General features: G+C 67.6%; 200 protein-coding genes, 4 tRNA genes, 2 pseudogenes and 1 riboswitch. Of the genes and pseudogenes, 154 read left to right on the forward strand and 52 right to left on the reverse strand.

Features of this window, described 5'->3' with window-relative positions; genetic code table 11:
- From Talka_RS04820 to Talka_RS04890, 15 genes are all read left to right on the forward strand, one after another.
- On the forward strand, positions 1-158 hold a 158-nt coding region (locus tag Talka_RS04820; protein ID WP_484421947.1), incomplete at its 5' end, for an EF-Tu C-terminal domain-related protein.
- A gap of 55 nt (positions 159-213) precedes the next feature.
- Positions 214-289 (forward strand) — tRNA-Trp (locus tag Talka_RS04825).
- A 112-nt stretch (positions 290-401) separates the two neighbouring features.
- Positions 402-782, forward strand: coding sequence for a preprotein translocase subunit SecE (secE, locus tag Talka_RS04830; protein ID WP_143889994.1), 381 nt, complete (start codon positions 402-404; stop codon positions 780-782).
- Positions 779-1,366: a transcription termination/antitermination protein NusG gene (nusG, locus tag Talka_RS04835; protein WP_143889995.1), complete on the forward strand. Its 588-nt coding sequence runs from the start codon at positions 779-781 to the stop codon at positions 1,364-1,366. Before secE ends, nusG begins: the two co-directional genes overlap by 4 nt.
- 213 nt (positions 1,367-1,579) lie before the next feature.
- The gene (rplK, locus tag Talka_RS04840; protein ID WP_143889996.1) at positions 1,580-2,011 is read left to right on the forward strand and encodes a 50S ribosomal protein L11; all 432 of its coding nucleotides are present in this window, start codon (positions 1,580-1,582) and stop codon (positions 2,009-2,011) included.
- 1 nt (position 2,012) lies between these two features.
- Positions 2,013-2,711, forward strand: coding sequence for a 50S ribosomal protein L1 (rplA, locus tag Talka_RS04845; protein WP_143889997.1), 699 nt, complete (start codon positions 2,013-2,015; stop codon positions 2,709-2,711).
- A gap of 293 nt (positions 2,712-3,004) precedes the next feature.
- Positions 3,005-3,520, forward strand: coding sequence for a 50S ribosomal protein L10 (rplJ, locus tag Talka_RS04850; protein WP_143889998.1), 516 nt, complete (start codon positions 3,005-3,007; stop codon positions 3,518-3,520).
- Positions 3,521-3,586: 66 nt separating this feature from the next.
- Positions 3,587-3,961, forward strand: a complete 375-nt coding sequence (gene rplL, locus Talka_RS04855) for a 50S ribosomal protein L7/L12 (protein WP_143889999.1) — start codon at positions 3,587-3,589, stop codon at positions 3,959-3,961.
- Positions 3,962-4,271: 310 nt separating this feature from the next.
- Entirely contained in the window at positions 4,272-8,387 is a 4,116-nt protein-coding gene (gene rpoB / locus Talka_RS04860) for a DNA-directed RNA polymerase subunit beta (RefSeq protein ID WP_143890000.1), read from the forward strand.
- Between the two features lie 24 nt (positions 8,388-8,411).
- Positions 8,412-12,611, forward strand: coding sequence for a DNA-directed RNA polymerase subunit beta' (gene rpoC, locus Talka_RS04865; RefSeq protein WP_143890001.1), 4,200 nt, complete (start codon positions 8,412-8,414; stop codon positions 12,609-12,611).
- Positions 12,612-12,691: 80 nt separating this feature from the next.
- On the forward strand, positions 12,692-14,044 hold the full coding sequence (rsmB, locus tag Talka_RS04870; RefSeq protein WP_143890002.1) for a 16S rRNA (cytosine(967)-C(5))-methyltransferase RsmB: 1,353 nt from the start codon (positions 12,692-12,694) through the stop codon (positions 14,042-14,044).
- 52 nt (positions 14,045-14,096) lie between these two features.
- On the forward strand, positions 14,097-14,675 hold the full coding sequence (locus tag Talka_RS04875) for a DUF4390 domain-containing protein (protein ID WP_185970060.1): 579 nt from the start codon (positions 14,097-14,099) through the stop codon (positions 14,673-14,675).
- Positions 14,672-16,963 (forward strand): ATP-binding protein, encoded by a 2,292-nt coding sequence (locus tag Talka_RS04880; protein WP_246100580.1) that lies wholly within the window; start codon positions 14,672-14,674, stop codon positions 16,961-16,963. The genes Talka_RS04875 and Talka_RS04880 overlap by 4 nt, the downstream gene beginning before the upstream one ends.
- A gap of 9 nt (positions 16,964-16,972) precedes the next feature.
- Positions 16,973-17,704, forward strand: a complete 732-nt coding sequence (locus Talka_RS04885) for a response regulator (RefSeq protein ID WP_143890005.1) — start codon at positions 16,973-16,975, stop codon at positions 17,702-17,704.
- 70 nt (positions 17,705-17,774) lie between these two features.
- Positions 17,775-17,850 (forward strand) — tRNA-Phe (locus Talka_RS04890).
- Between the two features lie 443 nt (positions 17,851-18,293).
- On the opposite strand, the gene Talka_RS04895 is transcribed toward Talka_RS04890, so the two are convergent.
- The 5 genes from Talka_RS04895 to Talka_RS04915 form a co-directional block, all read right to left on the reverse strand.
- Positions 18,294-18,617, reverse strand: a complete 324-nt coding sequence (locus tag Talka_RS04895) for a M48 metallopeptidase family protein (protein ID WP_143890006.1) — start codon at positions 18,615-18,617, stop codon at positions 18,294-18,296.
- A complete protein-coding gene (locus Talka_RS04900) occupies positions 18,614-21,556 on the reverse strand; it encodes a type I restriction endonuclease subunit R (protein WP_143890007.1) in 2,943 nt (980 codons plus the stop codon). The genes Talka_RS04895 and Talka_RS04900 overlap by 4 nt, the downstream gene beginning before the upstream one ends.
- Positions 21,557-21,950: 394 nt before the next feature.
- Positions 21,951-22,613: a DUF3800 domain-containing protein gene (locus Talka_RS04905; protein ID WP_143890008.1), complete on the reverse strand. Its 663-nt coding sequence runs from the start codon at positions 22,611-22,613 to the stop codon at positions 21,951-21,953.
- Between the two features lie 121 nt (positions 22,614-22,734).
- Positions 22,735-23,988 (reverse strand): restriction endonuclease subunit S, encoded by a 1,254-nt coding sequence (locus tag Talka_RS04910; RefSeq protein WP_143890009.1) that lies wholly within the window; start codon positions 23,986-23,988, stop codon positions 22,735-22,737.
- Positions 23,985-25,817: an N-6 DNA methylase gene (locus Talka_RS04915; protein ID WP_143890010.1), complete on the reverse strand. Its 1,833-nt coding sequence runs from the start codon at positions 25,815-25,817 to the stop codon at positions 23,985-23,987. Before Talka_RS04915 ends, Talka_RS04910 begins: the two co-directional genes overlap by 4 nt.
- 329 nt (positions 25,818-26,146) lie before the next feature.
- Between Talka_RS04915 and Talka_RS04920 the strand changes: the two genes are divergently transcribed.
- From Talka_RS04920 to Talka_RS05030, 23 genes are all read left to right on the forward strand, one after another.
- Positions 26,147-26,938, forward strand: a complete 792-nt coding sequence (locus Talka_RS04920; RefSeq protein ID WP_143890011.1) for an exodeoxyribonuclease III — start codon at positions 26,147-26,149, stop codon at positions 26,936-26,938.
- Between the two features lie 37 nt (positions 26,939-26,975).
- Entirely contained in the window at positions 26,976-28,040 is a 1,065-nt protein-coding gene (locus Talka_RS04925) for a CobW family GTP-binding protein (RefSeq protein WP_143890012.1), read from the forward strand.
- A gap of 283 nt (positions 28,041-28,323) precedes the next feature.
- A complete protein-coding gene (gene dksA, locus Talka_RS04930; protein WP_143890013.1) occupies positions 28,324-28,815 on the forward strand; it encodes an RNA polymerase-binding protein DksA in 492 nt (163 codons plus the stop codon).
- 66 nt (positions 28,816-28,881) lie between these two features.
- The gene (locus Talka_RS04935) at positions 28,882-29,892 is read left to right on the forward strand and encodes an STAS domain-containing protein (RefSeq protein ID WP_143890014.1); all 1,011 of its coding nucleotides are present in this window, start codon (positions 28,882-28,884) and stop codon (positions 29,890-29,892) included.
- A gap of 5 nt (positions 29,893-29,897) precedes the next feature.
- A complete protein-coding gene (gene hslV, locus Talka_RS04940; protein ID WP_143890015.1) occupies positions 29,898-30,476 on the forward strand; it encodes an ATP-dependent protease subunit HslV in 579 nt (192 codons plus the stop codon).
- Positions 30,473-31,792 carry an ATP-dependent protease ATPase subunit HslU gene (gene hslU / locus Talka_RS04945; RefSeq protein WP_185970061.1) on the forward strand — a complete coding sequence of 440 codons (1,320 nt, stop codon included), beginning with the start codon at positions 30,473-30,475 and terminating at the stop codon, positions 31,790-31,792. The genes hslV and hslU overlap by 4 nt, the downstream gene beginning before the upstream one ends.
- Positions 31,793-32,028: 236 nt before the next feature.
- Positions 32,029-32,457 (forward strand): division/cell wall cluster transcriptional repressor MraZ, encoded by a 429-nt coding sequence (gene mraZ / locus Talka_RS04950; protein ID WP_143890016.1) that lies wholly within the window; start codon positions 32,029-32,031, stop codon positions 32,455-32,457.
- Positions 32,458-32,474: 17 nt separating this feature from the next.
- Entirely contained in the window at positions 32,475-33,422 is a 948-nt protein-coding gene (gene rsmH, locus Talka_RS04955) for a 16S rRNA (cytosine(1402)-N(4))-methyltransferase RsmH (protein ID WP_425472639.1), read from the forward strand.
- Positions 33,413-33,697 carry a cell division protein FtsL gene (gene ftsL / locus Talka_RS04960; protein WP_143890018.1) on the forward strand — a complete coding sequence of 95 codons (285 nt, stop codon included), beginning with the start codon at positions 33,413-33,415 and terminating at the stop codon, positions 33,695-33,697. Before rsmH ends, ftsL begins: the two co-directional genes overlap by 10 nt.
- Positions 33,694-35,442 carry a peptidoglycan D,D-transpeptidase FtsI family protein gene (locus Talka_RS04965; RefSeq protein ID WP_143890019.1) on the forward strand — a complete coding sequence of 583 codons (1,749 nt, stop codon included), beginning with the start codon at positions 33,694-33,696 and terminating at the stop codon, positions 35,440-35,442. Before ftsL ends, Talka_RS04965 begins: the two co-directional genes overlap by 4 nt.
- The gene (locus Talka_RS04970) at positions 35,439-36,980 is read left to right on the forward strand and encodes a UDP-N-acetylmuramoyl-L-alanyl-D-glutamate--2,6-diaminopimelate ligase (RefSeq protein WP_143890020.1); all 1,542 of its coding nucleotides are present in this window, start codon (positions 35,439-35,441) and stop codon (positions 36,978-36,980) included. The genes Talka_RS04965 and Talka_RS04970 overlap by 4 nt, the downstream gene beginning before the upstream one ends.
- Entirely contained in the window at positions 36,977-38,407 is a 1,431-nt protein-coding gene (locus tag Talka_RS04975; RefSeq protein WP_143890021.1) for a UDP-N-acetylmuramoyl-tripeptide--D-alanyl-D-alanine ligase, read from the forward strand. The genes Talka_RS04970 and Talka_RS04975 overlap by 4 nt, the downstream gene beginning before the upstream one ends.
- Positions 38,397-39,575, forward strand: a complete 1,179-nt coding sequence (gene mraY, locus Talka_RS04980; RefSeq protein ID WP_143890022.1) for a phospho-N-acetylmuramoyl-pentapeptide-transferase — start codon at positions 38,397-38,399, stop codon at positions 39,573-39,575. Before Talka_RS04975 ends, mraY begins: the two co-directional genes overlap by 11 nt.
- 19 nt (positions 39,576-39,594) lie before the next feature.
- Positions 39,595-41,130, forward strand: a complete 1,536-nt coding sequence (gene murD / locus Talka_RS04985; protein WP_246100581.1) for a UDP-N-acetylmuramoyl-L-alanine--D-glutamate ligase — start codon at positions 39,595-39,597, stop codon at positions 41,128-41,130.
- Positions 41,127-42,398: a putative lipid II flippase FtsW gene (gene ftsW / locus Talka_RS04990; protein ID WP_143890024.1), complete on the forward strand. Its 1,272-nt coding sequence runs from the start codon at positions 41,127-41,129 to the stop codon at positions 42,396-42,398. The genes murD and ftsW overlap by 4 nt, the downstream gene beginning before the upstream one ends.
- Positions 42,395-43,474, forward strand: a complete 1,080-nt coding sequence (gene murG, locus Talka_RS04995; protein WP_143890025.1) for an undecaprenyldiphospho-muramoylpentapeptide beta-N-acetylglucosaminyltransferase — start codon at positions 42,395-42,397, stop codon at positions 43,472-43,474. The genes ftsW and murG overlap by 4 nt, the downstream gene beginning before the upstream one ends.
- On the forward strand, positions 43,471-44,892 hold the full coding sequence (murC, locus tag Talka_RS05000; protein ID WP_143890026.1) for a UDP-N-acetylmuramate--L-alanine ligase: 1,422 nt from the start codon (positions 43,471-43,473) through the stop codon (positions 44,890-44,892). Before murG ends, murC begins: the two co-directional genes overlap by 4 nt.
- A complete protein-coding gene (locus Talka_RS05005; protein WP_143890027.1) occupies positions 44,889-45,854 on the forward strand; it encodes a D-alanine--D-alanine ligase in 966 nt (321 codons plus the stop codon). Before murC ends, Talka_RS05005 begins: the two co-directional genes overlap by 4 nt.
- Positions 45,855-45,858: 4 nt before the next feature.
- Complete coding sequence (locus Talka_RS05010) at positions 45,859-46,698, forward strand: cell division protein FtsQ/DivIB (RefSeq protein WP_143890028.1); 840 nt, start codon at positions 45,859-45,861, stop codon at positions 46,696-46,698.
- 12 nt (positions 46,699-46,710) lie between these two features.
- Entirely contained in the window at positions 46,711-47,940 is a 1,230-nt protein-coding gene (ftsA, locus tag Talka_RS05015) for a cell division protein FtsA (protein ID WP_143890029.1), read from the forward strand.
- Between the two features lie 23 nt (positions 47,941-47,963).
- Positions 47,964-49,205 carry a cell division protein FtsZ gene (gene ftsZ, locus Talka_RS05020; protein WP_143890030.1) on the forward strand — a complete coding sequence of 414 codons (1,242 nt, stop codon included), beginning with the start codon at positions 47,964-47,966 and terminating at the stop codon, positions 49,203-49,205.
- 162 nt (positions 49,206-49,367) lie between these two features.
- Positions 49,368-50,291, forward strand: a complete 924-nt coding sequence (gene lpxC / locus Talka_RS05025; protein WP_143890031.1) for a UDP-3-O-acyl-N-acetylglucosamine deacetylase — start codon at positions 49,368-49,370, stop codon at positions 50,289-50,291.
- Positions 50,288-50,506 carry a hypothetical protein gene (locus Talka_RS05030; RefSeq protein ID WP_143890032.1) on the forward strand — a complete coding sequence of 73 codons (219 nt, stop codon included), beginning with the start codon at positions 50,288-50,290 and terminating at the stop codon, positions 50,504-50,506. The genes lpxC and Talka_RS05030 overlap by 4 nt, the downstream gene beginning before the upstream one ends.
- Before the next feature lie 34 nt (positions 50,507-50,540).
- Here the strand turns inward: Talka_RS05030 and ruvC are convergent, their stop codons facing one another.
- From ruvC to Talka_RS05085, 11 genes are all read right to left on the reverse strand, one after another.
- Entirely contained in the window at positions 50,541-51,089 is a 549-nt protein-coding gene (ruvC, locus tag Talka_RS05035) for a crossover junction endodeoxyribonuclease RuvC (protein ID WP_143890033.1), read from the reverse strand.
- Positions 51,090-51,114: 25 nt separating this feature from the next.
- A complete protein-coding gene (mtgA, locus tag Talka_RS05040) occupies positions 51,115-51,810 on the reverse strand; it encodes a monofunctional biosynthetic peptidoglycan transglycosylase (protein WP_143890173.1) in 696 nt (231 codons plus the stop codon).
- A 93-nt stretch (positions 51,811-51,903) separates the two neighbouring features.
- Positions 51,904-52,785, reverse strand: coding sequence for an energy transducer TonB (locus Talka_RS05045; RefSeq protein WP_143890034.1), 882 nt, complete (start codon positions 52,783-52,785; stop codon positions 51,904-51,906).
- Between the two features lie 21 nt (positions 52,786-52,806).
- Positions 52,807-54,891, reverse strand: a complete 2,085-nt coding sequence (locus Talka_RS05050) for a ribonuclease catalytic domain-containing protein (RefSeq protein WP_143890035.1) — start codon at positions 54,889-54,891, stop codon at positions 52,807-52,809.
- Positions 54,892-55,032: 141 nt separating this feature from the next.
- Positions 55,033-55,731, reverse strand: coding sequence for a 7-cyano-7-deazaguanine/7-aminomethyl-7-deazaguanine transporter (locus tag Talka_RS05055; RefSeq protein WP_143890036.1), 699 nt, complete (start codon positions 55,729-55,731; stop codon positions 55,033-55,035).
- Between the two features lie 122 nt (positions 55,732-55,853).
- Entirely contained in the window at positions 55,854-57,176 is a 1,323-nt protein-coding gene (locus tag Talka_RS05060; RefSeq protein WP_185970062.1) for an FAD-dependent oxidoreductase, read from the reverse strand.
- A 131-nt stretch (positions 57,177-57,307) separates the two neighbouring features.
- Positions 57,308-57,922: a histidine phosphatase family protein gene (locus tag Talka_RS05065; protein ID WP_185970063.1), complete on the reverse strand. Its 615-nt coding sequence runs from the start codon at positions 57,920-57,922 to the stop codon at positions 57,308-57,310.
- Positions 57,923-58,009: 87 nt separating this feature from the next.
- Positions 58,010-59,416, reverse strand: coding sequence for a DNA repair protein RadA (radA, locus tag Talka_RS05070; RefSeq protein WP_143890039.1), 1,407 nt, complete (start codon positions 59,414-59,416; stop codon positions 58,010-58,012).
- On the reverse strand, positions 59,417-59,761 hold the full coding sequence (locus tag Talka_RS05075; RefSeq protein WP_143890040.1) for a type II toxin-antitoxin system RelE/ParE family toxin: 345 nt from the start codon (positions 59,759-59,761) through the stop codon (positions 59,417-59,419).
- Positions 59,758-59,997 carry a type II toxin-antitoxin system ParD family antitoxin gene (locus Talka_RS05080; RefSeq protein WP_425472631.1) on the reverse strand — a complete coding sequence of 80 codons (240 nt, stop codon included), beginning with the start codon at positions 59,995-59,997 and terminating at the stop codon, positions 59,758-59,760. The genes Talka_RS05075 and Talka_RS05080 overlap by 4 nt, the downstream gene beginning before the upstream one ends.
- Positions 59,998-60,016: 19 nt before the next feature.
- On the reverse strand, positions 60,017-60,673 hold the full coding sequence (locus tag Talka_RS05085; RefSeq protein WP_143890042.1) for a YqiA/YcfP family alpha/beta fold hydrolase: 657 nt from the start codon (positions 60,671-60,673) through the stop codon (positions 60,017-60,019).
- Between the two features lie 24 nt (positions 60,674-60,697).
- On the opposite strand from Talka_RS05085, the gene rodA reads away from it, so the two are divergent.
- The gene (gene rodA / locus Talka_RS05090) at positions 60,698-61,855 is read left to right on the forward strand and encodes a rod shape-determining protein RodA (RefSeq protein ID WP_143890043.1); all 1,158 of its coding nucleotides are present in this window, start codon (positions 60,698-60,700) and stop codon (positions 61,853-61,855) included.
- Positions 61,856-61,916: 61 nt separating this feature from the next.
- Positions 61,917-63,380 carry a metalloprotease TldD gene (gene tldD, locus Talka_RS05095; RefSeq protein WP_143890044.1) on the forward strand — a complete coding sequence of 488 codons (1,464 nt, stop codon included), beginning with the start codon at positions 61,917-61,919 and terminating at the stop codon, positions 63,378-63,380.
- A 150-nt stretch (positions 63,381-63,530) separates the two neighbouring features.
- On the opposite strand, the gene Talka_RS05100 is transcribed toward tldD, so the two are convergent.
- On the reverse strand, positions 63,531-64,196 hold the full coding sequence (locus Talka_RS05100; protein WP_143890045.1) for a hypothetical protein: 666 nt from the start codon (positions 64,194-64,196) through the stop codon (positions 63,531-63,533).
- A 377-nt stretch (positions 64,197-64,573) separates the two neighbouring features.
- Between Talka_RS05100 and Talka_RS05105 the strand changes: the two genes are divergently transcribed.
- Positions 64,574-65,710 carry a 3-deoxy-7-phosphoheptulonate synthase gene (locus Talka_RS05105; RefSeq protein ID WP_143890046.1) on the forward strand — a complete coding sequence of 379 codons (1,137 nt, stop codon included), beginning with the start codon at positions 64,574-64,576 and terminating at the stop codon, positions 65,708-65,710.
- Between the two features lie 86 nt (positions 65,711-65,796).
- Positions 65,797-66,117, forward strand: coding sequence for a hypothetical protein (locus Talka_RS05110; protein WP_143890047.1), 321 nt, complete (start codon positions 65,797-65,799; stop codon positions 66,115-66,117).
- Here Talka_RS05110 and mpl read toward each other — a convergent pair.
- A complete protein-coding gene (gene mpl / locus Talka_RS05115) occupies positions 66,111-67,547 on the reverse strand; it encodes a UDP-N-acetylmuramate:L-alanyl-gamma-D-glutamyl-meso-diaminopimelate ligase (protein ID WP_143890048.1) in 1,437 nt (478 codons plus the stop codon). The genes Talka_RS05110 and mpl overlap by 7 nt on opposite strands.
- A gap of 57 nt (positions 67,548-67,604) precedes the next feature.
- Here mpl and Talka_RS05120 point away from each other — a divergent pair, with 57 nt between their 5' ends.
- A complete protein-coding gene (locus Talka_RS05120; protein WP_143890049.1) occupies positions 67,605-68,210 on the forward strand; it encodes a hypothetical protein in 606 nt (201 codons plus the stop codon).
- Complete coding sequence (locus Talka_RS05125; RefSeq protein WP_143890050.1) at positions 68,207-68,737, forward strand: TlpA disulfide reductase family protein; 531 nt, start codon at positions 68,207-68,209, stop codon at positions 68,735-68,737. The genes Talka_RS05120 and Talka_RS05125 overlap by 4 nt, the downstream gene beginning before the upstream one ends.
- Here Talka_RS05125 and Talka_RS05130 read toward each other — a convergent pair.
- Together Talka_RS05130 and Talka_RS05135 are read right to left on the reverse strand one after the other, a co-directional pair.
- Positions 68,729-71,164, reverse strand: coding sequence for a sensor domain-containing protein (locus Talka_RS05130; protein WP_246100582.1), 2,436 nt, complete (start codon positions 71,162-71,164; stop codon positions 68,729-68,731). The two genes, Talka_RS05125 and Talka_RS05130, sit on opposite strands and share 9 nt — an antisense overlap.
- A complete protein-coding gene (locus Talka_RS05135; protein WP_143890051.1) occupies positions 71,161-72,429 on the reverse strand; it encodes a cyclic di-GMP phosphodiesterase in 1,269 nt (422 codons plus the stop codon). Before Talka_RS05135 ends, Talka_RS05130 begins: the two co-directional genes overlap by 4 nt.
- 133 nt (positions 72,430-72,562) lie before the next feature.
- Here Talka_RS05135 and Talka_RS05140 point away from each other — a divergent pair, with 133 nt between their 5' ends.
- From Talka_RS05140 to cynS, 5 genes are all read left to right on the forward strand, one after another.
- A complete protein-coding gene (locus Talka_RS05140; RefSeq protein WP_143890052.1) occupies positions 72,563-73,774 on the forward strand; it encodes an HD-GYP domain-containing protein in 1,212 nt (403 codons plus the stop codon).
- Between the two features lie 223 nt (positions 73,775-73,997).
- Entirely contained in the window at positions 73,998-75,407 is a 1,410-nt protein-coding gene (locus tag Talka_RS05145; protein ID WP_143890053.1) for a CmpA/NrtA family ABC transporter substrate-binding protein, read from the forward strand.
- Between the two features lie 3 nt (positions 75,408-75,410).
- On the forward strand, positions 75,411-76,283 hold the full coding sequence (ntrB, locus tag Talka_RS05150; RefSeq protein WP_143890054.1) for a nitrate ABC transporter permease: 873 nt from the start codon (positions 75,411-75,413) through the stop codon (positions 76,281-76,283).
- A 22-nt stretch (positions 76,284-76,305) separates the two neighbouring features.
- A complete protein-coding gene (locus tag Talka_RS05155) occupies positions 76,306-77,145 on the forward strand; it encodes an ABC transporter ATP-binding protein (protein WP_246100583.1) in 840 nt (279 codons plus the stop codon).
- A gap of 27 nt (positions 77,146-77,172) precedes the next feature.
- The gene (cynS, locus tag Talka_RS05160) at positions 77,173-77,616 is read left to right on the forward strand and encodes a cyanase (protein ID WP_143890056.1); all 444 of its coding nucleotides are present in this window, start codon (positions 77,173-77,175) and stop codon (positions 77,614-77,616) included.
- A 208-nt stretch (positions 77,617-77,824) separates the two neighbouring features.
- Here cynS and Talka_RS05165 read toward each other — a convergent pair.
- Both Talka_RS05165 and Talka_RS05170 read right to left on the reverse strand, forming a co-directional pair.
- Positions 77,825-77,901, reverse strand: a tRNA-Pro gene (locus Talka_RS05165).
- A gap of 18 nt (positions 77,902-77,919) precedes the next feature.
- The gene (locus Talka_RS05170) at positions 77,920-78,867 is read right to left on the reverse strand and encodes a polyprenyl synthetase family protein (RefSeq protein WP_143890175.1); all 948 of its coding nucleotides are present in this window, start codon (positions 78,865-78,867) and stop codon (positions 77,920-77,922) included.
- Positions 78,868-79,060: 193 nt separating this feature from the next.
- Positions 79,061-79,177: riboswitch (S-adenosyl-L-homocysteine riboswitch) on the forward strand.
- Positions 79,178-79,239: 62 nt separating this feature from the next.
- Here Talka_RS05170 and ahcY point away from each other — a divergent pair.
- The 5 genes from ahcY to Talka_RS05195 are packed head-to-tail and all read left to right on the forward strand — an operon-like array spanning position 79,240 to position 82,903.
- The gene (ahcY, locus tag Talka_RS05175) at positions 79,240-80,676 is read left to right on the forward strand and encodes an adenosylhomocysteinase (protein ID WP_143890057.1); all 1,437 of its coding nucleotides are present in this window, start codon (positions 79,240-79,242) and stop codon (positions 80,674-80,676) included.
- A gap of 15 nt (positions 80,677-80,691) precedes the next feature.
- On the forward strand, positions 80,692-81,459 hold the full coding sequence (locus Talka_RS05180) for a TlyA family RNA methyltransferase (RefSeq protein WP_143890058.1): 768 nt from the start codon (positions 80,692-80,694) through the stop codon (positions 81,457-81,459).
- The gene (gene metF / locus Talka_RS05185; RefSeq protein ID WP_143890059.1) at positions 81,444-82,283 is read left to right on the forward strand and encodes a methylenetetrahydrofolate reductase [NAD(P)H]; all 840 of its coding nucleotides are present in this window, start codon (positions 81,444-81,446) and stop codon (positions 82,281-82,283) included. The genes Talka_RS05180 and metF overlap by 16 nt, the downstream gene beginning before the upstream one ends.
- 36 nt (positions 82,284-82,319) lie before the next feature.
- The gene (locus Talka_RS05190; protein ID WP_143890060.1) at positions 82,320-82,589 is read left to right on the forward strand and encodes a type II toxin-antitoxin system ParD family antitoxin; all 270 of its coding nucleotides are present in this window, start codon (positions 82,320-82,322) and stop codon (positions 82,587-82,589) included.
- A complete protein-coding gene (locus tag Talka_RS05195) occupies positions 82,589-82,903 on the forward strand; it encodes a type II toxin-antitoxin system RelE/ParE family toxin (protein WP_143890061.1) in 315 nt (104 codons plus the stop codon). Before Talka_RS05190 ends, Talka_RS05195 begins: the two co-directional genes overlap by 1 nt.
- A gap of 5 nt (positions 82,904-82,908) precedes the next feature.
- On the opposite strand, the gene Talka_RS05200 is transcribed toward Talka_RS05195, so the two are convergent.
- The gene (locus Talka_RS05200; protein WP_143890062.1) at positions 82,909-83,703 is read right to left on the reverse strand and encodes a DUF3047 domain-containing protein; all 795 of its coding nucleotides are present in this window, start codon (positions 83,701-83,703) and stop codon (positions 82,909-82,911) included.
- Positions 83,704-83,954: 251 nt separating this feature from the next.
- Here Talka_RS05200 and Talka_RS05205 point away from each other — a divergent pair, with 251 nt between their 5' ends.
- A complete protein-coding gene (locus tag Talka_RS05205; RefSeq protein ID WP_143890063.1) occupies positions 83,955-85,226 on the forward strand; it encodes an O-acetylhomoserine aminocarboxypropyltransferase/cysteine synthase family protein in 1,272 nt (423 codons plus the stop codon).
- Between the two features lie 72 nt (positions 85,227-85,298).
- On the opposite strand, the gene Talka_RS05210 is transcribed toward Talka_RS05205, so the two are convergent.
- Positions 85,299-86,219 (reverse strand): 23S rRNA (adenine(2030)-N(6))-methyltransferase RlmJ, encoded by a 921-nt coding sequence (locus tag Talka_RS05210; protein WP_143890064.1) that lies wholly within the window; start codon positions 86,217-86,219, stop codon positions 85,299-85,301.
- 203 nt (positions 86,220-86,422) lie between these two features.
- Here Talka_RS05210 and rplM point away from each other — a divergent pair, with 203 nt between their 5' ends.
- From rplM to erpA, 3 genes are all read left to right on the forward strand, one after another.
- Positions 86,423-86,854, forward strand: coding sequence for a 50S ribosomal protein L13 (gene rplM / locus Talka_RS05215; protein ID WP_143890065.1), 432 nt, complete (start codon positions 86,423-86,425; stop codon positions 86,852-86,854).
- 12 nt (positions 86,855-86,866) lie between these two features.
- Positions 86,867-87,259 (forward strand): 30S ribosomal protein S9, encoded by a 393-nt coding sequence (rpsI, locus tag Talka_RS05220; protein WP_132962778.1) that lies wholly within the window; start codon positions 86,867-86,869, stop codon positions 87,257-87,259.
- Positions 87,260-87,490: 231 nt separating this feature from the next.
- Positions 87,491-87,874, forward strand: a complete 384-nt coding sequence (gene erpA, locus Talka_RS05225; RefSeq protein WP_143890066.1) for an iron-sulfur cluster insertion protein ErpA — start codon at positions 87,491-87,493, stop codon at positions 87,872-87,874.
- Between the two features lie 48 nt (positions 87,875-87,922).
- On the opposite strand, the gene Talka_RS05230 is transcribed toward erpA, so the two are convergent.
- Positions 87,923-89,065, reverse strand: coding sequence for an anhydro-N-acetylmuramic acid kinase (locus Talka_RS05230; protein ID WP_143890067.1), 1,143 nt, complete (start codon positions 89,063-89,065; stop codon positions 87,923-87,925).
- Positions 89,066-89,088: 23 nt separating this feature from the next.
- Positions 89,089-90,417: a M23 family metallopeptidase gene (locus Talka_RS05235; protein ID WP_143890068.1), complete on the reverse strand. Its 1,329-nt coding sequence runs from the start codon at positions 90,415-90,417 to the stop codon at positions 89,089-89,091.
- Between the two features lie 209 nt (positions 90,418-90,626).
- On the opposite strand from Talka_RS05235, the gene tyrS reads away from it, so the two are divergent.
- Together tyrS and Talka_RS05245 are read left to right on the forward strand one after the other, a co-directional pair.
- On the forward strand, positions 90,627-91,886 hold the full coding sequence (tyrS, locus tag Talka_RS05240) for a tyrosine--tRNA ligase (protein WP_143890069.1): 1,260 nt from the start codon (positions 90,627-90,629) through the stop codon (positions 91,884-91,886).
- 16 nt (positions 91,887-91,902) lie between these two features.
- The gene (locus Talka_RS05245) at positions 91,903-92,847 is read left to right on the forward strand and encodes a cation diffusion facilitator family transporter (RefSeq protein WP_143890070.1); all 945 of its coding nucleotides are present in this window, start codon (positions 91,903-91,905) and stop codon (positions 92,845-92,847) included.
- A 41-nt stretch (positions 92,848-92,888) separates the two neighbouring features.
- Here the strand turns inward: Talka_RS05245 and ybeY are convergent, their stop codons facing one another.
- Both ybeY and Talka_RS05255 read right to left on the reverse strand, forming a co-directional pair.
- Positions 92,889-93,359, reverse strand: coding sequence for an rRNA maturation RNase YbeY (gene ybeY / locus Talka_RS05250; protein ID WP_143890071.1), 471 nt, complete (start codon positions 93,357-93,359; stop codon positions 92,889-92,891).
- Between the two features lie 11 nt (positions 93,360-93,370).
- On the reverse strand, positions 93,371-94,315 hold the full coding sequence (locus Talka_RS05255; protein WP_143890072.1) for a PhoH family protein: 945 nt from the start codon (positions 94,313-94,315) through the stop codon (positions 93,371-93,373).
- A gap of 99 nt (positions 94,316-94,414) precedes the next feature.
- Here Talka_RS05255 and ruvA point away from each other — a divergent pair, with 99 nt between their 5' ends.
- The 3 genes from ruvA (at position 94,415) to Talka_RS05270 (ending at position 96,784) form a co-directional block, all read left to right on the forward strand.
- Complete coding sequence (ruvA, locus tag Talka_RS05260; RefSeq protein ID WP_143890073.1) at positions 94,415-94,993, forward strand: Holliday junction branch migration protein RuvA; 579 nt, start codon at positions 94,415-94,417, stop codon at positions 94,991-94,993.
- A 28-nt stretch (positions 94,994-95,021) separates the two neighbouring features.
- Positions 95,022-96,095 (forward strand): Holliday junction branch migration DNA helicase RuvB, encoded by a 1,074-nt coding sequence (gene ruvB / locus Talka_RS05265; protein WP_143890074.1) that lies wholly within the window; start codon positions 95,022-95,024, stop codon positions 96,093-96,095.
- A 137-nt stretch (positions 96,096-96,232) separates the two neighbouring features.
- Positions 96,233-96,784: a pentapeptide repeat-containing protein gene (locus Talka_RS05270; protein ID WP_143890075.1), complete on the forward strand. Its 552-nt coding sequence runs from the start codon at positions 96,233-96,235 to the stop codon at positions 96,782-96,784.
- A gap of 15 nt (positions 96,785-96,799) precedes the next feature.
- Here the strand turns inward: Talka_RS05270 and Talka_RS05275 are convergent, their stop codons facing one another.
- Positions 96,800-97,456, reverse strand: a complete 657-nt coding sequence (locus Talka_RS05275; protein ID WP_143890076.1) for a histidine phosphatase family protein — start codon at positions 97,454-97,456, stop codon at positions 96,800-96,802.
- A 93-nt stretch (positions 97,457-97,549) separates the two neighbouring features.
- Here Talka_RS05275 and Talka_RS05280 point away from each other — a divergent pair, with 93 nt between their 5' ends.
- On the forward strand, positions 97,550-98,533 hold the full coding sequence (locus Talka_RS05280; RefSeq protein ID WP_143890077.1) for a chemotaxis protein: 984 nt from the start codon (positions 97,550-97,552) through the stop codon (positions 98,531-98,533).
- A gap of 27 nt (positions 98,534-98,560) precedes the next feature.
- Here Talka_RS05280 and Talka_RS05285 read toward each other — a convergent pair whose 3' ends face one another.
- From Talka_RS05285 to Talka_RS05305, 5 genes are all read right to left on the reverse strand, one after another.
- Positions 98,561-99,190, reverse strand: a complete 630-nt coding sequence (locus Talka_RS05285; protein WP_143890078.1) for a DUF4136 domain-containing protein — start codon at positions 99,188-99,190, stop codon at positions 98,561-98,563.
- A gap of 28 nt (positions 99,191-99,218) precedes the next feature.
- Positions 99,219-100,139 carry a tRNA 2-thiocytidine(32) synthetase TtcA gene (gene ttcA / locus Talka_RS05290; RefSeq protein WP_143890079.1) on the reverse strand — a complete coding sequence of 307 codons (921 nt, stop codon included), beginning with the start codon at positions 100,137-100,139 and terminating at the stop codon, positions 99,219-99,221.
- A gap of 99 nt (positions 100,140-100,238) precedes the next feature.
- Positions 100,239-100,625, reverse strand: coding sequence for a dihydroneopterin aldolase (locus Talka_RS05295; RefSeq protein WP_143890080.1), 387 nt, complete (start codon positions 100,623-100,625; stop codon positions 100,239-100,241).
- The gene (locus tag Talka_RS05300; protein ID WP_143890081.1) at positions 100,622-101,038 is read right to left on the reverse strand and encodes a dihydroneopterin aldolase; all 417 of its coding nucleotides are present in this window, start codon (positions 101,036-101,038) and stop codon (positions 100,622-100,624) included. Before Talka_RS05300 ends, Talka_RS05295 begins: the two co-directional genes overlap by 4 nt.
- On the reverse strand, positions 101,035-101,874 hold the full coding sequence (locus tag Talka_RS05305) for an SDR family oxidoreductase (RefSeq protein ID WP_143890082.1): 840 nt from the start codon (positions 101,872-101,874) through the stop codon (positions 101,035-101,037). The genes Talka_RS05300 and Talka_RS05305 overlap by 4 nt, the downstream gene beginning before the upstream one ends.
- Here Talka_RS05305 and Talka_RS05310 point away from each other — a divergent pair.
- The 3 genes from Talka_RS05310 (at position 101,873) to trxC (ending at position 103,852) form a co-directional block, all read left to right on the forward strand.
- Entirely contained in the window at positions 101,873-103,006 is a 1,134-nt protein-coding gene (locus Talka_RS05310) for a class I SAM-dependent methyltransferase (RefSeq protein WP_143890083.1), read from the forward strand. The two genes, Talka_RS05305 and Talka_RS05310, sit on opposite strands and share 2 nt — an antisense overlap.
- A gap of 17 nt (positions 103,007-103,023) precedes the next feature.
- Positions 103,024-103,218: a DUF2905 family protein gene (locus Talka_RS05315; protein WP_143890084.1), complete on the forward strand. Its 195-nt coding sequence runs from the start codon at positions 103,024-103,026 to the stop codon at positions 103,216-103,218.
- 184 nt (positions 103,219-103,402) lie between these two features.
- Entirely contained in the window at positions 103,403-103,852 is a 450-nt protein-coding gene (gene trxC / locus Talka_RS05320) for a thioredoxin TrxC (RefSeq protein WP_143890085.1), read from the forward strand.
- A gap of 14 nt (positions 103,853-103,866) precedes the next feature.
- Here the strand turns inward: trxC and Talka_RS05325 are convergent, their stop codons facing one another.
- Positions 103,867-105,225, reverse strand: coding sequence for a multifunctional CCA addition/repair protein (locus Talka_RS05325; protein WP_143890086.1), 1,359 nt, complete (start codon positions 105,223-105,225; stop codon positions 103,867-103,869).
- Positions 105,226-105,228: 3 nt separating this feature from the next.
- The gene (locus tag Talka_RS05330; protein WP_143890087.1) at positions 105,229-105,546 is read right to left on the reverse strand and encodes a metal-sensitive transcriptional regulator; all 318 of its coding nucleotides are present in this window, start codon (positions 105,544-105,546) and stop codon (positions 105,229-105,231) included.
- A 208-nt stretch (positions 105,547-105,754) separates the two neighbouring features.
- On the opposite strand from Talka_RS05330, the gene Talka_RS05335 reads away from it, so the two are divergent.
- On the forward strand, positions 105,755-106,348 hold the full coding sequence (locus Talka_RS05335; protein ID WP_246100584.1) for a DUF302 domain-containing protein: 594 nt from the start codon (positions 105,755-105,757) through the stop codon (positions 106,346-106,348).
- 56 nt (positions 106,349-106,404) lie between these two features.
- On the forward strand, positions 106,405-107,676 hold the full coding sequence (locus Talka_RS05340; RefSeq protein WP_143890088.1) for an OmpP1/FadL family transporter: 1,272 nt from the start codon (positions 106,405-106,407) through the stop codon (positions 107,674-107,676).
- Positions 107,677-107,818: 142 nt separating this feature from the next.
- Here Talka_RS05340 and Talka_RS05345 read toward each other — a convergent pair whose 3' ends face one another.
- Entirely contained in the window at positions 107,819-108,775 is a 957-nt protein-coding gene (locus Talka_RS05345) for a complex I NDUFA9 subunit family protein (protein WP_143890089.1), read from the reverse strand.
- Positions 108,776-108,814: 39 nt separating this feature from the next.
- Positions 108,815-110,833, reverse strand: coding sequence for a lytic transglycosylase domain-containing protein (locus tag Talka_RS05350; protein WP_143890090.1), 2,019 nt, complete (start codon positions 110,831-110,833; stop codon positions 108,815-108,817).
- 10 nt (positions 110,834-110,843) lie between these two features.
- On the opposite strand from Talka_RS05350, the gene Talka_RS05355 reads away from it, so the two are divergent.
- Positions 110,844-111,482, forward strand: a complete 639-nt coding sequence (locus Talka_RS05355) for a 5-formyltetrahydrofolate cyclo-ligase (protein ID WP_143890177.1) — start codon at positions 110,844-110,846, stop codon at positions 111,480-111,482.
- 2 nt (positions 111,483-111,484) lie between these two features.
- Here Talka_RS05355 and Talka_RS05360 read toward each other — a convergent pair whose 3' ends face one another.
- The 3 genes from Talka_RS05360 to icmF form a co-directional block, all read right to left on the reverse strand.
- Positions 111,485-111,898 carry a type II toxin-antitoxin system VapC family toxin gene (locus Talka_RS05360; protein WP_143890091.1) on the reverse strand — a complete coding sequence of 138 codons (414 nt, stop codon included), beginning with the start codon at positions 111,896-111,898 and terminating at the stop codon, positions 111,485-111,487.
- A complete protein-coding gene (locus Talka_RS05365) occupies positions 111,889-112,137 on the reverse strand; it encodes an AbrB/MazE/SpoVT family DNA-binding domain-containing protein (protein WP_143890092.1) in 249 nt (82 codons plus the stop codon). The genes Talka_RS05360 and Talka_RS05365 overlap by 10 nt, the downstream gene beginning before the upstream one ends.
- Before the next feature lie 88 nt (positions 112,138-112,225).
- A complete protein-coding gene (gene icmF, locus Talka_RS05370) occupies positions 112,226-115,531 on the reverse strand; it encodes a fused isobutyryl-CoA mutase/GTPase IcmF (protein ID WP_143890093.1) in 3,306 nt (1,101 codons plus the stop codon).
- A gap of 214 nt (positions 115,532-115,745) precedes the next feature.
- On the opposite strand from icmF, the gene Talka_RS05375 reads away from it, so the two are divergent.
- The 3 genes and pseudogenes from Talka_RS05375 to Talka_RS05385 form a co-directional block, all read left to right on the forward strand.
- Positions 115,746-115,991, forward strand: a complete 246-nt coding sequence (locus Talka_RS05375) for a metal-sensitive transcriptional regulator (protein WP_143890094.1) — start codon at positions 115,746-115,748, stop codon at positions 115,989-115,991.
- A gap of 28 nt (positions 115,992-116,019) precedes the next feature.
- On the forward strand, positions 116,020-117,144 hold the full coding sequence (locus tag Talka_RS05380; protein WP_143890095.1) for an MBL fold metallo-hydrolase: 1,125 nt from the start codon (positions 116,020-116,022) through the stop codon (positions 117,142-117,144).
- 65 nt (positions 117,145-117,209) lie between these two features.
- Positions 117,210-118,013: pseudogene (locus tag Talka_RS05385) on the forward strand (type III pantothenate kinase); the annotation flags it as partial.
- A gap of 4 nt (positions 118,014-118,017) precedes the next feature.
- Here the strand turns inward: Talka_RS05385 and Talka_RS05390 are convergent.
- Positions 118,018-119,229, reverse strand: coding sequence for a M20 aminoacylase family protein (locus tag Talka_RS05390; protein WP_143890097.1), 1,212 nt, complete (start codon positions 119,227-119,229; stop codon positions 118,018-118,020).
- Between the two features lie 107 nt (positions 119,230-119,336).
- Here Talka_RS05390 and Talka_RS05395 point away from each other — a divergent pair, with 107 nt between their 5' ends.
- Positions 119,337-121,433, forward strand: a complete 2,097-nt coding sequence (locus tag Talka_RS05395; protein WP_143890098.1) for a molybdopterin-containing oxidoreductase family protein — start codon at positions 119,337-119,339, stop codon at positions 121,431-121,433.
- A 58-nt stretch (positions 121,434-121,491) separates the two neighbouring features.
- On the opposite strand, the gene Talka_RS05400 is transcribed toward Talka_RS05395, so the two are convergent.
- On the reverse strand, positions 121,492-121,761 hold the full coding sequence (locus Talka_RS05400; protein WP_143890099.1) for an acyl-CoA-binding protein: 270 nt from the start codon (positions 121,759-121,761) through the stop codon (positions 121,492-121,494).
- A 132-nt stretch (positions 121,762-121,893) separates the two neighbouring features.
- The gene (locus Talka_RS05405; RefSeq protein ID WP_185970064.1) at positions 121,894-122,367 is read right to left on the reverse strand and encodes a ComEA family DNA-binding protein; all 474 of its coding nucleotides are present in this window, start codon (positions 122,365-122,367) and stop codon (positions 121,894-121,896) included.
- Positions 122,368-122,591: 224 nt separating this feature from the next.
- Between Talka_RS05405 and rfbB the strand changes: the two genes are divergently transcribed.
- The 24 genes from rfbB (at position 122,592) to Talka_RS05525 (ending at position 146,836) form a co-directional block, all read left to right on the forward strand.
- Positions 122,592-123,695: a dTDP-glucose 4,6-dehydratase gene (rfbB, locus tag Talka_RS05410; protein WP_143890101.1), complete on the forward strand. Its 1,104-nt coding sequence runs from the start codon at positions 122,592-122,594 to the stop codon at positions 123,693-123,695.
- The gene (gene rfbD, locus Talka_RS05415; RefSeq protein ID WP_143890102.1) at positions 123,692-124,660 is read left to right on the forward strand and encodes a dTDP-4-dehydrorhamnose reductase; all 969 of its coding nucleotides are present in this window, start codon (positions 123,692-123,694) and stop codon (positions 124,658-124,660) included. Before rfbB ends, rfbD begins: the two co-directional genes overlap by 4 nt.
- An 86-nt stretch (positions 124,661-124,746) precedes the next feature.
- Complete coding sequence (locus tag Talka_RS05420) at positions 124,747-125,433, forward strand: hypothetical protein (protein WP_143890103.1); 687 nt, start codon at positions 124,747-124,749, stop codon at positions 125,431-125,433.
- Entirely contained in the window at positions 125,430-125,996 is a 567-nt protein-coding gene (locus tag Talka_RS05425; RefSeq protein WP_143890104.1) for a FlgO family outer membrane protein, read from the forward strand. The genes Talka_RS05420 and Talka_RS05425 overlap by 4 nt, the downstream gene beginning before the upstream one ends.
- 102 nt (positions 125,997-126,098) lie before the next feature.
- Positions 126,099-126,968: a glucose-1-phosphate thymidylyltransferase RfbA gene (rfbA, locus tag Talka_RS05430; RefSeq protein WP_143890105.1), complete on the forward strand. Its 870-nt coding sequence runs from the start codon at positions 126,099-126,101 to the stop codon at positions 126,966-126,968.
- Positions 126,969-126,972: 4 nt separating this feature from the next.
- A complete protein-coding gene (rfbC, locus tag Talka_RS05435; protein ID WP_143890106.1) occupies positions 126,973-127,545 on the forward strand; it encodes a dTDP-4-dehydrorhamnose 3,5-epimerase in 573 nt (190 codons plus the stop codon).
- Positions 127,542-128,393, forward strand: coding sequence for a glycosyltransferase family 2 protein (locus Talka_RS05440; RefSeq protein ID WP_143890107.1), 852 nt, complete (start codon positions 127,542-127,544; stop codon positions 128,391-128,393). Before rfbC ends, Talka_RS05440 begins: the two co-directional genes overlap by 4 nt.
- 80 nt (positions 128,394-128,473) lie before the next feature.
- The gene (locus Talka_RS05445; protein WP_246100592.1) at positions 128,474-130,135 is read left to right on the forward strand and encodes a GspE/PulE family protein; all 1,662 of its coding nucleotides are present in this window, start codon (positions 128,474-128,476) and stop codon (positions 130,133-130,135) included.
- The gene (locus Talka_RS05450; protein ID WP_143890109.1) at positions 130,128-131,369 is read left to right on the forward strand and encodes a type II secretion system F family protein; all 1,242 of its coding nucleotides are present in this window, start codon (positions 130,128-130,130) and stop codon (positions 131,367-131,369) included. Before Talka_RS05445 ends, Talka_RS05450 begins: the two co-directional genes overlap by 8 nt.
- Before the next feature lie 68 nt (positions 131,370-131,437).
- Positions 131,438-131,878 (forward strand): type II secretion system major pseudopilin GspG, encoded by a 441-nt coding sequence (gspG, locus tag Talka_RS05455; protein ID WP_143890178.1) that lies wholly within the window; start codon positions 131,438-131,440, stop codon positions 131,876-131,878.
- A gap of 16 nt (positions 131,879-131,894) precedes the next feature.
- Complete coding sequence (locus tag Talka_RS12285; protein WP_425472640.1) at positions 131,895-132,398, forward strand: prepilin-type N-terminal cleavage/methylation domain-containing protein; 504 nt, start codon at positions 131,895-131,897, stop codon at positions 132,396-132,398.
- A 43-nt stretch (positions 132,399-132,441) separates the two neighbouring features.
- Complete coding sequence (locus Talka_RS05465) at positions 132,442-132,867, forward strand: type IV pilus modification PilV family protein (RefSeq protein ID WP_281289646.1); 426 nt, start codon at positions 132,442-132,444, stop codon at positions 132,865-132,867.
- A 14-nt stretch (positions 132,868-132,881) separates the two neighbouring features.
- Positions 132,882-133,619 carry a prepilin-type N-terminal cleavage/methylation domain-containing protein gene (locus Talka_RS05470; RefSeq protein WP_281289644.1) on the forward strand — a complete coding sequence of 246 codons (738 nt, stop codon included), beginning with the start codon at positions 132,882-132,884 and terminating at the stop codon, positions 133,617-133,619.
- A gap of 13 nt (positions 133,620-133,632) precedes the next feature.
- Complete coding sequence (locus tag Talka_RS05475) at positions 133,633-134,454, forward strand: hypothetical protein (RefSeq protein WP_143890113.1); 822 nt, start codon at positions 133,633-133,635, stop codon at positions 134,452-134,454.
- Positions 134,455-134,582: 128 nt separating this feature from the next.
- The gene (locus Talka_RS05480; protein ID WP_143890114.1) at positions 134,583-135,515 is read left to right on the forward strand and encodes a hypothetical protein; all 933 of its coding nucleotides are present in this window, start codon (positions 134,583-134,585) and stop codon (positions 135,513-135,515) included.
- Entirely contained in the window at positions 135,512-136,096 is a 585-nt protein-coding gene (gene gspM / locus Talka_RS05485) for a type II secretion system protein GspM (RefSeq protein WP_143890115.1), read from the forward strand. The genes Talka_RS05480 and gspM overlap by 4 nt, the downstream gene beginning before the upstream one ends.
- Before the next feature lie 383 nt (positions 136,097-136,479).
- A complete protein-coding gene (locus Talka_RS05490; RefSeq protein WP_143890116.1) occupies positions 136,480-136,818 on the forward strand; it encodes a hypothetical protein in 339 nt (112 codons plus the stop codon).
- Between the two features lie 18 nt (positions 136,819-136,836).
- Positions 136,837-139,188 carry a type II secretion system secretin GspD gene (gene gspD, locus Talka_RS05495; RefSeq protein WP_185970068.1) on the forward strand — a complete coding sequence of 784 codons (2,352 nt, stop codon included), beginning with the start codon at positions 136,837-136,839 and terminating at the stop codon, positions 139,186-139,188.
- Between the two features lie 60 nt (positions 139,189-139,248).
- Entirely contained in the window at positions 139,249-139,746 is a 498-nt protein-coding gene (locus Talka_RS05500) for a hypothetical protein (RefSeq protein ID WP_143890118.1), read from the forward strand.
- 140 nt (positions 139,747-139,886) lie between these two features.
- A complete protein-coding gene (locus Talka_RS05505; protein ID WP_143890119.1) occupies positions 139,887-141,431 on the forward strand; it encodes a hypothetical protein in 1,545 nt (514 codons plus the stop codon).
- A gap of 170 nt (positions 141,432-141,601) precedes the next feature.
- Complete coding sequence (locus Talka_RS05510; RefSeq protein ID WP_185970069.1) at positions 141,602-142,444, forward strand: peptidylprolyl isomerase; 843 nt, start codon at positions 141,602-141,604, stop codon at positions 142,442-142,444.
- A gap of 23 nt (positions 142,445-142,467) precedes the next feature.
- Positions 142,468-143,256, forward strand: coding sequence for an ABC transporter permease (locus Talka_RS05515; protein WP_185970070.1), 789 nt, complete (start codon positions 142,468-142,470; stop codon positions 143,254-143,256).
- Positions 143,253-144,581 carry an ABC transporter ATP-binding protein gene (locus tag Talka_RS05520; protein ID WP_143890122.1) on the forward strand — a complete coding sequence of 443 codons (1,329 nt, stop codon included), beginning with the start codon at positions 143,253-143,255 and terminating at the stop codon, positions 144,579-144,581. Before Talka_RS05515 ends, Talka_RS05520 begins: the two co-directional genes overlap by 4 nt.
- A complete protein-coding gene (locus Talka_RS05525) occupies positions 144,578-146,836 on the forward strand; it encodes an O-linked N-acetylglucosamine transferase, SPINDLY family protein (protein WP_281289645.1) in 2,259 nt (752 codons plus the stop codon). The genes Talka_RS05520 and Talka_RS05525 overlap by 4 nt, the downstream gene beginning before the upstream one ends.
- A 13-nt stretch (positions 146,837-146,849) precedes the next feature.
- Here the strand turns inward: Talka_RS05525 and Talka_RS05530 are convergent, their stop codons facing one another.
- Together Talka_RS05530 and Talka_RS05535 are read right to left on the reverse strand one after the other, a co-directional pair.
- Positions 146,850-147,308 carry a lysophospholipid acyltransferase family protein gene (locus tag Talka_RS05530; RefSeq protein WP_143890124.1) on the reverse strand — a complete coding sequence of 153 codons (459 nt, stop codon included), beginning with the start codon at positions 147,306-147,308 and terminating at the stop codon, positions 146,850-146,852.
- 410 nt (positions 147,309-147,718) lie between these two features.
- Positions 147,719-151,441, reverse strand: coding sequence for a glycosyltransferase (locus tag Talka_RS05535; protein WP_185970072.1), 3,723 nt, complete (start codon positions 151,439-151,441; stop codon positions 147,719-147,721).
- Positions 151,442-151,563: 122 nt separating this feature from the next.
- On the opposite strand from Talka_RS05535, the gene Talka_RS12290 reads away from it, so the two are divergent.
- The 4 genes and pseudogenes from Talka_RS12290 (at position 151,564) to Talka_RS05555 (ending at position 156,605) form a co-directional block, all read left to right on the forward strand.
- A complete protein-coding gene (locus tag Talka_RS12290; RefSeq protein ID WP_425472633.1) occupies positions 151,564-152,211 on the forward strand; it encodes a lytic transglycosylase domain-containing protein in 648 nt (215 codons plus the stop codon).
- 38 nt (positions 152,212-152,249) lie between these two features.
- Positions 152,250-153,353 carry a glycosyltransferase family 4 protein gene (locus tag Talka_RS05545; RefSeq protein WP_143890127.1) on the forward strand — a complete coding sequence of 368 codons (1,104 nt, stop codon included), beginning with the start codon at positions 152,250-152,252 and terminating at the stop codon, positions 153,351-153,353.
- 20 nt (positions 153,354-153,373) lie between these two features.
- The gene (locus Talka_RS05550; RefSeq protein ID WP_143890128.1) at positions 153,374-155,383 is read left to right on the forward strand and encodes a tetratricopeptide repeat protein; all 2,010 of its coding nucleotides are present in this window, start codon (positions 153,374-153,376) and stop codon (positions 155,381-155,383) included.
- Positions 155,384-155,603: 220 nt separating this feature from the next.
- Positions 155,604-156,605 (forward strand): annotated as a pseudogene (locus tag Talka_RS05555) (integrase core domain-containing protein).
- Between the two features lie 2 nt (positions 156,606-156,607).
- On the opposite strand, the gene metK reads toward Talka_RS05555, so the two are convergent.
- Complete coding sequence (gene metK / locus Talka_RS05560; protein ID WP_143890129.1) at positions 156,608-157,786, reverse strand: methionine adenosyltransferase; 1,179 nt, start codon at positions 157,784-157,786, stop codon at positions 156,608-156,610.
- 158 nt (positions 157,787-157,944) lie between these two features.
- Here metK and Talka_RS05565 point away from each other — a divergent pair, with 158 nt between their 5' ends.
- Complete coding sequence (locus Talka_RS05565) at positions 157,945-158,814, forward strand: lysophospholipid acyltransferase family protein (RefSeq protein WP_246100586.1); 870 nt, start codon at positions 157,945-157,947, stop codon at positions 158,812-158,814.
- Here the strand turns inward: Talka_RS05565 and yihA are convergent.
- Positions 158,714-159,457 (reverse strand): ribosome biogenesis GTP-binding protein YihA/YsxC, encoded by a 744-nt coding sequence (yihA, locus tag Talka_RS05570; protein ID WP_425472634.1) that lies wholly within the window; start codon positions 159,455-159,457, stop codon positions 158,714-158,716. The genes Talka_RS05565 and yihA overlap by 101 nt on opposite strands.
- A 105-nt stretch (positions 159,458-159,562) precedes the next feature.
- On the opposite strand from yihA, the gene Talka_RS05575 reads away from it, so the two are divergent.
- The 3 genes from Talka_RS05575 (at position 159,563) to ccsB (ending at position 163,825) form a co-directional block, all read left to right on the forward strand.
- Positions 159,563-160,177 carry a c-type cytochrome gene (locus tag Talka_RS05575; RefSeq protein WP_143890130.1) on the forward strand — a complete coding sequence of 205 codons (615 nt, stop codon included), beginning with the start codon at positions 159,563-159,565 and terminating at the stop codon, positions 160,175-160,177.
- A 142-nt stretch (positions 160,178-160,319) separates the two neighbouring features.
- On the forward strand, positions 160,320-162,467 hold the full coding sequence (locus tag Talka_RS05580; RefSeq protein WP_143890131.1) for a cytochrome c biogenesis protein ResB: 2,148 nt from the start codon (positions 160,320-160,322) through the stop codon (positions 162,465-162,467).
- Positions 162,464-163,825, forward strand: a complete 1,362-nt coding sequence (ccsB, locus tag Talka_RS05585) for a c-type cytochrome biogenesis protein CcsB (RefSeq protein ID WP_143890132.1) — start codon at positions 162,464-162,466, stop codon at positions 163,823-163,825. The genes Talka_RS05580 and ccsB overlap by 4 nt, the downstream gene beginning before the upstream one ends.
- Before the next feature lie 90 nt (positions 163,826-163,915).
- On the opposite strand, the gene lysA is transcribed toward ccsB, so the two are convergent.
- On the reverse strand, positions 163,916-165,211 hold the full coding sequence (gene lysA, locus Talka_RS05590; protein WP_143890133.1) for a diaminopimelate decarboxylase: 1,296 nt from the start codon (positions 165,209-165,211) through the stop codon (positions 163,916-163,918).
- The gene (gene lptM, locus Talka_RS12260) at positions 165,198-165,512 is read right to left on the reverse strand and encodes an LPS translocon maturation chaperone LptM (protein WP_342781045.1); all 315 of its coding nucleotides are present in this window, start codon (positions 165,510-165,512) and stop codon (positions 165,198-165,200) included. Before lptM ends, lysA begins: the two co-directional genes overlap by 14 nt.
- On the opposite strand from lptM, the gene cyaY reads away from it, so the two are divergent.
- Complete coding sequence (gene cyaY / locus Talka_RS05600; RefSeq protein ID WP_143890181.1) at positions 165,394-165,723, forward strand: iron donor protein CyaY; 330 nt, start codon at positions 165,394-165,396, stop codon at positions 165,721-165,723. The two genes, lptM and cyaY, sit on opposite strands and share 119 nt — an antisense overlap.
- Positions 165,724-165,785: 62 nt before the next feature.
- Here the strand turns inward: cyaY and Talka_RS05605 are convergent, their stop codons facing one another.
- Positions 165,786-168,155: a penicillin-binding protein 1A gene (locus Talka_RS05605; protein ID WP_143890135.1), complete on the reverse strand. Its 2,370-nt coding sequence runs from the start codon at positions 168,153-168,155 to the stop codon at positions 165,786-165,788.
- A gap of 191 nt (positions 168,156-168,346) precedes the next feature.
- Between Talka_RS05605 and Talka_RS05610 the strand changes: the two genes are divergently transcribed.
- The 38 genes from Talka_RS05610 to Talka_RS05795 all read left to right on the forward strand — a co-directional run bounded on the left by Talka_RS05610 (position 168,347) and on the right by Talka_RS05795 (position 204,543).
- Positions 168,347-169,426: a pilus assembly protein PilM gene (locus tag Talka_RS05610; protein ID WP_425472641.1), complete on the forward strand. Its 1,080-nt coding sequence runs from the start codon at positions 168,347-168,349 to the stop codon at positions 169,424-169,426.
- Complete coding sequence (locus Talka_RS05615; protein ID WP_143890137.1) at positions 169,426-170,034, forward strand: PilN domain-containing protein; 609 nt, start codon at positions 169,426-169,428, stop codon at positions 170,032-170,034. Before Talka_RS05610 ends, Talka_RS05615 begins: the two co-directional genes overlap by 1 nt.
- A 31-nt stretch (positions 170,035-170,065) precedes the next feature.
- Positions 170,066-170,761: a type IV pilus inner membrane component PilO gene (locus tag Talka_RS05620; protein ID WP_246100587.1), complete on the forward strand. Its 696-nt coding sequence runs from the start codon at positions 170,066-170,068 to the stop codon at positions 170,759-170,761.
- Positions 170,758-171,309, forward strand: a complete 552-nt coding sequence (locus Talka_RS05625; protein WP_246100588.1) for a pilus assembly protein PilP — start codon at positions 170,758-170,760, stop codon at positions 171,307-171,309. The genes Talka_RS05620 and Talka_RS05625 overlap by 4 nt, the downstream gene beginning before the upstream one ends.
- Positions 171,306-173,489 carry a type IV pilus secretin PilQ gene (locus tag Talka_RS05630; protein WP_246100589.1) on the forward strand — a complete coding sequence of 728 codons (2,184 nt, stop codon included), beginning with the start codon at positions 171,306-171,308 and terminating at the stop codon, positions 173,487-173,489. The genes Talka_RS05625 and Talka_RS05630 overlap by 4 nt, the downstream gene beginning before the upstream one ends.
- A 77-nt stretch (positions 173,490-173,566) precedes the next feature.
- A complete protein-coding gene (locus Talka_RS05635) occupies positions 173,567-174,706 on the forward strand; it encodes an IclR family transcriptional regulator (RefSeq protein ID WP_143890138.1) in 1,140 nt (379 codons plus the stop codon).
- Complete coding sequence (locus Talka_RS05640) at positions 174,706-175,248, forward strand: shikimate kinase (RefSeq protein ID WP_143890139.1); 543 nt, start codon at positions 174,706-174,708, stop codon at positions 175,246-175,248. The genes Talka_RS05635 and Talka_RS05640 overlap by 1 nt, the downstream gene beginning before the upstream one ends.
- A gap of 9 nt (positions 175,249-175,257) precedes the next feature.
- Entirely contained in the window at positions 175,258-176,409 is a 1,152-nt protein-coding gene (aroB, locus tag Talka_RS05645) for a 3-dehydroquinate synthase (protein ID WP_143890140.1), read from the forward strand.
- Positions 176,410-176,440: 31 nt separating this feature from the next.
- Positions 176,441-177,688: a deoxyguanosinetriphosphate triphosphohydrolase gene (locus Talka_RS05650; RefSeq protein WP_143890141.1), complete on the forward strand. Its 1,248-nt coding sequence runs from the start codon at positions 176,441-176,443 to the stop codon at positions 177,686-177,688.
- 3 nt (positions 177,689-177,691) lie between these two features.
- Positions 177,692-178,909, forward strand: a complete 1,218-nt coding sequence (locus Talka_RS05655; protein ID WP_143890142.1) for an MFS transporter — start codon at positions 177,692-177,694, stop codon at positions 178,907-178,909.
- Positions 178,910-178,924: 15 nt separating this feature from the next.
- On the forward strand, positions 178,925-179,656 hold the full coding sequence (locus Talka_RS05660; protein WP_143890143.1) for a transposase: 732 nt from the start codon (positions 178,925-178,927) through the stop codon (positions 179,654-179,656).
- A 90-nt stretch (positions 179,657-179,746) separates the two neighbouring features.
- Positions 179,747-184,501 (forward strand): glutamate synthase-related protein, encoded by a 4,755-nt coding sequence (locus Talka_RS05665; RefSeq protein ID WP_143890144.1) that lies wholly within the window; start codon positions 179,747-179,749, stop codon positions 184,499-184,501.
- Between the two features lie 37 nt (positions 184,502-184,538).
- Positions 184,539-186,005, forward strand: coding sequence for a glutamate synthase subunit beta (locus Talka_RS05670; RefSeq protein WP_143890145.1), 1,467 nt, complete (start codon positions 184,539-184,541; stop codon positions 186,003-186,005).
- A 189-nt stretch (positions 186,006-186,194) separates the two neighbouring features.
- Positions 186,195-187,022 carry an ABC transporter ATP-binding protein gene (locus Talka_RS05675; protein ID WP_143890146.1) on the forward strand — a complete coding sequence of 276 codons (828 nt, stop codon included), beginning with the start codon at positions 186,195-186,197 and terminating at the stop codon, positions 187,020-187,022.
- Positions 187,019-187,804, forward strand: a complete 786-nt coding sequence (gene mlaE / locus Talka_RS05680) for a lipid asymmetry maintenance ABC transporter permease subunit MlaE (RefSeq protein ID WP_143890147.1) — start codon at positions 187,019-187,021, stop codon at positions 187,802-187,804. Before Talka_RS05675 ends, mlaE begins: the two co-directional genes overlap by 4 nt.
- 22 nt (positions 187,805-187,826) lie before the next feature.
- Entirely contained in the window at positions 187,827-188,303 is a 477-nt protein-coding gene (gene mlaD / locus Talka_RS05685) for an outer membrane lipid asymmetry maintenance protein MlaD (protein WP_143890148.1), read from the forward strand.
- Positions 188,300-189,040, forward strand: a complete 741-nt coding sequence (locus tag Talka_RS05690) for an MlaA family lipoprotein (protein WP_143890149.1) — start codon at positions 188,300-188,302, stop codon at positions 189,038-189,040. The genes mlaD and Talka_RS05690 overlap by 4 nt, the downstream gene beginning before the upstream one ends.
- Before the next feature lie 161 nt (positions 189,041-189,201).
- Positions 189,202-189,813, forward strand: coding sequence for an MlaC/ttg2D family ABC transporter substrate-binding protein (locus Talka_RS05695; RefSeq protein WP_143890150.1), 612 nt, complete (start codon positions 189,202-189,204; stop codon positions 189,811-189,813).
- The gene (locus tag Talka_RS05700; protein ID WP_143890151.1) at positions 189,797-190,096 is read left to right on the forward strand and encodes an STAS domain-containing protein; all 300 of its coding nucleotides are present in this window, start codon (positions 189,797-189,799) and stop codon (positions 190,094-190,096) included. Before Talka_RS05695 ends, Talka_RS05700 begins: the two co-directional genes overlap by 17 nt.
- A 13-nt stretch (positions 190,097-190,109) precedes the next feature.
- Entirely contained in the window at positions 190,110-191,033 is a 924-nt protein-coding gene (locus Talka_RS05705; protein ID WP_143890152.1) for an ABC transporter ATP-binding protein, read from the forward strand.
- Entirely contained in the window at positions 191,030-191,785 is a 756-nt protein-coding gene (locus Talka_RS05710) for an ABC transporter permease (protein ID WP_143890153.1), read from the forward strand. The genes Talka_RS05705 and Talka_RS05710 overlap by 4 nt, the downstream gene beginning before the upstream one ends.
- Before the next feature lie 53 nt (positions 191,786-191,838).
- On the forward strand, positions 191,839-192,084 hold the full coding sequence (locus tag Talka_RS05715; protein ID WP_143890185.1) for a BolA family protein: 246 nt from the start codon (positions 191,839-191,841) through the stop codon (positions 192,082-192,084).
- A 6-nt stretch (positions 192,085-192,090) separates the two neighbouring features.
- Positions 192,091-193,365, forward strand: coding sequence for a UDP-N-acetylglucosamine 1-carboxyvinyltransferase (murA, locus tag Talka_RS05720; protein WP_143890154.1), 1,275 nt, complete (start codon positions 192,091-192,093; stop codon positions 193,363-193,365).
- A complete protein-coding gene (gene hisG, locus Talka_RS05725) occupies positions 193,362-194,048 on the forward strand; it encodes an ATP phosphoribosyltransferase (protein WP_143890155.1) in 687 nt (228 codons plus the stop codon). Before murA ends, hisG begins: the two co-directional genes overlap by 4 nt.
- Positions 194,049-194,109: 61 nt before the next feature.
- Positions 194,110-195,441 (forward strand): histidinol dehydrogenase, encoded by a 1,332-nt coding sequence (gene hisD, locus Talka_RS05730; protein ID WP_143890156.1) that lies wholly within the window; start codon positions 194,110-194,112, stop codon positions 195,439-195,441.
- Entirely contained in the window at positions 195,438-196,535 is a 1,098-nt protein-coding gene (hisC, locus tag Talka_RS05735) for a histidinol-phosphate transaminase (RefSeq protein ID WP_143890157.1), read from the forward strand. Before hisD ends, hisC begins: the two co-directional genes overlap by 4 nt.
- Entirely contained in the window at positions 196,532-197,149 is a 618-nt protein-coding gene (gene hisB / locus Talka_RS05740; RefSeq protein ID WP_143890158.1) for an imidazoleglycerol-phosphate dehydratase HisB, read from the forward strand. Before hisC ends, hisB begins: the two co-directional genes overlap by 4 nt.
- 22 nt (positions 197,150-197,171) lie before the next feature.
- A complete protein-coding gene (gene hisH, locus Talka_RS05745) occupies positions 197,172-197,864 on the forward strand; it encodes an imidazole glycerol phosphate synthase subunit HisH (protein WP_425472635.1) in 693 nt (230 codons plus the stop codon).
- Positions 197,865-197,898: 34 nt separating this feature from the next.
- The gene (hisA, locus tag Talka_RS05750; RefSeq protein ID WP_143890159.1) at positions 197,899-198,639 is read left to right on the forward strand and encodes a 1-(5-phosphoribosyl)-5-[(5-phosphoribosylamino)methylideneamino]imidazole-4-carboxamide isomerase; all 741 of its coding nucleotides are present in this window, start codon (positions 197,899-197,901) and stop codon (positions 198,637-198,639) included.
- Between the two features lie 19 nt (positions 198,640-198,658).
- Complete coding sequence (gene hisF, locus Talka_RS05755; protein WP_143890187.1) at positions 198,659-199,459, forward strand: imidazole glycerol phosphate synthase subunit HisF; 801 nt, start codon at positions 198,659-198,661, stop codon at positions 199,457-199,459.
- Between the two features lie 51 nt (positions 199,460-199,510).
- Positions 199,511-199,906: a phosphoribosyl-AMP cyclohydrolase gene (hisI, locus tag Talka_RS05760; protein ID WP_143890160.1), complete on the forward strand. Its 396-nt coding sequence runs from the start codon at positions 199,511-199,513 to the stop codon at positions 199,904-199,906.
- Positions 199,907-199,917: 11 nt separating this feature from the next.
- Positions 199,918-200,337, forward strand: a complete 420-nt coding sequence (locus Talka_RS05765; RefSeq protein ID WP_143890161.1) for a phosphoribosyl-ATP diphosphatase — start codon at positions 199,918-199,920, stop codon at positions 200,335-200,337.
- Positions 200,334-200,714, forward strand: a complete 381-nt coding sequence (locus tag Talka_RS05770; RefSeq protein WP_185970074.1) for a DUF4870 family protein — start codon at positions 200,334-200,336, stop codon at positions 200,712-200,714. The genes Talka_RS05765 and Talka_RS05770 overlap by 4 nt, the downstream gene beginning before the upstream one ends.
- A gap of 20 nt (positions 200,715-200,734) precedes the next feature.
- A complete protein-coding gene (locus Talka_RS05775; protein ID WP_143890162.1) occupies positions 200,735-201,094 on the forward strand; it encodes a histidine triad nucleotide-binding protein in 360 nt (119 codons plus the stop codon).
- A 176-nt stretch (positions 201,095-201,270) separates the two neighbouring features.
- Positions 201,271-201,519 (forward strand): Sec-independent protein translocase subunit TatA, encoded by a 249-nt coding sequence (gene tatA, locus Talka_RS05780; protein WP_143890163.1) that lies wholly within the window; start codon positions 201,271-201,273, stop codon positions 201,517-201,519.
- Positions 201,520-201,591: 72 nt separating this feature from the next.
- Positions 201,592-202,101 (forward strand): Sec-independent protein translocase protein TatB, encoded by a 510-nt coding sequence (tatB, locus tag Talka_RS05785; RefSeq protein WP_143890164.1) that lies wholly within the window; start codon positions 201,592-201,594, stop codon positions 202,099-202,101.
- Between the two features lie 3 nt (positions 202,102-202,104).
- Positions 202,105-202,905, forward strand: coding sequence for a twin-arginine translocase subunit TatC (tatC, locus tag Talka_RS05790; RefSeq protein WP_143890165.1), 801 nt, complete (start codon positions 202,105-202,107; stop codon positions 202,903-202,905).
- Between the two features lie 21 nt (positions 202,906-202,926).
- Complete coding sequence (locus Talka_RS05795; protein WP_143890166.1) at positions 202,927-204,543, forward strand: ATP-binding protein; 1,617 nt, start codon at positions 202,927-202,929, stop codon at positions 204,541-204,543.
- A gap of 62 nt (positions 204,544-204,605) precedes the next feature.
- Here the strand turns inward: Talka_RS05795 and Talka_RS05800 are convergent, their stop codons facing one another.
- On the reverse strand, positions 204,606-205,754 hold the full coding sequence (locus tag Talka_RS05800; protein WP_143890189.1) for a S1C family serine protease: 1,149 nt from the start codon (positions 205,752-205,754) through the stop codon (positions 204,606-204,608).
- A 129-nt stretch (positions 205,755-205,883) separates the two neighbouring features.
- Between Talka_RS05800 and Talka_RS05805 the strand changes: the two genes are divergently transcribed.
- From Talka_RS05805 to Talka_RS05845, 9 genes are all read left to right on the forward strand, one after another.
- Positions 205,884-206,027 (forward strand): DUF3149 domain-containing protein, encoded by a 144-nt coding sequence (locus Talka_RS05805; protein WP_185970079.1) that lies wholly within the window; start codon positions 205,884-205,886, stop codon positions 206,025-206,027.
- A 51-nt stretch (positions 206,028-206,078) separates the two neighbouring features.
- Positions 206,079-206,867, forward strand: coding sequence for a Nif3-like dinuclear metal center hexameric protein (locus tag Talka_RS05810; RefSeq protein WP_425472637.1), 789 nt, complete (start codon positions 206,079-206,081; stop codon positions 206,865-206,867).
- Complete coding sequence (pdxA, locus tag Talka_RS05815; protein ID WP_143890167.1) at positions 206,864-207,973, forward strand: 4-hydroxythreonine-4-phosphate dehydrogenase PdxA; 1,110 nt, start codon at positions 206,864-206,866, stop codon at positions 207,971-207,973. Before Talka_RS05810 ends, pdxA begins: the two co-directional genes overlap by 4 nt.
- Before the next feature lie 61 nt (positions 207,974-208,034).
- Positions 208,035-208,634 carry a ubiquinol-cytochrome c reductase iron-sulfur subunit gene (petA, locus tag Talka_RS05820; protein ID WP_143890168.1) on the forward strand — a complete coding sequence of 200 codons (600 nt, stop codon included), beginning with the start codon at positions 208,035-208,037 and terminating at the stop codon, positions 208,632-208,634.
- Positions 208,635-208,677: 43 nt separating this feature from the next.
- The gene (locus Talka_RS05825; RefSeq protein ID WP_143890169.1) at positions 208,678-210,099 is read left to right on the forward strand and encodes a cytochrome b; all 1,422 of its coding nucleotides are present in this window, start codon (positions 208,678-208,680) and stop codon (positions 210,097-210,099) included.
- Positions 210,100-210,116: 17 nt separating this feature from the next.
- Positions 210,117-210,902, forward strand: a complete 786-nt coding sequence (locus tag Talka_RS05830; protein WP_143890192.1) for a cytochrome c1 — start codon at positions 210,117-210,119, stop codon at positions 210,900-210,902.
- An 87-nt stretch (positions 210,903-210,989) separates the two neighbouring features.
- A complete protein-coding gene (locus Talka_RS05835; RefSeq protein WP_425472638.1) occupies positions 210,990-211,622 on the forward strand; it encodes a glutathione S-transferase N-terminal domain-containing protein in 633 nt (210 codons plus the stop codon).
- Positions 211,622-212,107 carry a ClpXP protease specificity-enhancing factor gene (locus Talka_RS05840; protein WP_185970075.1) on the forward strand — a complete coding sequence of 162 codons (486 nt, stop codon included), beginning with the start codon at positions 211,622-211,624 and terminating at the stop codon, positions 212,105-212,107. The genes Talka_RS05835 and Talka_RS05840 overlap by 1 nt, the downstream gene beginning before the upstream one ends.
- Before the next feature lie 32 nt (positions 212,108-212,139).
- Positions 212,140-212,215 (forward strand) — tRNA-Thr (locus tag Talka_RS05845).
- Positions 212,216-212,434 lie beyond the last annotated feature (219 nt).

Raw genomic sequence — 212,434 nt, forward strand, 5'->3', positions numbered from 1 at the left:
AGCTGCCCAAGGACAAAGAGATGGTGATGCCGGGCGACAACGTGACGCTGACGGTCAAGCTGATTGCGCCGATTGCGATGGAGGAAGGCTTGCGCTTTGCCATCCGCGAAGGCGGTCGCACCGTGGGCGCCGGCGTCGTCACCAAGATCATCGAGTGAGGCGCGCGCTTTGGCGGCTGCGCCGCTACAATCCGCTTCTGCAATCGTTCAGCGTAGGGGCATAGCTCAATTGGCAGAGCGTCGGTCTCCAAAACCGAAGGTTGGGGGTTCGATTCCCTCTGCCCCTGCCAGCCGGTAAGCGCGCCAGCCGGCCACGCTATCCAAGCCCGACCGGATCCTCAAAGCAGGATCGCTGCGGGCTTGATCTTTCTGGTGCGAAGACTTTAAGCAATCGAGAGGACGATGGCCTCGACGGAGATTGAAACCGTCCGCCCCGCGGCTGACAAAGCCAAATTGGCGGGCGCGGTGGTGCTGGTGGCGCTTGGGTTTGTGGCTTACTACTTGTTGCACGCCCAGGCGGGGTGGATGCGCTGGGCGGCGCTGCTGGCGGCGCTGGCGCTGGGGGTGGCGGTGGGGCTGACGGCTACGCCCGGGCAGCGCCTGGTGGCCTTTGCGCGCGATGCAGTCAAAGAGGTGCGCAAGGTGGTCTGGCCCACCCGCAAAGAGGCGGCCCAGGTGACCGGCTATGTGTTCGCGTTTGTCGTCGTCATGGCGATTTTTTTGTGGTTGACCGACAAGCTGCTCGAGTGGGTGCTTTACGGTCTGATTCTTGGGTGGAGATGACAATGGCGGAAACCACGCAGGCCCCGTCGGCCATGAGCGCCACGCCCGCCGAAGGCATGCGCTGGTATGTGGTGCATGCCTACTCCGGCATGGAAAAGGCGGCGGAGCGCAACATCCGCGAGCGCGTGCAGCGCGCCGGCATGCAGCACAAGTTTGGCCGCATTCTGGTGCCGACCGAAGAGGTCGTGGAAATCAAAAACGGCGTCAAGCGCACCACCGAGCGCAAGTTCTTCCCTGGCTACGTGCTGGTGGAAATGGTGATGGACGACGAAACCTGGCACTTGGTCAAAAACACCAGCAAGGTGACCGGTTTCGTGGGCGGCGCCCGTAACCGCCCGACCCCGATCTCCGAAGAGGAAGTGCAAAAAATCATCGGCCAGATGCAGCAGGGGGCCGATCGCCCGCGCCACAAGGTCGAGTTCGAAGTCGGCGAGTTGGTACGCGTCAAGGAAGGGCCGTTTGCCGACTTCAATGGCACGGTGGAAGAGGTCAACTACGACAAGAGCAAGCTGCGCGTGTCGGTGACGATTTTCGGGCGCGCCACCCCGGTGGAGCTCGAGTTCAACCAAGTCGAAAAAACCTGATCCCTTCCACAGCTTGCGGGTCGTTGCCGCTCCAGTTAGAATAGAAAGCTTTCCGCGTTATAGCGCGCGGCAACAAAGACTTGCGGCTGCAACGGCCGGGCAGCGGCAAGAGGTTTGCCTTAGGGCAGGCCATCGTTGATGAATACCGGCCACAGCGCGAGGAGGCGCGCCGTGTAAGCGGCTGCCGATGGAACTCGCAGGAGTTGTCTCACCATGGCCAAGAAAATCGTCGGCTTTATCAAGCTGCAGGTGCCAGCCGGTAAGGCCAACCCTTCTCCTCCGATTGGTCCGGCGCTGGGTCAGCGCGGGCTCAACATCATGGAGTTCTGCAAGGCGTTCAACGCCCAGACCCAGGGTATGGAGCCGGGCCTGCCGCTGCCGGTGGTCATCACCGCCTATGCGGATAAGAGCTTTACTTTCGTCATCAAGACGCCGCCGGCCACCACGCTGATCAAGAAGGCGCTCAAGCTGGATAAAGGTTCGTCCAAGCCGCACGCGCAAAAGGTCGGCAAGATCACGCGCGCCCAGCTCGAAGAAATCGCCAAAACCAAGATGAAGGACATGACCGCGGCTGACCTCGATGCGGCGGTGCGCACGATCGCCGGTTCGGCGCGTTCGATGGGCGTGATCGTGGAGGGGCTGTGAGATGGCCAAGCTGACCAAGAAGCAAAAAGCGCTGCAAGGCAAGGTCGATCCCGCCAAGCTGTATCCGCTGCCGGAGGCGCTGGCGATCGTCAAAGAATGCGCCACGGCCAAATTTGACGAATCCATTGACGTGGCGGTGCAGCTGGGCGTGGATCCGCGCAAATCGGACCAAGTGGTGCGCGGCGCCGTGGTGCTGCCGCACGGCACCGGCAAAACCAAGCGCGTGGCGGTGTTTGCGCAGGGCGCCAAGGCGGAAGAAGCCAAAGCCGCCGGCGCCGACATCGTGGGCTTTGAGGATCTGGCGGCGCAGGTCAAGGCCGGCAACATCGACTTCGACGTTGTGATTGCCGCGCCGGATGCGATGCGCGTGGTCGGCCAGCTGGGTCAAATTCTGGGTCCGCGCGGCTTGATGCCGAACCCCAAGGTCGGCACGGTGACGCCGGATGTGGCCGCCGCGGTGCGCAACGCCAAGGCTGGCCAGGTGCAGTTCCGTGTGGATAAGGCCGGCATCGTGCACACGACGATCGGTCGCCGTTCGTTCGAAGTGGACAAGCTGCAAGGCAATCTGGTGGCGCTGATTGAGGCGCTCAACAAAGCCAAGCCCCAATCGTCCAAGGGCCAATACTTGCGCAAGGTTGCAGTGTCTTCGACGATGGGCGTCGGGGTGCGCGTCGATCCGCAAACGATTGTGGCGGGTTGACGGCCATGGATTCGCCTGCGCTGCGCGTGGCTGATCTTGCAGTTGCGTGCAACGCAGGCGATGGTGGGTCTGCGCAGCTGCGTGGCGGCGCGCAGAGCCATCCAAGACCGCAGGTGCGGGCGGCAACCCAAGCTCGCTTAAATGCCGTCGCAAGACGGCGGCCCGCGTAGATGGCGATCCCGCCAGAAGGAGTCCAGCGCCGGCGCAAGCCGGTGCACGGTTTCCGGAAAGACGGTCGATCGCTGCCTTGAGGTGCATGCCTGCCGCAAGGGGGTGTGTGAAAGGAGCCAACCTTGAGTCTGAACCGCAGTGAGAAACAGGCCGTCATCGACGAGGTGGCGGCGCTCGCCGCCAAGGCGCAGACGCTGGTGCTGGCCGAGTACCGTGGCATCACGGTGGCCGACCTGACCAAGCTGCGCGTGGAGGCCCGCAAAGCCGGCGTGTCGGTCAGTGTGTTGAAAAACACGCTGGCGCGCCGAGCGGTGGCCGGCACGCCGTTTGAGGTCGCCGCCGAGCAGATGAGCGGGCCTCTGCTGTATGCCTTTTCGGAAGATGCCGTGGCCGCCGCCAAGGTGGTGGTCGAATTCGCCAAGACCAACGAAAAGATGGTCTTGCGCGGCGGCGTCTATGCCGGCAAGGCGCTGGACGTCAACGGCGTCAAGGCGCTGGCGAGCATTCCGTCGAAAGAGGTGCTGCTGTCGCAGTTGCTGGGCTTGCTGCAATCGCCGGTGGCGCGCCTGGCGCGCGTGCTGGCGGCGCTGGCCGAGCAAAAAGGCGGCCAGCCCGCCGCCGAGGCCCAGCCGGCCTGATCGGCGCAGCCCCCGTTCAACCGCGTTCAACCCTTTACGTTTTCCCGTTTTTCTGGAACTGACATCATGGCATTCAACAAAGACGACTTCCTGGCCGCTCTGGACACCATGACGGTGATGGAGCTCAACGATCTGGTCAAGGCGATCGAGGAGAAGTTCGGTGTCTCCGCCGCCGCCATGGCCGCTCCGGTTGCCGCCGCCGGCGCGGCGGCCCCGGCTGCCGAGGAGAAGACCGAGTTCGATGTGATCCTGAAGGACGCCGGCTCCAACAAGGTCGCCGTCATCAAGGCCGTGCGCGAAATCACCGGTCTGGGTCTGAAAGAGGCCAAGGATCTGGTCGATGGCGCGCCGAAGACCGTCAAGGAGGGCATGCCGAAAGCCGACGCCGAAGCGGCCAAGAAGAAACTGGAAGAAGCCGGCGCCAAGGCCGAGCTCAAGTAAGCCTGGGCGTCTGCTCGTCGCGCCGTTCCCAAGGCGGCGCGATGAAGCGCTCGCCAAGCAAGGCCGGTATCGTTGCCGGCCTGTTGCGCTTGGCGCGATTCCAGAGCGCAGCTGCAAGGGTCGGACGCCGACCCTTGCACGTGCCTTCTGGATCGACTGCAGAAGGCGCCTTGGTTCGGGTCCGTGTGCCAGGCGCGGGCCGTCAGCCGACAGACCGGTGGGGGCCGGTCGCCAAGCCATGCCGCGGCGGCGCGCGCAAGCGCAGCCGACCGCCAGTCGCCGCAGCTATCCCACGCGAGACGGAGTTCTCATGGCCCAGTATTCCTACACCGAGCGCAAGCGCATCCGCAAAAGCTTTGGCAGCCGCGACAGCGTGTTGCCGATCCCCTACCTGCTGCAGATGCAAAAAGACGCCTACACGGCGTTTTTGCAGGCGGATGTGCCGCCGCGGCAGCGCAAGCCGGTTGGGCTGCAGGCGGCGTTTGAATCGACCTTCCCGATCGTGTCGCACAACGGCTTTGTCGAGATGAAGTTTGTCGAATACACGCTCGGCAAGCCGGTGTTCGATGTGCGCGAGTGCCAGATTCGCGGCTTGACCTACGCCGCGCCGGTGCGCGCGCGCGTGCAGCTGATCATCTACGACCGCGAAGCCTCCACGCCGCAGTCCAAAGTGGTCAAGGAAGTCAAAGAGCAAGAGGTCTATATGGGCGAAGTGCCCCTGATGACCGATAAGGGCTCTTTCATCATCAACGGCACCGAGCGCGTCATCGTCAGTCAGCTGCACCGCTCGCCGGGTGTGTTCTTCGAGCACGACAAGGGCAAGACGCACTCCAGCGGCAAGCTGCTGTTTTCGGCGCGCATCATCCCGTACCGCGGCTCGTGGCTGGACTTCGAGTTCGACCCGAAGGATCTGCTCTACTTCCGCGTTGACCGGCGCCGTAAGATGCCGGTGACGATCCTGCTGAAGGCCATTGGCCTGACGCCCGAGGCGATCCTGGCCCACTTCTACGTCAACGACCACTTCCGTCTCTTGGACAGCGGCGCGCTGATGGCCTTCGTGCCGGAGCGCTTGAAGGGCGAGGTGGCGCGCTTTGACATCACCGACAAGAATGGCAAGGTGGTGGTGGCCAAGGACAAGCGCATCACCGCGCGCCACGTGCGCGAGCTGGAGCAGTCCGGCACCACCCACATCAGCGTGCCCGAGGACTACCTGATCGGCCGCGTGGTGGCCAAAAACATCGTCGATCCGGACAGCGGCGAAATCATCGCGCGCGCCAACGACGAGCTGACCGAGACGCTGCTGAAAAAGCTGCGCGCCGCTGGCATCCAGGAGCTGCCGTGCATCTACACCAACGAGCTTGACCAAGGTCCCTACATCAGCCAGACGCTGCGCATCGACGAGACGGCCGATGAGTTTGCCGCCCGCGTGGCGATCTACCGCATGATGCGCCCCGGCGAGCCGCCGACCGAGGACGCCGTGCAGGCGCTGTTCCACCGCCTGTTCTTCAACCCGGAGACCTACGACCTGTCGCGCGTGGGGCGCATGAAGTTCAACGCCCGCGTCGGCCGCGACACGCCCGAAGGCCCGATGGTGCTGACCCACGAGGACATCCTGGCGGTGGTCAAGATCCTGGTGGATCTGCGCAACGGCAAAGGCGAGGTGGACGACATCGACCATCTGGGCAACCGGCGCGTGCGCTGCGTCGGCGAGCTGGCCGAGAACCAGTTCCGCACCGGCCTGGCGCGCATCGAAAAGGCGGTCAAGGAGCGGCTCGGCCAGGCCGAGCAAGAGCCGCTGATGCCGCACGACCTGATCAACTCCAAGCCGATCTCCGCGGCGCTCAAGGAGTTCTTCGGCGCCAGCCAGCTCAGCCAGTTCATGGACCAGACCAACCCGCTGGCCGAGATCACGCACAAGCGCCGCGTCTCGGCGCTGGGGCCCGGCGGCTTGACGCGCGAGCGCGCCGGCTTCGAGGTGCGCGACGTGCACCCGACGCACTACGGGCGCGTCTGCCCGATCGAGACGCCGGAAGGCCCCAACATCGGCCTCATCAACTCGCTGGCGCTGTATGCGCGCCTCAATGAATACGGTTTTATCGAGACGCCGTATCGCAAGGTGGTCGATGGCCGGGTGACCGATGAGATCGTTTACCTGTCGGCCATTGAAGAGGGCAAATACATCATCGCGCAAGCCAACGCCGAGCTGGACGAGCAAGGCCGGCTGGTCGGCGAGCTGGTGTCGGCGCGCGAAAAGGGCGAGTCGGTGCTGACGACGCCGGACCGCGTGCAGCTGATGGACGTGTCGCCGGCGCAGATCGTGTCGGTGGCGGCGTCGCTGGTGCCGTTCCTGGAGCACAACGACGCCAACCGCGCGCTGATGGGCGCCAACATGTCGCGCCAGGCGGTGCCGGTGCTGCGGCCCGAAAAGCCGCTGGTCGGCACCGGCATCGAGCGCGTGGCGGCCATCGACTCCGGCACCGTGGTGGTGGCCAAGCGCGGCGGCGTGGTGGATTACGTCGATGCCAACCGCATCGTGATTCGCGTCAACGACGACGAGGCGGTGGCCGGCGAAGTGGGCGTGGACATCTACAACCTGATCAAATACCAGCGCTCCAACCAGAACACCAACATCCACCAGCGCCCGATCGTCAAGAAGGGCGAGCGTATCCACAAGGGCGCGGTGATCGCCGACGGCGCCTCCACCGACCTCGGCGAGATCGCGATCGGCCAGAACATGCTGATCGCCTTCATGCCGTGGAACGGCTACAACTTCGAGGACTCGATCCTGATCTCCGAAAAGGTGGTGGCCGAGGAGCGCTACACCAGCATCCACATCGAGGAGCTGGTGGTGATGGCGCGCGACACCAAGCTCGGGCCGGAGGAGATCACGCGCGACATCCCGAACCTGTCGGAGCAGCAGCTCAACCGGCTGGATGAGTCCGGCATCATCTACGTCGGCGCCGAGGTGCAGCCCGGCGACGTGCTGGTCGGCAAGGTCACGCCCAAGGGCGAGACGACGCTGACGCCGGAGGAAAAGCTGCTGCGCGCGATTTTCGGCGAGAAGGCTTCCGACGTGAAGGACACCTCGCTGCGCGTGGAGCAGGGCAGCCAGGGCACGGTGATCGACGTGCAGGTCTTCACCCGCGAGGGCATCCAGCGCGACAAGCGGGCGCAGCAGATCATCGACGACGAGCTCAAGCGCTTCCGCCTGGACTTGAACGACCAGCTGCGCATCGTCGAGGCCGACGCCTTTGACCGGCTGGAGAAGCTGCTGATCGGCAAGACCGCCAACGGCGGGCCGAAGAAGCTGGCCAAGGGCACGGTGCTGACCAAAGAATACCTGGCCGAAGTGGACAAGCACCACTGGTTCGACATCCGCGTGGCCGACGACGACGTGGCCGCGCAGATGGAGTCGATCAAGAACGCGCTGGAGGCCACGCGCCACAAGTTCGACCAGGCGTTCGAGGAAAAGCGCAAGAAGCTGACGCAGGGCGACGAGCTGCCGCCGGGCGTGCTGAAGATGGTCAAGGTGTACCTGGCCGTCAAGCGCCGCCTGCAGCCCGGCGACAAGATGGCCGGCCGCCACGGCAATAAGGGCGTGGTCTCCAAGATCGTGCCGGTGGAGGACATGCCCTACATGGCCGACGGCACGCCGATCGACATCGTGCTCAACCCGCTGGGGGTGCCCTCGCGCATGAACATCGGGCAGGTGCTGGAGGTGCACCTGGGCTGGGCCGCCAAAGGGCTGGGCGAGCGCATCGCCGAGATGCTGCAGCGCCAGGCCGACGTGGCCGAGGTGCGCAAGTTTCTCGACACGATCTACAACTCCACCGGTCGCAAGGAAAACCTCGACGACCTGTCGGACGACGAGATCATCGCGATGGCGCAGGAGCTCACCAAGGGCGTGCCGTTTGCCTCGCCGGTGTTCGATGGCGCCAGCGAAGAGCAGATCCGCGCGATGCTGCGGCTGGCCTACCCGGACGAGATCGCCAAGGCCAAGGGCCTGACCGAAAGCCGCATGCAGGCGCAGCTCTACGACGGTCGCACCGGCGATCCACTGGAGCGCAAGACCACCATCGGCTACATGCATTACTTGAAGCTGCACCACCTGGTGGACGACAAGATGCACGCGCGCTCCACCGGCCCCTACTCGCTGGTTACGCAGCAGCCGCTGGGCGGCAAGGCGCAGTTCGGCGGCCAGCGCTTCGGCGAGATGGAGGTCTGGGCGCTGGAAGCCTACGGCGCCTCCTACGTGCTGCAAGAGATGCTCACGGTCAAGTCCGACGACGTGCAAGGCCGCACCAAGGTGTATGAAAACATCGTCAAGGGCGAGCACTCGATCGATGCGGGCATGCCCGAATCGTTCAACGTGCTGGTCAAGGAAATCCGCTCGCTCGGCATCGACATCGAGCTGGAGCGCAACTGATCCCGTCCACGAGGAACGCAAGCCATGAGATCCCTGCTCGACCTGTTCAAGCAGTTCACGCCCGACGAGCACTTCGACGCCATCAAGATCGGTCTGGCTTCGCCGGAGAAGATCCGCTCGTGGTCGTTCGGCGAAGTCAAGAAGCCCGAGACGATCAACTACCGCACCTTCAAGCCGGAGCGCGACGGCCTGTTCTGCGCCAAGATCTTCGGCCCGATCAAGGACTACGAGTGCCTGTGCGGCAAATACAAGCGGCTCAAGCACCGCGGCGTGATCTGCGAAAAATGCGGCGTGGAGGTGACCCAAGCCAAGGTGCGCCGCGAGCGCATGGGCCATATCGAGCTGGCCGCGCCGTGCGCGCACATATGGTTCCTGAAGTCGCTGCCGAGCCGCCTGGGCCTGGTGCTGGACATGACGCTGCGCGACATCGAGCGCGTGCTCTACTTTGAGGCGTATGTGGTCATCGACCCGGGCATGACGCCGCTGAAGAAGGGCGCCATCATGTCCGAGGACGACTACGACGCCAAGCGGCGCGAATATGGCGATGAGTTCGTCGCCAAGATGGGCGCCGAAGGCATCAAGGAGCTGCTGCAAAACATCGATCTCGACTTGGAGATCGAAAAGCTGCGCAACGACCTGACCGGCTCGGAAATGAAGGTCAAGAAGAACGCCAAGCGGCTGAAGGTGCTGGAGGCGTTCAAGAAGTCCGGCATCAAGCCGGAGTGGATGATCCTGGAGGTGCTGCCGGTTCTGCCGCCGGACCTGCGCCCGCTGGTGCCGCTGGACGGCGGGCGCTTTGCCACCTCGGACCTCAACGACCTGTATCGCCGCGTCATCAACCGTAACAACCGCTTGAAGCGCCTGCTGGAGCTGAAAGCCCCCGAGATCATCACGCGCAACGAAAAGCGCATGCTGCAGGAGGCCGTGGACAGCCTGCTCGACAACGGCCGCCGCGGCAAGGCGATGACCGGCGCCAACAAGCGGGCGCTGAAGTCGCTGGCGGACATGATCAAGGGCAAGAGCGGCCGCTTCCGCCAGAACCTGCTGGGCAAGCGCGTGGACTACTCGGGCCGCTCGGTGATCGTGGTCGGCCCGACGCTGAAATTGCACCAGTGCGGCCTGCCCAAGCTGATGGCCCTTGAATTGTTCAAGCCGTTCATCTTCGCGCGGCTGGAGCAGATGGGGATTGCCACGACGATCAAGGCGGCCAAGAAGGAGGTCGAGGCCGGCACGCCGGTGGTGTGGGACATCCTGGAGGATGTCATCAAAGAGCACCCGGTGCTGCTCAACCGCGCGCCGACGCTGCACCGTCTGGGCATCCAGGCGTTCGAGCCGGTGCTGATCGAGGGCAAGGCGATCCAGCTGCACCCGCTGGTGTGCGCGGCGTTCAACGCCGACTTCGACGGCGACCAGATGGCCGTGCACGTGCCGCTGTCGATCGAGGCGCAGATGGAAGCGCGCGTGCTGATGCTGTCGTCGAACAACGTGCTCTTCCCTGCCAACGGCGAGCCCTCCATCGTGCCGTCGCAGGACGTGGTGCTGGGCCTGTACTACGCCACGCGCGAGCGCATCAACGGCAAGGGCGAAGGCATGGTGTTCGCCGACGTGGACGAGGTCGAGCGGGCGCTGGCCGCTGGCGCGGTGGAGCTGACCAGCCGCATCAGCGTGCGCCTGACCGAGTGGCTGAAGAACAAAGAGACCGGCGAGCTGGAACCGGTGACCAAGCTGCGCGACACCACCGTCGGGCGCGCGCTGCTGTCGCGCATCCTGCCCAAGGGCCTGCCGTTTGAGCTGATCGACAAGCCGCTGAAGAAAAAGGAAATTTCTAAGCTCATCAACGCCTCGTTCCGCAAGTGCGGCCTGAAGGAGACGGTGGTCTTTGCCGACCAGCTGATGCAAAACGGTTTCCGCCTGGCCACGCAGGCGGGCATTTCGATCTGCATCGACGACATGCTGGTGCCGGCCGAGAAGCAATCCATCATCGAACGCGCCGAAGCCGAGGTCAAGGAAATTGCGCAGCAATACGCTTCGGGTCTGGTGACGGCCGGCGAGCGCTACAACAAGGTGGTGGACATCTGGGGCAAGGCCGGTGACGAGATTTCCAAGGTGATGATGGAGCACCTGAAGAAGGAGAAGGTCATCGACCGCGATGGCAACGAGGTCGAGCAGGAGTCGTTCAACTCGATTTACATGATGGCCGACTCCGGCGCGCGCGGCTCCGCCGCCCAGATCCGTCAGCTGGCCGGCATGCGCGGCCTGATGGCCAAGCCCGACGGCTCGATCATCGAGACGCCGATCACCGCCAACTTCCGCGAGGGCTTGAACGTCCTGCAATACTTCATTTCGACGCACGGCGCGCGCAAGGGTCTGGCGGATACGGCGCTGAAGACCGCCAACTCCGGCTACCTGACGCGCCGCCTGGTCGATGTGACGCAGGATTTGGTGGTGACCGAAGAAGATTGCGGCACCAGCAACGGCACGCTGATGCGCGCCATCGTCGAAGGCGGCGAGGTTATCGAAAGCCTGCGCGAGCGCATCCTGGGTCGCACCGCGGCAGAGGACATCGTCGATCCCGAGACGCAGCAGGTTCTGGTGCGCGCCGGCGAGTTGCTCGACGAAGACGCGGTCGAGCGCATCGAGCAAGCCGGCATCGACGAGGTGCGCGTGCGCACCGTGCTGACCTGCGAGACGCGCTACGGCGTGTGCGCCAAGTGCTACGGGCGCGACCTGGGCCGCGGCGGGCTGGTCAACGTCGGCGAGGCGATCGGCGTGATCGCCGCGCAGTCGATCGGCGAGCCGGGCACCCAGCTGACGATGCGCACCTTCCACATCGGCGGCGCGGCCTCGCGCGCGGCGGTGGCCTCCAGCGTCGAGGCCAAGTCCAACGGCGTGGTCGGCTTCAACAGCACGATGCGCTACGTCACCAACGCCAAGGGCGAGCAGGTGGTGATTGCGCGCTCTGGCGAGATCATCATCCACGACGACAACGGTCGTGAGCGCGAGCGCCATAAGGTGCCTTACGGGGCGGTGTTGGCGGTGAAGGCCGACCAACGCGTCACCGCCGGAACCATTCTGGCCAACTGGGATCCGCTGACGCGCCCGATCATCACTGAGTTCGCCGGCGTGGTGAAGTTCGAGAACGTCGAAGAAGGCTTGACGGTGGCCAAGCAGGTCGATGAGGTGACCGGTCTTTCGACGCTGGTGGTCATCGACCCGAAGCGCCGCGGGGCCACCAAGGTGGTGCGTCCGCAGGTCAAGCTGATCGACGCCGAGGGCAAGGAGGTCAAGATCCCGGGCACCGACCACCCGGTTACCGTTACCTTCCCCGTGGGCGCGCTGATCCAGGTGCGCGACGGCCAGAGCATCCACCCTGGCGAGGTGCTGGCGCGCATCCCGGTGGAAGGCCAGAAGACGCGCGACATCACCGGCGGTCTGCCGCGCGTGGCCGAGCTGTTCGAAGCGCGCTCGCCGAAGGACAAGGGCATCCTTGCGGAGATCACCGGCACGGTGTCGTTCGGCAAGGAAACCAAGGGCAAGGTGCGGCTGCAGATCACCGACCCGGATGGCAAGGTCTGGGAGGAGCTGGTGCCGAAGGAAAAAAGCATCCTCGTGCACGAGGGCCAGGTGGTCAACAAAGGCGAGCTCATCGTCGATGGGCCCGCCGACCCGCAGGACATCCTGCGGCTGCTCGGCATCGAGGAGCTGGCGCGCTACATCGTCGATGAGGTGCAGGACGTCTACCGCCTGCAGGGCGTAAAGATCAACGACAAGCACATCGAGGTGATCGTGCGCCAGATGCTGCGTCGCGTCGAGGTCGAAAACCCCGGCGACAGCCACTACATCGCCGGCGAGCAGGTCGAGCGCTCCGAGATCCTCAACGTCAACGATCGCCTGCGCGCCGAAGGCAAGCAGCCGGCCACTTTCAAGAACCTGCTGCTGGGCATCACCAAGGCGTCGCTGTCCACCGACTCGTTCATCTCCGCGGCGTCGTTCCAGGAAACGACGCGCGTGCTGACCGAGGCGGCCATCATGGGCAAGCGCGACGAGCTGCGCGGCCTGAAGGAAAACGTCATCGTCGGCCGCCTGATCCCGGCCGGCACCGGCATGGCGTTCCACGAGGCGCGCCGCGCCAAGGAGCGCATGGATGAGGAGGAGCGCCGCGCCATCGCCGAGGCCGATGCGCTGTCGATGGCGCAGGCGGACGCCGATGACGCCTCGGCTTGAGGCTGAGCTAGCCGTTTGGCGCGCGCTCCATCGCGCCGCGTCAGGGCGGCGCGGCGATCGCCGCGACCCGGTCCGAGGCCATGGCGGGGGCTGCGCCACCCCTGCGTGAGCTGCTGGCGGCAGCGGCGCACTGCGTGGCTCAGGTGCACGCCGGGCGCTCGCTGTCAGTGGTGCTGCCCGGCGTCGCCGCAAATTTGCGCCCGGGGGTGCAGGCGCTCGTCTTCGAGACCCTGCGCCGTGCGGGCACGGCCCGCGCCCTAGTGCGCCTTCTGGCGTCGCGCCTGCCGCCCCCGCCCGTGGCAGCGTTGCTGGAAGTGGCGCTGACGCTGCTGTTGGAGGGCAAGGCTTACGCTGCGCCAACGGTGGTCGATCAGGCCGTGCAAGCGCTGGGTAGGTTGCGAGCGTCGGCGTTGCGCGGTTTTGTCAATGCCTGCTTGCGCCGTTACCTGCGCGAATCAGAGGTGCTGCGGGCGGCGGCGCGCGCCACGCCGGAAGGGCGTTGGAATCATCCGGCCTGGTGGGTGCAGCGCTTGCAAGCCGATCATCCCCGTCACTGGGCGGAGGTGTTGCAGGCGGACGACATGCCCGCGCCGCTGGTGCTGCGCGTCAACCGCCGCCGCACCACGCGTGCGCAGGTGCAGGCCCGGCTTGCGCAGCAGGGCTGCAACGCTGAGCCGATCGGCGCCGACGGCCTGGTGCTGGCGCAGCCCATGCCCGTGGATCGGCTGCCGGGTTGGAATGAAGGATGGGTCTCGGTTCAGGATGGCGCCGCGCAGCTGGCCGCGCCGCTGCTGCTCGGCGCGGGGCTGCGGCCCGGCGCGCGCGTGCTCGACGCTTGTGCCGCGCCAGGGGGCAAAAGCGCGCACCTGTTGGAACAAGCCGACGTGGAGCTGTGGGCGCTGGACGCGGATGCGCAGCGCCTGCAGCGGCTGCATGAAACGCTTGAGCGGCTGCGCTTGCCGGCTCCGGGCTCGACGGTGCAGGTGCGCTGCGCGGATGCCGCCGATCCCGCCGATTGGTGGGATGGCCGCCCCTTTGACGCCATTGTGCTGGATGCCCCCTGCACCGCCTCGGGCATCGTGCGCCGCCACCCCGACGTGCGCTGGTTGCGCCGGCCTGACGATGTCGAGCGGCTGGCTGCGCACCAGCGGCGGCTGCTGCAAGCCCTGTGGCCGCTGCTGGCGCCGGGCGGGCGGCTGCTGATGGTCACCTGCTCAGTGTTCCGCGCGGAAGGCGAAGAGACCGTGGCGGCGTGGGCGCGCCATCAGGCCGACGCGCGCGTGCTGCCGGCCCCAGGGCATCTGCTGCCCTGGGGGCGGCTGGCCGATCCGAACCCAGCCGCTGAAACCATGCTGGCAGCGCACGCCATCAGCGAGAATGCGCGTCGTGGCATGGACGGATTTTTCTACGCGCTGCTGGCCAAGGCAGGCTGAACCGCGTTGCCGCGCACGCCGTCGCTGGCTGGCGGCGGCGTTGGGCAGCGCCGTGGCCCTGTTGGGAGCTTGGCCGCAGTGCAGCCTAGCTTCGCGTGCGGAGCCGCGCTGGGAAGTCGAGCTGCTGGACGACGCGTTGCTGATCGATGCGCGCGTGCCGCTGGAGCTGCCGCCTGCGCTGCTGGAGGCGCTGCGGCGCGGGGTGGCGTTGACGTTCATCTGGAGCGCGGAAGTGCGGCGTCCCCGGTGGTATTGGACCGATCAAGTGCTGCTGAGCGCGCGGCGCACGGTACGCCTGACGTATCAGCCGCTGACCCAGCGCTGGCGTTTGAGCGTGACCGACGGCGCCGCAGCCGATGAGCATCCTGCCGCGCTGCAACGCGTGCTGGACACCCTCGACGAAGCGCTGGCCCTGGTGCGCAGCAGCCAGCGCTGGCGCGTGCCGGTGGCGCAAGCCTTGCGCGGCAGCGATCAGCTGTTGTTGTCGTTTGCGCTGGACACAGGGCGCCTGCCGCGCCCGCTGCAATGGTTGCCGGGAGCCGAAGGCGCCCCGCCGCTTGTTTGGCGCACGGTGATGCCGCTGTCGGCTGCGCGCGCCGGCGACGGCGCCCTCGAAGGGGAGCGTCCGTGAACGAAGCCGCCCAGCGGGACGCCCGCCGCGCGCGCCGGTTGCGCTGGTTTGTGGCGCTCGGTGCGGTGTTCATGCTCGGCGTCGGGCTGGTGCTGTTCTACCTGCTGGCGCTGGCCACCGACCACCGCGCCTACGCACCGCAAACCTGGAGCCGTTTGCTGCTGCTCAACCTGGCCGTGGCGGGGGTGCTGCTGGCGGTGCTGCTGTGGCTGGGTATGCGCCTGTGGGTGCGGCTGCGCCGCGGCCGCTTCGGCAGCCGCTTGCTGCTCAAGCTGGCAGCGATCTTCGCCCTGGTGGGCGTCGCCCCGGGCGGGCTCATCTACTTGGTTTCGTATCAGTTTGTCAGCCGCGCCATCGAAGCTTGGTTCGATCAGCGCGTGGAGACGGCCCTGCAAGCCGGGCTGGCGCTGGGGCGCAGCGCCCTGGACACCATCAGCGCCGAGTGGGCTGTGAAGGCGCGCGGTCTGGCCAGCGCTCTGGCTGGGGTGGGCGATGGGGCGGCGGCGGTGATGCTGGAAACTTGGCGCGAGCAGCTGGGCGCCACGGATTTGGTGCTATGGAGCGCCCACGGGCGCGCGTTGGCCAGCGCGGGGGAGTCGCGTTTTAGCCTGGCGCCGCAGCGCCCGGCCGCCAGCCAGTGGCGTCGCGCGCGCAGCGAGCGCGTGGCCGTTTGGGTCGAAGGTTTGGATGAGCTGGAAGGCTTAGGCGATCCGGCATCCATCGCGGCCTTGCCCTCCACGGCGCTGCCGCGGGTGCGGGTCTTGGCGCTGGTGCCAGCTGACCCCATGGCCGGGTTGGGCGCGGAGCCGCGCCTGTTGCAAGTGACCGCCGCCATGCCGGCGGCCCTGGTGGCCAACGCGCTGGCGGTGCAAATCGCCAACCGCGAATACCAAGAGCGGCGCTTGGCGCGCGAGGGTTTGCGCAGCATGTATATTGGCACGCTGACGCTGGCGCTCTTTCTTTCGGTGTTCGGCGCCGTGCTGCTGGCGGTGCTGTTGGGCAACCAACTGGCGCGCCCGCTGATCGTGCTGGCCGAAGGGATGCGCGACGTGGCGCGCGGCGACTTAAGCCCCAAGGTGGCGCTGTCGGCGCGCGACGAGCTGGCGGGCCTGACGCGCACGTTTGCCGACATGACGCGCGAGCTGGCCGAGGCGCGCCAAGCCGTGCAAGCGTCCATGCAGCAGGTCGATGCGGCGCGCGCCGGTCTGCAGACGCTGCTGGACAACCTCACGGCTGGCGTCATCGTGCTGGCGACTGACGGGCGGCTGCGTCGCGTCAACCCCGGGGCCGAGCGCATTCTGGGCGTGCCGCTGTCGGCGCACCTGGGGCAGGCGCTGGCGCACGTGCCGGGGTTGGAGGCGCTGGGAAGCTGGGTGATGGAGCAGTTCGCCCGCTACGCGGGCGAGCGCGACAGCGCCGACGACGGCGGGCACTGGCAACAGCAAATCGATCACCACCCGCCGGGGGCGGCGTCCGCGCTGCCGCGCACGCTGGTGGCGCGCGGGGCGGCGCTGCCCGGCGGCGAATGGCTGCTGGTGCTCGACGATGTCAGCGAACTGGTGTCGGCGCAGCGCGCGCAGGCGTGGGGCGAAGTGGCGCGGCGGCTGGCGCACGAGATCAAGAACCCGCTAACCCCCATCCAGCTGTCGGCTGAGCGGCTGGCGCACAAGCTCAGCGCGCGCTTGCAAGGGGCGGATGCGGCGATGCTGGACAAGGCGGTGCGCACCATCGTGGATCAGGTCGAGGCGATGAAGCGGCTGGTCAACGAATTCCGCGACTACGCGCGCCTGCCGGCGGCGCAACTGGCGCCGCTGGATCTCAACGCGCTGCTGCGCGAAATCGTGGCGTTGCACGAATCGGGCCCGCTGCCGGTGCGGCTGGAGCTGCACGAGCCCTGTCCGCCTGTGCTGGCGGATGCGCAGCAGGTGCGCCAAGTGGTGCACAACCTGGTGCTCAACGCGCAGGACGCGATGGCTGCCGCCGGCGTGGAAGGGGCCGTAACCCTGCGCACCCAGCCCTCGCGCAGCGGCCAGTGGGTGCGCGTGCACGTCGTGGATCAAGGGCCGGGCTTTGCCGATGCCATCTTGCGCCGGGCGTTTGAGCCTTACGTCACCACCAAGCCGAAAGGCACGGGGCTGGGGCTGGCGGTGGTGAAAAAAATCATGGACGAGCACGGCGGGCGCGTCGAGCTCACCAACCTGCGCGAAGGCGATCGTATCGTCGGCGCGCAAGTGTCGCTATCATTCAGGGTTGCAAATACGCAACAGGGGGCCCTGGCCAACGGGTGACAGGAGACGATGGCAAACATTCTGGTGGTGGACGACGAGCTTGGCATCCGCGAGCTGTTGTTCGAAATCCTTGACGACGAGGGGCACAGCGTCGAACTGGCCGAAAACGCCGCCCAAGCGCGCCAAGCGCGTCAGCGCAGCCAGCCCGATCTGGTGCTGCTGGACATTTGGATGCCCGACACCGATGGCGTCACGCTGCTGAAAGAGTGGGCTGCTACCGGGCAGCTGACCATGCCGGTGATCATGATGAGCGGTCACGCCACCATCGAAACCGCCGTAGAGGCCACCCGCATCGGCGCCGTCGGCTTTCTTGAGAAACCCATCACGCTGCAAAAGCTGCTGCAAGCCGTGGACAAGGCGCTGAGCCGCGCGCCGCTGCACATGGTGGCCGCAGCGCCTGCGGCTGATTCTGCGGCTGCGCCCGAGGCCGCGGCCCAAACGCCAGCCCAAGGGGCCGCCGCGCCGTCAGCCGCCTCAGCCGAGCCTAAAGAAGAAGCGGCGGCGCTGTGCGGCACTGTTGCGCTGCCGTGGCCGGGTCGCGGCACGTTGATGCTGGACTTGGATGCGCCGCTGCGCGAGGCGCGAGACGCCTTTGAAAAGGCTTACTTCGAGTTTCACTTGGCCAAAGAGCAGGGCTCGATGACGCGGGTGGCCGAAAAAAGCGGCCTGGAGCGCACGCATCTTTATCGCAAACTCAAGCAGCTGGGGGTGGATCTGTCGCGCGCCAAGCGGCTGGCGTGAGTGTGCGATGCGAACGGGGTCGCGCCGTCCCGATGGGACGCGCCAGCCATGCTACAATCGAAGCTTTAGCGGCCAAGTAGCTCAGTTGGTAGAGCAGCGGACTGAAAATCCGCGTGTCGGTGGTTCGATTCCGCCCTTGGCCACCATCGTGCCACGCCCAACTCTCTACAGTTGGGTGTTTTCATTTCTATCTTCCGTGCTGCCACACGGGGCAGCGCGGCTGACCTACGTTGATAAACCGAAAAGTTAGCTTCCCGGAAAGTCCTCTGATCAGGTTCCTTTCGTTTCCCCTTCTCTCAAAGCTGGTTTCACCTTTTCGACGAAGCTCACGCAGACAACCTCGTGCGTCAGCGCCCCGAGCGGTCATCACAATCTTGGGTCATTCATCCTGCTTGGGTGACTCAACGCCAGGCTAGCTCAAAACGGATAGCGTTGCGAAGGGGCAGGCAAAGGTCGATCCTCGCAGGAAGTGAAATGGGCGTGGCGGGCACACAAGGCGTCTCCTCGACCTTTATTTTGTCGCTGTCGCTTACTTTGTATCTTTGAACGCGTTGATGGGCTGGCTTCATCCAGCCCGCGTGCCATCCCCCTATCGATGCTTATCCCGGCCGATTTTGGTGGTGCCTTCGAACCTGCGCCAGCCTGGTAGGTGCGCGCTCATCAGCGCCTTGAACATGCGTCCGTGGCTGGGATAGCGCAAATGAAGCAGCTCATGGACAATCACGTAGTCCTGAAAACACTCATTTTGGTTGAGCAAGTCAACGGCCAGGGTGATGATGCCTGACGAGGAGCAGGAACCCCACTTTCCGCGCATTTCCTGAATGCGAATGACGCGAGGATTCACTCTAAGCTTGACTGCCCAAGCCAGTGCTCGGCGTCGCAATTCTTGAGTCGGGTATAGCGACGATTTCATTCCCCATCCTCCGCGAACAGGAGCCGAATCACCAGATCCACAACCCGCGCACGCTCATCCCGCGCCAGCGCCAGGAGGGGCTTGTAGAGTGAAGCGCGCAGCCGTCTCTGCTCGTCGGCGTTGACCGATGCATTCGGAAAGCGCCCTAGCAACGCTTCGGCATCCTCGGCGAGCGCCATAGGGTCGATGCCTGCCGCTTTGATGGCGGCATCGTCACGCAGCACCCAGGCCACCGCAAACGCGCGAGGTGACAGGCCGCTGTCGCGTGCTGCCTTCATCGCGGCTTCTTTTTCTGCGGCCAGCGCCGCCAGCTGGTCCATTGCGGCCAGGCCGGTCGTCTTGCGATCCTCCAGATCCTTGAGGATGCGCTCGGCGCGATCCTTCAGGGGTTGCAGGACCGGGGCAGCGGCGGGGTTTTCATCGATCTCGTGCTGCAGTCCGCGCACGAGGTTGAACACCTTGCCTTCGTCTGATCCGCTTTCCCCGCGCAGCGACTTAAGGGTCGCCACGTCAAAGGTCACGCTCTTGGTCAGTCGCCCAAGACCATGTTGCTCAGCGCTTTCCTCGATCAGGCGGCGCGTCTTGTAGGCCAGGTCCGCCACGAACCCGACTTTTTCGGCGTAGGCGTTGCGCACGGCCGCATAGAGCTGACTGAGCTGCTTGTAGGTCGCGATGTGGTCACGGAGCTGAGGGTCGGGCGAGAGGATTTCCCACAGCGCTTCGATCTCTTTGTAGTGCTCAAAGAAGGTCTTGCGCGCCTCGGGCGTCAGGAAGCGGCCGAACACCAGACGTTCGAGTCGCTCGTCGGGCGTGCCGCCGGCGTCTGCCTCCAGATAATGTTTCTTGGCCTGTTCGATGCGTTGCAGGAAGTCCTGCAGAAGCACATCGAGATCCTCAATGACGCCGCTCACATCACTGGAATCGAACTGCAGCGCCTTCTTCAGCTCGCGCAGCACGCCGACGAAGTCGACCACCAGGCCGACGCGCTTCTGCACGCCGTTGGCGTCCACATAGGGCCGGTTCACCCGTGCAATCGACTGCAGCAGCACGTGGTCGCGCATCGGCTTGTCGAGATACAGGCAGTACAGCAGCGGTGCGTCATAGCCGGTGAGCAGCTTGTCGGTGACGATCAGGATCTTCGGGTTTTCGGCGGGCTTCTTGAACAGCAGGCGCACCTGTTCCTCAGCCTCATCGGAAAGCTGCAACTCGGCCACCAGCGGCCGGTCCACGACGTCGGCCGAGTTCTCGGTATAGACCGGCGCGGTCCACTCGGGCGGCAGGCGCTTGTCCAGCGCCTTCTTGTACTTGGCGCAGGCTTCGCGGTTCACCGCCACCACGAACGCCTTGTAGCCCAAGGGCAGCACGTTCTCCTTGAAGTGCTCGGCGATGAAGGCCGACACCTTTTCGATACGGTCGTCCGCCGTCAGGAAGGTGCGCAAGCCCACCGCGCGGTCGAGCACCTTGTTCAGCTCCTCGACATCGGTCACGCCTTCGCTCTCGGCCAGCGCGAAGAACTCCTTGTCCAGCTGCTCGGCGGGCACCGTCATCTCGCTTGGCGCCATCACGTGCTTGATGGGCAGCGTGGTCTCGTCGGCGATGCTCTCGGCGATGGAGTACTTGTCCAGGTAGCCCAGCTCGTCCTGCGCGCCGAAGATCTTAAACGTGCCTTCGCCTTGCGAGGTGCGCGCAATCGGCGTGCCGGTGAAGCCGATGATGGTTGCCTTGGGCACGGCCGCCATCAGGTAGGTGCCGAGGTCCTTGGCCACCGAGCGGTGCGCCTCGTCGATAAACACATAGACGTTGTCGCGAAGCACACTGTCTTTGCGAATGGCCTCGAACTTGTGGATCATCGAGAGGATCAGGCCGCGGAAATCGGCATCCAGCAGGGCTTGCAGCTCGGCCTTGCTGTTGGCGCGCCTGACCGCGATGTCCTGGCTCTGCATCTCGCCCAGCAGGCGCTCCACCCAGCCCTTCAGCTGGCCTTCCAGTTCGGTGCGGTCCACCACCAGGATCACCGTCGCGTTGGCAAAGCGCGCCTTGTCCTCCAGGATCAGGCGCGCCGCGGTCAGCAGCGTGAAGGTCTTGCCCGAACCCTGGGTGTGCCAAATGAGGCCGCGCGTTTTGGCCGGGTCGGCGCAGCGCTCCAAGATTTTGTCAATCGCTCGCCGCTGGTGCTGGCGCAGCACGGATTTGCGCGTCTCGCCGTCCTGCACGTAGAACAGAATCCAGTGCTGCAAGGTGCGCAGAAAGTCGGTCGGCTCAAAGAAACTCTGCACCGCGAAGCGGTAGGTTTCCTCCGGCGCCTGCTTCCAGCGCGCCATATCGCGCCGGTTCGCGTTCCAGGTCACGCCATACCAGTAATCGAGCAGGTGCGTCACGTTGAACAGCTGGGCCGTGGCCAGCAGTTCCGGCGTCTCGAGTTCGTAGCGGCGCAGCTGCTTGATGGCGCGCTCGATGGCGTCGCCGTCCTTCGGGTTCTTGTGCTCGACGATACACACCGGCACACCGTTGATGAGAAACATCACGTCGGCCCGGTTGCCCTTGCGCGCAGGCGGCTTGATCTTCCACTCCCAGGTCACATGAAAGACGTTGTTCGCCGGTTGGGTAAAGTCGATCAGCGTGACCGGCCGGTGGCGCTTCTCGGCCTCGTCGTACCACTGGCGTTCGCCGCGCAGCCAGGCCAGACGCTCGCGGTTGCCCTCAATGCTGGCCGGCAGCGCATCGAAGGTTTCGACGATGGCCCGCGCCTGCTCAGGGGCAAGCCACGGGTTGAAGGCGAGGAGTTTCTGCTCCAGCATCCCCCTGAACAGGCCCACTGACTCATCGCCGCGGCGGAACAACGCCTCGGTGGGGGTGAGTTTTTGCCAGCCGATTTCCGCCGCATGTTCCACCATCGGGAACTGCGCTGTGCCTGCCTCGGAGATCTTGAGGGGTTTCATGGGCTCACCCTCCCACTGGCGCGCTCACTGAAGGGCAAGATGCCTGCTACCATGCGAGACAAAGGTTCTTTCCGGGTGACAAGCGGCCAAGGGCCGCTGCCCGTCAGCGACGACGGGGTAACCCGGAAGGTCATTTTTTGGCTACAGTGGCGTTGGGAACGGGAATGCCCGTTCGGCGGTCGTCGCCTGGTGTAACCGGGGGCGGCCGTTTTCATGTGGTGCGGTCGTCCAAGCCCTCGGCGGACTGCTGGAGTTCGCAGGCAAGCCTTGCCTCCTGCAGGGAAAGCTGCTAGACTCGTGACCAAAGGTTCCCCCCCGATGACAAGAGCCCAAGGGGCTCTCTCCGGCAACGGAGTAGTCGGGGGGGTCGTTTTTGCTGGCATGGCACGCTTCATCAGTAGTAGTACCTCGTGCCGGTACGAAAGATGTCGAACTCGCTGCGCATCGCGGGCTTGAGGCGGTCGTAGTGCTCCGTCTCTCCCCGCTGCCACTTCCGGAACACCGCCCAGCAGCAATAATCCGCCACTTGCAAGCCGTAATGGGAGCGCGAGGCGTGATGCAGGATGCGGTACTTCATCCCGGCCGGCAGCATCTTGGCCAGCGACTGCTGGATGGCCTTTTCGATGGCCTGCCGCTTCTTCTGCACCGGGATGGTGTCGGTGATGATGATCACCTTCTCCGCGCCGGATTCGAGCTCTTTGGGTAGAACATATTTGAGCAGGTAGCCCAGCATTTCCGGGTAAAAGCGCCGATCCTCACGCAAGGCCGGCCCGGTCTTGGGCTTTTCCACGATCAGGCTGTCGATGCGCAAGTCGGAAAGGTGTCCAGCTATCAGCTCGAACACGCGGCCACGCACCCGCGGGTTGTCGTCGGCGCAGTGAAAATATTCAGTATCCAGCCCGAATTCCAGGCAGTCATGCTTGTAGTCGTCGAGCGTCGTGTGCGCCGCAAACGGGCGCCGCATGCTCACGCTGGTGAGCACGAAGTAGCGCGTGCCTTTCGGGCTGAAATCGAAATTACCCGCCTCGTCGAGGAAGAGATAAGCGCAGCGGCTCACGCGTAGTCTCCGCTGCGCTCGAAAGAAAAGCCCCAGGGTTCGGCGCTTCCCGTATAAGAGGGGGAAGGCTTACTGCCAGGGGCGGATGAAGGCTTAATCATAGCCCAAGTCTCCTTTTCTATCAAGCCGCCACGTGGGGCGTGTGAGAGGAATCGAGAGCCGAGAGATCAAGGTCGGCCACGCGGATCTCGCCGGTCATCAGCTTGTGCAGCAGGGCCTTGAAGAGCTCCTCCAGCACCTGTTTCTTCTTGCGATGCAGCTCGATCTTGCGGTCGATGGCGTCGAGGATGGCGACGATCTCGCGTTGCTCTTCAATTGTTGGCAGCGGCATCGATAGCTCAGCAAGCCGTGCGCGCGACAGATTCGGAATCGTCGTCTTGTTTCCTGCGCCTTCGTAGACCTTGCGGTGACAAAAGCCGACCTCCAGCCATGCCGCTGTGAACTTCGTATTCGCGGTGCCAGTATCCAGGGGACGCAGCCGGTGCAGATGATTCTGGTAGGTAATCCCAGACTCGTCGCGCTCCCACACTGCCGCGCGACCGATTTCGCCACCTTCGCAGACGAGCAGGTCACCTTGTCGAAGCCAGCGCTCTCCAATCGCTTCGGCAGGCATGTGCATGCGGCTCACGATAGACAGGTCGATGTGCCCCCAGTAGACATTCGAGGTACGTAGGAAAGGAATGCCGTCTGTCCCGTCGGAGAGGTTGCGCTTGAGGGAAACGCCCTGAACGATCTCGAAGACCTCGCCTATAGGCCGGATTTCCCAACTCTCCGGCACCGGCCCGATTTCGGTGTCCTTCTGCGGCTCGCCACGCAGGCCGTGCGTGAACAGCTTGCGCATGGCGGCGCGTTTGAGTTCATCGGTGACGGCCGCCAACCGAAGCTGAACCGCAATCGCACTTTCCAGCTTGAACAGCAGCTTTGAAATCAACTTTTGTTCTGCCAATGGCGGGACTGGAATCTGGAGCGCTGCCAGCGTGAGCTTGCTTACATGAGGAATTGTCGAGCCCGTTGTCCCGTCGTTTAGCTTATTGAATGCCGTTTTGAGAAAAAAGTAGCAGAAGCCTTCTTCGAGAATTGAATCTTCCGGTCTGATCAGGGCCATCGTTGAAGCCAGGACAGCATTCTGGCCAACAAACACTTCACCCGCGTTGGAGCCGTCCCAAATCAGAACTGGACAGCCTTTTGGCGTAATGACGCAGTTTTTTAGTTCGTCGGTTGGCACGAACTGCAATGCCTTGCCATTGCGAAAAAAATCGGCTGTTGCATACGGAATCGCACCGCCTTGCGCATCATAGACCAACCGTCGCGGCTTGCGGCCTTTCGTAATGGTGACGAGAGCGCCCAGGGGGCGTGTTGGCCATACGGAGTTCATGATTTCAGTCTTGCGAAAACTGACGCCAGTTCAGCTTCGAGGAGTGATTCTTTTGATTTGAGAGCCTCCAGCTCACCGATTAGATGAGCAAGATCATGATGCTTGCCTTCGTCGTTTGACTCCACCCACCTACCTGGACTCAGGTTGTAATCCGCCTCCCGCGCCTGTTCGGTGGTGATGACCGCCAGTTCTCCCTCGACTGGCTCGCCCTTCAGATACATCGCCGCAAGCGGCCGGATGTCCTCCTCGGGCAGGTAGTTCTTGGGCCGGCCTTTCCTGAAGCGGCGGGTGGCGTTGAGCAGGACGATCTTGCCCTTGCGCGCGGCGGGTTTGCGCTTGGAGAGCACCACGATCACGCCCGCCGCCGTGGTGTTGTAAAAGAGGTTTTCGGGCAGCAGGATGACGCCGTCGATGAGGTCGTTCTCGACGAACCACTTGCGGATGGTGCGTTCCTTGTCCTCATTCTTGGAGCCAGAGCCGCGCGTGACCGCGCCAGTATCGAGCACCACGGCGGCACGGCCGTGGTCGTTCATGCAGGCGAGCGTATGCTGCAGCCAGGCCCAGTCCCCTTTGCCGCTGGTGATGCCGCCCGCCGTGCGGAAGCGGTCGAACGGGTCGTTGGCGAAGATATCCGGCTGAAAAGGCTGGTTCCACATCGGGTTGGCGACCACGATGTCGTGCTGGCGGATGGAGCCGTCGGCGTTGCGGAACTTGGGGTTGATCATGGTGTCGCCGCGCGCGAGCTCCACCTCCATGTCGTGGATGATGGCGTTCATCTGCGCCACGGCGTAGCTCTCGGCCTGCAGCTCTTGGCCGGAGAGTTTGAGGGGCACGCGGCTGGTGGGGTCTAGCTCGCGGGCAACCAGTTGCAGCTTGATGAGTAACCCCGCCGAGCCGCAGGCGTAGTCGTGGCAGGTCTCGCCAGGCTTGGGCCGCAGGATGTGCGCCATCAGAAAGCCCACTTCGGTCGGGGTGAAGAACTCGCCGGCGCTCTGGCCCGAGCCTTCAGCGAACTTTCTGAGCAGGTATTCATAAGCGCGGCCGAGGAAGTCGGGCTGCACGTCGGCGAGCCCCAGGCGGTAGCGCGGATCGGAGAAGGTCTCCACCACGCCGCGCAGCTTGGCCGGGTTGATGTCGCGCTCGCCGTTCCTTTCGGCGGCGAAGTCCACCACGTCGATCACGCCGGCAAGGGAAGGGTTGTGCCGCACCACGGCGCGGCAGGCGCGCGTCAGATGCTCTCCGATGTCGCGCGGGGCGGTGGTGCGGCCCTGCGCGTCGCGCGGCCAGTCGAACGACTCGCGCCCGCTGATTACTGCCCAGCGCGCTTCCGGCGGCAGGTAAAAGCGCAGCAGGGAATGGTCGGCCTCGGCAATCTCGAGCGCCGTGGCGCGGTCGCCGTATTCCTCGGCAAGCCGCTCGATCTCGTCATCGAAGACGTCGGACAGGCGCTTGAGGAACAAGAGCGGCAACAGGTAATCCTTGAACTTGGCCGCGTCCTTCTCGCCGCGGATCGAGCAGGCGGCGTCCCACAGCATCTGCTCCATGGGCTTGGTCGTGGGCGTCGCGGCCGCCGCCCGGCCCCTGCGGCGGTGGGTCGCCTGCGCGGCGGCCTCGGCCGCCGGGGGGCTTTCGGCGCCCTCGACGCCCGCCTCGCGCGCCAGCGCGAGGATGGCCTCCTGCGCCGCGCGCTGGGGCTTGTTGCCGCCCCCTTCCCAGCGGTTGACGGTGGCGAAGGAAACGCCCAGGCGCGCGGCAAGCTGTTCCTGGGTGAGGTTCAGCTTGGCGCGGATGGAGCGCAGAAGATGCGGAAGATCGTCAACTTTTGTCATGTTTGCGATATTTGCTATATCAATCTGTTTTGTCAAGTGTGCAGGGCGACCGCGGTGACGGGGTGATTTTTCAGCATGAGCTTCGGCGCCTTGGCCCCTTCTTCGCACAAGAAGGCGCGGACTTGCAGGCTCATCAAGTCGGCCCCGGGCTTGGCGACGTTTACCGGGTGGCAGCGCATTGAGCCGGCAGCCCTTTCTCTTGCCTGCCGCCTCGAGTATGGCTGCTTGTTGGTGTTAAAACCGACGGAGTCGGCCGGCACAGCCCGATACGGCCACGCGTTCCGCGGCTTGAAGCAACGCCGCTGCCGTCCGGGTTACCATCGGCCCCCATGTTGCGCGTTACCACGCTCAATCTCAACGGGTTGCGTTCGGCGGTTTCCAAGGGGCTCGAAGACTGGGTTGCCGCCGCTGCGCCCGATGTGCTGTGCGTGCAGGAGCTCAAAGCCCAAGCCAGCGATGTGGCGGGGCGGCTGCAAACCTTGGCGGGGCGGCCTGGGTATTTTCACTTTGCCGCCCGCAAAGGCTACGCGGGCGTGGGCATCTACACGGCGTTGCAGCCCAGCGACGTGGTGCAGGGCATCGGGGTGCCGGAATTGGACGAGGAGGGGCGTTGGATTGAGCTGCGCTTCGACACGCCCGCGCGGCGCTTCAGCATCGTCAGCGTCTATTTTCCGAGCGGCTCTTCAAGCGACGAGCGCCAGCAGGCCAAGTTTCGTTTTTTGGATTGCATCGAGCCGCTGCTGAAGCGCTTGGCGCAGCAGCGCGAGGTGCTTTTGTGCGGCGACGTCAACATCGCCCACACCGAAAAAGACCTCAAGAACTGGCGCTCCAACCAAAAAAACAGCGGCTTTTTGCCTGAGGAGCGCGCATGGGTGAGCCGGCTGTTGGCCGATGGCCGCTGGGTGGATGTGTATCGCCGGCTGCACCCTGACGCTGAGGGCGAGGGCTACACGTGGTGGAGCAACCGCGGCCAGGCGTGGGCCAAGAATGTGGGCTGGCGCATCGACGTGCACTGGGCCACGCCGGCGGTGGCCGCCGCAGCGCGCGCCGCCGAGGTGTATAAGGCGCAGCGTTTTTCCGACCATGCGCCGCTGACGATCAGCTACGACTGGGCGGTCTAGCGCTGCCGGGGCTTGACGCCTGCCCTACACTGAAAGCATGAGCATGATTCCTGCCACCATCCTGACCGGTTTTTTGGGCTCGGGCAAGACCACCCTGCTGAAGCGGCTGTTGACCGAGGCGCATGGCCAGCGCATTGCCGTGATCGAAAACGAGTTCGGCGCGGAAAACATCGACACCGACATCCTTGTGGCCGACACCGAGGAGCAGATCGTGCAGATGAGCAACGGCTGCATTTGCTGCACGATCCGCGAAGACTTGCGCAGCACGCTGTCGCAGTTGGCCGAAAAGCGCCGCAAGGGGCTGCTGGCGTTTGATCGCGTGGTGATCGAGACCACGGGCCTGGCCGATCCTGGCCCGGTGGCGCAGACGTTTTTCATGGACGATGAGGTGGCTGAGACCTACCTGCTGGATGCCATCGTGACGCTGGTGGACGCCAAGCATGCCGCGCGGCAGCTCGACGAGCGGCAGGAGGCGCGCCGGCAGGTGGGCTTTGCCGACCGCATCTTTATCAGCAAGGCCGACCTGGTGCCGGCCGACGAGCTCGACGCGCTGGTTCACCGCTTGAAGCACATGAACCCGCGCGCGCCGATCGAGACGGCGCACTTTGGCCAGGTGCCGCTGGACAAGGTGTTCGATCTGCGCGGCTTCAACCTCAACGCCAAGCTCGAGATCGACCCGGATTTTTTGCAGCCCGCCGGTGACGACGCCCACGACCACAGTCACTGCGACCACGAGCACGGGCACTGCGCGCACGACCACGACCATGATCATGGGCACGGCCAGGCCCGACATCACCACCACGACGACGATGTCAAGAGCTTCGTCTGGAGGAGCGAGCGACCGTTTGACCCGCACAAGCTGGAGGACTTTCTTGGCGCGGTGGTGCAGGTTTGGGGCCCCAAGTTGTTGCGCTACAAAGGCGTGCTGCACATGCAGGGCACCGACCGCAAGGTGATCTTCCAGGGTGTGCACCAGCTGATGGGCAGCGACCTCGGCCCGGTGTGGAAGCCAGGCGAGAAACGCGAGAGCCGCATGGTGTTCATCGGCATCGACCTGCCGCGTGACATTTTGACGCAAGGCTTGCAGCAAGCGTTGGTCTGACTGTTGCGCGCACCCCTTACAATCGGCGCCCATTCACCGATGGGAGGATGCCGACGTGCAAAGCGAGCTGCAGCCCGCGGTGCGCCGGTTGCCCATTCCACCACCGCAGAGGAGAGGCATCGTGGTTTCGACACGCTCGTTGCGTTCTGAGGCGGCTGCCGAAGCGGCCTCGCCAGCGCGCCGCAACGCCGGCTCGCGCCGTGCCGCAGCCAACGTGCGCGAATCGTCGGCGTCGGCGCCCGTTCAAGAGGCCCACGCGGTTTCTCAAGCTCCTGAATCCGTCATGACGACCCCCTCCACCGCTGCGGCGCCCGGGCTGATGAAGGATCCAGCCCGGGCCGACAACTGGAAAAAGCTGCCGATCGAGCAGCTCACCGACGCCGACATCCTGGCGATGCCGGACGAGGAGTACATGAACGACGTGCAGCTGGCGTACTTCCGCCGCAAGCTGCTTCAGCTCAAGCATGGCATCCTCGTCAACGCGGGCGAGACCACCGAGCACCTGCGCGAAGACACGGTGGTGGTGCCTGATCCGGCGGATCGCGCCACCATCGAAGAAGAGCACGCGCTGGAGCTGCGCACCCGCGACCGCGAGCGCAAACTGCTGAAAAAGATCGAACAGGCGTTGGCGCGCATCGACAGCGGCGAATACGGGTATTGCGAGGAGACCGGCGAGCCCATTGGCGTGGCGCGGCTGCTGGCGCGCCCGACGGCAAGCCTGTCGATCGAAGCGCAGCAGCGCCGCGAGCTCAAGCAAAAGCTGTTCGGCGACTGATGGCCGCTGGCGGCGGCCGGGCAGCCAGCCGGCCGCGCTGCCAGGGCCGGGTGCCCCGTGGCTGGCATGAGCCTGCGGCAATGGTGGCAGCGGTTGTGGCGGCGTTGGCGCCGCGAGCGTGCGGCCGTCGGCGCGCTGCGGCGCATGGCGGCAGAGCGTGCTGCGTTGCAAGCCGCGTGGCAGCAAAAGCGCCGCGAAGAGCAAGAGTGGCACGCTGAGCTGGCCGAGCTGCGCGCGCGGCGTCGGGGTAGCGCGACAGCGTCCTTCCGCACGGCAAGGACGAGCCCGACCGCTTGGGCGGCGGGTTGGACGCTGCCTGCGACGCCGCGCACCGAAACAGCGCAGCAAATCGAGCGCATCCAGGCGCAAATGGAGGCTCAGCCGACACTTGCTGGCGCCACGCCCAGTGCTGGGGCGGATGCCAACCCCAGGCCGCCAGCGATCGAGTTGGTGGAGCCGCCGCAGGAGGCCGGCACTGAGCTCGACGATTGGCTTGGCCATCCGGCGTTGACCGAAGCTGCCGTGGCCTGGGCCAACGGGCAGGCGCAGGCTGCGCACCAGCTGCTCAGCGCGATGGAGGCCGACGCCCAGCCGCCGGCCCTGGCCTGCGCGGCGGGGCGGTTGCGGCTGGATCTGTTGCAAGGGTTGGGCGACGCCGACGGTTACGCGCAGGCGGCGGCCGCATGGGCGCAGCGCTTCGGTCGGCCCGAGCCCATGGTTTGGGCGTCTGACAGCCTTTTCCCCCCGGCGCCAATGGCCGACCCCAATCGCGCAACGGCCGCCCGGGTGACGTTACCCCAGGTGTTGGTCACGCCTTTGGACGCCACGCTGGCGCAGCTGGACGCTGCCTGCGCCGCCTGGCGGCCGGATGCCCGCGATCAGCCCCCGCTGCTGGTGATCGAAGCCGGCGCACTGCGGCGGCTGGACTTTGCTGCCGCCGGCGTGTTGCTGCAGTGGCACCTGGCCGCGCGCGCGCGGGGCTGGCACGTGCGCTGGGATCATGTGCCGCCGCTGGTGGGGGTGCTGCTGCATGCCATCGGCATCGATGACGTGGCGCAGGTGCGGCTGCGACAATAGCGGCCATGGACCGTGACGTTTCCTCTTCAGCCGTCTTTCACGGCACCACGATCGTCTGCGTGCGTCGCCCCGATCCGGCCGACCCGGCCCGCACGCAGGTCGCCATGGGCGGCGACGGCCAGGTCACGCTGGGCGCCATCGTCGTCAAGGCCAGCGCGCGCAAGATCCGCCGCCTGTACCGCGACCAGGTGCTGGCCGGCTTTGCCGGCGCCACGGCCGATGCCTTCACGCTGTTCGAGCGCTTCGAGGCCAAGCTGGAAAAGCACCAGGGCCACCTGCTGCGCGCCGCAGTGGAGCTGACGCGCGACTGGCGCACCGACCGCGTGCTGCGCCGGCTGGAAGCGATGCTGGCGGTGGCTGACCGCACGGCAAGCCTTGTCATCACCGGCAACGGCGACGTGCTGGAGCCGGAGCACGGCATCGTCGCGATCGGCTCCGGCGGCGCCTACGCCCAGGCTGCGGCGCGTGCGCTGCTCGAGCACACGGCGCTGCCGGCCGAGGCGGTGGTGCGCGAGGCGCTGCGCATCGCCGGCGACCTGTGCATCTACACCAACCAACACCACACCGTGGAGGTGCTGGCATGAGCGCCGCGATGACGCCGCAAGAGATTGTCTCCGAGCTGGACGCCCACATCATCGGCCAGCAGGCCGCCAAGCGTGCGGTGGCCATCGCGCTGCGCAACCGCTGGCGCCGCCAGCAGGTGGACGCGAAGCTGCGGCCCGAGATCACGCCGAAGAACATCCTGATGATCGGCCCGACCGGGGTCGGCAAGACCGAGATCGCGCGCCGGCTGGCCAAGCTCGCCAACGCCCCCTTCATCAAGGTCGAGGCGACCAAGTTCACCGAGGTCGGCTACGTCGGCAAGGATGTGGACAGCATCATCCGCGACCTAGCGGATGTGGCCGTCAAGCAGACGCGCGAGGCGGCGATGGCGCGCGTGCGCACGCGCGCCGAGGACGTGGCCGAGGAGCGCATCCTGGACGCCCTGCTGCCGCCGCCGCGCGACGGCGACGTCGAGCGCGACGGCCATGCGCGCCAGGTGTTCCGCAAGAAGCTGCGCGAGGGCCAGCTCGACGACAAGGAGATCGAGATCGAGCTGGCCGCGCCGCAGCCGCATCTGGAAGTGATGACCCCGCCCGGTATGGAGGAGATGGCCGAGCAGCTCAAAGGTCTCTTGGGCCAGCTGCAGCTGGGCCGGCGCAAGACGCGCAAGCTGCGCATCGCCGAGGCGCGCCGGCTGCTCGTCGAGGAGGAGGCGGCCAAGCTCGTCAACGAGGAGGAGATTCGCGCCGAGGCGATCCAGAACCTCGAGCAGAACGGCATCGTCTTCATCGACGAGATCGACAAGGTCGCCTCGCGCAGCGATGTGGCCGGCGCCGACGTGTCGCGCCAGGGTGTGCAGCGCGACCTGCTGCCGCTGGTGGAGGGCACCACGGTCTCGACCAAATATGGGCCGGTCAAGACCGACCACATCCTGTTCATCGCCAGCGGGGCGTTCCACCTGAGCAAGCCCAGCGACCTGATCCCGGAGCTGCAGGGGCGCTTTCCGATCCGGGTGGAGCTGCAGCCGCTGTCGGTACAGGACTTTGAGGCGATCTTGACGCAGACGCACGCCAGCCTCGTGCGCCAGTATCAGGCGCTGCTGGCCACCGAGGGCGTGACGCTCGTCTTCACCGACGACGCCATCCGCCGCATCGCCGCCATCGCCTGGGAGGTCAACGAGCGCACCGAAAACATCGGCGCGCGCCGGCTGGCCACGGTGATGGAGCGGCTGCTGGAGGAGGTCAGCTTCGAGGCGCCGCGCTACAGCGGCCAGACCCTCGTCATCGATGCCGCTTATGTGGAGGCGCGCCTCAGCGACTTGGCGCGCAACGAAGATCTGTCGCGCTTCATCCTCTGAGCGAAAGCTCATTTCAAGGTGTGCCCCAAAGCTCATGTAGAGCTTTGGGTGTGAGAGCCAAATCTTTGAGATCCAATCGTTTTTGTAGGGCCGGCTGAGCTTTCAGGTCGGCCCTAAGTCATTGATTTCGCCTTTAAAAATACCTGCCCGACCTTGCCGTGGGCCCCATTTTGATGCTACAGTGGGAGGAAGTGCAAAAAAGTGGTGAATAGTGGAGCCCGCAGCGGGTTGCAACCGTGTTCCAAGGCGCGTCATCCCTGGTGCTCGATGCCAAGGGTCGGCTGTCGGTGCCGACCCGGTATCGCGACGTGCTGCTGGCCACGGCAGGCGGCCAGCTGACCATCACCAAGCACCCGCACGGCTGTCTGATGATCTTTCCGCGCCCGGAGTGGGAGGCGTTTCGCCAGCGCATCGCGCAGCTGCCGATGTCGGCGCAGTGGTGGAAGCGCATCTTCCTTGGCAACGCGCAAGACGTGGAGATGGACGGCCAAGGGCGGGTGTTGGTCGCCCCGGAGCTGCGCGCCGCCGCCGGCCTGACCAAAGAGGCCATGCTGCTGGGCATGGGCAATCACTTCGAGCTGTGGGATGCGGCCACCTACGCCGCGCAGGAGGCCGAGGCCATGCGCGGCGAGATGCCCGAAGCCTTCAAGGACTTTTCGTTCTAAGGGAGGCGACGGTGACGATGACGTTCGAACATCGCACCGTCCTGTTGAACGAAGCGGTCGAAGCCCTTCGCATCCAACCGGACGGCCATTATGTCGATGGCACCTTTGGCCGCGGCGGCCACAGCCGCGCGATCCTGGCGCGCCTGTCACCGGCGGGGCGCCTGACGGTGTTCGACAAGGATCCGCAGGCCGTTGCGGTGGCGCAGGCGCTGGCGGCGCAGGACGCGCGCGTGACAGTGCGGCACGAGGGCTTTGCGGCGCTGGCGGCGTTGCCGCCGGCCAGCCTCGACGGCATTTTGTTGGATCTTGGTGTCAGTTCGCCGCAGCTCGACGATGCGGCGCGCGGCTTTTCGTTTCGCCACGACGGGCCGCTGGACATGCGCATGGACCCCACGCGGGGGGTCAGCGCGGCGGAGTGGCTGGCCAAGGCCAGCGTGGCCGAAATGACGGAGGTGATTCGTGACTACGGCGAAGAGCGGTTTGCTGCATCGATTGCAAAGGCGATTGATCGCCGCCGACAGACACGGGGGCCTGTTCGAACCACCGCCGAGCTGGCCGAAATCGTGGCTGGTGCGGTCAAAACCCGAGAGCCGGGCCAGGATCCTGCGACGCGCACATTTCAGGCTATTCGGATTCACGTCAACGCCGAGCTTGAGGAGCTGCAACAAGCGCTCGACGCCAGCCTGAGCGTGCTGCGCCCAGGCGGTCGGCTGGTGGTGATCAGCTTTCACTCGTTGGAGGATCGGCGCGTCAAGCGCTTTTTGCAGGCGCATGCGCGCCCGACCTTGGATCGCCGCCTGCCGATGCTGGAGCCGCCGCCACCGCGCTGGGCCGAGGTGGCGCGCGTGCGGCCCAGCGCCGCGGAGGTGGCGTCCAATCCGCGCGCCCGCAGCGCCGTGATGCGCTGCGCCACCCGCACCGCCGCCCCCGCCGTGGCTGAACGAGGAGAGCGCGGATGCGGCTGAATTTGTTGCTGCTGGCGCTGCTGCTGGCCAGCGCGTTTCATCTGGTCGAGCAGCAATACCAGTCGCGCCGGCTTTATGTGGCCAAAGAGCGCGCGCGCGCCGAAGGGGCGCGCCTGCAGGCCGAGCACGAGCGCCTGGTGGTGGAGCAGCGGGCGCTAGCGGCGCCGGCGCGCGTGCAGCGGCTGGCCCGCGAGCGCTTGCAGATGCACCCTGCGCACCCGGGCATCACCGAATACGTGACGCTGCCCACTGCGGCAACGGGAGGGGCACCGTGAGGCGGCGCGCCACCCCCAGCATTCCCTACGGACGCAGCCCCCTGCTGACCAGCGCCACCCCCGTGTGGCGCAGCCGCTTCGTGGTGGCGGTGTTGGCGTTGGCCTTCGTGGGTCTGGCGGCGCGCGCCGCGTACGTGCAAGTCATCGGCAACGATTTTTTTCAGCGCCAGGGCGAGGTGCGCTACGCGCGCACGATTGAGCTGCCTGCCAGCCGCGGCCGCATTCTCGACCGCAATGGCATGATCCTGGCGCAAAGCGTGGAGGCGCAAAGCGTCTGGGCCGATCCGGAGGATGTGCCGCTGGATCATTCGCGTTTGCCGGAGCTGGCGCAGCTGCTGGGCATGCCACTGGCCGATCTCAAGCGCCGCTTGGATGTGGAGGCGCGCAACTTTGTCTGGCTGCGCCGCCAGCTGGACGAGCCACAGGCCCAGCGCGTCAAGGCGTTGGGCATCCCCGGCATCTACCTGCGCAAGGAATACAAGCGCCAATACCCGCAGGGCGAGGCGGTGGCGCATGTGGTCGGCTTCACCAACGTCGAGGACCGCGGCCAGGAGGGCGTGGAGCTGGCGTTCGAGAAGGAGCTGGTGGGGCGGCCCGGCTCACGGCGCGTGATCAAGGATCGGCTCGGCCGCATCGTCGAGGACGTGCGCGACATCGTGCCGCCGGTGGCCGGGCGCGATCTGCAGCTGTCGATCGACGCGCGCGTGCAGTATTTCGCCTATCAGCGCCTGAAGGAGGCGGTGCAGCAGCACCAGGCCCGCGGCGGCAGCGCGGTGGTGTTGGATGCGCGCACCGGCGAGGTGCTGGCGCTGGCCAACTACCCGAGCTACGACCCCAACAATCGCCGCAACTTGAGCGGCGAGCAGCTGCGCAACCGGGCGCTGACCGACAGCTTCGAGCCCGGCTCGACGATGAAGCCGTTCATCGCTGCGCTGGCGCTGGAAAAAGGCTTGGTGCGGCCCGATACGCCCATTCAAACCGCGCCCGGGCGGCTGCAGATGGGGGGGTTCACCATCTCCGACGTGCACCCGTATGGCGTGCTGACGGTGGCGGAAGTGATCCAGAAATCCAGCAACGTCGGCACCGTCAAGCTGGCCATGCAGATGCCGGCGCGCGACATGTGGGAGACCTACGCACGGCTGGGGCTCGGGCACAAGCCGCAGCTGCCGTTTCCTGGCGCCACCGGCGGGCGGCTGCGGCACTACCAAAGCTGGCGTCCCATTGAGCAGGCGACCATGAGCTACGGCTATGGCCTGTCGGTGTCGCTGGTGCAGCTGGCGCAAGCCTACACGGTGTTTGCCCGCAACGGCGAGCTGCTGCCGTTGACGCTGCTGCGCACGGACGAGCCGGCGCACGGCGTGCGCGTCTTCAGCGAGCGCCATGCGCTGGCGGTGCGCCAGATGCTGCAGCTGGCCGCCGGCCCCGGCGGCACCGCCCAGCAAGCGCAGACGGTGGGTTATTCGGTCGGCGGCAAGACCGGCACCGCGCGCAAGCAAGAAGGCCGCGGCTACGCGGCACGCAAATACCGGGCGTTTTTTGTCGGGCTGGCGCCGGTGGATGCGCCGCGCGTGGTGATCGCCGTGATGGTCGATGAACCCAGCGCCGGCGCGATTTACGGCGGGGTGGTGGCGGCGCCGGTATTTGCCGACGTGGCGCAGCAGACGCTGCGGCTGCTGGGCGTGCCGCCGGACGTGCGCGTGCAGCCGCAGATCGTGGCGCACGCGATCGAGGAGGACCCGGTATGACGCCGCCGCGCTTGCCCGACTTGGCCGCGGCCTTGGCATGGCTGCGCGCGCAAGGGGCGCGTGGCCTCGTGGCCGACAGCCGTCGTGTGCAGCCCGGCGAGGCGTTTGTCGCCTGGCCCGGGGCGTCGCACGATGCGCGCCGCTACGTTGCGGCGGCGCTGCAGGCCGGGGCGGTGGCGGCGCTGGTGGAGGCCGACGGCCTGCAGCCGTGGCTGGATGCAGCCGCCTGGCCGCCTGCGGCGCCGGTGGCGGCGCTGGCGGATCTCAAGGCCGCCGCCGGCCCGCTGGCCAGCGCGTTCTGGGATCATCCGAGCCAGCGCGTGCCGCTGGTGGCGGTCACCGGCACCAACGGCAAGACCTCCACCGCCTGGTGGAGCGCGCAGGCGCTGGCCGCCGCCGACCGCGACGCCGGGCTGATCGGCACGCTCGGCATTGGCCGGCCCGGCGCGGCGCTCAAGCCCACCGGGCTGACGACGCCCGATCCCATCACGCTGCAGGCGGCGTTGGCTGCCTTCGTGGCCGAGGGCGCCGAGGCGGTGGTGCTCGAGGCCTCCTCGATCGGGCTGGAAGAAGGGCGGCTCAACGGCGCGCACCTGCACACCGCTGTCTTCACCAACCTGACGCAAGATCATCTCGACTACCACGGCACGATGGAGGCCTACTGGGCCGCCAAGCGACGGCTGTTTGACTGGCCCGGCGTGCGCGCCGCCGTGGTCTGCTTGGACGACCCGTGGGGCCAGCGCCTGGCGGCGGAGTTGCAGCCGCGCGCGCAGGCCGGCGCACTCGATTTGTGGACGTATGCGCTGCAGCGCACGCACCCGGCGCGCCTGACGGTGGCGGCGCTGGAGTGGCTGCCCGGCGGCATGCGGCTGCGCGTGGCGCAGGACGGCGTGGGGCGCGCCACCTGGACGCTGCCGCTGCTGGGGGCGCACAACGCCGCCAACGTGCTGGCGGTGGTGGCGGTGCTGCGCGCGCAAGGGCTGGACTGGCCGGCGGTGGAGGCCGGCGTGGCGGCGCTGACGCCGGTGCCGGGGCGTATGCAGCCGGCCTGGGACGCCGCCGACGGCGCCGCCGACGACTTGCCGCAAGTGATCGTGGATTACGCCCACACGCCGGATGCGGTAGAGCAGGCGCTGCGCGCGTTGCGGCCGCTGGCGCAGGCGCGCGGCGGGCGGCTGTGGTGCGTGCTCGGCTGCGGCGGCGACCGTGACCCCTCCAAGCGCGCCCCGATGGCTGCCGCCGCCGAGGCGTGGGCCGATCGCGTCGTGCTGACCAGCGACAACCCGCGCAGCGAGGATCCGCACCGCATCATCGCGCAGATGGTGGAGGGGCTCGTCAACCCGGCGCGCGCGGTGCTGGAGCCCGACCGCGCCGCCGCCATCGACTGGGTGGTGTGGCAGGCCGAGCCGCGCGACGTCGTGCTGCTGGCCGGCAAGGGGCACGAGCAGTATCAGGAGATCGCCGGCGTGCGCCACCCGTTCTGCGACGTGCAGCAGGCGCGCGCGGCGCTGCGCCGCCGCCGGGAGGGTGAAGCATGAGCGCGGCGCCGATGACCGGGCTGGGGGCGCTGCTTGTGGCGCTGCCGGGCGCGCGCGCGGTCGGCGAGGCGGCGCGGCTGGCTCCGATGCGCGTGCACAGCGACACCCGCACGCTGCAGCCGGGCGACCTGTTCGTCGCGCTGCGCGGCGAGCGCTTCGACGCGCACGACTTCCTGCCTCAGGCCGCGGCGGCTGGCGCCGCTGGGGCCTTGGCCGAGCGGGGGCTGCAGGCCGCGGGGCTGCCGGGCGTGGAGGCGCCCGACAGCCGCGCGGCGCTGGCGCAGCTGGCCGCCGCGTGGCGCGCGCGCGTGCTGCAGGGGCCGCTGATCGCCGTCACCGGCAGCAACGGCAAGACCACCGTCACGCAGATGACGGCCTCGATCCTGCGCGCCGCGGCGGGCAATGCCGCGCTGGCCACCGAGGGCAACCTGAACAACGACATCGGCGTGCCACTGACGCTGCTGCGGCTGCGCCCGGCGCACCGGCTGGCGGTGGTGGAGCTCGGCATGAACCACCCGGGCGAAACGGCGCAGCTGGCTGCCCTGGCGCAGCCGACGGTGGCGCTGATCAACAACGCCCAGCGCGAGCATCAGGAATTCATGGCCGGCGTGGAGGCGGTGGCGCGCGAGCACGCAGCGGTGCTGGCGGCCCTGCCGGACGACGGTGTGGCGGTGCTGCCAGCGGACGACGCTCACAGCAGGTTCTGGCGCGAGCGGGCCGGCGCACGCCGCGTGCTGACGTTCGGCGGTGCCGAGGCCGACGTACGCGCCGCGCGGGCCGCCTGGGACGGCGACGCCTGGGCGCTGGAGCTGGCCACCCCGGCCGGGCCGGTGGCGACGCGGCTGCGCATCGCCGGCGCGCACCACGTGCGCAATGCGCTGGCGGCGGCCGCCTGTGCGCTGGCCGCGGGTGTCGGCCCAGCGGCGATCGGCGCCGGGCTGGCCGCGTTCGAACCGGTGGCCGGACGCTGCCGCACGCAGCGGCTGCGTTTGGGGGATGCAGCCGTGACCTTGGTGGACGACAGCTACAACGCCAACCCGGACTCGATGCGCGCCGCCATCGACCTGCTGGCGCAGCTGCCGGCGCCACGCTGGCTGGTGCTGGGCGACATGGGCGAGGTCGGCGCGCAGGCGCTGGCGTTTCACGAGGAGGTGCTGCGCCACGCGCAGGCGCGCGGCATCGGGCACGTCTGGCTGGCCGGCGAATGGTTCGGCCGCGCCGCGGCGGTGCTCGGCGCGCAGGCCGGCGCCGGGCTGCGCCATTTCGACGACGTGGCGGCGCTGGCGCCGCACCTGCTGCCCGCGCTGCGCACCAGCGGCGGCAGCGTGCTGATCAAAGGATCGCGCTTCATGCGCATGGAGCGGGTGGCGCGGGCGTTGCAGGACGCCGCGGCCCCCGTCGGGGAGGAGGGGCAGAATGCTGCCTGAGTTGGCCGAATGGCTGATGGCGCGCGTGCCGGAATGGGGCTTTCTGCGCGTGTTCCAGTATTTGACGTTTCGCGCCGTGATGGCGGCGATGACGGCGCTGGTGGTCGGCGTGGCCGCAGGCCCCTGGTTCATCCGGCGCCTGACCGAGCTCAAGATCGGCCAGCCGATCCGCAGCTACGGCGTGCAGGCGCACCTGAGCAAGAGCGGCACGCCGACGATGGGCGGGGTGCTGATCCTGTTTGCGATCACGGTCTCGACGCTGCTGTGGTTCGACTGGACCAACCGCTTCGTCTGGGTGGTGCTGGCCGTCACGCTGGCCATGGGTGCCATCGGCTGGGTGGACGACTGGCGCAAGGTGGTGCGCAAGGACCCGGAAGGCATGCGCTCGCGCGAGAAATATTTCTGGCAGTCGGTGGTGGGGCTGCTGGCGGCGTTCTACCTGGTGTTTGCGATCTCCGAGGGCTCCAACGCGCGCGTGTGGGCCCTGTTCACGGAGTGGGTGCGCTCGGGCTTTGCGATCGACCTGCCGCAGCAGGCCGGGTTGATGGTGCCGTTCTTCAAGGAGATCAGCTACCCGCTGGGCGTCGGCGGCTTCGTGATCCTGACCTACCTGGTCATCGTCGGCAGCTCCAACGCCGTCAACCTTACCGACGGGCTGGACGGCCTGGCCATCATGCCGGTGGTGATGGTCGGCTCGGCGCTGGGGGTGTTCGCCTACGTCACCGGCAACGCGGTGTTCGCGCGCTACCTGCTGCTGCCGCACATCCCCGGCACCGGGGAGGTGCTGATCTTCTGCGCCGCCATGGCCGGGGCGGGGCTGGCCTTCCTGTGGTTCAACGCCTACCCGGCGCAGGTGTTCATGGGCGACGTCGGCGCCCTGGCGCTGGGCGGGGCGCTGGGCACCATCGCCGTCATCGTGCGGCAGGAGATCGTGCTGGCGATCATGGGGGGCATCTTCGTGGCCGAGGCGCTGTCGGTGATGGCGCAGGTGGCGTGGTTCAAGTACACGCGCCGCCGCTACGGCGAGGGACGGCGCCTGCTGAAGATGGCGCCGCTGCACCACCACTTCGAAAAGTCCGGCTGGCGCGAGACGCAGGTGGTGGTGCGCTTCTGGATCATCACCATGCTGCTGTGCCTGGTGGGGCTGTCCACGCTGAAGCTGCGCTGACATGGAGGATCTTGACGCGATGACCGCGTGGCGCCACGACCTGCTGCCGACGTTGGCTAGGCGGCCTGTGCTGGTGCTGGGCCTGGGCGCCAGCGGGCTGGCGCTGGCGCGCTGGCTGCACGCCGCCGGCGCCGCGGTGACGGTGGCCGACACGCGCGCGCAGCCGCCGCAGGCCGCCGCGCTGCAGCAGGCGGCGCCGGGCGCGCGGCTGCTGGCCGGCGCGGCGCTGGACGAGGCGCTGGCGGCGCAGCAGCCGTGGGCGCTGGTGGCGCGCAGCCCGGGGCTGGCGCCGGCGCAGTGGGCGCCCCTGCGCGCCGCCGCGCAGGCCGCCGGCGTGCCGTGCGTCGGCGAAGTCGAGCTGTTCGCCGCGGCGCTGCGCGCGCTCGAGGCGCGCGGCGGCGAGCGCGCCACGGTGCTGGCCATCACCGGCACCAACGGCAAGACGACCACCACCGCGCTGACCGGCCACCTGCTGCGTGCGCTCGGCTGGGACGTGGCAGTGGCCGGCAACATCGGCCCGACGCTGCTGGCCACGCTGGCCGAGCGGCTGCAGCAGGGCCGGCTGCCGCGCGCCTGGGTGCTGGAGCTGTCCAGTTTCCAGCTCGACGGCGTGGAGGGCTTCGAGCCGACGGCGGCCACCGTGCTCAACGTCACGCAGGACCACCTCGACTGGCACGGCAGCCTGGAGGCGTACGCCGCGGCCAAGGCGCGCATCTTCGGCACGCAGGGGCTGATGCTGCTCAACCGCGACGACCCGATCGTGTGGGCGTGGCGGCCCGCCGAGCCCGCCCCGGCGGCGCGCGGCGCGGCGCGGCGCCGGGCGGCTGCCGTGCGGCCCTGGGCCAGCTTCGGGCTGGGCTTGCCGGCGCGCCCGGGCGACTGGGGGCTGGAGACCGCAGGCGGCGTGACCTGGCTGGTGCGCGCGCTGCCCGAGGCCGAGCCCGTGCCGGGCGAGCCGTTGCCGCTGCAGCGGCTGCTGCCGGCCGAGGCGCTGCGCATCCAGGGCCGGCACAACGCCGCCAACGCGCTGGCGGCGCTGGCGCTGGCCACCGCGGCGGGCGCGCCGCTGGCGCCGCTGCTGCACGCGCTGCGCGACTACCGCGGCGAGCCGCACCGCGTGCAGCCGGTGGCCATCGTGCGCGAGGTCGAGTACATCGACGACAGCAAGGGCACCAACGTCGGCGCGACGCTGGCGGCGCTGGAGGGGCTGGGCGCGCAGCGGCCCCTGGTGGTGATCCTCGGCGGCGACGGCAAGGGACAGGACTTCACCCCGCTGGCGCCGGCGGTGGCGCGCCACGCGCGCGCGGTGGCGCTGATCGGCCGCGACGCCCCGGCGCTGCAGGAGGCGCTGCAGGGCTGCGGCGTGCCGCTGCAGCGCTGCGCCGACCTGCCGTCGGCGGTGCGTTGGTGCGCGCAGCAGGCGCGTCCCGGGGATGCGGTGCTGCTGTCGCCGGCGTGCGCGAGCCTGGACATGTTCCGCGACTACGCGCACCGCGCCGAGGTGTTCGTCGATGCCGTGCGCGCGCTGCAGGACGAGGAGGGCACCCCGGCATGAGCGCGTGGCAGCACCTGTGGCAGCGGGCCGGCGCGCGCCTTGGCGCGTTGCGTCCGGCGGCGGCCGGCGCCGGCGAGCTGCCGGTGCGCGTGCTGCGCCACGATCCGGCGCGCCGCCCGCGCGCGGTGGTCGGCGCCCAGGGGCTGGATCAGCCGCTGCTGTGGGTGGTGGTGGCGCTGGTGTGCTGGGGGCTGGTGATGGTCTATTCGGCCTCGATCGCGCTGCCGGACAACCCGCGCTTCGCCAACTACGGGCCGTACCACTTCGTGCTGCGCCACGCGCTGGCGGCGCTGATGGGTGCGGTGGCCGGGCTGCTGGCGTTTCAGTTCTCCACCGAGCAGTGGAAGCGCGCGGCGGTGCCGTTGTTCCTGCTGGCGCTGGCCCTGCTCGTGCTGGTGCTGGTGCCGTTCATCGGCAAGGGCGTCAACGGCGCGCGGCGCTGGATTCCGCTGGGGGTATTGAATTTCCAGCCCTCCGAGCTGGCCAAGCTGGCGGTGGTGCTCTACGCCGCCGACTACATGGTGCGCCGCATGGAGGTCAAGGAGCGCTTCTTCCGCGCCGTCTGGCCGATGGCGGTGGCGGTGGGGCTGGTCGGCGTGCTGCTGCTGGCCGAGCCGGACATGGGCGCCTTCATGGTGATCGCGGTCATCGCGATGGGCATCCTGTTCCTCGGCGGCGTCAACGCGCGCATGTTCTTCCTGATCGCGCTGGTGGTGGCGGCGGCGTTCGCGGCGGTGGTGCTGACCAACGAGTGGCGCCGCGAGCGCATCTTCGCCTACCTCGACCCGTGGAGCGAGCAGCACGCGCTCGGCAAGGGCTACCAGCTGACGCACGCGCTGATCGCCCTGGGCCGCGGCGAGTGGTTCGGCGTCGGGCTCGGCGCCAGCGTCGAGAAGCTGCACTGGCTGCCGGAGGCGCACACCGATTTTCTGCTCGCGGTCATCGGCGAGGAGTTCGGCTTTGCCGGCGTGCTGACGGTGATCGCCCTCTTCATGTGGCTGACGCGGCGCATCATGCAGATCGGCCGCCAGGCCATCGCGCTGGACCGGGTGTTCGCCGGGCTGGCGGCGCAGGGCGTGGGGCTGTGGATCGGCTTTCAGGCGTTCATCAACATCGGCGTCAACCTTGGGGCGCTGCCGACCAAGGGCCTGACGCTGCCGTTCATGAGCTACGGCGGCTCCGCCGTCCTGATGAACCTGATCGCCATCGCGTTCGTGCTGCGCGTGGACTGGGAGAACAAGGTGCTGATGCACGGAGGGCGGACATGAGCGCGGCCCCCTGCGCGCTGATCATGGCCGGCGGCACCGGCGGGCACATCTTTCCGGGCCTGGCGCTCGCGGAGGCGCTGCGCCAGGCCGGCTGGCGAGTGCACTGGCTCGGTGCACCCGGCGGCATGGAGGCGCGGCTGGTGCCGCCGTGCGGCTTCGCGTTCGAGCCGGTGCCGTTTGCCGGCGTGCGTGGCAAGGGGATGCTCACGCTGGCGCTGCTGCCGCTGCGGCTGTTGCGCGCGTTCTGGCACGCCTGGCGCGCGGTGCGCCGCGTGCGGCCCGACGTGGCGGTGGGGCTGGGCGGCTACATCAGCTTCCCCGGGGGGATGATGGCGGTGCTGGCCGGCTGCCCGCTCGTGCTGCACGAGCAGAATTCGGTGGCGGGGCTGGCCAACCGCGTGCTGGCGCAGGTGGCCGACCGCGTCTATGCGGCCTTCCCCGGCGCGCTCCCCCAAGCCGAATGGATCGGCAACCCGCTGCGCGCGGCGTTCCTGCGCCAGCCGCCGCCAGCCGAGCGCTTCGCGCACCGCGCCGGGCCGCTCAGGCTCTTGGTGATCGGCGGCAGCCTCGGCGCCGCGGCGCTCAACGACCTCGTGCCGCAGGCGCTGGCGCGCCTGCCCGAAGAGCGTCGCCCGCAGGTGCTGCACCAGAGCGGCGAGCGCCATCTGGAGGCGCTGCGCGCGGCCTACGCGCGCGCCGGGGTGCAGGCCGAGTGCGTCGCCTTCATCGACGACACCGCGCAGGCGTTCGCGCAGGCCGACGTCATCATCGCGCGCGCCGGCGCCAGCACCGTCACCGAGATCGCCGCGGTCGGGGCCGCCGCCCTGTTCGTGCCGTTCCCGCACGCGGTCGATGACCACCAGACCACCAACGCGCGCTTCCTGGCCGACCACGACGCGGCCTGGCTGCGCGCGCAGTCCGACCTCACCCCGGCGTGGCTGGCCGACTGGCTGGCCGGGCTGACGCGCGCGGAGCTGCAGCGCCGCGCCGAGCTGGCCTGGGCGCGGCGCAAGACCGACGCCGTCGACGTCATGGTGCGCGCCTGCACGGCGCTGGCCGCCGGGAGGAAGCCATGAAACATGCGATCCGACACATCCATTTCGTGGGCATCGGCGGTGCCGGCATGAGCGGCATCGCCGAAGTGCTGCTCAACCTCGGCTACACCATCTCCGGCAGCGACCTGGCCGACGGCGCCGCCACGCGGCGGCTGCGCCAGCTCGGCGCGCGCGTGCACCTGGGCCACGACGCCGCGCACCTGCAGGGCGCCGACTGCGTCGTCGTCTCCAGCGCCGTGCGCGACGACAACCCCGAGGTGCAGGCGGCGCGCGCGCGCCGGCTGCCGGTGGTGCCGCGCGCGGTGATGCTGGCCGAGCTGATGCGCTTCAAGAAGGGCATCGCGATTGCCGGCACACACGGCAAGACGACCACCACCAGCCTCGTGGCCAGCGTGCTGGCCGCGGCGGGGCTGGATCCGACCTTCGTCATCGGCGGGCGGCTCAACAGCGCCGGCGCGCACGCGCGCCTCGGCCAGGGCGACTACATCGTCGTCGAGGCCGACGAGTCCGACGCCTCGTTCCTGAACCTGCTGCCGGTGATGGCGGTCGTGACCAACATCGACGCCGACCACATGGACACCTACGGCCACGACTTCGGCCGGCTGCAGCAGGCGTTCGTGGACTTCCTGCACCGCATGCCGTTCTACGGCGCGGCGGTGCTGTGCGTGGACGATGCGCCGGTGCGCGCGCTGCTGCCGCAGGTGCAGCGCCCGGTGACGCCGTATGGCTTCTGTGAAGAGGCGCAGGTGCGCGCGCTGGACGTGCGCGCGGTCGGCACGCAGATGCACTTTCGCGTGCAGCGGCGCAACGGCGTGGCGCTGCCGGAGCTGGAGGTGGTGCTGAACCTGCCCGGCGAGCACAACGTGCGCAACGCGCTGGCGGCGATCGCGGTGGCGGCCGAGCTCGGCGTGCCGGACGAGGCGGTGCTGCAGGCGCTGGCGGAGTTCAAGGGCGTCGGGCGGCGCTTTCAGCGCCACGGCGAGGTGGCGTTGCCGGGCGGCGGCACGGCGCTCATCATCGACGACTACGGCCACCACCCGGCGGAGATGGCCGCCACCATGGCCGCGGCGCGCGGCGCCTACCCCGGGCGGCGGCTGGTGCTGGCGTTCCAGCCGCACCGCTACACCCGCACGCGCGACTGCTTCGAGGACTTCGTGCGCGTGCTGGCGCAGGCCGACGCGGTGCTGCTGACCGAGGTCTACGCCGCTGGCGAGGCCCCGATCGTGGCCGCCGACGGGCGCGCGCTGGCGCGCGCGCTGCGCGTGGCCGGGCGCGTGGAGCCGGTGTTCGTGCCGGAGGTGGAGGCGCTGCCGGCGGCGATCCTGGCCAACGCGCGCGATGGCGACGTGGTGCTGTGCATGGGCGCGGGCTCCATCGGCCAGGTCGCCGCGCAGGTGGTGGCGCGGGCCGGCGCGGCGGCGCAGGAGGCGCTGGCATGAACGGGGCGATCGACGTACGCGCGCTGGGCAAGGTGGCGGTGCTGATGGGCGGCCGCTCCGCCGAGCGCGAGGTGTCGCTGATGTCCGGCCAAGGGGTGCTGGCGGCGCTGCGCCGCCGCGGGGTGGACGCGCACCCGTTCGACCCGGCCGAGCGCGACCTGTGCGAACTCAAGCGCGCCGGCTTTGCGCGCGCCTTCATCGCGCTGCACGGGCGCTGGGGCGAGGACGGCACCGTGCAGGGGCTGCTGGAGCTGCTGGGCATCCCCTACACCGGCTCCGGCGTGCAGGCGTGTGCGGTGGCGATCGACAAGACGCTGACCAAGCGCCTGTGGCAGGCCGAGGGGCTGCCGACGCCGGCCTGGCGGCGCGTGGCCAGCGTCGCCGAGGCCGAGGCGGCGCTGGAGGCGCTGGGCGCGCCGATGATCGTCAAGCCGGCGCGCGAGGGCTCCACGATCGGCCTGACCAAAGTGATGGCGCGTGGGCAGTGCGCCGACGCCTACCGTCTGGCCGCGCGCCACGATCCGGAGGTGCTGTGCGAGCAGTTCATCGCCGGGCCGGAGGTGACCTGCGCGGTGCTCGGCCACGGCGCGGCGGCGCAGGCGCTGCCGCTGATCCGCATCGTCGCCCCGGGCGGCCAGTACGACTACCACGCCAAGTACTTCAGCGACGCGACGCGCTACCTCGTGCCCAGCGGCCTGCCGCCCGAGCAAGAGGCCGCGATCCAGGCTCTGGTGCTGCGGGCCTACCGCGCGCTGGGCTGCCGCGGCTGGGCGCGCGCCGACGTGATGATCGACGAGGCCAGCGGCCAGCCCTACCTGCTGGAGCTCAACACCGCGCCCGGCATGACCAGCCATTCGCTGGTGCCGATGGCGGCGCAGGCTGCCGGGCTCGACTACGACACGCTGTGCCTGCGGCTGCTGGCCGACGCGGCGCTGGATCTGGCCCCGGCGCAGGAGCCGTGAGACCATGACGCGCCGCGCCCCCCCGCCCCCCGCACCGCTGCCGCTGGACGTGCGCCTGATGAACGCCACGGCGGCGGCGCTGCTGGCGCTGACGCTGCTGGCGGCGCTGGGCGCGGCCCTGCTGGCGTGGGCGCGGCACCCGATGTGGACGCTGCGCAAGGTGATCGTGGAGGGCGAGGCGGCGCACCAGAACGAGGTGACGATCCGGGCGCTGGTGCTGCCGCACCTGCGCGGCACCTTCCTGACGCTGGATCTGCAGGCGGTGCGCGAGCGGTTTGAAGCGCTGCCGTGGGTGCGCGAGGCGCGCGTGCAGCGCCAGTTCCCGCACACGCTGCGCGTGACGCTGCGCGAGCACGAGCCGCTGGCCTGGTGGGGCGAGCGCGGCGGCGGCCGCCTGGTCAGCGTGCACGGCGCGATTTTCGACGCCGATCCGGACGAGGCTGCCGCCGACGCCTGGCCGGTTCTGGCCGGCCCGCCGGAGGAGGCCGAGGCGCTGGTGGCGATGCTGCGCCGCGTGGCGCCGCTCGTGCAGCGGCTCGGGCGCGACGTCGAGCGGCTGGAGCTGAGCCCGCGCGGCAGCTGGCGCCTGGTGCTGGACGGCGACGCGCCGCTGGAGCTGGGCCGCGGCGACGAGGCGGCGCTGGCGCGCCTCGCAACCTTTGTCACCACGCACACGGCGCTGCGCGCGCGCTACGGCGCGCGCGACATCGTCGCCGCCGACCTGCGCTACCCCGACGGTTACGCCGTGCGGCTGCGCGGCGTCAGCACCCGCCCCGAGTTGCCCCCGCCGGCGCGCCGCGGTGCCGCCGCTGCGCCTGCCGTCGTTACCCCATCCACGCGCTGACCCGGAATCGACATGGCCAAGGAATACAGCGATCTCATCGTCGGACTCGACATCGGCACCGCCAAGATCATGGCGGTGGTGGCCGAAGTGCTGCCCGGGGGAGACCTCAAGCTGGTCGGCCTCGGCGTGGGCCCAAGCACGGGCCTCAAGCGCGGCGCCGTCGTCAACATCGACGCCACGGTGGCCAGCATCCAGCAGGCGCTCAAGGAAGCCGAGCAGATGGCCGGCTGCCGCATTGCGCGCGTTTACACCGGCATCACCGGCAGCCACATCCGCGGCATCAATTCGCAGGGCATGGTGGCCATCAAGGATCGGGAAGTCACGCCGGCCGACGTGGCGCGCGTCATCGACACCGCCAAGGCGATCAACATCCCCACTGACCAGCGCCTGCTGCTGGTGGAGCCGCAGGAGTTCATCATCGACGGCCAGGAGGTCAAGGAGCCGATCGGCATGAGCGGCGTGCGCCTGGAGGCCAAAGTGCACATCGTCACCGGCGCGCAGAGCGCGGCGGAAAACATCCTGAAGTGCGTGCGCCGCTGCGGGCTGGAGGTCGAGCAGCTGATGCTCAACCCGCTGGCCGCGGCGCAGGCGGTGCTGACCGACGACGAGAAGGAGCTCGGCGTGGCGCTGGTGGACATCGGCGCCGGCACCACCGATGTGGCGATCTTTGCGGGCGGCGCGATCCGCCATACGGCGGCGATCCCGATCGCCGGCGACCTGATCACCAACGACATCGCGATGGCGCTGCGCACGCCGACCAAGGATGCCGAGGACATCAAGGTCGAAGCCGGCTGCGCCAAGCAGCTGCTGGCCGACCCGGACCAGCAGGTCGAGGTGCCGGGCATCGGCGACCGTGGCCCGCGCCTGCTGAGCCGCCAGGCGCTTGCCGGGGTCATCGAGCCGCGCGTGGAAGAAATCTTCGCGCTGGTGCAGCAGGTCATCCGCGAATCCGGCTGCGAGGAGCTGCTGTCCAGCGGCATCGTGCTGACCGGCGGCAGCGCCGTCATGCCCGGCATGGTCGAGCTTGGGGAAGACGTGTTTCTCAAGCCGGTGCGCCGCGGCGTGCCGCGCTACGCCGGGGCGCTGGCGGACATGGTCGCGCAGCCGCGCGCGGCCACGGTGATGGGTTTGCTTGAGGAGGCGCGCCTGGCGCGCCTGCGCGGGCAGAAGGTGGCGCAAAAGGCGGGCTCGGTCGGCGGTCTGCTGGCGCGCGTCAAAGAATGGTTTGTCGGCAATTTTTAACTTGAGGTGAAGGAGCCTAAAGCATGAGCATCGAACTGATCGAAGTGGAAGAGTTCAACCGCGGCACGCAGATCAAGGTGATCGGCGTTGGCGGCGGCGGCAGCAACGCGGTGGAGCACATGATCCAGAGCCGCGTGCAGGGCGTGGAATTCATCTGTGCCAACACCGACGCGCAGGCGCTGGCGCGCTCCTCGGCGCACCGGCTGATCCAGCTGGGCCGCACGGGGCTGGGCGCCGGCAGCAAGCCCGACAAAGGCCGCGAGGCGGCGTTGATGGCCGAAAGCCAAATTCGTGAGGCGATCGAGGGCGCGCACATGCTGTTCATCACCGCTGGCATGGGCGGCGGCACCGGCACGGGCGCCGCGCCGGTGATCGCGCGCATGGCCAAGGAGATGGGCATCCTGACGGTGGGCGTCGTCACCAAGCCGTTTGAGTGGGAAGGCGCGCGCCGCATGGCCAACGCCGAGGAAGGGTTGGCCGAGTTGGAGCAAAACGTCGATTCGCTCATTGTGGTGCTCAACGACAAGCTGCACGAGGAGCTCGGCGAGGACGTCACGCAGGATGAGGCGTTCGCCGCCGCCAACGACGTGCTGAAAAACGCCGTGGGCGGCATCGCCGAGATCATCAACGTCGAGGCGCTGGTCAACGTGGACTTTGAAGACGTGCGCACCGTGATGGGCGAGCCGGGCAAGGCGATGATGGGCACCGCGGTGGCCAGCGGCCCCGACCGGGCGCGCATCGCCGCCGAGCAGGCCGTGGCCTGCCCGCTGCTGGAGGGCGTGGACATGCGCGGCGCCAAGGGCGTGCTGGTGCTGATCAGCGCCGCGCGCGGCTCGCTGAAACTTTCGGAATCCAAGCTTGCGATGAACACGATCCGGGCGTTTGCGGCGCCGGATGCGCACGTCATCTACGGCACCGCCTACGACGAGTCGCTGGGCGACGCGCTGCGTGTGACCGTGGTGGCCACCGGCCTGAGCCGCGCGGGGCAGCGCCAGCCGTTCACGGTGGTGCAGTCGCAGCCGCAGCAGGGCCTGCGCACCGGCACCGACAACGCACCGTTCATTCCGACGCTGAACCAGGCCGTCGGCGGCGCCGGAGCTGTGGCGGCTGCCTCGGCGACGACCGGCAGCGCCGGCCTGCATCCGAACGTGCCGCGCGTATGGCTCAACAACCGCGGCAGCGCCGCCTCGCGCGTGGAGGCGCTGGCCTCCAGCGGCATGGACGACTACGAGATCCCGGCCTTCCTGCGCAAGCAGGCCGACTGAAGGGCGCGCGGGCGGCGGCCCTGCCGCCCGCGTGGGGCTGAACGGGCTTCTTCACCTCGCGGGGCGCCGGCTGCCGACCCGGCGCCCCGCATCCCCGGGCCGAGGCGCGGGTTCGCCGCGACCCGCCAGCGCGGATCCGAGCCCGAGCCTACAATGTCGCGAATGATTGCCCAGACCACGCTCAAGACCCTCACGCGCGCCGTCGGCGTAGGGCTGCACAGCGGCGAGCGCGTCGAGCTCACGCTGCGCCCCGCCGCGCCTGGCACCGGCATCGTGTTCCGCCGCGTGGATCTGGCCGAGCCGGTCGAGATCCCGGCGCGCGCCGACGCCGTCAGCGACACGCGGCTGGCCTCCACGCTGTCGCGCGACGGCGTGCGCGTGCACACGGTCGAGCACCTGATGAGCGCCTGCGCCGGTCTGGGCCTTGACAATCTGTATGTCGATTTGACCGCGGAGGAGGTGCCGATCCTGGACGGCTCGGCGGCGGCCTTCGTTTATTTGCTGCAAAGCGCTGGTCTGCAGCGTCAAAACGCGCCGCGGCGCTTCCTGCGCGTCAAGCGCGCGGTGGAGGTGCGCGAAGGCGAGGGCCGCCAGGCCAAGTGGGCGCGGCTGGAGCCATACCATGGCTTTCGGCTCAGCTTCGAGATCGCGTTCGACCACCCGGCGGTGGCGGCCACCGGCCAGCGCGTCACCTTCGAGCTTGGCCGCGACAACTACGTGCGCGAGATCGCGCGCGCGCGCACCTTTGGCTTCACGCGCGACGTCGAGGCGATGCGCGCGCAGGGCTTGGCGCTGGGCGGCGGGCTGGACAACGCCATCGTGCTCGACGACGTCAAGGTGCTCAACGCCGACGGGCTGCGCTACGACGACGAGTTCGCCAAGCACAAGATCCTCGACGCGATCGGCGATCTCTACCTGGCCGGCCATCCGCTGCTGGCGGCCTACACCGCCTACCGCAGCGGCCATGCGCTCAACAACCGGCTGCTGCGCGCGCTGCTGGCGCAGCCCGACGCGTGGGAGCTCGTCACGTTCGACGACGAGCGCGCCGCGCCGCAGGGCTTTGCGCGGCTGGCGCCGGCCTGGTGAGCTGGCTCGAGGGGGCGGCGCGACAAGAGGGCGGCGCGATGTTTCTCTTCCGCTTCCTGATGTTTGCGCTGCTGGGTGCGAGCGCCCTGTGCTTCGCGTTCTACCTCGGCACCGGGCGCAAGCCTTTTCTGCGCTGGGGCATCGTGATCTTGAAGTGGACGGTGATCGCGGCGCTGGCGTTCTTCGGCGTGCTGATCCTGAGCCGCATCGGCTAGCGCCGGCACGCGTTTGCCGCCGGCGGAGCGGCGGTCAGTAGCTGCGGCCGTCGCGGTAGGCCCCATGCGTGCGCGCGCGCAGCGGCGCGACGCGGGCGATCGCGGCGTTGGTGCGCGCCACCTGCGCGTGCGTGATGCACAAGCCCAACGCGTCGGCGGCGTCGCGGCTGGGCAGACCCGGCAGCGCCAGCAGGCGGCGCACCATCTCTTGCACCTGGCTTTTGTGCGCCTTGCCGTAGCCGACCACGGCCTTTTTGAGCTGCAAGGCGGTGTATTCGGCCACCGGCAGCCCATGGGCGACCAGCGCCGTTAGACAGCAGCCGCGCGCCTGCCCCAGCATCAGCGTGGCCTGGGGGTTGACGTTGACGAACACGATCTCCAGCGCCGCCACCGTCGGCTGCCAGCGCCGCACCACCTCGCCGATGCCGTCGAACAGCACCTTGAGCCGCTGTGGCAGCAGCGCACCGTCGTCGGGGCGGGTGCGGATGGTGCCGCTGGCCACGTAGCGCAGCTGCGTGCCGTCGGCGTCCACCACGCCAAAGCCGGTGGCGGTCAGGCCGGGGTCGATGCCGAGGATGCGCATGGCCGCCATCCTAACCGCCGTGCCGTCACGGCACGCGCACCGCCGGCATGCGCGCCAGGATGGTCTGCGCGCGCGCCTGCACCCAGGCCGAATCGGGCCGCCGCCCGTAGCGCTTCGGCGCCGGCAGCAGCACCGCCAGCCGCGCCGCCTCCGCGGCGGTGAGGCGCGCCGCGGGCTTGCGCAGGTAATGCCGCGCCGCCGCCTCGGCGCCGAAGACGCCGTCGCCCCACTCGACGCTGTTGAGATAAACCGTCAAGATGCGCCGCTTGTCCAGCAGCGCCTCCAGCATCCAGGTGATCAGCAATTCCTGTCCCTTGCGGGCCAGCGTGCGTTCGCCCGACAGCAGCAGGTTTTTGGCCAGCTGTTGCGTGATGGTGGAGCCGCCAGCCAGCCGTGCCGGGCGCACCGGGCCGCTGTCGCTGCGGCTTTGGCGTTGTCGCTGCAGCCGACTCCAGGCTTGGCGCACTGCGTCCCACTCGACGCCAAAGTGGTCGGCAAAGCCGGCATCTTCGGCGGCGATCACCGCGCGGGGCAGCTGCGCGCCCAAGGCCGGGGCGGCCACACCCTCGTGACGCCAGCGGGCGAGCTCGCCGGCGCGCCACAGCCGCCATGCCTCGCTGCGCTGAAAGGCGGTGCTGGGCGCGTCGCTCCAGGCCAGCGTGGCCACGCGCAGCGCGAACGCCAGCTGCAGCGCCAGCAGCGCCAGCAGCGTCCAACCCATCCAGGCCAGCACCGCGCTCCACAGCCGCAAGCGGGGTGGCGCAGGCGTCTGACGGTGGCGGGCAGCGGCGCGGGCGGGCATCGGCTTGATGGTTTACGAGGGTTGAGCGCTGAGTTGGGTTTGCAGCCCGCCTTCGCGCGTGAAGCGAAAGCGCGAGACCACCACCAGCTGATCGGCGCGCGCTCGCATGGCCGGGCTGAAGCGGCCAAACGTGAGGTCGTGCACCAAGCGTCGCGCGTGGTCGTCCAAGAACGGGTTGCCGGAGCCTTGCACCACTTCGGTGGCAAGCACCCGCCCGTCATGGTTGACGGTGATCACCATGGTGAGCTCGCCATACACTTTGCGTCCCCCCTGTTCGGGAAAGCGCGCGGTGCCGTATTCTTCGATGCGCCGGCGCAGCTCGTCGTAATACAGCGCGTAGATCGCCTCTTTGGTGGCGGGGCTGATGAAGCGCCGCCGCGGGCGGGCGTTTTCCTCGTTGATGCGACGCTCGATTTCCGCCAGCGCTTGCAGCAGCGCCTGGCGGCGTTGTTCGCGCGCTTGCGCATGCTCACTGGCGTCGTGCGGGTCGCCTTCGCGCAACTGAGCCAGCTCGCGGCGCAGGTGGGCCAGCAGCTGCATTTGGCGTTGTTTCATCGCCTCCAGGCGGCGCTCTTCCTCATCCAGCGCGTCGCCGCCGCGCAGCACCGGCGCCGGCGGCAGCGGCGAGCTGGCTCGGCCCTGCTCGACATGCCCCCCGCCGGCCAGGTTGGCTTGCGCAATCGCCTGCGCGCGCGCAGGGGCAGCCTCGCTGCGCGCGTTGACAAGGATGACCTCCAGCGGCGTGTCTTGCAGCACGCGTTGCGGTTGCGTCGGCGGGGCCAGGCGCAGCGTCAGCACGACGGCGTGCGCCAGCAGCGACAGCGTCAACGCCCACGGCAGCGGATCGTCGCGCCAGCGGCGGCCAAGCGCATGGAGTGGGGCGGCGAGGTTCATCGCGCCTGGGGCCCTGATATGTCACGTGGCAGGCGCCGCCGCCGCAGGGGGCGGGGCGGGCGCGGCGTCCGTTTGCCCTTCGTCTCCTTCGTCCAGCGCCACGGCCACCGCCAGCGGCGTGGCCAGCGCCTCCTCCGGCTCGCCTTCCAGCGTGTCGCCTTCGACGGGTTCGGTGGCGCCGAGCCGCTCGACCACGGTGCCGCTGACCTCCAGGCTCACCTCATCCACCGCGCCCAGCCGCACGCGCACGCGCTCGCCGCGCTGCAGCCCGTCGGTGCCCAGGGCGGTCAGCACCAGCGGCAGCGTCTCGGCGCGCAGCAGGTTGTCCTTCAGGTAGGCGGCCTCCAGCTCGGTGATGCCTTGCTGGCGCAGGTAGCGCAGCGTCCAGTAACGCTCCATCGTCGCCTGGAACTGGCCGTAGGCGGTGTAGGCGGCGTCGAAGGCGCTGATGATGGCCAGCAGCGCCGCGTCCTTCGGCTTGAACGGGGCGGCCAGCGCGGCGGTGGCGCCATGGCGCGCGCAGGCCACGATCTGCCACTGGTTGACGAGGTCGGTGTAGCGCCGCAGCGGCGAGGTGCTCCAAGCGTAGCACGGCACGCCGATGCCGGCGTGCGGCAGCGCCTTGGTGCCCATGCGCACCTTGACGCCGGGGGCCAGGCTCGCCTGACTGCGGTAGATGGCCGGCACGCCCAGCTCCGCCAGCCATTGGCCCCAGTGGCTGTTGGCCAGGATCATCGCCTCGGCCACCATCAGGTCCAGCGGCGCGCCGCGCGCGCGCGTGCCGATCACCACCGTTTCCTCGCCGGTCAGCTCCGGGCCCGTCATGCCCTCGAGCCGGAAGGTGTAGTCCGGACGGGTGAAGGTCTCGGGGCGGCCGCGCACCACTTCGCGCCGCGCCTTGCACGCCTGCGCCAGCCGCCACAGGAAGGCGAGCTGCGGCTGCAGCGCCGCCACCTCCGGCGGCGCCTCGGGCGCACGCGCCGGGTCGTCCAGCCACGCCGCCGTCACCACTGCATCGAGCCGGTCGTGGCGCAGGTTGTGCGCGATCGGCACGCGCTCCAGACGCGTCGTCGCACCGCGCACCTCGAGCGTCGCCTCGTCGATCGTCAGGTACAGCGACACCGCCGGCCGCGGTGCGCCCTCCAGCAGCGTGTAGGCTTGCACCACCGCATCCGGCAGCATGGTGATCTTGTGCCCCGGCATATAAACGGTGGACAGGCGCTGACGCGCCACCTCATCGAGTGCGCTGCCTGGCGCGATCGCCAAGGCAGGGGCGGCGATGTGGATGCCCAGCGTCACCGTGCCGCTGCCCAGCCCTTGGACGCTTAGCGCATCGTCGATCTCGGTGGTGCTGGAGTCGTCGATCGAAAACGCCGCCACGCCGTCGGCCAGCGGCAGGTCGTCCGGCAGCGGCGGCGCCGGCAAGTCCGGAAAGCCGGTGCCGCGCGGAAAGTGCTCGAACAAAAAGCGCTGCCAGTGAAACTGATAGGCGCTGGTGATGGCCCCGGCGCGCTGCAGCAGCGCCAGCGGCGCCAGGTGCGCCTCGCGCGCGGCGTGCACCACGGCCTTGTATTCCGGCGCGTTCTTGTCCGGACGGAACAGGATGCGGTAGAGCTGCGCGCGCACCGCTTCCGGGCAGCGGCCGGCCACCAGCTCGGCGGCCCAGGCGTCGATCTGCGCCTGCACGGCCTTCTTGCGCTCGATGGCCGCCAGCGCCTGCCGCAGCACGTCGGCGGGCGCCTTGCGGAAGCGCCCGCCCTTGCCGGCGCGGCGGAAGTAGTGCGGCGCCTCGTGCAGTTTCAGGAGTGTGGCCGCCTGCTGCTCGACACTGGGCGGGTCGCTGAAGTAGAGCGCGGCCAGATCGGCAAAGCCAAATTCCTCGTCCGGCGCGAATTCCCAGGCCAAATCGAGGTCGATTTGCGCCGCCAGCGCCGTCGCTTGTTCCAGCAGCGCGGCGGGACTCGGCTGCTCAAAGGTCAGCAGCACGTGGGCAGACTTGACCTTCAGTCGGCGACCGGACTCCAGCTCAAGCTGAACCGAAGCCTCGCCGCGAGCGAGAACGCGGCCAGCGTGCAGCTTGCCAGCGTCGTCAAACAGAGCAAACAACGTCAGCGGTTCCGCAGTTCAAAGCGATCGACTAACGGCAGTCGATCGCCCCAAGAAGGGTTGAGAGGGTAGGGAGAGCTCGAACGCTTGCGAAGTTTACCGAATGGGCGCCCTCCCCAACCCGATGCCGCGGGACCGACTTTAGGAGGCGCCCGCAGGGGCGATGGCAGCTTGGGGCAGGCGGCGCAGCAGCGCGCGCAGCGCCGCCCCGTACAGCGGCAGCAGCGCCAGCAAGCTGAAGGTGAGCTTGGTGGCGTAATCCACGGCGGCGATCTCGACCCAGTGCTCGGCCATGAAGGCGTCGGGACTGTGCCAGAACGCCGCGGCGAAGAAGACGAAGGTGTCGATCAGGCTGCCAACGACGGTGGAGGCTGCTGGCGCGATCCACCACGCACGCAAACGGCGCAGCCGCGCAAACACCGCGATGTCGGTCAGTTGCCCGACCCCGTAGGCGGCGAAACTGGCCAGCGCGATGCGAAACACAAAGCCGTTGAAGTCAGCCAAGCCAGCCCAGCCGACAAAACGTCCGTCCACCCACAGCACCGACACCACGTAAGAGGCCACCAACGCCGGCAGCATGACGCGCGCCACCACGCGCCGCGCCACCGTCGGGCCCAGCACCCGCACGGTGAGGTCGGTCAACACGAACACCAGCGGAAACGTGAACGCCCCCCACGTGGTGTGCACGCCCCCGAACTCGAACGGAATTTGCACCAGCACGTTGCTGGCGATGATCACCGCGGTGTGCAGCAGCGACAGCCACAGCACCACGCGCGGCAAGGCTTCGGGTGCCAAAGGATGGGGAGCACCCCCAACGGGTGCAGAAGGAATGAAAGGCATGGTCGATCCTTTTTGATGAGTGGGGTGAGGGAACCCACGCCGTCCCGCAAGGGGACGGCCACTGTCAGCAAGAAGTGTAGCCGAACCGCCGCTGCTGCGCGGTGCGGCGGCGCGCCTGCCGCTCAGCCCAGCATCGCGCGCCAGACGCCGCGCGCCCAGCCCCACGATGCCGCGCCGGAGCGGGCACTGGGCTGCGGATCGACGGTAAAGCGCAGCTTGGGCGCCTCGCCCGGGGCCATCGTCGTCACGACGTTGACGTTGATCGCCTCGTCGTGCGACGTGGCGGCCCAGCAGATGCCCAGCGGCAGCTCGATCTCGCCCTTCGGCGCCGGGGCGGCCTCGCCACGCAGGCGGCGCGCGATCTCTTCGCCGACCGCGCGGCCCTGGCCGAACGCCACCTGGCCGCTCTTGGGCTGCGGGCTGCCCTGGGCGTCGCCGATCACGAAGATGCGCGCATCCGCCTTGGCCTGGAAGGTCGGCAGCTCCACGTCGGCCCAGCGCTGGCCGAGACCTGCCTGCCGCACCAGCGCGTGGGCCCGCATCGGCAGCACCAGATTGGCGTGGTCGAAGCGCAGCTCGCCGGCGCTGGTCTGCAGCGTGCGCCGGCCGGCGTCCACCGCCTGCAGCTCGACGCCCGCGCGGTAGTCGATCACGTCGGCGTAGGCTTTGAGCGCCCCCAGGATCGGCTGCGCGGTCGGCGCCGGCGTCGGCGCCGCGTTGGCATCCAGAAACACGATCTTGCCGCGCACGCCGCGCTTCTTCACCTGCTCGGCGATCAGCATCGCGCGCTCGTACGGCGCCGGCGGGCAGCGGTACGGGGGCTTGGGCGCGCTCATCACGAAGGTGCCGCCCTGCGCGAGGAAGCGCTCCACCTGCGCGCGCACCGCCTGGTGCTCGAAGGCGCGAAAGCCCACCGGCAGCGCCTCGCGCGCGGCGGCAAAGCCGGGCAGGCTCTCCTCCATGTACTCGATGCCGGGGGAGAGCACCAGGTAGTCGTAGCGCAGCCGCTGGCCGCTGGCCAGCACGACCTCGCGCCGGTCGCGCTCGATCGCCTGCACGCGGTCGCGCACGCGCCGCACGCCCGGCAGCGCGTCGACCCGTTCGTAGCCGTGCAGCAGCTCCTCCAGCTTGCCCGTCGTGGCGACGTAGTGCCCGCTCATCGGGCAGGACATGAAGCGGTCGTTGGGCTCCACCAGCACGATGTCGGCGGCCTTCTCCGCCGCCAGCGCGCGCACCGCACCGAGCCCGCCCCAGCCGGCGCCGACCACCACCACCTGCGGCCGCGCCTGCCCGGTGATGCTGGCGCAGCCGGCCAGCCACGCCGCCGGGCCGACGGCCAGGCCCGCCTGCAGCACGCGCCGGCGCGGCCACGAGGTCGCGGCGCCGCTCGCGGCGGGCACGGTGGGGGGCAGGGTGTGCGACAGGGTGTGCGGGTTTGGCGCCATGGGTCTCCTCCTCGTTCGATCGGAAAGCCGGCGTTGGCTTGATAAAACGCAAACCCTAGCCGGTACCGGCATCGTAGAGGCAAAAGACCACGGCGCAAGCAGGGATTACCCGCAGCCGCGCCACGCGCCGTTCACGGCAGCAGCCGCAGCACGCCCAGCACCTTGAGCTGACCCTGCTCGTCGCTTTCGGTGACGATCGCCTCGTTGTAGTCGATCTGCTCGCCGGTCAGCGCGTCGATGTTGGGCAGGTGGGTCACCAGCACCAGCGGGTTCGGCCCGCGCAGCCGCCGGATCCAGCCCTCGGCGGCGTCCATCGCTTCGTTGAGCGAGCCGCCGCGGCCGGAAAGGAATTCGCGCAGCCGCGCATCCAGCTCGGCCTTGCCGAACGCCAGCCGCGCCGTGTCGCGCGTGCGGCACATCGCCGAGGCCACGACGTGCAGCCGCTCGGGCGGCAGCCCGCGCGCTGCGAACGCCCGCCCGATCGCCTCGGCGTCGCGGCGGCCCTTGCCGGTCAGCATGTTCTCGCCGCGGCACTGGCCGCTCGGGTCGAACACCGAGCCGTCGCGCCCGCTGGCCTCGGTGTGGCGCATCACCACGACCATGTTCGGCCGCGTGGCCAGCGCCTGCCACAGCGCCTCGGCGTCGCTGGCCCGGGCGGCGGCGACCGGCAGCAGCGCCGTCAGCATGGCGGCGGCCAGCGTCCGCGCCGCTGGGCGCCACTCCGCGGCGAACCAAGAAAGGGGCATCCTCATCGTCTCCTCCAGATCGGATGTTTCGGAGACTCGAAGTGTCCGCAACCCCAGCCGCGCTGTCAAAGGCCCGCGTCGGGGCGGTCAGCCCAACCCCCGCACCACCTCCAGCGCTTCCTCGACGCGCTCCACGCCGTGCAGCGTCAGGCCCTCGGTGGCGCGCAGGAACGCCGCGTCGGGCTTGCGCGGCAGGTTGGCCTTGGGCACCACCGCCACCGCCATGCCGAGCTTGGCGGCTTCCTTCAGCCGCTCCTGCCCGCGCTGCGCCGGACGCACCTCGCCGGCCAGGCCCACCTCGCCGAAGGCGACGAAGCCGCGCGGCAGCGCGCGCCCGCGCAGGCTGCTCGCGACCGCCAGCAGCACCGCCAGGTCCGCCGCCGGTTCGGCAATCCGCACGCCGCCGACCGCGTTGACGAACACGTCCTGATCGCCGGTGGCGATGCCGGCGTGGCGGTGCAGCACCGCCAGCAGCATCGCGAGTCGGTCGCGCTCCAGCCCGACGCTCAGACGCCGCGGGGCGGGGCCGCCAGCGTCCACCAGCGCCTGCACCTCCACCAGCAGCGGGCGCGTGCCTTCGAGCGTGGCCAGCACGCAGCTGCCCGGCACCGGCTCGCGGTGCTGGCTCAGGAACAGGGCGCTGGGGTTGCCCACGCCCTTGAGGCCCCGCTCGGTCATCGCGAACACGCCCAGCTCGCTGACGGCGCCGAAGCGGTTCTTGATCGCGCGCACGAGGCGAAAGCTGCTGTGCGCGTCGCCCTCGAAATAGAGCACCGTGTCGACCATGTGTTCCAGCACGCGCGGGCCCGCGAGCGCCCCGTCCTTGGTGACGTGGCCGACCAGAACCAGGGTCGCGCCGCTGTCCTTGGCGGCGCGCGTCAGCAGCGCGGCGCATTCGCGCACCTGGGCCACCGATCCGGGGGCGGAGGTGAGCTGCTCGGTGTAGACGGTCTGGATCGAGTCGATCACCGCCACCGCGGGGCGCTGCTGCCGCAGCGTGGCCAGGATCGCCTCCAGCCGGATCTCGGCCAGCACCGGCATCTGGCTGTCGCCCAAGCCCAGCCGGCGCGCGCGCAGCGCCACCTGCGCGCCGCTTTCCTCGCCGGTGACGTAGAGCGTCGGCAGCCCCGCGCGCTGCAGCGCATCCAGCGCCTGCAGCAGCAGGGTGGACTTGCCGATGCCCGGGTCGCCGCCGATCAGCACCACTGCCCCCGGCACCACGCCGCCGCCGAGCACGCGGTCGAGTTCGGCCAGGCCGGTCGGCGTGCGCGCGACGTCGGCGGCCTCGATGTCGGCCAGCCGCGCCAGCGTCCCTTCCGCCGCCAGCCCTTGCCGCAGGGCGCTGAAGCGCGCGCGCGCGTTGGCGGGCGGCTCGGGCGCGGGGACGGTTTCCTCCAGCGTGTTCCAGGCCCCGCAGTGCGGGCAGCGCCCGTGCCAGCGCGGCGTGCTGCCGCCGCAGGCGCGGCAGAGGTAGAGCGTGCGGTCCTTGGCCATTCAGTCGGTGTCGGGTAAGTTCGGCTCGTCGTCCAGCAGGTCCTGAGGCAGGTCGCGACACTGGTGCAGCATGCGCCAGACGTCCAGATGCCCGGGTCGTTCGACGAAGAAGATCAGGTACGGAAAGCGCGTCAGCGGCCAGGCGCGCAGGCCCGGCAGCCCGAGCTCGTGGCCCCAGCGCGGCGAGGCGCTGCCCGGGTGCGCCGAAAGGTGTTCCAGCGCCTGCTGCAGCGCGTCGATGAAGCGGCCGGCCAGTGCCGGCCCGCCCTCCGCAAGCCAGTGCGCCAAAGCCTCGTCGATGTCCTGCTCGGCGCGCTGGCGCAGGACGGCAGGCTTGTGGCTCACGCGTCGGCGGCGGGTGTGGCGGTCGTGGCACGCGCGCGCAGCCGGGCGAAGTAATCCGCGTCGGCGCGCGCGCCGGAGGGCGAGGCGGCGCCCTCCAGCAGCCGCTCGCGCAGCCGCTGGCGTTCGAGGTCGGCGCGGATCAGCGCGCGCACGTATTCGCTGGCGGAGCCGTAGCCGCGCGTGCGCACCTGCTGCTCAACGAAGTCGCGCAGGCTGCCCGGCAGGGAGACGTTCATCGTGCCCATGGCCGCAAGGCTAGCCGGCTTGGCAAACTTTGGCAAGATCGCCGCACGCCAGCCCCAGATGCGCCAGCAGCACCGGTAGGTGGGCGTCGAAGTCGCTCAGCGCGTGGTCGCTGCCGGGCACGACATGGTGGCGGCTGCCGGGGTAGCGCGCCACCATTTCGCGCCAGTCGAGCACCTCGTCGCCGGTGGCGGCGATCAGCAGCACGCGCTCGGGGTGCGGCAGCGCGCCGGTGGCCAGCTCGCGCAGCTCGTCCACGTACTCGGGGCGGAAGAAGAGGCGCTCGGCCGGGTCGTGCCACGCCGGGTGCTCGCCGATGTGGCGCGCCAGATCCCGCGCCGGATCGACGGCGGGGTTGATCAGCACGGCGCGCCAGCCCCGCTGCGCCGCCAGCCGCGTGGCGTAGAAGCCCCCGAGCGAGGAACCGACCACGGCGGCGGTCTCGTCCGGCCAGCCGGCGACGGTGGCCTCGATCAGCGCCCAGGCGGCGGCGGGGCTGGCCGGCAGCTGCGGGCAGGCCCAGCGCACCTGCGGGTGGTGCGCGGCCAGGTGCGCCGCCAGCCGCTGCGCCTTGAACGAGCGCGGGCTGGAGCGAAAGCCGTGCAGGTAGAGCACATGGGTGACAGGGGGCGGCGCCGACGCGTTGAGAGTTGAGGCGGTTGTGGTCATGACGCCCAGGATAATCAAGATCCTATGGCGGTGGTGATCGAAAAGCCCCCCTTGCGCGCGCGCCTGGCTCCGCTGGTGCAAGGGTTCGACGGGCCGTTTTTGCTGACGGTGGCGCTGCTGGCGCTGATCGGGCAGGTGGTGATGGTTTCGGTGGCGTGGGACATCGAGGGCCGCGCCTGGGATCACGCGCGCAACCTGCTGATCGCCGCGATCGTGATGCTGGCAGTGGCGCAGATCCCGCCGCAGCGGCTGCAGGCGCTGGCCTTGCCCTCCTATGCGGTGGGGGTGGTGCTGCTGGTGGCGGTGGAGCTGGTCGGCGTGACCAAGAAAGGCGCGCAGCGCTGGCTCGACCTCGGCGTGGTGACGATCCAGCCCAGCGAGCTGATGAAGATTGCCATGCCGTTGATGCTGGCCTGGTGGTTCCAGCAGCGCGAGGGGCGGCTGCGGATGCTGGATTTTGCGGTCGCCGGGGCGCTGTTGGCGTTGCCGGTCGGATTGATTTTGCTGCAGCCGGATCTGGGCACGGCGTTGCTGGTGCTGGCCTCAGGGCTGTCTGTCATTTATTTGGCTGGGCTGTCTTGGAAGCTGATCCTGCCGCCGCTGCTGTTGGGCGCGCTCGGGGTGGCGACGCTGATCGTGATGGAGCCGCAGTGGTGCGCGCCCGGCGTGGACTGGGTGGTGCTGCACGAATATCAACGCCAGCGGGTTTGCACCTTGCTGGATCCAACGCGTGATCCACTGGGCAAAGGCTTTCACATCCTGCAAGGGATGATTGCGATCGGCTCCGGCGGGCTGTGGGGCAAAGGGTTTGGTCAGGGCACGCAGACGCACCTGGATTTTGTGCCCGAGCGCAGCACCGACTTTATCTTTGCCGCCTTTGCCGAGGAGTTTGGTTTTGTTGGCGTGCTGGTTTTGCTCGCCGCCTACGGCTTGTTCGTCTGGCGCGGGCTGGTGCTGGCGATGCGTGCCTCCACCTTGTTCGGGCGGCTCTTGGCCGGCGCACTGATTTTGGTGCAATTTGTCTATGCCTTTGTCAACATCGGCATGGTCAGCGGCATCCTGCCGGTGGTGGGGGTGCCGCTGCCGTTCGTCAGCTACGGCGGCACGGCGATGGTGGCGCTGGGGGCGAGTCTTGGGCTGATGCTGTCGGTGGGGCGGCACAAGCGGCTGGTGCCAACCTGAGTGTCAGGGCGTGGCGGCGACGAGGGCTGTATGCCCGCGGCGCGCTGCCTACAATGGCAGCATGATCGCTGTTGAACCGACCCTGCAGCGCCTGGCCACGGCGCGCGCGTTGCTGCTTGAACCCTATGGATTGGATGAAAGCCACTTGCGCAAGGCCCTTTCGCGCATCATGGGCCCCGGGGTGGACGACGCTGACCTCTACTTTCAATTCACGCGCAGCGAGGGCTGGAGTCTGGAGGAAGGCATCGTCAAGACCGGCAGCTTCAGCATCGACCAAGGCGTGGGCGTGCGCGCCATCAGCGGCGACAAGACCGCCTTTGCCTATTCCGACGACTTGAGCTGGGCGGCGCTGCGCGAGGCTGCCGACAGCGTGCGCGCCATCGGGCGTCAGGGCGGGGCCCAGCGCGCCGACCTGCGCCGTCGTCGTCGCGTGGCGCCATCCCACGATCTCTACGCCGCGCAAGATCCGCTGGGCACGCTGGACAGCGCCGCCAAGGTGGCGTTGCTGGAGCGCATCGAGCGCATGGCGCGCGCGCGCGACCCGCGCATCGTGCAGGTGATGGCGGGGCTGGCGGCGGAATACGATGTGGTGCTGGTGGCGCGCGCCGACGGCGTGCTGGCTGCTGACGTGCGCCCGTTGGTGCGGCTGTCGCTGACGGTGATCGCGCAGCAGGGCGACCGGCGCGAGGTCGGCTCCTCCGGCGGCGGCGGGCGCTGGGGGCTGGAGCGCTTCGACGAGGCGTTGCTGAGGCGCTACGTCGATGAGGCGGTCGATGCGGCGTTGACCAATCTGGAGTCGCGCCCGGCGCCGGCCGGGGAGCTGACCGTGGTGCTGGGCCCCGGCTGGCCCGGCGTGCTGCTGCACGAGGCGGTCGGCCACGGGCTGGAGGGCGACTTCAACCGCAAGGGTTCCAGCGCGTTCGCCGGCCGCATCGGCGAGCGCGTGGCGGCCAAAGGCGTGACGGTGCTGGACGACGGCACACTGCAGGGCCGGCGCGGCTCGCTCAACATCGACGACGAGGGTCATCCAACGCAGCGCAACGTGCTGATCGAGGACGGCATCCTGCGCGGCTATTTGCAGGACCGGCTCAACGCGCGGCTGATGGGCGTGCCGTGCACCGGCAATGGCCGCCGCGAGAGCTACGCGCACCTGCCGATGCCGCGCATGACCAACACCTACATGCTGGCCGGCGAGCACGACCCGCAAGAGATCATCGCCAGCGTCCCGCGCGGCCTGTATGCGACGCAGTTCGGCGGCGGGCAGGTTGACATCACCAGCGGCAAGTTTGTCTTCTCCGCCAGTAGCGCGTGGTGGATCGAAAACGGCAAGCTGGCTTACCCTGTCAAGGGCGCCACCTTGATCGGCAGCGGCCCGCAGGCGCTCAAGCGCGTGCGCATGATCGGCTGCGACCTGCAACTCGACGCCGGGGTCGGCACCTGCGGCAAGGAAGGCCAAAGCGTGCCGGTGGGCGTGGGCCAGCCGACGCTGCGGATCGACGGCTTGACTGTCGGCGGCACCGTTTGAGCTGGCGGCGAATCGTCTGCACGGTCGGCAGCCGATACACAAAAAAGCCCGCTTGGCCAGCGGGCGAAACGGGTGAGACAACAGGATCTTTGGCGTGCCCGCTGACCGCTTCGGCGACCGTGGTTGACGGTCAGCGGGCGTTTGACCGGCTCAGATCGAGCGGCGGAACAGCCCCAGCCAGCGCGGGTGCATCGCCACTTCCTGCAGCACGCGGGCCGATTTCTGCCCTTCGGCATTAACCGCCACTTGGTGCACCAGCGCCTTGCCGTCTTGCGCGTTGACCGTGGCGGTGTAGAGATTGTCCTTGCGCGCGAGGTAGGCCGCCACCGCCGCGTCCTCCTTGGCGGCGCGCTCCGGCAGTTTGGCGCCCCAGACGCGCAGGTGGAAAAAAATCGGGCCGGTGTAGTTGACCTTGGCGGCTTCCTGCAGCGCGGCTTTGACCATCGCGTAGTTGTCTTCCACGCTGGCCTGGCCGCCATAGATCAGCGCCAGCGCCGGGGCGTTGGCGTGGCCTTGCACCGCCGCGCTGGCTTCCTCGGGCTTGGCGGTGGCCACCACCGAGGGATGGCCGCCCTTGGCCACCAGCTGCGCGGCCATCGCGCCGGCCAAAGAGCTGCAAATCGACGTTTGATTGGTCAGGATCAGCGGGCTGTCCACCTTCATCAGATCCGCCATCACCGAGCCAAACGCCTGGCCCGTATAGCCGCGCAGCGCGAACTGCTCACCCAACGACAGCGCTTGCGCATGCGCGCCGCCGGCCAGCAGCGCCGCACCCAGCGCCAGGGCTACAGCTCCGGTCCTCACTCGAAATGCCATCGGAAGCTCTCCTCTACGTCGTGAAAACGAGCTTGATGCTCTATGCTCTACTCAGTATGGCTTGCGTCGATGACGCGACGATGAAGAGTCACGCGCCGCCGTCCAAGTTCCGGAAAACCGCCAGACCGCGCGGCGGGCGTTGCGGCGCTGCAACAATGCCGCCGCATCCGCCTTGCTGCAGACCAACGGCTCCAATCTTGTGCTACATTGATAGTATGCGTTCGCAAGGGTTTGGCTACGGCTACTTTTGGTTCTCTGGCCCCACCGACGGCCGAGAGGAGTGAAGTCGCCCAAGTCAAGCCCTCCCCCATCTCGCAACCGTCGGTTCCCCAACCGACGGTTTTTTTTTGCCGCGCTGAGCGCAGGAGAACCGCACCATGAGCCCAAGCCCCAGCAAAGCCAGCCTCGCCGAGGCGTGGTACGTCCATCCGGCCGACCGAACCAGCCTGACCGACGACCAACGCATCGAGGACATCACCGTGCTGCCGCCGCCCGAGCACCTGATCCGCTTCTTTCCGATCCGCGGCACCGCCATCGAGACCCTGATCACCCACACCCGCCGCGCCATCCACCAGATCCTGCACGGCAAGGACGACCGGCTGCTGGTCATCATCGGCCCGTGCTCGATCCACGACCCGGCCGCCGCAATGGAATACGCGCGGCGCCTGAAGGAGCAGCGCGACCGCTTCGCCGACCGGCTCGAGATCGTCATGCGCGTCTATTTTGAAAAGCCGCGCACCACGGTGGGCTGGAAAGGGCTGATCAACGACCCCTACCTGGACGAGAGCTTCCGCATCGACGAGGGCCTGCGCATCGCGCGCCAGCTGCTGATCGAGATCAACCGCCTGGGGCTGCCGGCAGCCAGCGAGTTCCTTGACGTCATCAGCCCGCAGTACATCGCCGACCTGATTTCGTGGGGGGCGATCGGCGCGCGCACCACCGAAAGCCAGGTGCACCGCGAGCTGGCCTCGGGCCTGTCGGCGCCGATCGGCTTCAAGAACGGCACCGACGGCAACATCCGCATCGCCACCGACGCCATCCTGGCCGCCAGCCGCCCGCACCACTTCCTGTCGGTGCACAAAAACGGGCAGGTGGCCATCGTGCGCACCAAGGGCAACGCCGACTGCCACGTCATCCTGCGCGGCGGCAAGCTGCCCAATTACGACGCCGACAGCGTGGCCATCGCCTGCCAGCAGCTGGCTGACGCCAAGCTGCCCGCGCGCGTGATGGTGGACTGCAGCCACGGCAACAGCCAGAAGCAGCACGAGCGCCAGGTGGACGTGGCGCGCGACGTCGCCGCCCAAGTGGCTGGCGGCTCGCAGCGCATCTTTGGCGTCATGGTCGAAAGCCATTTGCGCGCCGGCGCGCAAAAGTTCACCCCGGGCAAGGACGATCCGGCCAAGCTCGCCTACGGCCAAAGCATCACCGACGCTTGCATCGACTGGGACACCTCGGTGCAGGTGCTGCAAATGCTGGCGGAGGCGGTGACGGCGCGTCGCGCCCGCCGCGGCTGAGGCTCGCGCCGCCTGCGACCGCGTGTACGATCACGCGGTGCGGCCGGCGGCCGCGTCCCCTCCAATTCCCGCCCGCGGAACCCATCATGCGCAACCACCTCATCGTCGCCTTCGGGCCCGACCGCGAATACACCTTCGACCTCGACGAGGTGCAGCCGATGCCGCACGAGCTGGCGCGCCAGTGGCTTGACGAGCAGTTCACGACGCTGGGCTGCGAGCCGCTGCGCCTGACCGGCAAGGTGCTGACCGCCGACAAGGCGCTGGCGATCGCGCAGGCGGTCGGCGAGGAGCGCTTCGCCGAGCCGGCGCACCGCGCGTGGGCGATGGTGTATGCGCGCGCCGTCTCGAGCCTGCTGGCCAAGCCGATCGTCAAGGTGGACGTGCCGGCGCAGACGGTCGGCTACTGAGCCGGCGCTGCTGCCGGGGCGGCGGCGCGCAGCGCGGCGGCCAGCCGTTCGTGGATGCCGCCAAAGGCGCCGTTGCTCATGCACAGCAGGTGGTCGCCGCCGCGCACCTCGGCCATCACCTGGGCCAACAGCGTGTCGAGGTCCGGCGCCACCCGCGCGCGCGCGCCCAGCGGCGCCAGCGCGGCCGCGGCGTCCCAGCCCAGCCCGCCGGCGTGGCAAAACGCCAACGCCGCCCCTTCCAGCGCCCACGGCAGCTGCGCCTTCATCGTGCCGAGCTTCATCGTATTGGAGCGCGGCTCGAAGATCGCCAGGATCCGCTCGTGTGCGCGCCCCTGCGCGTCGAGCCGCCGGCGCAGCCCGTCGATGGTGGAGCGCATCGCCGTCGGGTGGTGCGCGAAGTCGTCATACACCGTGACCACGCCGTCGGCGCGCGGCACGCGCGCGCGCACCTCCAGCCGCCGCCGCACCCCTTGGAAGTCTGCCAGCGCCTCGGCCGCCAGCGCGGGGCTGACGCCCACGTGCTCCGCGGCGGCGATCGCCGCCAGCGCATTGAGCTGGTTGTGCACGCCCGCCAGGCCCCAGCGCACGCGCGCCACCTCGCGCCCGTGGCGCAGCACTGCGAAGTCGTGCGGCTCGCCGTCGGCGACATAGTCGCTGCTGGCGGCGCCGAAGGTGCGCAGCTCGCTGTAGAGCCCCTGGTGCAGCACGCGCGCGATCGACTCCTCCAGCCCGTTGGCGATGACGCGCCCACTGGCCGGCACGGTGCGCAGCAGGTGGTGGAACTGGCGCTCGATCGCCGCCAGGTCGTCGAAGATGTCGGCGTGGTCGAACTCCAGGTTGTTGAGCACCGCGGTGCGCGGCCGGTAGTGCACGAACTTGCTGCGCTTGTCGAAGAATGCGGTGTCGTATTCGTCGGCTTCGATCACGAACAAGGGCCGCCCGGGGCCGTCCACCGCGCCCAGGCGCGCCGAGACGCCGAAGTCCAGCGGCACGCCGCCGACCAGAAAGCCCGGCGCGCGCTGCGCGTGCTGCAGGATCCAGGCCAGCATCGCGGTGGTGGTGGTCTTGCCGTGCGTGCCGGCCACCGCCAGCACGTGGCGCCCGTGCAGCACGTGCTCGGCCAGCCACTGCGGGCCGCTGGTGTAGCGCGCGCCGGCCTCCAGGATCGCCTCCATCAGCGGAAACTTCGGGCTGCCGTCCGGCAGCCGCGCGCGGCTGACGACGTTGCCGACCACGAACACGTCCGGGCGCAGCGCCATCTGGTCGGCGTCCCAGCCCTCGATCAGCTCGATGTCCAGCGCGCGCAGCTGCTCGCTCATCGGCGGATAGACGCCGGCGTCGCAGCCGGTGACGCGGTGGCCGGCCTCGCGCGCCAGCGCCGCCAGTCCCCCCATGAAGGTGCCGCAGATGCCGAGAATATGGATGTGCATGGGGGCGCATTATCGCGGCGCGCTGCAGCCGGCCTGCGCCTGCACGACAATGGCGACATGCACGACGACCGCACGCAACGCGAAATTGCCGCCGTGGCCGCGGCGCTGATCGTGGATGAGGGGTTGCCGGCGCGCGCCGCGCAGGCGCGGGCGTTGCAACAGCTTGGGTTGCCGGCCCGCACGCCGCTGCCCGATGCGGCGGCGCAAGACGCCGCGGTGCGCGAGCATCTGGCGATTTTCCATGCCGACACCCAGCCGCGCGAGCTGGCCGCGCTGCGCGCCACGGCGCTCGTGTGGATGCAGCGGCTGGCGGCGTTCGAGCCGCTGCTGGGCGGCGCGGTGTGGCACGGCACCGCCACGCGGCGCTCCGACATCCACCTGCAGCTGTTCAGCGACGACCCGAAGGCGGTGGAGATCGCGCTGATCAACGCCGGCGTGGCCTACGACGCGGCGCAGGCGCGCGGCCTGCATGGGCGCGAGGTGCCGGTGCTGCACGTTTCGGTGCGCTGCGAGGCGCTGGGCGAGCGCGTCGGGCTGCACCTGTGGGTCAACGACGGGGCGGCGCGCCGCGGCGCGCGTCTGCCCGACGAGCTGGGCCGCACGCCGCGCGGCACCGCCGACGAGGTGCGCGCGCTGCTGGCCGCGGCGGAGGATGCGGCATGAACGCGCGCCGGGCGTGGATGGTCGGCGTCGGGGTGGCCGCGGCGGCGCTGGGCGCGGGCGTGGCGGCGTGGCGGCTGCGCCCGCAGCCGGCCGCCGACGGCGCCGAGGCGGCGTTCTGGAGCGCCCGATGGGAGCGTCCCGAAGGCGGGGAGCTGATCGCCGCTGAGCTGCGCGGCGGGCCGCTGCTGCTCAACTTCTGGGCCACCTGGTGCCCGCCGTGCGTGGAGGAGCTGCCGCTGCTGGATCGCTTCTATCGCGAGCAGCAAACGCGCGGCTGGCGCGTCGTGGGGCTGGCGATCGACCAGCCCAGCGCCGTGCGCGCTTTTTTGCAGCGGTTGCCGCTGTCGTTTCCGGTGGGGCTCGCGGGCTTCGGCGGCACCGAGCTGGCGCGCCAGCTCGGCAACGCCACCGGCGCGCTGCCGTTCACGGCGGTGTTCGACGCCCAGGGCCGGCTGGCGCAGCGCAAGTTGGGCAAAGTCTCAGCCGCTGATTTGCAAGCGTGGCAGGACGCGCTGACGTCACGCTGAAGATTCAGCGCGCCAAGGCACCGTCGCCTCCAGGTGAGCGGTGACGTCGGCCACCGGCATCGGCTGGGCATACAAAAAGCCCTGAAAGTGGTCGCAGCCGAGCCGGCACAAGCGCTCCAGCTGCGCCGGCTGCTCCACCCCTTCGGCCACCACCTGCATGCCCAGCGCATGCCCCATCCGCACGATGGCGGCCACAATCGCCTCGTCGGTCGGATTCGGCTCGTCCAGCGCCACGACGAAGCTGCGGTCGATCTTGAGCCGGTGCAAAGGGAAGCGTCTCAGGTAGGTCAGGCTAGAGTAGCCGGTGCCAAAGTCGTCCAGCGACAGCTCCACCCCCAGCGCCGCCAGCGCCTGCAGCCGAGTCAGCGCTTCGTTGGCGTCGCGCACCAGGATGGTTTCCGTCAGCTCCAGCTCCAGCAGCCGCCCCGGCAGTCCGTGGCGTTGCAGCGTGTCAGCCACCTCCTGCACAAAGGTGGGGCGCTCAAATTGCAGCGCCGAGACATTGACCGCCACTTGCATCGGATGGCCAGCATCCAGCCAGGCGCGCGCTTGCGCCACGGCTCGATCCAGCACCCACTGGCCGAGCTGCACGATCAAGCCGGTTTCTTCTGCCACGCCGATGAACGCTCCGGGCAGCACCAGGCCGGTTCCAGGGCGGTGCCAGCGCAGCAGCGCTTCGCAGGCGGACACGCGTGCGCGTCGTAAATCGACTCGGGGCTGGTAAAACAACTCAAACTCGCCGCGCTGCAAGCTTTGGCGCATGGCGTGATCGGTCTGCAGCCGCGCCAGCAGATCCGCGTTCATGCCGGGCTCGTAGAAGCGCCAGTGCCCTTTGCCGCGCTCCTTGACCTGATACATCGCCGTGTCGGCGCATTGAATCAGACCATCCAAGGTGGTGGCGTCGTGCGGATACAAGGCGATGCCGATGCTGCACGACAGCGAAAACTCCAGCTGATCGAGGGCGATCGGTTGCGCCACGGTTTCGGCGATGCGCTGCGCCGCGCGCTCGGCGGCGGCGCGGTCGGCGTCGTGCAGGTGAATGACGAACTCATCGCCGCCCAAGCGCGCCAGCGTGTCGGTCTGGCGCAGGCAGCGGCGCAGCCGGTCGGCGATTTCCACCAGCACGCGATCTCCGAATGCGTGGCCGAGCGAGTCGTTGATGCCTTTGAAGCGGTCGAGGTCGAGGAACAGCACGGCAAACCCATGGCCGCTTTGTTGCGCCAGGCGAATGGCGTGGCCGACGCGCTCGCCCAGCATCAGCCGGTTGGGCAGGCCGGTCAGCGGATCGCTGTAAGCCAGTTGTTCGATGCGGCGCTGCGCTTCCAGCTTTTCCGACAGATCTTTGGCGAACAGCACGGTGTTGAGCGGCTCGCCCTGGGCATCGCGCAGCAACACCCACGACACCTGCAGCGCCAGCGCTGGGCCGTGCGGACGCGGCAGCCACAATTCGCCCTCCCACAAGCCGCGCTCCAGCAGCGCGGCCTTGGCCTCGTGCAGGCCACCCGGGCGCTCAGGGCAGGCTTGCAGCACGTCGTCGATCGAGCGGCCAATCGGATCGTCGTGCTCCAGACCCACCAGCCGCAGCGCCGCCGGGTTGCAGGCCACGATGTGGTGCTGCGCATCGGTGATGACAATCGCATCCAGGCTCGCTTCGAACACTTTGGCCGCCAGGCGCAGCTTGGCCTCGGTGGCGGCGCGTTCGGTGACGTCCCGATACACATGGATGCGCCCAATCGGCCGCCCGCGCGCCAGTTGCGGGCGCGAGCTGCGCTCCAGAAGCCGGCCATCGCGCAGCAGCACCAGGTCGTGCGCTTCCATCAGGGGCGCGCGTTGCAGTTCGCTTAAGCGGCTTTGAAATGCGCTCGGGTCGTGCACCAAGGCGGCCAGATGGCGCAGCAGCGCCGGCTCATCCGGCTGCGTCAGCAGAGTCTGCGGCAGCGCCCAGATGTGCGCGAAGGCGCGGTTGAACGCGCGCACGTGTCCGTCCAAGTCGCACACCAAGATGCCTTCGGAGGACGATTCCAGCACCGAGCGCAGCTCCGCCAGCAGTTCCTCCAGCCGCTGCCGCGTGCGCTGCCACTCGGTCAAATCTTGCATGGCCACCAGCACCACCGGGGTGTCGCCCTCGGGGTGCACCGGGCCGATGCGGCGTTGCACGCGCAGCAGCTCGCCGTCGGCCCGCCTGAGCCACGCTTCCGATTCCAGGGTCTGATGGATGCCGCGCCGCCATTCGTCCCAATACACGTGATCCTGCAGGTCGCTGGCCCATTGGTGCACGGGGCTGCCGATCATGACCTCGCGCTCGGCCCCCACCAATCGCAGCGCGGCCTGATTGACCGCCAAAATCTGCAGGCTTGTCGGATCGACCACCCAGACCGATTCCAGCAAACCTTCGGTGATCGCGGCCCAATGGCCGTGGCAGCTCACGGTTCGTCCCCCCTGTCGTCGGCATCCAGCGCGCGTTCAAAAAAGTAGTAATAACGCGCGCGCGGCTCCAGATAGTCTAGCGCGGCGCGCGGCAGCTGATCGGGGCGCAGGCTGCGCTGGATGGACAGCTGCGGCTGCGTTTCCAAATTCAGCAACAGAGCTTCGCTGCGCGGCACGGCAGGGTCGTGCACCAACACCAGGGGTTTGAGCGGGCGGGTGGTGTTGACGGCCTGCACCTGGGCGTAGCGTCCGTCGCTGAGCTGCACCAGCGAGCCTGGCGGATAGACCCCCAGCATGCGAATGAACGCCGCCAGCGTGCGCGCCTCAAAATGGTTGCGGTCGCGCGCAAACAGCAGCGCCAGCGCTTCGTGGGGGGTGAGCGCGCGGCCTGGATGATGCGGGTTGCACAAGCGGTCGTAGCGATTGACCAGCGCCAGCACGTGCGCCGCCGGTCCCATGGTCTCGGCGCGGCAGCCGGCCGGAAAACCGCTGCCATCGGCGTGTTCGTGGTGCTGGGCCACCGCGTCGGCCACCTCCTCGGGCAAGCCCAGCTCGCGCACGATGGCGGCCCCAAGCGCGGGGTGCTGCTGATAGGCCCGGGTCTGCGCAGGGGTGAACGCCTCGTTCTTGTGGCGCACCACCTCGGGCAAGCGTAGCTTGCCGACATCATGCAGCAGCGCGGCCAACGCCAGCGTGCGCAGCGCCGCAGCCTCCAGCCCCAGCGCACGGCCCAGCAGCAAAGCCAGCACCGCGACGTTGAGGGCATGCTGCGCTTGGCGATCCCCGGGCAGGTCGCCCAACAGCCGCATGGCGGCTTGCGCCGGTGCGCTGACCTCGGCGGCCAGCTCGTGGGCCAGCGCCTGGGCCTGCTCGGCAGCGCGCGCCGGCGCGCGCTCAAGGTCGTCGAAGACGGCTTTGCAGCGCTGCGTGCTTTGATGGTAGCGGCGTTCGCAGCGCTGCTGGCTTTGCCGCTGTCGCGTCAGCGCTTGCAGCCAGGCCGCCCGCGCGGCGTCGGCGGCGGGCGGTGCGTCTTGCGGACTTGTCTGGGCCGGGGTGCCTGAGACCTCAAGCTCGGCGGTGCTGCGCGCCGGATCGATGCGCACCCGCGTCAGCCCAAGCGCACGGATCACCTCGATCTGCCGCGGTGACGTGATGCGAAACTGATTGCGCGGAAACGGGTGGTCCATCCACCCGAGGTCGAGCAGCACATAATGCCCGACCCGCAGATCCGCCACAGAGATCACCGGCAGGGCAGGCTCAGCCATGGGGCGCAAGGGCAAACGCCGACATAAACGGATTATCGGCAGCTTGGCCAACAACTTTGGGGCTCGTGGACGCGCCGTCTGTCGTTTGCGTTACATTGCAGGGCCGCATCGAGAGGGTTGCCGGGTTGCTTTTATGTGGGTTCCTTTGCCGCTTGACGAGATCACCCTGGGTGAGCCGCTGCCGGTTGCGGTTTGGGATCCGCGCGGGCAGCTGCTGCTGGCCAAAGGCGCGGCGATCCGCGACGAGCTCCACCGCGAATGGCTGCGCATGCACACACCGGTGATCCGGCGCGAGGATCACGATATTTGGCGCAAGCACTACGTCGCGGCGCTGGATCGGGCGGTGCGCCGCAACGAGTCGCTGCAGACCATTGCCCGCATCGCCCGGCCGATGCAGTTTGACGAACCCGTGGCGCAGCCCGACGAGACGGCGCGACCGCTCAGTGAGCGGCTGGCGGATCTGCATGCGGCCCTGACGCTGTTGTTGCACCAGGGTAGCCACGCGCAAGATTTTGGTGGCCGTTTTGTGCAGATCGATCGGCAACTGGGGCGCTGGCTCCATCAACAGCCCGACGCGGTGCTGCTGGTGCTGGTGCAAATGCTGTTCAACCCGCGGCTGGGCTACAGCGCCGCGCACGCGCTGACATGCGCGGCGGTGGCCGGGTTGACGGCGCAAACGCTGGGCTGGCCAGCGGCCACCGCCGATGCGCTGCGACGTGCGGCGCTGTCGATGAACCTCGGCATGGCGCGGCTGCAGGACGAGCTGGCGTGCCAGGCCGAGCCGCTGCGACCTGAGCAGCGGCAAGCGGTGCACGCCCATCCTCAGCGCAGCGAAGCGATATTGCGCGAGGTGGGGGTGAGGGATGCGCTCTGGTTGGATTTGGTGCGCGACCACCACGAAATCCCTGGCGGCGGCGGCTATCCGCGAGGGGCGGTGGAGGTGAGCGAACCCGCGCAGCTGCTGCGCTTGGTGGATGTGTATGTGGCGCGTTTGAGTCCGCGGCTGCATCGCCCAGGTCTGCCGGCGCCGCGCGCCGCGCGCGATGTCTGTCTGGACGCCAGCGGTGTGCCAACGCCGCTTGGGGCGGCGCTGGTGCGCACGCTGGGCCTCTACATCCCGGGTAGTTACGTGGAGCTGGCTAATGGCGAGCTGGCGGTGGTGGCGCGTCGCGGAGCCAGGGCAACCACGCCGCTGGTGCTGGCGTTCACGGGCCGCGATGGTCTGCCGCGCAGCGAACCGTTGCTGCGCGACACCGCTGAAGCAGCTCACGAAGTGCGGCGCAGTGTGCCGGCGCAGGAGGTCAAGGTCCGGGTCAGCGTGGAGCGCCTGCTGGCGCGGGTGTGACGCGCGCCGGTGGCGTCGCCGTGCCGCGACGGCGGCGCGCGGCACCCTGATGGTGCAGTGCACACCCCGCCGGGGGGCGGGTGAACCACATCAGGGATGACCTCGATGCGCAGGCTGGTCCGGGCGCGTTCAGGGGTGTGTCCAAGACAGGGGGCGGCTTGCTGGCCGTGATTGGCATGGGGTTTGCTTGGTCGAGGAAGCCATCGTCCACAGGAGCGTCCCCATGACCCAATACTTCGATCCCTACGACGCGGACCGTCCCCTGATGCTCAGGTGCAGTTGCGGCCGCCACCACACCGAGGCCGAGCACCAGCGGGAAGAAGCCCAAGCGCGCGAGCGGGCCGTCGCTACCCTGCGCCAGCGCAGCGAATCGCCGGACTTCGTCGAGTACGCCAACCAGTTCATCGAGGCAGCGCTGGTCAAGGCGCTGTTTCCGAAGGACGCGGTGCGGCGCCGCTTCCTGCGTGCCGTCGGCAAGGGCACGGCGATGGCCGCCATCGCCAGCGTGGTGCCGATCGCCAGCCTGCAGGCGATGGCGCAGGAAAAGGGAGCACTGGAAAAGAAGGACCTCAAGATCGGCTTCATCCCAATCACCTGCGCCACGCCGCTGATCATGGCGCACCCGTTGGGCTTCTATCAGAAGCAGGGCCTCAACGTCGAGATCGTCAAGACCGCCGGCTGGGCCCTGATCCGCGACAAGATGCTCAACAAGGAGTACGACGCGACGCACTTCCTGTCGCCGATGCCGCTGGCCATCAGCCTGGGACTGGGCTCCAACGCCACGCCGATGAACGTGGCCACGATCCAGAACACCAACGGGCAGGCCATCACGCTGGCGCTCAAGCACAAGGACAAGCGCGACCCGAAGGACTGGAAGGGCTTCAGGTTCGCGGTGCCGTTCGAGTACTCGATGCACAACTTCCTGCTGCGCTACTACGTGGCGGAGGCTGGCCTCGATCCGGACAAGGACATCCAGATCCGCGTGGTGCCGCCGCCGGAGATGGTGGCCAACCTGCGCGCCGGCAACATCGACGGCTTCCTCGGCCCCGATCCGTTCAACCAGCGCGCGGTGTTCGAGGAGGTCGGCTTCATCCATCTGCTGACCAAGGACCTCTGGAACGGGCACCCCTGCTGCGCCTTCGGCACCAGTACGGAGTTCATCCAGCAGAACCCCAACACGTTTGCGGCGCTGTTCCGGGCCGTGCTGACCGCCGCCGCCATGGCGCGTGAAGCACGCAACCGCGAGCTGATCGCCAAGGTGATCGCGCCGACCCAGTACCTCAACCAACCCGAGGTGGTGTTGCAGCAGGTCCTGACTGGCCGCTTCGCCGACGGTCTCGGCAAGGTGCACAACGTTCCAGATCGGGCCGACTTCGACCCGATGCCTTGGCAGAGCATGGCGGTGTGGATGCTGACCCAGATGAAGCGTTGGGGCTACATCAAGGGTGACGTCAACTACCGGCAGATCGCCGAGCGCGTCTTCCTGCTGACCGATGCCCGCAAGCACATGAAGGAGCTGCGCATGCCGGTCACCGAAGGTTCGGGCTATCGCAAACACACCATCATGGGCAAGGAGTTCGATCCGGCCAAGCCCGAGGAGTACCTCAACAGCTTCGCGATGCGGAGGGTGTGAGCGATGCGGTCGGCTTCGCTGCACCTGCGCGCAGGGCTGGTGTCGCTGCTGCTGCTGTTCGTGGTCGTCGCGGCGTGGCACGCGGCCACTGGCGGCGCATCGGTGCCCGCCGCGGTCTCGTCCTCGCTGACGGCTGAGGAAATCGAATACCTGCGCATGATGGGCAAGGATCCGGAGGGCGCGGCTGCCAAGACAGGGGGCTTTCCGACGCCATCGGCCGTGGCGGAGGCGGCCTGGAAGCACCTGTCGGATCCGCTCTACGACCGCGGCCCGAACGACAAGGGCATCGGGCTGCAGTTGCTGCATTCGCTGGCGCGCGTCGCCATGGGCTTTGGCCTGGCGGTGCTGGTGGCACTGCCGTTGGGTTTCCTGATCGGCATGTCGCCGCTGATGCGCAAGGCCCTGGATCCCTTCGTGCAAGTGCTCAAGCCCATCAGTCCGCTCGCGTGGATGCCGCTGGCGCTCTACACGCTGAAGGACTCCAACGTCAGCGGGGTGTTCGTGATCTTCATCTGCTCCGTGTGGCCGATGCTGATCAATACCGCCTTCGGTGTGGCGTCGGTCAAGCGTGACTGGCTCAACGTCGCCGCGACCTTGGAGGTCTCGCCCTTGCGCAAGGCGTGGCGTGTGATCCTGCCAGCGGCCGCCCCGACCATCCTGACCGGCATGCGCATCAGCATGGGCATCGCCTGGCTCGTGATCGTGGCGGCGGAGATGCTGGTCGGTGGCACGGGTATCGGCTACTTCGTCTGGAACGAGTGGAACAACCTCAGTCTGCCCAACGTGATTTTCGCCATCCTGACGATCGGGGTGGTCGGCATGTTGCTCGACCAGCTGTTTGGCCTTTTGCAACGGGCGGTGACCTATGTGGAGTGAACGACGTTCGGAGGACACGCCGATGACGGCCCCGACCAGCCCGGCTCCCGAGTCTGCGAAGGCGGTTTCGGCGCCGTTCCTGCAGGTGCAGCAATTGTCCAAGGCTTACCACCCGGCACGTCCGGTCTTCGCCGATGTCTCATTCACACTAGAGCGCGGCGAGTTCGTCTGCATCATCGGCCATTCCGGGTGCGGCAAGACCACGATCCTCAACATCTTCGCGGGGCTGGACACGGCGACGTCCGGCTACGTCTTCATGGATGGCCGGGAGGTACGGGGACCGGGGTTGGAACGCGGGGTCGTCTTCCAGAACCACGCCCTGATGCCATGGCTTACCGTGCGGCACAACATCGCGTTCGCGGTCGAGTCGCGCTGGCCGCAGTGGAAGGCTGCGCAGGTACGCGAGCACGTCGAGCGCTACGTGGCGATGGTGGGGCTGAGCCACGCCATCGACAAGAAGCCGAGCCAACTCTCGGGCGGCATGAAGCAGCGGGTCGGCATCGCGCGGGCGTTTGCCATTCAGCCGAAGATGCTGCTGCTCGACGAGCCGTTCGGCGCGCTGGACGCGCTGACCCGCGGCACGATCCAGGACGAGCTGATGGCCATCGTGCGCCAGACCCGGCAGACCGTCTTCATGATCACGCACGACGTGGACGAGGCCATCCTGCTGGCCGACCGCATCCTGCTGATGCGCAACGCCGCCGATACGCCCGCCGGCTTCCGGCCGGGCGGCATCGCCGAGGTGGTCACCAACCCGCTGCCGCGTGACCGCAGCCGCGCCACCCTGCATCACCTGCCCGGCTATTACGAGCTGCGCAACCACATCGTCGATTTTCTCGTCACCCGCGCCAAGGCGCATTGAATCCCGAACCTGCCGTCAGGAGTCAACATGAACCGCAACGACGTAACCGAAAAGATCATCGCGACCAAGGTCGCCAAGGGCATCAAGTGGGCCGACGTGGCCAAACGCGTGGGCCAGTCCAAGGAGTGGACCACCGCGCTGTGCCTCGGGCAGATGACGGCCACGGCCGAGCAGGCGCAGGTGCTAGCTGAGATCTTCGACTTGACCGACGAGGAGAAACGGTGGCTGCAAGTGGTGCCCTACAAGGGGTCGCTGCCGACCGCGGTGCCGACCGATCCGCTGATCTACCGCTGGTACGAGATCGTCAACGTGTATGGCACGACGATCAAGGAGCTCATCCACGAGGAGTTCGGAGACGGCATCATGAGCGCCATCGACTTCAGTCTCGACATCACGCGCGAGCCGGATCCGAAGGGGGATCGCGTTCACGTGGTCATGTCGGGCAAGTTCCTGCCGTACAAGCAATACTGAACGGCATGGAACATGCCGGCCCCCGGCGGGGGCGACAGCGCAGGCAACAAACTGCCTCGGGCCGGCGGCGTATCGACGGTGTTCTGGATGCTGAAGAAGGCGCGCGCGATCGCGGTGCCCGCCAGCGAGCCGTGCCGGCGGCGCTGGCACCGCCGCCAGCTGGATCTCGGCCCTCTAGGTCGCGCCGGCGACGTCCGATGAAATTCGTTGGTCGGGGTGAGAGGATTCGAACCTCCGGCCTCTACGTCCCGAACGTAGCGCTCTACCAGGCTAAGCTACACCCCGAAGGCACCGCTGGAGCCGCTACGAGCGGCGCCACAACAGCTGAGCCGCAAATTGTAGCAGAGCTTCGCGGTGTTGTTCGCGGTGGGGTTCATCGTCCGTGGGCAGCGCTTGCGCGGCCTCGATGGCGCGCTGCGCCTCGGCGGCGGCATAGGCTCGGGCTTGCGCCGCGCCGCCGCTTGTGCGCACGATTGTGGCGACCTCCTCCAGCCGGTCGCCGCCGCCTTGCTCGATGGCCTCGCGGATCAGCGCCGCCTCGTGCGGCGCGCAGCGGCGCAGCGCGCAGATGATGGGCAGCGTCACCTTGCCTTCGCGCAGGTCGTCGCCGAGGTTCTTGCCGAGCTGCGCCGCGTCGCCCTCGTAGTCGAGCACGTCATCGACGATCTGGAACGCCGCGCCCAGCGCCTGGCCGTAGGTGGCGCACAGCGCCTCGGTGGCCTCGTCCGCGCCGGCCAGCAGCGCCGCCAGCCGGGCGCTGGCCTCGAACAGTTTGGCCGTCTTGGCGCGGATGACGCGCAGGTAGGCCGCTTCGTCCAGCGCGGCGTCGTGCATGTTCATCAGCTGCAGCACCTCGCCCTCAGCGATGACGTTGGTGGCGTCGGCCAGCACGCGCATGACGCGCATGTCGCCGCAGTCCACCATCATCTGGAAGGCGCGCGAGTAGAGGAAGTCGCCGACGAGGACGCTGGCGGCGTTGCCGAACACCTGGTTGGCGGTGTCGCGTCCGCGGCGCAGGGTGGATTCGTCCACCACGTCGTCGTGCAGCAGCGTGGCGGTGTGGATGAACTCCACCACCGCCGCCAGCGTGTGGCGTCGTGCGTCGGTGCAGCCCAGCGCGCCGCACATCAGCAGCAGCAGGGCGGGGCGCACGCGCTTGCCGCCGGCGCCGATGATGTAGTGCGCCACCTGCCCGACCAGCGGCACGTCGCTGGTCAAGCGCTGGCGGATCACGGCATCGACCGCCTGCATGTCGGCGGCCACCAGCTGCAGCGCCTGGGTGGCGGTGGGGGCGGGGGCGGTGAGATCCAAGATGAAATCCAAAAGGCGCCAGCGGCGTCGCGCCGAGTCGATCGGTGAGCCGCGCAAACAAGCCGAAAGCCGAAGCAGACGCTGTGCGGATTATAAAAACCGATCGCGGCCAAGCCTTTTATAATCTCTCCAGCCTCTCGAGGAGCGTTGCAGCGCTGCACAGGTGAATGACACGGCGTCAGGCTCGAGACGGCTGCCGCCCGCGTCATCGGATGCGCCGCGGCGATGCTGGCAACGACGCTCACCCACCGGCGCGTGGCGTGAGCTTGCAAGCCCCCGCCGGTGGCCCCCTCAAAGCGTAGGAGTCACCGCATGAACGCACCGCTGCACCACCCCCTGCCGACTGACTGCGTCGTGGCCGATCTCGGCCTGGCCGAATGGGGCCGCAAGGAAATCCGCATCGCCGAGACCGAAATGCCCGGCCTGATGGCGATCCGCGAGGAATACGCGCCGAGCCAGCCGCTCAAGGGCGCGCGCATCGCCGGCAGCCTGCACATGACGATCCAGACCGCTGTGCTGATCGAGACGCTGCAGGCGCTGGGCGCGCAGGTGCGCTGGGCGTCGTGCAACATCTTTTCGACGCAGGACCACGCCGCGGCGGCGATTGCCGCCGCCGGCACGCCGGTGTTTGCCTTCAAGGGCGAGACGCTGGAGCAGTACTGGGACTACACGCACCGCATCTTCGAGTTCGGCCCCGCTGGCAGCCCCGAGGAGGGCCCGAACATGATCCTGGACGACGGCGGCGATGCCACGCTGCTGATGCATCTGGGCTGCAAGGCTGAGCGCGATCCGTCGGTGCTCGACCACCCGAAGAGCGAGGAAGAGCGCGTGCTGTTCGCCGCGATCCGCGCGCGGCTGGCGCAGGATCCGACGTGGTACAGCCGCAAGGCGGCGCAGATCATCGGCGTGACCGAGGAGACCACCACCGGCGTCAATCGCTTGAAGCAGATGGCCGCGCGCGGCGAGCTGATGTTCCGCGCCATCAACGTCAACGACAGCGTCACCAAGAGCAAGTTCGACAACCTCTACGGCTGCCGCGAGTCGCTGGTGGACGGCATCAAGCGCGCCACTGACGTGATGATCGCCGGCAAGATCGCGGTGGTCTGTGGCTACGGCGACGTCGGCAAGGGCAGCGCGCAGGCGCTGCGGGCGCTCTCCGCCCAGGTGTGGGTAACCGAGATCGACCCGATCTGCGCGCTGCAGGCGGCGATGGAGGGCTACAAGGTTGTCACGATGGACTGGGCGTGCGACAAGGCCGACATCTTCGTCACCGCCACCGGCAACAAGCACGTCATCACCTACGAGCACATGGCCAAGATGAAGGATCAGGCCATTGTGTGCAACATCGGCCACTTCGACAACGAGATCGACGTGGCGGCGCTGGAGGCGCGCTGCCGCTGGGAGGAAATCAAGCCGCAGGTCGACCACGTAATCTTCGAGGATGGCAAGCGCATCATCCTGCTGGCTAAGGGGCGGCTGGTCAACCTGGGCTGCGCGACGGGGCACCCGAGCTACGTGATGAGCAGCTCGTTTGCCAACCAGACGATCGCGCAGATCGAGTTGTTCACCCACCGCGACTTCTACGAGAAGGGCAAGGTCTATGTGCTGCCCAAGCACCTGGACGAGAAGGTGGCGCGGCTGCAGCTGAAGAAGCTCGGCGCGATGCTGACCGAGCTGACCGACGAGCAGGCCGCCTACATCGGCGTGCCGAAGGAGGGGCCCTACAAGCCCGACACCTACCGCTACTGACGGCGTGCGCGGGGCATGCGGGCCGATCAGGCGCTGGTGCAGGCGGGCCTTGCCGCGTCGCGCTCGGCGGCGCAGCGGCTGATCGCTGCCGGCGCGGTGCGCTGGCGCGCAGGCGACGGTGCGCCGTGGCAGCCGCTGCGCAAGGCCGGCGACTCCGTGCCCCCGCAGGCGCAGTGGCAGCTGGCGGACGACGCCGAGGTGCGCTACGTCTCGCGCGGCGGGCTCAAGCTCGCCGCGGGGCTGCAGCGCACCGGCGTGCCGGTGGCCGGGCGGCGCTGCCTGGACGTGGGGCAGAGCACCGGCGGCTTCACCGACTGCCTGCTGCAGGCGGGGGCCGCCCAGGTGGTCGGGGTGGACGTCGGCCACGGTCAGCTGCACCCGCGGCTGCGCGCGGACGCGCGCGTGGTGGCCATCGAGGGCTGCAACGCGCGCGAGCTCAGCGCCGAGCGACTCGTGGCCGCCGGCGGCCCCGCCGCCGCGCCGCCGTTCGACCTGATCGTCGGCGACCTTTCGTTCATCTCGCAGACGCTGGTGTGGCCGGCGCTGGCGCCGCTGCTGGCGCCGGGCGGCTCGATGCTGATGCTGGTCAAGCCGCAGTTCGAGCTGCAGCCCGCCGACATCGGCAAGGGCGGCGTGGTGCGCGACGAGGGGGCGCTCGAGCGCGTGCGCCAGCGCATCGAGCGCGCCGCGGCCGCGCAGGGCCTGGTGCTGCGCGACTACTTCGACAGTCCGATCGCCGGGGGCGACGGCAACCGGGAGTTTCTGGCATGGCTTTGCCGTTGAGTTTCGAATTCTTTCCGCCGAAGACGCCGGAAGGCGCGGCCAAGCTGCGCGCGGCGCGCCAGCGGCTGTATGCGGCGCGGCCGCAGTTCTGCTCCGTCACCTACGGCGCCGGCGGCTCCACGCAGGAAGGGACGCTGGCCACCGTGGCGGAGATCCTGGCCGAAGGCATGGACGCCGCGGCGCACTTCTCGTGCATCGGCGCCACGCGCGAGCGCGTGCGGGCGCAGCTGGCCGAGCTGCAGCGCATGGGCGTGAAGCGCCTGGTGGCGCTGCGCGGCGACCTGCCGAGCGGCTACGGGCTGGGCGGCGAATTCACCTACGCGCGCGACCTCGTGGCCTTCATCCGCGCGGAGTTCGGCGCCGCCTTCCACATCGAGGTCGCGGCCTACCCGGAGATGCACCCGCAGGCGCGCTCGCTGCAGGCCGACCTGCAGGCGTTTGCCGACAAGGTGCGCGCCGGGGCCGACGGCGCCATCACGCAGTATTTCTTCAACACCGACGCCTATTTCCGCTTCGTTGACGAGGCGTATGCGCTGGGCGTGGACGTGCCGATCGTGCCGGGCATCATGCCGATCACCAATGCGTCGCAGCTGGTGCGCTTTTCGGACGCCTGCGGCGCCGAGATCCCGCGCTGGATCCGCCTGCGGCTGCAGGGCTATGGCGACGACGTGGCCTCGATCCGCGCGTTTGGGCTCGACGTTGTCACCGACCTGTGCGATCAGCTGCGCAGCGCCGGCGTGCCGGGCCTGCACTTCTACACGATGAATCAGGCCGAGCCGACGCTGGCGATTTTGCAGCGGCTGGGTATGATCGAGGCAGGGTGACGTCCAGGCTCGAGGAAGTTCGAAGGAGGCACAGCGATGGCCACTACGATCGCGCTTGATCCCGTCCATGAGGATCTGGTTCGCCGGCAGCTCGAAAGCGGACGGTACAACGACGCCCGCGCCGTCGTGGAAGCCGGACTGCACCTGCTCGAGGAAGCCGAGCGGCGGCGGCAGGCGCAGCTGGATGCGTTGCGGACGGATCTCGCGGCCGGTCTCGCCAGCGGGCCGGATGCACCAGCCGAGGGGGTGTTCGAAACCTTGCAGGCGCGCTACCGGGCACGGATCAACGACACCGGTCAGGGTTGATGCGCCTGTTGATCACGCCGCTGGCCCGGCAGGACATCGAAGGCATTGGCGACTACATTGCGCAGGACGATCCGGCCCGAGCGCTGGCCTTCGTCGAGGCGTTGCGCGACCAGTGCCGACGTATCGCGGCGCAGCCGCTGCTGTACCGCTTGCGCCCCGAACTCGGGCCAGGACTGCGGTCGTGTCCTCATGGACGCTATGTGATCTTCTTCACTGTCCATGACGATGCCGTGCGCATCGTGCGCGTCCTGCACGGCGCACGGGATCTGCCCGTGGCCCTGCAACAGGCGGGGCCACAGGCGGCGACGGATTGAGCCGTTCACCCCCCGCGGCGGACCAGCTCGAGCGGCCCGTACCACGCCGCCGCGCGGGAGCGGGTGTTGTTGGCGTCGGTCATCAGGCCCACGGAGATCAGCGCCGTCGGCGTCTCGCCGAAGGCAAGCCGCATGTCAGCCACGGGGTCGCGCTCCAGGTCCAGCCAGCGGCCCAGCTCCTGCGCGCCGCTGGCCGCAATGAGCTTGCGGATGCGGCCGGTGCCGGGGTGGCGCACGACGGTGCCGACCGGCAGCCGCGCGTCCCACACATACATCAGCGTGGCATCCGGCAACGGCTCGCCGGTGACCAGGCGCGCCAGCTCCGACAAGTGGTGGTCGCGCGGCGTCCAGTGCTCGCGCCCGCCCTCGAAGGCCAGGATCACGCGCGCCACCGCGTCGTCGGTGTCGCGCTCCGTCAGGTCGAAGGCCGGGTTGAGCTCGTCCACCCACCACGACCAGCGCAGCGCGGCGATCTCGGCGGCCGGCACGCGCAGCCGCATGCGCACCGCGGAGGTGCCGGCGTCGCTGTCGGCGCGCAGCGCCGGGCGGCCGGCGTGCTGGCCGGCGCGGTAGTGGGTGATGCGCCGCTGCGGAAAGACGTGGTGCTCCCAGCGCGCGCCGGGGGCAAGCTGGCTGGCCTGCGCCCAGGCGGAGTCGGCCAGCGCCGTCTCGCCGCCGTCGGCCTCGTCCGGGGGCCGCGGCAGCCCGGCGCAGCCGGCTAGCAGCGCGGCGGCGCCGGCGCTCAGCCACGCCAGCGCCCGGCGGCGGCCCGCGGGAGGATGGCCTGCGCCGGCGCGCACGTAAGGCTGGTGACCCGGCTGCCGGTTAACGGCAGCAGCGCTTTCGTGAGAGCGGGAGGGGGGTGACGGCAGCGGTTCGAACCCCATCGTCGGAAACAGCGGCGGGTTGCAGACAGCGCGACGTTATAGCGCATGGTCATGTCGTCATGACGGCAATGTTGTGGACGCGACCCATGCGGGTGCGCTATCGTTGCCGCCGTTGCGCCTTGTCAAAACCCCTGTTTTCCCTGACGTTTGAGGAGAGCTTGCCGATGCGATTCGAGACCCAGGCCGTGCACGCCGGCTACCGCCCCGATCCGACCACCAAGGCCGTCGTGCCGCCGATCTACCAGACGGTGGCCTACGCGTTCGACAGCGCGCAGCACGGCGCCGACCTGTTCGACCTGAAGGTGCCGGGCAACATCTACACGCGCATCATGAACCCGACGCAGGCGGTGCTGGAGGAGCGGCTGGCGGCGCTGGAAGGCGGCATCGGCGCGCTGGCGCTGGCCTCCGGGCAGGCGGCCATCACCTACGCCATCCAGACGATCGCCGAGGCCGGCGACAACATCGTCTCGGCCAGCGCGCTCTATGGCGGCACCTACAACCTGTTCGCGCACACGCTGCCGCAGTACGGCATCGAGGTGCGCTTCGCCGACAGCGACCGGCCCGAGACCTTCGAGCCGCTGATCGACGCGCGCACCAAGGCGATCTACTGCGAGTCGATGGGCAACCCGCGCGGCAACGTCACCGACATCGCGGCGCTGGCGGCCATCGCGCACCGCCACGGCGTGCCGCTGATCGTCGACAACACGGTGCCGAGCCCCTACCTGTGCCGCCCGTTCGAGCACGGCGCCGACATCGTCGTGCACTCGCTGACCAAGTACCTGGGCGGCCACGGCACCAGCGTCGGCGGGGCGATCGTCGATTCGGGCAAGTTCCCGTGGGCCGAGCACAAGGCGCGCTTTCGCCGCCTGAACGAGCCGGACGTCAGCTACCATGGCGTGGTTTACACCGAAGCCATGGGGCCGGCGGCCTACATCGCGCGGGCGCGCGTGGTGCCGCTGCGCAACATGGGCGCGGCGATCTCGCCGTTCAACGCCTTCCTGATCCTGCAGGGCATCGAGACGCTGCCGCTGCGCATGGACCGCATCTGCGACAACACGCTGGCGGTGGCGCAGTTCCTGCGCCAGCACCCCAAGGTGCGCTGGGTGCGCTACGCCGGGCTGCCGGATGACCCCTACCACGCGCTGGCGCAGCGCTACCTGGGCGGGCGCGCCTCGGGCCTGCTGACCTTCGGCATCGAGGGCGGGCGCGCCGCCGGCGAGCGCTTCCTGGATGCGCTGCAGCTGTTTACCCGCCTGGTCAACATCGGCGACGTGCGCTCGCTGGCCACGCACCCGGCCAGCACCACGCACCGGCAGCTCTCGCCCGAGGAACTGGCCAAGGCCGGCGTCACCGAGGACACGGTGCGCCTGTGCGTCGGCATCGAGCACATCGAGGACCTGAAGGCCGACCTGGCGCAGGCGCTGGCGGCGGCCTGAGCTGGCGACGTGCCCCGGCGCAGCGGCGTGTTGGCGGGGGGGGCGGGGCGCCGCACCCGGTGGCGGCGCGGTTCAGCCTTGCGCCTCGCCCGCGTCCACCTTCCACGCCGCCGCCGGCCCCTGGCGCAGCGCCGCCAGCAGCCACGGCAGCGCCTCGCGCAGCTGGCCGGCCAGGGTGTAGGGCGGGTTGACGACGAACACGCCGCTGGCGCGCAGGCTGCCGACTGGGCGGCCGCGCGCGGCGGCGGCCTTGGCCGCCGGATCGGCCGGCGTGCCGACGTTGAGCTCGGCCTGCAGCCAGGCGCGACCGTGGCGCTGCGCCAGCGCCCGCAGGCGCTTGGGCAGCGCGTGCGCCTGCTCGCGCGCGATCACGGGATACCAGATGAGGTAGCAGCCCACGGCGAAGCGCCGCAACGCCTCGCCGACCGCGGCCGCCACGCTGGCGTAGTCGCGCTTGAGTTCGTAGCTCGGGTCGATCAGCACCAGGCCGCGCCGCGACGGCGGCGGCAGCAGGGCGCGCAGGCCCGCGAAGCCGTCGTCGCGGCGCAGCTCGATGGACGGACGTGGCTCGCGCGCGCGCCACTCACGCACCGCGCGATCCAGCAGCCGACCGTCGGTCGGGTGCCACTCGAACAGCACCAGCCGGTCCTGCGGCCGCAGGCGCGCCGCCAGCAGCGCCGGCGAACCGGGGTAGTGGCGCAGCATTCCGTCCGGGTTGACGGCGGCCACCGCGTCGAGGTAGGCGCGCACCGGCGCCGGGGCGTGCGCCGCAGCGGCGGCGTGCGCCCACAGCGCGCCAATGCCGGCCAGGGCCTCGCCGGAGGTGCGCGCGGCGTCGTGGTCGAGCCGGTACTGCCCGGCGCCGGCGTGCGTATCCACCAGCAGCAGGCCGCCGTCCTTGCGCTGCAAATGCTCCAGCGCCGCCAGCAGTGCAACGTGCTTGAGCACGTCGGCGTGGTTGCCGGCGTGGAACGCGTGTCGGTAGCTGAACATGCGCCGATCGTAGCCCACCACGCCCCTGCTGGGGCGCGCGGATGCACGCCGCCCACGCTTGCGCGCACGGTGTTAGAATGCCGCGTTTCGCAGCGCATCGCCTGGCTCCGCGGCGAAATGTTGGATCCCCACCTCAGAGGCCGCCAGCAGAAGCGGCGCCGACCGTGGAAAAGAGCCGGCCAAACCACAGGAAACCCTGCATCATGACCAAAACCTTCAGCGCCAAGCCCGCTGAGGTGGTGCACGAGTGGTTTGTGATTGACGCCACCGACAAGGTGCTCGGACGTGTCGCCAGCGAAGTGGCACGCCGTCTGCGCGGCAAGCACAAGGCCATCTACACCCCTCATGTGGATACCGGTGATTACATCATTGTCGTCAACGCCGACAAGATCCGCGTCACCGGCAACAAGGCCCTCGACAAGATCTACTACCGCCACACTGGCTACCCGGGCGGCATCCGCTCGATCAACTTCCGCGACATGCAGGCCAAGCACCCTGGCCGCGCGCTGGAAAAGGCCGTCAAAGGCATGCTGCCCAAGGGGCCGCTGGGCTATGCGATGTTCAAAAAGCTCAAGGTTTACGCCGGCCCTGAGCATCCGCACGGCGCCCAGCAGCCCAAGGTGCTGGAGATTTAAAGGAGCGGCAGCATGATCGGTGAATGGAACAACGGCACCGGCCGGCGCAAGACCAGCGTCGCCCGCGTGTTCCTGAAGAAGGGCTCGGGCAAGATCACGATCAACGGTCGTGACATCCGCGAGTATTTCGGGCGCGAGACGTCCATCATGATCGCGCGCCAGCCGCTGGTGCTGACCGGCCATGAGGAGACGTTCGACATCATGGTCAACGTGCACGGCGGCGGCGAGTCCGGCCAGGCCGGCGCGGTGCGCCACGGCATCACGCGCGCGTTGATCGACTACGACCCGAGCCTGAAGCCCCAGCTGAGCGCCGCCGGCTACGTCACGCGCGACGCGCGCGAGGTCGAGCGCAAGAAGGTGGGTCTGCGCAAGGCCCGCCGCGCCAAGCAGTTCAGCAAGCGCTGATTCCCGCCGCTGCGGCCCGCCCCCTGCGGGCGGCCGCCTGCGGTCACCTTTCGGTCCGAACCGCCCGTCCACGCCCGTCGTGCGGGCGGTTCGTTTTGGCGGGCTGCCGCAGCGGCCATGCCCCTGCGTCCGGTGGTGGCTTCCCCGCCCTGGGCGGCGCGTCCGCAAGCCGCGTTGCGCTAAGCTTCTAACCTCTGCCTTATTCAGCCTTTCTCAAGAGGAAGACCGTCCATGAGCGCCGTCGCCGAAACCGCCGCCCCCGAGGCTGGCACCGCCACGATGCCCGATCCGCTGGTGTTCACCGACGCCGCCGCCGCCAAGGTGGCTGAGCTGATCGCCGAAGAGGGTAACCCCGAGCTGAAGCTGCGCGTGTTCGTGCAGGGCGGCGGCTGCGCCGGGTTTCAGTATGGCTTTACCTTTGACGAAGTCGTCAACGAGGACGACACGCAGATGGTCAAAAACGGCGTCACGTTGCTGATCGATGCAATGAGCTTGCAGTATCTGATGGGCGCCGAAATCGACTATAAAGAAGATTTGCAGGGCGCGCAGTTCGTCATCCGCAACCCGAACGCGGTGACGACCTGCGGCTGCGGCTCGAGCTTCAGCATGGGTTGACGCCGCCGCCGTGGCTGGCGCGGCGGCGCTGAATCAGGGGGGCGCGGATCAGGCGGGATAGAGCGCCCCGAGGATGCGCGGTCCCGCCGCCCCGGTGACCTCCGGCACGTTGCCGGGGTGGCCGCGCAGGTGCTGCGCCGCCAGCCAGGCGAACGCCGCCGCCTCCACTTGCTCGGCAGGCCAGCCGTGCAGATCGGTCGGCTCCACTGGCACCGGCCATAGCCGCTCGCTCAGGCCGTTCATCAGCTGGCGGTTGCGTGCCCCGCCGCCGCACACCAGCACGCGCTGCAGGCTGCCCGGGCCGGCCTCGCCCCAGTCGCCGTCCAGCAGCGCGCGCGCCACCGTCTCCACAGTAAAGGCGGCCAGGGTCGCTTGCACGTTGACCGGGGCAAGCTGCGGATGCTGCGCCAGGATGCCGTCCAGCCAGTTGAGGTTGTAGCGATCGCGTCCGGTGCTGCGCGCGCCGCGCCGCTGCAACCACGGGTCGGCCAGCAGCGCGCGCAGCAGCGCCTCGTCCACTGCGCCCTGCCGGCCCCAAGCGCCGTCGGCGTCGAACGGCTGGCCGGTGTGGCGCTGGTACCAGCCATCCAGCAGCACGTTGCCGGGGCCGGTGTCGAAGCCACGCACCTGGCCGTCGGCGCGCAGCAGCGTGGCGTTGGCGATGCCGCCGATGTTGACCACCGCCACCGCCTGAGCCGGTACGCCGAAGGCGGCGCGATGGAAGGCGGGCACCAGCGGCGCGCCCTGCCCGCCAGCGGCCACATCGCGGCTGCGCAGGTCGGCGACGACCGGCAGCCCGGTGCGCTCCGCCAGCCGCGCTGCATCCAGCAGCTGCACGGTGTAGGGGGCTTCGCCGTCGCGCAGCGCCGGGTGGCCGGGGGGGCAGTGGCGCACGGTCTGGCCGTGCGCGCCGAGGGCGGCCACGTCCTTGGCGGTCAAGCCCGTGGCGTTGAGCAAGTCGGCCACCACGTCCGCGTAGAGGTCGGCCAACGCCGCGGCGGCTTGCTGGCTGCGATGCAGCTCATCCGGCCCGGGGGTTTGCAGCGCCAGCAGCTCGCTGCGCAACGCGGCAGGCATGGGTCGGTGCGCATGCGCCAAGGCCCGCCCGGCGCCACCGCTTTCGTCGAACGAAGCCAGCACGCCATCGACGCCATCCAGCGACGTGCCGGACATCAACCCGATGACGCGCATGCCCGTGCGTGGCGTGGGGCGGTTTACTCTGCGCTGGCCTGCACCAGCCAGCGCGCGGCATCCAGCTGGCTTTGCATCGCGGCGGCGACCTGCGCGAAGGCAGGCCGCCAGCGCGCCTCCAACGGCTCGCCGCCAGGGTTGTCGCGCGCGATCGTCAGCGGATCGCGGTGGCGTCCGCCGACGATGTACTCAAAGTGCAAATGCGGGCCGGTGGCGGTGCCGGTGGCTCCCACGGCACCCAAAGTTTGGCCTTGCTGCACGCGCTGGCCTTTGCGCACGTCGATCCGGCTCAAGTGCGCATACAGAGTCTGCCGGTCGCCCTTGTGCTGCAGGATGACGACGTTGCCGTAGCCGCGCTGCCAGCCGGCAAACGTCACCACCGCGTCGGCCACGCTGCGCACCGGGGTGCCCGTCGGGGCGGCGTAATCAACCCCCAGGTGGGCGCGGCGGTCGCCATACACGGGGTGGAACCGCATCCCATAGCCGGAGCTGACGCGTGTGAAGGCCAGCGGCGACGCCAGAAACGCGCGCGCCAAGCTTTCGCCGCGGAAGTTGTAGTAGGCGCCGCGTCCGCCGCCAGGCGGCTCAAACCACACCAAGCCGTGCTCGCGCCCGTCGTTGACGAAGCGCGCGGCCAGCAGCCGACCCCAGCGCAGCACCTCGCCGTCCGCTTCCAGCGCTTCATAGACCACTTCAAAGCGGTCGCCGACCCGCAGGTCGCGTCGGAAGTCGATCTCGCCGGCCAGCAAATCGGCCAGTTGCGAGGCGACGCTGTCGGGAAGACCGGCGGCATCGGTGGCGGCGAACAGCGAGCTGCGGATGACCCCGCTGGCCAGGCGCACCGTGGTCAGCGGCGCGACGCGATCCAGCCGGGCGTCGAACCGCTCGCCGCGGCGCTCCACCACCAATTCTTCGACTTGAGGAGCCTCGCTTTTCGGTAGCCAACGCGCGCGCAACCGCAACAGCTGACCTTCGTCGTTGACCTCGACGCTGACGCGCTTGCCGGGCTGGCCGCGCCAGAGTTGAGATGCACGGGCGTCTTGGCGCAAGAACGCTTCCGCCGCCCGGTCGTGCACGCCCAAGCGCTGCAGCAGCGTGGCCAGCGTGTCGTCCCGGCGCGTGATGTCGGTGCGGTAGAGCACGAACGGCGCGTCGGCGTCAGCCTTGGGCGTGGGGGCCAGGGTCAGCGCTTCGGTGACTTGCTTCGACGGCAGGCGGTCGATGGCGGCATCCAGCGGACCGGTGCCGAACGCGGTGACGGCGGTTCCCATCAACAGCGCCGCCAAGGCGGCCATGGCTCGCCGGGGGTGGCGTCGCAGCCAATGGGTGACCCCATCCAGTGTTGCTTTCATGCGCTTGGAATCTCCAACGCCTCTTCACCACCTGCCAGTGCAGCAGGCAGTCAACGAGGCCGACGGCGCAGCCGCTCGCGCAACGGACGGCTTGCGGGCGCCGACTACAATCGGATGCCTTCGGGCTGGCGGCGCCGCCGATGAGGCATCCGGCGCAAAACGGGGCAAGTATAGCTGGCCTTGAGCGGGCGTCATTCGGGTTAACCCTCATGGATCGATCAAGCGTCTTGGCCGCCGATGCGGCGGTTGCCGAAGCGTTGCAAGGGGCGTCGGAGGCCGTGCGGCACGCGCTGGCGGTGACGCTGCGCGGCTGCGAGGAGCTGTTGCCGGTGGCCGACTGGGTGCGCAAGCTGCGCCGCAGCGAAGCCACGGGCCAGCCGCTGCGCATCAAGCTGGGGCTGGACCCCACCGCGCCGGACATTCACCTCGGCCACACCGTGGTGCTCAACAAGCTGCGGCAGCTGCAGGATCTGGGGCACACGGTGATCTTTTTGATCGGCGACTTCACCAGCCTGATCGGCGATCCGTCCGGGCGCAACACCACGCGCCCGCCGCTGACGCCGCAGCAGATCAAGGCCAACGCCGAGACCTACTACCAGCAGGCCAGCCTGGTGCTGGATCCGGCCCGCACCGAGATCCGCTACAACAGCGAGTGGAGCGATGCGCTGGGCGCGCGCGGCATGATCGAGCTGGCGGCCAAATACACCGTGGCGCGCATGATGGAGCGCGAGGACTTCACCAAGCGTTTCCGCGCCGGCACGCCGATCTCGATCCACGAGTTTCTCTATCCGCTGATGCAGGGCTACGACTCGGTGGCGCTGAAAAGCGACCTCGAATTGGGCGGCACCGATCAAAAGTTCAATTTGCTGATGGGCCGTCACCTGCAAGCGGAGTATGGGCAGGAGCCGCAGTGCATCCTGACGATGCCGCTGCTGGAGGGCCTGGACGGCGTCGAGAAAATGTCCAAGTCCAAGGGCAACTACATCGGCATCACCGAGGATGCCAACACCATGTTCGCCAAGGTGCTCTCGATCAGCGACGAGCTGATGTGGCGCTGGTTTACGCTGCTGTCCTTTCGCAGCGAAGCCGAGATCGCCGCGCTGCGCGCCCAGGTGCAACAAGGCCGCAACCCCAAGGAAGTCAAGCTGGAGCTGGCGCGCGAGATCACCGCGCGCTTCCACGGCGCGGCGGCGGCGGCGCGCGCCGAAGAGGATTTCCACCTGCGCGCGCGCGGCGGCGTGCCGGACGAGATCCCGGAGGTGCGCCTGGGCGGCGCGCCGCTGGGCATCGGCGTGCTGCTGAAGCAAGCGGGTCTTGCGCCGTCCACCAGCGAGGCCAACCGGCTGATCGACGGCGGCGGCGTGCGGGTGGATGGCAGCGTGGTGACCGACAAAGGCCTGAAACTGCCGGCGGGCACCTACGTGGTGCAGATCGGCAAGCGCAAGTTTGCCCGCGTGACGTTGGCCTGATGCCCAGGAGCGCGTCGTGGATCTATGGTCGCGCCTGACGCCGCAGCGGCTGCTGGCGGCCTCGGTGGCGGTGGCGCTGGCCACCATCGTGCTAAAAACCGCGGCCTGGTGGATCACCGACTCGGTGGGGCTGCTGTCCGATGCCCTGGAGTCGATCGTCAATCTGGCCGGGGCGACCTTCGGCCTGTGGATGGTGACCCTGGCGGCGCAGCCCGCCGATGCCGAACACCCTTACGGCCACCACAAAGCCGAATATTTTTCCGCGGGCTTTGAGGGGCTGCTGATCATCGCCGCGGCGTTGGGCATCGGCTGGGCCGCGCTGCACCGGCTGCTGCAACCGCAGCCATTGCAGCGGCTGGATTGGGGACTGGGGCTGTCGGTGCTGAGCTCGGCGCTCAATGGCGTGCTGGCGGCGGTGATGCTGCGCGCCGCGCGCGTGCACCGCTCGCAGGCGCTGGAGGGCGATGCGCGTCATCTGCTGACCGATGTGTGGACCTCGGCCGGGGTGATCGTCGGGTTGATGCTGGTGGCCGCCACGGGTTGGGGTTGGCTCGATCCGATGGTGGCGTTGCTGGTGGCCGCCAACATCGCCCGCGAAGGCGGGCGGCTGGTGTGGCAAGCCAGCCAGGGGCTGATGGACCGCGCCGTGGAGCCGCAGGTGCGCGCGGCCATCGAGGCGGTGCTGGCCGACTTTTTGCAGCGCGCCCAAGCCGAAGGCGCCCTGCTGCGGTTTGATCACCTGCACACCCGCCAAGCCGGGCAGCGCTGCTATGTCGATGTCCACCTGCACGCTCCGCCGCAGTGGACCCTGCGGCGTGCCGCCGAGCTGCGCCAGCAAGTGGAGCAGGCGCTGATGGAGGCGGTGCCGGGCGTGCGCGCCACCATCCAGGTGTTGCCCAACGACACTGAAACCGTGTTCGATGCCGCTTGCCCGCCGCCGGGGCGCCCATCCCTCGGTTGAGCGCTCACGCGCCGCAGCGCAGGGCGCGTCAGCCGAACGGCTTAACCCCGCGCGACATAAGGGTTGGCAAAGCCCAGCCGCGCCAGGATGGCGATCTCGCGCGCCTCCATCGCCTCGGCCTCGGCCTCGCCGCGCTCGTGGTCCCAGCCCTGCGCGTGCAGCGCCCCGTGCACCAGCAGGTGCGCGTAGTGCGCCTGCAGCGTCTTGCCCTGCTCGGCGGCCTCGCGCGCCACCACCGGCGCGCACAGCACCAGGTCGGCCAGCACCACCGGCTCAGCCTGGTAGTCGAAGGTCAGCACGTTGGTGGCGTAGTCCTTGTGCCGCCAGGTGCGGTTGAGGCTGCGGCCCTCCTCGGCGTCGACGATGCGCACGGTCAGCTCCGCCGGGCGCTGCAGCGCATGGCGCAGCCAGCGCGCCACCGCATGGCGCGGCAGCGCGGCGCGGTGCGCCTCCACGCCGTCAAAGCGGGCGAACTGCAGCGACAGGGCCAGCGCGGGCAGAGGCTTGGGCATCGGCGGGGCTTTCAGGGGTGGGTGGGGGCGGGGCGCGCCTCGTAAGCTTCCACGATGCGCGCCACCAGCGGGTGGCGCACCACATCGGCGCTGGTCAGCCGCGCAAACGCAATCCCCGGCACGCGCCGCAGCACGCGCTCGGCGTCGATCAAGCCCGACAGCTGCGAGCGCGGCAGGTCGATCTGGCTGACGTCGCCGGTGACCACGGCCTTGGAGCCAAAGCCGATGCGCGTCAGAAACATCTTCATCTGCTCCGGCGTGGTGTTCTGCGCCTCATCCAGGATCACAAAGGCGTGGTTGAGCGTGCGCCCGCGCATGAAGGCCAGCGGCGCGATCTCGATCTGTTGGCGCTCCAGCGCCTTCTGCACCGCCTCCAAGCCCATCAGGTCGTAGAGCGCATCGAACAGCGGGCGCAGGTAGGGATCGACCTTGGCCGCCAGATCGCCGGGCAGGAAGCCGAGCCGCTCGCCGGCCTCCACCGCCGGGCGCGTCAGCACCAGCCGCTGCACGGCGCTGCGCTGCAACGCATCGACCGCGCACGCCACCGCCAGATACGTCTTGCCGGTGCCCGCGGGGCCGATGCCGAACGTGATGTCGTGCTGGGCGATGGCGGCCAGGTAGCGTGCCTGGTTGGTGGTGCGGCCGCGGATCGCGCCGCGGCGCGTCTGCAGCACCGGCGCGGCCGGGTCGGCCTGCGGCGGCGGGCCGTCGCCGGCCAGCATCAGCTGCACCGTCTCGGCTGGCACGGGGTCGCGCGCGATTTCATACAAAGCCTGCAGCACCTCCAGCGCCTGCGTGGCGGCGGCCTTGCGCCCCTCAACGCGAAAGTGGCCGAAGCGGTGCGTGATGCGCACCTGCAGCGCCGCCTCGATGGCGCGCAGGTGCGCGTCCAGCGGCCCGCAGACGTGCGCCAGGCGGCTGGCGTCAGCGGATGGAAAGGCGTGGCGCAAGATCAAAGCGGATAATCCCCGGCAAAGTGGGCTGGCGAGGGCGCCGGCCCGCAGCGCCTGGACGCCTGGACGGCGGACGGGCGCGCGGCGGCGCAAGGTAAGGCAATGATAGGCAAACTCTCAGGCACGTTGATCGACAAGCAGCCGCCGCAGATCCTGGTGGATTGCGGCGGCGTCGGCTACGAGGTGGAGGTGCCGATGAGCACCTTCTACGGCCTGCCGGCGCTGGGCCAGCCGGTGGCGCTGCTGACGCACCTGGTGGTGCGCGAGGACGCGCAGCTGCTCTACGGCTTTGCCACCGCGGCGGAGCGCGCGGCGTTTCGCGAGCTGATCCGCATCGGCGGCGTCGGCCCGCGCATCGCGCTGGCGGTGCTGTCGGGCCTGAGCGTGGCGGAGCTGGCGCAGGCCGTGGCGGCGCAGGAGGCCGGCCGCCTCATCAAGATCCCCGGCATCGGCAAGAAGACCGCCGAGCGGCTGCTGCTGGAGCTGCGCGGGCGGCTGGCGCCCGACCTGGGGCCAGTGGCGGCCGGCGCGCCGCTCGACGACGCGCAGGCCGACATCCAGCAGGCGCTGCTGGCGTTGGGCTACAGCGAGCGCGAGGCCGCCGCGGCGATCAAGGGGCTGCCCGCCGGCGTCGGCGTCGCCGAGGGGATCAAGCTGGCGCTGAAGGCGCTGGCCAAGTGACACACGGATGCAGACGAGGGCGGCAGGCATGACCATCGAGACCGACGACTTTGCGTTTGCGCCGCGGCAGCGGCTGGTGTCGGCAGCGCCCGAGTCCAGCCGCGAGGAGGCGCTGGAGCGCGCGTTGCGGCCCAAGGGCTTGCACGAATACGTGGGTCAGACCAAGGTGCGCGAGCAGCTGGAGATCTTCATCGGCGCGGCCAAAAAGCGCGGCGAGGCGCTGGACCACGTGCTGCTGTTCGGCCCGCCGGGGCTGGGCAAGACGACGCTGTCGCACATCATCGCGCACGAGCTGGGCGTCAACCTGCGCCAGACCAGCGGCCCGGTGCTGGAAAAGCCGCGCGACCTGGCGGCGCTGCTGACCAACCTCGAGCCCAACGACGTGCTGTTCATCGACGAGATCCATCGCCTGTCGCCGGTGGTGGAGGAGATCCTCTACCCGGCGCTGGAGGACTACCAGATCGACATCATGATCGGCGAGGGGCCGGCGGCGCGCTCGATCAAGCTGGACCTGCAGCCGTTCACGCTGGTGGGGGCCACCACGCGCGCCGGCATGCTGACCAACCCGCTGCGCGACCGCTTCGGCATCGTGGCGCGGCTGGAGTTCTACACGCCGGAGGAACTGGCGCGCATCGTGACGCGCTCGGCCGGACTGCTGGGCGCGCCGATCGAGCCGGAGGGGGCGCTGGAGATCGCGCGGCGCTCGCGCGGCACGCCGCGCATCGCCAACCGGCTGCTGCGCCGCGTGCGCGACTACGCCGAGGTCAAGGGCCAGGGCCGCATCACGCGCGAGATCGCACAGCGCGCGCTGGCGATGCTGGACGTGGACCCGATCGGGCTGGACCTGATGGACCGCAAGCTGCTGGAGGCGGTGATCCACAAGTTCGACGGCGGCCCGGTGGGACTGGACAACATCGCCGCCAGCATCGGCGAGGAGCCGGGCACGATCGAGGACGTGATCGAACCCTACCTGATCCAGCAGGGCTACCTGCAGCGCACGCCGCGCGGCCGCTGCGCGACGCTGGCGGCGTACCGCCACCTGGGCGTGGCGCCGCCGTCCGGACGCAACGCCGAGTTGTTTGACGACGCCGCGCCGTCCTGACCGCGGGTCGGGCCAAGTTGCCCGCTGGTCGGTGAAGCCTTGCGATGCCGCTCGGTCGTCACACAGCAGAGGGGCCCGCCTGCTAGGCTTGCAGGCGGCTCTCCAGGCATCTCAATGACCACAGAAAGGAGGCAGGCATGCGGGGGTCGATCGTGCGCCACGCGGTGGCCACAGGAATGGCTTGTATGGGGCTGAGCGTTGCGGCGCAAAGCGTGGTGGTGGATCCGTCGGGTCGGGTCTCAGTGCAAGGCGGCGGCGCCGGCGTGCAGGTGGACCCGCATGGCGGCATCAAGGTGGATGCAGGCGCCGGCAAGTCCGCCTCCGCAGGCGCGTCGGCGGGCGCCGGGCGGCGCTTTGTCAACGCCGACTTGCAGGGCCAGTCGTTTCAGGGCCAAAACTTGAACGGCGCCAGTTTTGTCAACACTCAAGCGCAGTCGGCGTCGTTCCAGCGGGCCCAGTTGCAGGGGGCGCAATTCACCAACGCCGATTTGTCGCAGGCTGATTTGCGCGGTGCCAATCTGGAAGGGGCCAGCCTGACCAACAGCGACTCCAGCGGTGCCGATTTGCGTGAGGCCAACCTGCGCCGCGTGCGCATGGTCAACACGGATTTGGACGGCGCCAAGCTCGATGGCGCGACCTGGACGGATGGCCGCCGTTGCGCGGCAGGCTCGGTCGGGCGTTGCCGCTAGGCGGCCACGCCGCGCTTAGGCAGCGGCGGATTCGTCACGCGGGCCGGCCTCGTCGGCTTCCTCCAAATGGCGCGTGTCGCCCCACGACAGCAGCGCAAAGCCGCTGTCGGCGGTCCACAGCAGGCGGTGGATGGCGGCGTTGGCCATCGCCCAGGCGCGCGGAGCCTGCAAGTCGATGCGGGTGGCGGTGCGATAAAGGATGTCCAGCACGCCGCCGTGCGCCACCACGGCAATCGCCTGGCCCGGGTGGCGCGCGGCCAGCTCGGTGAATGTGGCCTCTACCCGCTCGCGCAGCTGCAGCAGCGACTCGCCGCCAGGCGGGGCGTAGTCCGGGATGCGGTTTTTCCACGCCAGCACCACCTCTGGATGGGTTTGCTCCAGCTCGGTCCAGGTGTGGCCTTGGAAGACGCCAAAGCAGCGCTCGCGCAGGCCGGCGTGCGTCTGCACCGCCAGCCCCAGCGCCTGCGCCAGCGGCTCGGCGGTGGCGCGCGCGCGGCTCAAGTCGCTGCTGTAAATGGCCGCCAGCGCCTCGTGACGCAGCGCCAGCGCCACACGCTGCGCTTGCCAGCGGCCGGTTTCGTTGAGGGGAATGTCCAGTTGACCTTGGATGCGGGATTCGCGGTTCCAGGCCGTCTCGCCGTGGCGAATGGCAAACAGACGTGTCAGTTGCATGGGGGTTGGAGGGGGCTGCGGTTCAGCCTAGAATGGTAAAGCGTGACGAAAGCACGCCCAAGCCGCAACGATGGCCGCAAAGAGGATGGCGTCATGAGCAGCGCGTTCCAAAAAGAGGTTGATGAGCGCACCAACCTGACCGGTTCGAACAAATTCGAAATGCTGCTGTTCCGGCTGGGGCGCGCCCCCGGCACGCAGCAGTCGGAGCTGTTTGGCATCAATGTGTTCAAAATCCGCGAGATTGTGGCGATGCCGCAGATCACCGCGATGGCCGGCGCGCCGCAGCACGTGCTGGGCATGGTCAATCTGCGCGGGCAGGTGATTCCGGTGATCGATTTGCCGGCGGTGGTGGGCTGCACGCCTGAAACGGGCCTCAACCTGATGCTGGTCACGGAGTATGCCCGCTCCACCCAGGGCTTTGCCGCCGAGGCGGTGGAAGACATCGTGCGGCTGGACTGGAACCAAATCCTGGCAGCCGACAACACCGCTTCGGTGGCGCGCGGGCTGGTGACCAGCATCGCGCGCATCGACGACGGCCAAGGTGGCACGCGGCTGGTGCAGATTTTGGATGTGGAGTCGATCCTGCAAAAGGTCATGCCCAGCGAGCATGTCGAGGTCAAGCAGGATCAGGTGGGGCCGGCGGTGCGCCTCAAGCCCGGCGCCGTGGTGTTGGCGGCGGACGACTCCTTTGTCGCGCGCAGCATGATCGAGGCCGAGCTCAAGGCGCTGGGCCTGCCGTTCATCATGACCAAATCGGGCCAAGAAGCTTGGACGGCGTTGCAGGAAATCGCCGCCGATGCGCGCGCCAAGGGGCAGCCGATCCACGAGCGCGTGGCGGTGGTGCTCAGCGACCTCGAGATGCCGGAGATGGATGGCTTTACGCTGACGCGCAACATCAAGGCCGATCCGGCGCTGCGCTCAATTCCGGTGGTGATCCATTCCTCGTTGACCGGCGACACCAACGAGCGCCACGTGCAACGCGCCGGCGCCGACGCCTACGTGGCCAAATTTGCCGCCAAAGAGCTGGCCGACGCGCTGCGCAAGGTGCTCAGCGACGCGCGGGCGGTGGCGGCCTGACGCGTTGCCTGTGCGCGGATGGCCGTGTCAGCGTGGCGGCTCGATGACCACGCGGCGCGGCCCGGTGGGCGGCTGTGGAAAGCCGTCCAGCGCCGCCTGCAGCAGTGCCCGCCACAGCGTCGGGCTGTCCGCCCATGGGCCATCTTGGGTGGCGCGGGTTTCATACACCACTTCGCCGCTGCGCCGGTCGCGCACCGTCAGCGTGACCTCACGCACGTAATAGGGTGGACGAACCTGCCACAGCAACCCTAGCGAGCTGACCACGCCGCGGCCCACCAGCACTTGGCCATACGGCGCCCAGCCGGGGCGAGGCTCAGGCGCATCCCAAGGCGCATACGGGTAGCGCACCGACCGAGCCACCAGCTGCACGCCCCACGGCACCGCCTCCGCCGCGGCGTCGGCGCGTTGCAGGCCGTGGGTGGCCAGCGCTTCAGCCGCCAGCGCCTCGAGTTCATCTTGTTCGCGCGCGCTGGGGCCGCTGCGCTGCGACGGCAAGCGTTCAAACAGGTAGCGATCCCCCGCCGCAGGCCGGGTCGCGGCAGGCCAGGCCGCCACGCTTTGCACGCTGTGTTCCAGCCGCAGCGTGCTGGCGCAGCCGGCCAGCCACGCGGCCACGACGGCAAAGCTCAGCAGCCACAACATGCGGGTACGGGCCATGGCCGGTTCCCCCAACAGATCGATTCCGTCAATCAGAAGGCGTCAGCGCCACCGCGCGCGGCGCCAATCGGACGTGCTCCTCAGTGGCTTGCTGGCCATTGACCGACAGCTCTGAGGCTGGCAGCGCCTCCTCGTCAAACGCCAGGTCGCCCTCGGCTTGCGGGCGTCCGGTGGCGCGCACCGCGGCAAAGTCAAACAGTTGCCGATCCATCAAGTGGCTCGGCACGACGTTTTGCAGCGCTTTGAGCATGTTGGCCACGCGGCCAGGGAAGCGCCGGTCCCACTCGCGCAGCAGGTCGCCGACCTGCTTGCGCTGCAGGTGCTGCTGGCTGCCGCACAGGTTGCAGGGAATGATCGGAAACTGCCGCACCTGCGCCCAGCGGATCAAGTCTTTTTCCGCCACGTAGGCCAGCGGGCGGATGACGACGTGCTCGCCATTGTCGCTGACCAGCTTGGGCGGCATGCCTTTGAGCTTGGCGCCGAAAAACATGTTGAGCAGCAGCGTCTGCAGGATGTCGTCGCGGTGGTGGCCCAGCGCGATCTTGGTGGCGCCGAGCTCGCGCGCGACGCGGTAGAGGATGCCGCGGCGCAGCCGGCTGCACAGGCTGCACATCGTCTTGCCCTGCGGCACCACGCGCTTGACGATGGAGTAGGTGTCCTGCGTCTCGATGTGAAACGGGATGCCCAGGCCCTTGAGGTAATTGGGCAGCACGTCAGCCGGAAAGCCGGGCTGCCGCTGGTCAAGGTTGACCGCCACCAGCTCAAAACGCGCCGGCGCGCGCCGCTGCAGCCGCATCAGGATGTCCAGCAGAGCATAGCTATCCTTGCCGCCGGAGAGGCAGACCATGACGCGGTCGCCGTCCTCGATCATGCGGTAGTCGGCGATGGCTTGGCCGACCAGGCGGCACAGGCGCTTTTCCAGCTTTTGGTTTTCGTAGGCGACATCCATCGGGGCGATCCACGCGGAGCCGACGGCGCGACGATGAGCGCCGGTCGGGCGGCGTTGCATTCATCAGCCGACATTGTCCCGCAAACCGCGCGCACGCGCCTACCACTGGCCGCATTCCATGCGGATGGCGACCTCGCAGTCGTCAAAGATTTCCAGCTTGGCGATGCGCACGCGCACGCCGATGACGCCGGGCAGCTGCAGCAGCCGCGTGGCCAGCTTGCCAATCAGCGTCTCCAGCAGGTTGACGTGCTCGGCGGTGCACTCGTCGATGATGATCTGGCGCACCTTGCGGTAGTCGAGCACGTGGCGGATGTCGTCGTCGTGCGGCTGCAGCGGCTGCCAGCCCTGGTTGAGCTCGGCGTCCACCTGAATCGGCTGCGGGCGTTCGCGCTCGTGCTCGAGGATGCCCAGGTTGGCGTGAAAGCGCAGGCCGCTTAACGTCAGCACTTGGCGACCGATTTTGTGCTGCGTGGTCGGGGGCGTCATGGCTCGGCGAAGGCAAGGCGCTCGACGCCGACGGCGTCGCAATCCGGATAGACGTCGGGCTTTTCAGTGCGCACGCGCGCGGCCAGCACGCCCGGCTGCGCCATCAACCAGGCCAAGATCGCGTCGCCCAGCGTTTCCTGCAGCTCAAAGTGCCGCTCGACCGCCAGCGCGCGGATGGCGTCGCGGATGGCGTCGTAGTCAAAGGTGGCGTCGAGGCGATCTTGGCGCGCATGCGCCTGCGCCAAATCGACGCACACATCGACGTCGATGCGCAGGCGCTGCGGACCGCGGCGCTCAAAGTCATGAACGCCGATGCGCACCGGCAGCGTCAAGCCGCGCAGCGACAGCAAGCGCGCCCGGCGGGCAAGCTCGGGCCGCAGCGCGGCAAAGGCCAACAGGATCGAGGGGTTCATGGGGCGAGGCCCAAATCCACGGCGAACATCACGTCGCGCGCCAGCCCAAGGCGATGCTGGCCGTTGTCCACGGGGATGACGCAGCCGTTGAGGCCCGGCGTGCGTGCCACGTGCACGACGGTGCGCGCCACGTCCGCAGGGTTCAGGGGGCGGCGCAGCGGATTGACCCGGCGCGCGCGCTCAAAGTTATCTTCGGTCTGGGGGCCGCTGACGTAGCTCAGACCGGGCGATACGCCGCACACGCGCAACCAAGGAGCGTAGGCTTGCGCCTGCAAACCCACGGCGCGCTCCAGCGCCAGCTTGCTCAGCGTGTAGGTGAAATAGTCCGGGTTGAGGTTGTGCACCTTCTGATCCAGGATGTGCACCACGCAGGCAGGCTCGCCAGCGGGCGCGTGCGCCCCGCCTGCGCGCTGCCGCACCAGCAGGGCAAACGCCTGCGTCAGCCGCAGCGGCGCCAGCAGGTTGGTCTGCAGGTGGCGCTGCAAGCCATCCGGGGTGTAGCTCCAGCCGTCGTCCTCGACGAACGCGGAGGCGTTGTGCACGATGCACTGCAGCCCGCCGCGCGCGTCGTCTGGCAGCAAGGGCAGCAGCGCGTCCACCGCCGCGGGATCGGCCAAGTCCGCGCGCACCTGTTCGGCGGGCACGCCGCGAGCGCGCAGGTCTTGCCTCAGCGCGGCAGCTGCCTGCTGCGAGCGATGGTAATGGATGATCACGCCCCAGCCGGCTTCTGCAAAGGCCAAGCATAGTTCGCGCCCGAGGCGCACGGCGCCGCCCGTGATCAGCGCCCAGGGTGTTTGAGCGGACGGCGACGGTGCAGAATGCGCGCTGGATATCATGCCGACGACTATAAACGACCCCTCCACATCTGTGGCCGACCCGGCCCTGCCCGCCGTGCGCGCCGCGCTGCGCGAGGCGGGCGGCTGGCTGCCGTTTGACCGCTTCATGGCGCTGGCGCTCTACAGCCCGCAGGGCGGCTACTACGCGGGCGGGGCCGGTGGCATCGTCGGGCGCGGGCCGGCCGACGGCAGCGACTTCGTCACCGCGCCGGAGCTGAGTCCGCGCTTCGGCGCCACGCTGGCGCGCCAGGTGGCGCAGGCGTTGCAGGCCACCGGCACCGCGGCGGTGTGGGAGTTCGGCGCCGGCAGCGGCGCGCTGGCGGCGCAGCTGCTGGCGGCGCTGGATGCCGCGGGGCGCGCGGACGTGGGCTACCACATCATCGAAGTCTCCGCCGCGCTGCGCGCGCGCCAGCAGGCGCGGCTGGCCCCGTGGGCTGATCGGGTGCGCTGGCACGACCGCCTGCCGCCCGCGATCGATGGCGTGGTGCTCGGCAACGAGGTGCTGGACGCCATGCCGGTCAAGCTGCTGCGTCGCGCCGGCGGCGTGTGGCACGAGCGCGGCGTGGCGTGGGACGAGGCGTCGGGTCGGCTCGTCTGGCATGACCGCCCGACCGACCTGCGCCCGCCGTGCGCGATCGACGGCGCGCACGACTACCTGACCGAGATCCACCCGCAGGCCGAGGCGTTCGTGCGCACGCTGGCGCAGCACCTGCGCCGTGGCGCGGCGCTGTTCATCGACTACGGCTTTCCGGAGCACGAGTACTACCACCCGCAGCGCGCGCACGGCACGCTGCGCTGCCACCGCGCGCACCGCGTCGACGACGAGCCGCTGGCCGACGTCGGCGCCAAAGACATTACCGCGCACGTCAACTTCACCGGCATCGCGCTGGCGGCGCAGGAGGCCGGGCTGGAGGTGCTCGGCTACACCAGTCAGGGGCGCTTCCTGCTCAATGCCGGCCTGCTGGAAGGGCTGGATGAGGCGCTGCTGGCGCAGCGCGCGATGGCCGCCAAGCTGGTGCACGAGCACGAGATGGGCGAGCTGTTTAAGGCGATCATGTTTGCCCCGCCGGCCAGCGCCCGCGGCTGGGTGCCGGTCGGCTTCGCGGCGGGTGACCGCACGCACATGCTGTAGCGGGGCGGGGGCGGACGATGCTGCGCTGGCTGCTGGTGACGCTGCTGGCCCTGGTGCTGATCAACGGCCTGTGGCCGTGGCTGAAGCGGCTGGGGCTCGGGCGGCTGCCGGGGGACTTCGAGTTCCGCCTGTTCGGGCGCGAGTGGTTCATCCCGCTGGCCAGCACGCTGCTGCTGAGCCTGCTGGCCGCGGCGATCGCGCGCTGGATTTAGCGGCTTGGGCGGCTGCCCTTGCCGCCTGGGGTGTCCACGGGGGTTGGCCTGATACAGGGGTGGGTATCCCTTGAAGGTCGGCCATCTGGCCCCCATCTGTTGGGCAGATTCGATGCGTTGGCGGCATTCCAGGCGGCGCGCCGCGCGCATCAACCCTTTTCGTGACCCGTTGGAGAGCCCCGCCATGACCGCCGAGACCCTGCACGTCGTCTGCCCCCATTGCCACACCACCAACCGCGTGCGCGCCGACCAGCTCGACCGCGCGCCGGACTGCGGCCGCTGCCACCAGCCGCTGTTCACCGGCCACCCGGTGGCGCTGGACGAGGCGGCCTTCGATCGGCACGTCACGCGCAGCGACCTGCCCGTGCTGGTGGACTTCTGGGCGCCGTGGTGCGGGCCGTGCCGCATGATGGCGCCGCACTTCGAGGCCGCGGCGCGCCAGCTGGAGCCGCACGTGCGGCTGGCCAAGGTCAACACCGAGGACGAGCCGAGCCTGGCGGCGCGCTTCGGCATCCGCAGCATCCCGACGCTGGCGCTGTTCAGCGGCGGGCGCGAGGTCGCGCGCCAGCCGGGCGCGATGGGCCAGGCCGACATCGTGCGCTGGGTGCAGGCGGCGCTGGCGGCGCGGCGCTGAGGAGCGGGTCGGCGTCACGTGGTACCGCCGTTGGCCGCTTCCGCCTCCGCCGGGGCCGCGCCGTCCTGAGCCGCCAGCGCCTGCGCCACGGCCTGCACGCGCGCGCGCTCGATGGCGGCGCCGATGCGCGGGCCAAGGTCGGGCGCGTCCGGCTTCTGCGCTTGAATGGCGGCGGCGATCGCCGCGGTGTCCACCGCCAGCGCCGCCTGCAGCGCGGCGCGCAGCCGGGCCGCTTGCGGGTAGGGCTGATCCTCACGGTGCAGGCGGCCGCGCGCGTCGCATTCGCAGGCCAGCAACACCTGCTCGAAGCGCTGCGGCCGGCGCAGCGCGTCGCAGCGCTGCAGCAGCCGCAGCGTGGCTTCGGGGCCCAGTTGCCCGCAGCGGTGGATGTGGCCGTGCTCGCGCGCCACGACGTCGGCCAGCTCCTGGCATTCGCGCGGCACGCGCCAGCGCGCGCCCACCTGCCGAAGCAGCCGCGCGCTGCGCGCTTCGTGGCCATGGTGGCGCGGCAAGATCTCCGGCGGCGTGGTGCCTTTGCCCAGGTCGTGGCCGAGGCAGGCGTACCGCACCGCCAGCGGGGCTTGCAGCCGCGCGGCCATGTCCAGCACCATCTCCAGGTGCACGCCGGTGTCCACCTCGGGGTGGTGGTCGGCGCGCTGCGGCACGCCCCACAGCCGGTCCACCTCCGGCAGCAGCACGCGCAGCGCGCCGCAGTCGCGCAGCACCTGCAGCATGCGCGAGGGGCGCGGCTCCATCAGTCCGCGCGCGATCTCCTGCCAGACGCGCTCGGGTACCAGGTGATCGACCTCGCCACGTTCCACCATGGCGCGCATCAGCGCCATCGTCTCGGGCGCCACGGTAAAGTCCGGCCAGCGCGCGGCAAAGCGCGCCAGCCGCAGGATGCGCACCGGATCCTCGGCAAAGGCCGGCGTGACGTGACGCAGCACTTTGGCGGCCAGATCGCGCCGGCCTCCATACGGATCCACCAGGCGGGGGTCGTCGGGGTCGAAGCGGCCGTCGGGCCGCAACGCCGCAGCCGGCAGCGCCATGGCGTTGATGGTCAAATCGCGCCGCGCCAGATCTTGCTCCAGCGTGACATCCGGCGCGGTGTGAAAGACAAAGCCATGGTAGCCGTGCGCGACCTTGCGCTCGGTGCGCGCCAGCGCATATTCCTCGTGCGTCTGCGGGTGCAAGAAAACCGGAAAATCCCGCCCCACCGGCACGAAGCCTTGCGCCGCCATCGCTTGCGGGGTGGCGCCCACCACCACCCAGTCGCGATCGGACTCGGCTGCCGGGCTGCCCGGCGTCGCCGCGCCGTGGAGATGGCGCATCAGCGCGTCGCGCACCGCGCCGCCCACCAAGAAGAACTGCACGTTTTAAGCGTATTTTTCCAGAATGCGCGTGGAGCGCTCGACCTCGCGCAGCGTCTGATCGTCGGCCACCGCCACCGATTCCATGACCGAGCAGGCCATCATGCGGAAAAACGCTTTGTCCATGGCCTTGCGCGCCGCCGACATCTGCTGCGCCACGTCTTCGCAGGGGCGGCCGGCTTCCACCATTTCGATCAGCGCGCGCACTTGGCCTTCAATGCGTTTTAAGCGGTTGACCACGTCGCGCTGGTGCTCGCTGCGGTAGCGCGCCGAAGTCGGCGGGCACGTGGCCGGAGAAGACGGTGGGGCGGAGGTGCGGCTCATGACAACGACAACCTGGGCATCGGCAAGTGTATGGGCCACAGTGTGCCAAAAAAGCCTGGGGCGCGCGCATCGGTGGCGGTGCGCCGTGGCTTTTTGGTGCTCGATAACCCTACCCTCTAGGGTAACACCGGATGCGCAGCTCATTACCCTGACTTAACCTGATTGTTGCTGATTTTTGTCAAACCATCAGCGAGAAATGGAGGGCGACATGACCAAGAGCCAGGAAAACCCGCCCCGAATGGCGCGCCTCATCGGCGCGTGGGTGTTGGCAGTGGCACTGCCGTTGTCGGGCTGCGGCACGCTGGCCACGATCGGCAAGCTGGAGGACGGCGCCGGCGCCGAGGCGATGAAGATGTGGGACCGCTGGATCGAAGGCGGCGGCGACATCGCGGTGGCCACCACGTGGGAGCGCAAAGTCAAGCCGGGGCTGACGGTGGCGGAGGTGGAAGAAATCCTGCGCAACGTGATGGTGGAGCGCAACATGAAGGACGTCGGCACGCTGCCGTTGTCCAAGGAGCTGGAAGCGCGCTCCGGCAAGAAGGAGCCGGTGCTGACGATCTATCAGTTCTGCAGCCCCAGCATCGCGCGCCGCATGGCCGACTTCAGCCCGCACATGGCCGCCTACATGCCATGCCGCATCGCGCTGGTGGAGCGGCCCGACGGGCTGTGGCTCTACACGCTCAACATGGACATGATGGTCAAGATGGGCCGCAAGCTGCCCTCGCCGCTGAAGGAGGAAGCGTGGAGCGTGCGCGAGGCCGTCTGGGACATGATGGAGCGCGCCGCCAAAGGCGAGCTGTAAAAGCAGCCCAGCCACAGAGAGTTTCCCCACTCACCGACAACGCAGAGGAGAACCGCATGATCACCACCCACACGCCGCTGGGGCGGCTGCGCCGTGCCGTGGCCGCCGCCGCGCTGTTGGCCGCCGCGCCCTGGGCGCAGGCCACCAACGGCTACTTTCCGCACGGCTTCGGCCTGAAGGCCAAGGGCATGGGCGGCGCCGCCATCGCGCTGGCGCACGATGCGTTTGGCGGCGTCAACAACCCCGCCGCGGCGGCCTTCGCCGGCAACCGCTGGGACGTCGGCGCCGAGCTCTTCCGTCCCTACCGCGACGCGCAGTTCGTCGGGGCGACGCCGGTGGTGGAAAGCGGTCGCACGGCGTTTGCGATCCCGGAGTTCGGCGCCAACGTCAAGCTGTCGGAGAAGCTGGCGCTGGGCGTGACCGTGTATGGCAACGGCGGCATGAACACCTCCTACGCGCCGTTTCCCAATGGCGTCAACCTGATGGGCGGTCAGGGCAAGCTCGGCGTGGACTTGATGCAGCTGATCGTCGCGCCGACGCTGGCCTACCAGGTGGCCGACGGGCACGCGCTGGGGATTTCGCCGCTGCTGGTGCTGCAGCGCTTCGAGGCCTACGGTCTGCAGGGCTTTTCGACGATGTCGCAGTCGCCGGGCGACGTCACCAACCGCGGCAAGGACACCAGCACCGGCATCGGGGTGCGCCTGGGCTACTTCGGCAAGCTGGGGGATCGCGTCTCGGTCGGCGCGGCCTACTCGCCCAAGACCGACATGAGCCGCTTCGACAAGTACAAGGGGCTGTTCGCCGGCGGCGGCGACTTCGACATTCCGGAGAACTACGGCGTCGGCGTGGCGGTGCAGCTGACCCCGGCGCTGACGGTGGCGCTGGATGCCACGCGCATCAAGTACGGCGGCGTGCCCTCGATCGCCAACGGCAGCCTGAGCCAGCTGATGGCCGGCCAGCCGCTCGGCGCGGCGGCGGGGCCGGGCTTTGGCTGGCGCGACGTCGGCGTCGTCAAGGTCGGCGTGCAGTGGCAGGCCAGCCCGCAGTGGACGCTGCGCGCCGGCTACAACAAGGGCGACAACCCGATCCGGCCGCAGGACGCGATGTTCAATGTGCTGGCCCCCGGCGTGATCCGCGAGCACCTCACCTTCGGCGCGACGTATGCGCCGGACAAGGACACCGAGTGGACGTTCGCGCTGTGGCACGGCCGGCGCGAGACGGTGGTGGGGCCGAGCGTGGACTTCATGTCCGGCGCGATGAACCCCGCCGGCACGCGCATCGGCATGCACCAGAACGGCTTCGGGTTGCAGTACAGCCGCAAGTTCTGACCGCCTGCGCTGCCGCGGGCGGCGGGTGGGCTGCTTAAGCATGGCCCGCCGACGTTCCTCTGGCGTGGGGGGATCCCCGCGTGGGTCTGGCCCGGGGCGCCCGCGGCGCGAGCCGCCGCCCGTCCCGGGCCTCTTTTTGCCGTCAGCGGCGCAGGTGGGCGGTGCGGCGCATGCCGATCAGCGGGTCGGCCGGGCCGTCGAGGTCGAGGTAGCGCGCCGCCACCGGCTCCACCGCGCTGGGCACGAGGCCCAAGTCAACCAGCGTCGGCAACGCGCCGCTGGCGACGTTGGGCACCTCCAGCGAGCGCAGGTTGTCGGTGGTCAGCAGCGGCTCGCCCGGCATCAGCTCCATCAGCAACGCTTGCACGTAACCGAGGGCGCGCGGCAGCGGCAGCACCGGGCGCGGGTGGCCGCTGAGCCGCCCGGCCAGCCGCACCAGATCCGCCAGCGTCCACACCTCCGGGCCGACCGCCTCGAAGGTGCGCCCGATGGTGTCGTCGCGCCGCAGGCAGGTGACGATGGCCTGCGCCACGTCGCCGACCCACACCGGCTGAAAGCGCGCCTGCGCGCCCGCCAGCGGCACCACCGGCAGGCTGCGTTGCAGCCGTGCGAACAGGTTCAAAAACCGATCTTCGGCGCCGAAAATGACGCTGGGGCGCAGCAGCGTCAGCGCCAAGCCTTGGGAGGCCAGCGCCTGCAGCGCGCGCTCACCCTGGCCCTTGCTGCGAAGGTAGCGCGACGGGCCGGCCGGGTCGGCGCCGAGGGCGCTGACGTGCACCAGGCGGCGCACGCCGGCGGCCAGCATCGCCTCGCCAAGCCGCTGCGGCAGCGCCACGTGCACGCGCTCGAACGCCGCGGCGCTGCCGTGCAGGATCGCCACCAGGTTGACGACCGCATCTACTCCTTGCAGCAGCGCAGTCAGCGTGGCGGCGTCGTGCACGTCCGCCGGCACCACCGTCACCAGCGGCAGCATCTGCACCACCTTGGCGTGCTCCGGGTGGCGCGTTGGCACGGTGGCCCGGATGCCCATGCGGTTGAGATGTTCGCAAACGTGGCGGCCAACGAAGCCGGTGCCGCCCAGGACGAGCACGTGGTTCATGGTCTCCTCGCAGTTGGTGGCGCGCTGCGGCGCGGGGCCTCAGGGCAAGTCGGCATCAGCGGCGCGCGCGGTGGCCAGGCGCGGCCCGATGGGCCCCCCCAGCCGCGCCGATGGCCGCTGAGGCTGCCCGCTCAGCAGCGCGGCGTAAACGTGGGTATTGGCCAACACCCGCTTGACGTAGTCGCGCGTTTCGTCAAACGGGATGGTTTCGATCCATGCCGCGGCTTCCAGCATCGGCCCCTGACGCCATTGGCGCGGACGTCCTGGGCCCGCATTGTAGGCGGCGGCGGCCAGCGCCAGCGAGCCCTCAAAATCGTCCAGCACCAGCTTGAGGTAGGCGGTGCCCAGCATGAGGTTGACGTCGGGGTCGTCGATGTGGTGCGGCTGAAAGTCGCGCAGCCCGATTTTGCGCGCCGTCCAGCGGGCGGTGGCCGGCATCAGCTGCATCAGCCCGCTGGCGCCGGCGTGCGAGCGCGCGTCCGTCACGAAGCGGCTCTCCTGCCGGATCAGCCCATAAACAAAAGCCGGGTCGAGGCCGATGGCGCGCGCGCGCGTTGTCACCTGCTCGCGCAGCGGGGTGGGGTAGCGCTGCGCGATGTCCACCTGCTGGCGCGTGCGGCTGCTGGTGTTGATGCAGCGGTCCCAGACCGCGCGTTCGCACGCCCAGGCCGCGGCGGCCAGCAGTTCGCGCTCCGGCAGGCCGCCGGGATCATGCAGCGCCACCTCGTAGTGCCACTCGCGCACGCCTTCCGTGCGCAGACCCCACTCGATCAGCAGCAGCGCGCGCTGCAGCCCGGGCAGCGCGCGCACCGCGGCGCGCTCGGCCGCGGTCGGCGGCGGCGGCGCCGGCGGCAGCGTCACCGGCTGGCCCAGCGCCTCGGCGGCCAGCTGCTCGTAGAACCCTTCCGGCCCGGCGATGCGCTGCAGCAGCGCGCGCGCCGGCTCCGGCTGGCCCGCGGCCTGCAGCGCGCGCGCCTGCCAGTAGACCCAGGCGGGATCCTGTTGCGCCTGCGGCGACAGCAGGCCGATGGCGCGCCGCACCGCGGCCCAGTCGCTGGCGCGCAGCGCGGCCCGCACGTGCCAGGCGCGCCACTCATCCGGCAGCGTCGCTTCCCAGGTGCGGGCGAAGTGATCCGCCGCTTCCGGTTGCTGGCGCAGCGCGGCGCGGCGCCCGATCGCGCCCCACACCCAGGCGCGTTCCTCGGCGGTGAGCTGGGTGCGCCAACGCGGCTGCTGTGCCTCGGCCGCGGCGGCCTGCGGGTCTTGAGCGGCCAGGCGGATCAGCGCCAGCGTGACGATTTCCTTGGTACGCGGGCGCACTGCGGTCAGCTTGTCGTCCAGGTAGCGCTGCGGCGCGTTGAAGACGCGCTCCACCAAGGGCGCGGCGTCGGCATCCAGCAGCGCCACCGCCTGCGCGGCCACGGCCAGCCGACCCGCTTCCATGCCGAGACGTGCGCGCTGCCAGGCCACCTCGGCCGGCAGCGCCCCGGCGGCGATCAGCCGCCCCGCGGCGCGCGCGCACCCCGGGGCGGCGCTGCGCTGGCCCAGCCACGCGGCGCGCACCGTCTCGGCCACGCTGGCGGGGCTGGCGGCACCGGTCTCCACCTGCGCCAGCGCGACCCAGCAGCGCACCTCCGGATCGTCGTTCATGCGAAAGCGCGGCGCCTCCTCCAGCAGCGTGGCCCAGTCGCCGCGCGCGCCGAGCAGCAGCAGCCAGTCGTTGCGCAGCCGGTCTTCCCAGTAGCTGCCGGCCCAGCGCGACAGCACTGCGCGCACCTCCTCGGTGCCAGCGCGGTCCAGCCGGGCGCGCAGCAGCCAGTAGTCGGCCAGCGGCTCGGTCAGGTGACCGTTGAGCCGGGGCCGCAGCCCCGCCAGGCGCGCCGTATCGCCTTTTTGAAACGCCTCGCGCATCTGCAGCAACGCCTCACGACGCGCGGCTTCCTCGTCGCTGGCTGTCTGGGTCTGGCCGTGGGCAGGCAGCAGCGCGGCGGCGACCAACGCAGCGCTCAGCGCGCCGCGCAGTGCCGTTAAGATGCGAAGGCAGGCTCCCGATCGCATGGGCGACATTATGGACAAGCTCGATTGGGCGCACCAGCCCGAGCCGCTGGATGCCGCGCAGCGCAAAGCCTACTGGCGTCGGCGGCTGGTGGCTGAGCGCCAGCGCCTGCCGGATCGGCTGGCGCGCAACGAGGCGCTGCAGCGCGTCATGCGCGTCTGGATGGTCGGGCGCGCCGACGCCATCGTCGGCGCCTACTGGCCGATCAAGGGTGAGTTCGACCCGCTGCCGGCGCTGTACCGCTGGCAGGAGGCCGCCAACGTCGAGGACGCGCGCGCGGCGCGCCAGCAGCGCCGCATCGCGCTGCCGGTGATCGACAAGGTGGCCGGCACGCTGCGCTTCCACGTCTGGTACCCCGGCTGCCCGATGGAGGAGGACGCCTACGGCATCCCGAAGCCGAAGGACACCGAGGTGGTGCAGCCGACGCTGCTGTTCGTGCCGTGCGTCGGCTATGGGCCAGGCGGCGTGCGGCTGGGCTACGGCGGCGGCTTCTACGACCGCACGCTGGCGCAGCTGCGGCCGCGCCCGGTGACGGTGGGGCTGGCCTACGCCAGCGCCTTCGTGCCGTGGCTGCAGCCCGAGCCGCACGACGTGCCGCTGGACGCCATCCTGACCGACCAGGGCGTGGCCTGGCCGGTGGGCGACGACTGACCTTACGTCTCTTCGCCGGGCGGCACGACCGCTTTCAAGCCCAGCACCGAGGGCAGTTGCGCGGCCGCCGTCCGGTCAAACGTCAGCATGGCGTCGGCGCCCATCTGGACACCCGCGCAAGCGATGGCGCCATCGGCGAAGTCTCCGTCGGCGGCCAGCATGGCCAGACCCGCGCGGACGGCCTCGCGGTCGCAGACCACCCGATCCACGTCCATCAGCGTCCCGATGGCGTGCGCCACCTGCTCTGCGGAATAACGGTAGCCGCGCAGCAGCACCCACGCGAGCTCGCACCAGACCGGCAGCGGAATCACCAGGCGATCGGCCGCGCGGATGACGCGCAGGGCGGCCTCGGCCTGAACCGGGTCATCGCGCGTGGCCAGCCGGACGAGGATGTTGGTGTCCAGCGTCAGCGGCATCGGCTCGTCCAGCCCTCACGCGTCCATTCGTCGAGTTCGTCCAGGCTCAGCGCCCGCGCCGGCGGCGGCAGGCAGCCGACGTAGTCGTCCAGCGTGCGCCGTACCCTCGGGCGCAGGGCCAACCCGCCGTCCGGCAGCGGTTCGACTTCGACCTGCTGGCCGGGCGTGACCCCGAGGCGTTGCAGCCAACGACGGGGCAGCGTGATCTGCCCTTTGGCGGTGACGGTCAGCGTACCCATCGCGATCCTCCGGTACGTCGTTCAACCTGGACGGATCCTTCAACCTTAGCACGTCTGCCGCCGGGGCGCCGAGCGGCGGCGTCCTGACTCAGACGTTGCGCCGGTACTGGCCGCCGACCTCGAACAGCGCCTGGGTGATCTGGCCCAGCGAGCAGCAGCGCACCGCGTCCATCAGCACCTCGAAGACGTTGCGGTTCTCGATCACGGCGTCCTTGAGCCGCTGCAGCATCGCCGGCGCCTCGTGCGCGTGGCGGGCGTGGAAGTCGCGCAGGCGCTGCAGTTGCGACTGCTTTTCCTCCTCGGTGGAGCGGGCCAGCTCCAGCGACTCGGGGATCGGGTCGCCGTGCGGGTTGCGGAAGGTGTTGACGCCGATGATCGGCAGCTCCCCGGTGTGCTTGAGCATCTCGTAGTGCATGCTCTCGTCCTGGATCTTGCCGCGCTGGTAGCCGGTCTCCATCGCGCCCAGCACCCCGCCGCGCTCGGCGAGGCGCTCGAACTCGGCCAGCACCGCCTCCTCCACCAGGTCGGTCAGCTCCTCGATGATGAAGCTGCCCTGGTTGGGGTTTTCGTTCTTGGCCAGCCCCCACTCGCGGTTGATGATGAGCTGGATGGCCATCGCGCGGCGCACCGATTCCTCGGTCGGCGTGGTGATGGCCTCGTCGTAGGCGTTGGTGTGCAGGCTGTTGCAGTTGTCGTAGATGGCGATCAGCGCCTGCAGCGTGGTGCGGATGTCGTTGAAGGCGATTTCCTGCGCGTGCAGGCTGCGCCCGGAGGTCTGGATGTGGTACTTGAGCTTCTGGCTGCGCTCGTTGGCGCCGTACTTGTCGCGCATCGCCACCGCCCAGATGCGCCGCGCTACGCGACCCAGCACGGTGTACTCCGGATCCATGCCGTTGCTGAAGAAGAAGCTCAGGTTCGGCGCGAAGTCGTCGATGTGCATGCCGCGCGCCAGGTACGCCTCCACGTAGGTGAAGCCGTTGGCCAGGGTGAAGGCCAGTTGGCTGATCGGGTTGGCGCCGGCCTCGGCGATGTGGTAGCCGCTGATCGAAACCGAATAAAAGTTGCGCACATTGTGGTGGACGAAATACTCCTGGATGTCGCCCATCACCTTGAGGCTGAAGTCGGTGGAGAAGATGCAGGTGTTCTGGCCCTGGTCTTCCTTCAGGATGTCGGCCTGCACCGTGCCGCGCACGTGGGCCAACACCCAAGCTTTGATGTCAGCCGCTTCGGCTTCCGTGGGCTCGCGTCCATGCTCGGCGCGGAACTTGTCGATCTGCTGATCGATGGCGGTGTTGAAGAACATCGCCAGAATCGTTGGCGCGGGGCCGTTGATCGTCATCGACACGCTGGTGGAGGGGTCGCACAGGTCGAAGCCGCTGTAGAGCGCCTTCATGTCGTCCAGCGTCGCCACGCTGACGCCGGAGTTGCCGACCTTGCCGTAGATGTCCGGGCGCGGATCCGGGTCGTGGCCATAGAGCGTGACGGAGTCGAACGCGGTGGACAGCCGCTTGGCCGGCATGCCCTCCGACAGCAGCTTGAAGCGCCGGTTGGTGCGGAACGGGTCGCCCTCGCCGGCGAACATGCGCGTCGGGTCTTCGTTTTCGCGCTTGAATGGAAAAACACCGGCGGTGTAGGGGAAGTAGCCGGGCAGGTTTTCCAGCATCAGCCACTTCAGCAGCTCGCCGTGGTCTTCATATTTCGGCAGCACCACCTTGCGGATCTTGTTGCCCGACAGCGTGGTGTGCACCAGGCGCGTGCGGATTTCCTTGTCGCGGATGCGCACCACGTGCTCGTCGCCGGCGTAGGCCTTTTGCATGTCGGGCCACTGCGCCAGCAGCTTGCGCGCGTCGGCGTCGAGCCGCTGCTCGCGCTGCTGCGCCAGTTCCAGCGCCGCCTCGGCGGCCTTGGGCTTGTCGGGCTTGGCCTCGGCCAGCATCGCAGCGGCGGCGCGCAGCTGCTGCGCCTCGCGCGCCAGCCGCGCCTGCGCCTGCACGCGGCGCTTGTAGGCGCGCACGGTGTCGGCGATCTCGGCCAGGTAGCGGCTGCGCTGCGGCGGCACGATGGCGTTGAGCATCGTGCTGTGGCGCGTCTGGACGCGCGGCAGTCGCCCGCCGTCGGCGCCCAGCGGCAGCTTCAGGCCGAGTTCCGCCAGCCGCGCCTTCAGCGCTTGATACAACGCCGTGACGCCGTCGTCGTTGAAGCGCGCGGCCATGGTGCCAAACACCGGCATGTCCTGCGGCCGCTTGCCCCACGCCTCCTTGTTGCGCTGCACCTGCTTGGCCACATCGCGCAGGGCGTCCAGCGCCCCCTTGCGGTCGAACTTGTTGATCGCGACGAACTCCGCAAAGTCCAGCATGTCGATCTTCTCGAGCTGGCTGGCGGCGCCGAACTCCGGCGTCATTACGTAGAGCGGCACATCCACCAGCGGCACGATGGCGGCGTCGCCCTGGCCGATGCCGGAGGTCTCCACGATCACGAGGTCGAAGCCGGCCACCTTGCAGGCGGCGATCACGTCCGGCAGCGCCGGGTTGATCTCGCGGCCGAAGTCGCGCGTGGCCATCGAACGCATATAGACGCGCGGGCCCTGCTGCCACGGGCCGATGGCGTTCATGCGGATGCGGTCGCCCAGCAGCGCCCCGCCGCTCTTGCGCCGGCTCGGGTCGATGCTGAGGACGGCGATGCGCAGCGCGTCATCCTGGTCCAGCCGCAGGCGGCGCACCAGCTCGTCGGTCAGGCTGCTCTTGCCCGCGCCGCCGGTGCCGGTGATGCCCAGCACCGGCACGCGCGCCTGCGCCGCCTCCTGCCGCAGCGCCTGCACCAGCGCCGGGTCGGCCTTGCCGTTTTCCAGCGCGGTGATCAGCTGCGCCAGTGAGCGCCAGGCCGCGTCGCTGTGGCCGCGGATCGCCTCCAGCGTGGTCGGCGCATGCACCGACAGGTCGTGGTCGCAGCGCATGATCATTTCGCCGATCATGCCCTGCAGGCCCATGCGCTGGCCGTCCTCCGGGCTGTAGATGCGCGCCACGCCGTAGTCCATCAGCGCGCGGATCTCGCTGGGCACGATGACGCCGCCGCCGCCGCCGAACACCAGCACGTGCGCGCCGCCGCGCGCGCGCAGCTGATCGACCATGTAGGTGAAATACTCCATGTGGCCGCCCTGGTAGGAGCTGACGGCTACGCCCTGCACGTCTTCCTGCAGCGCGGCAGTGACGACTTCATCCACGCTGCGGTTGTGCCCGAGGTGGATAACCTCCGCCCCCATGCTCTGCAGGATGCGGCGCATGATGTTGATCGCCGCATCGTGCCCGTCGAAGAGGCTGGCGGCGGTGACGAAGCGCACCTTGTGCGTCGGACGGTATTGGGCCAGGGCCTGATAATCGGCGGCGAGCTGGGTCATACGGGGCTCCTCGGGCGGGACGCAAGCGCGAAGAATGACGTTTACGTAAACGTCAATCGTAAAGCGTTTGACCCTGCTTGACCATAGGGATCGACCCGCAAAGCCCGCCGCGGCGCGGCGAGGGCTTGTCCCCCACGGCAAGCCAAGCAGGTTGACCACGGTCAACGGCCCCGATACCATACCGAGTATTAACCACGTCTGCCAGGCAACGGCCATGACCACCGTCCATGATCCCGAGCGCAAAAAAGCCCTGCTGCTGCGCCTCAAGCGCGTGGAAGGGCAGTTGCGCGGCATCCAGCGCCTCATCGAAAGCGAAGCCGATTGCGAGCAGGTGGCGCAGCAGTTGGCCGCGGCGCGCAAGGCGTTGGACAAATCGTTTTTCCTGATGGTCGGCTGCGTGATGGCGCAGGGCGATGCCCCGCCGGATGACGTGGCCGATCTGTTGGCGCGCTTCGCTTAAGGGGCGGTTTGCGCCAGAATGGCCCGATATGCGTCCGATCCAGCTGTTCGATCCCGATTCCTGCACCTACACCTACGTGCTGTTCGACCCCGACACGCGCGAGGCGCTGATCCTCGACCCGGTGGATGAGCAGCTCGAGCGCGACTTGCAGGTGCTGCGCGACCATGCCTTGCGGCTCGTGTGGGTGGTGGAAACGCACGCGCACGCCGACCACATCACCAGCGCGCTCAAGCTGGCGGAGCACACCGGGGCGCGCACCGCAGCGCCGGCGGCCTGCGGCATCACCACCGTGCACCGCGCGTTGCGCGATGGCGACGAGCTCGCCTTTGGCGCCCAGCGCCTGCGGGCCTTGGCCACGCCCGGCCACACCGCCGGCAGCATGAGCTATGTGTGGGAGGTGGATGGGCAAACGCACGTTTTCACTGGCGATACGCTGTTGATCGAGGGCTGCGGTCGCACCGACTTTCAGTCCGGCAGCGCCGAGGCGCTCTACCGCAGCATCACCGAGCGGCTGTTCACGCTGCCCGACGAGGCCATCGTCTGGCCCGGTCACGACTACCACGGTCGCACGCATTCCACCATCGGCCACGAAAAGGCGCACAACCCGCGCCTGGCTGGCAAGTCGCTGGCGGAATTTGTGGCGCTCATGAACAACTTAAACCTGCCGCGGCCCAAACGCATCGACGAGGCGGTGCCGGCCAACCTGCGCGGCGGTATCCGCCATGACGCCGACGGCGCTGAGCGCGAGGCGCCGCGTCCCGCGCAAGGCTACGCCGGCGACGTGGCGCCGGAGCTGGCCTGGCGCTGGGTGCAGGAGGGCCGCGCGCTGCTGGTGGACGTGCGCACCGACGCCGAGCGCGAGTGGGTTGGCTTTGTGCCTGGCGCGCACGCGCTGGCGTGGAAGCAGTGGCCCGGCATGCAGCCCAATCCCGCCTTTGACGACGGCGTGCGCCAGCTCGCCGCCGAAGGCAAGCCGCTGCTGATGCTGTGCCGCAGCGGGGCGCGCTCGATCGCCGCGGCGCGCCGCGCCACCGAGCTGGGGGCGGTCGCTTACAACATCTTGGAAGGCTTTGAGGGCGACCTCGACACGCACGGCCACCGCGGGCGGCTGGGCGGCTGGCGCATGCGCGGCTTGCCGTGGCGCCAGAACTAAGCTGAGCGCGATCGCTGTCGCGCCGGTGCAAGGGAGGCGGCGGCGCGCGGCGCTAAGATGTCTCTATGACCGCCGGTTGTGGGCCAGCCGAACCCTCTACGCTGTTGGCGTTGGACGTGGGCAACACGCGTCTGAAGTGGGCGCTGTATGACGCGCCGCGCCCGGGCGCGCGGCTGCTGGCGCACGGGGTGCAGTTTCTGGAAAACATCGAAGCCTTGGCCGAAGGCGACTGGCGCCAGCTGCGGCCGCCGCGCTGGGTGCTGGGCAGCATCGTGGCCGGCGCCGGCGTGCGCCACCGTGTCGAGGAGCAGCTGGAGCAGTGGGACGCCCAGCCGCAGTGGGTGGTGCCGCGCGCCGAGGAGGCCGGCGTCGTCAACGGCTACGACCACCCGGCGCGGCTCGGCTCGGACCGCTGGGTGGCGATGATCGGGGCGCGCCAGCGGCTGCTGGCGCGCGGGCAGCACCGCCCGTGCATCGTCGTCATGGTCGGCACCGCGGTGACGGTGGAGGCGCTGGACGCCAGCGGCCGCTTCCTCGGCGGCATCATTCTGCCGGGGCACGGCATCATGCTGCGCGCGCTGGAGTCCGGCACCGCCGGGCTGCACGTGCCTACCGGCGACGTGCGGCCGTTCCCCACCAACACCAGCGACGCGCTGACCTCGGGCGGGACGTTCGCCATCGCCGGGGCGGTGCAGCGCATGTGGGACAACCTGCGCGTGCACACCGGGCAGGTGCCGGTGTGCCTGATGACCGGCGGGGCGGGCTGGAAAATGGCCCCGTATCTGACGGTGCCGTTCGAACTGGTGGAGGGGTTGATCTTCGACGGGCTGCTGACGATCGCCGCCAGCCGCTTCGGGCAGGCGGCAGCCCGGCTCAACGGGGCCGCGCCAGCCAGCGCTGCGCCAGCCGCACCCAGAAGCTCGCCCCCGGCGCAATCAGCGCATCGTTGAAGTCGTAGCGCGGGTGGTGCAGCGTGCACGCTCCGGCGTCGTGGCCGGGGCCGTGCGCGGCGCGGTGCGCGCCGTCGCCGTTGCCGATGAAGAGGTAAGCCCCGGGGCGCGCCTGCAGCATGTAGGCGAAGTCCTCCGCGCCCATCGTCGGCTCCTGCGCGTGCACGGCCTCGGCGCCGACGACCTCGCGCGCCACCTCGGCCGCGAACGCCGCCTCGGCCGCGTGGTTGACGGTGGGCGGATAGTTGCGCCGCAGCGCGAAGTCGGCCTGCAGCCCGTGCGCCGCGGCCACGCCGTGCGCCAGCTCGCGCAGGCGCTGCTCGATCAGGTCGAGCGTCTCGACGCCGAAGGTGCGCACCGTGCCCTGCAGCTCCACCCGGTCGGGGATGACGTTGGTGGCCTCGCCGGCGCGCAGCATCGTCACCGACACCACCGCGGCGTCGATCGGCTTGATGTTGCGCGCCACCACCGTCTGCCACGCCAGCACCAGCTGGCAGGCCGCCGGCACCGGGTCCGCCGCCAGGTGCGGCAGCGCCGCGTGCCCGCCCTTGCCGGTGAGCGTGCAGCGCAGCTCGTTGCTGGAGGCCATCACCGGCCCGGGGCTCACCGCGAAGTGTCCCGCCGGCAGCCCGGGCCAGTTGTGCAGCGCGAACACCGCCTCCACCGGCCAGCGCTCGAACAGGCCGTCGGCGATCATCGCGCGCGCGCCGCCGCCGCCTTCCTCGGCGGGCTGGAAGATCAGCACTACCGAGCCGTCGAAGTCGCGCGTGCGCGCCAGATGCCGCGCCGCGGCCAGCAGCATCGCGGTGTGGCCGTCGTGGCCGCAGGCGTGCATGCGCCCGGGGTGGCGGCTGGCGTGCGCGAAGGTGTTGCGCTCGGTCATCGGCAGCGCGTCCATGTCGGCGCGCAGGCCGATCATGCGGCCGCAGGCGCCGCCGTCGCGGCCGTGCACGACGCCGACCACGCCGGTCTTGGCCAGCCCCCGATGCACCTCGATGCCCCACTCGGCCAGCCGTGCGGCGACCAGCCCGCTGGTGCGGCGCTCCTCGAAGCACAGTTCGGGGTGGGCGTGCAGATCGCGGCGCAGCTCGGCAAAGCGCGCCGCCTCGGCGACGATCGGCTCGATCAGGTTCATGGCGGGCATCGTAGCGCGCCGCGCCGGGGCGGGGAAGGGACGCGCCACAAGCCCGCGGCGGCGGCGCTGGCTTGGTGCGCCGCTCCGATGCCGCCTATCATCCGCGGATGCACGCCGACCCTCACGCCGCCGAATCCGTCGCGCCACGCACCGTGCTCGGCGCCTGCCCGCACGACTGCCCTGACACCTGTTCGTTGGTCACCACCGTGCAGGGCGGGCGCGCCGTGCGGCTCGTGGGCAATCCGGATCACCCGCACACCGCCGGCGTGCTGTGCACCAAGGTCAGCCGCTATCTGGAGCGGGTCTATCATCCCGGGCGCCTGCTCGAGCCGCTCAAGCGCATCGGCCCCAAGGGCAGCGGCCGCTTCGCGCCGGTGTCGTGGGACGAGGCGCTGGACGAGATCGCCGCGCGGCTGCGGGCGATCGCCGCGCGCGACCCGCAGGCCATCCTGCCCTACAGCTACGCCGGCACGATGGGGCTGGTGCAGGGCGAGGCGATGGCGGCGCGCTTCTTCCATCGGCTCGGTGCCTCGCGCCTGGAGCGCACGATTTGCGCCAGCGCCGGTGCGGCGGCGCTGGAGACGACGCTGGGCGCCAAGGTCGGCATGCCGGTGCAGGCGTTCGCGCACAGCCGCGTGATCCTGATCTGGGGCAGCCACAGCATCGCCAGCAACCTGCACTTCTGGCGCCACGCGCAGGAGGCCAAGCGCCGCGGCGCGCAGCTCGTCTGCATCGACCCGCGCCGCACCGAGACCGCCGAGAAATGCCACCAGCACCTGGCTGTGCTGCCCGGCAGCGACGCGGCGCTGGCCTACGCGCTGATGCACGAGGCCTTTGCGCGCGGCTGGGCCGATCTGGACTACCTGCAGCGGCACACGCTGGGCTGGGAGGCGCTGCGCGAGCGCGCGCTGCAGTGGTCGCCGTCTCGTGCGGCCGAGGTGTGCGGCGTGCCGGCGGCGCAGATCGAGGCGCTGGCGCGCACGGTGGAGGCGGCGGTGCGCGCCGGCGAGCCGGTCGGCATCCGCCTCAACTACGGCATGCAGCGCACGCGCGGCGGCGGCAACGCGGTGCGCGCGGTGGCCTGCCTGCCGGCGGTGTGGGGCGCCTGGCGGCACCGCGGCGGCGGGCTGCTGCTGTCGAGCTCCGGCGCCTACCCGGTGCGCCGGGACGCACTGCACCGCCCCGACCTGCTGGCGCGCAGCGCGTGCCCGCAGCCGCGCAGCGTCAACATGAGCACGATCGGCCAGGCGCTGCTGCACCCGGGGGACGCGGCCTTCGGCCCGCGCATCGAGGCGCTGATCGTTTACAACAGCAACCCGGCGGCGGTGGCCCCCGACGGCGGCCAGGTGCAGCGCGGGCTGCGCCGTGAGGATCTGTTCACCGTGGTGCTGGAGCAGTTCGCCACCGACACCGCCGACCTGGCAGACTTCGTGCTGCCGGCCACCACGCAGCTGGAGCACTGGGACATCCACCTCAGCTACGGCCACACCGACGTGCTGCTGAACCGCCCGGCGATCGAGCCGCTAGGGCAGGCGCGGCCCAACACGGCGATCTTTCGCGCGCTGGCGCAGCGGCTGGGGTTCGACGAGCCGTGCTTTGCCGACGACGACCTGACGCTGTGCCGGCAGGCGTTCGGCGATGCGCTCGATTTCGAGGTGCTGCTGGCGCGCGGCTGGGTCAGCCTGCCGTGGCCGGAAACGCCATTTGCCGACGGCGGCTTTCCGACGCCGTCGGGCAAGTGCGAACTGGCCAGCCCCCGGCTGGCGGCGCTGGGGCTGGATCCGCTGCCGCAGGTGCTGCCGAACCACGAGCCGCCTGGGGCCGATCCCCGCTATCCGCTCGCGCTGATCTCGCCGCCGGCGCGCCACTTCCTCAACTCCACCTTCGTCAACGTGGTGTCGCTGCGCGACGCCGAGGGCGAGCCGGCGCTGGAGATCCACGCCGACGACGCCGCGGCGCGCGGCATCGCCGACGGCGACTGGGTCGAGGTGTTCAACGACCGCGGCGCCTGCCGCCTGCGCGCCCGCGTCAACGGGCGGGCGCGGCCCGGCGTCGTGGTGGGGCTTGGCATCTGGTGGCGCAAGCTCAGCCCCGACGGGCGCAACGTCAACGAGCTGACCAGCCAGGCGCTGACCGACCTGGGCGCCGCGCCCACCTTCTACGACTGCGCGGTGCAGGTGCGCCGTGTGGCCGCGCCGGCGTGAAGGCCCGCTGGGGCCGTCCGGGCGTCGGTCCCTTCGCGGGGACGCTGCGCCTGCGCGGTCAGTCCAGCGTGGCCACGAGGTCGGCGTAGCGCTGCATCGCCTCCTCGCGGCTCACGCCCTTGAGCTTGCTCCAGGCGTCCCACTTGGCGCGCGCCACGAGGTCGGTCAGGCTCGGCTTCGGGCTCGTGTTGTCGCCCTCGGTGGCCTGCTTGTAGAGGGCGTAGAGCTGCAGCAGGGTGGCGTTGTCCGGGCGTTCGGTGAGGGTCTTGACGCGCTGCAGCGCGGCGTCGAACGCGGCTTGGGCGGGGGTTGAAGCAAGGGTCGTCATGGTCAGCAATGATACGAACGTTCGTTCGTGATTGCAAATGCCGCTCCGGCTGCGCGGTGGCTTGGCGCGCAGAAGCCCTCCTAACCCCGGCGGCCATGGGGGCAGCGCGCCCAGGGACGATCCGCGACACGCTCACTGGGCTGCCGCGTGGGGCTGCGACAATCCCGGAATGGCCGGGTAGGCGTGCGGGGGCGGCGCGGGGCCCCTGCGCGCCGGCGGCGGCGCAGCCTTCGGCGAGGCGGCGGCCTCGTCCGTCACGCGCGTCGAGGGGGACGGCAGCGGCTGCGGGACGGCCGGGCCGGCATGGCGGGCGGCCTCGGCACCGTAGCTGCGACCGTCGATGCGCAGGCCGTGCAGCGACAGCTTCTGCGCCGTTTTGACGCCAACGCCCGGCACCCGCTGCTCGAAATCAGCCCAACTGGCAAACGGCCGCTGCGCGCGCGCCTCGACGATGCGCGCGGCCAGCACCGGGCCGATGCCGCGCACCGTCTGCAGCTCCGCGGCGCTGGCGCGGTTGGCTTCCACCTGCGAGCGCGCGCCGCCAGCCCAGCCCAACAACGCGACCGCGATCGCCGCGGCCACCCCTCTTCGCACGACTGCCTTCATCGGCCCAAACCCCCCTTGAACCTTGCAGCATAGCGGCTTTTCCCGCGCGGCGGTTGCCGTCTGCCTGGCGTCCGAAGAGCGCCGCGCTGGCCTGGAGCGGTCGGGTTGCGCAGCCCCTTTTGCCGCCGCGCCATCCCAGGAGACCGTCGCCCCCGTGCCACAATCCCTGCCGCCCCGCAGTCCCATCCATGGGGGATCAACTCAACCCTTCGCTGACCGTTGCCATGACCATCCTCGTCACCGGCGGCGCCGGCTTCATCGGCGCCAACTTCGTCCTCGACTGGCTGCAGCACCACGACGAGCCGGTCGTCAACCTCGACAAGCTGACCTACGCCGGCAATCTGGACAACCTCGCCAGCCTGCAGGGCGACGCGCGCCACGTCTTCGTGCGCGGCGACATCGGCGACCGCGCGCTGCTGGAACGGCTGCTGCAGCAGCACCGTCCGCGCGCGGTGCTGAACTTCGCCGCCGAAAGCCACGTCGATCGCTCGATCCACGGCCCGGAGGATTTCATTCAGACCAACGTCGTCGGGACCTTTCGCCTGCTGGAGGCGGTGCGCGGCTACTGGAGCGGTCTGCCGCAGGAGGAGCGCGCGGCGTTTCGCTTCCTGCACGTCAGCACCGACGAGGTCTATGGGACGCTCGAGCCCGACGATGCGCCGTTTGCCGAGACCCACCGCTACGAGCCCAACAGCCCCTACAGCGCCAGCAAGGCCGCCAGCGACCACCTGGTGCGCGCCTGGCACCACACTTACGGCCTGCCGGCGCTGACCACCCACTGCTCCAACAACTACGGGCCGTATCACTTCCCGGAAAAGCTGATCCCGCTGATGATCGTCCACGCGCTGGCGGGCCGGCCGCTGCCGATCTACGGCGACGGCCGGCAGGTGCGCGACTGGCTCTACGTGCGCGACCACTGCGCCGCCATCCGCCGGGTGCTCGAGGCCGGCCAGCCCGGCCAGACCTACAACATCGGCGGACGCAACGAAAAGACCAACCTCGAAGTCGTGCAGACGATCTGCGCGCTGCTGGACGAGCTGGCCCCCGCGCCGCAGCGCGGCGTGCGCGACACCCGCAGCGGCCAGCCGATCGCGCGCTACGCCGAGCTGATCACCCACGTGCCGGACCGCCCCGGCCACGACCGGCGCTACGCCATCGACGCGCGCAAGATCGAGCGCGAGCTCGGCTGGCGCCCGTCGGAGACCTTCGACAGCGGCATCCGCAAGACCGTGCAGTGGTATCTCGACCACCCCGACTGGGTGGCGCGCGCGCAAAGCGGCGCCTACCGCGATTGGCTGACGCGGCACTACGGGGCGGCGCTGGCATGAGCGCGCCGCGCCTGCTGCTGCTGGGGGCCCACGGCCAGGTCGGCTGGGAGCTGCAGCGCGCGCTGCAGCCGCTGGGCGAGGTGCTGGCGGTGAGCCGCGCCGGCGCGCCGCATCCGCAGGGCGGCGCCCCGCTCGTCGGCGACCTGGAGGACCTGGAGGGGCTGCGCCGGACGGTGGCGGCGCTGCGGCCAGCAGCGATCGTGAATGCCGCCGCCTATACCGCCGTCGATCAGGCCGAGCGCGAGGTCGAGCGTGCGCGCCGCATCAACGCCGAGGCCCCGGGCGCGCTGGCCGAGGCCGCTGCAGCCTGCGGCGCGTGGCTGGTGCACTACAGCACCGACTACGTGTTCGACGGCCAAGGCGAGCGGCCGTGGCGCGAGGACGACGCGCCCGCGCCGCTCAACGTCTATGGCGCCACCAAGCTTGCCGGCGAGGAGGCCATCCGCGCCGCGTGGGGCCGCCACCTGATCCTGCGCACGCAGTGGGTCTATGGCGTGCGCGGCGGCAACTTCGCGCGCACGATGCTGCGCCTGGCCCGCGAGCGCGAACGCCTCACGGTCGTCGATGACCAGTGGGGCGCGCCCACCGGCGCCGACCTGATCGCCGACGTCACCGCGCACGCGCTGGCGCGCCTGCTGCGCGAACCCGACGCCGAGCGGCTCGCCGGCACCTACCATCTGGCCGCCGCCGGCGCCACCACTTGGCACGGCTACGCCCGCTTCCTGATCGAGCAGGCGCGCGCACGCTGGCCCGACGCCGGCTGGCGCGTGCAGGCCGTCGAGCCGATCCCCTCCAGCGCCTACCCGACGCCGGCGGCGCGCCCGCGCAACGGGCGGCTCGACACCGCGCGCCTGCGCGCCACCTTCGGCCTCAACCTGCCAGACTGGCGCGCCGGTGTGGCGCGCTGGGTGCAAAGCGTTGCACCGCCGCCACTGCTGACGCCCGCCAGCGGGGTCAGGGATTGACCGTCGCCGCGCTCCCTGTTACTGTCAAATGATGTTTTCGATACCAGCACCGCGCTGGGCACACAATCCGAAAAAAAGGGGAACCTGTGAACTTGCTTCGATCGTCATGGCTGGTGGCCGCTGCAGCCGGATGGTTGCTGGCGGGCTGCTCGCATGCCCCGATACCGGTGGCGGAAAACTTTCCTTACTCAGCGCAGAAAAAAGTTCGTTCTGCGGGGCACTGGGACGTGGTGGCGCAGCACGCCGCCGTCACGGCGCTGGAGCGCCTGGGGCAGGCCGGCGGCAAGGCCGAGCCGATTCGCGTGGTCTTGCCCGAGCCGGCCAGCACGTTCGACCGCACCTTCCGTGACCTGCTGATCACGCATTTGGTGACCTCCGGCGCCACCGTGGTGGAGCGCGCCGATGCACCGCTGCAGCTGTCGGTGCAGGCGCGGCTGGTGCGCCACGACAGCGACCGCCCGCACTTCATCCCGGGGTTTTTCACTGCGCTGACCGCGGGGGTTTACGTGGCCCACTACCTGGGCGTGCACGCACACCAAGACGCCGCGATGCTGGGCGGTTTGGGCTACGCGGCGCTGGCGGATGTGGCGCGCAGCCAATACAGCGGCGGCCCCACCCACACCGAGCTGGTGCTGACCACCACCATCATGCAAGGCGAGCGTTACCTGGCGCGTCACACCAACGTGTATTACATCGAGGATCGCGACGTCGGCCTGTTTGCGCCGCCGCCGCGCCTGCTGCCAACCCGTGAATTCAAGGTGGTGTCGCCATGAGCCCGCGCCACGCTTGCATGGTCTTGTCGCTGGCGGCGCTGCTGGGTTTGGGCGGCTGCGCCGCCACCCCCGCCAGCGCGCCTATGGTGCCCACCTACGACCAGGCGTTGGCGCATCCCTTCATCAAGGCCAACCGCGACGCGGCCCGCGCCTTGGTGGTCGGCCTGCCGCCGCTGGACATTGGCCCGGTGCTGGTGGCCACCGTGGTGGATGTCAACGACCTGCGCGTGTCTTCGCCGCTGGGTCGCACGCTGTCGGAGCAATACGCCTCGGCCATCGCCGCTGCCGGGGTGGACGTGCGCGAAATGAAGCTGCGCGGCGAAGTGTTCGTGCGCGAGCAGACCGGCGAGCTGCTGCTGTCGCGCGAAATCAAAGACATCGCGCACAGCCACCATGCCCGTTCGGTGCTGGTGGGCACTTACTCGGTGGCCGGCAACGTCGTCTATATCAGCATCAAGCTCGTGCGCACCGACACCAGCCAGATCCTGCGCGGCTATGATTACGCGCTGCCGCTGGACGCGGAAGTCAAGCGTCTGGTGCGCCGGCCTGGCGCCGAGCTCTAAAGCCTGGCGCTGTTTCACGACGCCGTCACCATCTTGTTGAACGTTGGCGTGGGCCGCCTCCCCTCGTGGGGGTCGCGGCCCATGTTGGTTTGAGATCGACGCATGCGCAAAGGCATCATTCTGGCCGGCGGCTCCGGCACCCGGCTGCACCCGGCCACGCTGGCGGTCAGCAAACAGCTGCTGCCCGTCTATGACAAGCCCATGGTTTATTACCCCCTGGCCACGCTGATGCTGGCCGGCATCCGCGAGGTGCTGGTCATCAGCACCCCGCAGGACACCCCGCGCTTTGCCCAGCTTTTGGGCGACGGCAGCCAGTGGGGCATCAGCCTGCATTACGCCGTGCAGCCCAGCCCCGACGGACTGGCGCAGGCGTTCATCATCGGCGCCGGTTTCCTCGCCGGCGCGCCGAGCGCCATGGTGCTCGGCGACAACATCTTCCACGGCCACGACCTGCAGCCGCTGCTGCGCGCCGCCGATGCCCAAACCGTTGGCGCCACCGTGTTCGCCTACCACGTGCACGATCCTGAGCGCTACGGCGTGGTCGAATTCGATACCCAAGGCCGGGCGCTGTCGATCGAAGAAAAGCCCGCGCGCCCCAAGTCGAACTTCGCCGTCACCGGCTTGTATTTCTACGACGCGCAGGTGGTGGACATCGCCCGCGCCGTCAAGCCCAGCGCCCGCGGCGAGCTGGAAATCACCTCTGTCAACCAGACCTACCTGGAACGCGGGCAGCTCAACGTGCAAATCCTTAAGCGCGGCTATGCGTGGCTCGACACCGGCACGCACGACAGCCTGCTGGAGGCCAGCCACTTCATCGCCACGCTGGAGCGCCGCCAGGGCCTCAAGATCGCCTGCCCGGAGGAGATCGCCTGGCGTCAGGGCTGGATCGATGACGAACAGCTGGCGCGCCTGGCGCAACCGCTGGCCAAGAGCGGCTACGGCCGCTACCTGCTGGCGCTGCTGGGGGAGTGAGACGATGCCCTACACCGTCACGCCCACTGCCATTCCCGAGGTGCTGATCCTGCAGCCGCGCGTGTTCGGCGATGAGCGCGGCTTCTTCCTCGAAAGCTTCAACCAGCGCGATTTCGAAGCCGCCACCGGCTTGCAGGGACTTGCCTTCGTGCAAGACAATCACAGTCGCAGCCATCGTGGCGTGCTGCGCGGCCTGCATTATCAGTTGCCGCCGCATGCCCAAGGCAAGCTCGTGCGCGTGGCGCGCGGGGTGGTGTGGGACGTGGCGGTGGACATCCGGCGCGACTCGCCGACGTTCGGCCGCTGGGTCGGCGTGGAGCTGTCGGACGCCAACCAGCGCATGTTGTGGATCCCGCCGGGCTTTGCGCACGGATTCATCGTGCTTTCCGAGGAGGCTGATTTCCTTTATAAAACCACCGACTACTACGCGCCGGAGCTGGAGCGCTGCATCCGCTGGGACGACCCGCAACTGGCCATCGACTGGCCGCTGCAGGGCCTGCCGCATGGGCCGGTGCTGTCGCGGAAAGACGCAGACGCGCCACTGCTGTCTAATTTTAGCAACGAATGGGCGTCATGAGTCAATCTGCCCGTTTAAACAAAGCGGGGTCCTTGGGGGAAGAGGACATAAAGCAAGAACAACAGCCGTCTGGCAATATTGAAAAATTCAGTGTTTCAATCGTATCTCATCGGCATGGCCAGTTGACAAAGGGAGTTTTGAATTCTTTGGCGCTAAGCCACCCATGGATTGAGCGTGTTTGGTTGACGCACGACGTACCCGAAGTAGAGTGGCGGCCGTCCGGGGATAATAAATGGCCATTCGATCTGCGGGTGATCGATAATAAACATTCGCAAAGTTTTGCTGTCAACCATAATCGGGCATTCAGGGAGGAGTGTAAATATCGCCTGCCGGGGGTATGGTGGTGGGGAGTTATCAACCCCGATGTGAGCTGGAAAGGGGATCTGTTGAGCGAAATTCGGAAAGAGGTGGCCCGGTTAAACAGTAACCAGATCGGAATGATTTATCCAGCTCAGATTGATGTAAACGGTGTGGTTCAAGATTATGAGCGGGATTTGCCGAGTCCGCGGGCGTTAATCCGTCGGCTGGTGTTACATAAAAGGAGCTTAGGGATAGATCGTCCGCCTGATTGGATTAATGCAGCTTGCATGTTTGTAAGATCTGACGTTTTTCATTTGTTGGGTGGGTTTGATGAGCGTTATCGTCTTTACGTTGAGGATGTGGATTTTTGTCTGCGATTGCGGCTTGCGGGCTATGCGATGCGTCGGGTCAACTGCTTTCCAGTAACGCACATGGCGAATCGGGCAAGTCGCCATCACTGGCGGCACGCCTTTTGGCATCTGCAAGGTTTGATTCGACTTTGGCTTTCGTCCTCCTACGCTGAATATAAAAAAGTATTTTTCAAATGAAGCGCGATTCATCGTCTTTGATTGCCGAGTCGAAGCTTGCCCATGGATCTCGACCGAGTCAGCGTCTGCTATTAGGGCAAATGCTCGTGCAGGCTGGAAAGCTCAAAAGTCGCGATCTTGAGCGCGCACTGTTGGCGCAACATGAATCCCCTGGTATTTTGTTGGGGCAGTTGCTGGTGCGGCTTGGGTTGGTGTCTGAGCAAGATGTATTACAAATGGTGGCTGAGCAATTTCAGCTTCCTTTGATCTGTGCTGATGACCTGCCGCTTTTTCCGGTTGATGTACCAGGTTTTGAAGCAGATTTTTGGCGCACCAATTTGGCCTATCCAATAGCCATGAACGATGGTGTGGTTACAATAGCGGTGGCGTTTCCGCACGATCCGTTTGTTGCCCGAGCTGTGGAAATTATTACGGGTTGCACTCCTAAACTTTGTTTAGTATCTGAAAGCGAATTAGAGAAGGCCTTTCAAGGGGCGGGTCAGGAAGGAGAGGGTTCTGCCCCCGATGGTGCAGATGGGGAGCGCGAAGAAGGCAATGAATTTATCGAGTATTTGCGCGATTTGGCCAGTGAAGCTCCGGTGATTCGGCGTGTCAACCAAATAATAGCTCGGGTGGTTGAGTTGCGAGCTTCGGATATCCATCTGGAGCCTTTCGAAGACGGTTTGCACGTGCGTTACCGTATCGACGGTGAGATCGCGACCCATGAAACGATATCGGCTGGCATGGCGGCGGCCATCGTATCCAGGGTTAAACTTATGGCCCATTTAGATATTGCGGAAAGACGTTTGCCGCAAGATGGAAGGATACGCTCAAGGGTCAAAGGTCGGGAGCTCGATTTGCGGGTTTCTGCGGTGCCAACAGTGCATGGCGAAAGCGTGGTTTTGCGGGTATTGGACCGTTCCAGTGTGCGCTTTGAGCTCGAAGAAATGGGTTTTGAGCCGGACACCCTTAAAACATTTCGCTCACTCATCGCTCGTCCGCACGGCATTCTTCTGGTTACGGGGCCAACAGGTTCAGGTAAAACGACAACTCTTTATTCCGCCTTGGCTAAGCTCGACGCAGATGCGCATAAGATTATAACTGTAGAGGATCCGGTTGAATATCAGCTTCCGGGTATCAATCAAATCCAAGTTCACACGGCGATTGGTCTGACTTTCGCTCGACTGCTTCGTTCGATTTTACGGCAAGATCCCGATATCATCATGATTGGGGAAATGCGTGATACCGAAACCGCGCAGATTGCTGTTCAGGCTGCCCTAACGGGGCATCTGGTGTTGTCAACCTTGCACACCAACACCGCTGCCGGCGCCCTTGTTCGGCTGCAAGATATGGGGGTGGAGCGCTATTTGATTACCTCCAGCGTAACAGGTGTTTTGGCGCAGAGGTTGGTTCGGCGCCTCTGCCAACATTGTCGCCAGCCTTATGAGCCGCAGCCGGAGATTTTCCGGCAGTTGGGCGTGCAGGTTGATGGCCCTCAGTGTCCCCAATTGTATCGGGCTGTTGGATGTCCTCATTGTCGCGGAACGGGATATTGGGGTCGTACGGCGGTGCATGAGCTTTTGATTATGGACACTGTATTGCAACGTGCCGTGATCGAGGGGGCCGACGCCGCGTCCTTGCAGGCCCTGGCTTGCCGTCAGGGCATGCGTACTTTGCGCGAAGATGGTTTGCGCAAGGCTCTTCGGGGTGTCACGACGCTGGAGGAGGTGTTGCGTTTGACAGAGGACGCGGGCGATGTCTGAATTTATCTATCGGGCAATCGATGCCCGTGGGGGGGTGCAAACGGGAAAAATTCAAGCCTATGGTCTTGCCGCTGCTGCACGGCAACTGCGGACTCAAGGTTTGACCCCGTTGGAGCTGCAACCTGCTGAAGCAGTGGGCGTAGTCGAGGATTTGCCGCCTGCGGCATCTTGGACACGATGGCGGGTTACTCACCGACGCGTCCGCGCGCGTGACCTTTCCACATGGACTTCCGAACTGTCCACCATGTTGCGGGCGGGGCTACCGCTGGATCGTTGTCTTCGTTTGCTTGCGTTAATGGCGCCTGCAGCGCCGTTGCAGTCCGCTACCGAGATGTTGCTGTCGGATATCAAGGCCGGTCAGCCTTTGAGCAGGGCTTTGGCTCGCCATCCAGAATTATTTGGTGAGTTTTTTATAAATTTGGTTCGCGCTGGAGAAGCGACGGGTCAACTGGCTGAAGCGTTGGAACGCATCCGTGAGCACCAAGAGCGGGTGCGCGAGCTGCGTGAGAAAGCCTGGACTGCGGCGACTTATCCGGTTATTTTGGCCGCAATCAGCGTGATTTCGCTTGTCGTTATGCTGGTTTATGTGGTGCCTCAGTTCCGCGGGCTATTCGGTGATTTGGGAGACCGCTTGCCCCTTGCAACGCAATGGGTGATGAGCGTGAGCGACGCTTTAACTCGTAATCCTTGGCTCACGACAGTGAGCATCGTCTGCGTGCTGCTTTTCATTCTTATTCTGGCGAGGCAGCAATCCGTTCGTCGACGGGTGGTGCAGGCTTTGCATCGCTGGCCGGTGGTGGGCTCACTGCTGACGCGTTATCAACAGGCGGTTTTTGTGCGAACGTTGGGTGCGATGCTTAACAATGGCGTTGGGTTGGTCACGGCCTTGAAAATTGCCGGCGATACTTTTGTGTTGCCAGAATTTAAGAAGTATATTGAAGATATTGCGGTTGAAGTTAAAAATGGGCGGCGGCTGGCGGATGTAATGCAGCGGCAAGTTTTTTTTGAGCCGTTGGTGGTTAACCTTGTTAAAGTGGGGGAAGAAACTGGTCGTCTCGGTCCAATGTGGAGCGAAGCGGCCTCGATCATTGAGCGTGAGGTACAGCAGCGTTTACAGCGGTTATTGGCGTTGTTGGAGCCGGCGCTCATTCTTGTTTTGGGTGCATTGATCGCAGGTATCATTCTGTCTATTTTGATGGGAATTCTTGCGGTCAATGATTTGGCGGCGGTCTAAGTGTAATTTTGGTGTTGATTGGGGTGAGCAGGATGATGTTTCTGCAAAAGTTCAATGGTGGGGTGGAGATGAAGCTTGATCGATTGAATCGAGAGCGGAGCTCTATTCGCGTTATTGTGGGTTTTACGCTGGTCGAGCTATTGGTGGTGCTTGTGATTTTGACATTGTTGGCCGGTTTGGTCGGGCCGCGCATTCTTGATCAATTAGGTGGGGCAAAAAGCAAGACGGTTGCGGTGCAGATTGCTGATTTGGAGAAAGCTCTTGATCTTTTCAGGCTTGATGTCGGTCGTTACCCAACTACGGAAGAAGGTCTTCAGGCTCTTATTAAGGCGCCCGCGGGCGTTAAAGGCTGGAATGGGCCGTATTTGAAAGGTGATCTTCCTGTCGATCCCTGGGGTAATCCTTATCATTACACTCTGCGCGATGGGCGGGTAGAAATCATCTCTTATGGGGCCGACGGTGCGCCGGGCGGCGAAGGGGAAAACGCCGATATACGCAACAAACCCTGACGGTTTGGCTGCAATCATGGTGAGTCGCGCTTTGCGGGGGCGACCATTGCGGGGCCGGCCCAACTTGGTGGGCTTTACGCTCATCGAGCTTCTGGTCGTGTTGACTCTGATGGCGTTGGTGGCCACACTGACCCTGGCAGCGTGGAGTCGGTGGCAAGAAGGCCAAGCCTACCGCGAAGCGGTTCACCACATCCATCAGGGGTTGCTGCAGGCCCGCCATCTGGCCTTCCAGCAGGCTTTACCAGTCGCATATGTGTTTGACATGCAGCAGCGACGTTATGGTTTCTGGGTCTCAGGTCAGTCAAAGGCGGACTGGAGGGGAAGTTGGCCTTCTGCGCTTCAGTTGCAGTTGACGGTGGCTGCAGGCGCAGTGCCCGAGCCATGGCAAGGAATTTTATTTATGCCTGATGGGGGGGCTACAGGGGGTACCATCCGGATCCTGCGTCCGTCGCAAAGTGGCACGGCACTGAGAGTAGATTGGCTCACAGGCCGGGTTGACGCATACCCAGTTGACGAGTGAGGGTTCGATTTTGTTACGGCGTCGTGGGGGTATCTCGGTGTCGGTGACAGGGCGCCGCGTTGGCGGTTTGTCTTTGCTTGAAATGCTGGTGGCTATGGTGATCGTCGGCATGGGTGTGGCTGCCACCTACCGCAGCATCGGGGATAGCGCGGCCAAAACCCACGAGCTGCAACAGCGCCAACAGGCTTGGATGCTGATGGAGGGCCTGCTGCAGGTACCCGCGGAGCGAGCACCCTCGCCGCTGCCACAGACTGGTCAAAGTGGCGATTTTCAATGGTTGATTGAACCCCTGGAGGATGAGCCGGCTCCCGAAATCACCGTGATCGCGCCGCAAGGTTTGACTTGGGCGACCGCTGAGGGGCAAGCGGTGCGTCCGGTCGCGCTGCGCTACACCGTCCATTGGCAGCAACAGCAGCGCAGCATCAGCGTGGTGACGTGGCGCCTGGTTCCAAACGTTCCTGGTTCATGACGAGTAGCCAGTCGATGCCGTTGCCCCTGCGCTCCAAGGGTCCGCGCCGACCCAAGGGCTTCACCTTGGTCGAGGCGTTGGTGACGCTGGTGATGCTATCTATGGTCGCGCTGGGTCTGGCTGGCTCGATGCACACAATCGGCCAGGCGCAGACTCGGCTCGCAGCCCGACAGGCACGGCTGCAAGCGATGGAGACCACTTCCAGAGTCTTGCAACAGTTGCTTGGCGAGCCAGTGCGGGAAACCCTTGAGCCAGCGCGTGACGCCCCCGGTTGGCCGCAGCGCCGCATTCGTTTCTCACTCAAGGATGACGCCATAGAGTGGGTCGGCGTCATGCCGCCCCGCCCAGGGATGGGAGGACCCGCAGAGTTTCGCTTGGCGCTTGAACAGGATTCCGTTCGCGCTGGGGTGCGCCACTTGGTGCTGCGCCATCGGCCTCGGGCTGAAGTCAATCAGGGAGTCAAATTTGACTCTTGGGACAGTGCCCAAGCTGAAACTTTGGCTGCGGAAGTGCAGGCTTTGCGCATCCAGGTGCGTTCCGAGCGCCCGGCGGGGTGGTCCGTGAACATGCCTTGGGACGATGCGTGGCGGCCCGACTGGCCGGAGTGGGTGCGTGACGTTCCGCAATGGATCCGGATCGAGCTGGCTGATGCCTTGGGCCCCTGGCCGCCCATCATGATCGCCGTCAGACCCACACCTCCTTCGGCAGCGCGGCTGCAGCGGGCGGTCATCGGAGGAGGCCAGGTTGACTGAACGCCGAGCAGGCATGGCCTTGGTGGCCGTGTTATGGGTGCTGGCGGCGCTGGCCTCCGTCGCCTTGATCCTGGCCCAGCAACTGCAACTGGAAACCCAACGCCGTCAGAGCCAAGCCGACGGGGTGCGAGCTCAGGCGCAGGCTCAAGCGGCTTTGGTGCATCTCATGGCCTCCGGGGTTTTGGATGCGGCTTGGCCTGAGCCTCCTGTGCGCATCTGGCGCCTGGTATGGCCTGACGCGCGGGTCATCGTGCGCATGCACTCGGCAGCTGACGCCATTGATCTCAACCACGCTCCGCGGGATTTGATTGCAGCCGCCTTTCGTTACGCGGGCGGGCTGGATGAACTGCAGGCCCGCCGCTGGGCTGACGCCATTGTGGATGAGCGGGAACGACGTCGCGCCGCGTCTGGCAACAGCCAAGAAGGACTCAGCCCTTACCAGTCGGTTTCCGATTTGCTGGCCTATCCCGGCTTGCCCTTCGATTTATGGCTGCGGGTAGAATCAACGCTGACGGTTGACAGCAACCAGCCCACGGTGGATCCATGGGCGGCTCGACCGGCTGTGCTATGGGTGCTGGCCGGTGGCGATGCGGCCCGGGCCGAATCTTGGCTGGCGGCGCGCGCTCAGGTTGGGCAGCCCGATTGGAGCGTCATACCTGCTGCCTGGCGCGGTTTGCCCGGAACCGACCGCGTCATCTTAGAAGCCGAGGTCAGTCACGCCAGCGGCCCAGTCTTGCGCTTGAGGTGGCTGCTGGCTCGTGCGTTCGGCGGTTCCGACCGGCTGTCTTGGAAGATCCTGCGTCAAACCGTCCGAAACGTGGCCAGCCCTGGATGAAAACGCTAGCATCTCCCGCCGAATCCTCTTTGCCTCGCGATTGGTGGCAACGCTCGCCGCTTCTGCGAGTGCTGGCCCGCTTAGGGGCCCAGTTCGCGGCAGGGCTGCGGCGCTTTCTCCAACCGCCGTTGGTGTTACGGCTTGACGCCGCTGAGCCTGGACAGGCACCGCGGCTGCTCGACGAAGAGGGGCGTCCGCTTTCGGGCTGGCGCGCGCGCGGTTGGGCTTGGCTAGGGGTGCGTCGCTGGCCAGCCGTGGTCGTGCCCGAAGAGTTGGTGCTGCGGCGCACGTGGTGGCAGCCACCGGCCGACGAGAAGGCCACCGCCGCGGCGGCGCTTTGGCGTGCCCGATCTGAAAGTCCTTATGCGGCAGACGACACCCTTTTTATTTGGCGTGCCGAACCCCAAGCACAGGGCCAAAAAATCCACGGCGTTTGGCTGTCGCGCTCCTTGCTGCAGCGCAGCGCCCTGGCTTCGATGGGGCAGCGGGTGGTGTGGCTGGTGCCCAATCCCGCGGATGCCGATCGTTATCAATTCGTCCCTGGCTCGGGCTGGGCGGCCTTGCAGCGTTGGCGGCGTCGCTGGATGGTTCTAACTGGCTTGGCGTGGTTGCTGGCCTTAAGCCTTACAGCGGCAGCGGCTTTGACCCCCAGCTGGCAGCTGCGTCAGCGTGCTCACGACGCCCAAGCGCTCTGGAATGACCTAGCCGCGCGTGCCGAGCCTGCTTTAGCGGCGCGGCTGGCACTCACCACCGCGCTGGAGGCGGTGCAAGCCTACGATCAGCAAGTGGCCAGCCGACCCGACCCGGTGGCGGTGCTGAACTGGCTCCACGAGCGCAGTGGCGACGACACCTACATCACCGAGCTGGAGCTGGATGGCGAGGTGTTGCGCGTCTCGGGCTTTACCCCCAACGCGGTGGCGTTGCAGCAGGCGTGGTCGAACCAGCCTGGGTTGGCGCAGATCACGGCCACGCGCGCCGCGACCCGATCTGCGGCAACCGGTAAAGAATCCTTTCAATTCGAGCTGCGCTTTGCAGCCACCCCCGTTCTGACTCAGCCATGAAAGCCCAATGGATCCGCGACGCCACGGTCTGGCGCGCATTCGCTCGCCGGTCGGCTTGGGGTTTGCTGTGGGTGGCCTTGCTGGGTCTGCCGCCGGCGGGGGTGGCTTGGTATGTGGCGGGCAAGCACCGCTTTGCGCAGCGTAACTTGGACGACCTTGCCCCGCGATACGCCCGCCTAGCGGGCGTCGTGGAGCAGCAAGACGCCCTCGCCGCCCGCGCCGCGCAGGCGGCTGAAGCGCTGACCTTGCGCGTGCTGCCTGCCGACGGCGACCCGCAGGCGCTGACCAACGATTGGCTGCAGCGCGCTCGCAACATCATGGAGCAAAACGGCTTGGCCATCGAAAGCAGCCAAGCCTTGGCGCCACAAGATCTTGGGCCTCTGCGGCTGCTTAGCATGACCGTGATCGCCGACGCGGAGCTCAACGCCGTGGGCCGCGTGCTGGCGCAGTTGCGATCTCAGCAACCACCGATGCACGTCGTGCGTTTCAGCGCCCGCACCACCGGCCCGGTGGCACCCAACAGCAATCCCCGCCTGAAAGTGCAGATGCAACTGGCGGTCTATCAGCAGCGGCTGCCATGATCAACCGACCGCCCGTCCTGCTCACCTCGTTGCGCGCCGCCGTGGCCGGGGGGCTGGTGGCTGCCGCCGCGCTGGCGGCTTTGTGGTTGCGTCCCCCGGGGGTGCCTGCCGACCACGCCGACTGGCGCGTATGGCAGCAGCGCGCGTCTTGGGCCGCCCTTGGTTGGCGGCCGTGGCAAACCGTGCAGCTGCACACGCCGCGCTGGTCGGCGCCGGCCCCGGTCGCGCCGGCGTTGCCGGAAATCCCGCCGGCGCCCGCGCCAGCCGTGCAGCCCCTGCCCAGCCTGTCCGAAAGACCGCTGTTCACCCCGAACCGCCGGCCAGTGCCGCCACCGCCCCCACCACCGCCGCCCAAGCCACCTGATCCACTAGAGGGAGCCGTCTTGCTAGGGGTGATGGGGGGCGAGCGGCCTATCATTCTCATCCGGTTGGGCAGTGGCGCGGTGCAGCGCTTGGGCGTGGGCGCGCGCCTGGGTGACTGGGTGCTCAAAAGCGTCGAACCGGAAGCCGCGCTGTTTGAGCACGATGGGCAACGACGCCGTTACAGCATTACGCCCGGCAATCTTGGCAAAGGCACGCCGCCGCCGGCCGTGCCCCCACAGCTCAGCACCGTGCCTGCCGACGACCCGGAAGCCGCTTTGCAGCGGGCGCAACAACAAATCGAGCAACGCCGCCGTGGCGGATCGCAGGCACCCGCGTCGTCGCGCCCCGACAGGCCCTAAAAATCGATGGAACCAAGCATGCCGATGCAACACCGCCCCGTTTTTGCTGCTTTGCGCCCCACGGCGCTGGCTGTGGCGCTGGCCGTGGCGCTGGCGGGCTGCGCCCACGTGGCGCCAGCATCGCCGGCCTCAGTTTCGGGCGCGTCAGCCAGCGAGCCATCGCTGCAAGAGTCCGCGCAGACTGTCGGCAACGACACGGCGCAGTCCCCAGCGCCATCCACGGCGACAACGTCCGCGCAACCCGCTGTCTCGTTGGCTGGCAGCGACGAGTCCAGCGCCCGCGAGCGCGTGCTGCGGGGCAATGACAAGGTGGTGGCCCCTAACCGGGCCCAGCCTGCGGCGGCGGCCAACACCACGCTGCGCTTTGAGTCCGCCCCGCTGGGCGATGTGGCGCACGCCATCCTGCGCGAGCTGATGCGCGTCAATTACGTTATTCACCCGCCGCTTAACGGCACGGTCACGCTCGCCTCGCCCCAGCCGATCCCGCCGGAGCGGGCCCTGACTTTGTTGGAAGCAGCCCTGCAAGCCAACGGTTACCAGCTCGTGCGCGACGCCACAGGCACCTACCACATTGGCAAGCCCGAGCAGCTGCGCGGCATCGTGCCGGGTGTGGCGGTACTGGAGTCGCCCAACATGCCGCTGCCCGCTGGGCAAGGGGTGCTCGTGGTGCCGCTGCGCTACATCGGTGCGGCCGAAATGGCCTCCATTTTGCGCCCCTTCGCGCCGGAAGGTTCCATCGTGCGAGTGGACGCCTTGCGCAACCTGCTGGTGCTGACTGGCGCGCGTGCCCAGATCGATGGCTGGCTGGACCTGATCCAAACCTTTGACGTCAACTTGCTGGCGGGCATGTCGGTGGGCGTGTTTGCGTTGCAGCACATCAGTGCTCGTGACGTGGACAGCGCCTTGCGTGCGCTGGCCAATCCCGCCGCGCAGCTTACGGCGCCGCGGCCCGCCACCCCGCCGACCGCCGGCGGGCAGGGGGGGGTGAACCCGGCTTCGCAGCCTGCGCCCTCCGCGTTGGCCGAAGGCTCAGCGCTCATCCCGTTGCCGGTGCTGGGCGCCATCCGTGTTTTGCCGCTGGAGCGCTCCAACGCCGTGGTCATCGTTACCCCGCGCGCCGAATACCTCGACTTGGCGCGGGAATGGATCGCCAAGCTCGACCAGCCTGGGCTTGGCGGCAACGACCAGCAGCTGTTTGTCTATCGGGTGCAAAACGGCAACGCGCGCCACTTGGCCGACGTTTTGGCCGGGCTGTTCGGCAGCGGTCAGCCGTCGGCGCCGCCCTCCAGTGGGGTGGCGCCTGGGGCGGTGGCCCAAACGGTGACGAGCTTGCCGTCCGGCGGCGCCAGCCTGGCGACCCTGCCCAGCAACGCCGGTCAGGCCGCGCAGCCCTCCGCCGCCCCCGCGGTGACGCTGGCTGGCGGGCTGCGCATCATGGCCGACCAATACAACAACGCCATCCTGGTCTGGGGTACCCCCGGCCAATACCGCCAGGTCGAGCAAGCGCTCAAGCGGCTGGATGTGGCCCCTACCCAGGTGCTCATTGAGGCCACCATCGTCGAAGTGCAGCTGGTGGACGACCTCAAATACGGCATTCAATGGTTTTTCACCGACCGCCACGGCAGCAACACCGGCTCCGGCGTCTTGGACGCCCTGGCCAACCTGGGTGGCGCGCAAGGCGCCTTCACTTACACCTTGCGCGGCGCCAGCGGCAACATCCGCGCGGTGCTCAATGCCTTGGCCGAAAAATCCCTCATCAAGGTGATTTCCAGCCCCAGCCTGATGGTGCTAGACAACCACACCGCCAGCATCGTGGTCGGCAACCAGCAGCCAGTCCGCACTGCCGAAACCGTCACCACGGGTGGCAACGTCACCACCTCCATCACTTACAAAGACACCGGCGTGGCGTTGACCGTCACACCGTCGGTCAACGCGGGTGAAACCGTCACGTTGCAGCTGCAACAGGCCGTCACCGATGTGGGCGCCATTGACAGCGCCACCGGCCAGCGCGCCTTTTTGCAGCGTCAGATCGGCAGCCGCGTGGCGGTGCGCAGCGGCGAAACCTTGGTGCTGGGCGGCCTCATCCGCGACAACAACACCGCAGGCTCCGCCGGCTTGCCGGTAGCCAAGGACATCCCGTTGCTGGGCTGGCTCTTTGGCGCCCAGAATCGCAGCGCCAACCGCACCGAGCTGCTGGTGCTGATCACCCCCCGCGTGCTGCGCAGCGCCGAAGCCGCCGCCGAAGCCGCGCGCGAGGCGCGCCAGCGCATGGCCACGCTGCTGCAAGCCCGACCCTACACCGAGCTGCCGCCGGTGCCGGGGCTGCCGGTTGAAGCGCCGCTGGCCCCGCCAGAGCCGGTGCGGCGCTAAACCACCCATCTCGCCTTCAACGCCTTGAGCGCAAAAACCAGAAGGAGGAACACTGCCAAGATGAGCTTCAACGCCGCCTTTTCAACCGACCCGCCTGCTCACCCGGTGCTGTGCCGTGCGTGGCGCCGGGCCTGGCTGATTCCCGCGCTGCTGCTGGCCCTGGTGGGCTGCGCCGCGCCGCCGCCCACCGATCCGGACGCCGCGGCACAAGCCGCCGTGCGCCAGCGCGCCCAAGCCCGCGCCGACGCCATTGTGCGCGGCGACGCCGCCGCGGCCTACGCTTTGGCGGTGCCCAGCTACCGCCAGCTCGTCACGCCCGAAGCCTACGCCACCCGGCTGCAGGCCGTGCCGGTGCAGTGGCTGCAAGCCCGCGTGCATGAGGTGCAGTGCCCGCCCGAGCCGGGGCAGCCCGAGCCGCAGCGCTGCACCGTGCGGCTGGAGCTCACCAGCCAGCCGCGCCTGCCGCTGCCGCGCGGTCTGCGCCAGCCCCTTACCGGTTTTGTCGAACAGATTTGGGTGCGCGAGCAAGGCCAGTGGTGGATGCTGGAAGAGCTCTGAGCCGCGTATCCGCCGTTGCGACGGCGCAACAATCGGGGCGCCGTCGCATTCGGGTGCGGGCTTAGCGTCTTGACTGTGCTAAAGTAGGTGGCGCGAGTTGTTCTCTTGCACTTCGCGAATCAACCTACACTGGAGGTTCCATGAAAAAGTCATCCATCGCCCTGGGCGTGGCCGCTCTGATGGCCGCTGGCGTGCATGCGGCCATCGTTCAAGGTAATGCAACCCAGATTGTCGTCAATCCCAACGGCATCGGCCACAAGCTCATCTTCCCGTACTACACGGTGCAGGGCAACAACGCCACCCTGATCAACATCGTCAACCACGACCAACTCAACGGCAAGGCGGTGAAGGTGCGCTTCCGCGGCGCGGCCAACTCCGACGACGTGTACGACTTCACGCTGCTGATGTCGCCGGGCGATGTGTGGGTGGCGGCTGTGACCCAGGGGGCCGATGGGCGTGCCCAGCTGTTCACGCCTGACAGCTCCTGCACGCTGCCGGCCAATGTGAACGGTTCGTTCATCACCGGTCGTCTGGATCCGAACAGCACCGTCTCGCTGGAAGAGCAGACCCGCGAAGGCTACGTTGAGATCATCAACATGGCCGACATCCCCAAAAACACGGCTTCGACCTCGCTGTGGACGGCCATCAAGCACGGCAGCAACGGCAAACCGACGAACTGCAATGCGGCGGTCGTGACCCAGCTTTCGGGTGATGCGGTGGCGAATATCAACAGCGTGGACGGTTCCGGGCAAATGACCTCTTACGGCCTGTCGTTCCCGTCCACCGGTCTGTCGGGTGACTGGATCATCATCAACCAGCAGACCACCGCCGCATGGTCGGGTTCCGCGACCGCGCTGGAGGCCCGTAATGGTGGTGCCGCCACGACCGCCAACTTCGTGTTCTTCCCGCAGAGCGGTTCGGGGGTATCCTCCACCACGGCGTCCAACTGGTCGGCGGATCCGCTGTTCGAAAAGGGTGTCGTTGGCGCGGCCTACTACGACTTTCCGGATCTGTCGACGGCTTACTTGACGTCTACAGCTCTTTCTGTGTCTAACCTCAATAGCTACGCGGCTGCGGCTTCCTACCGCAACCTGGTCGCTGCCGCGCTGGCCAAGACGGTGGTGGCCAACGAGTTCGTGACCGACAGCACCATCGACGCCAAGACCGATCTGGTCTTCAGCCAGCCGGTGCGTCGCTACTACGCGGCGGTTAACTACGGCTCGACGGCTACCGCTGTTTACGCCACTTCGTCGGGGGTTTACACCTCCAACAACACCGCGCTGAGCAACCGCGTGCTGTGCGTGCGTCGCCCGACCGGCAGCAGCCTGCTGAGCTTCACCGCCTACGACCGTGAGGAAGCGACGTTGTCGCCCAGCGGTGCGGTCATCTCCCCGGGCACGCCGACGCGGTTCGACATCTGCGGTGAGGTTGCCGTGACCTCCATCAACGGCCAGGGCGGTGCGGCGGATCCGTCGGCCCTCAACGGCAAACTGGCCCGCAACGACATCAACCTCGGCTCGCTGATCGATGGCTGGATCGAGTTCAACACCGCGCTTGATACTGGTGATCGGGTCCCTGGTGTGACCGGCCTGCCTATCATCGGCAACGCCCACCTGCGCGCCCGCAACGGCAGCGTCAACTACGGCTTCACCTGGCCGCACAAGTACAACTACAGCAACAAGTAAGTCCGTCTGGCGCGGCGGCTTGGATGCCGCCGCCGGTTGATTCGCGAAGCGGGGCAACGCAGGTTGCCCCGTTTTTCTTTTTCAGCGCGGGTGGCCGGGTTGCTGCCGCGCTATCATCGGCAGCTATGGCAAGCTATGGTCGTTTTCATTGTCGCTACGCACGCCGATGCGTGCTTGCGCTGGCCGCTTGGGGGCTGGCGGGCAGCGCCGCGGCGCAAGCCCTGTTAACCCATCCGCAGGCAGTGGTGGAAGCTGCTGACCTCCAAGCCGAATGGGCGCGCCTGCCGACCGCGCAAGCCCAGGCGGCCCAAGCATCGGCGCGTGCCATCGGCGCGCAAGCCGAAGCGCTGCTGGTGCGCCGGGTCCTGGCCCGCCGCGCTGAAACCGAAGGCCTCATGGATGACCCGCTTGTGCAGCGCCAGGTGCAGCTGGCCCGCGAACGTGCTTTGTCCGACGCCTGGTTGGCGCGGCTGGACGGGCGCTCTGCTGCCAACGCCCAGGCGTTGGAAGATTACGCCCGCGCCATCTATACCGCTCAGCCGCAGCGCTTTACCGTGCCGGAGCAGGTGCGCGTGCGCCACATCCTGCTGCAGGGTGACGACGCCGAAGTCCGCGCGCGTCAGCTGCTGGATCAGCTGCGCGCCGGCGCAGACTTCGTCGCGCTGGCGCGCGAGCACTCGCGCGACCCCGGCTCCGCCGCCAATGGCGGCGACTTGGGATTTTTTGGCCGCGGACGCATGGTGCCGGAGTTCGAGCAAGCGGCCTTTGCCCTGCAGCAGCCAGGCGATTTGTCTGAGCCGGTGCGCACCTCGTTTGGGGTGCACATCCTGCGGCTGGAGCAGCGCCGGCAGGCGGGGCGGGTGCCTTTTGAAGAGGTGCGCGCCCAGCTGATGGAAGAAGCCGCCCAGGCGCTGCGCCAGCAGGCGCGCGCCGAGGTGCGTGATGCCATCCTGCGCGATGCCAAGCCGGACGTTGCTGCGGTGGAAGGTCTGGTGCAGCCCGCCGGGCGTTAGCGGGGCGTAGCGCTGTGTGGGCCGTGCAGGCTGCGTGGCGGCAGCGCCACCTGTTCGCAGCGCTGGTGCGCCGTCAATGGCACGACCGTTACGCCGGCAGCGCCCTGGGCGGTGCGTGGGCGCTGGCGCAGCCGCTGGCCTTGCTTGGGCTTTATGCGCTGGTCTTTCAGCTGATCTTTCAGGTGCGCTTGCCGCAGGCTTCGCCCGCGCCGTCGTATCTGGTCTGGCTGGCGCTGGGCCTGTGGCCCTGGGTGGCGCTGCAGGAGTGCCTGATGCGGGGGGCCAGCGCCATTGTGGCCCACGCTGCGTTGGTGCAAAAGGTGGCGTTTCAGCCCGCCTGGCTGGTGGCGGCGGCGGTGGCAGTGCCGTGGGCAGTGCACGCGCTGGGCCATGCGCTGGTGTTGGCTTTGCTGGCGCTGGTGGGCGCGCCATTGCAGCTGGCGTTGCTGTGGCAGTGGCCGCTGGTGTGGCTGGCGGTGGGGCTGTGGGCGTTGGGGGGGGCGCTGGCGCTGGCCAGCGTGCAGGTCTATGTGCGCGATTTGGAGCAGTTGCTGCCGCAGGTGCTGCCGTTGCTGATGTACGCCAGCCCAGTGCTGTATCCGCTGGCCCTGGTGCCCGCTTGGTTGCAGCCACTTATGGCCGCCAACCCGCTGACGTGGATGTTGGAGCCGCTGCGCGCCCATGGACTGGGCGTGCCAACGGAATCGGCAGCCGTCCAGACGGGGCTTGCTCTAGGCTTGGGCGTGGTCGGGCTGGCCGCGGGTGGATGGGTCTTCAGCCGTCTTCAACACGATTTTGAGGACGTGCTGTGAGTACCAAGCCGCTGCCGCCCGACGTGTTGGTGAACCTGCAGGAGGCCGGCAAAGATTACCCCTTGGTGCAAGGCTGGCGGCGCTGGGCGCTGCTGCTGGCGGCTTGGCGCCGCCAGCGCGCAGACGTGCCGGTGTTCACGGCCTTGCAGTCGGTGACGCTGCAGGTGCTTCGGGGGGAATCGCTCGGTGTCATCGGCGTCAACGGCGCCGGCAAGTCCACGCTGCTCAAGCTCATCGCCGGGGTGGCCCGCCCCACCCGCGGAGTGGTGCGGCGCCAGGGCCGCGTGGGGGCGCTACTGGAGCTCGGCGCCGGCTTCCACCCTGAACACACCGGGCGCGACAACGCCCTGCTGGCGCTGGCGCTGCAGGGTTTCAGCGCGGCCGAGGCCCGAGCCGCGCTGCCGCAGGTGGCTGCCTTCGCCGACCTGGGCAGCCATTTTGACCTGCCATTGAAGACCTACTCCAGCGGCATGATCATGCGGCTGGGCTTTGCCGTGATGACCGTGCTGCGCCCGGATCTGCTGATTACCGACGAGGTGTTGGCGGTCGGCGATGAGGCGTTTCAGAAAAAATGCATCGCGTGGATGGAGCGCTACCTGGCCGATGGCGGCACGCTGCTGCTGGTGTCGCACGGCATGTACCACGTGCAAAAGCTTTGCCGTCACGCGCTTTGGTTAGATCACGGCGCGGTGCAGGCGTATGGCGACGCGCTGGAGGTCACGCGCGCCTACTTGGCCTGGCACGAGCGGCGCTCGGCGCCCGCGGCGTCCCCGGGATCTTGGACGGGGGCGGGGGAGCCGGCAGCCGCGGGGGCTGCCCTACAGCACCCTGCCCCGTCCGACAACGCCGCCGGGCTGCCGTATCGGGTGGTGCATTGGTGGGTGGACGGGCGCGAGGTTCCCGTCGAGGGCTTGGTGCGGCCGATGGGGTCTGGCCCTTGCGTGGTCAGCGGGGTGGTGCAGGCGCCTGACGGCCAACGCCCGCAGGTGGCGGTGGGGCTGGCGCGCGCGGACGGTGCGGGTCTCTACGGCGTCAGCAGCGACATGACCGCCTCCGCGCCGCCGCTGTACCGGCTGGATCCGCAACATTACGCGTTTGCGCTGCGCTTGGAGCGGTTGCCGCTTCTACCCGGTGACTACGAGCTGCGGCTGCACGCGCTGGACGGCGCAGGTCTGCGGCTGTTCGATCACGTGTCGATTCCGTTGCGCGTCACCGGGGCCACCCGCGAGCTTGGCGTGCTGGCGCTGCCGCATGCCTGGCTGGATGAGGGCGAGACTCGGGCCCTGTGTCCGGGTTGGCCGGGATGCGACAATCGCGAGCCATGAACCGCCGTCCGTTCCCGTCCTATCCAACACAACCCTTGTCGTCTGCCCCGCAATCATATGTCCAGCAGGGGCAGTTGGCCCACGTCCGCGGGGATCTTGCGCAGGCTGAGCGGCTGTATCGCCAGGCGCTGGCGCAGGATCGCCGCCACGGCCCTGCGCTGCACATGCTGGGGGTTTTGGCGGCGCAGCAAGGCCAGCATGCGGCAGCGGTGGAGCTGCTGCGCCAGGCCGCGCGGGTGTTGCCGCAAGACTTTGCCGTGCACAACAACCTCGGCAACGCGCAGCACAAGCTCGGACGCTTTGCCGACGCGCTGCGCAGCCTGGAGCGTGCCCTGGCCCTGGCCCCGGCCAGCCACCGCGCGCAGGTACTCAACAATCTGGGCAACGCGTTGCAGGGCTTGGGGCGCTACGCCGAGGCCATCCAGCGCTATCAGGAGGCGCTGGAGCTGGCCCCGCAGCATGCGGAGTGCATGGCCAATCTGGCCAAAGCTTTGTTGCAAAGCCACCGCGCCGCCGAAGCGCTGCAGTGGGCCGAGCGGGCAGCGGCGCTGGCGCCGGATCGGCCCGCGCCTCACATCGCCAAAGGCTGGGCGCTGTTCAACCTGGGGCAGCCGAGCGAAGCGGCGCTGGCCGTGGGGCAGTGGCTGGCGCAAGACGACCGCCACGCCGAGGCGCAATTTTTGCGGGGTCTGTGCGCCGGCGCGCTGGAACGTATGGATTTGGCCTATCCCGCGCTGGAGCGTGCATATGCGCTGGATCCGGCTCTGCCGGGCTTGGTCGAGGCGCTGGCCCATGCGGCCGCTCGCGCTGGGCGTCACGAGCGGGCCAGCGAGTTGGCCGCCCAGCTGCGTGTTGACGGCCGGGCGGGTCGCGCCGGCGCCTGGATCGGCGCGCTGGCTGCGCAGCAGATGACGCTGGACTGGGCAGACTACGATGAAGTTCGGCAGCAAGCGCGCGCGGCCCTGCCCGCGGTTTCAGGCGGCATGGTCAACCCTTTCATGGTGCTGCACGTTTGGGATGACGGCGCGCTGCAGCGCGAAGTGGCGCAGCGCTACGCGCAGGCGCATGGATTGACCCATGTTGTGCCTGCAAATGAAGCGTTCAAGCCCGCCGCGCAGCCGTCACAGCGGTCGATTCGAGTGGCATACTTGTCAGCCGACTTCCGGCAGCATCCAACCGCCATGTTGGCTTGCCCGGTTTGGGAAGCGCACGACCGCTGTCGCTTTGAGTGGATCGGGGTCTATATGGGGCCGCCGTTGCAAGAGGGTGCCGATCCATGGCACGAACGAGCCCGCGCGGCGTTTGACCGGTTTGAAGTGATCATTGGCTTGTCGGACGAAGAGGCAGTGCAGCGTTTGCGCGCCCTGGAGATCGACATTGCGGTGGATTTGATGGGCTACACCCGTTACGCCCGTCCTGGTGTGTTGGCTGCCCGCGTGGCGCCCGTGCAGGCTGCATGGCTGGGGTATCCAGGCACGACGGGGATGCCAGCCATCGATTACCTCATCGCCGATCGCTGGGTGGCACCGCGCGACGCTTGGGGGGAGTTCACGGAGCAGGTTGTGTGGCTGCCCACCACTTACCAAGCCAATGGGCGCGACCGCCGTCCTAGCCAGATCACGCCATCCCGAGCGCAGGTGGGCCTGCCCGAACAGGCGGTCGTGCTAGCGTGTTTCAACAATCCAGCCAAGATTCAACCTGAAACCTTTGCCTGTTGGATGGAAATCCTGCGCCGCGTGCCAAACGCCGTGCTATGGTTGCTGGCGGGCCATGAGGGGGTCGAGCATCGCCTTCGGCAGCAGGCGGTTCAGGCGGGCCTGGAGCCGACGCGCGTGGTGTTGGCGCCGAAAGTAAACCACCCGGATCATTTGGCGCGCCACCAGCTGGCCGATCTGTTTTTAGATACGTGGCCGTACAACGCGCACACCACCGCTGCGGATGCGCTGTGGATGGGGCTGCCGGTGTTGACGCGTCGCGGCCATGCATTTGCGGGCCGCGTCGCTGAAAGTCTGCTGCATGCTGTTGGCTTGCCGGAACTGGTTGCTGCCGATGAGGCCGACTACATTGAGCGTGCAGTGGCGTTGGCCACCTCGGCTCAGCAGCGGCAGCGCCTTCGCGAGCGACTGCTGCAAGCGCGGCTGACTTCGCCGTTGTTCGACGCCAAGCGCCGGGCGCGCGAGCTGGAGGCAGCGTTTTGCATGATGCACGAGCAGCGCCAACGCGGTCTGCCACCCCAGCCGCTGCAGGTTGAGTGAGGCGATGGCCAGATTAACGCACCGCAGCATCCGGACGCAAAGCGGCCAACGCAGGCCAAAAATGCCACGCTGCGGGATCTTGCTGCAAGGCATTGCCAAACAAAGCGGCAAAATGCTGCGCCAGTTCCAGCGGTTGGTCGCTGAGTATGGGTGGTTCAACGCGGATATGCCGGTGCCCGTGGCGCGTGAGGGTACAAAAATAGACATAAACAGGCACCCGCATCTGAGCGGCCAAGCGAAACAGCCCCGCGGGAATGGCCAGTGCCCAGCCTGGCCAGGGTTGAATCCAAAAGTGTTGCCGACGACCGGGCGGAGCATCGCCCAGCGCCATCAAGCCACCGCCTTGTCGCCACCAGGCCAAGATCGCCTTGGCCGCCCCCCCGGTTGGTAGAGGCGGATACCGCATGGCTGCTTCCAGTACCCGCAAGCGGCGTGCCACCAAGGTTCGCTGCGCGTCAGGCAGATCGGCCATGGACGGCGGGGCAAACAGCCACCGGGTTTGCCCATGGTGGCGGCCAAACAGCACGTGCGCCCAAGCCCCAGCCCCATAGTGCGCGGTCAGTGCCAGATAGGGTTGCCCCGGCGGGGGTAAGTCGCCCTCAACGCAGACCCAGCGGCTCGGTGGCTGACCTAACGCCCATACGTCAGTGCGATCAGCGCGCAGGTAGCAAGCGTGACGCCGAGCGAATACAGCTTCGGTTGGGAGCAGGCTCAGCGGGACGGCCTCTCGCGCGGCCTGCCAGGCTAACTCCCCTGCAAGGCGATCGTGGCGATTTTCAAACGCCGGCCAAGTGTCCGAGTGGGGGCCAAGAATGGCGCGCAGCTGAGGAGCGATTTGCCAATGCCAGCGTGAATTCATAGGCGAGCCGCTACTGCGGAGGGTTAGCGCAAGAGCCAACGTTTAATGCGTCGCTGCACCGGCGCTGGGATGCGAGCCGCAACCCCCCGCAGCAGCGGGGCCGAGCGCAGAGCCGCCAGACGACCTAAGAGCCACAGCCGCCGACGCGCGGCAGCGGGTGGCTGATGACGGCCCAAGCGCATCCACTCTTCGCAGAGAGGATCAGCTTGCGCTGAATTGGGGATGGGTGGCGGCAAGTATTGGCGCTGATAGTCGAACGAATCGGGAGAATTGACGGCGCTGGGAGCTGCGTGCTGAGCAGAACGCGCCACAGGAACAGGATCTTTGAGGCCGCGAACCAGATGCTGCTCCCGAATGTGGAGAAACAAATCCAGCCAGGCGCGAGCATCTGCGCTGACAGGTAGAAGCCAACTCCAGGGGCGCCCATGCAGTCGCTCCGCTAAAGCCCCTAGATCGGTGGCGGCCACTGGCAGACCTGCGGCCAAAGCGGCGCTTAGCGTGTAGGAATAGGTTTCACTAACCCTGGCAGGCAGCCAAATCAAATCGGGCTGTAACCAGGCAAGCAACTCTTGAAGGTCTTCATCATCATAACGCCCATGGCATATTAAAGCGGTGCGCGGTGCCGTGCGCAAACTGCGATAAGCATAGCCGAGCAGGTGAAACTCCACCGGCGCCGATTCCCGAGCGGCTAGGGCAGCGGTGGCTTCGAGCAAGTCCGCCCCTTTGATGGGGCTGAGCGCACCCAGCACGGCAACGCGCAAACGTCGCTGCGTAGAAAATGAAGGTAGATCACAAAAGGCTCGTGGCTCGGGCCAGCAATGGGCGTGGCCGTGTGTGAGTTCATCGTGAGCGGCTACCACAGCTGTAACGCCAAAGTAGCGTTGCAGCCGCTGCGCAACGTCGCGGCTGGGCGCGATCACGTACCGCGCGCCCAGCAGCAGTGCGGCATGACGAGCGCGCCAAGCCTGGATATCGCGGGTGCCATCAGGTGCCGGATGCTGTTGCAGGCACCGTTGGCATTGGGAAGTCCCCTGCTCTCCGCAGTAGTCTGTCCCGTTTTGGCTTAAATGAATTTGCGGGCAATATGAATAATGGTCATGGACGGTTACGTCATAAGGGACGCCTAAATGTCGAGGAAGGTCAAAAATCGAGAGCGGCAAGCCTTGCCAATGATGAAAATGCACTTGCTGAATGCCGAGAGCTTTCAAATCCAGCACCAACTCACGGTATTCGTCCGGTAGCCGATAATGCCAGCGTCGTTGGGTTGCAATCTTTCCGCTCATGACATACCAGATCACCCCTTCTGGATACGGCTGCAAGCGGATGAAGCTGGCCTTGTGGCCCAAGGCCTCGGCCAGCTCGTGCTGATGGCGATCGGCTCCACCGGTGCCGTCGTGGGAGATCAGCAGGATGCGTGACCGGGTGGGATGTAGAAACCGCGCGAGGTCGAGGACGCGTCGCGCTTTTTCCCATGGATCGCGGCGAATGAGTTGGTATATCGTTGATTCATAGTCAGGGTAGCGCTGGCGGATGATTTCAATCGCTTTTTGTACGCGCTGTTCGCGTTCGGCCCCAAAGCTGACGCTACCTCGATGAAAAACAAAGGTGTCCAGCGCGTGCACATGGCGCCAGCCAAGCTTGCTGGCGCGCAAGCAAAAGTCGTTTTCCTCGCCGTAGCCGTGGCCGAAAGCTTCGGCATCAAAAGATCCGGTAGAGGCGAGGCAGGCGGCTTTGATATACATGCAAAAGCCATGGGCGGTGGGCACGTCGAGCGTTTGGCCTGCAAACAAATGGGCGCAGAGTTGGGCCAGTTCGCCAGCGGTCCACCCTGGCGGTAAGGTCCCTCCTTCAGGCCAACAGGGGTAGCTGAAGAGAGTGGCGTGATTGGACCATGGGGTTGCGGTACCCACATCGGCTTGACGGTAGCATGCGGCACGCAGCCGATCGAGCCAGCCATCTGTGACCTCCGTGTCGCTGTTGAGCAACACGATATCCGTGCCCGCAGCGAGCTCGATACCCTCGTTGACGCTGCGGACAAATCCGAGGTTCGTATCGTGGCGAATTAGTCGAATGTTTTTTAAGGTATGTTCGCCTACAAAAGTCTGGAGCCAAATTGTCAATTCTGGTTCCGGGCTGCAATCATCGATGATGATAAGCTGCCAGTCGCTCGAAACTTTAGTTTTGATGACTGATTGAAGGCAGCGTTGGGTCTCATGAAGTCCGCGGTAAACCGGAACGATGATTGTTGTTAAACCAGGCTTCACGACGTCGGCGAGAGGTGATAAGCATGCAGGGTGTCCTCGATCTCCAGAAGGTGAGGTAAAAGTACTTTCGGACAACGATGGCGCGGCGTTAATGAGTGAAGAATAATTTTGCCAGGCTAGTCTCATGGTTTGAAGCGCTAAATCTCGCTCCCGCAAGAGTGTCTGGAGTCGTTCAATCTCGGCCTGTTTTTCTCGTGCAGTCTGAAGCAGATGTTCGAACTGATGTCGAATTTTTAAAGCTTCTGTGTAGCTGCGGGCCAGAGCCCAGCCCTCGAGCGTGCCTGCGGATCCAAATGTAACGGTCAGCTCACCGCCATACCGAGCCAGTCGTTCGCCGATGGTGGGTGTAAGGGGAATTTGAATCTGCGCGTCGTCGCCTACGACCAGGATGACTTGCGACGTCATCAAAGCAGGGCTCAAGTTCAGCACGGTTCCGCTTGACCATTCGCGTAGGCGTTCGATCGCATGCTCGTCTTCTGCCGACCAAGTTAGACAGGTTTGACTGTCACCGTGGATGCGTAAGCCGAGATACAAGAGGATCAGCAATCCCGGCCGATCAGATGGATCGAGGCGCAGTCGTCGGTAATGTTCTTTTTCGGGCTCTTGAACAGTGGGAATGGACAGAATAATCGTTTGTTTCAGATTGCCAAGTTCAGCCCAGGTCGTGCTTTTGAAATCCTCACGGAAGCCTTGTCCTTCATCGAAGAAAAGCTCGACGGCAAACGTGGCCTCAGCACGAGGAGAAGCTGTATCCGATGCCGTCAGAAGCGGGCTGGTCTGTTGCGCTGCTGATGAAACTGTTGGCACGCAGCGCAGGACAAACTGGTAGGTTAGGGCATGAGGTTGCCTGAGCAAGTGACGTCTTAGCCGCTCAGGTAAAGCTTCCCAGTTCGGGCGAAATTCGCTCGCCGCAATCGGCAGCTTGATGGGTTTGAGTTCCAGCGCTTGCCAGCCATGTGCGCTTAGCCAGTCTTGCAAGGAGTTCAGCGTGAAAAACCGAAGATGGGTTCGATCCAGTAGACCCTCGTCTCGGTAAACCCAGCGACCTTGCAGTAGTTCGGCCAACAGGCCGGCATAGGCGACGTTCGGTACGGAGAGTAGCAGTTCTCCCTCTTCACCAAGAAGAGACTTGGCGTCATGCAGAACTTGCTCTGGGTTGCGTAAGTGCTCCAGGACGTCGGCGCAGACGATCCAGCGGTAAGCTCGAGTCTGCAGCACGTCCGCCAGCCGCGCGGCGTCCAGATCCAAGACGTAAACTTCTCGGTAAAATCCATCGGCCAGGCAGGCCTCCTCACGTTGATGGGTAACCCCATCAATGGGGGGCGAAGCTCCTCCTAAACGACGAGCTAGCAGGCGCCCCAAGCTGCCTGTCCCCATCCCGATATCGAGCACCGGGCCCGGATCTTGCTCGAGCCAAGCAGCTATGGCGTGCAACGAAGAATTGGTTTCGGACTCGATGTTGCGATGATAAAGATGGGTCATAGGGGCACGGTAACGAGATCGTAAAAAGCTCATTTTAGACGTGAAGAGCGCGTTCTTATAACTTGGTGTCAGGGTTGAAAGTTCGCAGACACGTGCCTCGCTTAGTCCAGCAGTCGTTCGAAGTGGGTCGCCGGCGCTTTGGTCGCATTGCGCTGGCGGCTGCCTTGTCGCCGTGGGCCCACGCTCGTTCTTGGAAGTCCGTAGATAGCTCGGGGACAGTTCACCTGGGCAACGAGCTTCCTCCCGAAGGTTTGGATGCCATACAATGGTTGGAGAGTCCGGAGCGAAAGGACGGCGAAATTGAAGCCGCTATCGGAAGTTACGTTAAACCCCAGCAATTTCCAGGCTACTCAGCTGTTAGGGAAATCCTTCTTCTAGCCGCTCGATCGAACGGCCTGGAGCCAGGATTAGTGGTGGCCGTGGCGGCAGTAGAATCCAGATTTAATGTTCTGGCGGTTTCGCCTAAGGGTGCGCTAGGATTAATGCAAATACTTCCCTCGACAGCGCGCCTTTATGGTTGGAGCCACTTGCCGCCAGATCGGCTTCGTGCAACGCTTCTGACTGCAGAACCTAATGCGATAACTGGAGCGAAAGTCCTGGCTGATTTATTACGGCGTTGGAACGGAAGGCTGGAGCTTGCTTTGGCAGCGTATAACGCCGGCCCTGGCGCTGTAAGTCGTTATGGTGACGTTATTCCGCCCTATCGTGAAACGGAGTCTTATGTTCCGACAGTCCTGCGTTTGTTTGCGCGTTGGCGCCATGTAGTTTGAGAGTCTAAAGCTATGATTGGCCGGGAGAAGGCGGGCTTGTGTTGATCAAATTCCTTGTGGCTGTGGCTGTGGCTTTCGTCGGGTGTGGGCTTGGGGTTCGATATACGCCGAATGCATGGCGCAAATATCCCCAAGACCGCCCACAACGTTTTTATGAGGGTGAGGTTTCCCGTCTCGGTGGTGTCGTTTTATTCTTAACCTTTATTTTGATCGGATTGGCAAGCGGTTATTACGAAGTCTTTGTGAAGACGACTGGTGGCAAAGAAAACTTTTTGTGGTGGGTTTATTTGGCGCTAGCGTTAGCGCCTGCATGGCTGGCTGGCACAATCGAAGATATCAAGCATAACGTTCGTCCAGCTTGGAGGTTTCTGGCTACTTTTGCTACAGCTTTGTTGGCAATTTGGCTTTTTGACATCAAAGTGAGCTCGCTAGGGGTTCGATGGATTGATAGTTGGTGGAGTGTTGTTCCGTGGTTGAGTGTTCTGTTGCCAGTGATGGCGGTTGCCGCTCTTCCACATGCAATCAATTTTATTGATGGCTACAATGGCCTGGCGGCCACAACCGTTTTATTGATATCTCTGGCTCTTTTATACGTTGCGATCAAGGTGGATGATTGGTTGGTGGCTTCAGTCGTGATCGTGCTTACGGGGGTCACGTTGGGCTTTTGGTTTTGGAATTATCCGAGAGGATTGTTGTTTGCGGGCGATGGCGGAGCTTACTTTTTTGGGGGGGTTGTGGCGATCAGTAGCTTATTGCTAATTCAGCGTAATACTGAGGTTTCGCCGTGGTTTCCTGTTTTGTTGTTGGCTTATCCGTTGATGGAGTTGCTGTTTTCAATTTATCGGCGTTTGGTCCGGGGCGTATCACCGACTGTGGCGGATGCTTTGCACTTTCATCAGCTGATTTATCGGAGAATTGTTCGAGGGGTCTTTGAGGGAGATGAAGTCCGGCGGGTTTTGGTGAGAAATAATAAAACATCTCCTTATTTATGGGGAATGGCTCTTTTGGGCATTATACCTGCAATGCTTTTTTGGCGGCAAACCGTCATTCTTTTTATTTTTTTTGTGAATTTTGTTTTTTTATATGTATCGGCCTATCTGATTATCATACGCTTTAAGACGCCTCGGTGGTTGCGACGCTAAAAGGTACGGAGTTTGTTGTGATGACGGAAATGCATTTGCGCCGCGCAGGGATCTTGACGTTTGCGGTCTCGGCCTTGGCCATATGGCTTGTATATTGGCCTGGTTTGCGGAATGAGTTCGTATTCGATGATTTTCGATTCATTGATGGCTCGTTGCCGCTAGACAGGCCGTATAGCTTCTGGCTTGGATTTAGATCTCTATGGAGCGTTAGCTTTCCTTTTATTCATCAAGTTATCGGTCCAGATGTGGCCTGGCAGCGCGCTTTCAATATTCTCTTGCACTTAGCGAACGCATGGTTACTTTGGTTGCTCGTGCGGTGGCTTTTTGACCAGGCTCTGAGGCAAGAAAATGCTGAGCCGCCAAATGTAAAAAAGAGCGGGGCTCTGCCGATTGATGGCGCCGGACAAGCGGCTGTAGCGTTGGCGATTTTGCTGTGGGCTGTTAATCCGGTGGCAGTTTATTCTGTTATTTATCTTATCCAGCGCAGCTCACTTATGGCCATGTTTTTTATGTTGGCCATGTTTGTCTTTTTTATACAGGCCTTGCGTTCAAAGAATTGGTATTGGGGTTTGGCTTCCGGGCTAAGTTATGGCCTGGTATTGCTCTCAAAAGAACATGCGGCGCCTTCGATAGCTCTTTTGCTTCCGATTTATGTATTTTGGAGTCGCCCGTCTTTCCGTTCATTGGCGATCTTCGGAGGGGGGCTTGGGCTTTTGGCTCTGCTTGCAGCTGTATGGTTAATCCAGCTGAAAGGTTGGAAACTTGGAGCTGCAACTGAAGATATGGTTAAGTATTACCTGGAGGATATTAAAAAGGTTAATGTTAACGTCGAAGGTAAGCTTTACATTTTAAGTTTGATTAATCAGTTGAGATTGTTTCTTTATTATGGATTTCTGTGGTTTGTTCCGTGGACGGGCTGGTTGAGCATTGATGTTCGAACCAGCTTCCCCGTTGAATTATTCAGTTGGCATTTGGTTGGCGCGGCGATGGCCGTGGTCCTTATTGCTGCCTCAATTTATGTGCTGATAGCGAAAAGGGGTCGCGTAGCCTTGGCCGGTCTGGCGATTCTTATGCCGGCGGTTCTGTTTACGACCGAGTTGGCCTATGTGCGCATCCAAGAAGTGTTTGTGCTCTACCGAAGTTATCTTTGGTCGGTATCGTGGCCGATTCTTGTGGCGCTGGCCCTCACGGTTCTAAAGCGAGAGAAAGCGATTTACATCCTTGGTTTAGGATTGGTCATTTTATTTGCATGGATGGCGCGCGATCGGGTGGCTAGTTTTCGCGATAACGTAACGGTATGGAAGGATGCAGTAGAGAAGATCGATTTAGAGGCGGGCCCAGAAGTTCTGGGTCGCTGGCGGGCGCCGCTCAATCTATCAATGGGATTGCTGCAAAAGAAAGATTATCAAGAAGCTTTGCGTTACGCTGAGCTGGCGGATAAATTGAAAAGTCCTGAAGGTCTGGGAAAATTTAATCAGGCGACAGCTTTGGCTAATCTTGGGAACATCGATCAGGCGCTCACGCTCTACGAGATGGCTGAGGCTGAAGGTTTTCCGAGGCCGGAAATTCTTAATAGGGATCGGGCCATTATTTTGATGGCGGTTGGGCGATTTGATGAAGCGTTATCGTCACTTGACAAAGCCTTGGCGATTACTCAAAACAAGGAGTTTCGGGCTGATTTGTTAATTCGTGCCGGACGTGCTGCAAATAATAGCGGGCAATACGATCGGGCTATACAATATTATGAGAGTCTAAGGTTGGTTAAGCCTGATTTAACAGCAGCACCCATTGGTATTGCCTATTCATACTATAAAAAGGGGGATGTTGACTCGGCTCTAAAAACGCTCAATCAGTCGCTGGCTAAGAAGCCAACTGCGGATGTATTGCACGCTCGCTCTTTTTTGTTCTACCAGATGGGCAATAGGGATAGAGCTCTAAACGACATTAATGTTGCCTTGGTTATCGAACCAGGTAACCCGGTTTACCAGGCATTCAAGCAAAAAGTGTTGGCTGGACAGAAGGTTGAATAGGATCTCAATAGAGGCGGAGTAAGGAATTTACCGCCTCTCTGGTGCGGGGTTCGCGAGTTACTCCGCGCGCCGACTGATGTTGCGTAAAAGCTAGGTGTTTTATCCCGGATGATTGGATAATGCCGCACCGGCGCGGCTACCTGACGGCGCGCAGTGTCTTGCAGGAGCTGCTGCTTGCTGGAGGCGCCGACCTGAAGCCATCATCCAGGAGGTCCCAGGCATGATGATCCGCCTGCACAGGAACGCGCGCACCACGCCGACGATCCGAGCGGAAAGTGCGGCCAGTCAGGAGCCGATCCACGTGTTGGCGCAGCGCTGCCGGGTCTCGCCCACCACGGTGATGCGCTGGAAGCACCGCGACAGCGTCGAAGATCGGCCCCACACGCCGTATCGGCTGCGGACGACTTTGAGGCCGGCGCAAGAGGTGATCGCGGTGGATGCGCCAAGACGCTGCTGCTGTCGCTGGACGATCTTCTGGCGGTCATGCGCGAGTTCGTCAACCCGGACGTCTCCCGTTCGGGGCTGGATCGTTGCCTGCGCCGCCACGGGGTAAGCAACCTCAAGGCGCTGCAGCCGCAAGTGCCCAAGGTCCGGCACGGCACCTTAGGCGCCTACGAGCCAGGCTACGTGCACATCGATGTGAAGTATCTGCTGCAGATGGCCGATGAGGATCGGCGACGCTACCCGTTCGTGGCCATCGACTGCGCGCAGCGCTCAAGTGTTCATCCAGATCAAGAGCGCCAGGACCGCGCGCGCCGCACGCTCGTTTCTGTCGGCCCTCATCAGGGCCTGCCCGCTGCGCATCCGCACGATCCTCACCGAAAACGAGCCGAAGGCGAAGTTTCAGCGCAGCTATAACGGCAGGGAGTTCACCGACCGCTTTGTCATCACGGGCGAGTGCACGCCCACCGGGTAGCACGTCTTCGATGAGCTGTGCGCCTCTCTGGGCATCGAGCATCGGCTCACCCGTCCACGGCGCCCCTAGACCAACGGCATGGCGGAGCGCTTTAACAGCCGCATCGAAGAAGTGCTGCGCAGCCATCACTTCATCAGCGGCCAGGACTTGGAGCAAACTCTCTTACGCGACGCTTGGCTCTCCAACCATCACTTGCCCCAGGCCGCCCTTGCCCGCACGCCCATGCAGGCCATGAAGGACTGGTACCAGCGAAGGCCGGATCTGTTCCAAAAGCGACCTTTCAATCTTCCGGGACATGACAACTAGGTCTAAATGCCAGCCAAGTCCCGCAACACCTCCACCTTGTCGGTGCGCTCCCAGGTGAATTCCGGCTCGTCGCGGCCAAAGTGGCCATAGGCGGCGGTTTTGCTGTAGATCGGGCGCAGCAGATCCAGCATCTGGATGATGCCTTTGGGTCGAAGGTCAAACACTTCGCTGACGATCTTGGCGATTTTTTCGTCTGGGATGACGCCGGTGCCTTCGGTGTAAACGGTGACGTTGATCGGTCGCGCCACGCCGATGGCGTAGCTCACCTGGATTTGGCACTGGCGTGCCAGCCCCGCGGCGACGATGTTTTTGGCCACGTAGCGCGCCGCATAAGCGGCGGAGCGATCCACCTTGGTTGGGTCCTTGCCGCTGAAGGCCCCGCCGCCATGCGGGCAAGCGCCCCCGTAGGTGTCCACGATGATCTTGCGCCCGGTCAGGCCGCAGTCGCCCTGCGGGCCGCCAATCACAAAGCGCCCGGTCGGGTTGATCAGGTAGCGCGTGTTGTGCAGCCACTCTTTGGGCAGCACCGGCTTGATGATTTCCTCGATGCACGCCTCGATGAACTGCGGCTTCATGCGCTTGCCGTCGCTCATCTCGGGGCTGTGCTGGCTGGACAGCACCACGGTGTCGATGCTGTGCGGACGGCCATCGACGTAGCGCATCGTGATCTGGCTCTTGGCGTCGGGGCGCAGGAACGGCAGGCGCCCGTCCTTGCGCAGCTGCGCCTGGCGCTCGACGATGCGGTGCGCGTAGTAGATCGGCGCGGGCATGAGTTCCGGCGTCTCGTCGCAGGCGTAGCCGAACATCAGGCCCTGGTCGCCCGCGCCGGTGTTGAGGTAGTCGTCCGACGCGTGATCGACCCCCTGCGCGATGTCGTTGCTCTGCTTGTCGTAGGCCACCAGCACCGCGCAGCCCTTGTAGTCGATGCCGTACTCGGTGTTGTCGTAGCCGATGCGCTTGATGGTCTCGCGCGCGACCTGGATGTAGTCCACGTGCGCGTTGGTGGTGATTTCGCCCGCCAGCACGACGAGCCCCGTGTTGCACAGCGTCTCGGCGGCCACGCGGCTGCGCGGGTCTTGCTCGAGGATGGCGTCGAGGATGGCGTCTGAAATCTGGTCGGCCACCTTGTCCGGGTGGCCTTCGGAGACCGATTCGCTGGTGAACAGAAAATCATTCGCCATGGTGCTCTACACTCCTTCCTCTGAGTTGGGATGCCGGCGTTGCGCCGGCCCCGCAAAGGGCATTCATGGCGAACGCTTTAGCGGCATTTGTGAATCGCCCGCAAGTAGTTCGATAACTCGGCGATGGGGCGCGGATTATACCGCCTGAAAGGCGCGATGTGAGGCACGCGTGGCTGCCTGCGGCGGTGGCGCGGCTGGCGCGGCTGCCGCTGCCGGCGTTGCACGTGCTGGGTTGGCTGGGCGGCTGGGCGGCGTGGCTGGCCTCCGCGTCGTATCGGCGGCGTTGGCGGGCGCACACGCGGCTGGCGGGTTTGCGCGGCTGGGGGCGCTGGGCGTCGGTGGGGGCAGCCGGCCAGCAGGTGGCGGAGCTGCCGCGCCTGTGGTTCGGGCCGCCGGTGCGCGTGGGCTGGGAAGGCGCCGCGCACATCGAGGCGGCGCTGGCGCAGCGGCGTGGGGTGCTGTTTCTTACGCCGCACCTCGGCTGCTTCGAGGTCACGCCGCGCGCCTACGCTGAGCGCTTCGGCGTGCCGCACGCTGCGCCGATCACCGTGCTGTACCGCCCGTCGCGCCACGCGGCGCTGGAGGCGCTGCTGCGCCGCGCGCGCCAGCGCCCCGGCATGGCGGCAGCGCCGACGACGCTGGCCGGGGTGCGGCAGCTGATGCAGGCGCTGCGCCGCGGCGAGGCGGTGGGGCTGCTGCCGGATCAGGTGCCGCCGCAGGGGCAGGGGGTGTGGGCCCCCTTTTTTGGCTGTCCGGCCTATACGATGACGCTGGCGGCGCGGCTGGCGCAGCAGCCGGGCGTGCAGGTGCTGCTGGCGTGGGGGCAGCGCCTGTCGTGGGGGCGCGGCTATGTGGTGCACGTGCAGCCGTGGGCGCAGGTGATGGGCGAGCCGCTCGCGCCCGACCCCGCGCAGGCGGCGGCGCAGATCAACCGGGCGATGGAGGCGCTGATCCGTCGCTGCCCGCAGCAGTATCTGTGGGGTTACGCGCGCTACAAGGCGCCGCGTGCGCCCAGCCCCACAGCGTGAGCGCGACCTCGTCCAGCCCCTGGCGCTTCAGCGCCGAAAACAGCCGTGCCTGGCCGCCGCGCGTCTGCAGCCGGGCGATCGACAGCGCCCGCGCCTGCTCCTGACGCGAGAGCTTGTCGGCCTTGGTCAGCAGCACGAGGAAGTCCAGCCCCCGCTCGACGCGCGGGCGGATCAGCTCCAGCAGCGCCTCATCCAGCTCGGTCAGGCCCAGCCGCGCGTCGCACAGCAGCACCACCGCGCGCAGGTTGGGCCGACGCACAAGGTAGTCGGCCATCGTCTCCTGCCAGCGCCGCTTGGCCGTCTGCGGCACGGCAGCGTAGCCGTAGCCGGGCAGGTCGGCCAGCACGGCGTCGGTGGCGCCCTGGCGGCCCACCGCAAACAGCACGATGCTCTGGGTGCGCCCCGGCGTGCGCGAGGCGAACGCCAGCTGGCGCTGCTGCGCCAGCGTGTTGATGCAGGTGGACTTGCCGGCGTTGGAGCGGCCCACGAACGCGATTTCTGGCGCTGTCAGCGCGGGCAAATGCGCCAGCCGCGGCGCCTCCGTCAAAAAGCGCGCGGTGTGCAGCCAGGCATGCGCCTGAGGGGCCGAGGGCAGGGTGCTGACGACTGGATCCATGGCAAACAGGGCGGCTTGGCGGGTCATTGTAGAATCGGCTGCGTTTCGAAACTCCTGCGCCCGCCAGGGATAGATCGTCCTCTGCCGGTCTGCCGCTGCCTGATGGGCCTAACCTGCCGTCGCGACCAAGCCATGAAACACACTGCCTCGCTCATCGGCGCCATGTTGGTTGCCGTGGTTGCCCACACGGCTGACGCTCAGTCCCCCACCCCCGACTTGAAGCGTGGAGCCGCGCTGTATGGTCAAGTGTGCGTGGCGTGCCACGCGGCGGATGGCAACTCCACCACCCCGGCCAACCCCAAGCTGGCGCAGCAGCACCCGGAGTATCTGATCAAGCAGCTGCAGGAATACAAATCCGGCAAGCGCGCCAATGCGGTGATGGTGGGCTTCGCCAGTGCGCTGTCGGATCAGGACATGCGCGACATTGCCTACTGGCTGGCCAGTCAGAAAGCGGCGCCAGGGGCGGCCACCAGCGCCGACAAGGTACGCCTGGGCGAGCGCATCTACCGCGGCGGCTTGATGGATCGCCGCATCCCGGCCTGCGCCGGCTGCCACGGGCCCAGCGGCAGCGGCATTCCGGCGGAATACCCCCGCTTGAGCGGCCAGCATGCGGAATACACCGCTACGCAGCTCAAGCTGTTCCGCAGCAACGAGCGCGCCAACAGCAAAATGATGCATGAAATCGCGCGCTACCTGACCGACGTGGAAATCGACGCGCTGGCCGACTACATCGCCGGTTTGCGCTGACGGGGGAAAACGCGCAGCGCGGCCACGCCGAACATTCGTCTGCGCTAATATTCGAGCTGCGCGCCGCTTCGGAACCTTCTCCGTAGCGGCATGGTCTGAATCGGGGCAGGCAAGGCTGGCCTGCCCCTTCGTTCAATCTGGCATGAGCGCCTCTACCGCTGGCATCGAGCTGCCCCGAGCCCACCGTCGTCTGGCTGCGGCGGTGGAGCTGCTGTCGTCGATGCGTTTTGCCATCGCGTTGCTGACGGTCATCTGCATTGCCTCGATCGTCGGCACGGTGCTCAAGCAGCACGAGCCGGTCAACAACTACGTCAACCAGTTCGGGCCGTTCTGGTACGAGGTGTTTGCGGCGCTGGACTTGTATTCGGTTTACAGCGCCTGGTGGTTCTTGCTGATCCTGGCGTTTTTGGTGGTCAGCACCTCGCTGTGCATCGTGCGCAACACGCCGAAGATCCTGGCGGATTTGCGCCAATTCAAGGAACACGTGCGCGAGCAGAGCCTGCAGGCGTTTCACCACAAAGCCGAAAGCCAGTTGTCCGAGGCGCCGCGCGCCGCCGCCGAGCGCATCGGGCAAGCGCTGCTGGCGCGTGGCTGGAAGGTGCGGCTGCAGGCGCGCGAGACGCCCGCTGGCACTGGCTGGATGGTGGCGGCCAAGGCCGGCGCGGCCAACAAGCTGGGGTATCTGGCGGCGCATGCGGCCATCGTCATCATCTGCATTGGCGGTCTGCTCGACGGCGACCTGATGGTGCGGATGCAGCTGTGGTTTGGCGGCAAAGAGCCGTTTCGCGGTGGCGGGCTGATCGCCGAAGTATCCGAAAAACACCGCCTGAGCGACGCCAACCCGACCTTCCGCGGCAACTTGCTGGTCACCGAAGGCACGCGCGCCGGCATCGCGGTGCTGCAGCAGCCCGAGGGCGTGGTGCTGCAGGAGCTGCCGTTTGAGGTCGAGCTGAAAAAATTTATCGTTGAATACTACGACACCGGCATGCCGCGGCTGTTCGCCAGCGACATCATCATCCACGACCGCTACACCGGCGAGGCGCGAGCGGCGCGGGTGGAGGTCAACCACCCGGTGGAGCACCGCGGCATCATGATTTACCAGTCCAGCTTCGACGACGGGGGGTCGCTGGTCAAGCTGCGCGCGCTGCCGATGGGCGCGGCGGTGCGTCCGTTCGAGGTGCAGGGGCGCATCGGCGAGGCCACCACCCTCACCAACGGCGAGCAGCGCCTGCGTTTGGAGTTCACCGGGTTGCGCGTCATCAACGTGGAAAACATGTCGGCGGCTTCGGGCGGCAGCGGCGCCGACGTGCGCAAGGTGGATTTGCGCCAGGCGATCGAGGCGCGCCTTGGCGCCGGCAACAAGACGGTCAAGGAGCGCGAGCTGCGCAACGTCGGCCCCAGCGTCACCTACAAGCTGCGCGACGAAGCGGGGCAGGCGCGCGAATTCCACAACTACATGCTGCCGATCGACTTGGACGGCCAGCGCGTGTATCTGCTTGGCGTGCGCGAGACGCCGCAAGAGCCGTTCCGCTACCTGCGCGTGCCGGTGGACGAGCGCGACGGATTGGACGGCTTCATCCGCCTGCGGGCGGCGCTGGCGGACGCCGGCCTACGGCGCCTGGCGGCGCAGCGCTACGTGGCGCAGGCCGCCGGCGACCAGCCGGAGGGCGTGCGCACGGCGCTGCTGGGCTCGGCGCTGCGCGCGATCGATTTGTTTGCCGGCGACGATCCTGAAATCGAGCGCCTGCCGCGCGGCGAAGCGCCGCGCCTGGGCGGGCTGCTGGCGCTGTCGGCGTTCATGGAAGCGCACATCCCTGAGGCCGAGCGCGAGCGCTTTGGCGATGTGCTGCTGCGCATCCTCAACGGCACGTTGTTCGAGCTGTATCAGCTCAGCCGCGCGCAGGCCGGCTTGCCGCCTGCGCAGCGCAACGACGCCACCGCGGCGTTCATGACGCAGGCGGTGCTGGCGCTGTCGGATGCGTTCTTCTACCCGGCGCCGCTGGTGTTGCAGCTGGCCGATTTTGAGCAGGTGCAGGCCAGCGTGTTTCAGGTGGCGCGCGCGCCAGGCAAGACGATCGTGTATATCGGCTGCGTGTTGCTGATCCTTGGCGTTTTTGCGATGCTCTACGTGCGCGAGCGGCGGCTGTGGGTGTGGCTGGCCCCCAGCGGCACGGGCGCGCGCGCGCTGATGGCGCTGTCCAGCAACCGCAAGCTGATGGACAACGATCGCGAGTTTGAGACCCTCAAGGGGCTGCTGGCCCCAGGCACGGCACAGGAGACGGCACGATGAGCACCGCGACGCAGACGATCGACCTCAAGCTGGCCGGCGACCAGACCCCCGGCTGGCGCGGCTGGCTGGCCCGCCGCACCGTATGGGACTGGCTTTATGCCCTGCTGGCGACCGTGGGCGCGGCGGTGGCGCTGTGGCAATGGGGCCACGCGATGGACGGCTACGAGACGGCGATCCTGATCGGCGCCGTGCCAAGCCTGATTGCGCTGGCCTGGTTCTGGCGCCCGGTGCAGTTGCTGACCGTGGTGGTGGCGGTGCTGTCGCTGCTGGCCATCGCGCTGTATCAGGTGGACGGGCGCGCCGACCTGGCGCGCGCCGAGCAGGTGTTCCTGCTGAAGTACTTCCTCTCCAGCCAGTCGGCCATCCTGTGGATGAGCGTGCTGTTCTTCATGAGCACGGTGTTTTACTGGATCGGGCTGCTGGCACCGCGCGGCGGCGAGACGGCCGAGCGGCTTGGCTCGCGCATCGCCTGGGTGGCGGTGACGCTGGCGCTCGCCGGCACGATGGTGCGCTGGTATGAGAGCCACCAGATCGGCCCGGGCATTGGCCACATTCCGGTCAGCAACCTCTACGAAGTGTTTGTGCTCTTTTCGTGGCTGACGGCGGCTTACTATCTGTATTACGAAGACCGCTACCAGACGCGGCGCATGGGGGCGTTCGCGATGCTGATCGTCAGCGCGGCGGTGGGCTTTTTGCTGTGGTACACCGTGGTGCGCGAGGCGCACCAGATCCAGCCGCTGGTGCCGGCGCTGCAGAGCTGGTGGATGAAGCTGCACGTGCCGGCCAACTTCATCGGCTACGGCACGTTTGCCATCGCCGCCATGCTGGCGTTTGCCTACCTGATCAAGCAAAGCGCCGGCGAGACGCGTTGGTGGAAGCTGGCCCCGCTGTGGCTGCTCGGCATCGTGCTGTGCTTTGAGCCGCTGGTGTTCCGCCGCGGCGCCGCCGAGCAGGGCGCGAGCTACTGGTTCATCTATTTTGGCGTGTCGGCGCTGATCGTCGGCGGGATCCTGGCGGCGCGACGGCGCATTGCCGAGCGGTTGCCGAGCCTGCAGGTGCTCGACGACGTGATGTACAAGGCGATCGCGGTGGGATTCGCCTTCTTCACCATCGCCACGGTGCTGGGCGCGCTGTGGGCGGCCGAGGCGTGGGGCGGCTACTGGAGCTGGGATCCGAAGGAAACCTGGGCGCTGATCGTCTGGCTGAATTACGCGGCGTGGCTGCACATGCGCCTGATCAAGGGCCTGCGCGGCACGGTGGCGGCGTGGTGGGCGCTGGTGGGGCTGGGCATCACGACGTTTGCCTTCCTGGGCGTCAACATGTTCTTGAGCGGCCTGCACAGCTACGGCGCGCTGTGACCGCGGCGGGATCGTGGGCTCGGCCCGCGGCCCAGCCGTTGCGCGGGCGGCGACGAGCGCGATGGCGGGGTCGTGGCCAGGGCGTGAGGGTCAGTCGAGCGCGAGCGCGCGCTCCTGCTGCCACAGGTCGGCCACCGTCTCGCGCGCGCGGATGAGCTGCGCGCGCGCGCCGCTGACCAGCACCTCGGCGGCCTTGCCACGCGTGTTGTAGTGGCTGGCCATGCTCATGCAGTAGGCGCCGGCCGAACCCACCGCGAGCAGATCGCCCGGCTGCGCGGCCAGCTCCCGGTCGCGCCCGAGCCAGTCGCCGCTTTCGCACACCGGGCCGACCACGTCCCATGTCTGCGTCGGGGTGTCCGTGCGTGGCTGCACCGGCGCGATGGCATGGTAGGCGTCATACATCGCCGGGCGCGGCAGGTCGTTCATCGCCGCATCCACGACCAGGAAGTTTTTCGTGGCGCTGGGCTTGGCGTAGAGCACTTCGGTGACGCAAATGCCGGCGTTGCCGACCAGCGAGCGCCCGGGCTCGAACAGCACCCGACGCCGGCCGTGGCCGCGCGCGTCCAGCCGCGCCAGCAGCGCGCCGACGAGCGCCTGGGGCGAAGGCGGCGTCTCGCCGCGGTAGTCGATGCCGAGCCCCCCGCCGAGGTCCAGGTGGTGCAGCGCGATGCCGTCGGCCTCGATCGCCTCCACCAGGTCGAGCACGCGCTCCAGCGCGTCGAGGTAGGGTTCGACGGCGGTGATCTGCGAGCCGATGTGGCAGTCGATGCCGATGATGCGCAGCCCTGGCAGGCGCGCCGCGTGGCGGTAGGCGGCGCGCGCCTCGTCGTGCGGGATGCCGAACTTGTTGTCGCGCAGGCCGGTGGAGATGTAGGGGTGGGTGCGCGCGTCCACGTCCGGGTTGACGCGCAGGCTGACCGGCGCCTGCACGCCCAGCTCGCGCGCCACGGCATCCAGCACGTCGAGCTCGCCGACGCTTTCGACGTTGAAGCAGCCGATGCTGGCTTCAAGCGCCGCGCGCATCTCGGCGCGCGTCTTGCCGACGCCAGAGAACACGATGCGCTGCGGCGGCACGCCAGCGCGCAGCGCGCGCGCCAGCTCGCCGCCGGAGACGATGTCGGCGCCGCAGCCCGCGCGCGCCAGCGCCTGCACGATCGCCAGCGTCGAGTTGGCTTTGAGCGCGTAGCAGACCTGCGCGTCGCGCCCGGCCAGCGCCTGCTGCCAGGCGCCGGCCGCCGCGCGCAGCGCCGCCAGCGAATAGACGAACAGCGGCGTGCCGTGCTCGCGCGCCAGCTGCGCCACCGGCACGTCTTCCACCCACAGCTCGCCGTCGCGGTAGGCAAAGAAGGGGGCGCCGGGCAGGGGGGGCGAGTCAGCGAGGGACATCGGGTTGGGGTACCGAGGTGGATGCTGGCGATGAGATGGCGGAGGCGAAAGTTGCCGATGCCGGCAGCGTCAGCGGCCCTTTTTGACCGCATCCTGCCAGGGTCATGGCCAGTGCGGCGGCCAACGCCACGCTGCCGCAGCCTACAATGCGCAGCCTGATCAGCATGGCGGCGATTCTAACGATGACCGACAGCGAATACCTCGACCGGGCCGAAGCGGTGCTCAAGGCCGTGGAGCTGAACTGCGACCGTCTCAACGAGGAGACCGACGCCGACATCGACAACCAGCGCGTCGGCGGCATGGTGACGCTGACTTTTCGCAACGGCAGCCAGATCGTCATCAACCTGCAAAAGCCGTTGCACGAAATCTGGATGGCGTCGCGCTCCGGCGGCTACCACTACCGCTTCGATGGCGCGCGCTGGATCGACACCAAAAGCGGCGGCGAATTTTTCGAACAGCTCTCGCGCGAGGCATCGGCGCAAGCCGGCGTTGCGTTGAACTTCCGGCCTTAAAGGGGCGCGGCGTCGCCCTGGCGCGCGACCCGCCGAGCGGCGACCCAGGCGAAAGACCCCCCTTACTGTCGAAACAAATCCAAGATGCTGCGCCGTTCCTCCGCCTCGCCACCTGCGGCGGGTGCGGCGCCCGCCGCAGCGTCGTCAAAGCCCAGACGGCGCACGTAGCTGCCGTTGGCGTATTCCTCGTAAACCCAGTCCCCCCCCACCAGGGCTACGCCGGCAGGGGGCTGGATTTCCTGCACGGGCTCTTGCCGCAGCGCCTGCGCCATGAAGTCGATCCAGATCGGCAAGGCCAGCGCCCCGCCAGTGGCGCGCCGCCCGAGGTTGCGCGGCTTGTCGTAGCCGAGCCAGGTGGCCGCCGACAGCGTGGGGTGAAAGCCAACGAACCAGGCATCCTGCGCATCGTTGGTGGTGCCGGTTTTGCCGTAGAGGTCGGGGCGCTTGAGCGTTGCCTGCGCGCGCGCGGCGGTGCCGCTGCGGGTGATTTCGTTGAGCAGCTGGCTCATGATGAAGGCGTTGCGCTCAGGCAGCGTGCGGTTGGCTTCGCTGGGGCTTTGGGGCGGCACCTCCAGCAGCACGCGGTCGCGCGGGTCGGTGATGCGGGTGATCAGCACCGGGGGCAGGTAGTGCCCGCCGTTGGCGAACACCGCGTAGGCGGCTGCCATCTCCAGCGGCGTGACGGCGCCGGCCCCCAGCGCCATCGTCAGATAGGGCGGATGCTTGGCCGGATCCAGCCCGAAGCGCGTGATCCATTGCTGCGCCGTTTGCGGCCCCACCGCGCGCAGCACCTGGATCGAGACCATGTTCTTCGATTTGGCCAGCGCGGTGCGCACCGTCATCGGGCCGTCGTATTGCCCATCGTAGTTTTTGGGCTCCCACGGCTTGCCGCCGGTCACGCTGGCCGGGAAAAACAGCGGCGCGTCGTTGACCACGGTGGCCGGCATGATGCCGCGCTCCAGTGCGGCGGAATAGATGAAAGGCTTGAAGCTGGAGCCGGGCTGGCGTTGCGACTGCGTGACACGGTTGAACTTGTTGCGGTCGAAGTCAAAGCCCCCCACCAGGGCGCGGATGCCGCCGTCGCGCGGATCCACCGCCACGAAGGCGGCCTCCACCTCCGGGGTTTGCGTCAGTGCCCAGCCCTGCGGGGTTTGCACGATGCGCACCACCGCGCCGGGGCGCAGCTTCAGGTGCGGCGGCGCTTTTGGGTCGAGGCCGGAGCGCACTGGATCCAGCCCCGTCCCGGTGATCGTCAGCGTGCTGTCGTCACCGCGGGTGACCACCACCTTGGTAGGGCTGGCTTCCAGCACCACGGCGGTCAGCAGCGTGTCGTTGTCGGGCAGCGCGGCCATCACCTCATCGATTGCGGCCTCGCGCGCGGCGGGGTCGGCGGGCAAATCGATGAAGCGCTCCGGGCCACGGTAGAACTGGCGCCGCTCGAACTCCAGCACGCCATTTCGCACCGCGCGCCAAGCGGCGCGCTGCAGCGCCGGATCGACCGTGGTGTAAACCTTCAGCCCCGCCGTGTAGGCGTCTTCGCCGTAGCGCTGCACGATGGTTTGACGCACCATCTCAGCGATGTATTCGGCGTGCAGCTCGTCTTCGGGCGCACCGCGGCGCAGCCGCAGCGGCTCGGCGCGCGCGGCGCGAGCTTCGGCTTCGGTGATGAAGCCGTTTTCCAGCATACGGTCGATGATGTAGAGCTGCCGCGCCCGCGCGCGCTTGGGGTTGCGATACGGGTTGTAGGCCGAGGGCGCCTTCGGCAAGCCGGCCAGCAGCGCCGCCTCGGCGATGGTGAGCTCTTTGAGCGACTTGCCAAAGTAAGCTTGCGCCGCGGCGGCAAAGCCATACGAGCGCTGGCCGAGGAAGATCTGGTTCATGTAGATCTCGAGAATCTGTTCCTTGGTCAGCAAGTGCTCAAGCTTGAACGTCAGCAGGATCTCGTAGAGCTTGCGCAGGTAGCTCTTTTCGGTGGACAGATAGACGTTGCGCGCCACCTGCATGGTGATGGTGGAGGCGCCTTGGCTTTTGGCTTCGCTCAAATTGGCCAGCGCCGCGCGCAGCAGGCCCCGGTAGTCCACCCCGCCGTGCTCAAAGAAGCGCGCATCTTCAATGGCCAGCACGGCGTTGATCATCACCGGGGGAATATCCTCAAACGGCACCACGATACGGCGCTCTTCGCCGAACTCGCCCAGCAACGAGCCGTCGCGGGCGTAAATGCGCAGCGGCATCTTGGGCCGGTAGTCGGCCAGTTCGCTGACGTCGGGCAGATTGGGGTAAGCCAGCGCCAGACCCAGCGCCACCAACAAAGCGCCGGTTAATGCCAGCGCGGCCAGCGTGCCGAACAAGGCGGCCAACCAGCGCAGCCCCGAGCGCCGACGGGCCTGATGGGCCGGCGCAGGCGCCGGCGGCGAAGACGAAGGGGTGCCCATGGACGTTGGCCTGCAATTATAGGGACGGCCTTATGGGGGGGCTGGTTGGCGTTGGATGGGCTGCCGCTGTGGGGCGAAGGCAACGCTTGGGGGCGCGCGCGTGACGGCAGCCGCTCATTAATGCTAGGATTGAAAGCTATCGCGCTGCTGGCGCCTCTGACAAAAAACGCCCCTCACGGGAGGCCATGGGTTTGATCGATTTGGGATCGTGGTTTCGTCGTGGCCCCGAGCCGCTGCTCGGCATCGACATCAGCGCCTCCGCCGCCAAGCTGGTGGAGCTGGAGCGCACGCGCGACGGTGCGTTGCGGCTGCTGCATTGCGCGTTGGAGCCACTGGAGCGCGGCTGGATCAATGAGGGCAACATCGAAAAATTCGACGAAGTGGCCGACGCCCTGCGTCGGCTGGTGCGCAAGGCTGGCGCCCGGACCAAGCGCGCGGCGCTGGCGCTGCCGGGGTCGTCGGTGATCACGCGCAAGGTTCACGTGCCCGCCGAGCTGGATGACGACCAGCTTGAGGTGCAGGTGGAAGCGGAGGCCGCGCAGCTGATTCCGTTTCCGCTGTCGGAGGTGGCGCTCGATTTTTGCGTGCTTGGGCCGTCGGCCAACGCGCCGGGTTACCAAGAAGTGCTGGTGGCCGCTGCCCGCAAAGAGCGAGTTAGCGATCGGCAAGGCTTGGCCGAGGCGGCTGGCCTGCAGCCGGTGATTCTGGATGCGGAGCCTTACGCCGCGCGGCTGGCGGCGCGCCGCGCCATCGAACGGCTGCCGGGCGGGGGGCGCAACCTCGTCGTGGCGCTGTTTGAGATCGGTGCGCAGAGCACCTCGCTGCAGGTGGTGCGCAACGACGACATGATCTACGAGCGCGACCAGGCCATCGGCGGCGAGGCGCTGACCCAGCGCATCGAGCGCCACTACCACCTGTCGCGCGAAGAAGCGGAGCTGCGCAAAAAGCAAGGCGGCGCCGGGCTGGCGGACTACGCGCAGGCGGTGCTGCAACCGTTTTTGGACAACCTGGGTCAAGAGCTGGGTCGGGCGCTGCAGTTTTTCTTCACCAGCACCCCCTACAACAAGGTTGATCACATTTTGCTGGCTGGCGGCTCGGCGGCGCTGCAAGGGTTGGCCCCAGCGGTGACGCAGCACACGGGCTTTACGGCTTCGGTGCTCAACCCGTTTGAGGGCATGGCGGTGGCGCCGTCCATTCCGGCGGCGCGCCTGGCCACCGAGGCCACCTCGTATCTGGTGGCTACCGGCCTGGCGCTGCGGAGGTTTGGGTGATGGTGGCGATCAACTTGCTGCCGCATCGGCAGTGGGAACGCAAGCGGCGGCGCGAGGCGTTTTATCGCCAGCTCGGTCTGGCGGTGGCGCTGAGCCTGGCGGTGGCCGGGCTGATTTACTTTACCTACCAGACCCGTCTGGAGGCTCAGGAAGCGCGCAATCGGGTGTTGCAAGACGAAATCGCTCAGCTGGATGCCCAAATCCGCGAAATCGCCACGCTGCAGGAGGAGTTGGGCGCGCTCAAGGCGCGACAAAACGCCGTCGAGAGCTTACAAGCGGATCGCAACCTGCCGGTGCACTTGCTCAACGAGCTGGTGCGGCAGTTGCCCGACGGCGTGGCACTGCGCTCGATCAAGCAAGAGGGGGCCGCCATCACGATCGCCGGCGTGGCGCAATCGCAGGAACGGGTGTCGGAGCTGTTGCGCAACTTGGGCAACGCCAGCCCCTGGCTGCAACAGCCCCAGTTGATCGAAATCGTCGGGGCCACCATGAACCTCAATCCGGGTGGCCAGCGGCGGGTGTTCAACTTTTCGCTGCGGGTCACCCAATCGAAGGGGACGGCGTCCAACGCTTCGACGACGTCCGGGCCCGCCGCGGGTCCCACCTGATCGAAGTCGCAGGGTAGGGAGGGATTGAATCGTGGCCATTCTTCGTGGCAAGACGGCGGCGCGGCGCTCCAGCATCGACTGGGCTGCCGTGCAGCAGCAACTGCAGCGTCAGTTCACCCGCCTGGATCCCAACGACCCGTCGCGGTGGCCCGCGCTGCCGCGCGCGTTGTTGTTGATCGGCGTGGCGCTAGCCCTGTTGGCTGCGCTGTGGTATCTGTGGCTGTCCGACCAAGAAGTGCAGTTGGACAACGCCCGCCAGCGCGAAAGCGAGCTGCGGACCCAATTCACGCAAAAGGCGGCCCAAGCCGCGGCGTTGGACACGCTCAAGCAGCAGTTGGAGCAAGTGCGCCAGTTTGTGGCGCAGCTGGAAAAGCAGTTGCCCAGCCGAGCGGAGATGGACGCGCTGCTGTCCGACATCAACCAGGCCGGGGTCGGTCGCGGCCTGCAGTTTGAGCTGTTCCGTCCCGGACAAGAGCAGGTGCGCGACCACTACGCCGAGCTGCCGATCACGGTGCGCGTGACGGGTTCGTATGAAGAGATTGGGCAATTCGTCTCCGACGTGGCGCATCTGTCGCGCATCGTGACGTTGACCAATTTGTCGATCGCGCCAACGCCCAACCGGGCCGATCAACTGACGATGGAGGCCACCGCCCGCACCTTCCGCTACCTCGATCCGGAAGAAATTGAAGGCCGCAAAAGCAATCCAGCCAAAGGAGGGGCGTCATGAGCGCCATGCGGCGGCGGCAGGCGGCGGGCATGCTCGGCGCTGCCCTGATTGGCTTGACGGGCTGCGCGCCGCAGCAAGACGACCTGCACGCCTGGATGCAAGAGCAGCGCGCGCGCGCCTCCATGACGGTGGAGCCGCTGAAGCCTCCGACCGTCTTTCAGCCAGAAACCTTCCAGGGCATTCAAGGGGTGTCGCCGTTTAGCGATGAAAAGCTGGTGCGCGCGCTGCGCAGCGACAGCGCCACCGCCGTGGCGTCGCGCCTGCTGCAGGCGGAGCAGCAGCGTTCGCGCGAGCCGCTGGAGGAGTTTCCGTTGGATGCCTTCACGATGGTGGGCACCTTGGAGCGCGCGGGCCGCCGCGTGGCGTTGGTGCGCGTCAATGGCGTGCTGCACCAGGTTCGAGTGGGGCAATACCTAGGGCAGAATTTTGGCCGGATCACGGCCATCAGCGAATCTCAAATCACGTTGCGCGAAATTGTGCAAGATGCCTCCGGGGAGTGGATCGAGCGCAACGCGACCTTGCAGTTGGTGGAAGGAAACAACCAATGAACCAACCGATGGCCAGGGTTTGCCCGATGCGGGCGCGCCTCGCGCTGAACCGTTGGCGCGCCGCCGCGTGCGTGTGGGTTTGCTTGTGGGGCGTCGTGGGCTTGGCGCACGCGGTCACGCCCTCTGCGGTGCGGGCGGTTCGGTTTACCCAAGCAAACGGCGAGGAGCAGGTGCGCCTTGAGCTGTCGGCGCCGTTGCCGCAGCGCCCGGTGGTTTTCGCCTTGCAGGATCCGCCGCGCATCGTGGTCGATTTGCCCGGCGTGCGCAATCAAGCCGAGCAATCCAGCTTTGACATCCGCCAAGGCAGCGTTCGCTCGGTGGGGTTGGTCGAGGCGGAGGGCCGCACGCGCGTGGTGCTGCAGTTGACGCGTCCCGTGCCGCATGAAGTGCGCCCGCAGGGCGCGCAGTTGGTGGTGGCGCTGCAGCCAGCGGCCTTGGCCTCCGTCGATTCGGCGCCAGCGTCGGCTGCGCCGCTGTGGGCTGCTGCAGCTGAAGCTCCTGCGGCATCCACCGCGCTGGTCGATATCGATTTTCGCCGCGGCGACGAAGCGGCGGGCCAGGTGATCGTGCAGTTGGGCAGCGCCCAGCAGGCCGTGGACATCCGACCGCAAGGCCGCAGCGTGGTGGTGGAGTTCATCGGCGCCAGCTTGCCGCCGGGTTTGCGTCGTCGGCTGGACGTCAGCGACTTTGGCACGCCGGTCAGGATGGTGACGGCCACTTCCTCCGGCGATCGGGTGCGCCTGGTGGTGGAAAACGCCGGCGACTGGGAGCACAGCGCCTACCAAAGCGACACCAAGTTCGTGCTGGAAGTGCGGCCCCTCAAGCCCGATCCCAACAAGCTGGTGCAAGGGCCCAAATACAGCGGCGAAAAGCTTTCGCTGAATTTCCAAAACATCGACGTGCGCGCGCTTCTGCAGGTGATTGCCGATTTCACCGGCTTTAACGTCATCACCTCCGACAGCGTGCAGGGCAGCCTCACGCTGCGCCTCAAAGACGTGCCGTGGGATCAGGCGCTAGACATCATCCTGGAAGCCAAGCAACTCGGCATGACGCGCACCGGCAACGTCATTCGCGTGGCGCCGAAAAAGGAGCTGGATGACGAGGCGCTGGCGCGGCGCGAAATCGGCAAGAAGCTGGAGGAGCTGGAGCCGTTGCGCACCGAAGTGTTCCGGCTCAATTTTGGCAAAGCCAAGGAAGTGGCCGACGTGCTCAACCAGCGCACCGTCAACGCTGACAAAGGCGCCGGCAACCGCTTTTTGTCGGAGCGCGGCTCGGCGGTGGCCGACGAGCGCACCAACCAGGTGTTTGTCACCGATGTGGCGGCGCGGCTGGAGGCGGTGCGCGAATACATCCGTCGCGTCGATGCGCCCAAGCGCCAAGTCATGATCCAAGCGCGCATTGTGGAAGCCAACGAGGGGTTTAGCCAATCCTTGGGCGTGCGCTTGGGCGGTGCGGATTTGCGCGGCGTGCGCGGGGGCGATCCCGGCTATTCGATCGGGGGCGGCGCGCGGGTGGCATTGGGGGGGTCTTACAATGCCATTGGCGGCACCACAGGGCAAACCGACCCGCTTAACTTTGCAGACACCACGATGGTCAATCTGCCCGCCAAGGGAGACAATGTGCCGCGCTTTGCGTTGGCGTTGTTCAGCCCGGCGGCGAACCGTTTTTTGAATCTGGAGCTGTCGGCGCTGGAAAGCGACAACAATGGTCGGGTGATTTCAAGCCCTCGGGTGGTGACGGGCGATTTGGGCAAGGCGTTCATCAAGCAAGGTCAAAAAGTGCCTTTTGAGCGTCTGGTTACCAGTCCCCAAGGCACGCAAACGGTGGTCGAGTTCATCGATGCCGTGCTGTCGCTGGAAGTCACGCCGCAAATTACCCCGTCGGGGCAGGTGCTGTTGCAGATCAAAGCGACCAAAAATCAGCTCGACGGGTTTCGCGGCAACAACCCGATCGTCGGTGTCAAAGAAGCGGAGACCGAGGTGATGGTGGAAAACGGTGGCACCGTGATGCTGGGGGGGATTTTTGAAGCCTCCGAACTGAATTCGGTGGATAAGGTGCCTGTTTTGGGCGATGTGCCCGTGTTGGGTCACCTGTTCAAGCGGCGCAGCAGCGACGTGGTCAAGCGGGAGCTGCTGATTTTTGTTACGCCCACGATCCTCGCGGATAACGCGAGCCTGTGAGCGGACGGTGGGATTGCACGGGATCAAGGGTTGAGATGATGGGACACTCACTTTGGAAAAGGCTGGCAGGGCTGGCGATGGTCGGCTGGGCGTTGGTGTCGTGTGGCGGCGGGGGCGGCTCGCCGGGCTACAACCCCAACACCAAAGAGTTGTCGATCGGTGGGGTGGCGTCGGTCACGGTGTTGCCTGGCGAATCGAAAGCGCTGCCGGTCAGCGGCGGCGTGCCGCCCTACCGTGCCGTCAGCGCCGAGTCCGCGGTCGCGGTGGCGGCCATGGACGGCTCGTCCTTGATCATTGGAGGCGTGGCGCCGGGGGCTGAGACCAGCGTGACCGTCACCGACCGCGCGGGAACCAGCCGTTCCTTAAGCGTCAAGGTGGGCTCGAGCGTGCCGCTGTTCACCACCGCGCCGGCCAAGCTGCAGCTGGGGGTGGGTCCGGCGGAAGCGCGCACCTTTCGCGTCAGTGGGGGCGTCAAGCCCTACACCATCACCGGCGACGCGCCGTTGGTGGCCACCGTGGTGCAACTGGACGCCGAGCAGTGGCGCATCCAGGGCGTGGCCATCGGTGAGATGACGGTGCGGATTCGCGACGCCGCTGGCAAGGAGCTGGAAGTGGCGGTGACGGTGGGGTCGCCGGAATTGCGCGTTTCCTCAGACAACCTCACACTGCCCCTTGGCATACCGGCCAGGGTTGTGGTCACCGGGGGGCAAAAACCGTACTCGGTTGCTGGCGGCATTCCGTCTGCCATTCAGGTCAGCCGCGTGGCTGGAACCGACGGCGAGTTTGAGATTGTGGGCTTGCTTGTCACGGGTGATGTGGATGTGGTGTTTGCCGATGCGACGGGCAAGTTTGTTAAAACCAAAGTGACGATCAACGACGCCAGCACGCAAATCCGGGTGTCGCCGTCCAGCGTCCGCTTGGGCGAGCGCTCTGGTTCCTCGCTGCGCTTCACCGTAGCCACGGCAGCCCGCGGTTCGCTGACGGTGCTGAGCAGCTTTCCCGGATTGGTTTCGATTTCAGAGGTGACGCCACCCGAATTCAATGCGGATGGTTCGGTTCGAACCTATGGTTCGTTTGTGGCCACGGTGTCCGGCAATGTGTGCGTGACGGGTGACACGCCGGTGACGCTGACGGTGATCGACGCCAATGGATCGGTGGGTACCGCCACAGTAACGGTGGTTGATACCGATCCGAGCTGTCCCACGCCTGCTCCGTGATGACCGCGCGGGTGGTGCTGATCGGCCTGCCCGGCGCCGGCAAGACCACGGTCGGCCGGCAGCTGGCGCGGCGGCTGCAGCTGCCGTTTGTCGATTCCGATGCGGTGATCGAGGAGCGGCTCGGCTGTAGCATCCGCGAGTTCTTCGAGCGGGAGGGCGAGGAGCCGTTTCGTGACCTCGAGGAGGCGGTGCTGGAGGAGCTCACGCGCGGCGAGCCTTGTGTGCTGTCCACCGGCGGGGGGGCGGTGCTGCGTGCGGCCAACCGCCAGCGGCTGCGCGCGCGCGGGCGGGTGTTCTACCTGCGCTCCACGCCGGAGGAGCTGATGCGCCGGCTGCGCCATGACCGCACGCGCCCGCTGCTGCAGGTGACCGATCCGCTGCAGCGCCTGCGCGAGCTGCATGCCGTGCGCGACCCGCTGTATCGCGAGACGGCCCATCACGTGATCGACACCGGCCGCCCTTCGGTGACGCTGCTGGTGCACACGATCCTGATGCAGCTGGAGCTGGGCGCCCCCGCCGAGGGTGAAGCGCCCTCCCGCTAAACTCGCGGCATGACCACATCCGCTGTCGTTGCCGAAGCCCCCGTGTCCGCGCCTGCCGCCACTGTGCTGCACACGGTGACCATCGACTTGGGGGAGCGCAGCTACCCGATCGTCATTGGCGCCGGATTGCTGGACGATCCGGCCACCTGGGCTGGTCTGCCGCGCGCGTCCTGCGCCGCCATCGTCACCAACACGGTGGTGGCGCCGCTGTATCTGGCGCGGCTGCGCGCGGCGTTGCAGCCGCACTACGCGCGCGTGCTGGAGGTGGTGCTGCCCGACGGCGAGGCGCACAAGGACTGGCCGACGCTGAATCGCATCTTCGATGCGTTGCTGGCCGCCGGGGCGGACCGCAAGACGGTGCTGTTCGCGCTGGGCGGCGGCGTGATTGGCGACATGACCGGCTTTGCTGCCGCTTGCTACATGCGCGGCGTGCCTTTTGTGCAGGTGCCAACCACCCTGCTGGCGCAGGTGGACTCCTCAGTCGGCGGCAAAACGGCCATCAACCATCCGCTTGGCAAGAACATGATCGGCGCGTTTTATCAGCCGGCGCGGGTGGTCTGTGATTTGGCGACGCTCGTCACCCTGCCGCCGCGCGAGTTCGCAGCCGGCTTAGCCGAGGTGATCAAGTATGGGCCGATCGCCGATGCGGCGTTTCAGGATTGGGTGGAAGCCAACATCGAGCGGCTGGTGGCCCGCGACGCCGCCGCGTTGGCGTATGCGGTGCGGCGCAGCTGCGAGATCAAGGCCGCCGTGGTTGGGCAGGATGAGCGCGAGTCTGGCCTGCGCGCGATCCTCAACTTTGGCCACACCTTCGGCCACGCGATCGAGGCGGGGCTCGGCTACGGCGTCTGGCTGCACGGCGAGGCGGTGGGCTGCGGCATGGTGATGGCTGCGGAGCTGTCGCGTCGCCTTGGCCTGGTGTCGGCGGCGTGGGTGGCGCGGCTGGAGCGGCTGGTGGCCGCCGCTGGCTTGCCGGTGCGTGCGCCGACGCTGGGGGCCGACAACACCGCGCGTTACCTGGAGCTGATGCGCATCGACAAAAAGGCCGAAGGGGGCGAAATTCGCTTTGTCCTGGTGAATGAGGCTGGGCAGGCGATGGTGCGCCCCGTGCCCGATGCGCTGGTGGCCGAGGTCATTGAGGCGCGTGGCTCCGCGACGTGACCCGCGGTGGCCTACAAAAGGCTCTGGTCCCATGACTTCGCAGCTGCCTGCGCTGGCGCAACAAGCGGCTGCCCGGGTTGCCGTTGATGCATGGCCAGCCGGGGCGCTGGCCCCGTGGGCGTGCGACCCGACGCGTAGCCGCGGACGGCGCCACCCGGAGCCGCCGGCGCCGACGCGCAATCCCTTCCAGCGCGACCGTGACCGCGTCATCCACTCCACCGCGTTTCGCCGGCTGGTTTACAAGACGCAGGTCTTCCTCAACCACGAGGGCGATCTGTTTCGCACGCGGCTGACGCACTCGCTGGAGGTGGCGCAGCTGGGCCGCAGCATCGCCCGGGCGCTGGGCCTGCATGAGGATCTGGTGGAGGCGATCGCGCTGGCGCACGACCTGGGGCACACGCCGTTTGGGCATGCCGGGCAGGAGGCGCTCAACGCCTGCCTGCAGGCCGACGACGGCCCGTGGGCCGCCGAGCCGCGCGGGCCGGATGAGCCGCACGGGGGCTTTGAGCACAACCTGCAAAGCTTGCGGGTGGTGGATGAGCTGGAGCAGCGCTATCCGGAGTTTGACGGTCTCAACCTCAGTTTCGAGACGCGCGAGGGCATCCTGAAGCACTGCGCGCGCGCCAACGCCGAGTGGCTGGAGGCGCGCGAGCCCGGCGGCGTGGGGGCGCGCTTTCTGCGCGGCGAGTCGCCGTCGCTGGAGGCGCAGCTGGCCAATGTGGCCGATGAGATCGCTTACAACGCGCATGACATCGACGACGGCGTGCGCAGCGGCTTGCTGACGCTGGAGCAGCTGGAGCAAGTCGAGCTGTTCGACGCGTTTCGTCGCGAGGCGCTGGCGCAGCATCCGCACCTGAGCGGGCGGCGGCTGTTGTATGAGTCCATCCGGCGCATGCTCAGCGCGCAGGTGTATGACGTCATTGCCGCCACGCGCGCAGCGCTGGCCGCCGCGGGCGTGCAGTCCGTGGAGGACGTGCGCGCGCAGCCGCCGCTGCTGGGCTTTTCCCCGACGATGCGCGAGGCGTCGCTGCGCCTGAAGCGCTTTTTGCTGGTGCATCTTTACCGCCACCCGCAGGTGATGGAGACCACGGCGCGCGCGCGTCAAGTGGTGGTGGATTTGTATCGCGCCTACTGTGCCGACCCTGCGCAGCTGCCGGCGCAGCGGCGCCGCGGCGGCCTTTCGCTGCGGCGGCAGGTGGCTGACCACATCGCTGGCATGACCGACCGCTACGCCATCCGCGAGCACGAGCGGCTGACCGGCCAGCGGCTGTTCGGCTGACCCATGGCGGCGCAGCCCGGCATTCCCCCGGCGGCGCGGCTGATCGTGCTGGTCGGCGTGGCCAGCGCGATGCACGTCGGCAAGCTGCCGCCGGCGCTGCCGCTGCTGGCGCGCGAGCTGGGGGTGACGCTGGTGCAGGGGGGCTTCCTGCTGTCCATGATCCAGCTGGCCGGCATGACGCTGGGGGCGATCCTCGGCCAGGTGGCCGACCGCATCGGCCCGCGGCGCGTGATGCGGGCGGGGCTGGCACTGCTGGCCGCTGGCAGCGCCGCCGGGGCGATGGCGTCTTCGCCCGCCGGCCTGCTGGCCGCGCGCGCGCTGGAGGGCACCGGCTTCCTGATGACGGTGCTGCCGGCGCCGGGGCTGATCCGCCGCGCCGCGCCGCAGCCGGCGGATCAGGCACGCGCGCTGGGCTGGTGGGGCGCCTACATGCCGATTGGCGCGGCGCTCGGGCTGGCACTGGCGCCGCCGCTGGACGCGGTGCTGGGCTGGCGCGCGGCGTGGGGGCTGCTGGCGCTGCTGGCGCTGGCCTGCGCCGCGCTGGTGGGCAGGCGGGTGCCGGCCGATGCGCCACGCGCCCCGGATGTGGGGACGGGCGCGGCGCTGCGGGCGGCGCTGCAGGGCCTGCGCGCGACACTGGCGGCCCCGGGGCCGTGGCTGGTGGCGCTGGCGTTCGGCGTCTACTCGGGTCAGTGGCTGGCGCTGGTCGGCTTCCTGCCGACGGTCTACGCCGGGGCCGGCTGGTCCGCCGCGGCGGCCGGCTGGGCCGGGGCGCTGGCCGCCGGGGTCAACCTGAGCGGCAACGTGCTGGCCGGGCGGCTGCTGGCGCGCGGCTGGCCGGTGCGGCGGCTGTTCGGGCTGGGCTACGGCGTGATGGCCGTCGGCGCGGTCGGCGCCTTCACCCTGCCGCCGCTGCCCGCCTACGCCGCGGCGCTGGCGTTCTCCGCGCTGGGCGGGTTGGTGCCGGGCACGCTGTTCGCGCTGGCGGTGCGACTGGCGCCGTCGCCGGCCACGGTGTCGACCACCGTCGGCTGGGTGCAGCAGCTCTCCTCGCTCGGGCAGTTCGCCGGTCCGCCACTGGTGGCGGCGCTGGCCGCGCGCAGCGGCGGCTGGCAGTGGTCGTGGTTGTTCAACGTGGCATGCTGCGCGGCCGGCGCGCTGCTGGCGCTGGCGCTGGACGCGCGCTGGCGGCGGCTGGCCGGCGCGCCGGTGCGGGTCTGAACGGAGGACGCGCCGATGGCCCGCCTGCCCCGCCTCAGCGTGCCCGCTCAGGCGCACCTCGTGGTCTGGCGCGGCCACGACGGGCGGCCGGTGTTCGTCGACGATGCCGACCGGCAGGCGCTGCGCGACGCGCTGGCGGAGCTGGCCGAGCGCGAGCAGGTGGCGGTGCACGGCTGGGCGTGGCTGGCGGCGCAGGTCTGGCTGCTGGTGACACCGGCGGAGGCCGAGGGGCTGCCGCGCCTCATGCAGGGGCTGGGGCGACGCTACGTGCGCCGGTTCCACGCCCGCCACGGCGGCCGCGGCACGCTGTGGGAAGGGCGCTACCGTGCCACCGTGCTGGCGCCGGACTGGGTGCTGCCGGCGCTGGTGTTCGTCGAGACGCTGCCGGTGCAGGAGGGGCTGGCCGCCAGCGCCGAGGCGTGGCCGTGGAGCAGCCATCGCCACCACGCCGGCCTGCAGCCGCAGCGCGGCCTGCAGCCGCCGGCCGGATGGTGGGCGCTGGGCGACACGCCGTTTGCGCGCGAGGCCGCCTGGCGTCGCCGCGTGGCCGAGGGGCTGGACGCCGCGGACCGCCAGCGCCTGCACGACGCGGCGGTCAAGGGCTGGCCGCTCGGTGACGACGCCTTCCTGCGCGCGCTGCAGGAGGCCGCCGGCGGGCGGCGGGTGCGGCCGGCCCGTCCCGGCCGGCCGCGCCGGAATGATCTGTCCCCAAATAATGGAGGCGATCGATCCGCCCTGGAAAAATAGTACTCCGACCCCAAATATTCCGGTTGCCACCGCGCGCGCGTTCGGCTATCCTGCGGGCTTTCCCCCGTCCTTTCCGTCAGGAGCTCGAGCGTGAGCGCATCCCCTTCCCCGGCCGGGCAGCGTGGCCTGTACGACGCTGCGTATGAGCACGACGCCTGCGGCGTCGGCTTCGTGGCCCACATCAAGGGCCGCAAGAGCCACGAGATCGTCACCCAGGCGCTGAAGATCCTGGAAAACCTCGATCACCGCGGCGCGGTCGGGGCCGACCCGCTGATGGGCGACGGCGCCGGCATCCTGATCCAGATTCCGGATCAGCTCTACCGCGAGGAGATGGCCAGGCAGGGCGTGACGCTGCCGCCGCCGGGCGAGTACGGCGTCGGCATGGTCTTCCTGCCCAAGGAGCACGCCAGCCGCCTGGCCTGCGAGCAGGAGCTGGAGCGCGCCATCAAGGCCGAAGGGCAGGTGCTGCTGGGCTGGCGCGACGTGCCGGTCAACAAGGCGATGCCGATGTCGCCCGCGGTGCGCAAGACCGAGCCGATCATCCGCCAGGTCTTCATCGGCCGCGGCAGCGACGTGATCGTGCAGGACGCGCTGGAGCGCAAGCTCTACGTGATCCGCAAGACCGCCAGCGCCGCCATCCAGCGCCTGCAGCTGACGCACAGCAAGGAGTACTACGTACCCAGCATGAGCAGCCGCACGGTGGTGTACAAGGGGCTGCTGTTGGCCAACCAGGTCGGGGAGTACTACCTCGACCTGCAGGATCCGCGCTGCGTCTCGGCGCTGGGGCTGGTGCACCAGCGCTTCTCGACCAACACCTTCCCCGAGTGGCCGCTGGCGCACCCGTACCGCTACATCGCGCACAACGGGGAGATCAACACCGTCAAGGGCAACTACAACTGGATGCGCGCACGCGAGGGGGTGATGAGCTCGCCGGTGCTGGGCGAGGACCTCAAGAAGCTCTACCCGATCAGCTTCGCCGGCCAGTCCGACACCGCGACGTTCGACAACTGCCTGGAGCTGCTGACGATGGCGGGCTATCCGCTGGCGCAGGCGGTGATGATGATGATCCCCGAACCGTGGGAGCAGCACACGCTGATGGACGAGCGCCGGCGCGCGTTCTACGAGTACCACGCCGCGATGCTGGAGCCGTGGGACGGCCCGGCGGCGATCGTCTTCACCGACGGGCGGCAGATCGGCGCGACGCTGGACCGCAACGGGCTGCGCCCGGCGCGCTACTGCGTCACCGACGACGACATGGTCATCATGGCGTCGGAGTCCGGCGTGCTGCCGGTGCCCGAGAGCAAGATCGTGCGCAAGTGGCGCCTGCAGCCGGGCAAGATGTTCCTGATCGACCTGGAGCAGGGTCGCCTGATCGACGACGAGGAAGTCAAGGCGACGCTGGCCAACGCCCGGCCGTACAAGCAGTGGATCGAGTACCTGCGCATCCGGCTCGACGACGTCGAGCGCCCGGTGGCCGGTGACGACGAGGCGAGCGTGCGCACGGTGGCCGACGAATCGGCGCACGCGGCGCTGGAGCACGTCGATGCGCGGCTGTTGGACCTGCAGCAGGCCTTTGGCTACACGCAGGAGGACATCAAGTTCCTGATGGCGCCGATGGCGCAAAACGGCGAGGAGGGCGTCGGCTCGATGGGCAACGACAGCCCGCTGCCGGTGCTGTCGGACCGGCCCAAGCCGCTGTACAACTACTTCAAGCAGCTCTTCGCGCAGGTCACCAATCCGCCGATCGACCCGATCCGCGAGGCGATCGTGATGTCGCTGGTGTCGTTCATCGGGCCGAAGCCCAACCTGCTCGATATCAACCAGGTCAACCCGCCGATGCGGCTGGAGGTCAGCCAGCCGGTGCTGACCGAGGCCGACATGGTCAAGCTGCGCGACATCGAGCGGCGCACCGGCGGCAAGTTCAAGAGCCGATCGCTGGATATCACCTACCCCGTCGCCTGGGGCAAGGAAGGCATCGAGGCCAAGCTCGCCTCGCTGTGCGCCGAGGCGGTGGATGCCATCCGAAGCGGCTGCAACATCCTGATCCTGAGCGACCGCGCCGTCGACCGCGAGCGCGTGGCGATTCCGGCGCTGCTGGCGCTGTCGGCGGTGCACCAGCACCTGATTCGCGAGGGGCTGCGCACCGCCACCGGCCTGGTGGTGGAAACCGGCAGCGCGCGCGAGGTGCACCACTTCGCGGTGCTGGCCGGCTACGGCGCCGAGGCGGTGCACCCGTACCTGGCGCTGCAGACGATCCGCGCGATCCACAAGGACCTGCCCGGGGAACTGTCGGCCGACAAGGCCGTGGCCAACTACATCAAGGCGGTCGGCAAGGGCCTGTCGAAGATCATGTCCAAGATGGGCGTGTCCACCTACATGAGCTACTGCGGCGCGCAGCTGTTCGAGGCGGTGGGCATCAACAGCGCGACGATCGAGAAGTATTTCACCGGCACCGCCAGCCGCGTGGAGGGCATCGGCGTGTTCGAGATCGCCGAGGAGGCGCTGCGCTGGCACCGCCAGGCCTATGGTGACGATCCGGTGCTGCGCGACATGCTCGACGTCGGCGGCGAGTACGCCTGGCGCGCGCGCGGCGAGGAGCACATGTGGACGCCGGACGCGATTGCCAAGCTGCAGCACGCCACGCGCGCCGGCAACTACGCCACCTACAAGGAGTACGCGCAGATCATCAACGACCAGTCGCGCCGCCACATGACGCTGCGCGGGCTGTTCGAGTTCAAGGTCGATCCGGCCAAGGCGATCCCGATCGAGGAGGTCGAGCCCGCCAGCGAGATCGTCAAGCGCTTCGCCACCGGTGCGATGTCGCTGGGCTCCATCAGCACCGAGGCGCACACGACGCTGGCCATCGCGATGAACCGCATCGGCGGCAAAAGCAACACCGGCGAGGGCGGCGAGGACCCGGCGCGCTACCGCAACGAACTGAAGGGCATCCCGATCCGCAAGGGCCAGACGGTGGGCTCCATCATCGGCCCGGACAAGGTCGAGGTCGACTACGAGCTGCAGGACGGCGACAGCCTGCGCTCGCGCATCAAGCAGGTGGCCTCCGGGCGCTTCGGCGTCACCACCGAATACCTGGTCAGCGCCGACCAGATCCAGATCAAGATGGCGCAGGGCGCCAAGCCCGGCGAGGGCGGCCAGCTGCCCGGCTCCAAGGTGTCGGAGTACATCGGCTTTCTGCGCTACTCGGTGCCGGGCGTGGGCCTGATCAGCCCGCCGCCGCACCACGACATCTACTCGATCGAGGATCTGGCGCAGCTGATCCACGATCTGAAGAACGTCAACCCGCGCGCCGACATCTCGGTCAAGCTGGTGGCCGAGGTGGGGGTCGGCACCATCGCCGCCGGCGTGGCCAAGGCCAAGGCCGACCACGTCGTCATCGCCGGTCATGACGGCGGCACCGGGGCGTCGCCGTGGTCGTCGATCAAGCACGCCGGCAGCCCGTGGGAGATCGGCCTGGCGGAGACGCAGCAGACGCTGGTGCTCAACCGTCTGCGCGGGCGCATCCGCGTGCAGGTCGACGGCCAGATCAAGACGGGCCGCGACGTGGTGATCGGCGCGCTGCTGGGCGCGGACGAGTTCGGCTTTGCCACCGCGCCGCTGGTGGTGGAGGGCTGCATCATGATGCGCAAGTGCCACCTCAACACCTGCCCGGTGGGGGTGGCCACGCAGGACCCGGTGCTGCGGCGCAAGTTCGCCGGCAAGCCCGAGCATGTAGTGAACTACTTCTTCTTCGTTGCCGAGGAGGTGCGCGCCATCATGGCGCAGCTGGGCATCCGCCGCTTCGACGACCTGATCGGGCGCACCGACCTGCTCGACATGAAGAAGGGCATCGAGCACTGGAAGGCCAAGGGGCTGGACTACAGCCGCCTGCTGGCGCAGCCAGACGTGCCTGCCGACGTGCCCCGCCGCCACGTCGAGACGCAGGACCACGGCCTGGACAAGGCGCTGGACGTCAGGCTGATCGAGAAGGCCCGCCCGGCCATCGAGCGCGGCGAGAAGGTGCACTTCATCGAGAGCGTGCGCAACGTCAACCGCACGGTCGGCGCGATGCTGTCGGGCGAGGTGACGCGTCACCACCCCGAGGGGCTGCCCGACGACACCATCCGCATCCAGATGGAGGGCACCGGCGGCCAGTCGTTCGGCGCGTTCCTCTGCAAGGGCATCACGCTGTATCTGATTGGTGACGCCAACGACTACACCGGCAAGGGGCTGTCGGGCGGGCGCATCGTCGTGCGCCCGAGCATCGACTTCCGCGGCGACGCCGGCGAGAACATCATCGTCGGCAACACGGTGCTGTACGGCGCCACGCAGGGCGAGGCGTTCTTCCGCGGCGTGGCGGGTGAGCGCTTCGCGGTGCGCCTGTCGGGCGCCACGGCGGTGGTGGAGGGCACCGGCGACCACGGCTGCGAGTACATGACCGGCGGCACCGTCGTGGTGCTCGGCAAGACCGGGCGCAACTTCGCCGCCGGCATGAGCGGCGGCGTGGCCTACGTCTACGACGAGGACGGGATGTTCGCCAAGCGCTGCAACACGGCGATGGTGGCGCTGGAGAAGGTGCTGCCCGCCGCCGAGCAGGAGGCGACGGTGGATCGCGCCATCTGGCACCGCGGCATGACCGACGAGCAGCAGCTGCGCGAGCTGCTGGAGGCGCACCACCGCTGGACCGGCTCGACCAAGGCGCGTGCGCTGCTGGACAACTGGGCAACGGCGCGCACGCGCTTCGTCAAGGTGTTCCCGCACGAGTACAAGCGCGCGCTGGCCGAAAACGCCGCCAAGAAGGCCAAGGCCGCAGCCGGCGCCAAGGAGCGCGCCCAGGCCGCGGCCTGAAGGCGGGGCGCGGTCACGCACTGGAGGATTCGAGACCATGGGCAAGATCACCGGCTTCCTGGAGTTCGCGCGCATCGAGGAGGGCTACCAGCCGCCGCAGGAGCGCATCAAGCACTACCGCGAGTTCGTCATCGGCCTGGACGAGGCGCAGGCCAAGGTGCAGGGCGCGCGCTGCATGGACTGCGGCACGCCGTTCTGCAACAACGGCTGTCCGGTCAACAACATCATCCCGGACTTCAACGACCTGGTCTACCGCGGCGACTGGCGCCACGCGATCCAGGTGCTGCACAGTACCAACAACTTTCCGGAGTTCACCGGGCGCATCTGCCCGGCGCCGTGCGAGGCGGCGTGCGTGCTCAACATCAACGACGATCCGGTCGGCATCAAGTCGATCGAGCATGCGATTGCCGACCGCGCCTGGGCCGAGGGCTGGGTGGTGCCGCAGCCGCCGAAGGTCAAGACCGGCAAGCGCGTGGCCATCGTCGGCTCCGGGCCCGCGGGGCTGGCCGCGGCGCAGCAGCTGGCGCGCGCCGGCCACGACGTGACGGTGTTCGAGAAGAACGACCGCATCGGCGGCCTGCTGCGCTACGGCATCCCCGACTTCAAGATGGAGAAGTGGTTGATCGATCGTCGCATTGAGCAGATGCAGGCCGAAGGGGTGACGTTCCGCACGCGCGTGCTGGTCGGCCGCCTGCCGCAGGGCAGCAAGGTCAACTGCGACGCGCGCGAGACGGTGGAGCCACAGCAGCTGCTGGCGGAGTTCGACGCCGTGCTGCTGTGCGGTGGCGCGGAGCAGCCGCGCGACCTGCCGGTGCCGGGGCGGGAGCTCGACGGCATCCACTTCGCGATGGAGTTCCTGCCGCAGCAGAACAAGGTCAACGCCGGCGACAAGCTGAAAAAGCAAATCCGCGCCGACGGCAAGCATGTCATCGTCATCGGCGGCGGCGACACCGGCAGCGACTGCGTCGGCACCAGCAACCGCCACGGCGCGGCCAGCGTCACCCAGTTCGAGCTGATGCCGCAGCCGCCGGCGCAGGAGAACAAGCCGCTGACGTGGCCCTACTGGCCGCTGAAGCTGCGCACCAGCACGAGCCACGAGGAGGGTTGCCAGCGCGAGTTTGCCATCGCCACCAAGGAGTTCGTCGGCAAGAACGGCAAGGTCACCGCCGTGCGCACCGTCCACGTCGAGATGAAGGACGGCAAGCTGGTCGAGATCCCCGGCACCGAAAAGGAATACAAGGCCGACCTGGTGCTGCTGGCGATGGGGTTCGTCTCGCCGGTGGCCACGGTGCTGGAGGCGTTTGGCGTCGAGAAGGACGCGCGCGGCAACGCCAAGGCCAGCACCGAGGCGGTGGGCGGCTACGCCACCAACGTGCCGAAGGTGTTCGCCGCCGGCGACATGCGCCGCGGCCAGTCGCTGGTGGTGTGGGCGATCCGCGAGGGCCGCCAGGCCGCGCGCGCGGTGGATGAGTTTTTGATGGGGCGCTCGGATCTGCCGCGCTGAGCCTGCGGCAGGGCGGCAAGCAGGCTCGCGCGGGCGCGATCAGTCCGGCGTCGCGCGCGGGGCGGCTGCGCCGATGGGGCGGCCTTAGGGGGTGCTGCGGCAGGCTCGCAAGGCGCCTGCATGTTCTCGGGTCATCCCTTATGATCCGGCCAGGGTTATGATTCGCGCCCTGCAGATACCCCCAACTGTATGATGAGCCGCGAGGTTTTGGTCGAGTTGCGCGACGTCGTCTTTGGCTATGACGATCGCTTGGTGCTCGACCGCGTCAGCCTGCATGTGCCGCGCGGCAAGGTCACCGCGCTGCTGGGGGCGTCCGGGGGAGGAAAAACCACGTTGCTGCGGCTGATCGGCGGGCAGCTGCGCGCGTCATCGGGGCAGGTGCTGTTTGACGGGGTGGACGTGGGCCAGCTCGACCGCGCCGGTTTGTATGCGATGCGCCGGCGCATGGGGCTGCTGTTCCAGTTTGGGGCGCTGTTCACCGACATGTCGGTGTATGACAACGTGGCCTTTCCGCTGCGCGAGCACACCCGCCTGCCCGAAGCGTTGATTCGCGACATCGTGCTGATGAAGCTGCAGGCTGTCGGCTTGCGCGGCGCGCGTGATTTGATGCCAGCGGAGCTCTCCGGCGGCATGGCGCGGCGCGTGGCGCTGGCGCGCGCCATCGCGCTGGATCCGGAACTGGTGATGTATGACGAGCCTTTTGCCGGGCTGGATCCGATCTCGTTGGGCACCGCCGCGCGCCTGATCCGCCAACTTAACGACACCCTGGGGTTGACCAGCTTGTTGGTGTCGCACGAGCTCGAGTGGGTTTTTCAGCTGGCCGATCATGTGATCGTGCTGGCCAACGGTCGAGTGGCGCTGGAGGGCGCGCCGCAGGAGGTGCAGCGCAGCGACGACCCGTTGATCCGGCAATATGTCCAGGCGGCGCCCGACGGGCCCGTGCGCTTTCACTACCCGGCGCCCAGCGTCGAGGATGATTTTGGCCCGCCGAGCCGGTCGGTCGAGGAGGGGGCATGAGGAGCGGCGCTTGGTTGGCTGCCTTGGGCTTGGCGGTGCGCGCCAAGCTGGCTGATTGGGGCTACGGCGCGCGGCTGTTTGCGCATGTGTTGGCGGGCACCGGCGCGGCCTGGCGGCGCTTCGGTTTGGTGCGCAACCAGATTCATTTTTTGGGCAACCATTCGTTGTCCATCATCACCGTCTCGGGCCTGTTTGTGGGCTTTGTGCTGGGCTTGCAGGGTTACTACACCTTGCAACGCTATGGTTCCACCGAGGCGTTGGGCTTGCTGGTGACGCTGAGTCTGGTGCGCGAGCTGGGGCCGGTGGTAACGGCGCTGCTGTTTGCCGGGCGCGCCGGCACGTCGCTGACCGCCGAGATCGGCCTGATGAAGGCCGGCGAGCAGTTGAGCGCCATGGAGATGATGGCGGTCGATCCGATCGAGCGCGTGCTGGCGCCGCGCTTTTGGGGCGGCGTGATCGCCGTGCCGCTGCTGGCGGCGGTGTTCAGCACCATGGGCATCGTGGGCGGTTGGGTGGTGGGCGTGCTGCTGATCGGGGTCGATGGCGGCGCGTTCTGGAGCCAGATCCAAAGCGGCGTGGATGTGTGGGCCGACGTGGGCAACGGGGTGATCAAAAGCGTGGTGTTTGGCGTGGCGGTGACGTTCATCGCGCTGCTGCAAGGCTACGAGGCCCAGCCGACGCCCGAAGGGGTGGCGCGCGCCACCACCCGCACCGTCGTGATGGCGTCGCTCACCGTGCTGGGGCTGGACTTTATTCTGACCGCGCTGATGTTTTCGGTCTGATCGAAACCAAGGGAAGCGACGGATGCAACGCTCCAAAATCGATGTCTGGGTTGGGCTGTTCGTGCTGCTGGGGGCAGCGTCCATCTTGTTCTTGGCGCTGCAGGCGGCCAATCTGCTCAACCTGAACCTGGCGCCGACCTATCGCGTCACCGCCACCTTCGACAACATCGGCTCGCTCAAGCCCAAGGCGGCGGTGCGCAGCGCCGGCGTGCGGGTCGGGCGCGTGGAGTCCATCGCCTTCGACGATCAGACCTTCCAGGCGCGGGTGGTGATGGCGTTGGAGTCGCGCTACGCTTTTCCCAAAGACAGCTCGTTCAAGATCTTGACCAGCGGCCTGCTGGGCGAGCAGTATGTCGGCATCGAGCCCGGCGGGTCGGATCAAAACTTGGCCGATGGCGATGTGGTGACGCGCACCCAATCGGCGGTGGTGCTGGAAAACCTCATTGGCCAGTTCCTGTTCAACAAGGCCGCTGAAATGGGAGGGGGAGAGTCGCGATGACACACGACGGTTTAGGTGGGCGCAACCTCGCCGCCCGATGGCGCTGGGGTGTGGCTTCGGGTCTGCTGGCCTCGGCCTTGCTGGGCGGTTGCGCCACGGCGCCCGACGCGCATCCCGCCGATCCCTTAGAGCCCTTGAACCGCGGCGTCTATCGGTTCAACGAGGCTTTGGACGAGGCGGTGCTCAAGCCGGTGGCCAAGGGGTATGTGGAGGTGGTGCCGCAGCCGCTGCGCACCGGCGTGGGCAACTTTTTCGCCAACTGGCGCGACCTGTGGTCAGCGGTCAACGCCACGCTGCAAGCGCGTCCGCAGCCGGCAGCGGAAAACTTCATGCGCTTTGCGGTCAACACGGTGTTCGGCCTTTTGGGGGTCTTGGATGTGGCCAGCGAGATGGGCATCCCGCGCACCACGCTGGACTTTGGCCACACGCTGGGGCGCTGGGGCGTGCCAGCCGGCCCTTATTTGGTGCTGCCGCTGCTGGGCCCCTCCACGGTGCGCGACACCGTGGCGCTGCCGGTGGACCGGCGTGGCGATGCGGTGGCGCAGGGCATCGACGATGTGGGCACGCGCAACGCCGCGCAGGGCCTGCGATGGGTGGACACGCGCGCGGGCTTGCTGCGGGCTGGCGATTTGCTGGATCAGGTGGCGCTGGACAAATACAGTTTCACCCGCGACGCTTACCTGGCGCGGCGTCAGCGACAAGTGCAGCAGGCGCGGGGAGAGGAGGATCAGGAGTGAGTGCGCCCGCAATCACCATCGAAACACGAGCAAACCTTTGCGATGCGTTGGGGCGACAGGGGAACTCTGACGCCGCGCCGCGTCTCGGATCGAACATGCGACACCAAGCCCAACACGATGTGCGTTTGCCAACCGCCTTGCGTCTGCCTCGGCGCGGGTGGATGGCGGCGGTTTTGTTCAGCGCCGCGGCGCTGGCTTGGCCGCGCGCCTGGGCGGCCGACCCCATGGAGGCGCCCGATGCGCTGATCCAGCGCGTGGCCAACGAAGTCTTTGAAGCGGTCAAGCGCGACCCGGCGATCCGCTCGGGCGACCTGGGCCGCATCACCGCCTTGGTGGACACCAAGCTGATGCCGCATGTGGACTTTGAGCGCATGACGGCCTCCGCAGTCGGGCGTTTTTGGCGCCAGGCCACGCCGGAGCAGCGCCAGCGCCTGATGGCCGAATTCAAGACGCTGCTGGTGCGCACCTACTCCGGCGCGCTGACGCAGATCACGGACCAGACACTGGTGATCCGCCCGCTGCGCTCAGCGCCCGACGCCAACGAGGTGGTGGTGCGCTCCGAAATCCGCGGCAAAGGCGACCCGATCCAGCTCGACTACCGGCTGGCGCGCACGCCGCAAGGCTGGAAGGTCTATGACCTGAACGTGCTGGGCGTGTGGCTGGTGGACACCTACCGCACCCAGTTCGCGCAGGAAATCAACGCGCGCGGGCTGGACGGCCTGATCCAGACGTTGAGCGAGCGCAACCGCAGCGCCCATGCATCCCGCTCCTGAGGCCGCGCAGGGGGTGCCGCCGCTGCCTGCGGCGTTCACCCACGCCGAGGTGCTGCCATGGCTGGCGCAAGCGCAGCGCGCCGTGGCGCAAGCGCCGGCACACGCCTGTGTGGTGGTGCAGGCCGCGGGGGTGCAGTCGTTCGACTCCGCAGCCTTGGCCGCGCTGCTGGCGTTGCGGCGCGTGGTGTTGGCGCGCGGGCTGGCTTGGCGCATTGAGGGCTTGCCTGACAAAGTGCGCACGTTGGCGCGCGCCTACGGCGTGGACGGATTGTTGCCGGGGTAGAATGCCCGGCTGGATGTCTGCCGCCGTTTCGTTCGATCAGGTCAGCAAGCGTTATGCCACTCCGCGCGGGGTACTGCAGGCGCTCGACCGCGTCACCTTCGACGTCGAGCCGGGCGAGTTCTTCGGGCTGCTCGGCCCCAACGGCGCCGGCAAGACGACGCTGATCAGCATTTTGGCGGGCCTGGCGCGACCCACGGAGGGCCGCGCACGGGTCTTTGGCGTCGATGTGCAGGCCGACCCCTTGCAGGCGCGGCGGCTGCTCGGCATCGTGCCGCAGGAGCTGGTGTTCGACCCGTTCTTCACCGTGCGCGAGGCGTTGCGCTTCCAGTCCGGCTACTTCGGCCTGGCGCGCAACGACGCTTGGATCGACGAACTGCTCGAGGGGCTCGGCCTGGCGGACAAGGCCGGCGCCAACATGCGCCAGCTCTCCGGCGGCATGAAGCGCCGCGTGATGGTGGCGCAGGCGCTGGTGCACCGCCCGCGCGTCATCGTGCTGGACGAGCCCACCGCCGGCGTCGATGTGGAGCTGCGCCAGACACTGTGGGCTTTTGTGGCGCGCCTCAACCGCGAAGGCTGCACGGTGCTGCTGACCACGCACTACCTGGAGGAGGCCGAGGCGCTGTGCGGCCGCATCGCGATGTTGCGCGGCGGGCGCGTGGTGGCGCTGGAGCGCACCGCTGCGCTGCTGCAGCGTTTCTCGGCGCACGTGCTGCGCTTCAAGACCGACCAGGCGCTGCCGCCGGCGCTGGCGGCGCAGGCGCGCGAGACCGGCCGCATCAAGCAGGTCAAGGTGCACGACGCGCTGGAGGTCGAGCGGGCGCTGGCCACGCTGCGCGAGGCGGGCGTGGCGGTGGAGGACGTCGAGGTGCACAAGGCCGACCTCGAGGACGTGTTCCTCGAGCTGATGGCGCAGCAGCGCGCGGAGGCGGCGGCATGAGCGGCTGGCGCGCGCTGTTCGTCAAGGAGGTGCTGCGCTTCTGGAAGGTGGCGTTCCAGACGATCGCCGCGCCGATCGTCACCGCGATCCTCTACCTGCTGATCTTCGGCCATGTGCTGGAGGCGCACGTGCAGGTCTATGACGGCGTCGGCTACACGGCCTTCCTGCTGCCGGGGCTGGCGATGATGAGCCTGCTGCAAAACGCCTTTGCCAACAGCTCCTCCAGCCTGATCCAGAGCAAGATCATGGGCAACCTGGTCTTCCTGCTGGTGACGCCGCTGTCGCACTGGGCGTGGTTCGCCGCCTACGTCGGCTCCTCGGTGCTGCGCGGGCTGGTGGTGGGGGCGGGCGTGCTGCTGGCCACCGTCTGGGCGGCCCCGCTGCCGCTGCAGCACCCGCTGTGGGTGGTGGTGTTCGCGCTGCTGGGCGCGGCGCTGCTCGGGGCGCTGGGGGTGATCGCCGGCCTGTGGGCGGAGAAATTCGACCAGATGGCGGCGTTTCAGAACTTCATCATCATGCCGATGACGTTCCTCTCCGGCGTGTTCTACTCGATCCATTCGCTGCCGCCGTTCTGGCAGACGGTCAGTCATCTGAACCCGTTCTTTTACATGATCGACGGCGCGCGCTACGGCTTCTTCGGCGTCAGCGACGTCTCGCCGTGGCTGAGCCTGGCCGTCGTGGCCGGCGCGCTGCTCGCCGTCGGCGCGCTGACGGTGCACCTGCTGCGCATCGGCTACAAAATCCGCCACTGACCCGCGCGTTGCAGCCTCCTTTCCCTCCGAACCCCTCTGACTCTTGCGCCATGATCACCGCCGACGAGATTCGCTCGCTGATCGCCGCCGGCCTGCCGTGCGACCACCTGGAGGTCGGCGGTGATGGCCGTCACTGGAACGCCGTCGTCGTTTCGTCGGCGTTCGAGGGCAAGCGCCTGATCCAGCGCCACCAGATGGTCTATGCGACGCTGGGGCGGCGCATTCACGACGACACCGTGCACGCGCTGTCGATGAAGACGCTCACGCCCGCCGAGTGGCAGGCGGCGCGGGGGCGCTGAAGGTCGATGGACAAGCTGCGCATCCGCGGCGGCCGGCCGCTGCAGGGGGAGGTGACGATCTCCGGCGCCAAGAACGCCGCGCTGCCGCAGCTGTGCGCGGCGCTGCTGACCGAGCAGGCGCTGACGCTGCGCAACGTGCCGCGCCTGCGCGACGTGGCGACGATGCGCGCGCTGCTGGAGCGCATCGGCGTGCGGGTGCAAACGCATGGCGAGCGCGGCGGCCTGACGCTGCAGGCGGTTGAGCCGCTTGATCCGGTGGCGCCTTATGAGCTGGTCAAGACGATGCGCGCCTCGATCCTGGTGCTCGGGCCGCTGCTGGCGCGCTGCGGGCGCGCGCGCGTGTCGCTGCCGGGCGGCTGCGCGATCGGCGCGCGCCCGGTGGACCAGCACATCCGCGGCCTGCAGGCGATGGGGGCGCAGATCACCATGGAGCATGGCTACATCGAGGCGCGCCTGCCGCCCGGGCGCAGCCGGCTGCGCGGCGCGCGCATCACCACCGACATGGTTACCGTCACCGGCACCGAGAACCTGCTGATGGCTGCCACGCTGGCCGAAGGCGAGACCGTGCTGGAAAACGCCGCGCAGGAACCGGAGGTGGTTGACCTGGCCGAGCTGCTGATCGCGATGGGCGCGCGCATCGAGGGCCACGGCACCCGCCGCATCCACGTGCAGGGGGTGGCGGCGCTGCGCGGCGCCGAGCACCACGTGGTGGCCGACCGCATCGAGGCCGGCACCTTCCTGTGCGCGGTGGCCGCCGCCGGCGGGCGCGCGCATCTGCGCCACGGCCGCGCCGACCACCTGGATGCGGTGATCGACAAGCTGCTGGCCGCCGGGGTGGAGGTCGAGGCGGACGCCGACGGTCTGACGGTGGCCTCGCCGGGCGGCGCGGCGCTGCAGGCGCAGAGCTTTCGCACCACCGAGTACCCGGGCTTTCCGACCGACATGCAGGCGCAGTTCATGGCGCTCAACTGCGTGGCGCAGGGGCCCAGCGCGGTCACCGAGACGATCTTCGAGAACCGCTTCATGCACGTGCAGGAGCTGGCGCGGCTGGGCGCGCGCATCCGCATCGACGGCAGAACCGCCTTCGTCGAGGGCGGCCAGCGCTTAAGCGGCGCGGCGGTGATGGCCACCGACCTGCGCGCCTCCGCCAGCCTGGTCATCGCCGGGCTGGTGGCCGACGGCGAGACGGTCATCGACCGCATCTACCACCTGGATCGCGGTTACGACCAGATGGAGGTCAAGCTGCGCGCGCTCGGCGCCGACATCGAAAGGTTGGCATGAACCCGAACGAGACGCTGACGCTGGCCCTCTCCAAGGGCCGCATCTTCGACGAGACGCTGCCGCTGCTGCGCGCCGCCGGCATCGAGGTGCTGGAGGATCCGCAGACCTCGCGCCGGCTGATCCTGCCGACCAACCGGCCCGGGGTGCGCGTGGTGCTGGTGCGCGCCACCGACGTGCCGACCTACGTCGAGCACGGCGGCGCCGACCTGGGCGTGTGCGGCAAGGACACGCTGATCGAGCACGCCGCCGCCTGGGGCGGGGCGCACGTCGGGTTGCTGGAGCCGCTGGATCTGGGCATCGCGCGCTGCCGCATGAGCGTGGCGGTACCGGCCGACTTCGACTACGCGCGCGCGGTGCGTCAGGGCGCGCGGCTGCGCGTGGCCACCAAGTATGTGGCGATCGCGCGCGAATTCTTCGCCGCCAAGGGCGTGCACGTGGATCTGATCAAGCTCTACGGCAGCATGGAGCTGGCGCCGCTGACCGGCCTGGCTGACGCCATCGTGGATCTCGTCTCCACCGGCAACACGCTCAAGGCCAACCAGCTGGTGGAGGTCGAGCGCATCATGGACATCTCCGCCCGACTGGTGGTGCGGCCCACCGCGCTGAAGGCGAAAGGGGAGAGAATTCGGCCCCTGCTGCACGCGCTGGCAGTGGCGCTCGCCCCGGCGAGCGATGGACGATGACCATGGCGCTGATGCATGCAGGCGGCAAGCGCCTGACGCTCCTTCTGCGACAATGGCGATCATGAACGACAGCCTGCGCGCCCGTCCGTTGCGCCTCAGCACCGACCAGCCCGACTTCGAGCCGCGCTTCGCCCAGCGCCTGCACTGGAGCGCCGACACCGACGCCGCGATCGAGGCGCGCGTGGCCGAGATCCTGGCCGACGTGCGCGCGCGCGGCGACGCCGCAGTGCTGGACTGCACGCGCCGCTTCGACCAGCTGGAGGTGACGAGCGTCGCCGAACTCGAGCTCGGGCCCGAGGTGCTGCGCGCCGCCTTCGAGGCGCTGCCCGCCGCCCAACGCGAGGCGCTGCAGCAGGCCGCCGCGCGCATCCGTCGTTACCACGAGGCGCAGCTCGACGCCTGCGGGCGCGGCTGGGAGATCGTCGATGAGGACGGCACGCGCCTGGGCCAGAAGGTCACGCCGCTGGACCGCGTCGGCATCTACGTGCCGGGCGGCAAGGCCGCCTACCCCAGCAGCGTGCTGATGAACGCCATCCCGGCGCACGTGGCCGGCGTGCCGGAGATCGTGATGGTGGTGCCGACCCCGCGCGGCGAGCGCAACCCGCTGGTGCTGGCCGCCGCGCACGTGGCCGGGGTGAGTCGGGCGTTCGCCATCGGCGGGGCGCAGGCGGTGGCGGCGCTGGCCTACGGCACCGCCACCATCCCGCGCGTGGACAAGATCACCGGCCCCGGCAACGCCTACGTGGCGGCGGCCAAGCGGCGCGTGTTCGGCGCCGTCGGCATCGACATGATCGCCGGCCCGAGCGAGATCCTGGTGCTGGCCGACGGCAGCACGCCGCCGGACTGGGTGGCGATGGACTTGTTCAGCCAGGCCGAGCACGACGAGCTGGCCCAATCCATCCTGCTGTGTCCGGACGACGCCTACCTCGACGCGGTGCAGGCCGCGATCGACCGCCTGCTGCCGACGCTGCCGCGCGCGCCGATCATCGCCGCCAGCCTCAATGGCCGCGGCCTCATGGTGCGCACGCGCGACATGGAAGAGGCCTGTGCGCTGAGCAACCGCATCGCGCCGGAGCACCTAGAGATCGCCAGCCGCGAGCCGCGCCGCTGGGAGCCGCGGCTGCGCCACGCGGGGGCGATCTTCCTTGGCGCCTACACCAGCGAGAGCCTGGGCGACTACTGCGCCGGGCCCAACCACGTGCTGCCGACCAGCGGCACGGCGCGCTTTTCCAGCCCGCTGGGCGTGATGGACTTCCAGAAGCGCTCCAGCCTGATCGAGGTCAGCGCCGCGGGAGCGCAGCGGCTGGGTCGCATCGCCTCGGTGCTGGCGCACGGCGAGGGGCTGCAGGCGCACGCGCGCGCCGCCGAGCTGCGGCTGGAGGCCGGCGTATGAACCCGCGCGTGCAGGCGGCGCTGGCGCGCATCCGCCAGGACGTGCAGGGCATGCACGCCTACGCGATCCAGGACGCGCGCGGGCTCATCAAGCTCGACGCGATGGAAAACCCCTACGGCCTGCCGCCGGCGCTGCAGCAGGAGCTGGGCCGGCGCCTCGGCGCGGTGGCGCTGAACCGCTACCCGGGCCCGCGCATTGAGGAGCTCAAGGCCGCACTGGCGCGCTTCGTCGGCCTGCCCGACGGCGCGGCGCTGATGCTGGGCAACGGCTCGGACGAGCTGATCAGCCTGCTGGCCATGGCGTGCGACGTGCCGGGGGCGGCGATCCTGGCGCCGGTGCCGGGCTTCGTGATGTATGAGATGTCGGCGCGGTTGCAGGGGCTGCGCTTCGTCGGCGTGCCGCTCAGCCCCGACTTCGCGCTGGACGAGCTGGCGCTGCTGGCGGCGCTGCGGCGTGAGCGGCCGGCGATCACCTACCTGGCCTACCCGAACAACCCTACCGCCAACCTGTGGGACGAGGGCGCCGTGCGCCGCGTCATCGAGACGGCGGCCTCGTTCGGCGGGCTGGTGGTGATCGACGAGGCGTACCAGCCGTTTGCCAGCCGCACCTGGCTGGACGTCTGGCGCGCCGAGCCGGAGGCGCACGGCCACGTGCTGATCATGCGCACGCTGTCCAAGTTCGGCTTGGCGGGGGTGCGGCTGGGCTACCTGATCGGCGCCCAGCCGCTCATGCACGAGCTCGACAAGGTGCGCCCGCCCTACAACGTCTCCAGCCTCAACGCCGAGGCGGCGCTGTTCGCGCTGGAGCACGCGGACGAATACGCGCGCCAGGCCACGGCGATCCGCGCCGAGCGCGCGCGGCTGCTGCAGGCGCTGGCCGCCATTCCTGGGGTGCAGCCGTTCCCGAGCGAGGCCAACATGATCCTCGTGCGTGTGCCCGACGCCACAAAGGCGTTTGCCGGGCTGCGCGCGCGCGGCGTGCTGGTCAAGAACGTTTCTACAATGCACCCGTTGCTGGCCGGCTGCCTGCGCCTGACCGTCGGCACCCCGGCGGAAAACGACGCGCTGCTGGCCGCGCTGCCTTGCTCGCTATGACCACCGATCCTGCCTTCGGCGCTGCCGCCCGCACCGCGGACGTGCAGCGCACCACGGCCGAGACCCGCATCCGCGTGCGCGTCAATCTGGACGGCACAGGGTGCAGCCGCCTGCGCACCGGCATCGGCTTCTTCGACCACATGCTCGACCAGATCGCGCGCCACGGGCTGATCGATCTCGAGGTCGAGTGCGACGGCGACCTGCACGTGGACGGCCACCACACGGTGGAGGACGTCGGCATCACGCTCGGGCAGGCGGTGGCGCGCGCGGTCGGCGACAAGCGCGGCATCCGCCGCTACGGCCACGCCTACGTGCCGCTGGACGAGGCCCTGTCGCGCGTGGTGATCGACTTCTCCGGCCGTCCGGGCCTGCATCTGGACGTGCGCTTCACCGCGGCGACGATCGGCCAGTTCGACACCCAGCTGGTGCACGAATTCTTTCAGGGCTTCGTCAACCACGCCGGGGTGACGCTGCACATCGACAACCTGAAGGGCCACAACGCCCACCACCAGTGCGAGACGATCTTCAAGGCGTTTGCGCGCGCGCTGCGCGCCGCCGTGGAGCGCGACCCCCGGCTGGGGGACGCGGTGCCTTCCACCAAAGGCAGCCTTTGAGCTTGAGCAGCATCCGGTGAGCATGGCAACAATGGGCGCGCGAGAGACGGTGGCCGTGGTCGATTACGGCATGGGCAACCTGCGCTCGGTGGCGCAGGCGGTGCGGCAGGCTGCCCTGGCGTGCGAATCGGTGGAGGTGGTGGTGACCTCCAGCCCTCAGGCGGTGCGCGACGCCCACCGCGTTGTCCTGCCAGGGCAGGGTGCGATGCCCGACTGCATGGCGGAGCTGGAGCGCAGCGGGCTGCGCGAAGCGGTGCTGCACGCCGCGGCCACCAAACCATTGCTGGGTGTTTGCGTTGGTATGCAGATGCTGTTGGACCACTCGGAGGAGGGCGACACCCCGGGCCTGGGTCTGATCCCCGGGCGCGTCGTGCGCTTCCGCCTGGAGGGGCAGCGCCAGCCCGACGGTAGCCGCTACAAGGTGCCGCAAATGGGCTGGAACCGCGTCTGGCGCCGTTTAAAGCCGGCCGACGGCCAGCAATCTGAGACGCACCCGTTGTGGGCCGGCATCGCCGATGGCAGCTATTTCTATTTCGTGCACAGTTACTACGCGCTGCCAGCCCAGGCCGCGCACACCGCGGGCGTGACCGACTACGGCGTGCGTTTTGCCAGCGCCGTGGCGCGCGACAATTTGTTTGCGACCCAGTTCCATCCCGAAAAAAGCGCCGCCCAAGGGTTGGCGCTGTATCGCAATTTTCTGCTTTGGAAACCATAAGCCCATCACTTGCGTTCGCTCCGATCGACAAGCCATGCTGCTGATCCCTGCCATCGATTTGAAAGACGGCCAGTGCGTGCGCCTCAAGCAAGGCGACATGGCGCAATCCACCGTGTTCAGCGACGACCCAGCCGCGATGGCGCGCCACTGGGTCGAGCAGGGTGCGCAGCGCCTGCACCTGGTGGACCTGAACGGCGCCTTCGCCGGCAAGCCGCGCAACGAGGCCGCCATCCGCGCCATCCTGCGCGAGGTCGGCGACGAGGTCGACGTGCAGCTGGGCGGCGGCATCCGCGACCTCGACACCATCGAGCGCTACCTCGACGCCGGCCTGCGCTACGTCATCATCGGCACCGCGGCGGTGAAGAACCCCGGCTTCCTGCAGGACGCCTGCACGGCGTTCGGCGGCCACATCATCGTCGGGCTGGACGCCAAGGACGGCAAGGTCGCCACCGACGGCTGGAGCAAGCTGACCGGCCACGAGGTCATCGATCTGGCGCGCAAGTTCGAGGACTACGGGGTGGAGGCCGTGATCTACACCGACATCGGCCGCGACGGCATGCTCACCGGCATCAACGTCGAGGCCACCGTGCGGCTGGCGCAGGCGCTGTCGATCCCGGTCATCGCCTCCGGCGGGCTGTCGGGGCTGGACGACATCCGCCGCCTGTGCGAGGTGGAGTCCGAGGGGGTCGAGGGCGTCATCTGCGGCCGCGCCATCTACAGCGGCGAGCTCGACTTCGCCGCCGCCGTGCGGTTGGTCGATGAGCTCAGTGCCTAAGCCGCAAAGCCCTACCGCGATGCTGGCCAAGCGCATCATCCCATGTCTGGACGTCACCGGCGGGCGCGTCGTCAAGGGCGTCAACTTCGCCGGGTTGCGCGACGCCGGCGACCCGGTGGAGATCGCCGCGCGCTACAACGAGCAGGGCGCTGACGAGCTGACCTTCCTCGACATCACCGCCACCAGTGACGGGCGCGACCTGATCCTGCCGATCATCGAGGCGGTGGCCAGCCAGGTGTTCATTCCCCTCACGGTGGGCGGCGGCGTGCGCACCGTGGAGGACGTGCGCCGGCTGCTCAACGCCGGGGCGGACAAGGTCAGCTTCAACTCCGCCGCGATCGCCAACCCGCAGGTGGTGCACGACGCCGCGGCCAAGTACGGCTCGCAGTGCATCGTCGTGGCCATCGACGCCAAGCGCCGCAGCGCCGAGGAGGAGCGCCGCCCCGGGCCGGACGGTCAGCCGCTCGGCCCCGGCTGGGACGTTTATTCGCACGGCGGGCGCAAGAACGTCGGACTGGACGCGGTGGCCTGGGCGCGGCGCGTCGCCGAGCTCGGCGCCGGCGAGATCCTGCTGACCAGCATGGACCGCGACGGCACGCAGGCCGGCTTCGACCTGGCGCTGACGCGCGCCGTCAGCGATGCGGTCGAGGTGCCGGTGATCGCCTCCGGCGGCGTCGGCACGCTGGATCATCTGGTCGAGGGCATCCGCGACGGCGGAGCGGATGCGGTGCTGGCGGCCAGCATCTTTCACTACGGCGCCTACACCATTGCGCAGGCCAAGCGGCGCCTGGCCGAGGCCGGCATCCCGGTGCGCCTTTAAAAGGCCGCAAAGAAGCGATCGGGCTGCGCCGACCGTGTTACGCTTGCGGTCATGAGCTGGCTTGACGAAGTGCGCTGGGACGCTCAAGGGCTGGTGCCGGTGGTGGCGCAGGAGCGCGACAGCGGCGACGTGCTGATGGTGGCGTGGATGAACCGCGAGGCGTTGGCCAAGACCGCCGAGCTGGGCCGCGCGGTGTATTGGAGCCGCTCGCGCGGCCGCCTCTGGTTCAAGGGCGAGGAATCCGGCCACGTGCAGCAGGTGCACGAAATCCGGCTCGACTGCGACGGCGACGTCGTGCTGCTGAAGGTCACGCAGCTCGGCCACGAACCCGGCATCGCCTGCCACACCGGGCGACATTCGTGCTTCTTCCAGCGGCTGGACGCCGCCGCCGGTCACTGGGAGGCGGTCGAGCCGGTGTTGAAGGATCCCGAGGCGATCTACCGCTGAGGGCGCCGCCGATGACCCTTCCTGACACCCCCCAGGACGTGCTGCAGCGCCTGGCTGCTGTCATCGACAGCCGCAAGCCCGCTGCCGGCGGCGACCCCGAGCGCAGCTACGTCGCGCGCCTGCTGCACAGGGGGCCGGACGCCTTCCTGAAGAAGATCGCCGAGGAGGCCGGCGAGGTCGTCATGGCCGCCAAGGACCTGCAGCACGGCGCCGGCAGCGCGCAGGCGCTGGTCGGCGAGATGGCCGATCTCTGGTTTCACAGCCTGATTGCGCTGGCGCACTTTGGCCTCGGGCCGGCCGACGTGGTGGCCGAGCTCGCCCGCCGCGAGGGCCTGTCGGGCCTGGAGGAGAAGGCGCTGCGCAAGGCGCGCGCGCGCGAGCAGGCCGAAGCCGCGGCTGCCGCGCCCGATATGGAGGAGGGAACGAAATGAACGAACAATCCCCGATGGAAATCCCGACGCAGCCGGCACCGCCTGCCGCCGATGCCGAACGCCTGGCCAGCTTGCGACAGCTGACGTTGGTGGTCTATGTGCTGTATGCGCTGTCTTGGCTTGTGGGCATCACCGCGTTGGTTGCCATCATTGTGAACTACGTCAAACGCGCCGACGTCGCTGGCACGCTTTACGAAAGCCATTTCACTTGGCAGATCCGCACCTTCTGGTGGGGGCTGCTGTGGGCGGTGCTGGGCGCGTTGACCGCCGTGATCGGCGTGGGCTTTGTGATCCTGGTCGCGGCCTTCATTTGGACGGTGTATCGTCTGGTCAAAGGTTTTCTGTATTGGAACGATCGCAAGCCGCTGCCGGTCTGAGCCCGGCGGCCCGTCTCGCCATGTTGCACGACCCCAACTGCATCTTTTGCAAGATCGTCGCCGGCCAGGTTCCATGTCGCAAGGTGTATGAAGATGAGGAGCTGCTGGCCTTCCACGACATCAACCCGTGGGCGCCGGTGCACTTCCTGATCGTGCCGAAGGCCCACATCCCGTCGATGGCGCAGCTCACCCCCGAGCACGAGCGCCTGATGGGTCGCCTGATGGTGCTGGCGCCACGGCTGGCGCTGGAGCAGGGCTGCCTGCCGTACCCGCAGGGGGGCTTTCGCATCGTCTGCAACACCGGCGAGCACGGCGGGCAGGAGGTGCACCACCTGCACGTGCACGTCATCGGCGGCCCGCGTCCGTGGCGCAAGGGCTGAGGCGCGCCGGCGCGCTTTGCGGCACAATGCCAACCTCGGGCCGGGTGGCCGAGAGAAACCACTGCGGGTTTTAAAAGAAACCACTGAGGGTTTTAAAAGAAACCACTGCGGGTTTTCGGGCCTCGAAAGGATCGAGGCCGCTGGGGTCAGGCGGCCCCGACATTGTGGAGACAGTCATGGGTAGCTTTTCGATTTGGCACTGGCTGGTGGTGCTGCTGATCGTGGTGTTGGTGTTCGGCACCAAAAAGCTCAAAAACTTGGGCTCTGATCTTGGAGCCGCCGTCAAGGGCTTCAAAGACGGCATGGCGCACGGGACGGGCTCGTCCGACTCGGCGGCCAACACCAGCGCCGCGCCGCAAGTAACGGCAGACAAAGCCTCGGCTGACAAAGCCACCATCGATGTCGAAGCCAAGACCAAGTCGTAACCGTCCCGCTCTGACGCAGCCAAGCCATCGTCCCGCTGCGCGACGTGTTCAGCGAGGCGAAGTCGCTTTGTCATGATCGACCTGGGTATTTCCAAGCTCGCGCTGATTGGGGTTGTGGCGCTGGTGGTCATTGGCCCGGAGAAGCTGCCGCGCGTGGCCCGCACCGTTGGGGCGCTGCTTGGGCGCGCCCAGCGTTATGTGGCCGAGGTCAAGGCGGAGGTCAACCGCACCATCGAGCTCGAAGAGCTGAAGCGGATGAAAGAAACCGTGGAAAAAACCGCGCGCGAAGTGGAGACCCAGGTCAGCGCCACCGCTGCCGACTTCGAGCGCGAGTGGGCCGAGGTCACGGCGGGGCTGGATGGCCGCTCCAGCAGCGCATCCACACCCGATGATCCCCCAGCGTGGGCATCGTTGGGCACGCCACTGCAACCTCGTGCGACCCCGGTTCGCAAAAAGAAAAGCTTTCGTCTCCAGCGCCAAGCCGTGCCGCAATGGTTCAAGGCGCGTTCGGGTATCCGTCGCCATGCGCTGTCCGGCGCGGCGCGGGTGGCGCGCTACCGTCCCAAAAACCTGCCGCGCTGATTCATGGCCGACCCTCGCGATCCGAAAGATGACGAGTTGGCTGGCACCGAGCAGCCGTTCGTCGCGCACCTGATGGAGCTGCGCGACCGCATCCTCTACGCGCTCTACGGCATCGGTGCGGCTATGGCAGTGCTGGCCATTTGGCCAGGCCCCAGCGGGCTCATTGATTTCATTGCCACGCCGATCCGCGCCCACATGCCGCCGGATGCGCGCCTGATTGCGGTGGGGGTGTTCACGCCGTTCTTTGTGCCGCTGAAAGTGCTGATGATGGCCGGGCTTTTGCTAGCGCTGCCTTGGGTCATTTATCAAATCTGGGCGTTTGTGGCTCCGGGCCTTTACAGCCATGAAAAGCGCTTTGCGCTGCCGCTGATCGTGATCGGCAGCGCGCTGGCCTACCTTGGCATAGCCTTTGTCCAGTTTTTTGTGCTGGACAAAATGTTCGCCTTCATCCAGGGCGTCACGCCGGCCAGCGTCAACGCCACGCCCGATATTGCTTCGTATGTGGAAGCCATCCTTTCTTTGTATCTGGCGTTCGGTCTGGCTTTTCAGGTACCGGTGGTCGTGATGCTGCTGGTGCGCTTTGACATGGTCAGCATCGACAAGCTCAAAAGCTTTCGCGGCTACTTCATCGTGATCGCGTTTGTGATCGCGGCGGTTGTCACTCCGCCTGATGTGATCTCGCAAATCGCTCTGGCCGTGCCGATGTGCCTCCTCTATGAGTTAGGCATTTGGGGGGCGCGCTGGTTTGCCCGCGTCAGCCGGGCGCCGGACGATGAGCAATCGGGTGTTTCCTCGGTTGAGTAGGCAGGGTGGCTGCCCATGCTTATGGCTCGCCGCAAACTGCCGATCGGCATCCAGACCTTCGCCAAGATCCGTCTGGAGGGGCACTACTACGTGGACAAAACCCCGCTGATCGCGCGGCTGGCGGATCAAGGCGGGGCGTATTTCTTGTCCCGCCCGCGCCGCTTCGGCAAGAGCCTGCTGCTGGACACGATCGCCTGCGCCTTCGAGGGCAAGCGGCAGCTGTTCGACGCGCACGACGGCGCCGATGGCACGGCGCCGCGCGACAAGCTCTTCCTTGCCGACCACTGGGACTGGGCCAAGCCCCACCCCGTGATTCGCTTAAGCTTTGCCGAAGGCCGTCTGGAAAAGCGCAACGAGCTTGACCGCCACATCCGCCGCCAGCTGCGCGAGCAGGCGCAGCGGTTGGGCGTCGCGCTGGAAGACCCCGACGACATCCCCGGCAGCTTCGCCGAGCTCATCACCCGCGCCGCTGAGACCCACCACCGCCAGGCCGTGGTTCTGGTCGATGAATACGACAAGCCCATCCTCGACAACCTCGAAGCCCCTGAGATCGCCCGCGCCATGCGCGAGGGCTTGAGAAACCTCTACAGCGTCATCAAGGGAAGAGACGCCGACCTGCGCTTCGTGCTGCTGACCGGCGTGTCCAAATTCAGCAAGGTCTCCATCTTCTCGGGCCTCAACAACCTGCGCGACATCACGCTGTCGCCCGAATACGGCACGCTCTGCGGCTACACCGAGGAGGATATCGACACCGTCTTCGCGCCGGAGCTCGAGGCCGCCGCGGCGGAAGGCCAGGCACTGGACCGCGAGGAGATCCGGCGCTGGTACAACGGCTACCGCTGGGGCCCGGTGAGCGTTTACAACCCCTTTGACGTCTTGCTGCTGCTGGCCGAGCGGCAATTCCGCGCGCACTGGTTTGAGACCGGCACGCCGACGTTTCTGGTGCACTGGCTGCGCGGCAAGGGTTTTTTCACGCCGCGGCTGGAGCGCTTGCTCGCGGAAGAGGATTTGCTGTCGGCCTTCGATGTGGACGACATCGCCGTGGAGGCGATGCTGTGGCAGACCGGCTACTTGACAATCCAGCGCGTGGAAAACTGCGGCGGGCTGCTGAGCTATGAACTCGGCGTGCCGAACCGCGAAGTGCGCGGCGCGCTCAATCGCGCGTTGCTCTACTTCGGCTGGTACCCGGCCGAGCAGCGCCAGTTGCTGCAGCCGCGCGCGCTTTATCAGATGCTGCTGCAGGCCGACACCGATGGCCTGCGCGCGCACTTCGAGCGTCTTTACGCCAGCATCCCGCACGATTGGGTGCGCGCCAACCCCATCGCCCAGTATGAGGGCTACTACGCCAGCGTCTTCTACAGCCACTTGGCCAGCCTCGGGCTCGACATCGTGCCGGAGGAAGTCTCCAACCCGGGCCAGTGCGACCTCGTCATCCGCCATGCGGGCCGCGCGTGGGTGATCGAGTTCAAGGTCATCGATGGTGACGCCCCCACCGGCGAGGCGATGCGCCAGCTCAAGGCCCGCGACTACGCCGCCAAGCACCGCGGCGCGCCGGGCATCCACGAGGTGATCGAACTCGGCGTGGAGTTCAGCCCCACGAAGCGCCAGATCGTCGGGTGGGAGGTGGTGCGCGGTTAGAAACGCACCGCCCATTTTGCCGTGGTGCCGATGGAGACCGCGCTGCCGGGCAAACGCCACGGCTATCGGGCCAGCTCTTGCGATGAAGGACGTTGTCCAGGAACAACCCGGACTGTGCGCTCGCGGCCCTGCCGCCAAACTTGAAGCGTCACAGGTTGGCCGGGCTTGAGCGCTGCGACCGCGCCCAGCAGTCCCGGCACGTCGGCGACCGACACATCGCCCACTTTGGAGATGACATCCCCTGGCTCGATGCCCGCTCGCGCCGCAGGCCCATCTTGCAGCACCCCGGCAACCACCACGCCGCGCACCTCGCGCGGCAGGCCGAGGTGTTCGGCCCACTCAGGCTCCAGCGGTCGGGGCTCGACGCCGATCCAGCCGCGCGTGACGCGGCCATTGCGCACGATCGCTTCCATGACGTCGCGGGCGGTGGCAATCGGGATGGCAAAGCCGATGCCCATGGAGCCGCCCGAGCGCGAGTAGATGGCGGTGTTGATGCCGATCAGGCGGCCTTCCGCATCCACGAGCGCGCCGCCCGAATTGCCGGGATTGATGGCCGCATCCGTTTGAATGAAGTTTTCAAAGGTGTTGAGCCCAAGTTGACTGCGTCCCAGCGCGCTGACGATGCCGGCGGTCACCGTTTGCCCCACACCAAACGGGTTGCCGATGGCCAACACCCGGTCACCCACCTGCAGGGCGTCGGAGCGTCCCAGCACGATCGCGGGCAAGTCGCGCAGTTGCACGCGCAGCACTGCCAGGTCGGTGTCAGGATCGGTGCCGATCACTGCAGCGGTGGCTTGCCGGCCATCGCTGAGCTGCACCACGATTTCGTCGGCGCCTTCCACCACGTGGTTGTTGGTCAAGATGTAACCGTCGGGGCTGACGATGACGCCTGAGCCCAAGCCGGTTTGCAGCTCCGTATCCGCGCGGTCGCCAAAAAAGTAGCGAAACCAAGGGTCTTGGGCGTGCGGGTGGGTGGTCTGGGTCGTGGTGGTGATGCTGACCACCGCCGGCGCTGCAGCGCGGGCGGCGGCTGCCAGGCTGGCGGCCTCCACTGTGGGGCTGCGGGCGTCGGCGGCGCTTTCCAGCACGGGGATGCTGCGCACCCAGGCTGGCGGGCGTGCCAGCCATTGCGGCTTGAGCGTGGCCACCACGAACCATGCCGCCAGCAGCACGGTCACGCTTTGCGCGAAGGTCAGCCAAAGACGGCGCAAGTTCATGGCGCAATCGAGGAGACAAAGACCCCTATGCCTGCGGGGTTGATGTGGGTCAAGGCGTGCCCGACGATGTTGGCGTTCAATGAAGCCGTTGCCCGCGTGGGCGTTAACCAGGAGGTCGTCGTCATGAAAGCCATCATCGATCTGTTTTCTACCGATTATGGCCTGATGAGCCTGGGGGTCATCGCGTTTATGTTGGGCATGGGGGCGTTTTTTATTCGCTTGTTCACCCAGAAAGTCAACGCCACATCAGACCGTTCCTCCCGCTGAGTGGATGCGAAGGAGCGGGCAGAGACGAGCCATGGTGTCACAATCCTGCCCATGATGGGCAGTCCACAACATGACGCATGGGGATGCGCGCTGGCGGAGTTGGTGCAGGCCGCCGACGATTTGCTTGAGCCCGCGCGTTTTCATGATTACGGCCCCAACGGCTTGCAGGTCGAAGGTCGCGCGCGCGTGCGGCGTGTGGTGTCGGGCGTGACGGCCAGTCTTGCACTGATTGAGGCAGCAGCAGCAGCCGGCGCCGATGCCATCGTGGTGCACCACGGCTTGTTTTGGCGTGGGCAGCGCGGCACGGTCACGGGCTGGATGAAGGCGCGCTTGCAGCGCCTGTTAGCCCATGACATCAGTTTGCTGGCCTACCACCTGCCGCTGGACGCGCATCCGCAAGTGGGCAACAACGCCCAGTTGGCCCAGCTTCTGGGCTTTGTCCCGGAAGCGGAGACCTGGGCCCGCTTCGGCGAGCAGCAGCTGGGCTTTCTTGGGCGCAGCCCTCTGAGCGAGGCAGCGGCGCTGGCCGCCCACCTGGGTGTGAAGCTGGGGCGAGCGCCCATCTGGGTGCCTGGAGATGGGCGACCGATCCGCCGCGTGGCGTGGTGCAGCGGAGGGGCGCAGGGCTATTTCGAGGCGGCGGTGGCCGCGGGGGCTGATGCGTTCATCACCGGTGAGATTTCCGAGCCGCAAGCCCATCTGGCGCGCGAGACCGGGGTGGCGTTTTACGCCTGCGGCCACCACGCCACCGAGCGCTACGGCGCCCCTGCGTTGGGGGCTTGGCTGGCCGAGCGCTTGGGGCTGGAGCATCAGTTCATCGAAGTGGACAACCCGGCATGAAGGCGACCCAGGCAGCGACCACGCAGGCGCCCATCGCCCTCACCATGGGGGACGCAGCCGGCATCGGGCCCGAAATCATTGTGCGATTGTTCCAGCGCCACCCCGATTGGTCGCAGCGCTGCGTGGTGATCGGCTCCGGCGCCGCGTTGCGCCGCGCCGCCCAACTGCTGGGGGGAGCGCCCATCGCGGAACTGGCCGATCCGCTGGAGGCTGCGAACGTGCCTCCTGGAGCCATCCCGCTTTGGCCCGTGGTGGAGCTGCACGAGCCCTTGCCCCCTTGGGGGCAGGTGAACGCGGCGGCGGGTCGGGCGGCGGCCGAAGCGGTGGAACGCGCCGCGCAAGCAGCCCTACGAGGCGAGGTCGCAGCGGTGGTCACCGCGCCGCTTTCCAAGGCCGCGCTGGCGGCAGCCGGGGTGCCTTATCCGGGCCACACCGAACTCTTGCAGGCCGTGGCGGCGCGCCACTTGGGCGTGCCCGTGGAGCAGTTGCCGGTGCGCATGATGCTGTCCAATCGGGATTTGCGAACCGTGTTGGTCAGCATCCATGTGCCGCTGCGCCAGGCGCTCGATTGGGTGACAGGGCAGCGTCTGGACGAGACCCTGCGCTTAACACACGTGCACTTTACGCGCGTGTTGGGCTGGGGGCGCTGCCGCATCGCGGTAGCCGGGCTCAACCCCCATGCCGGCGAAGGCGGGTTGCTTGGCCGAGAGGAACTTGACATCATCGCGCCCGCCGTCGAGCGGGCCCGGGCGGCGGGGATGGACGTGCACGGCCCTTTGCCAGCTGATACGGTGTTTTGGCGCGCCCGGCAAGGCGAATTCGACGTCGTGGTCGCACAATACCACGACCAAGGTCTCATTGCGATCAAAAGCACCGGCTTGGCCGACGGGGTGAACTCCACGCTGGGCCTGCCCTTCGTTCGCACCAGCCCCGACCACGGCACCGCGTTTGACATTGCCGGGCGGGGTTGCGCCGATCCAGCCAGCATGGAGGCGGCGGTGCAGGCGGCTTGGCAGGCGTTGGCGTCGGGCCGCCATGCCCCATCTGTCCCCCTGGCAGCGTCACGTCCTGAAACGCCTCCTCACCTTCCCTTACAATGCCCGTGATTTGTGGGCGCGTAACCGGCGCGTAACCGCTGGACTGCGCCCTGCCGATGGAGAATTCCCCATGAGCGAAGCCACCGTGGATCCCGAACGTCGAACTTGGCTCATCACCTCGGCTGCCGTGGGGGGCGCCGGGGCAGTAGCCGTGGCGGTGCCGTTTCTGAGTTCGCTGGCTCCCTCCGAGCGTGCCAAAGCGGCGGGCGCTTCGGTGGAGGTGGACGTCTCCAAGCTGCAGCCGGGGGAAAAAGTCGTCGTCGAGTGGCGCGGCAAGCCGGTGTGGATCATGCGGCGCACCCCGGAGCAGTTGGCCACGCTGGAAAAAGTCGAAGACCAGCTCGCCGATCCCAACTCGGAGCGCAAAGCCTACCCGACGCCCGAATACGCCAAAAACCGCTACCGCTCGATCAAGCCGGAATACCTGGTGGTGGTTGGGATTTGCACGCACTTGGGTTGCTCGCCGGTGGACAAGCTGCAGCCGGGTCCGCAGCCGTCTTTGCCTGACGACTGGCAAGGCGGTTTTCTGTGCCCGTGCCACGGCTCCACGTTTGACATGGCGGGCCGCGTGTTCAAAAACAAGCCGGCGCCCGATAACCTGGAGGTGCCGCCGCATCGCTACCTCTCCGACACCGTGGTGCTGATCGGCGAGGATCCGCCCAAGGCTTGAGAACCCCTTGAGACACCCCACGCCCGCGCACGAGGGATCGATCATGGCTGAATTCAAGGAAGCTCCGGCTCACGCCACTGCTGGCCAAAAGCTGCTCACCTGGATCGACAACCGCTTTCCGCTCTCGAAAATGTATCGAGAGCATATGTCGGAATACTACGCGCCGAAGAATTTCAACGTATGGTATTTCTTCGGCTCGCTGGCCATGCTGGTGCTGGTGATTCAAATCGTCACCGGCATTTTTTTGGTCATGCACTACAAGCCTGACGCGTCGCTCAACGCCGCGGGGGTGCCAGTGGCTTTTGCCTCGGTTGAATACATCATGCGCGACGTGCCGTGGGGTTGGCTGATTCGCTACATGCACTCCACCGGCGCATCGGCCTTCTTCATCGTGGTCTATCTGCACATGTGGCGCGGGTTGATTTATGGGTCTTACCGCAAGCCGCGTGAATTGGTGTGGATTTTTGGCGTGGCAATCTTTTTGTGCCTGATGGCGGAGGCCTTTTTTGGCTACCTGCTGCCCTGGGGGCAGATGTCCTATTGGGGGGCGCAGGTGATCGTCAACCTGTTCTCGGCGATCCCCTTCATCGGGCCGGATTTGGCCATCTGGATCCGCGGCGACTATGTGGTGTCGGATGCGACGCTGAATCGCTTCTTTAGCTTTCACGTGATTGCCATTCCGCTGGTTTTGTTGGGCTTGGTGGTGGCGCACATCATTGCGTTGCACGAAGTGGGTTCCAACAACCCGGATGGCATCGAAATCAAGGCCACCAAAGGCCCCGACGGTAAGCCATTGGATGGCATCCCTTTCCATCCATACTACACAATCCACGATATTCTTGGCGTGGCGGTGTTCTTGCTGGTGTTTTCGGCGATCGTCTTCTTCGCGCCGGAAGCTGGCGGTTATTTCCTTGAGTTCAACAACTTCATCCCGGCTGACCCGATGGTTACGCCACCCCACATCGCGCCAGTTTGGTACTTCACGCCGTTTTATTCCATGCTGCGGGCCACCACCAGCGAAATGATGGTGGTGCTGGTGGCGGTGCTTTGGATTGCCGCGATCTTGGCGGCGCTGAAGTCCAGTGCCGGGGCGCTGGGCAAGCTCGGCATTCTTGCGGGTGCGCTGGCGCTGTCGGCGTTGATGCTGACGATCGACGCCAAATTTTGGGGCGTGGTCGTGATGGGCGGTGCGGTGATTATTCTGTTTTTCTTGCCCTGGCTCGACAGGAGTCCGGTGAAATCGATTCGTTACCGGCCGTCGTGGAATAAATGGCTCTACGGCTTGTTCGTCGTCAACTTTTTGGTGCTCGGGTATTTGGGTGTGTTGCCGCCGTCGCCGTTGGGTGAGCGCATCTCGCAGATCGGCACGCTGTTTTATTTCGGCTTCTTCCTGTTGATGCCGTGGTGGAGCCGCATCGGCGAGTTCAAGCCGGTGCCGGCCCGCGTGACCTTCCGTCCGCACTGAGGCTTGCAAGCCCCGTGATGAAGAAAGGGATAGCAATGAAGCGTTGGTTGGCAAACGGGGTGGCGGCGTTGGCCATGCTGCTGTTGGTCTCCGCACCGGTGCAGGCGGCCGGAACCGGTTTTCCGATGGACAAGGCTCCGCGTCTGAGCAACGACCAAGCCGCGTTGCAGCATGGGGCCAAGATCTTCGTCAATTACTGCCTCAGCTGCCATTCGGCTTCGTTCGTGCGTTACAACCGCCTCACCGAGCTTGGCCTGACAGAAAAGCAAATTAAAGAAAATTTGATGTTCACCACCGACAAAGTGGGAGATCAGATGATTGCTGCGATCTCGCCGCAGCAAGCCAAGGCGTGGTTTGGCGCGCAGCCCCCCGACCTGTCACTGATCGCGCGTTCGCGGGCCAGCCAAAGCTACAGCGGCACGGACTATCTCTACACTTTGCTGCGAGGCTACTACCGCGACCCGAACCGTCCCACAGGATGGAACAACGTCGTCTTTCATAACATTGGCATGCCGCATCCGTTGTGGGAATTGCAGGGGGAGCGCAAGCCGATCTTTGAAAAAGTTGGCAGTCCTGGACACGAGACCGAGGTGTTCCGCGGCTGGGAGGTGGTCAAGCCGGGGCAGCTGTCGGAGGCCGAGTATGATCGACTGGTGGCCGATTTGGTGGCTTATCTGGAGTGGATGGGCGAGCCAGTCAAGAACCATCGAATCCGGCTCGGGGTGTGGGTGATGATCTTCCTGGGCGTGTTTGCGGTCATCGCGTGGCGACTCAACGCGGCCTATTGGAAAGACGTCCGATAATCCCCATCTGCTGGGTCGCGCCGATGGCGGCCCGGTCGTGCAGTGGGAGCGCAGGCCTGCAGCCGCCTCCCACTGCTTTTGCTTTTCGTGGAGTGGAGCGACGACGTCATGATGGTTTTGTATTCGGGCACCACCTGCCCGTTTTCACATCGCTGCCGTTTCGTGCTGTTCGAAAAGGGCATGGATTTTGAAATCCGTGATGTGGATCTTTACAATAAGCCCGAGGATATTTCAGTGATGAACCCCTATGGGCAGGTTCCGATCCTGGTGGAGCGGGATTTGATCCTCTATGAGTCCAATATCATCAATGAATACATTGACGAGCGCTTTCCTCATCCTCAGCTGATGCCGGGGGATCCGGTCGATCGCGCCCGGGTTCGGCTGTTTTTGCTGAACTTTGAAAAAGAATTGTTCACGCATGTTTCGGTTTTGGAGCAACGTACGCCCAAGCCGACCGAAAAACAGCTGGAAAAAGCGCGGGCTCATATTCGCGAGCGACTCACACAGCTGGCACCGGTATTTTTGAAGAACAAATATATGTTGGGCGATAACTTTTCCATGCTGGATGTGGCGATTGCGCCGCTGCTGTGGCGGCTTGATCATTACGGCATTGAACTTAATCGCAATGCCGCGCCTTTGTTAAAATACGCGGAGCGCATTTTTTCGCGGCCAGCCTATATCGAAGCGCTGACGCCGTCCGAGAAGGTGATGCGCAAGTGATGGATGCCGATTCGCCCTCTATGCGGCCCTACCTGCTGCGGGCGGTGCACGAGTGGTGCACCGACCATGGGCTGACCCCGTATCTGGTGGTCGCGGTCGATCGCCGCGTGCAAGTGCCGCTGGAATACGTGCGCGATGGGCAAATTGTGCTGAACATCAGCTATGAAGCGACGGCTAATTTGCGCATCGACAACCAGGAGTTAACGTTCAAAGCCCGTTTTGGGGGCGTGGCGCGCGAAGTGGTGATCCCGATTGATCATGTCATTGGCATTTACGCGCGAGAGAACGGCCAAGGCATGGCATTTCCTCATCCGGACCCCGAGCAAAACGAGGATGAGGCCACTGCGGCCGGGCGACGCCCTGCGCTGCAAGTGGTGCATGATCGAGATGAGGGTGAAGAGGACTCAAGGGGCGAATCTTCCGACGAGACGCCCTCCCCGCCGCCTCCACGCGGAGGGCGCCCCGCGCTGAAGCGTGTGAAATAAGGTGCAGCAGGTAAAATGGCGCCTGTAAGGCTGCCGCTTTAGCTCAGCTGGTAGAGCGCCCGCCTTGTAAGCGGAAGGTCGTCTGTTCGAGTCAGACAAGCGGCACCAAGTCGGTTGGATTGAGAATCTGCGCGCAGTTCGGAGAAGCGTTCGCGGATTGAGGCCCTCTTCCTGACGCGTAGCGCTTAGGGTTCTGTTAGTGTACTCTAAACCTTCTTTCCTGACATAACGGATCGACGAAAGGAGAGAAGGACGAACGCGGAGCTGAAGCTGGCGCAGCAGCGGCTGTCGGTGCTGGAGCTGGCGCAGGCGCTGGGCAATGTGAGT

The organism is Tepidimonas alkaliphilus (assembly GCF_007556595.1).
Lineage (GTDB): Bacteria > Pseudomonadota > Gammaproteobacteria > Burkholderiales > Burkholderiaceae_C > Tepidimonas > Tepidimonas alkaliphila.

What these genes read in the sequence shown, in the direction of transcription:
- secE (WP_143889994.1), top strand. Translation starts at nt 402, where the DNA reads ATGGCCTCGACGGAGATTGAAACCGTCCGCCCCGCGGCTGACAAAGCC.
- nusG (WP_143889995.1), top strand. Translation starts at nt 779, where the DNA reads ATGACAATGGCGGAAACCACGCAGGCCCCGTCGGCCATGAGCGCCACG.
- rplK (WP_143889996.1), top strand. Translation starts at nt 1,580, where the DNA reads ATGGCCAAGAAAATCGTCGGCTTTATCAAGCTGCAGGTGCCAGCCGGT.
- rplA (WP_143889997.1), top strand. Translation starts at nt 2,013, where the DNA reads ATGGCCAAGCTGACCAAGAAGCAAAAAGCGCTGCAAGGCAAGGTCGAT.
- rplL (WP_143889999.1), top strand. Translation starts at nt 3,587, where the DNA reads ATGGCATTCAACAAAGACGACTTCCTGGCCGCTCTGGACACCATGACG.
- rpoB (WP_143890000.1), top strand. Translation starts at nt 4,272, where the DNA reads ATGGCCCAGTATTCCTACACCGAGCGCAAGCGCATCCGCAAAAGCTTT.
- rpoC (WP_143890001.1), top strand. Translation starts at nt 8,412, where the DNA reads ATGAGATCCCTGCTCGACCTGTTCAAGCAGTTCACGCCCGACGAGCAC.
- rsmB (WP_143890002.1), top strand. Translation starts at nt 12,692, where the DNA reads ATGGCGGGGGCTGCGCCACCCCTGCGTGAGCTGCTGGCGGCAGCGGCG.
- Talka_RS04885 (WP_143890005.1), top strand. Translation starts at nt 16,973, where the DNA reads ATGGCAAACATTCTGGTGGTGGACGACGAGCTTGGCATCCGCGAGCTG.
- Talka_RS04895 (WP_143890006.1), bottom strand. Translation starts at nt 18,617, where the DNA reads ATGAAATCGTCGCTATACCCGACTCAAGAATTGCGACGCCGAGCACTG.
- Talka_RS04900 (WP_143890007.1), bottom strand. Translation starts at nt 21,556, where the DNA reads ATGAAACCCCTCAAGATCTCCGAGGCAGGCACAGCGCAGTTCCCGATG.
- Talka_RS04910 (WP_143890009.1), bottom strand. Translation starts at nt 23,988, where the DNA reads ATGAACTCCGTATGGCCAACACGCCCCCTGGGCGCTCTCGTCACCATT.
- Talka_RS04915 (WP_143890010.1), bottom strand. Translation starts at nt 25,817, where the DNA reads ATGACAAAAGTTGACGATCTTCCGCATCTTCTGCGCTCCATCCGCGCC.
- Talka_RS04920 (WP_143890011.1), top strand. Translation starts at nt 26,147, where the DNA reads ATGTTGCGCGTTACCACGCTCAATCTCAACGGGTTGCGTTCGGCGGTT.
- Talka_RS04925 (WP_143890012.1), top strand. Translation starts at nt 26,976, where the DNA reads ATGAGCATGATTCCTGCCACCATCCTGACCGGTTTTTTGGGCTCGGGC.
- dksA (WP_143890013.1), top strand. Translation starts at nt 28,324, where the DNA reads ATGACGACCCCCTCCACCGCTGCGGCGCCCGGGCTGATGAAGGATCCA.
- Talka_RS04935 (WP_143890014.1), top strand. Translation starts at nt 28,882, where the DNA reads ATGAGCCTGCGGCAATGGTGGCAGCGGTTGTGGCGGCGTTGGCGCCGC.
- hslV (WP_143890015.1), top strand. Translation starts at nt 29,898, where the DNA reads ATGGACCGTGACGTTTCCTCTTCAGCCGTCTTTCACGGCACCACGATC.
- hslU (WP_185970061.1), top strand. Translation starts at nt 30,473, where the DNA reads ATGAGCGCCGCGATGACGCCGCAAGAGATTGTCTCCGAGCTGGACGCC.
- rsmH (WP_425472639.1), top strand. Translation starts at nt 32,475, where the DNA reads ATGACGTTCGAACATCGCACCGTCCTGTTGAACGAAGCGGTCGAAGCC.
- ftsL (WP_143890018.1), top strand. Translation starts at nt 33,413, where the DNA reads ATGCGGCTGAATTTGTTGCTGCTGGCGCTGCTGCTGGCCAGCGCGTTT.
- Talka_RS04970 (WP_143890020.1), top strand. Translation starts at nt 35,439, where the DNA reads ATGACGCCGCCGCGCTTGCCCGACTTGGCCGCGGCCTTGGCATGGCTG.
- Talka_RS04975 (WP_143890021.1), top strand. Translation starts at nt 36,977, where the DNA reads ATGAGCGCGGCGCCGATGACCGGGCTGGGGGCGCTGCTTGTGGCGCTG.
- mraY (WP_143890022.1), top strand. Translation starts at nt 38,397, where the DNA reads ATGCTGCCTGAGTTGGCCGAATGGCTGATGGCGCGCGTGCCGGAATGG.
- murD (WP_246100581.1), top strand. Translation starts at nt 39,595, where the DNA reads ATGACCGCGTGGCGCCACGACCTGCTGCCGACGTTGGCTAGGCGGCCT.
- ftsW (WP_143890024.1), top strand. Translation starts at nt 41,127, where the DNA reads ATGAGCGCGTGGCAGCACCTGTGGCAGCGGGCCGGCGCGCGCCTTGGC.
- murG (WP_143890025.1), top strand. Translation starts at nt 42,395, where the DNA reads ATGAGCGCGGCCCCCTGCGCGCTGATCATGGCCGGCGGCACCGGCGGG.
- murC (WP_143890026.1), top strand. Translation starts at nt 43,471, where the DNA reads ATGAAACATGCGATCCGACACATCCATTTCGTGGGCATCGGCGGTGCC.
- Talka_RS05005 (WP_143890027.1), top strand. Translation starts at nt 44,889, where the DNA reads ATGAACGGGGCGATCGACGTACGCGCGCTGGGCAAGGTGGCGGTGCTG.
- Talka_RS05010 (WP_143890028.1), top strand. Translation starts at nt 45,859, where the DNA reads ATGACGCGCCGCGCCCCCCCGCCCCCCGCACCGCTGCCGCTGGACGTG.
- ftsA (WP_143890029.1), top strand. Translation starts at nt 46,711, where the DNA reads ATGGCCAAGGAATACAGCGATCTCATCGTCGGACTCGACATCGGCACC.
- ftsZ (WP_143890030.1), top strand. Translation starts at nt 47,964, where the DNA reads ATGAGCATCGAACTGATCGAAGTGGAAGAGTTCAACCGCGGCACGCAG.
- lpxC (WP_143890031.1), top strand. Translation starts at nt 49,368, where the DNA reads ATGATTGCCCAGACCACGCTCAAGACCCTCACGCGCGCCGTCGGCGTA.
- ruvC (WP_143890033.1), bottom strand. Translation starts at nt 51,089, where the DNA reads ATGCGCATCCTCGGCATCGACCCCGGCCTGACCGCCACCGGCTTTGGC.
- mtgA (WP_143890173.1), bottom strand. Translation starts at nt 51,810, where the DNA reads ATGGGTTGGACGCTGCTGGCGCTGCTGGCGCTGCAGCTGGCGTTCGCG.
- Talka_RS05045 (WP_143890034.1), bottom strand. Translation starts at nt 52,785, where the DNA reads ATGAACCTCGCCGCCCCACTCCATGCGCTTGGCCGCCGCTGGCGCGAC.
- Talka_RS05055 (WP_143890036.1), bottom strand. Translation starts at nt 55,731, where the DNA reads ATGCCTTTCATTCCTTCTGCACCCGTTGGGGGTGCTCCCCATCCTTTG.
- Talka_RS05060 (WP_185970062.1), bottom strand. Translation starts at nt 57,176, where the DNA reads ATGGCGCCAAACCCGCACACCCTGTCGCACACCCTGCCCCCCACCGTG.
- Talka_RS05065 (WP_185970063.1), bottom strand. Translation starts at nt 57,922, where the DNA reads ATGCCCCTTTCTTGGTTCGCCGCGGAGTGGCGCCCAGCGGCGCGGACG.
- radA (WP_143890039.1), bottom strand. Translation starts at nt 59,416, where the DNA reads ATGGCCAAGGACCGCACGCTCTACCTCTGCCGCGCCTGCGGCGGCAGC.
- Talka_RS05080 (WP_425472631.1), bottom strand. Translation starts at nt 59,997, where the DNA reads ATGAACGTCTCCCTGCCGGGCAGCCTGCGCGACTTCGTTGAGCAGCAG.
- Talka_RS05085 (WP_143890042.1), bottom strand. Translation starts at nt 60,673, where the DNA reads ATGACCACAACCGCCTCAACTCTCAACGCGTCGGCGCCGCCCCCTGTC.
- rodA (WP_143890043.1), top strand. Translation starts at nt 60,698, where the DNA reads ATGGCGGTGGTGATCGAAAAGCCCCCCTTGCGCGCGCGCCTGGCTCCG.
- tldD (WP_143890044.1), top strand. Translation starts at nt 61,917, where the DNA reads ATGATCGCTGTTGAACCGACCCTGCAGCGCCTGGCCACGGCGCGCGCG.
- Talka_RS05100 (WP_143890045.1), bottom strand. Translation starts at nt 64,196, where the DNA reads ATGGCATTTCGAGTGAGGACCGGAGCTGTAGCCCTGGCGCTGGGTGCG.
- Talka_RS05105 (WP_143890046.1), top strand. Translation starts at nt 64,574, where the DNA reads ATGAGCCCAAGCCCCAGCAAAGCCAGCCTCGCCGAGGCGTGGTACGTC.
- Talka_RS05110 (WP_143890047.1), top strand. Translation starts at nt 65,797, where the DNA reads ATGCGCAACCACCTCATCGTCGCCTTCGGGCCCGACCGCGAATACACC.
- mpl (WP_143890048.1), bottom strand. Translation starts at nt 67,547, where the DNA reads ATGCACATCCATATTCTCGGCATCTGCGGCACCTTCATGGGGGGACTG.
- Talka_RS05120 (WP_143890049.1), top strand. Translation starts at nt 67,605, where the DNA reads ATGCACGACGACCGCACGCAACGCGAAATTGCCGCCGTGGCCGCGGCG.
- Talka_RS05125 (WP_143890050.1), top strand. Translation starts at nt 68,207, where the DNA reads ATGAACGCGCGCCGGGCGTGGATGGTCGGCGTCGGGGTGGCCGCGGCG.
- Talka_RS05135 (WP_143890051.1), bottom strand. Translation starts at nt 72,429, where the DNA reads ATGGCTGAGCCTGCCCTGCCGGTGATCTCTGTGGCGGATCTGCGGGTC.
- Talka_RS05140 (WP_143890052.1), top strand. Translation starts at nt 72,563, where the DNA reads ATGTGGGTTCCTTTGCCGCTTGACGAGATCACCCTGGGTGAGCCGCTG.
- Talka_RS05145 (WP_143890053.1), top strand. Translation starts at nt 73,998, where the DNA reads ATGACCCAATACTTCGATCCCTACGACGCGGACCGTCCCCTGATGCTC.
- ntrB (WP_143890054.1), top strand. Translation starts at nt 75,411, where the DNA reads ATGCGGTCGGCTTCGCTGCACCTGCGCGCAGGGCTGGTGTCGCTGCTG.
- Talka_RS05155 (WP_246100583.1), top strand. Translation starts at nt 76,306, where the DNA reads ATGACGGCCCCGACCAGCCCGGCTCCCGAGTCTGCGAAGGCGGTTTCG.
- cynS (WP_143890056.1), top strand. Translation starts at nt 77,173, where the DNA reads ATGAACCGCAACGACGTAACCGAAAAGATCATCGCGACCAAGGTCGCC.
- Talka_RS05170 (WP_143890175.1), bottom strand. Translation starts at nt 78,867, where the DNA reads ATGCAGGCGGTCGATGCCGTGATCCGCCAGCGCTTGACCAGCGACGTG.
- ahcY (WP_143890057.1), top strand. Translation starts at nt 79,240, where the DNA reads ATGAACGCACCGCTGCACCACCCCCTGCCGACTGACTGCGTCGTGGCC.
- Talka_RS05180 (WP_143890058.1), top strand. Translation starts at nt 80,692, where the DNA reads ATGCGGGCCGATCAGGCGCTGGTGCAGGCGGGCCTTGCCGCGTCGCGC.
- metF (WP_143890059.1), top strand. Translation starts at nt 81,444, where the DNA reads ATGGCTTTGCCGTTGAGTTTCGAATTCTTTCCGCCGAAGACGCCGGAA.
- Talka_RS05190 (WP_143890060.1), top strand. Translation starts at nt 82,320, where the DNA reads ATGGCCACTACGATCGCGCTTGATCCCGTCCATGAGGATCTGGTTCGC.
- Talka_RS05195 (WP_143890061.1), top strand. Translation starts at nt 82,589, where the DNA reads ATGCGCCTGTTGATCACGCCGCTGGCCCGGCAGGACATCGAAGGCATT.
- Talka_RS05205 (WP_143890063.1), top strand. Translation starts at nt 83,955, where the DNA reads ATGCGATTCGAGACCCAGGCCGTGCACGCCGGCTACCGCCCCGATCCG.
- Talka_RS05210 (WP_143890064.1), bottom strand. Translation starts at nt 86,219, where the DNA reads ATGTTCAGCTACCGACACGCGTTCCACGCCGGCAACCACGCCGACGTG.
- rplM (WP_143890065.1), top strand. Translation starts at nt 86,423, where the DNA reads ATGACCAAAACCTTCAGCGCCAAGCCCGCTGAGGTGGTGCACGAGTGG.
- rpsI (WP_132962778.1), top strand. Translation starts at nt 86,867, where the DNA reads ATGATCGGTGAATGGAACAACGGCACCGGCCGGCGCAAGACCAGCGTC.
- erpA (WP_143890066.1), top strand. Translation starts at nt 87,491, where the DNA reads ATGAGCGCCGTCGCCGAAACCGCCGCCCCCGAGGCTGGCACCGCCACG.
- Talka_RS05230 (WP_143890067.1), bottom strand. Translation starts at nt 89,065, where the DNA reads ATGCGCGTCATCGGGTTGATGTCCGGCACGTCGCTGGATGGCGTCGAT.
- Talka_RS05235 (WP_143890068.1), bottom strand. Translation starts at nt 90,417, where the DNA reads ATGAAAGCAACACTGGATGGGGTCACCCATTGGCTGCGACGCCACCCC.
- tyrS (WP_143890069.1), top strand. Translation starts at nt 90,627, where the DNA reads ATGGATCGATCAAGCGTCTTGGCCGCCGATGCGGCGGTTGCCGAAGCG.
- ybeY (WP_143890071.1), bottom strand. Translation starts at nt 93,359, where the DNA reads ATGCCCAAGCCTCTGCCCGCGCTGGCCCTGTCGCTGCAGTTCGCCCGC.
- ruvA (WP_143890073.1), top strand. Translation starts at nt 94,415, where the DNA reads ATGATAGGCAAACTCTCAGGCACGTTGATCGACAAGCAGCCGCCGCAG.
- ruvB (WP_143890074.1), top strand. Translation starts at nt 95,022, where the DNA reads ATGACCATCGAGACCGACGACTTTGCGTTTGCGCCGCGGCAGCGGCTG.
- Talka_RS05270 (WP_143890075.1), top strand. Translation starts at nt 96,233, where the DNA reads ATGCGGGGGTCGATCGTGCGCCACGCGGTGGCCACAGGAATGGCTTGT.
- Talka_RS05275 (WP_143890076.1), bottom strand. Translation starts at nt 97,456, where the DNA reads ATGCAACTGACACGTCTGTTTGCCATTCGCCACGGCGAGACGGCCTGG.
- Talka_RS05280 (WP_143890077.1), top strand. Translation starts at nt 97,550, where the DNA reads ATGAGCAGCGCGTTCCAAAAAGAGGTTGATGAGCGCACCAACCTGACC.
- Talka_RS05285 (WP_143890078.1), bottom strand. Translation starts at nt 99,190, where the DNA reads ATGGCCCGTACCCGCATGTTGTGGCTGCTGAGCTTTGCCGTCGTGGCC.
- ttcA (WP_143890079.1), bottom strand. Translation starts at nt 100,139, where the DNA reads ATGGATGTCGCCTACGAAAACCAAAAGCTGGAAAAGCGCCTGTGCCGC.
- Talka_RS05295 (WP_143890080.1), bottom strand. Translation starts at nt 100,625, where the DNA reads ATGACGCCCCCGACCACGCAGCACAAAATCGGTCGCCAAGTGCTGACG.
- Talka_RS05300 (WP_143890081.1), bottom strand. Translation starts at nt 101,038, where the DNA reads ATGAACCCCTCGATCCTGTTGGCCTTTGCCGCGCTGCGGCCCGAGCTT.
- Talka_RS05310 (WP_143890083.1), top strand. Translation starts at nt 101,873, where the DNA reads ATGCCGACGACTATAAACGACCCCTCCACATCTGTGGCCGACCCGGCC.
- Talka_RS05305 (WP_143890082.1), bottom strand. Translation starts at nt 101,874, where the DNA reads ATGATATCCAGCGCGCATTCTGCACCGTCGCCGTCCGCTCAAACACCC.
- Talka_RS05315 (WP_143890084.1), top strand. Translation starts at nt 103,024, where the DNA reads ATGCTGCGCTGGCTGCTGGTGACGCTGCTGGCCCTGGTGCTGATCAAC.
- trxC (WP_143890085.1), top strand. Translation starts at nt 103,403, where the DNA reads ATGACCGCCGAGACCCTGCACGTCGTCTGCCCCCATTGCCACACCACC.
- Talka_RS05330 (WP_143890087.1), bottom strand. Translation starts at nt 105,546, where the DNA reads ATGAGCCGCACCTCCGCCCCACCGTCTTCTCCGGCCACGTGCCCGCCG.
- Talka_RS05335 (WP_246100584.1), top strand. Translation starts at nt 105,755, where the DNA reads ATGACCAAGAGCCAGGAAAACCCGCCCCGAATGGCGCGCCTCATCGGC.
- Talka_RS05340 (WP_143890088.1), top strand. Translation starts at nt 106,405, where the DNA reads ATGATCACCACCCACACGCCGCTGGGGCGGCTGCGCCGTGCCGTGGCC.
- Talka_RS05345 (WP_143890089.1), bottom strand. Translation starts at nt 108,775, where the DNA reads ATGAACCACGTGCTCGTCCTGGGCGGCACCGGCTTCGTTGGCCGCCAC.
- Talka_RS05350 (WP_143890090.1), bottom strand. Translation starts at nt 110,833, where the DNA reads ATGCGATCGGGAGCCTGCCTTCGCATCTTAACGGCACTGCGCGGCGCG.
- Talka_RS05355 (WP_143890177.1), top strand. Translation starts at nt 110,844, where the DNA reads ATGGACAAGCTCGATTGGGCGCACCAGCCCGAGCCGCTGGATGCCGCG.
- Talka_RS05360 (WP_143890091.1), bottom strand. Translation starts at nt 111,898, where the DNA reads ATGCCGCTGACGCTGGACACCAACATCCTCGTCCGGCTGGCCACGCGC.
- Talka_RS05365 (WP_143890092.1), bottom strand. Translation starts at nt 112,137, where the DNA reads ATGGGTACGCTGACCGTCACCGCCAAAGGGCAGATCACGCTGCCCCGT.
- icmF (WP_143890093.1), bottom strand. Translation starts at nt 115,531, where the DNA reads ATGACCCAGCTCGCCGCCGATTATCAGGCCCTGGCCCAATACCGTCCG.
- Talka_RS05375 (WP_143890094.1), top strand. Translation starts at nt 115,746, where the DNA reads ATGACCACCGTCCATGATCCCGAGCGCAAAAAAGCCCTGCTGCTGCGC.
- Talka_RS05380 (WP_143890095.1), top strand. Translation starts at nt 116,020, where the DNA reads ATGCGTCCGATCCAGCTGTTCGATCCCGATTCCTGCACCTACACCTAC.
- Talka_RS05390 (WP_143890097.1), bottom strand. Translation starts at nt 119,229, where the DNA reads ATGAACCTGATCGAGCCGATCGTCGCCGAGGCGGCGCGCTTTGCCGAG.
- Talka_RS05395 (WP_143890098.1), top strand. Translation starts at nt 119,337, where the DNA reads ATGCACGCCGACCCTCACGCCGCCGAATCCGTCGCGCCACGCACCGTG.
- Talka_RS05400 (WP_143890099.1), bottom strand. Translation starts at nt 121,761, where the DNA reads ATGACGACCCTTGCTTCAACCCCCGCCCAAGCCGCGTTCGACGCCGCG.
- Talka_RS05405 (WP_185970064.1), bottom strand. Translation starts at nt 122,367, where the DNA reads ATGAAGGCAGTCGTGCGAAGAGGGGTGGCCGCGGCGATCGCGGTCGCG.
- rfbB (WP_143890101.1), top strand. Translation starts at nt 122,592, where the DNA reads ATGACCATCCTCGTCACCGGCGGCGCCGGCTTCATCGGCGCCAACTTC.
- rfbD (WP_143890102.1), top strand. Translation starts at nt 123,692, where the DNA reads ATGAGCGCGCCGCGCCTGCTGCTGCTGGGGGCCCACGGCCAGGTCGGC.
- Talka_RS05425 (WP_143890104.1), top strand. Translation starts at nt 125,430, where the DNA reads ATGAGCCCGCGCCACGCTTGCATGGTCTTGTCGCTGGCGGCGCTGCTG.
- rfbA (WP_143890105.1), top strand. Translation starts at nt 126,099, where the DNA reads ATGCGCAAAGGCATCATTCTGGCCGGCGGCTCCGGCACCCGGCTGCAC.
- rfbC (WP_143890106.1), top strand. Translation starts at nt 126,973, where the DNA reads ATGCCCTACACCGTCACGCCCACTGCCATTCCCGAGGTGCTGATCCTG.
- Talka_RS05440 (WP_143890107.1), top strand. Translation starts at nt 127,542, where the DNA reads ATGAGTCAATCTGCCCGTTTAAACAAAGCGGGGTCCTTGGGGGAAGAG.
- Talka_RS05445 (WP_246100592.1), top strand. Translation starts at nt 128,474, where the DNA reads ATGCTCGTGCAGGCTGGAAAGCTCAAAAGTCGCGATCTTGAGCGCGCA.
- Talka_RS05450 (WP_143890109.1), top strand. Translation starts at nt 130,128, where the DNA reads ATGTCTGAATTTATCTATCGGGCAATCGATGCCCGTGGGGGGGTGCAA.
- gspG (WP_143890178.1), top strand. Translation starts at nt 131,438, where the DNA reads ATGAAGCTTGATCGATTGAATCGAGAGCGGAGCTCTATTCGCGTTATT.
- Talka_RS12285 (WP_425472640.1), top strand. Translation starts at nt 131,895, where the DNA reads ATGGTGAGTCGCGCTTTGCGGGGGCGACCATTGCGGGGCCGGCCCAAC.
- Talka_RS05470 (WP_281289644.1), top strand. Translation starts at nt 132,882, where the DNA reads ATGCCGTTGCCCCTGCGCTCCAAGGGTCCGCGCCGACCCAAGGGCTTC.
- Talka_RS05475 (WP_143890113.1), top strand. Translation starts at nt 133,633, where the DNA reads ATGGCCTTGGTGGCCGTGTTATGGGTGCTGGCGGCGCTGGCCTCCGTC.
- gspM (WP_143890115.1), top strand. Translation starts at nt 135,512, where the DNA reads ATGAAAGCCCAATGGATCCGCGACGCCACGGTCTGGCGCGCATTCGCT.
- gspD (WP_185970068.1), top strand. Translation starts at nt 136,837, where the DNA reads ATGCCGATGCAACACCGCCCCGTTTTTGCTGCTTTGCGCCCCACGGCG.
- Talka_RS05500 (WP_143890118.1), top strand. Translation starts at nt 139,249, where the DNA reads ATGAGCTTCAACGCCGCCTTTTCAACCGACCCGCCTGCTCACCCGGTG.
- Talka_RS05505 (WP_143890119.1), top strand. Translation starts at nt 139,887, where the DNA reads ATGAAAAAGTCATCCATCGCCCTGGGCGTGGCCGCTCTGATGGCCGCT.
- Talka_RS05525 (WP_281289645.1), top strand. Translation starts at nt 144,578, where the DNA reads ATGAACCGCCGTCCGTTCCCGTCCTATCCAACACAACCCTTGTCGTCT.
- Talka_RS05530 (WP_143890124.1), bottom strand. Translation starts at nt 147,308, where the DNA reads ATGGCCGATCTGCCTGACGCGCAGCGAACCTTGGTGGCACGCCGCTTG.
- Talka_RS05535 (WP_185970072.1), bottom strand. Translation starts at nt 151,441, where the DNA reads ATGACCCATCTTTATCATCGCAACATCGAGTCCGAAACCAATTCTTCG.
- Talka_RS05550 (WP_143890128.1), top strand. Translation starts at nt 153,374, where the DNA reads ATGACGGAAATGCATTTGCGCCGCGCAGGGATCTTGACGTTTGCGGTC.
- metK (WP_143890129.1), bottom strand. Translation starts at nt 157,786, where the DNA reads ATGGCGAATGATTTTCTGTTCACCAGCGAATCGGTCTCCGAAGGCCAC.
- yihA (WP_425472634.1), bottom strand. Translation starts at nt 159,457, where the DNA reads ATGACCCGCCAAGCCGCCCTGTTTGCCATGGATCCAGTCGTCAGCACC.
- Talka_RS05575 (WP_143890130.1), top strand. Translation starts at nt 159,563, where the DNA reads ATGAAACACACTGCCTCGCTCATCGGCGCCATGTTGGTTGCCGTGGTT.
- Talka_RS05580 (WP_143890131.1), top strand. Translation starts at nt 160,320, where the DNA reads ATGAGCGCCTCTACCGCTGGCATCGAGCTGCCCCGAGCCCACCGTCGT.
- ccsB (WP_143890132.1), top strand. Translation starts at nt 162,464, where the DNA reads ATGAGCACCGCGACGCAGACGATCGACCTCAAGCTGGCCGGCGACCAG.
- lysA (WP_143890133.1), bottom strand. Translation starts at nt 165,211, where the DNA reads ATGTCCCTCGCTGACTCGCCCCCCCTGCCCGGCGCCCCCTTCTTTGCC.
- cyaY (WP_143890181.1), top strand. Translation starts at nt 165,394, where the DNA reads ATGACCGACAGCGAATACCTCGACCGGGCCGAAGCGGTGCTCAAGGCC.
- lptM (WP_342781045.1), bottom strand. Translation starts at nt 165,512, where the DNA reads ATGCCGCCGACGCGCTGGTTGTCGATGTCGGCGTCGGTCTCCTCGTTG.
- Talka_RS05605 (WP_143890135.1), bottom strand. Translation starts at nt 168,155, where the DNA reads ATGGGCACCCCTTCGTCTTCGCCGCCGGCGCCTGCGCCGGCCCATCAG.
- Talka_RS05615 (WP_143890137.1), top strand. Translation starts at nt 169,426, where the DNA reads ATGGTGGCGATCAACTTGCTGCCGCATCGGCAGTGGGAACGCAAGCGG.
- Talka_RS05625 (WP_246100588.1), top strand. Translation starts at nt 170,758, where the DNA reads ATGAGCGCCATGCGGCGGCGGCAGGCGGCGGGCATGCTCGGCGCTGCC.
- Talka_RS05630 (WP_246100589.1), top strand. Translation starts at nt 171,306, where the DNA reads ATGAACCAACCGATGGCCAGGGTTTGCCCGATGCGGGCGCGCCTCGCG.
- Talka_RS05635 (WP_143890138.1), top strand. Translation starts at nt 173,567, where the DNA reads ATGGTCGGCTGGGCGTTGGTGTCGTGTGGCGGCGGGGGCGGCTCGCCG.
- Talka_RS05640 (WP_143890139.1), top strand. Translation starts at nt 174,706, where the DNA reads ATGACCGCGCGGGTGGTGCTGATCGGCCTGCCCGGCGCCGGCAAGACC.
- aroB (WP_143890140.1), top strand. Translation starts at nt 175,258, where the DNA reads ATGACCACATCCGCTGTCGTTGCCGAAGCCCCCGTGTCCGCGCCTGCC.
- Talka_RS05650 (WP_143890141.1), top strand. Translation starts at nt 176,441, where the DNA reads ATGACTTCGCAGCTGCCTGCGCTGGCGCAACAAGCGGCTGCCCGGGTT.
- Talka_RS05655 (WP_143890142.1), top strand. Translation starts at nt 177,692, where the DNA reads ATGGCGGCGCAGCCCGGCATTCCCCCGGCGGCGCGGCTGATCGTGCTG.
- Talka_RS05660 (WP_143890143.1), top strand. Translation starts at nt 178,925, where the DNA reads ATGGCCCGCCTGCCCCGCCTCAGCGTGCCCGCTCAGGCGCACCTCGTG.
- Talka_RS05670 (WP_143890145.1), top strand. Translation starts at nt 184,539, where the DNA reads ATGGGCAAGATCACCGGCTTCCTGGAGTTCGCGCGCATCGAGGAGGGC.
- Talka_RS05675 (WP_143890146.1), top strand. Translation starts at nt 186,195, where the DNA reads ATGATGAGCCGCGAGGTTTTGGTCGAGTTGCGCGACGTCGTCTTTGGC.
- mlaE (WP_143890147.1), top strand. Translation starts at nt 187,019, where the DNA reads ATGAGGAGCGGCGCTTGGTTGGCTGCCTTGGGCTTGGCGGTGCGCGCC.
- mlaD (WP_143890148.1), top strand. Translation starts at nt 187,827, where the DNA reads ATGCAACGCTCCAAAATCGATGTCTGGGTTGGGCTGTTCGTGCTGCTG.
- Talka_RS05690 (WP_143890149.1), top strand. Translation starts at nt 188,300, where the DNA reads ATGACACACGACGGTTTAGGTGGGCGCAACCTCGCCGCCCGATGGCGC.
- Talka_RS05695 (WP_143890150.1), top strand. Translation starts at nt 189,202, where the DNA reads ATGGCGGCGGTTTTGTTCAGCGCCGCGGCGCTGGCTTGGCCGCGCGCC.
- Talka_RS05700 (WP_143890151.1), top strand. Translation starts at nt 189,797, where the DNA reads ATGCATCCCGCTCCTGAGGCCGCGCAGGGGGTGCCGCCGCTGCCTGCG.
- Talka_RS05705 (WP_143890152.1), top strand. Translation starts at nt 190,110, where the DNA reads ATGTCTGCCGCCGTTTCGTTCGATCAGGTCAGCAAGCGTTATGCCACT.
- Talka_RS05710 (WP_143890153.1), top strand. Translation starts at nt 191,030, where the DNA reads ATGAGCGGCTGGCGCGCGCTGTTCGTCAAGGAGGTGCTGCGCTTCTGG.
- murA (WP_143890154.1), top strand. Translation starts at nt 192,091, where the DNA reads ATGGACAAGCTGCGCATCCGCGGCGGCCGGCCGCTGCAGGGGGAGGTG.
- hisG (WP_143890155.1), top strand. Translation starts at nt 193,362, where the DNA reads ATGAACCCGAACGAGACGCTGACGCTGGCCCTCTCCAAGGGCCGCATC.
- hisD (WP_143890156.1), top strand. Translation starts at nt 194,110, where the DNA reads ATGAACGACAGCCTGCGCGCCCGTCCGTTGCGCCTCAGCACCGACCAG.
- hisC (WP_143890157.1), top strand. Translation starts at nt 195,438, where the DNA reads ATGAACCCGCGCGTGCAGGCGGCGCTGGCGCGCATCCGCCAGGACGTG.
- hisB (WP_143890158.1), top strand. Translation starts at nt 196,532, where the DNA reads ATGACCACCGATCCTGCCTTCGGCGCTGCCGCCCGCACCGCGGACGTG.
- hisH (WP_425472635.1), top strand. Translation starts at nt 197,172, where the DNA reads ATGGCAACAATGGGCGCGCGAGAGACGGTGGCCGTGGTCGATTACGGC.
- hisA (WP_143890159.1), top strand. Translation starts at nt 197,899, where the DNA reads ATGCTGCTGATCCCTGCCATCGATTTGAAAGACGGCCAGTGCGTGCGC.
- hisF (WP_143890187.1), top strand. Translation starts at nt 198,659, where the DNA reads ATGCTGGCCAAGCGCATCATCCCATGTCTGGACGTCACCGGCGGGCGC.
- hisI (WP_143890160.1), top strand. Translation starts at nt 199,511, where the DNA reads ATGAGCTGGCTTGACGAAGTGCGCTGGGACGCTCAAGGGCTGGTGCCG.
- Talka_RS05765 (WP_143890161.1), top strand. Translation starts at nt 199,918, where the DNA reads ATGACCCTTCCTGACACCCCCCAGGACGTGCTGCAGCGCCTGGCTGCT.
- Talka_RS05770 (WP_185970074.1), top strand. Translation starts at nt 200,334, where the DNA reads ATGAACGAACAATCCCCGATGGAAATCCCGACGCAGCCGGCACCGCCT.
- Talka_RS05775 (WP_143890162.1), top strand. Translation starts at nt 200,735, where the DNA reads ATGTTGCACGACCCCAACTGCATCTTTTGCAAGATCGTCGCCGGCCAG.
- tatA (WP_143890163.1), top strand. Translation starts at nt 201,271, where the DNA reads ATGGGTAGCTTTTCGATTTGGCACTGGCTGGTGGTGCTGCTGATCGTG.
- tatB (WP_143890164.1), top strand. Translation starts at nt 201,592, where the DNA reads ATGATCGACCTGGGTATTTCCAAGCTCGCGCTGATTGGGGTTGTGGCG.
- tatC (WP_143890165.1), top strand. Translation starts at nt 202,105, where the DNA reads ATGGCCGACCCTCGCGATCCGAAAGATGACGAGTTGGCTGGCACCGAG.
- Talka_RS05795 (WP_143890166.1), top strand. Translation starts at nt 202,927, where the DNA reads ATGGCTCGCCGCAAACTGCCGATCGGCATCCAGACCTTCGCCAAGATC.
- Talka_RS05805 (WP_185970079.1), top strand. Translation starts at nt 205,884, where the DNA reads ATGAAAGCCATCATCGATCTGTTTTCTACCGATTATGGCCTGATGAGC.
- Talka_RS05810 (WP_425472637.1), top strand. Translation starts at nt 206,079, where the DNA reads ATGATGGGCAGTCCACAACATGACGCATGGGGATGCGCGCTGGCGGAG.
- pdxA (WP_143890167.1), top strand. Translation starts at nt 206,864, where the DNA reads ATGAAGGCGACCCAGGCAGCGACCACGCAGGCGCCCATCGCCCTCACC.
- petA (WP_143890168.1), top strand. Translation starts at nt 208,035, where the DNA reads ATGAGCGAAGCCACCGTGGATCCCGAACGTCGAACTTGGCTCATCACC.
- Talka_RS05825 (WP_143890169.1), top strand. Translation starts at nt 208,678, where the DNA reads ATGGCTGAATTCAAGGAAGCTCCGGCTCACGCCACTGCTGGCCAAAAG.
- Talka_RS05830 (WP_143890192.1), top strand. Translation starts at nt 210,117, where the DNA reads ATGAAGAAAGGGATAGCAATGAAGCGTTGGTTGGCAAACGGGGTGGCG.
- Talka_RS05840 (WP_185970075.1), top strand. Translation starts at nt 211,622, where the DNA reads ATGGATGCCGATTCGCCCTCTATGCGGCCCTACCTGCTGCGGGCGGTG.